This is a genomic window from Streptomyces cadmiisoli, assembly GCF_003261055.1.
In the GTDB taxonomy this organism is placed as follows: Bacteria; Actinomycetota; Actinomycetes; order Streptomycetales; family Streptomycetaceae; genus Streptomyces; species Streptomyces cadmiisoli.
Window position 1 is genome coordinate 7,447,066 of record NZ_CP030073.1, and the last position, 229,210, is coordinate 7,676,275.

The 229,210-nt window shown below is 72.4% G+C and carries 200 protein-coding genes and 4 pseudogenes (2 of these 204 running past the window's edge); 94 read left to right on the forward strand and 110 right to left on the reverse strand.

Translation table 11 applies throughout. The features are described from left to right. From DN051_RS32840 to DN051_RS32860, 5 genes are all read left to right on the forward strand, one after another. Positions 1-1,470 carry the 3' portion of an urease subunit alpha gene (locus tag DN051_RS32840; RefSeq protein ID WP_053757690.1) on the forward strand. The gene continues 252 nt to the left of window position 1, outside the view, so the window shows 1,470 of its 1,722 coding nt (coding positions 253-1,722); its start codon lies beyond the left edge, outside the window; it ends in the stop codon at positions 1,468-1,470. Further along, a complete protein-coding gene (locus DN051_RS32845) occupies positions 1,470-2,144 on the forward strand; it encodes an urease accessory protein UreF (RefSeq protein WP_053757637.1) in 675 nt (224 codons plus the stop codon). Before DN051_RS32840 ends, DN051_RS32845 begins: the two co-directional genes overlap by 1 nt. Before the next feature lie 159 nt (positions 2,145-2,303). Beyond that, a complete protein-coding gene (gene ureG / locus DN051_RS32850; protein WP_112440305.1) occupies positions 2,304-2,981 on the forward strand; it encodes an urease accessory protein UreG in 678 nt (225 codons plus the stop codon). After that, on the forward strand, positions 2,978-3,739 hold the full coding sequence (locus DN051_RS32855) for an urease accessory protein UreD (RefSeq protein WP_112442564.1): 762 nt from the start codon (positions 2,978-2,980) through the stop codon (positions 3,737-3,739). The genes ureG and DN051_RS32855 overlap by 4 nt, the downstream gene beginning before the upstream one ends. A 129-nt stretch (positions 3,740-3,868) precedes the next feature. Then, positions 3,869-5,470, forward strand: a complete 1,602-nt coding sequence (locus tag DN051_RS32860) for an alpha/beta hydrolase (RefSeq protein ID WP_112440307.1) — start codon at positions 3,869-3,871, stop codon at positions 5,468-5,470. A 58-nt stretch (positions 5,471-5,528) separates the two neighbouring features. Here DN051_RS32860 and DN051_RS32865 read toward each other — a convergent pair whose 3' ends face one another. The 4 genes from DN051_RS32865 to DN051_RS32880 all read right to left on the reverse strand — a co-directional run bounded on the left by DN051_RS32865 (position 5,529) and on the right by DN051_RS32880 (position 8,636). Beyond that, positions 5,529-6,557, reverse strand: coding sequence for an NAD-dependent epimerase/dehydratase family protein (locus tag DN051_RS32865; protein ID WP_112440309.1), 1,029 nt, complete (start codon positions 6,555-6,557; stop codon positions 5,529-5,531). Between the two features lie 58 nt (positions 6,558-6,615). Then, positions 6,616-7,341 (reverse strand): lysophospholipid acyltransferase family protein, encoded by a 726-nt coding sequence (locus tag DN051_RS32870; protein WP_053757632.1) that lies wholly within the window; start codon positions 7,339-7,341, stop codon positions 6,616-6,618. A 130-nt stretch (positions 7,342-7,471) separates the two neighbouring features. Then, positions 7,472-7,918: a hypothetical protein gene (locus DN051_RS32875; RefSeq protein ID WP_053757631.1), complete on the reverse strand. Its 447-nt coding sequence runs from the start codon at positions 7,916-7,918 to the stop codon at positions 7,472-7,474. Then, positions 7,896-8,636: an ATP-binding protein gene (locus DN051_RS32880; RefSeq protein ID WP_112440311.1), complete on the reverse strand. Its 741-nt coding sequence runs from the start codon at positions 8,634-8,636 to the stop codon at positions 7,896-7,898. Before DN051_RS32880 ends, DN051_RS32875 begins: the two co-directional genes overlap by 23 nt. A 326-nt stretch (positions 8,637-8,962) precedes the next feature. Here DN051_RS32880 and DN051_RS32885 point away from each other — a divergent pair, with 326 nt between their 5' ends. From DN051_RS32885 to DN051_RS32895, 3 genes are all read left to right on the forward strand, one after another. Further along, complete coding sequence (locus DN051_RS32885) at positions 8,963-9,838, forward strand: helix-turn-helix domain-containing protein (RefSeq protein ID WP_053757629.1); 876 nt, start codon at positions 8,963-8,965, stop codon at positions 9,836-9,838. Between the two features lie 26 nt (positions 9,839-9,864). Continuing rightward, positions 9,865-10,077, forward strand: a complete 213-nt coding sequence (locus tag DN051_RS32890) for a DUF397 domain-containing protein (protein WP_053757689.1) — start codon at positions 9,865-9,867, stop codon at positions 10,075-10,077. 64 nt (positions 10,078-10,141) lie between these two features. Next, positions 10,142-10,957 carry an SAM-dependent methyltransferase gene (locus DN051_RS32895; RefSeq protein WP_053757688.1) on the forward strand — a complete coding sequence of 272 codons (816 nt, stop codon included), beginning with the start codon at positions 10,142-10,144 and terminating at the stop codon, positions 10,955-10,957. Between the two features lie 148 nt (positions 10,958-11,105). On the opposite strand, the gene DN051_RS32900 is transcribed toward DN051_RS32895, so the two are convergent. The 6 genes and pseudogenes from DN051_RS32900 to DN051_RS32925 form a co-directional block, all read right to left on the reverse strand. Beyond that, positions 11,106-14,315, reverse strand: a complete 3,210-nt coding sequence (locus tag DN051_RS32900; protein WP_112440313.1) for an NACHT domain-containing protein — start codon at positions 14,313-14,315, stop codon at positions 11,106-11,108. 172 nt (positions 14,316-14,487) lie between these two features. Continuing rightward, positions 14,488-15,716 (reverse strand): annotated as a pseudogene (locus DN051_RS32905) (PP2C family protein-serine/threonine phosphatase). A 64-nt stretch (positions 15,717-15,780) separates the two neighbouring features. Continuing rightward, a complete protein-coding gene (locus DN051_RS32910) occupies positions 15,781-18,321 on the reverse strand; it encodes a SpoIIE family protein phosphatase (RefSeq protein ID WP_112440316.1) in 2,541 nt (846 codons plus the stop codon). Positions 18,322-18,512: 191 nt separating this feature from the next. Then, positions 18,513-19,739, reverse strand: coding sequence for an ornithine--oxo-acid transaminase (rocD, locus tag DN051_RS32915; RefSeq protein ID WP_112440318.1), 1,227 nt, complete (start codon positions 19,737-19,739; stop codon positions 18,513-18,515). Beyond that, the gene (gene ddaH, locus DN051_RS32920; protein WP_112440320.1) at positions 19,736-20,548 is read right to left on the reverse strand and encodes a dimethylargininase; all 813 of its coding nucleotides are present in this window, start codon (positions 20,546-20,548) and stop codon (positions 19,736-19,738) included. The genes rocD and ddaH overlap by 4 nt, the downstream gene beginning before the upstream one ends. A 124-nt stretch (positions 20,549-20,672) precedes the next feature. Next, complete coding sequence (locus DN051_RS32925; RefSeq protein ID WP_053757623.1) at positions 20,673-21,188, reverse strand: Lrp/AsnC family transcriptional regulator; 516 nt, start codon at positions 21,186-21,188, stop codon at positions 20,673-20,675. Between the two features lie 77 nt (positions 21,189-21,265). Here DN051_RS32925 and DN051_RS32930 point away from each other — a divergent pair, with 77 nt between their 5' ends. From DN051_RS32930 to DN051_RS32945, 4 genes are read left to right on the forward strand one after another with little or no spacing between them, the layout of a single operon-like run. Then, positions 21,266-22,021 carry a LytR/AlgR family response regulator transcription factor gene (locus DN051_RS32930; RefSeq protein ID WP_053757622.1) on the forward strand — a complete coding sequence of 252 codons (756 nt, stop codon included), beginning with the start codon at positions 21,266-21,268 and terminating at the stop codon, positions 22,019-22,021. A 12-nt stretch (positions 22,022-22,033) separates the two neighbouring features. Then, the gene (locus DN051_RS32935; protein ID WP_053757621.1) at positions 22,034-22,393 is read left to right on the forward strand and encodes a hypothetical protein; all 360 of its coding nucleotides are present in this window, start codon (positions 22,034-22,036) and stop codon (positions 22,391-22,393) included. Positions 22,394-22,414: 21 nt separating this feature from the next. After that, on the forward strand, positions 22,415-24,127 hold the full coding sequence (locus DN051_RS32940; protein ID WP_112440322.1) for a sodium/solute symporter: 1,713 nt from the start codon (positions 22,415-22,417) through the stop codon (positions 24,125-24,127). Next, positions 24,124-25,329 (forward strand): sensor histidine kinase, encoded by a 1,206-nt coding sequence (locus DN051_RS32945; RefSeq protein WP_053757619.1) that lies wholly within the window; start codon positions 24,124-24,126, stop codon positions 25,327-25,329. Before DN051_RS32940 ends, DN051_RS32945 begins: the two co-directional genes overlap by 4 nt. Before the next feature lie 14 nt (positions 25,330-25,343). On the opposite strand, the gene DN051_RS45945 is transcribed toward DN051_RS32945, so the two are convergent. The 6 genes from DN051_RS45945 to DN051_RS32975 form a co-directional block, all read right to left on the reverse strand. Further along, positions 25,344-25,514 carry a hypothetical protein gene (locus DN051_RS45945; RefSeq protein ID WP_107093849.1) on the reverse strand — a complete coding sequence of 57 codons (171 nt, stop codon included), beginning with the start codon at positions 25,512-25,514 and terminating at the stop codon, positions 25,344-25,346. A 13-nt stretch (positions 25,515-25,527) separates the two neighbouring features. Further along, positions 25,528-27,336: a serine/threonine-protein kinase gene (locus DN051_RS32955; RefSeq protein ID WP_112440324.1), complete on the reverse strand. Its 1,809-nt coding sequence runs from the start codon at positions 27,334-27,336 to the stop codon at positions 25,528-25,530. 583 nt (positions 27,337-27,919) lie between these two features. Continuing rightward, positions 27,920-28,870 carry a cytochrome c oxidase assembly protein gene (locus DN051_RS32960; protein ID WP_053757617.1) on the reverse strand — a complete coding sequence of 317 codons (951 nt, stop codon included), beginning with the start codon at positions 28,868-28,870 and terminating at the stop codon, positions 27,920-27,922. Positions 28,871-29,002: 132 nt separating this feature from the next. Next, a complete protein-coding gene (locus DN051_RS32965) occupies positions 29,003-30,028 on the reverse strand; it encodes a 6-phosphofructokinase (RefSeq protein ID WP_053757616.1) in 1,026 nt (341 codons plus the stop codon). 231 nt (positions 30,029-30,259) lie between these two features. Continuing rightward, complete coding sequence (locus DN051_RS32970; protein ID WP_053757615.1) at positions 30,260-30,988, reverse strand: type 1 glutamine amidotransferase; 729 nt, start codon at positions 30,986-30,988, stop codon at positions 30,260-30,262. Positions 30,989-31,012: 24 nt separating this feature from the next. Beyond that, the gene (locus DN051_RS32975) at positions 31,013-32,251 is read right to left on the reverse strand and encodes a MurT ligase domain-containing protein (protein ID WP_053757614.1); all 1,239 of its coding nucleotides are present in this window, start codon (positions 32,249-32,251) and stop codon (positions 31,013-31,015) included. 156 nt (positions 32,252-32,407) lie between these two features. On the opposite strand from DN051_RS32975, the gene def reads away from it, so the two are divergent. Further along, positions 32,408-32,947, forward strand: a complete 540-nt coding sequence (gene def, locus DN051_RS32980; RefSeq protein ID WP_053757613.1) for a peptide deformylase — start codon at positions 32,408-32,410, stop codon at positions 32,945-32,947. A 109-nt stretch (positions 32,948-33,056) separates the two neighbouring features. Here the strand turns inward: def and DN051_RS32985 are convergent, their stop codons facing one another. After that, on the reverse strand, positions 33,057-33,698 hold the full coding sequence (locus tag DN051_RS32985) for a TetR/AcrR family transcriptional regulator (protein ID WP_053757612.1): 642 nt from the start codon (positions 33,696-33,698) through the stop codon (positions 33,057-33,059). A 170-nt stretch (positions 33,699-33,868) separates the two neighbouring features. On the opposite strand from DN051_RS32985, the gene DN051_RS32990 reads away from it, so the two are divergent. Further along, positions 33,869-35,095 carry an acyl-CoA dehydrogenase family protein gene (locus DN051_RS32990; RefSeq protein ID WP_112440326.1) on the forward strand — a complete coding sequence of 409 codons (1,227 nt, stop codon included), beginning with the start codon at positions 33,869-33,871 and terminating at the stop codon, positions 35,093-35,095. A gap of 143 nt (positions 35,096-35,238) precedes the next feature. Here DN051_RS32990 and DN051_RS32995 read toward each other — a convergent pair whose 3' ends face one another. From DN051_RS32995 to DN051_RS33015, 5 genes are all read right to left on the reverse strand, one after another. Then, positions 35,239-35,475, reverse strand: a complete 237-nt coding sequence (locus DN051_RS32995; RefSeq protein WP_053757610.1) for a DUF6213 family protein — start codon at positions 35,473-35,475, stop codon at positions 35,239-35,241. Between the two features lie 25 nt (positions 35,476-35,500). Continuing rightward, positions 35,501-36,886, reverse strand: coding sequence for an NADP-dependent succinic semialdehyde dehydrogenase (locus DN051_RS33000; protein WP_112440328.1), 1,386 nt, complete (start codon positions 36,884-36,886; stop codon positions 35,501-35,503). A 75-nt stretch (positions 36,887-36,961) separates the two neighbouring features. Next, positions 36,962-37,432 (reverse strand): NUDIX hydrolase, encoded by a 471-nt coding sequence (locus DN051_RS33005; protein ID WP_053757609.1) that lies wholly within the window; start codon positions 37,430-37,432, stop codon positions 36,962-36,964. Beyond that, positions 37,429-38,967 carry an ATP-dependent DNA ligase gene (locus DN051_RS33010; RefSeq protein WP_053757608.1) on the reverse strand — a complete coding sequence of 513 codons (1,539 nt, stop codon included), beginning with the start codon at positions 38,965-38,967 and terminating at the stop codon, positions 37,429-37,431. Before DN051_RS33010 ends, DN051_RS33005 begins: the two co-directional genes overlap by 4 nt. Positions 38,968-38,996: 29 nt before the next feature. Continuing rightward, positions 38,997-39,944, reverse strand: a complete 948-nt coding sequence (locus tag DN051_RS33015) for an NAD(P)/FAD-dependent oxidoreductase (protein WP_112442566.1) — start codon at positions 39,942-39,944, stop codon at positions 38,997-38,999. A gap of 78 nt (positions 39,945-40,022) precedes the next feature. Between DN051_RS33015 and DN051_RS33020 the strand changes: the two genes are divergently transcribed. The 6 genes from DN051_RS33020 to DN051_RS33045 all read left to right on the forward strand — a co-directional run bounded on the left by DN051_RS33020 (position 40,023) and on the right by DN051_RS33045 (position 45,476). Then, a complete protein-coding gene (locus DN051_RS33020) occupies positions 40,023-40,595 on the forward strand; it encodes a helix-turn-helix domain-containing protein (protein WP_053757607.1) in 573 nt (190 codons plus the stop codon). A 228-nt stretch (positions 40,596-40,823) separates the two neighbouring features. Further along, positions 40,824-41,795 carry an NADPH:quinone oxidoreductase family protein gene (locus tag DN051_RS33025; protein WP_112440329.1) on the forward strand — a complete coding sequence of 324 codons (972 nt, stop codon included), beginning with the start codon at positions 40,824-40,826 and terminating at the stop codon, positions 41,793-41,795. After that, a complete protein-coding gene (locus tag DN051_RS33030; protein WP_112440330.1) occupies positions 41,792-43,000 on the forward strand; it encodes an acyl-CoA dehydrogenase family protein in 1,209 nt (402 codons plus the stop codon). The genes DN051_RS33025 and DN051_RS33030 overlap by 4 nt, the downstream gene beginning before the upstream one ends. After that, the gene (locus DN051_RS33035) at positions 42,997-44,079 is read left to right on the forward strand and encodes an acyl-CoA dehydrogenase family protein (RefSeq protein ID WP_112440332.1); all 1,083 of its coding nucleotides are present in this window, start codon (positions 42,997-42,999) and stop codon (positions 44,077-44,079) included. Before DN051_RS33030 ends, DN051_RS33035 begins: the two co-directional genes overlap by 4 nt. A 204-nt stretch (positions 44,080-44,283) precedes the next feature. Continuing rightward, positions 44,284-45,153, forward strand: coding sequence for a phosphatidylinositol-specific phospholipase C/glycerophosphodiester phosphodiesterase family protein (locus tag DN051_RS33040; RefSeq protein WP_112440334.1), 870 nt, complete (start codon positions 44,284-44,286; stop codon positions 45,151-45,153). A 128-nt stretch (positions 45,154-45,281) separates the two neighbouring features. Next, on the forward strand, positions 45,282-45,476 hold the full coding sequence (locus DN051_RS33045; protein ID WP_053757602.1) for a hypothetical protein: 195 nt from the start codon (positions 45,282-45,284) through the stop codon (positions 45,474-45,476). A 21-nt stretch (positions 45,477-45,497) separates the two neighbouring features. Here DN051_RS33045 and DN051_RS33050 read toward each other — a convergent pair whose 3' ends face one another. From DN051_RS33050 to xylB, 5 genes are all read right to left on the reverse strand, one after another. Next, on the reverse strand, positions 45,498-46,688 hold the full coding sequence (locus DN051_RS33050; RefSeq protein WP_234388701.1) for a phosphodiester glycosidase family protein: 1,191 nt from the start codon (positions 46,686-46,688) through the stop codon (positions 45,498-45,500). Positions 46,689-46,883: 195 nt separating this feature from the next. Next, positions 46,884-47,486, reverse strand: coding sequence for an N-acetylmuramoyl-L-alanine amidase (locus DN051_RS33055; RefSeq protein WP_112442568.1), 603 nt, complete (start codon positions 47,484-47,486; stop codon positions 46,884-46,886). Positions 47,487-47,543: 57 nt separating this feature from the next. Continuing rightward, entirely contained in the window at positions 47,544-48,557 is a 1,014-nt protein-coding gene (locus DN051_RS33060; RefSeq protein WP_053757600.1) for an acetamidase/formamidase family protein, read from the reverse strand. Between the two features lie 251 nt (positions 48,558-48,808). Next, a complete protein-coding gene (locus DN051_RS33065; RefSeq protein ID WP_053757599.1) occupies positions 48,809-50,029 on the reverse strand; it encodes an ROK family transcriptional regulator in 1,221 nt (406 codons plus the stop codon). 14 nt (positions 50,030-50,043) lie between these two features. Beyond that, positions 50,044-51,489, reverse strand: coding sequence for a xylulokinase (gene xylB, locus DN051_RS33070; RefSeq protein WP_053757598.1), 1,446 nt, complete (start codon positions 51,487-51,489; stop codon positions 50,044-50,046). A gap of 182 nt (positions 51,490-51,671) precedes the next feature. Between xylB and xylA the strand changes: the two genes are divergently transcribed. Together xylA and DN051_RS33080 are read left to right on the forward strand one after the other, a co-directional pair. After that, entirely contained in the window at positions 51,672-52,838 is a 1,167-nt protein-coding gene (xylA, locus tag DN051_RS33075; protein WP_053757597.1) for a xylose isomerase, read from the forward strand. 122 nt (positions 52,839-52,960) lie between these two features. Further along, positions 52,961-53,365: a hypothetical protein gene (locus DN051_RS33080; protein WP_079000561.1), complete on the forward strand. Its 405-nt coding sequence runs from the start codon at positions 52,961-52,963 to the stop codon at positions 53,363-53,365. A gap of 231 nt (positions 53,366-53,596) precedes the next feature. Here DN051_RS33080 and DN051_RS33085 read toward each other — a convergent pair whose 3' ends face one another. Both DN051_RS33085 and DN051_RS33090 read right to left on the reverse strand, forming a co-directional pair. Next, on the reverse strand, positions 53,597-54,895 hold the full coding sequence (locus tag DN051_RS33085) for an SWF or SNF family helicase (RefSeq protein WP_112440336.1): 1,299 nt from the start codon (positions 54,893-54,895) through the stop codon (positions 53,597-53,599). Then, complete coding sequence (locus DN051_RS33090; RefSeq protein WP_112440337.1) at positions 54,892-57,753, reverse strand: DEAD/DEAH box helicase; 2,862 nt, start codon at positions 57,751-57,753, stop codon at positions 54,892-54,894. Before DN051_RS33090 ends, DN051_RS33085 begins: the two co-directional genes overlap by 4 nt. Positions 57,754-57,986: 233 nt before the next feature. Here DN051_RS33090 and DN051_RS33095 point away from each other — a divergent pair, with 233 nt between their 5' ends. After that, complete coding sequence (locus tag DN051_RS33095; RefSeq protein ID WP_053757594.1) at positions 57,987-58,169, forward strand: hypothetical protein; 183 nt, start codon at positions 57,987-57,989, stop codon at positions 58,167-58,169. 4 nt (positions 58,170-58,173) lie between these two features. On the opposite strand, the gene DN051_RS33100 is transcribed toward DN051_RS33095, so the two are convergent. From DN051_RS33100 to DN051_RS33115, 4 genes are all read right to left on the reverse strand, one after another. Beyond that, positions 58,174-59,565, reverse strand: a complete 1,392-nt coding sequence (locus tag DN051_RS33100) for a tannase/feruloyl esterase family alpha/beta hydrolase (RefSeq protein WP_112442570.1) — start codon at positions 59,563-59,565, stop codon at positions 58,174-58,176. A gap of 485 nt (positions 59,566-60,050) precedes the next feature. Then, positions 60,051-60,884 (reverse strand): hypothetical protein, encoded by an 834-nt coding sequence (locus DN051_RS33105; protein WP_053757593.1) that lies wholly within the window; start codon positions 60,882-60,884, stop codon positions 60,051-60,053. Between the two features lie 136 nt (positions 60,885-61,020). Continuing rightward, a complete protein-coding gene (locus DN051_RS33110) occupies positions 61,021-61,317 on the reverse strand; it encodes a hypothetical protein (RefSeq protein ID WP_053757592.1) in 297 nt (98 codons plus the stop codon). 136 nt (positions 61,318-61,453) lie between these two features. Then, positions 61,454-62,053 carry a class I SAM-dependent methyltransferase gene (locus DN051_RS33115; RefSeq protein ID WP_112442572.1) on the reverse strand — a complete coding sequence of 200 codons (600 nt, stop codon included), beginning with the start codon at positions 62,051-62,053 and terminating at the stop codon, positions 61,454-61,456. Positions 62,054-62,205: 152 nt separating this feature from the next. Here DN051_RS33115 and DN051_RS33120 point away from each other — a divergent pair, with 152 nt between their 5' ends. The 5 genes from DN051_RS33120 (at position 62,206) to DN051_RS33140 (ending at position 67,259) form a co-directional block, all read left to right on the forward strand. Further along, positions 62,206-62,979, forward strand: coding sequence for an MHYT domain-containing protein (locus DN051_RS33120; protein WP_053757591.1), 774 nt, complete (start codon positions 62,206-62,208; stop codon positions 62,977-62,979). 50 nt (positions 62,980-63,029) lie between these two features. Further along, a complete protein-coding gene (locus DN051_RS33125; RefSeq protein ID WP_053757590.1) occupies positions 63,030-65,540 on the forward strand; it encodes a sensor histidine kinase in 2,511 nt (836 codons plus the stop codon). After that, on the forward strand, positions 65,537-65,974 hold the full coding sequence (locus DN051_RS33130; protein ID WP_053757589.1) for a roadblock/LC7 domain-containing protein: 438 nt from the start codon (positions 65,537-65,539) through the stop codon (positions 65,972-65,974). Before DN051_RS33125 ends, DN051_RS33130 begins: the two co-directional genes overlap by 4 nt. Before the next feature lie 22 nt (positions 65,975-65,996). Beyond that, on the forward strand, positions 65,997-66,410 hold the full coding sequence (locus DN051_RS33135) for a DUF742 domain-containing protein (protein ID WP_053757588.1): 414 nt from the start codon (positions 65,997-65,999) through the stop codon (positions 66,408-66,410). A gap of 243 nt (positions 66,411-66,653) precedes the next feature. Then, positions 66,654-67,259 (forward strand): GTP-binding protein, encoded by a 606-nt coding sequence (locus tag DN051_RS33140; RefSeq protein ID WP_053757587.1) that lies wholly within the window; start codon positions 66,654-66,656, stop codon positions 67,257-67,259. A gap of 21 nt (positions 67,260-67,280) precedes the next feature. Here the strand turns inward: DN051_RS33140 and DN051_RS33145 are convergent, their stop codons facing one another. Next, positions 67,281-67,709, reverse strand: coding sequence for a PPOX class F420-dependent oxidoreductase (locus tag DN051_RS33145; protein WP_053757586.1), 429 nt, complete (start codon positions 67,707-67,709; stop codon positions 67,281-67,283). A 94-nt stretch (positions 67,710-67,803) separates the two neighbouring features. On the opposite strand from DN051_RS33145, the gene DN051_RS33150 reads away from it, so the two are divergent. Continuing rightward, positions 67,804-68,217 carry a roadblock/LC7 domain-containing protein gene (locus DN051_RS33150; protein WP_053757585.1) on the forward strand — a complete coding sequence of 138 codons (414 nt, stop codon included), beginning with the start codon at positions 67,804-67,806 and terminating at the stop codon, positions 68,215-68,217. 161 nt (positions 68,218-68,378) lie between these two features. Next, positions 68,379-69,338 carry a DUF6397 family protein gene (locus tag DN051_RS33155; RefSeq protein WP_162625016.1) on the forward strand — a complete coding sequence of 320 codons (960 nt, stop codon included), beginning with the start codon at positions 68,379-68,381 and terminating at the stop codon, positions 69,336-69,338. 1 nt (position 69,339) lies between these two features. Here the strand turns inward: DN051_RS33155 and DN051_RS33160 are convergent, their stop codons facing one another. Both DN051_RS33160 and DN051_RS33165 read right to left on the reverse strand, forming a co-directional pair. Then, positions 69,340-70,206: an acyl-CoA thioesterase gene (locus DN051_RS33160; protein ID WP_053757583.1), complete on the reverse strand. Its 867-nt coding sequence runs from the start codon at positions 70,204-70,206 to the stop codon at positions 69,340-69,342. A 19-nt stretch (positions 70,207-70,225) separates the two neighbouring features. Next, positions 70,226-72,739, reverse strand: a complete 2,514-nt coding sequence (locus DN051_RS33165) for a DEAD/DEAH box helicase (RefSeq protein ID WP_112440339.1) — start codon at positions 72,737-72,739, stop codon at positions 70,226-70,228. 145 nt (positions 72,740-72,884) lie between these two features. Here DN051_RS33165 and DN051_RS33170 point away from each other — a divergent pair, with 145 nt between their 5' ends. Further along, positions 72,885-73,679, forward strand: a complete 795-nt coding sequence (locus DN051_RS33170) for a metal-dependent hydrolase (RefSeq protein ID WP_053757581.1) — start codon at positions 72,885-72,887, stop codon at positions 73,677-73,679. 356 nt (positions 73,680-74,035) lie between these two features. Here DN051_RS33170 and DN051_RS33175 read toward each other — a convergent pair whose 3' ends face one another. From DN051_RS33175 to DN051_RS33195, 5 genes are all read right to left on the reverse strand, one after another. After that, the gene (locus tag DN051_RS33175; RefSeq protein ID WP_053757580.1) at positions 74,036-74,299 is read right to left on the reverse strand and encodes a type B 50S ribosomal protein L31; all 264 of its coding nucleotides are present in this window, start codon (positions 74,297-74,299) and stop codon (positions 74,036-74,038) included. A gap of 51 nt (positions 74,300-74,350) precedes the next feature. After that, positions 74,351-74,821 (reverse strand): DUF5709 domain-containing protein, encoded by a 471-nt coding sequence (locus DN051_RS33180; RefSeq protein WP_053757579.1) that lies wholly within the window; start codon positions 74,819-74,821, stop codon positions 74,351-74,353. 393 nt (positions 74,822-75,214) lie between these two features. Then, the gene (locus DN051_RS33185) at positions 75,215-77,092 is read right to left on the reverse strand and encodes an ABC transporter ATP-binding protein (protein ID WP_112440341.1); all 1,878 of its coding nucleotides are present in this window, start codon (positions 77,090-77,092) and stop codon (positions 75,215-75,217) included. Next, positions 77,089-79,119, reverse strand: coding sequence for an ABC transporter transmembrane domain-containing protein (locus DN051_RS33190; protein WP_112440343.1), 2,031 nt, complete (start codon positions 79,117-79,119; stop codon positions 77,089-77,091). Before DN051_RS33190 ends, DN051_RS33185 begins: the two co-directional genes overlap by 4 nt. Before the next feature lie 403 nt (positions 79,120-79,522). After that, positions 79,523-79,972 (reverse strand): MarR family winged helix-turn-helix transcriptional regulator, encoded by a 450-nt coding sequence (locus tag DN051_RS33195; protein WP_112440345.1) that lies wholly within the window; start codon positions 79,970-79,972, stop codon positions 79,523-79,525. Positions 79,973-80,091: 119 nt separating this feature from the next. Between DN051_RS33195 and DN051_RS33200 the strand changes: the two genes are divergently transcribed. Continuing rightward, positions 80,092-81,894, forward strand: coding sequence for an ABC transporter ATP-binding protein (locus DN051_RS33200; protein ID WP_112440347.1), 1,803 nt, complete (start codon positions 80,092-80,094; stop codon positions 81,892-81,894). A gap of 43 nt (positions 81,895-81,937) precedes the next feature. Continuing rightward, the gene (mltG, locus tag DN051_RS33205; protein WP_112440349.1) at positions 81,938-82,783 is read left to right on the forward strand and encodes an endolytic transglycosylase MltG; all 846 of its coding nucleotides are present in this window, start codon (positions 81,938-81,940) and stop codon (positions 82,781-82,783) included. Positions 82,784-82,831: 48 nt separating this feature from the next. On the opposite strand, the gene DN051_RS33210 is transcribed toward mltG, so the two are convergent. The 6 genes from DN051_RS33210 to DN051_RS47875 form a co-directional block, all read right to left on the reverse strand. Next, the gene (locus DN051_RS33210; RefSeq protein WP_053757572.1) at positions 82,832-83,911 is read right to left on the reverse strand and encodes an NAD(P)-binding domain-containing protein; all 1,080 of its coding nucleotides are present in this window, start codon (positions 83,909-83,911) and stop codon (positions 82,832-82,834) included. A 175-nt stretch (positions 83,912-84,086) separates the two neighbouring features. Next, positions 84,087-85,241: an LLM class flavin-dependent oxidoreductase gene (locus tag DN051_RS33215; protein ID WP_112440351.1), complete on the reverse strand. Its 1,155-nt coding sequence runs from the start codon at positions 85,239-85,241 to the stop codon at positions 84,087-84,089. A gap of 1 nt (position 85,242) precedes the next feature. Beyond that, on the reverse strand, positions 85,243-86,274 hold the full coding sequence (locus DN051_RS33220; RefSeq protein WP_199314734.1) for an ABC transporter substrate-binding protein: 1,032 nt from the start codon (positions 86,272-86,274) through the stop codon (positions 85,243-85,245). A gap of 52 nt (positions 86,275-86,326) precedes the next feature. Next, entirely contained in the window at positions 86,327-87,076 is a 750-nt protein-coding gene (locus DN051_RS33225) for an ABC transporter ATP-binding protein (RefSeq protein ID WP_112440355.1), read from the reverse strand. After that, complete coding sequence (locus DN051_RS33230) at positions 87,049-87,951, reverse strand: ABC transporter permease (protein ID WP_053757568.1); 903 nt, start codon at positions 87,949-87,951, stop codon at positions 87,049-87,051. The genes DN051_RS33225 and DN051_RS33230 overlap by 28 nt, the downstream gene beginning before the upstream one ends. 152 nt (positions 87,952-88,103) lie before the next feature. Further along, positions 88,104-88,187 carry a putative leader peptide gene (locus DN051_RS47875; protein WP_349817350.1) on the reverse strand — a complete coding sequence of 28 codons (84 nt, stop codon included), beginning with the start codon at positions 88,185-88,187 and terminating at the stop codon, positions 88,104-88,106. A 169-nt stretch (positions 88,188-88,356) separates the two neighbouring features. On the opposite strand from DN051_RS47875, the gene DN051_RS33235 reads away from it, so the two are divergent. Next, complete coding sequence (locus tag DN051_RS33235) at positions 88,357-88,785, forward strand: secondary thiamine-phosphate synthase enzyme YjbQ (RefSeq protein ID WP_053757567.1); 429 nt, start codon at positions 88,357-88,359, stop codon at positions 88,783-88,785. A 69-nt stretch (positions 88,786-88,854) separates the two neighbouring features. Here DN051_RS33235 and DN051_RS33240 read toward each other — a convergent pair whose 3' ends face one another. Beyond that, complete coding sequence (locus DN051_RS33240) at positions 88,855-91,590, reverse strand: SpoIIE family protein phosphatase (protein ID WP_079000559.1); 2,736 nt, start codon at positions 91,588-91,590, stop codon at positions 88,855-88,857. A 212-nt stretch (positions 91,591-91,802) separates the two neighbouring features. On the opposite strand from DN051_RS33240, the gene DN051_RS33245 reads away from it, so the two are divergent. Further along, positions 91,803-92,930 (forward strand): PP2C family protein-serine/threonine phosphatase, encoded by a 1,128-nt coding sequence (locus tag DN051_RS33245; RefSeq protein ID WP_246040683.1) that lies wholly within the window; start codon positions 91,803-91,805, stop codon positions 92,928-92,930. 53 nt (positions 92,931-92,983) lie between these two features. On the opposite strand, the gene DN051_RS33250 is transcribed toward DN051_RS33245, so the two are convergent. The 6 genes from DN051_RS33250 to DN051_RS45225 form a co-directional block, all read right to left on the reverse strand. Beyond that, positions 92,984-93,790: an SDR family oxidoreductase gene (locus DN051_RS33250; protein ID WP_199314735.1), complete on the reverse strand. Its 807-nt coding sequence runs from the start codon at positions 93,788-93,790 to the stop codon at positions 92,984-92,986. 171 nt (positions 93,791-93,961) lie between these two features. Further along, positions 93,962-95,152: an MFS transporter gene (locus tag DN051_RS33255; protein WP_112440359.1), complete on the reverse strand. Its 1,191-nt coding sequence runs from the start codon at positions 95,150-95,152 to the stop codon at positions 93,962-93,964. A 102-nt stretch (positions 95,153-95,254) separates the two neighbouring features. Next, positions 95,255-95,776, reverse strand: a complete 522-nt coding sequence (locus tag DN051_RS33260; RefSeq protein WP_112440361.1) for a cupin domain-containing protein — start codon at positions 95,774-95,776, stop codon at positions 95,255-95,257. A gap of 45 nt (positions 95,777-95,821) precedes the next feature. Further along, positions 95,822-97,084 (reverse strand): styrene monooxygenase/indole monooxygenase family protein, encoded by a 1,263-nt coding sequence (locus tag DN051_RS33265; RefSeq protein ID WP_112440363.1) that lies wholly within the window; start codon positions 97,082-97,084, stop codon positions 95,822-95,824. Beyond that, positions 97,081-98,217, reverse strand: coding sequence for an LLM class flavin-dependent oxidoreductase (locus tag DN051_RS33270; protein WP_246041147.1), 1,137 nt, complete (start codon positions 98,215-98,217; stop codon positions 97,081-97,083). The genes DN051_RS33265 and DN051_RS33270 overlap by 4 nt, the downstream gene beginning before the upstream one ends. Positions 98,218-98,219: 2 nt before the next feature. Further along, a complete protein-coding gene (locus DN051_RS45225) occupies positions 98,220-99,458 on the reverse strand; it encodes a styrene monooxygenase/indole monooxygenase family protein (RefSeq protein ID WP_162625018.1) in 1,239 nt (412 codons plus the stop codon). Positions 99,459-99,945: 487 nt separating this feature from the next. On the opposite strand from DN051_RS45225, the gene DN051_RS33275 reads away from it, so the two are divergent. The 7 genes from DN051_RS33275 (at position 99,946) to DN051_RS33305 (ending at position 111,091) form a co-directional block, all read left to right on the forward strand. After that, complete coding sequence (locus DN051_RS33275; RefSeq protein ID WP_112440367.1) at positions 99,946-100,962, forward strand: LysR family transcriptional regulator; 1,017 nt, start codon at positions 99,946-99,948, stop codon at positions 100,960-100,962. Positions 100,963-101,117: 155 nt separating this feature from the next. Further along, positions 101,118-101,804: a hypothetical protein gene (locus DN051_RS33280; RefSeq protein WP_112440369.1), complete on the forward strand. Its 687-nt coding sequence runs from the start codon at positions 101,118-101,120 to the stop codon at positions 101,802-101,804. Positions 101,805-102,272: 468 nt separating this feature from the next. Next, positions 102,273-105,464, forward strand: coding sequence for an AfsR/SARP family transcriptional regulator (locus DN051_RS33285; RefSeq protein ID WP_162625019.1), 3,192 nt, complete (start codon positions 102,273-102,275; stop codon positions 105,462-105,464). 486 nt (positions 105,465-105,950) lie between these two features. Next, entirely contained in the window at positions 105,951-106,925 is a 975-nt protein-coding gene (locus DN051_RS33290) for an L-tyrosine/L-tryptophan isonitrile synthase family protein (protein WP_112440373.1), read from the forward strand. After that, entirely contained in the window at positions 106,925-107,713 is a 789-nt protein-coding gene (locus tag DN051_RS33295) for a TauD/TfdA dioxygenase family protein (protein ID WP_112440375.1), read from the forward strand. Before DN051_RS33290 ends, DN051_RS33295 begins: the two co-directional genes overlap by 1 nt. 56 nt (positions 107,714-107,769) lie before the next feature. Then, positions 107,770-109,590 (forward strand): NAD(P)/FAD-dependent oxidoreductase, encoded by a 1,821-nt coding sequence (locus tag DN051_RS33300; protein WP_112440377.1) that lies wholly within the window; start codon positions 107,770-107,772, stop codon positions 109,588-109,590. Further along, positions 109,577-111,091: a cation:proton antiporter gene (locus tag DN051_RS33305; RefSeq protein ID WP_112440379.1), complete on the forward strand. Its 1,515-nt coding sequence runs from the start codon at positions 109,577-109,579 to the stop codon at positions 111,089-111,091. The genes DN051_RS33300 and DN051_RS33305 overlap by 14 nt, the downstream gene beginning before the upstream one ends. A gap of 47 nt (positions 111,092-111,138) precedes the next feature. Here the strand turns inward: DN051_RS33305 and DN051_RS33310 are convergent, their stop codons facing one another. From DN051_RS33310 to DN051_RS46130, 4 genes and pseudogenes are all read right to left on the reverse strand, one after another. Then, positions 111,139-114,039: an ATP-binding protein gene (locus DN051_RS33310; RefSeq protein WP_112440381.1), complete on the reverse strand. Its 2,901-nt coding sequence runs from the start codon at positions 114,037-114,039 to the stop codon at positions 111,139-111,141. 177 nt (positions 114,040-114,216) lie between these two features. Continuing rightward, entirely contained in the window at positions 114,217-115,224 is a 1,008-nt protein-coding gene (locus tag DN051_RS33315; protein ID WP_112442575.1) for a (-)-alpha-amorphene synthase, read from the reverse strand. A 28-nt stretch (positions 115,225-115,252) separates the two neighbouring features. After that, positions 115,253-116,626 (reverse strand): cytochrome P450, encoded by a 1,374-nt coding sequence (locus DN051_RS33320; protein ID WP_112440383.1) that lies wholly within the window; start codon positions 116,624-116,626, stop codon positions 115,253-115,255. Positions 116,627-116,865: 239 nt separating this feature from the next. Next, positions 116,866-117,137 (reverse strand): annotated as a pseudogene (locus DN051_RS46130) (SbtR family transcriptional regulator); the annotation flags it as partial. Between DN051_RS46130 and DN051_RS33330 the strand changes: the two are divergent. Next, a pseudogene (locus DN051_RS33330) lies at positions 117,132-117,379 on the forward strand (XdhC family protein); the annotation flags it as partial. The pseudogenes DN051_RS46130 and DN051_RS33330 overlap by 6 nt on opposite strands. 71 nt (positions 117,380-117,450) lie before the next feature. On the opposite strand, the gene DN051_RS33335 reads toward DN051_RS33330, so the two are convergent. Next, positions 117,451-118,770: a tetratricopeptide repeat protein gene (locus tag DN051_RS33335; RefSeq protein WP_112440385.1), complete on the reverse strand. Its 1,320-nt coding sequence runs from the start codon at positions 118,768-118,770 to the stop codon at positions 117,451-117,453. Between the two features lie 48 nt (positions 118,771-118,818). After that, entirely contained in the window at positions 118,819-119,217 is a 399-nt protein-coding gene (locus DN051_RS33340) for a DUF5997 family protein (RefSeq protein WP_053757560.1), read from the reverse strand. 58 nt (positions 119,218-119,275) lie between these two features. Here DN051_RS33340 and DN051_RS33345 point away from each other — a divergent pair, with 58 nt between their 5' ends. After that, positions 119,276-120,049, forward strand: a complete 774-nt coding sequence (locus tag DN051_RS33345; protein ID WP_112440387.1) for a LysR family substrate-binding domain-containing protein — start codon at positions 119,276-119,278, stop codon at positions 120,047-120,049. Between the two features lie 170 nt (positions 120,050-120,219). Here the strand turns inward: DN051_RS33345 and DN051_RS33350 are convergent, their stop codons facing one another. Then, a complete protein-coding gene (locus tag DN051_RS33350) occupies positions 120,220-120,915 on the reverse strand; it encodes an HAD family hydrolase (RefSeq protein ID WP_162625020.1) in 696 nt (231 codons plus the stop codon). A gap of 34 nt (positions 120,916-120,949) precedes the next feature. Then, complete coding sequence (locus DN051_RS33355) at positions 120,950-121,426, reverse strand: Lrp/AsnC family transcriptional regulator (RefSeq protein ID WP_053757557.1); 477 nt, start codon at positions 121,424-121,426, stop codon at positions 120,950-120,952. A gap of 262 nt (positions 121,427-121,688) precedes the next feature. Between DN051_RS33355 and DN051_RS33360 the strand changes: the two genes are divergently transcribed. Then, complete coding sequence (locus DN051_RS33360) at positions 121,689-123,188, forward strand: FUSC family protein (RefSeq protein ID WP_112440391.1); 1,500 nt, start codon at positions 121,689-121,691, stop codon at positions 123,186-123,188. 79 nt (positions 123,189-123,267) lie between these two features. Next, on the forward strand, positions 123,268-124,296 hold the full coding sequence (locus tag DN051_RS33365; protein ID WP_053757555.1) for a lactonase family protein: 1,029 nt from the start codon (positions 123,268-123,270) through the stop codon (positions 124,294-124,296). A gap of 70 nt (positions 124,297-124,366) precedes the next feature. Here the strand turns inward: DN051_RS33365 and DN051_RS33370 are convergent, their stop codons facing one another. The 3 genes and pseudogenes from DN051_RS33370 to DN051_RS33380 form a co-directional block, all read right to left on the reverse strand. Beyond that, complete coding sequence (locus DN051_RS33370; RefSeq protein ID WP_107093847.1) at positions 124,367-125,290, reverse strand: sirohydrochlorin chelatase; 924 nt, start codon at positions 125,288-125,290, stop codon at positions 124,367-124,369. 186 nt (positions 125,291-125,476) lie between these two features. Then, the gene (locus tag DN051_RS33375; RefSeq protein WP_246041150.1) at positions 125,477-126,406 is read right to left on the reverse strand and encodes a BadF/BadG/BcrA/BcrD ATPase family protein; all 930 of its coding nucleotides are present in this window, start codon (positions 126,404-126,406) and stop codon (positions 125,477-125,479) included. A gap of 125 nt (positions 126,407-126,531) precedes the next feature. Continuing rightward, positions 126,532-126,777, reverse strand: a pseudogene (locus DN051_RS33380) (uracil-DNA glycosylase); the annotation flags it as partial. A gap of 218 nt (positions 126,778-126,995) precedes the next feature. Between DN051_RS33380 and DN051_RS33385 the strand changes: the two are divergent. The 8 genes from DN051_RS33385 to DN051_RS33420 all read left to right on the forward strand — a co-directional run bounded on the left by DN051_RS33385 (position 126,996) and on the right by DN051_RS33420 (position 137,160). After that, positions 126,996-127,673 carry a uracil-DNA glycosylase gene (locus tag DN051_RS33385; protein ID WP_053757553.1) on the forward strand — a complete coding sequence of 226 codons (678 nt, stop codon included), beginning with the start codon at positions 126,996-126,998 and terminating at the stop codon, positions 127,671-127,673. An 872-nt stretch (positions 127,674-128,545) separates the two neighbouring features. After that, on the forward strand, positions 128,546-128,959 hold the full coding sequence (locus tag DN051_RS33390; protein WP_162625021.1) for a peptidase inhibitor family I36 protein: 414 nt from the start codon (positions 128,546-128,548) through the stop codon (positions 128,957-128,959). A 65-nt stretch (positions 128,960-129,024) separates the two neighbouring features. Beyond that, a complete protein-coding gene (locus DN051_RS33395) occupies positions 129,025-129,978 on the forward strand; it encodes a hypothetical protein (RefSeq protein WP_112440395.1) in 954 nt (317 codons plus the stop codon). 271 nt (positions 129,979-130,249) lie between these two features. Then, positions 130,250-131,671, forward strand: coding sequence for a peptidoglycan-binding domain-containing protein (locus tag DN051_RS33400; protein ID WP_246040685.1), 1,422 nt, complete (start codon positions 130,250-130,252; stop codon positions 131,669-131,671). Further along, positions 131,668-132,369, forward strand: a complete 702-nt coding sequence (locus tag DN051_RS33405; protein ID WP_246040686.1) for an ABC transporter ATP-binding protein — start codon at positions 131,668-131,670, stop codon at positions 132,367-132,369. Before DN051_RS33400 ends, DN051_RS33405 begins: the two co-directional genes overlap by 4 nt. Next, the gene (locus tag DN051_RS33410; protein ID WP_112440397.1) at positions 132,366-133,631 is read left to right on the forward strand and encodes an ABC transporter permease; all 1,266 of its coding nucleotides are present in this window, start codon (positions 132,366-132,368) and stop codon (positions 133,629-133,631) included. The genes DN051_RS33405 and DN051_RS33410 overlap by 4 nt, the downstream gene beginning before the upstream one ends. A 379-nt stretch (positions 133,632-134,010) precedes the next feature. Further along, complete coding sequence (locus tag DN051_RS33415; protein WP_053757548.1) at positions 134,011-136,221, forward strand: glycoside hydrolase domain-containing protein; 2,211 nt, start codon at positions 134,011-134,013, stop codon at positions 136,219-136,221. 189 nt (positions 136,222-136,410) lie between these two features. Continuing rightward, the gene (locus DN051_RS33420; RefSeq protein WP_112440399.1) at positions 136,411-137,160 is read left to right on the forward strand and encodes a hypothetical protein; all 750 of its coding nucleotides are present in this window, start codon (positions 136,411-136,413) and stop codon (positions 137,158-137,160) included. Positions 137,161-137,824: 664 nt separating this feature from the next. Here the strand turns inward: DN051_RS33420 and DN051_RS33425 are convergent. Beyond that, a complete protein-coding gene (locus DN051_RS33425) occupies positions 137,825-138,910 on the reverse strand; it encodes a WD40/YVTN/BNR-like repeat-containing protein (protein ID WP_112442584.1) in 1,086 nt (361 codons plus the stop codon). 279 nt (positions 138,911-139,189) lie between these two features. Here DN051_RS33425 and DN051_RS33430 point away from each other — a divergent pair, with 279 nt between their 5' ends. Then, positions 139,190-139,762: an Rv1733c family protein gene (locus tag DN051_RS33430; RefSeq protein WP_112440401.1), complete on the forward strand. Its 573-nt coding sequence runs from the start codon at positions 139,190-139,192 to the stop codon at positions 139,760-139,762. Positions 139,763-140,169: 407 nt separating this feature from the next. On the opposite strand, the gene DN051_RS33435 is transcribed toward DN051_RS33430, so the two are convergent. Next, complete coding sequence (locus tag DN051_RS33435; RefSeq protein WP_112440402.1) at positions 140,170-141,831, reverse strand: acyl-CoA dehydrogenase family protein; 1,662 nt, start codon at positions 141,829-141,831, stop codon at positions 140,170-140,172. Between the two features lie 76 nt (positions 141,832-141,907). Between DN051_RS33435 and DN051_RS33440 the strand changes: the two genes are divergently transcribed. Beyond that, a complete protein-coding gene (locus tag DN051_RS33440) occupies positions 141,908-142,666 on the forward strand; it encodes a PaaX family transcriptional regulator C-terminal domain-containing protein (RefSeq protein ID WP_112440405.1) in 759 nt (252 codons plus the stop codon). A gap of 63 nt (positions 142,667-142,729) precedes the next feature. Here the strand turns inward: DN051_RS33440 and DN051_RS33445 are convergent, their stop codons facing one another. Then, positions 142,730-144,070 (reverse strand): FAD-dependent oxidoreductase, encoded by a 1,341-nt coding sequence (locus DN051_RS33445; RefSeq protein WP_112440407.1) that lies wholly within the window; start codon positions 144,068-144,070, stop codon positions 142,730-142,732. A gap of 224 nt (positions 144,071-144,294) precedes the next feature. On the opposite strand from DN051_RS33445, the gene DN051_RS33450 reads away from it, so the two are divergent. Continuing rightward, positions 144,295-144,756 carry a DUF6214 family protein gene (locus DN051_RS33450; protein ID WP_053757543.1) on the forward strand — a complete coding sequence of 154 codons (462 nt, stop codon included), beginning with the start codon at positions 144,295-144,297 and terminating at the stop codon, positions 144,754-144,756. Between the two features lie 22 nt (positions 144,757-144,778). On the opposite strand, the gene DN051_RS33455 is transcribed toward DN051_RS33450, so the two are convergent. Continuing rightward, positions 144,779-145,432, reverse strand: a complete 654-nt coding sequence (locus DN051_RS33455; protein ID WP_053757542.1) for a DUF305 domain-containing protein — start codon at positions 145,430-145,432, stop codon at positions 144,779-144,781. A 167-nt stretch (positions 145,433-145,599) separates the two neighbouring features. Here DN051_RS33455 and DN051_RS33460 point away from each other — a divergent pair, with 167 nt between their 5' ends. Further along, on the forward strand, positions 145,600-147,129 hold the full coding sequence (locus DN051_RS33460; protein WP_420709134.1) for an LVIVD repeat-containing protein: 1,530 nt from the start codon (positions 145,600-145,602) through the stop codon (positions 147,127-147,129). On the opposite strand, the gene DN051_RS33465 is transcribed toward DN051_RS33460, so the two are convergent. The 6 genes from DN051_RS33465 to DN051_RS33490 form a co-directional block, all read right to left on the reverse strand. Continuing rightward, positions 147,117-147,806 (reverse strand): TetR/AcrR family transcriptional regulator, encoded by a 690-nt coding sequence (locus DN051_RS33465; RefSeq protein ID WP_053757540.1) that lies wholly within the window; start codon positions 147,804-147,806, stop codon positions 147,117-147,119. The two genes, DN051_RS33460 and DN051_RS33465, sit on opposite strands and share 13 nt — an antisense overlap. 154 nt (positions 147,807-147,960) lie before the next feature. Further along, positions 147,961-148,404, reverse strand: coding sequence for an excalibur calcium-binding domain-containing protein (locus tag DN051_RS33470; RefSeq protein ID WP_112440409.1), 444 nt, complete (start codon positions 148,402-148,404; stop codon positions 147,961-147,963). A 122-nt stretch (positions 148,405-148,526) separates the two neighbouring features. After that, complete coding sequence (locus DN051_RS33475) at positions 148,527-149,216, reverse strand: HAD family hydrolase (protein ID WP_112440410.1); 690 nt, start codon at positions 149,214-149,216, stop codon at positions 148,527-148,529. A gap of 10 nt (positions 149,217-149,226) precedes the next feature. After that, on the reverse strand, positions 149,227-149,946 hold the full coding sequence (locus tag DN051_RS33480) for a phosphatase PAP2 family protein (RefSeq protein ID WP_053757537.1): 720 nt from the start codon (positions 149,944-149,946) through the stop codon (positions 149,227-149,229). A 54-nt stretch (positions 149,947-150,000) separates the two neighbouring features. Next, complete coding sequence (locus DN051_RS33485) at positions 150,001-150,939, reverse strand: M56 family metallopeptidase (protein WP_053757536.1); 939 nt, start codon at positions 150,937-150,939, stop codon at positions 150,001-150,003. A 93-nt stretch (positions 150,940-151,032) separates the two neighbouring features. Beyond that, the gene (locus DN051_RS33490) at positions 151,033-151,581 is read right to left on the reverse strand and encodes a DUF5134 domain-containing protein (RefSeq protein WP_053757535.1); all 549 of its coding nucleotides are present in this window, start codon (positions 151,579-151,581) and stop codon (positions 151,033-151,035) included. A 462-nt stretch (positions 151,582-152,043) separates the two neighbouring features. Here DN051_RS33490 and DN051_RS33495 point away from each other — a divergent pair, with 462 nt between their 5' ends. Continuing rightward, positions 152,044-152,637, forward strand: coding sequence for a MarR family winged helix-turn-helix transcriptional regulator (locus DN051_RS33495; protein ID WP_053757534.1), 594 nt, complete (start codon positions 152,044-152,046; stop codon positions 152,635-152,637). Positions 152,638-152,766: 129 nt separating this feature from the next. On the opposite strand, the gene DN051_RS33500 is transcribed toward DN051_RS33495, so the two are convergent. Then, a complete protein-coding gene (locus DN051_RS33500) occupies positions 152,767-153,531 on the reverse strand; it encodes a VOC family protein (RefSeq protein WP_112440411.1) in 765 nt (254 codons plus the stop codon). A 124-nt stretch (positions 153,532-153,655) separates the two neighbouring features. After that, positions 153,656-154,057 (reverse strand): VOC family protein, encoded by a 402-nt coding sequence (locus tag DN051_RS33505; protein ID WP_053757532.1) that lies wholly within the window; start codon positions 154,055-154,057, stop codon positions 153,656-153,658. A gap of 355 nt (positions 154,058-154,412) precedes the next feature. Here DN051_RS33505 and DN051_RS33510 point away from each other — a divergent pair, with 355 nt between their 5' ends. Continuing rightward, entirely contained in the window at positions 154,413-154,967 is a 555-nt protein-coding gene (locus DN051_RS33510) for a GNAT family N-acetyltransferase (RefSeq protein WP_053757531.1), read from the forward strand. Positions 154,968-154,979: 12 nt separating this feature from the next. On the opposite strand, the gene DN051_RS33515 is transcribed toward DN051_RS33510, so the two are convergent. Further along, positions 154,980-155,663: a glycerophosphodiester phosphodiesterase gene (locus DN051_RS33515; protein ID WP_053757530.1), complete on the reverse strand. Its 684-nt coding sequence runs from the start codon at positions 155,661-155,663 to the stop codon at positions 154,980-154,982. Positions 155,664-155,992: 329 nt separating this feature from the next. Here DN051_RS33515 and DN051_RS33520 point away from each other — a divergent pair, with 329 nt between their 5' ends. From DN051_RS33520 to DN051_RS33540, 5 genes are all read left to right on the forward strand, one after another. Further along, on the forward strand, positions 155,993-157,390 hold the full coding sequence (locus tag DN051_RS33520) for a DUF6421 family protein (RefSeq protein ID WP_112440412.1): 1,398 nt from the start codon (positions 155,993-155,995) through the stop codon (positions 157,388-157,390). A gap of 47 nt (positions 157,391-157,437) precedes the next feature. After that, complete coding sequence (locus tag DN051_RS33525; RefSeq protein WP_112440414.1) at positions 157,438-158,184, forward strand: SDR family NAD(P)-dependent oxidoreductase; 747 nt, start codon at positions 157,438-157,440, stop codon at positions 158,182-158,184. Next, positions 158,181-159,251, forward strand: a complete 1,071-nt coding sequence (locus DN051_RS33530; RefSeq protein ID WP_053757527.1) for a threonine aldolase family protein — start codon at positions 158,181-158,183, stop codon at positions 159,249-159,251. Before DN051_RS33525 ends, DN051_RS33530 begins: the two co-directional genes overlap by 4 nt. 223 nt (positions 159,252-159,474) lie before the next feature. Then, positions 159,475-160,191, forward strand: coding sequence for a B3/B4 domain-containing protein (locus DN051_RS33535; protein ID WP_112440416.1), 717 nt, complete (start codon positions 159,475-159,477; stop codon positions 160,189-160,191). A gap of 27 nt (positions 160,192-160,218) precedes the next feature. After that, a complete protein-coding gene (locus DN051_RS33540) occupies positions 160,219-161,439 on the forward strand; it encodes a hypothetical protein (RefSeq protein ID WP_112440418.1) in 1,221 nt (406 codons plus the stop codon). Positions 161,440-161,449: 10 nt separating this feature from the next. Here DN051_RS33540 and DN051_RS33545 read toward each other — a convergent pair whose 3' ends face one another. The 3 genes from DN051_RS33545 to DN051_RS33555 all read right to left on the reverse strand — a co-directional run bounded on the left by DN051_RS33545 (position 161,450) and on the right by DN051_RS33555 (position 163,929). Then, positions 161,450-162,469 carry a hypothetical protein gene (locus DN051_RS33545; protein WP_112440420.1) on the reverse strand — a complete coding sequence of 340 codons (1,020 nt, stop codon included), beginning with the start codon at positions 162,467-162,469 and terminating at the stop codon, positions 161,450-161,452. A gap of 127 nt (positions 162,470-162,596) precedes the next feature. Beyond that, positions 162,597-163,325 (reverse strand): lysophospholipid acyltransferase family protein, encoded by a 729-nt coding sequence (locus tag DN051_RS33550; protein ID WP_053757523.1) that lies wholly within the window; start codon positions 163,323-163,325, stop codon positions 162,597-162,599. Between the two features lie 187 nt (positions 163,326-163,512). Further along, positions 163,513-163,929 (reverse strand): DUF4395 domain-containing protein, encoded by a 417-nt coding sequence (locus DN051_RS33555; RefSeq protein WP_053757522.1) that lies wholly within the window; start codon positions 163,927-163,929, stop codon positions 163,513-163,515. A gap of 84 nt (positions 163,930-164,013) precedes the next feature. Here DN051_RS33555 and DN051_RS33560 point away from each other — a divergent pair, with 84 nt between their 5' ends. The 4 genes from DN051_RS33560 to DN051_RS33575 all read left to right on the forward strand — a co-directional run bounded on the left by DN051_RS33560 (position 164,014) and on the right by DN051_RS33575 (position 167,191). After that, positions 164,014-164,427: a thioredoxin family protein gene (locus tag DN051_RS33560; RefSeq protein WP_112442586.1), complete on the forward strand. Its 414-nt coding sequence runs from the start codon at positions 164,014-164,016 to the stop codon at positions 164,425-164,427. A gap of 234 nt (positions 164,428-164,661) precedes the next feature. After that, positions 164,662-165,171 (forward strand): flavin reductase family protein, encoded by a 510-nt coding sequence (locus DN051_RS33565; protein WP_053757676.1) that lies wholly within the window; start codon positions 164,662-164,664, stop codon positions 165,169-165,171. A gap of 218 nt (positions 165,172-165,389) precedes the next feature. After that, a complete protein-coding gene (locus DN051_RS33570) occupies positions 165,390-166,175 on the forward strand; it encodes an electron transfer flavoprotein subunit beta/FixA family protein (protein WP_053757520.1) in 786 nt (261 codons plus the stop codon). 53 nt (positions 166,176-166,228) lie between these two features. Continuing rightward, the gene (locus DN051_RS33575; protein ID WP_053757519.1) at positions 166,229-167,191 is read left to right on the forward strand and encodes an electron transfer flavoprotein subunit alpha/FixB family protein; all 963 of its coding nucleotides are present in this window, start codon (positions 166,229-166,231) and stop codon (positions 167,189-167,191) included. A gap of 55 nt (positions 167,192-167,246) precedes the next feature. On the opposite strand, the gene DN051_RS33580 is transcribed toward DN051_RS33575, so the two are convergent. Beyond that, positions 167,247-168,152, reverse strand: a complete 906-nt coding sequence (locus DN051_RS33580; RefSeq protein WP_112440422.1) for an endonuclease/exonuclease/phosphatase family protein — start codon at positions 168,150-168,152, stop codon at positions 167,247-167,249. 193 nt (positions 168,153-168,345) lie between these two features. Between DN051_RS33580 and DN051_RS33585 the strand changes: the two genes are divergently transcribed. Beyond that, a complete protein-coding gene (locus DN051_RS33585) occupies positions 168,346-169,650 on the forward strand; it encodes a DUF6986 family protein (protein WP_112440424.1) in 1,305 nt (434 codons plus the stop codon). 111 nt (positions 169,651-169,761) lie between these two features. On the opposite strand, the gene DN051_RS33590 is transcribed toward DN051_RS33585, so the two are convergent. Then, on the reverse strand, positions 169,762-170,811 hold the full coding sequence (locus tag DN051_RS33590) for a LacI family DNA-binding transcriptional regulator (protein ID WP_079000547.1): 1,050 nt from the start codon (positions 170,809-170,811) through the stop codon (positions 169,762-169,764). 192 nt (positions 170,812-171,003) lie between these two features. Between DN051_RS33590 and DN051_RS33595 the strand changes: the two genes are divergently transcribed. The 3 genes from DN051_RS33595 (at position 171,004) to DN051_RS33605 (ending at position 173,476) form a co-directional block, all read left to right on the forward strand. Next, positions 171,004-171,957 carry an ROK family protein gene (locus tag DN051_RS33595; protein ID WP_112440426.1) on the forward strand — a complete coding sequence of 318 codons (954 nt, stop codon included), beginning with the start codon at positions 171,004-171,006 and terminating at the stop codon, positions 171,955-171,957. 126 nt (positions 171,958-172,083) lie between these two features. Further along, entirely contained in the window at positions 172,084-172,293 is a 210-nt protein-coding gene (locus DN051_RS33600; RefSeq protein WP_053757514.1) for a hypothetical protein, read from the forward strand. Positions 172,294-172,435: 142 nt separating this feature from the next. After that, on the forward strand, positions 172,436-173,476 hold the full coding sequence (locus DN051_RS33605) for an NUDIX hydrolase (protein ID WP_053757513.1): 1,041 nt from the start codon (positions 172,436-172,438) through the stop codon (positions 173,474-173,476). 106 nt (positions 173,477-173,582) lie between these two features. On the opposite strand, the gene DN051_RS33610 is transcribed toward DN051_RS33605, so the two are convergent. Continuing rightward, positions 173,583-174,938 (reverse strand): dipeptidase, encoded by a 1,356-nt coding sequence (locus DN051_RS33610; RefSeq protein ID WP_053757512.1) that lies wholly within the window; start codon positions 174,936-174,938, stop codon positions 173,583-173,585. Between the two features lie 237 nt (positions 174,939-175,175). Here DN051_RS33610 and DN051_RS33615 point away from each other — a divergent pair, with 237 nt between their 5' ends. Further along, a complete protein-coding gene (locus DN051_RS33615) occupies positions 175,176-176,414 on the forward strand; it encodes a geranylgeranyl reductase family protein (RefSeq protein WP_112440428.1) in 1,239 nt (412 codons plus the stop codon). Positions 176,415-176,561: 147 nt separating this feature from the next. Here the strand turns inward: DN051_RS33615 and DN051_RS33620 are convergent, their stop codons facing one another. Then, positions 176,562-177,008 (reverse strand): nitroreductase family deazaflavin-dependent oxidoreductase, encoded by a 447-nt coding sequence (locus tag DN051_RS33620; protein ID WP_112440429.1) that lies wholly within the window; start codon positions 177,006-177,008, stop codon positions 176,562-176,564. Between the two features lie 262 nt (positions 177,009-177,270). On the opposite strand from DN051_RS33620, the gene DN051_RS33625 reads away from it, so the two are divergent. The 3 genes from DN051_RS33625 to DN051_RS33635 all read left to right on the forward strand — a co-directional run bounded on the left by DN051_RS33625 (position 177,271) and on the right by DN051_RS33635 (position 180,133). Continuing rightward, positions 177,271-178,038, forward strand: coding sequence for a TetR/AcrR family transcriptional regulator (locus DN051_RS33625; protein ID WP_112440431.1), 768 nt, complete (start codon positions 177,271-177,273; stop codon positions 178,036-178,038). Between the two features lie 206 nt (positions 178,039-178,244). Next, positions 178,245-179,471, forward strand: a complete 1,227-nt coding sequence (locus DN051_RS33630) for a sensor histidine kinase (protein ID WP_112440433.1) — start codon at positions 178,245-178,247, stop codon at positions 179,469-179,471. Further along, positions 179,468-180,133, forward strand: a complete 666-nt coding sequence (locus tag DN051_RS33635) for a response regulator transcription factor (protein ID WP_053757507.1) — start codon at positions 179,468-179,470, stop codon at positions 180,131-180,133. Before DN051_RS33630 ends, DN051_RS33635 begins: the two co-directional genes overlap by 4 nt. Here the strand turns inward: DN051_RS33635 and DN051_RS33640 are convergent. Further along, the gene (locus tag DN051_RS33640; RefSeq protein WP_053757506.1) at positions 180,094-180,378 is read right to left on the reverse strand and encodes a DUF6332 family protein; all 285 of its coding nucleotides are present in this window, start codon (positions 180,376-180,378) and stop codon (positions 180,094-180,096) included. The two genes, DN051_RS33635 and DN051_RS33640, sit on opposite strands and share 40 nt — an antisense overlap. Before the next feature lie 68 nt (positions 180,379-180,446). After that, on the reverse strand, positions 180,447-181,955 hold the full coding sequence (locus DN051_RS33645) for an MFS transporter (protein ID WP_112442588.1): 1,509 nt from the start codon (positions 181,953-181,955) through the stop codon (positions 180,447-180,449). Between the two features lie 86 nt (positions 181,956-182,041). On the opposite strand from DN051_RS33645, the gene DN051_RS33650 reads away from it, so the two are divergent. Continuing rightward, on the forward strand, positions 182,042-182,443 hold the full coding sequence (locus tag DN051_RS33650; protein ID WP_053757504.1) for a MarR family winged helix-turn-helix transcriptional regulator: 402 nt from the start codon (positions 182,042-182,044) through the stop codon (positions 182,441-182,443). A 127-nt stretch (positions 182,444-182,570) separates the two neighbouring features. Here the strand turns inward: DN051_RS33650 and DN051_RS33655 are convergent, their stop codons facing one another. The 5 genes from DN051_RS33655 to DN051_RS33675 form a co-directional block, all read right to left on the reverse strand. After that, positions 182,571-183,320, reverse strand: coding sequence for a maleylpyruvate isomerase family mycothiol-dependent enzyme (locus DN051_RS33655; RefSeq protein ID WP_112442590.1), 750 nt, complete (start codon positions 183,318-183,320; stop codon positions 182,571-182,573). Positions 183,321-183,385: 65 nt separating this feature from the next. Continuing rightward, positions 183,386-184,585: an MFS transporter gene (locus DN051_RS33660; protein WP_425471687.1), complete on the reverse strand. Its 1,200-nt coding sequence runs from the start codon at positions 184,583-184,585 to the stop codon at positions 183,386-183,388. Positions 184,586-184,682: 97 nt separating this feature from the next. Continuing rightward, positions 184,683-185,876 (reverse strand): phytanoyl-CoA dioxygenase family protein, encoded by a 1,194-nt coding sequence (locus DN051_RS33665; RefSeq protein ID WP_112440437.1) that lies wholly within the window; start codon positions 185,874-185,876, stop codon positions 184,683-184,685. Positions 185,877-186,309: 433 nt separating this feature from the next. Beyond that, on the reverse strand, positions 186,310-186,507 hold the full coding sequence (locus tag DN051_RS33670; RefSeq protein ID WP_112440439.1) for a hypothetical protein: 198 nt from the start codon (positions 186,505-186,507) through the stop codon (positions 186,310-186,312). A gap of 32 nt (positions 186,508-186,539) precedes the next feature. Next, positions 186,540-186,746, reverse strand: a complete 207-nt coding sequence (locus DN051_RS33675; RefSeq protein ID WP_162625022.1) for a hypothetical protein — start codon at positions 186,744-186,746, stop codon at positions 186,540-186,542. A 282-nt stretch (positions 186,747-187,028) separates the two neighbouring features. Here DN051_RS33675 and DN051_RS33680 point away from each other — a divergent pair, with 282 nt between their 5' ends. Then, entirely contained in the window at positions 187,029-190,244 is a 3,216-nt protein-coding gene (locus DN051_RS33680; RefSeq protein ID WP_112440443.1) for an amidohydrolase family protein, read from the forward strand. A gap of 48 nt (positions 190,245-190,292) precedes the next feature. Here the strand turns inward: DN051_RS33680 and DN051_RS33685 are convergent, their stop codons facing one another. Beyond that, positions 190,293-192,134, reverse strand: coding sequence for a glycoside hydrolase family 15 protein (locus DN051_RS33685; RefSeq protein ID WP_053757498.1), 1,842 nt, complete (start codon positions 192,132-192,134; stop codon positions 190,293-190,295). 84 nt (positions 192,135-192,218) lie between these two features. Then, positions 192,219-192,998, reverse strand: a complete 780-nt coding sequence (locus tag DN051_RS33690; RefSeq protein ID WP_053757497.1) for a DeoR/GlpR family DNA-binding transcription regulator — start codon at positions 192,996-192,998, stop codon at positions 192,219-192,221. Between the two features lie 126 nt (positions 192,999-193,124). Between DN051_RS33690 and DN051_RS33695 the strand changes: the two genes are divergently transcribed. After that, positions 193,125-194,000, forward strand: a complete 876-nt coding sequence (locus tag DN051_RS33695) for an SIS domain-containing protein (RefSeq protein WP_112440445.1) — start codon at positions 193,125-193,127, stop codon at positions 193,998-194,000. 88 nt (positions 194,001-194,088) lie between these two features. After that, complete coding sequence (locus DN051_RS33700; RefSeq protein WP_053757495.1) at positions 194,089-194,952, forward strand: class II fructose-bisphosphate aldolase; 864 nt, start codon at positions 194,089-194,091, stop codon at positions 194,950-194,952. Here the strand turns inward: DN051_RS33700 and DN051_RS33705 are convergent. Next, entirely contained in the window at positions 194,942-196,075 is a 1,134-nt protein-coding gene (locus DN051_RS33705; protein ID WP_053757494.1) for a methyltransferase, read from the reverse strand. The genes DN051_RS33700 and DN051_RS33705 overlap by 11 nt on opposite strands. Positions 196,076-196,198: 123 nt before the next feature. Here DN051_RS33705 and DN051_RS33710 point away from each other — a divergent pair, with 123 nt between their 5' ends. From DN051_RS33710 to DN051_RS33720, 3 genes are all read left to right on the forward strand, one after another. After that, complete coding sequence (locus tag DN051_RS33710; RefSeq protein ID WP_112442592.1) at positions 196,199-196,873, forward strand: alpha-ketoglutarate-dependent dioxygenase AlkB family protein; 675 nt, start codon at positions 196,199-196,201, stop codon at positions 196,871-196,873. A 24-nt stretch (positions 196,874-196,897) separates the two neighbouring features. Continuing rightward, positions 196,898-198,142 carry an ROK family protein gene (locus tag DN051_RS33715; RefSeq protein ID WP_112440447.1) on the forward strand — a complete coding sequence of 415 codons (1,245 nt, stop codon included), beginning with the start codon at positions 196,898-196,900 and terminating at the stop codon, positions 198,140-198,142. 454 nt (positions 198,143-198,596) lie between these two features. Further along, a complete protein-coding gene (locus DN051_RS33720; protein WP_053757493.1) occupies positions 198,597-198,887 on the forward strand; it encodes an SHOCT domain-containing protein in 291 nt (96 codons plus the stop codon). A 207-nt stretch (positions 198,888-199,094) separates the two neighbouring features. Here DN051_RS33720 and DN051_RS33725 read toward each other — a convergent pair whose 3' ends face one another. After that, positions 199,095-199,619 (reverse strand): ATP-binding protein, encoded by a 525-nt coding sequence (locus DN051_RS33725; protein ID WP_112442594.1) that lies wholly within the window; start codon positions 199,617-199,619, stop codon positions 199,095-199,097. A 359-nt stretch (positions 199,620-199,978) separates the two neighbouring features. After that, on the reverse strand, positions 199,979-200,302 hold the full coding sequence (locus DN051_RS33730; protein WP_053757491.1) for a hypothetical protein: 324 nt from the start codon (positions 200,300-200,302) through the stop codon (positions 199,979-199,981). 299 nt (positions 200,303-200,601) lie between these two features. Between DN051_RS33730 and cds1 the strand changes: the two genes are divergently transcribed. Beyond that, positions 200,602-201,774 carry an L-cysteine desulfhydrase Cds1 gene (gene cds1, locus DN051_RS33735; RefSeq protein WP_053757490.1) on the forward strand — a complete coding sequence of 391 codons (1,173 nt, stop codon included), beginning with the start codon at positions 200,602-200,604 and terminating at the stop codon, positions 201,772-201,774. Here the strand turns inward: cds1 and DN051_RS33740 are convergent. Together DN051_RS33740 and DN051_RS33745 are read right to left on the reverse strand one after the other, a co-directional pair. Then, a complete protein-coding gene (locus DN051_RS33740; RefSeq protein ID WP_053757489.1) occupies positions 201,731-202,201 on the reverse strand; it encodes an SRPBCC family protein in 471 nt (156 codons plus the stop codon). The genes cds1 and DN051_RS33740 overlap by 44 nt on opposite strands. Positions 202,202-202,283: 82 nt before the next feature. Continuing rightward, positions 202,284-203,114, reverse strand: coding sequence for a DeoR/GlpR family DNA-binding transcription regulator (locus tag DN051_RS33745; protein ID WP_053757488.1), 831 nt, complete (start codon positions 203,112-203,114; stop codon positions 202,284-202,286). Positions 203,115-203,401: 287 nt separating this feature from the next. Between DN051_RS33745 and DN051_RS33750 the strand changes: the two genes are divergently transcribed. After that, entirely contained in the window at positions 203,402-205,768 is a 2,367-nt protein-coding gene (locus tag DN051_RS33750; protein ID WP_112440449.1) for a hypothetical protein, read from the forward strand. Positions 205,769-205,794: 26 nt separating this feature from the next. On the opposite strand, the gene DN051_RS33755 is transcribed toward DN051_RS33750, so the two are convergent. The 4 genes from DN051_RS33755 to DN051_RS33770 form a co-directional block, all read right to left on the reverse strand. Then, a complete protein-coding gene (locus DN051_RS33755; RefSeq protein WP_053757486.1) occupies positions 205,795-208,236 on the reverse strand; it encodes a right-handed parallel beta-helix repeat-containing protein in 2,442 nt (813 codons plus the stop codon). Positions 208,237-208,342: 106 nt separating this feature from the next. Beyond that, positions 208,343-208,945 carry an Rv1733c family protein gene (locus tag DN051_RS33760; RefSeq protein ID WP_053757485.1) on the reverse strand — a complete coding sequence of 201 codons (603 nt, stop codon included), beginning with the start codon at positions 208,943-208,945 and terminating at the stop codon, positions 208,343-208,345. Positions 208,946-209,124: 179 nt separating this feature from the next. After that, a complete protein-coding gene (locus DN051_RS33765) occupies positions 209,125-209,949 on the reverse strand; it encodes an MOSC domain-containing protein (protein ID WP_112440451.1) in 825 nt (274 codons plus the stop codon). 42 nt (positions 209,950-209,991) lie between these two features. Further along, on the reverse strand, positions 209,992-210,459 hold the full coding sequence (locus DN051_RS33770) for a DUF6643 family protein (RefSeq protein WP_053757483.1): 468 nt from the start codon (positions 210,457-210,459) through the stop codon (positions 209,992-209,994). A gap of 299 nt (positions 210,460-210,758) precedes the next feature. On the opposite strand from DN051_RS33770, the gene DN051_RS33775 reads away from it, so the two are divergent. Further along, a complete protein-coding gene (locus DN051_RS33775) occupies positions 210,759-212,048 on the forward strand; it encodes a TerD family protein (protein ID WP_053757482.1) in 1,290 nt (429 codons plus the stop codon). A gap of 19 nt (positions 212,049-212,067) precedes the next feature. Here the strand turns inward: DN051_RS33775 and DN051_RS33780 are convergent, their stop codons facing one another. Further along, positions 212,068-213,261 carry a glycosyltransferase gene (locus DN051_RS33780; protein WP_112440452.1) on the reverse strand — a complete coding sequence of 398 codons (1,194 nt, stop codon included), beginning with the start codon at positions 213,259-213,261 and terminating at the stop codon, positions 212,068-212,070. A gap of 39 nt (positions 213,262-213,300) precedes the next feature. Here DN051_RS33780 and DN051_RS33785 point away from each other — a divergent pair, with 39 nt between their 5' ends. Both DN051_RS33785 and DN051_RS33790 read left to right on the forward strand, forming a co-directional pair. Next, positions 213,301-214,086, forward strand: coding sequence for a glutamate racemase (locus tag DN051_RS33785; protein ID WP_112440454.1), 786 nt, complete (start codon positions 213,301-213,303; stop codon positions 214,084-214,086). A 106-nt stretch (positions 214,087-214,192) separates the two neighbouring features. Beyond that, a complete protein-coding gene (locus DN051_RS33790) occupies positions 214,193-214,738 on the forward strand; it encodes a hypothetical protein (protein WP_053757479.1) in 546 nt (181 codons plus the stop codon). A gap of 30 nt (positions 214,739-214,768) precedes the next feature. Here DN051_RS33790 and DN051_RS33795 read toward each other — a convergent pair whose 3' ends face one another. After that, positions 214,769-215,827: an O-antigen ligase family protein gene (locus DN051_RS33795; RefSeq protein ID WP_246040687.1), complete on the reverse strand. Its 1,059-nt coding sequence runs from the start codon at positions 215,825-215,827 to the stop codon at positions 214,769-214,771. A 230-nt stretch (positions 215,828-216,057) separates the two neighbouring features. On the opposite strand from DN051_RS33795, the gene lnt reads away from it, so the two are divergent. The 4 genes from lnt (at position 216,058) to DN051_RS33815 (ending at position 221,184) form a co-directional block, all read left to right on the forward strand. Beyond that, entirely contained in the window at positions 216,058-217,671 is a 1,614-nt protein-coding gene (gene lnt, locus DN051_RS33800) for an apolipoprotein N-acyltransferase (RefSeq protein ID WP_112440456.1), read from the forward strand. A 67-nt stretch (positions 217,672-217,738) separates the two neighbouring features. Beyond that, the gene (locus tag DN051_RS33805) at positions 217,739-218,218 is read left to right on the forward strand and encodes an NUDIX hydrolase (RefSeq protein ID WP_053757477.1); all 480 of its coding nucleotides are present in this window, start codon (positions 217,739-217,741) and stop codon (positions 218,216-218,218) included. A gap of 54 nt (positions 218,219-218,272) precedes the next feature. Continuing rightward, complete coding sequence (locus tag DN051_RS33810) at positions 218,273-219,073, forward strand: 3-hydroxybutyrate dehydrogenase (RefSeq protein WP_112440458.1); 801 nt, start codon at positions 218,273-218,275, stop codon at positions 219,071-219,073. 164 nt (positions 219,074-219,237) lie between these two features. After that, positions 219,238-221,184, forward strand: coding sequence for a helix-turn-helix domain-containing protein (locus tag DN051_RS33815; protein WP_112440460.1), 1,947 nt, complete (start codon positions 219,238-219,240; stop codon positions 221,182-221,184). A 44-nt stretch (positions 221,185-221,228) separates the two neighbouring features. On the opposite strand, the gene DN051_RS33820 is transcribed toward DN051_RS33815, so the two are convergent. The 4 genes from DN051_RS33820 to DN051_RS33835 all read right to left on the reverse strand — a co-directional run bounded on the left by DN051_RS33820 (position 221,229) and on the right by DN051_RS33835 (position 226,099). After that, positions 221,229-222,614 carry an MFS transporter gene (locus tag DN051_RS33820; protein WP_112440462.1) on the reverse strand — a complete coding sequence of 462 codons (1,386 nt, stop codon included), beginning with the start codon at positions 222,612-222,614 and terminating at the stop codon, positions 221,229-221,231. 351 nt (positions 222,615-222,965) lie between these two features. Further along, positions 222,966-223,649, reverse strand: coding sequence for a GntR family transcriptional regulator (locus DN051_RS33825; RefSeq protein ID WP_246040688.1), 684 nt, complete (start codon positions 223,647-223,649; stop codon positions 222,966-222,968). Positions 223,650-223,845: 196 nt separating this feature from the next. Next, positions 223,846-225,567, reverse strand: a complete 1,722-nt coding sequence (locus tag DN051_RS33830; protein ID WP_053757472.1) for an MFS transporter — start codon at positions 225,565-225,567, stop codon at positions 223,846-223,848. Between the two features lie 67 nt (positions 225,568-225,634). After that, complete coding sequence (locus tag DN051_RS33835; RefSeq protein ID WP_053757471.1) at positions 225,635-226,099, reverse strand: MarR family winged helix-turn-helix transcriptional regulator; 465 nt, start codon at positions 226,097-226,099, stop codon at positions 225,635-225,637. A 98-nt stretch (positions 226,100-226,197) separates the two neighbouring features. Here DN051_RS33835 and DN051_RS33840 point away from each other — a divergent pair, with 98 nt between their 5' ends. Further along, positions 226,198-228,561 (forward strand): SpoIIE family protein phosphatase, encoded by a 2,364-nt coding sequence (locus DN051_RS33840; protein ID WP_246040689.1) that lies wholly within the window; start codon positions 226,198-226,200, stop codon positions 228,559-228,561. Positions 228,562-228,679: 118 nt separating this feature from the next. Here the strand turns inward: DN051_RS33840 and DN051_RS33845 are convergent, their stop codons facing one another. Next, positions 228,680-229,210 carry the 3' end of an acetyl/propionyl/methylcrotonyl-CoA carboxylase subunit alpha gene (locus tag DN051_RS33845; protein WP_112442598.1) on the reverse strand. 1,242 nt of this gene lie beyond the right edge of the window, so only the last 531 of its 1,773 coding nucleotides appear in the window; the start codon falls outside the window, past its right edge; the stop codon is at positions 228,680-228,682.

Consider the following 229,210-nt stretch of genomic DNA (forward strand, 5'->3'; position numbering starts at 1 on the left):
GGGATCGTCAAGGCGGACGTCGGTATCCGCGACGGCCGGATCACCGGCATCGGCAAGGCGGGCAACCCGGACACGATGGACGGGGTGCACCCGGACCTGGTGATCGGACCTGAGACCGAGGTCATCGCCGGCAACGGCCGCATCATGACCGCCGGTGCCGTCGACGCGCACGTCCACTTCATCTGCCCGCAGATCGCCGACGAGGCACTGGCGTCCGGTGTCACCACCCTGGTCGGCGGCGGTACCGGCCCCGCCGAGGGCTCGAAGGCCACCACCGTCACGCCGGGCCCCTGGCATCTGGCCCGGATGCTGGAGGCGATGGAGCAGTACCCGCTGAACATCGGCTTCCTCGGCAAGGGCAACACCGTCTCCCACGAGGCGATGCTGTCGCAGATCCGCGGCGGCGCGCTGGGCCTGAAGCTGCACGAGGACTGGGGCTCCACCCCGGCCGTCATCGACGCCGCGCTCACCGTCGCCGAACGGACCGGTATTCAGGTCGCCATCCACACGGACACCCTCAACGAGGCCGGATTCGTCGGTGACACCCTCGCGGCCGTCGCCGGCCGCGGCATCCACGCGTACCACACCGAGGGCGCCGGCGGCGGCCACGCGCCCGACATCATGACCGTGGTGTCCGAGTCGTACGTGCTGCCCAGCTCCACCAACCCCACCCGCCCGTTCACCGTCAACACCGCCGAGGAACACCTCGACATGCTGATGGTGTGCCATCACCTCAACCCGGCGGTGCCGGAGGACCTCGCCTTCGCCGAGTCCCGTATCCGGCCGTCGACCATCGGCGCCGAGGACGTCCTGCACGACCTCGGGGCCATCTCGATCATCTCCTCCGACGCGCAGGCCATGGGCCGCGTCGGCGAGGTGATCATGCGGACGTGGCAGACGGCCCATGTGATGAAGCGTCGCCGGGGCGCCCTGCCCGGCGACGGACGCGCCGACAACCACCGCGTACGTCGCTATGTCGCCAAGTACACGATCAACCCGGCGCTCGCCCAGGGCCTCGCCCACGAGATCGGCTCCGTGGAGACCGGCAAACTCGCCGACCTGGTGCTGTGGGAACCGGCGTTCTTCGGGGTCAAGCCGTACCTCGTCCTCAAGGGCGGGCAGATCGCGTACGCGCAGATGGGCGACGCCAACGCCTCCATCCCGACGCCGCAGCCGGTGCTGCCGCGGCCGATGTACGGGGCGACCGGGCGGGCACCGGCCTCGAACTCCGTCAACTTCGTGGCGCCGCTCGCCGTCGAGGACGGGCTGCCCGAACGCCTCGGGCTCGGCAAACGGTTCGTGCCCATCGAGTGGACGCGCGGCGTGACCAAGGGCCACATGCGTGAGAACGACGCCCGGCCCGAGGTGCGCGTCGACCCCGACAGTTTCGCCGTGCACATCGACGGCGAGCTCGTCGAGGCGACCCCGGCCGCCGAACTGCCCCTGGCCCAGCGCTACTTCCTCTTCTGATGACCAGGGCAGCGCTTCTCGTCCTGGCCGACGGCCGCTTCCCGGCCGGGGGACACGCGCACTCCGGTGGAGCCGAGGCGGCGGTGAAGGCCGGGCTGGTCACCGGTGCGGCGAGCCTGGAGGACTTCTGCCGCGGGCGGCTGCACACCGCCGGGCTGGTGTCGGCCGGGCTCGCCGCCGCGGCGGCGCTAGGAGTCGATCCGGCCGCGCTGGACGCGGCCGCGGATGCCAGGACCGCCTCCCCGGCGCTTCGGCTGGCGGCGCGCAGGCTCGGGCGGCAGCTCGTGCGGGCCGCCCGAGCCACCTGGCCCTCGGCCGAACTCGACGTCCTGGCCCGGCAGTTCCCGAAGGGCGCCCACCAGCCGGTGGTGCTCGGTCTCACGGCGCGGGCCGCGGGCCTGACGGCCGCCGACGCGGCGCACTGCGCCGTGTACGACAGCGTGAGCGGCCCGGCGAGCGCGACGGTGCGGTTGCTGAGCCTCGACCCCTTCGACGCGACCGGTGTGCTGGCGCGGCTGGCCCCGGAGCTGGACCGTGTCGCGGACCGGGCGGTGGAGGCGGCCCGCGCGGTCGTCGACGAGGGGGTCGACGCGCTGCCGGCGGCCTCCGCGCCGTTGCTGGAGATCCAGGCGGAGGCGCACGCCGCCTGGCCCGTCCGCCTGTTCGCCTCGTAGCGGCGCCCACCTGCCGCACCCGCGTCTTCGACCCCGGCCACCCCCCTCGCCCCGCCGGGGACGCGGCCCGGGTCCTCTACCCCTTCGCGGCCCCGAGCGGCCCGTCCGCATCCGCCGGACGGGCCACGAGCACCGGGTCCGCCCCGAAAGGAGCCGTCCATGCATCTCGACCACGCCCAGCACGACACTCCCGGCGTCAGCGCCGACGCGCACCGCCCCGACGGCCGCCGCCGGGCGCTGCGGATCGGGCTCGGCGGGCCCGTCGGATCCGGCAAGACCGCCACCGTCGCCGCGCTCTGCCGCGCCCTGCGGGACGAACTGTCCCTCGCCGTCGTCACCAACGACATCTACACCCGCGAGGACGCCGACTTCCTGCTGCGGGAGGCCGTCCTGCCCCCGGAGCGGATCACCGCCGTGGAGACCGGGGCCTGCCCGCACACCGCGATCCGGGACGACATCTCCGCCAACCTCGAGGCGGTCGAGGACCTGGAGGACGAGATCGGGCCGCTCGATCTGGTCCTGGTGGAGTCCGGCGGCGACAACCTCACCGCCACCTTCTCCAAAGGGCTCGTCGACGCCCAGATCTTCGTGATCGACGTCGCCGGCGGCGACGACATCCCGCGCAAGGGCGGCCCCGGGGTCACCACGGCCGACCTGCTAGTCGTCAACAAGACCGACCTCGCGCCCTACGTGGGCTCCGACCTCGCCCGGATGGAGGCGGACGCCAAGGCCCAGCGCGCCGAACTGCCCGTCGTCCTCCAGTCGCTCACAAGCGGCACGGGCGTGCGGGACGTCGCCGACTGGGTGCGCGCGCGGCTCGCCGCGTGGGTGGCGTGAACGCGACCACCGGGGTACGCGCCACCGCGCGGATCCTGGCCCGCGGCGACGGACGCGGCGGTACGTCCCTGCCCGTACTGGCGGGCGAGGGGCCTCTGGCGTTGCGGCGCACGCGGGGCGGCGCCGGTGAGGCCCGCGTGATGCTGGTCGGCGCGATGAGCGGACCGCTCGGCGGCGACCACTTCACGGTACGGGCGGAGGTCGCCGACGAAGGGCGGCTGCGGGTCGGTTCGGCCGCCGCCACCATCGCCCTGCCGGGGCAGACGAAGCGCGCCGCGCGCTACGACGTCCGGCTCGACGTGGCGGACGGGGCCGAACTGCACTGGCTGCCCGAGCAGCTCATCTCCGCGCGCGACAGCGACCTGCACGTCCGCACCCGAGCCGACCTCGCCGCGGGCGCGCGGCTGGTGCTGCGAGAGGAACAGGTGCTCGGACGGGCCGGCGAGGAACCCGGGCGGCTCACCAGCCGTCTGACGGTGCGGATCGCCGGACGGGCCGTCCTCGACCAGGAGCTGTCCTGCGGGCCGGGCGCACCGGGCGGCTGGGACGGTCCCGCCGGGCTGGGCGGCCGTCGCGCCGTCGGGCAGATCGTCCTGGTACGGCCGGAGTTCGGCACCCGGCCGGTTGCCGCCCGGGTGCTGGGGGACGGGGCCGTGGTCGTCCCGCTCGCCGGGCCCGCCGCGCTGGTGAGCGCTGTCGCGCCGGACGCGCTGCGACTGCGCCGGGTGCTGGACGAGGCCCTGTCGAGCCTCGATTGACTCTCCGGTGAGCGGGAGCGGCTCTCCGGTTATCGGAATGGCAAAGAACCGCGGCCGGCCCTGTTCCCGGCCGCGGCACAACCGACAGGATCACCCGTATCCATCGAAACGGTGTACGGGAGGCCTCACTTGAGGGACAAGAGACCGAAGAGGCGGACGGCGGCGCTCGGCTCGGCCGGAGCGCTCGTCACGGCGACCCTGATATCCGGTGTCCTCGCCGCTCCGACCGCCAGCGCGAGCGCCGAGTCCCGCCACGGTGAGGGCCGCGAGGCCCGCGGTGTCGCGATCGCGGCCGACCGGGCCGCGCGGACCGGGATCGACTGGCAGGACTGCCCGCCCGACTGGGGCCTGGAGAAGCCCATCCAGTGCGGCTATGTCACGGTGCCGCTCGACTACGCCGAGCCGTACGGCAAACAGATCAGGATCGCCGTCGACCGGATCGGCAACACGGGGACGAAGGAGGAGCGGCAGGGCGCCCTCGTCTACAACCCGGGCGGCCCCGGCGGCTCCGGACTGCGCTTCCCGCGCCGGGTCACCACCGCCAACCCGCTGTGGGCGAAGACGGCCGAGGCCTACGACTTCGTGGGCTTCGACCCGCGCGGCGTCGGCAAGTCGGCGCCCATCTCCTGCGTCGACCCGCAGGAGTTCGTCAAGGCGCCCAAGCCGGACCCGGTGCCCGACTCGGAGGCCGACAAGCGCGCCCAGCGCAAGCTCGCCCGCGAGTACGCCGAGGGCTGCCAGGAGCGCAGCGGCGCCATGCTGCCCCACATGACCACGCCGAACACGGCGCGCGACCTGGACGTCGTCCGGGCCGCCCTCGGCGAGCGGAAGCTGAACTTCCTCGGTGTCTCCTACGGCACCTACCTCGGCGCGGTCTACGGCACGCTCTTCCCGGGCCACGTGCGCCGCATGGTCGTCGACAGCGTCGTCGACCCGTCCCGGGAGAAGATCTGGTACCAGGCCAACCTGGACCAGGACGTCGCCTTCGAGACGCGCTGGCGGCACTGGCAGGACTGGGTGGCGCAGAACGACGCCACCTTCCACCTCGGCGACACCCGCGCCGAGGTCCAGGCGGAGTGGCTGGAGCTGCGCGCCACCGCGAAGAAGGAACCCATCGGCGGGGTCGTGGGCCCGGCCGAGCTGGTCGGCTTCTTCCAGAGCGCCCCGTACTACGACTCCTCCTGGGTCCCGGTCGCCACGGTCTTCAGCGCGTACGTCGCCGGTGACACCCAGGCCCTGGTCGACGCGGCCGCCCCCGATCTGTCGGACACCGCGGGCAACGCGGCCTCGGAGAACGGCAACGCCGTCTACACCGCGGTCGAGTGCGCCGACGCCAAGTGGCCCACGAGCTGGCGGAAGTGGGACCGGGACAACACCCGTCTGCACCGCGACCACCCGTTCCTGACCTGGTCCAACGCGTGGCTGAACCTGCCGTGCGCCACCTGGCCGGCCAAGCAGAACACCCCGCTGGACGTGCGTACCGGCAAGGGCCTGCCGCCGGTGCTGATCGTGCAGTCCGAGCGTGACGCGGCCACCCCGTACGGGGGCGCCGTCGAACTGCACCAGCGCTTCAAGGGCTCGCGTCTGATCACCGAGAAGGGCGCCGGGTCGCACGGCGTCACCGGCCTGGTCAACCCGTGCGTCAACGACCGGGTGGACGCCTACCTGCTCACCGGCAAGGTGGACACGCGGGACGTGACCTGCCGTCCGCACGCCCTGCCGAAGCCGTAGGCGAGCGGAGCACCCGGCGAGGGACGGCCGGCCGGCACACCGGCCGGCCGTCCCTCGCCTATGCGCGGTCGAGCCAGGCGTCCTCGGCCGCGTAGTCGAAGAGATCGCCGTAGGTCTGGAACATCTTCGGGTAGGCCTCCCGCCAGTCCCGCCCGGCCAGCCGGCCTTCGATCCACTCGACCGTCTCCGGAAGCGTCTCGGCGTACCGCACCACCGGGCGGTGGCCCAGCTCCCGTTCCGCCGCCGACATGTCGCACACCACCGGGACCGGAACCGTCCACGGTGTGTCGCCCACGGTCGGAGCCGGCGGGGGACCGTCGACCAGGACCGTCTCGGTCCGCACGCCCATCACTCCGTCGATCGCGGCCGCGATCTCCGCCACCGTCGGCGCCTCGCCGTCGCAGGCGTTGAGGACCCGGGACGCGGGGCGCGCAGCGGCGAGACGGATGAGCTCCGCGAGGGTGTGCACACTCACCGGGTGGAAACGGCTCGCGCCGCCCTGCGCGAGGACCCGGCGCCGGCGGCCGTCCAGGTTGCGCTTGACGAAGTACAGCTCGCGCGGTGTCCGGCAGTGCGGTCCGTGCACCGCTCCCGCGCGCAGCAGCGTAGCGGGCAACCGGTCGCCGACGGTGAGCAGTTCATGCTCCAGGGCCGCCTTGCGGGTGCTGTACGAGGTCTCACCGGGCGGCACCGTGCGCTGGGTCTCCGGAATCGGCACCGGGTACACGGGGAAGCCGCCCGGTTCGGCCTGCGTGTCGAAGCTGCGGCCCCGGTCGTCCTCGTACACCGAGATGCTGGAGACCACCACCGCCGAGCCGACGCGCCCGGCCAGTGAGGTCAACTGGCGTGCGTGTCCGGCCCCGAAGGCGACCATGTCGACCACCAGGTCGCAGTCCTCGCCGATCACCGCGGTCAGCGCCGCGTCGTCCTCCCGGTCCAGCCGCACGGACCGTACGTCGTCGGGCCAGGACGGGTCCCGGTCGCCGCCCCGGGACGCCGCCGTCACCGCCCAGCCGTCCCGCGCCAGCGCCCGTACGGCCGGACGCCCGATCTGTCCCGTCGCTCCGATCACCACAGCACGTTTCATGCGGCGACCCTAGACGGGACGGTCCCGCGGGCCGAGGGAACTTCGCCCACGGCAGAGTTCAGCTGAGCGGCATCCGCGGGAACCTGCGCTCGCGCTCGGCGCGGGCCGCGGCCTCCTCGGCCTTGGCGACCGCCGCGTACTGGTCGACGTACTCCTGCTCGGACAGCGAGAGGATCGCGTACATGATCTCGTCGGTGATGGCGCGCAGGATCGCCTTCTCGTTCTCCATGCCGGCGTAGCGGGAGAAGTCCAGCGGCTCGCCGAAGCGGATCCCCACCGGGTGGACGCGGGGGAGGACCTGGCCCGGCGGCTGTGCCTCGAACGTCCCGATCATCGCGCAGGGGATCACCGGCACCCCGGCCTTGAGGGCCATCACGGCGACCCCGACCTTGCCCTTGTAGAGGCGGCCGTCGTGCGAGCGGGTGCCCTCCGGGTAGATCCCGAGCAGTTCGCCCTTGCCGAGCACGCCGAGCCCCTCACGGATCGCCGCCTGGCCCGCGTCCTTGCCGGAGCGGTCCACGGGGATCTGCCCGGCGCTGCGGAAGAAGGACGCGGTGAGCCTGCCCTTGATGCCGGGCCCCGTGAAGTACTCGGCCTTCGCCAGGAAGGTGATGCGGCGCTTGAGGATCGCCGGCATCAGGAAGTGGTCCGAGAACGACAGATGGTTGCCGGCCACGATCGCCGCGCCCGACGCCGGTACGTGCTCCAGACCCTCGATCCTGGGCCTGAAGACCACTCTGAGCAGCGGTCCGAGGAGCACGTACTTGAGCAGGTAGTAGAACAACGGGTGGCTCCTCGCTCCGTCAGTTCGGCTCACCGTCGCGTTCTCGCAGGTCAACCAGCACGTCGTGAGGCTTCAGTGTAGGCGCGGCAGGGGTCGCGCGGAACCGGTGGGAGCCTTCTCGGACCCGGGTTCACTCCGTGGCGCCCGGCGACCAGCGCGGGATGCTGCCGGTCAGGCGGCAGATGAGGAAGTAGAGCGGTATGGGGGGTGTGTAGGGCGAGCCTTCCGAGGGGGAGTGGATCAGTCGCGGCACGTCCGCGCGCGGCTTGGGCCGGGCGGGCGTCCAGGACGGGTCGGCCATACGGGCGCCGACCGCGTAGGCGGTGGGGGACGGCCAGACGACCCCCTCGTGGGAGCCCGCCGGGACGATCCACCACCAGTGCCGGTCGTCGGCGAAGACGCAGCCGACGCGGGGCAGCCGGTCCATGATGCGTCGGCCGTACTCGCCGGGCGTGCCGACCGCGTCGTGTCCGAGGCTCGTGGACAGTCGCGTGGGGATCAGCAGGCGGGGGGCACGGTCGCACGGGCTCGGCGCGGAGCGCGGCGGGCGGAGGTCAGGGCAGTGCTGTCGGAGCATCGGGTAAGGATCCTTCGGCCGAGTGGGGGACGGGCCGGGCGGCGAACGCCGTCGGTGTGGGGGTGATCGGGGCGGCGTCGGCCGGTTCCGTGCTCAGCTCGGCCCAGACGACGCGCCCCGAGCGCTGCGGGGTCTCCCGTACGCCCCAGTCGCTGCACAGCGCCTCGACCAGCAGCAGCCCGCGACCGCTCTGGTCGTCGGGACCGGCGTGCCGGGGTGCCGGGAGCGAGGCCCCGCGGCTCTGGTCCTCGACCTCGATGCGGAGCCGGTCCGCGGTGCCGTGCAGCCGGCACACGATCCGCTCGCTCGCCGAGTGGGTGACGGCGTTGGTCACCAACTCGGAGAGCACGACCAGGGCGCTGTCGACGACATCGATGTCGATGTGCCACGCGGTGAGCGTCGCGCGCACGCTCGCGCGGGCGGCGGCCACCGACTCCGGCGCGGCCGGGAGGACGAAGGTGTGGGGGCGGCGGAGATCCCCGGAGGCGAGCGGGTCGGGGCCCGAGGGCCCGGGGAGTCGACCGGGACGCTCGCCTCCGGGTGGCTGCGGGGGGTGCGGGACGTGCGGGGTCTGTGCCGTCCGGGGGGCGCGCTCGGCACCGGCCGGACGGCCGAAGGGCTCGGGGGCGGACAGTCGGACGGGCGGCCCCGGCAGCAGGCCGGGCCATTCGTCCTCGGGCAGTCGGTCCAGCGGGTGGGGGAGGGAGGGCGGAGCCATCGCCTTACGCCTTTCATCTGCCTTGCGTCGGGGCCGCACGGGTGCTCCGCCGGCCGGCTCTGCTTGCGGCGCACCAGACGACGTGGGTCTGTCGACGCCGGGTCGCGGCCCGTCTCCCCCAGCTGGACTGGACCGCGGCTTTCCTCGGCGTGCCGGGGAAAGCGGGTCCACTGTGTCACTCGCCAACAACCGCTCGCAAGCCGCAAGTTGAAAATTGCATTTGGCCAAGTGCATGCTGCTCTCAGGCAACAAGTGATCGAATGACCCTGCGAAAGTGAACACATGAGAGCGTGGCTCCGGGGCCGAGGACGTGAGGGGGTTGAGGCGTGACGGCGGAGACCGACTGGGGCGGCGCACCGTCCGTGCTGCGCATGATCCTCGGCAAGCAGTTGGAGGAGTTGCGCACCCGGGCCGGTCTGACCTTCGAGGAGGCGGGCGCCGCGCTGGGGGTGAGCCACTCCACGATCCGCCGGATGGAGGCCGCCAAGGTGGCCCGGCTCCGGCTGGCCGACGCCGAGAAGCTGCTCCAGGTCTACGGCGTGACGGACCAGCAGGAGATCGACACCTTCCTGAAGTCGGTCCGTGAGGCCAACAAACGCGGCTGGTGGCACACCTACCGTGACGTGCTGCCGGACTGGTTCGCCGCGTATCTGAGCCTGGAACAGGCGGCGTTGCAGATCCGCGCCTACGAGAACCAGTTCGTCCACGGTCTGCTCCAGACGGAGCGCTACGCGCGTGCACTGCTCGGGGCCGGCAACCCGCACGCCTCGACCGAGGCGACCGAACGCCGGGTCGCGCTGCGCATGCGGCGCCAGGAACTGCTCACCCGTGAGGCGCCGCCCCGGCTGTGGGTCGTGATGGACGAGACCGTGCTGCGCTGGCCGGTCGGCGGCTCCGACGTGATGCGCGCGCAGGTCGACCATCTGATCGAGGTGAACCGGCTCCCGCACGTGACCCTCCAGATCATGCGGTTCGCGGCCGGGCCCCATCCGGCGATGCGGGCGGGCGCGTACCACCTCTTCCGGTTCCGGGCACGCGAACTGCCCGACATCGTCTACCTCAACGGCCTGGTGGGCGCGGTCTACCTGGACAAGAGCGACGACGTCGTGGTGTACCGCGAGGCCATGGACCGGCTGGGCGCCCAGGCGGCGCCCGCCAGCAGGACCGAGGCCCACCTCGGCGACATTCGCAAGGAGCTGTGAACGTGCACCACCACATACGCAACGGCATGCCGTCCCGGGAACTGGGCGCACGCGGCTGGTCCAAGCCGTGGAGCGACGACGCCGGTGGCGCGTGCCTGGAAGTGATGAAGCTCGCCGACGGGCGGGTCGCGGTGCGTCAGTCGACCGACCCCGACGGCCCGGCGCTGGTCTTCACCCCGGTGGAGATGTCCAGCTTCCTCACCGGAGTGAAGGCGGGTGACGCGGACTTCCTCCTCTGAACTGCTTGCTGTTGCTGAGCATTTCCCCCCGCTGAACCCCCCGACCCGAATGGGAGACACGGCGTTGCCTGACAACGGATGGCCGGCCGACCGCATCGACACCGAGAACGCGCACTCCGCCCGCATCTACGACTACATCCTGGGCGGCAAGGACTACTACCCCGCGGACCAGGAGGCGGGCGACGCCATGTCCCGGGAGTGGCCCGCCCTGCCCGTCCACATGCGTGCCAACCGGGACTGGATGAACCGGGCCGTGCGCTGGCTCGCCGAGGAGGCGGGCATACGGCAGTTCCTGGACGTCGGCACCGGCATCCCCACCTCCCCGAACCTGCATGAGATCGCCCAGGCGGTGGCGCCCGAGTCGCGGGTCGTCTACGCGGACAACGACCCCATCGTCCTCACGCTCTCCCAGGGCCTGCTGGCCAGCACGCCCGAGGGCCGGACCTCGTACATCGAGGCCGACTTCCGCGACCCGGCCAACATCCTGGACGCCCCCGAACTGCGCGAGACCCTCGACCTCACGCAGCCGGTGGCCCTCACGGTGATCGCGATCGTGCACTTCATGCTCGACGAGGACGACGCGGTCGGTATCGTCCGCCGGCTGCTGGAGCCGCTGCCTTCGGGCAGCTATCTGGCCATGTCCATCGGCACCGCCGAGTTCGCGCCCGAGGAGGTGGGCCGGGTCGCGCGCGAGTACGCGGCCCGCAACATGCCGATGCGGCTGCGCACCATCGACGAGGCCCATGAGTTCTTCGACGGCCTGGAACTCGTCGAGCCCGGCATCGTCCAGGTGCACAAGTGGCGTCCGGACGGCACGGGGGAGCAGGGCATCCGCGACGAGGACATCGCGATGTACGGAGCGGTCGCCCGCAAGCCGTGACGCCCCTACGGCCGTGACGCGACGCCGGTCGTGCTGCGGCACGGCCTCGACACGACGGCCGTGACGCGACCTCGGCCGCAGTCCGCGGACGGCCGCGACCCTGATCCGGTATCGGCCGGGACCCTCTCCGGGTCCCGGCCGAGCACGTTCAGGCGGGGCCCTCGCCGCTGGTCGGTTCGGGCTCCGGCTCCGCCTGCGGCTGGACCTGCGGTCGGCCGGTCCGGGCCCGTTCCATGTCCGCCCGGGCGTGGATCAGCAGGGCCACGGCCTTGATGATCGCGGCCGCACTCATGCCGACGGCGGTGCCCAGCGCGCCGACGGCGGTGATCACCTGGGCGGTCTCCGACGGGTCCAACCGATTCTCCGGTGAGCCGTCGAGCAGCGGGCCGCCGGCGAGCCGGGCGACGAGCCAGGCCACGGCCGCGCCGCCGGCCCACAGCGCGACACGCCGGACCTCCGCTCGGCGCCGGGCGGTCACGCCGGACGGCACGTCGCCCCACTCGGGCGATCCGGGGCCGGATGCCCCGGCGTCCTCGGCCAGGCGCTGCTGGAGCCGCAGATGCCGGAACTCGTAGTGGGCGCCCGACTGGCGCAGCACCCCGCGCCGGTGCGCCTCTTCGAGGAACCGCATCAGCCGCCACGGCGCCCGGCCCGTCACCGCGAGCCAGACCCTGGCCACGCCCGTCCGTCCCCACGCGCCGAGCGCGAGCGCCGAGGTGCCGACCGGCACCCACAGCTCGGTGTGCATCGTGCCCAGCGTGCTGCCCCGCCCCAGCGCGGAGATCAGCACCAGACAGACCCCGCCCGCGAGCAGCGCGGCGACGGCACTGCGCGCCAGGGTCGCGGCACGGTCGGTGCGCAGGCTGCTCTGCGGGCCGGCGGCACGGATCGTGTCGGACGGTGTGTTCAGCGCGCGGTACACACCTGAGGCGCAGCCCCCGATGGCGCCGATCAGCAGCCCGAACCAGAGCAGGGGGACGACGGCGTCGCGGACGACCGCCGCGACCGGGCGATGTACCAGCCACACCTTCACGGGCTCGGGCAGGGCGACGACCAGATTGTGCGCGTCGACGAGCCGCCCGGGCCCGCCGGATCTCGCCCTCCAGTCGGTCACCCATCCGCCGTCGCCCGCCCGGATCAGCACCTCTCCCGTGCGGCGGCCGAGTTGCTCGTCGCAGGAGATGCGGGCGCCCCGCATCACGGCGAACGGGCCGCGCAGCGCGGTCCGTTGCACGAGCAGGACTTCGCGCGGGCCCGTCGAACGGACGGCGCGGTCACCGGCGGCCGTCTCCTGGAGCCGCCAGCCCTCGAAGACCTCGCCGGCGCGCAGCGGGTGGGCGGGCGCGTGGATCCGGTACGCGGCGAAGGCGCCGCTCACACATCCGACGACGGCCGAGGCGCTGACGCCGATGAGCGTGCAGGCGACGAAGCCCCGCAGCAGACCTCGCCGGAAGCCGCGCAGGGCGGCGGCCGGACCGGGATGCTGCGCGGCCACCCGTTCCCCGCGCCGCAGCGCGGCCAGGAACAGCAGTGCTCCCGCCCCGCAGCAGGTCGCGGCCGGAACCCGCTGTCCGGCATAGCCGTGGATCGCGAGGCCGGCGAAGACGAGCAGGGCGCCGACCGCGCGTACGGCGACGGGACCGCCGGGACTGCCCGCCCACGGCAGACCCAGCGGGAGGGGACGTCGCGGCAGGCCGGCGACGGCGAACATCATCGCCAGGATCAGCCCGAAGCAGCACCCGTTGAGGAACCACGTGGGCCGCGGTGTGATCACGGCGCCGAGCCGGCCGCCGACCAGGGGAGGAACCAGCAGGCCCAGTCCCAGCGCGACGACCGTGGCCGCCGCGGTGGTCCGCAGCGCCGTGCGGGCCAGCCACCGCGCCCCCTGCGGGGTGCCGGCGGTGGCGGGCGGCAGCAGGGCCAGGCCCACGCCCAGACCGCACCCGATGCCGGCCAGATTGACCACGGCCGACAGCGCGGTGTCCCAGTTGGCGATCACGCCACCGCCGTACACGGCCAGCGGCACCAGCAGGGCCGCCGTGGCGAGGAGCGCCAGAAGCGCCGGCCCCGTCGTGCGCAGGGCCTTCGGCATCGCCGCCGGAAGCTCCCACCAGGCCAGCCGCCAGGTCTGCGCGGGTTCGCCCACCGCGGGCCGGACGTGTCCGACGTCGCGGGCGAGGCGGCCGAGCCAGCGGTGCGCCGCGGCCGGGCGCCAGGGACCCTCCGCGTCGGCGAACGCCGCCGGTACGAACGCGTCCAGCAGATGCACCTCGATGGACTCCGCCGTGGGGAAGCGGCGGGGATCGCCGAGTTCGGCCGGGTCCTTCGCGGTGTCCCCGTACACCGTGCGCGCCAGCGCCACCATCAGCGGTGAGCCCAGTACGTCCGCCAGCGGTGCCGTCGGCGCCTCCAGGACCCGGGTCCAGGCGGTCGAACCGTCGGGACACGAACGTGCCGTGCGCTCCAGGTGCTGCCGGGCGGCGGTGAAATCGAGCGGCCGCAGCCGTACGACCTCGGCGGCGGTCAGCACGTCGCCGTCGCGGACGGCGTCGGCCCACTGTGCGGTGCGGCAGGTCAGCAGGACGGGCAGACGTTCGTCCAGTTCGGCGTTCAGGCGCCGCAGCGCCTCCCCGCGGGCGGCGTCCGGCAGTTCGTCGAGGCCGTCGATCACGGGCAGTACGAGGCCTTCGTCCAGCAGCTCCCGGGCCAGCGTGCGGCCGTCACGGACGGCGGCCAGCGGCCGGTACTCCGCGGCCAGCCGGTCGGCCAGCCACTCGCGCAGCGGGACGGATCGCGGCGCCCAGCCCGCCAGCGGGAGGAGTACCGGCACCGGGTCGCCAGGCTCCCGCACGGCGAGCGATCCCAGGACGAACCGCACGGCGAGGATGGTCTTCCCCGCGCCCGGCTCGCCCAGCACGACCAGCCGGCCCGAAGCGACGGACCGGAACGCCTCGACGATCCGGTCCGGGCGTCCGTCCCCGTCGCGCGGCGCCGGCAACGACGGCCCGCCCTCGATGTTGCGGCGGTGGTCGGCCAGCGGCGGTCCGACACGGGACCAGCCGACGTCCAGCGGTGCCGGGTCCTGCAAGCGGCGCAGCCGCGCTTCTCGGGCCCACTGCGTCCGCACGGCCGCGGCGAGGTCGTCGGCCGCCCGTGCCCGGCGGTCCGGCGCGGCGGCGGCCTCACCGCCCTCCCGCCCGCGTACGAGGTCCACCGAGAGGGCGCACGCCGCCAGGACCGCGGAGATCACCGATACCCACAGCGAGGCGGCGTCCTGGTCGTCACTGTTCTCCACGAGGGCGACCACCAGCGCGACCGACGCGGCGCCCGCCACTCCCCATCCGACACGGTGCAGCACCGGACCACGCTCACACGGCGGATCGCGCCCGCCGCGCAGGACCGACGATCTTCGTCAGTACGGGCGACGGGCGGGACGGGTGTTCGTGGCGGTCACCAGCCGGCGGGCCGGAACGACCCGGTCGCCGTGGCCCCGTTGCCCGGTGCCCCGGCCGGTCACCACCGCACGGCGATCACAGCCGGACGACGATCAGCGCGGTGTCGTCGGTGGCGCCGCCCGGCGGCAGCAGCTCCAGCAGGACGGCGTCCGCGAGGTCCTCGGGAGCCGCGTTCCGGTGCCGGGCGAGCGATTCGGCGAGCCGGTTCAGTCCGGTGTCGATGTCCTCGTGGCGCCGTTCGATCAGACCGTCCGTGTACAGCACGAGGGTGGCGCCCGGCGTGAACGGGCTGCGGGCCTGCGGCCGGCGCTTCGGATCGGGCCGGGCGTCCAGCGGCGGATCGGTCGCCCGGTCCAGGAACTCGACCCGGCCGTCGGCGTCCACCAGCACCGGCGGCGGATGGCCGGCGCTGCTGTACGTGATGACGTGGTGGTCCAGGTCGATGAACGTGGTGACGGCGGTGGCCGACTCGGCCCCGTCGACCACATGGGCGTACCGCCCCAGGACGTCCAGGGCCTCGGCGGGACCCGCGGCCACGCGGGAGGCGGCACTGAGCGCGCTGCGCAACTGGCCCATGACGCCGGCGGCTTTCAGCCCGTGGCCGACCACGTCGCCGACGGATACACCGATACGGCGACCGCCGACCAGGTCCACCATGTCGTACCAGTCGCCGCACACGTTCAGCGCACCGAGCGCGGGCCGGTAGCGCACGGCGACCTGCCGGTGGCCCACCTGCCGGCAGGCGGGCAGCATCGCCTCCTGGAGCGCCAGCGCCACCTCGCGTTCGCGCGCGTGCGCCTGCCGCAACCGGTCGTTGAGTTCCTGGAGTTCCCGGGCACGCGTGTACAGCTCGGCCTCCAGCCTGCGGGCCCGGCCGCCGCTCGGCCCGCCGCGGGCCCGGATCAGCTCGGTGACGTCCCCACCCGGTGCACCAGCAGGACCACTTTCCCGGCCGCGTCGAGCACCGGGGCGTTGACCGGGCTCCAGTACCGCTCCTCCCAGTGCTCGGGCCGTTCCAGGGACTGCACGTCGTAGCGCTGGAGGGCCATCGCGTCGCGCTCGCCGGACGCCAGCACCCGCTGCAGCGAGGCCTCCAGATTGCGCATGCCGGTGGCCGCGGGGTCGTTGGGGTTGTCCGGGAAGACGTCGAACAGATAGCGGCCGACGACCTCCTCCCGACGGCGCCCGGACATCTGCAGGAACTCCTCGTTGACGTCCGCGTACACCAGGTCCGGCGTGAGCAGCGCGACCATTCCGGGCAGTGCCTGGAACACCGCCTCATAGTCGTTCGCCGCATCGCTCATGGCCGCCGCCTCACACCGCCGTCCCACCAGTTTTCCACTTCGCCCGGCAGTCGGCGTGTTCGTGTCACCCGGGCGGATCGGTCAGCGCCTGCTCCGCCCAGATGATCTTTCCCTCGGGTACGAAGCGGGTACCCCACCGCTGGGTCAGCTGCGAGACCAGCAGCAGTCCGCGTCCGCCCTCGTCCGTGGCGCGGGGATGACGCAGATGGGGTGCGGTCGCGCCGCCGTCGAGGACCTCGCAGGCCAGCGCGCGATCCCGGATGAGACGCAGCCGGATGGGGCCGCCCGAGGCGTACCGGATGGCGTTGGTGACCAGTTCGCTGACGACCAGTTCCGTGGTGAACGCCAGTTCCTCCAGCCCCCACTCGGTGAGCTGCCCCATGGCCGCCCTGCGGGCGTTCGCGACCACGGCCGGATCGCACGGCAGCTCCCAGTCGGCGACCTGGTCGGCACCCAGACGGCGGGTACGGGCCATCAGCAGGGCCACGTCGTCGTGCGGCCGGGCGGGCACCAGAGCGTCGACCACCGACCGGCACCGCAGGTCCAGCGAGGCCGCGGGCCGTTCCAGCGCGAGCCGCAGTCGGTCCCGCTCCGCCTCGGCCGCGCTCGTCGGCTGCCCCCCGGCGAGCAGCCCGTCGGTGTGCAGGGTGAGCGTGCTGCCCGGGGCGAGGGTCACCTCGACCGACTCGAAGGGCGGTCCGCCCACGCCGAGCGGCGGCCCCGGGGGAAGGTCCACGAACGTGGCCGTGCCGTCGGGCAGGATCACGGCCGGCGCCGGATGACCGGCCGAGGCCATGGCGCACCGCCCGTCGACGGGGTCGTAGACGACGTACAGGCAGCCGGCTCCGGCCCGGTCCTCCTCCGGCCGGTTCGGCCGTGCGTACACCGTGCCGTCGACGCCGGGCGAGGCGGCGTTCTCGTCGTCGACGGCCGGAAGGCCCGGGTCGGCCTCGTCCGGCTCCGGGGTGATCCCGTCCGTGTGCTCCGAACGCGCCACCAGGTCGTCGAGGTGGCCGAGCACCTCCTCGGGCGGCAGATCGAGTGCGGCGAGCGTCCGTACGGCGGTGCGCAGCCGTCCCATCCCCGCCGCCGCGTCGATGCCGTGGCCGGCCACTTCCCCCACCACGAGGGCGACCCGGGCGCCGGACAGCGGGATGAGGTCGTACCAGTCGCCGCCGAGCCCGGTCAGCTCGTCGGCGGGCTGGTAGTACGCGGTGACCTCCACGGCGTCCTGCTCGGGCAGCCGGTGCGGCAGCAGACTGCGCTGGAGCACCAGGGCGGCGTCCCGCTCGCGGGTGTAGCGCCGGGCGTTGTCCACGCAGACCGCCGCCCGGGACACCAGGTCCTCGGCCAGGGCCAGGTCGTCCGCGTCGAAGGGCTCGTGCCGCCGGCGCCGGAAGAAGGAGGTGACGCCCAGGGTGACGCCGCGCGCCCGGATCGGCACGATCATCGCGCTGTGCAGGCCCAGCTCCAGGAAGATCGACCGGCGTCCCCCGCCCGTGTCCGTCGCCCACTCCTCGGTGAGCGGGTCGAGCCGCTCCTCGCGCCAGGAACTGCCCGTGGTCAGACAGCGCACCGGCGGCGATCCGGGGGGATACGTGGCCACCTCCCCCCGGCCGACCACGGCCTTCGGGACCGCGTCGACCGAGCGGTGACCGGCGCGGCACAGCCGCACGGACTGCGTGGCGGGCGGGATCGGGGGCGGCTCGGCGCCGCCCAGCACGGACTCCTGAAGGTCCACGGTCACCAGGTCGGCGAGTTCCGGCACGGCCACGTCGGCGAGCTCCTGCGCGGTACGCACGATGTCCAGGGTGCGGCCGATGCGCTCACCGGCCCGGTCGAGCAGCGCGAGGCGCTGCCGGGCGCGGTGCCGCTCCGAGATGTCGACGACGGTGTAGTAGACACCGAGCGGGTGGCCGCGGCCGTCGTCGAGCCGGCTGAACGACATCATGTGCGCGGTCTCGCGGAACGGGGCGGACCGTACGCGGCCCACGTGCTCGTAGCCGACCACCGATTCGCCGGTCGCCAGCGCCTGCCGCATCTGGGCCTCGATCGACTCGGTGTCCAGGCCCGGCTGGACGTCCGCCAGCCGCAGTCCCAGCCGGCGCTGCGGCGGGCCGCCGCCGTACTGCGCGAGAGCCGTGTTCGACCACACGTAGCGCAGCTCCGTGTCGACGATCGCCATGCCGACCGGGCAGCGTTCGACGATCTGCTCCAGCATGTCGCGGCTCATGTCCCAGCCGGGTGCGTCGGTCAGTTCCGACAGCAGCGCCAGCCAGTGCGAGGTGCCCTGTGTCCCGGGCAGCGAGGTGATCCGCACGGACACCCGGACCGGCCGGCCGTCCCGCCGCAGGGCCGTCAGCAGGCCGGTCCATCCGCCCTCCGCGCCGCACCGTCCGATCAGGTCGGGCACGCGGCGGGCGTCCTCGGGGGTCAGCAGATCGGCCAGGTTCCGGCCCACCGCCTCGGTGGGCCCGTACGCCAGCATCCGCTGGGCGTCCGGCGTCCAACTCGTGACCACGCCCTGTGCGTCGAGCACCACGGGCGCGGCGTCCGCCACGTCGAACCGCCCTCGGGCGACGTCGCGGTCCTCGAATGTGCCCACTGCCGACCTCTCGCTCGCTGAGAGTGGTCTACCACCTCTCGCCCCCATCTTCACCCCTCCCGCGGTGGCCCTGCCGAGTGGGCGGCGGCCGGGCGTGGTCCGCGGCGTCGGGTGGGCCGGGCGACCGGTGGGGGCGGGGCGGGAGAGGGGCGCCGAGCGCGGGCCGGACGCACTCCGGCCCGCCGCCCGTCTCACGCGCCGTGCGCGAGTACCGCCTCCAGCGTCTTGAGCGCGGAGCGGAGCTCCTGCTCGGTGACGGTCAGCGGGGGCGCGAGGCGGATCGTGGAGCCGTGGGTGTCCTTCACCAGGACGCCCTCCCGCATCAGGCGCTCGCTGATCTCGCGGCCGGTGCCGATGGCCGGGTCGATGTCGACACCCGCCCACAGGCCGCGCGCGCGGAAGCCGACGACGCCCTGACCGACGAGCGAGGCCAGGCCGTCCCGCAGCACCACGCCCAGTTCCTGCGCCCGCCGCTGGAACTCGCCCGTCTCCAGCAGCTCGATCACCGCGGTGCCCACCGCGGCGGCCAGCGGGTTGCCGCCGAACGTGGAACCGTGTTCACCCGGCCGGAGCACGCTCAGCACCTCCCGGTGGGCGACCACCGCCGACACCGGCACGATGCCGCCGCCCAGCGCCTTGCCGAGCAGCACCACATCGGGGACGACGCCCTCGTGCTCGACGGCGAGCGTGCGTCCCGTGCGGCCGAGGCCGGACTGGATCTCGTCGGCGATGAACAGGCAGCCGGTGCGGCGGGTCAGCTCCCGGACGCCCGCCAGGTAGCCGTCGTCGGGCACGACGACGCCCGCCTCGCCCTGGATCGGCTCGATCAGCACCGCCGCGGTCGTCTCGTCGACGGCGGCCTCCAGCGCGGCCAGGTCGTTGTACGGGACGATCCGGAAGCCCGGGGTGAAGGGGCCGAAGCCGCTGCGGGCGGTCTCGTCGGTGGAGAAGCTGACGATTGTCGTCGTACGGCCGTGGAAGTTCTCCGCCGCGACGACGACGGTGGCCCGGTCGGCGGGGACGCCCTTCACGTCGTACGCCCACTTGCGCGCCACCTTGATGGCGCTCTCGACCGCCTCCGCCCCCGTGTTCATGGGCAGCACCATGTCCAGGCCGGTCAGGGCCGCGAGCCGTTCGGCGAACTCGGCGAGCCGGTCGTTGTGGAAGGCGCGGGAGGTCAGGGTCAGACGGTCCAGCTGGCGGTGGGCCGCTTCGATGAGCGCCGGGTGCCGGTGGCCGAAGTTGAGCGCCGAGTAGCCGGCGAGCATGTCCAGGTAGCGGCGGCCCTCGACGTCCTCCACCCAGGCGCCCTCGGCACGGGCGACGACCACGGGCAGGGGGTGGTAGTTGTGCGCGAGGACCGGTTCCTCGGCACGGATCAGCTCGGCGGAGTCGCGGGTACGGGCGGGAGCGGTCATGAACGGATCTCCTGGGTGCAGCACTTGATTCCGCCGCCCGCCTTGTGGAACTCGGACAGATCGACGGGGACGGGGACGTATCCGCGGGCAGCCAGCCGCGAGGCGAGGTCGTCGGCCTGCGGTGCGATGAAGACGTGGCGCCCGTCCGAGACGGAGTTCAGCCCCCAGGCCGCCGCGTCCTCACGGGTGGCGAGCACCGCGTCCGGGTACAGCCGCGCCAGCACCTCCTGGCTGCCCGGGGAGAAGGCCTCCGGGTAATAGACGACGTTGTCGTCGTCGAGCACGAACAGCGCCGTGTCCAGGTGGTAGAAATACGGGTCCACCAGCGTCAGGGCGATCAGCGGGACGCCGAAGAACTCCTGCACCTCCGCGTGGGCCTCGCGGGTGGTGCGGAAACCGGTGCCGGCCAGCAGGTAGCGGCCCGTGAAGACCAGGTCGCCCTCGCCCTCGCAGACCGACTCGGGGCGGTAGACGTCGAAGCCCGCCGACTTGAACCAGGTCTCGTAGTGCTCGGACTCGGGACGGCGCTCGGGTGCGTGGAACAGCGAGCCGAAGACGCGGCCGCCGACGACGACCGCCGAGTTCGCGGCGAAGACCATGTCCGGCAGGCCCGCCACCGGCGGGACGGTGTCGACGACGTGGTCGTGGGCGCGGTAGGCGCGGATCAGCGCCCGCCACTGCTCCTGCGCCAGATCGACGTCGACCCGGACATCGGGATGCATCCAGGGATTGATCGCGTACTGCACGGCGAAGTGTCTGGGTTCGCAGACGAGGAAGCGCCGTCGGCGCGGCACACGGCTTTGGAGCACAGAGGGGTACCTCCGCTTCCTGCGGTGTCGACTGAGGGGTGACACCAAGGTAGGAAGCGACCCAGACGCTCGACAAGCAACAAGAGCTGCGTGTCGGCGCAGGAATGCTGCGTTCTGAACGATCTCAGCGCACGTCTGGTGCGGCAACCGGGCCGGCGTCGGGGGCTGGGTGGCTGGCACCCGCCTCGGGACTCTCCGGGATCAGATGGGACAGCACCATTACACTGATCGTCTTCCGGATGAACGGCTCGGTACGGATCCGCTCCAGCACCTCCTCGAAGTGCTCGACGTCCCTCGCCCGCACGTGCAGCAGGGCGTCCGCGCCGCCGGTCACCGTCATCGCCGCCGTGATCTCGGGATGGTTGCGCACCACCTCCGCCAGCCGCCGCGGCGGCGCGGCGCCCTCGCAGTACACCTCGACGTACGCCTCCGTGCGCCAGCCCAGCGCCGACGGCCGCACCGTCGCCGTGAACCCGGTGATCACGCCCGTTTCACGCAGCCGGTCGACCCGGCGCTTGACGGCCGTCGCCGACAGCCCGATCACCGCGCCGATCTCGGCGAAACTGGTCCGGGCGTTCGCCATCAGCGCGGTGACGATCTTCCGGTCGAGCTCGTCGAAGGAGGCCGGCCTGCTGTTCATGGGGGCACTGTATCCAGCGAGAACGTCCGCGTCCGGCCCGTGGGCAGGCGTAGGAATCGCCCCTAGACTCCACGTCCATGCTGCGCGCCCTGGCTGTCGACGACGAACGCCCCTCCCTGGAAGAACTCGTGTACCTGCTGAACGCGGACCCGCGGATCGGCAGCGCCGAGGGGGCCGGCGACGCGACCGAGGCGCTGCGCCGGATCAACCGGGCCCTGGAGTCGGGGCCCGCCGGACCGGAGGCCATAGACGTCGTCTTCCTCGACATCAACATGCCCGGCCTCGACGGACTCGACCTGGCCCGGCTGCTGACCGGGTTCGCACAGCCGCCGCTGGTCGTCTTCGTCACCGCGCACGAGGACTTCGCCGTGCAGGCCTTCGACCTCAAGGCGGTCGACTACGTGCTCAAACCGGTGCGCAAGGAACGGCTCGCCGAAGCCGTGCGCAGAGCCGCGGAACTGCGCGGCACCACCGCGCGCATACCCGTGCACGAGCCCGACCCCGACCACATCCCGGTCGAGCTCGGCGGTGTGACCCGCTTCGTCGCCGTCGACGACATCACCCATGTCGAGGCACAGGGCGACTACGCCCGGCTGCACACCGGCAGAGGCAGCCACCTGGTGCGCATCCCGCTGTCCACCCTGGAGGACCGCTGGCGCTCACGCGGCTTCGTCCGCATCCACCGGCGCCACCTGGTCGCCCTGCGCCACATCGGTGAACTCCGCCTGGACGCGGGCACGGTCAGCGTCCTGGTCGGCTCCGAGGAACTCCAGGTCAGCCGACGCCACGCCCGTGAGCTGAGGGACCTGCTGATGCGACGAACCGCGAGCTAGGGAGGGGCCCGCATGCCCCAGGAACAGACCGAACGCCGTGTCGTGGTCACCGGGCCGGCCCGCCGCACCCGGCGGGCCTCCGGCTACTACCGACCGCGCACCGAGATCGACGAGCAGACCACCCTCGGCCACACCTACGTCCGCTCGCTGATGCGCATCCAGCTGCGCGCCGCCCTGACCGTGTCCGCCGTCCTCGTGCTGCTCGTCGGTCCGCTGCCCCTGGTCTTCGCGACGATGCCGGACGGCCGCCGCCTGGAGTGGCTGGTGCTGGGCTTCTGCCTGTACGCCCCGCTGGTGCTGCTCGCCCGCTGGTACGTACGGCGCGCCGAGCGCAACGAACGGGACTTCGTCCGCCTGGTCGAGGACCGCTGAGACCGCCGAGGCCGCCCGCCCGTGTACTCCGGATACGCCGTTCCCGCCGTCGCCCTGGTCGTCGTCGCCACCGTCCTCGTCGGCGCCTTCGGCCTGCGCATATCCCGGACGACCTCCGACTTCTACGTCGCCTCCCGCACTGTCGGCCCGCGGCTGAACGCCGCCGCCATAAGCGGCGAGTACCTGTCCGCCGCGTCCTTCCTCGGCATCGCCGGACTGGTCCTGGTCCAGGGCCCCGACATGCTCTGGTACCCGGTCGGCTACACGGCCGGATACCTCGTGCTGCTGGTCTTCGTCGCGGCCCCGCTGCGCCGCTCCGGCGCCTACACGCTGCCCGACTTCGCCGAGGCCCGGCTCGCCTCGCAGACCGTGCGGCGACTCGCCGGCGCCTTCGTCGTCGGCGTCGGATGGCTGTACCTGCTGCCCCAGCTCCAGGGCGCCGGTCTGACCCTGACCGTGCTCACGGGGGCGCCCGACGAACTCGGCGGCTTCATCGTCGCCGTCGTCGTCACCGCGACCGTCGCCGCGGGCGGGATGCGCAGCATCACCTTCGTCCAGGCCTTCCAGTACTGGCTCAAACTCACCGCACTCCTGGTCCCGGCGCTGTTCCTGGTCCTCGCCTGGCAGGGCGACGGCGCACCCCGCCACGCGTTCGACGAACCCGCCGCCTTCCGGGAGCAGCGCGTCGTACGCGTCGACGACACCCTCGACCTGACGCTCGACCGCCCGCTGACGGTGACCGTGACCGGCACCGTCGACGGCCGCACCCACGAGGACCGCAGGGTCCGGCTGGACACCGGCACGCACCGCATCGAGCGGAGCACCCGACTGACGTTCGCCCGGGGCACCCCCGTCCCGCGGGCCGAGTCCGCGGGCGGCGGCGGACTGGCGCCCTCCCGGGCCGAGAACCGGGAGGAACGCCCGCTGTACGCGACGTACGGGCTGATCCTCGCCACCTTCCTCGGCACCATGGGTCTGCCGCACGTCGTCGTGCGCTTCTACACCAGCCCGCACGGCGTGGCCGCCCGCCGCACCACGGTCGCCGTGCTGGCCCTGGTGGGCGGCTTCTACCTGCTGCCACCGGTGTACGGCGCCCTCGGCAGGATCTACGCCCCCGAACTCACCCTCACCGGCGACGCGGACGCCGCCGTCCTGCTGCTGCCGGAACGCATGATCGGCGGCGTCGGCGGCGACCTGCTCGGGGCGCTGGTGGCGGGCGGCGCCTTCGCCGCGTTCCTGTCCACCGCCTCGGGACTGACCATGGCGGTCGCCGGGGTGCTCACCCAGGACGTCCTGCCGACCCGCGGGGTACGCCACTTCCGGCTCGGCACCGCGCTCGCCATGGCCGCGCCGCTCGCGGCGAGCGCGCTGGTCGGCGGGCTGCCGGTGGCCGACGCGGTCGGGCTGGCGTTCGCCGTGTCCGCCTCGTCGTTCTGCCCGCTGCTCGTGCTCGGCATCTGGTGGCGGCGGCTGACCCCGCCGGGCGCCGCCGCCGGGATGCTGGTGGGCGGCGGCTCGGCGTTCCTGGCGGTCGGCGCGACCATGGCGGGCCTGCCCGGTACCGGCCCCCTGCACGCCCTGCTCGCCTGGCCGGCGCTCTGGTCGGTGCCGCTGGGCTTCCTGACGATGGTGCTGGTGTCACTGGCCACCCCGGGCCGGGTCCCCGCCGGGACGGCGGCGATCCTGGCGCGGTTCCACCTGCCGGAGGAAGTGCGCGCGGAGGTGAAGGGATGAGCGGTTTCCTGGCCGGTCTGTGCGTCGCGGTGCTGCCGCTGCTGGCCGCGGGCTTCTGGCTGGGCCGGCGCACGGCCCGCCCGGAGAGCCTCGGCGGCCTGGGCAGCCCCGTCGAGCACGCCACCTTCCAGACGCTGCACACCGCGTCCCTGGCCGCACCCCCGCTGCGGGCCGGCCTCACCGAGGAGACCGCCCGCAAGTCCGCCCGCCGACTGCGCACCCTGCTCGGCACGGACGCGCTGTGCCTCACCGACGACACCCATGTCCTCGTCTGGGACGGAGTGGGCGGGCACCACCGGGCCGAGATCATGGAACGGCTCTCCGGCCCGCTGGAGACCGGCCGCGGCGAGGCCTTCCGGCTCACCTGCGACGCGCCCGACTGCCCGCTGCGCTGGGCCGTCGTCGCCCCGCTGACCGTCGACGACCGCGTGCACGGCGCGCTCGTCGCGTGCGCGCCCCGTGAGTCGGCCGTCCTCGTCCGGGCCGCCGGCGAGGTCGCCCGCTGGGTCTCCGTCCAACTGGAACTGGCCGATCTGGACCAGTCCCGCACCCGGCTGATCGAGGCCGAGATCAAGGCCCTGCGCGCCCAGATATCGCCCCACTTCATCTTCAACTCACTCGCGGTGATCGCCTCGTTCGTCCGCACCGACCCCGAACGGGCCCGCGAACTGCTCCTGGAGTTCGCCGACTTCACCCGCTACTCGTTCCGCCGGCACGGCGACTTCACCACCCTCGCCGACGAACTCCACGCCATCGACCACTATCTGGCGCTCGTACGGGCACGCTTCGGCGACCGCCTCTCCGTCACCCTGCAGATCGCCCCCGAGGTGCTGCCGGTGGCGCTGCCCTTCCTGTGCCTCCAGCCGCTGGTGGAGAACGCGGTCAAACACGGCCTCGAGGGCAGGACCGACCGGTGCCGTATCAGCATCACCGCCCAGGACGCCGGCGCCGAGGCCCATGTGGTCATCGAGGACGACGGCACCGGAATGGACCCCGACCTGCTGCGCCGCATCCTCGCCGGGGAGGTCAGCCCGTCGGGCGGCATCGGGCTGTCCAACGTCGACGACCGGCTCCGCCAGGTCTACGGGGACGACTACGGCCTGGTCATCGAGACGGCCGTCGGCGCTGGAATGAAGGTCACCGCCCGGCTGCCGAAGTACCAGCCGGGCGTGCATTCGGCGCGGCGGGTCACCCGTGAGTGAGCCCGCCCGGGAACTCAGGTGCTGCGCGTGGCGACCATACCGAGCGTGATCAGTCCCAGCACCACCCAGCCGAACCACAGCCAGCCGTTGCTGCCGAGTGCCACCGTGTAGGCCGTCACCACGACGAGCCCCCCAACGGTCAGCACACCCATCGTCTTCGTAGAACCGTCCGTGGAACCGGGCATCGCAACACCCTCCTCATGGTTCGTCCCCCTCCATGGTGCCCCCGTTCTGCTTCCGCACGGTGCAGACGACCAAATGTGTGGCCGATTTCCAGGCGCCCTCGCCGGTCCAGGAATCGGCCTCGTAGACGGAAGGGTCGAATCCGTAGTCGGCGGGCGGCACCTCGCGCGCGCACGCGGTGTCCGACCGGGTCCGCGCCTGCGCGAGGGTCAGCCCCGCGGCCAAACGGGTGAATCCGAGCACCTGCTCGTCGTGGCGGCTCGCGCACGAGGCCAGACGGACGTCCCGGTCGGAGCGGACGTCGAGGCAGTCGCGCTTCTGCATGGTCGCCGTGTCCGTGAACGCCGCACCCGGCCTGCGGTGGCCGGCGAGCGGCCCGTACACCGGCCCGTGCGCGCCCAGCACCAGACAGGCGGCGCGTCCCTCGGCCGGGACGAAGCCCGCCGAGGTCGGTACGACCGCGTAGCTGCGCACGTCGGCCAGCCGGGCGCGTGTCTCCCGGGTGAGTTCCTCGCAACGGGCCGGCCCCGTCGCGCGCGCCTCGTTCGCGGACGCGGCCTCGGCGAACGCCATCACCTGTCCGTCCGGTGCCCCGTCCCGGCAGGTCGGGTCCAGTGACAGGCGCGGGGTGCCGGAGAACCGGGCGGCGCCGGGCCAGTCGGCGACGACGCAGTCGCCCGTCCTCAACGGTGCGGCGAGTCCCACGGCCCGGCCGTACGGCGCGGCCTCGGCGTCGGCCGTCCGCTCGGCGAGCGCGTACCAGACCGCGCCGAGCGCGAGCAGCAGCCCGAGGCCCGTCGAAGCGGCTGCCCGCAGGGCGTGGGAGAGGGGTCGGCCGGGTACGGGCGGGGGAGCCGGGGCGGCGGAGGAGGCCGTCGCGACGGGCGGCAGGGCCGACGCCTCGGTCCAGCGGGGCCGCGGGCCGAGCTCGTTCCGGGTGGGCGGACGGCCGCCTGCCTGGGGTGTCACGATCCGCGCCAGCGCGGCCCCGGCCGCCGTCGCCGTCATCCGGCGGGTGGGGTCCTTCGCGAGCAGGGCCCGCAGCACCGGCTCCAGCGCGCCCGCACGCACCGCGGGGCGCGGCTCTTCCGCGACCACGGCGGTGATCTGCGCCAGGGGCGACTCCCGGTCGAAGGGGCCGTGCCCCTCGACCCCGTGGTAGAGCGTGCAGCCGAGCGAGAACAGGTCGGCGGCCGGGCCGGGCGGTCCGCCGATGATGCGCTCCGGAGCGGCACAGCCCGCGGTTCCCGTCGGTGCCGACGTGGTGTGCCGGGCCTCCCCGGTGTCCGGCTGCACGGAGATCCCGTGGCCGGTGAGCAGGATCCGTCCGTAGGGCGCGCCGGTGCGGTCCGGGGCCAGCAGGACGTTCGCCGGGTTCACGTCCCGGTGCGTGATGCCCCGCTCGTGTCCGGCGGTGAGCGCGTCGAGCACGGCCAGACCGACGCGGGCGCACTCCGCGGGGGCGAGCGGCCCTCGCCGGGCGACCAGATCGCGCAGGTCCACGGCGCCCGCCACGTACTCCATGACGATCCACGGCAGCCCGTCGTGCTCCAGCACGTCGTGCACCGTCACCACATGCGGATGACCGCGCAGCCCCGCCGCGTGCCGGGCCCGCGCGCGGGCCCGGGAGACCCGCGCCGCACGCTCCTGGGCGGTCTCGCCCGAGTCGCGGAGGACGATCTCCTTGAGCGCGACCTCGCACGCCAGTCTCTGGTCGTGGGCGAGCCACACATGGCTCATGCCGCCGACACCGAGGCGGTGCAGCAGCAGGTAGCGGCCGGCGATGACCCGGCCCACTCCCGACGTCGGTGATCCTGAAGTCATGGTGACTCCTCGGGGTGCTGCGTGGGGTGCTGCGTCGTGGTGCCCGCCCGCGGGCCCCCGGCCCGGGACGCGCCGGTGACCGGCACGCTGCCGGGAGGCTGCCGGGAGGCCTACCGGTGACCGGCGCACCACCCGTGCCCGTGCCGCTCCCGTCCGGTGGCGGGGCGGTCCTGGGCGGGGGTACGGCGATTCCGGGCGGGCGCGCGGCGTCGGGCGGGGATGAGCCGACGGCCGGCGGGCCCGGCGAGGGAGGCGCACCGTCTCGCCGGCGCGGTTCTGCACGGGCGTGCCGGCGCGGAAGAGAACCTGGGTGAACCGGTCGCGAGGGGCCGGATGCCGGCCGTCGTGCCGTTCAGCGCCGCGGCCCGGGTTCGTTCCTCGGGGCCATTTCCGGGATCGGTGAGGAATTCCTTCGCACGCGCGACATCACAGATGCGCCGGTGCCCGGTTCCGCCGCCGGCGATCGTGCGGAACACCGATTTCCCCACCCTGCGCAGGAAAACGCAAATAGCCATCACCGCTCCCCCCGGCGGTTCCCCCGACGCTTTTCATGCTACTGAAAGGAGACGCCCGGAAAGGGAGGTCAGCGGCTGCGTGCGTTCAGTGAGGCCAAATAGGCGTTGTATGCCTCGAGTTCCTTGTCGCCGTCCCGGTCGGCGGCCCGGTCCAGGCGCTTTGCCTGGCGCTGATCGGAGCTGTACCACTGGAACATCAGGGCGATCAGCACCAGCACGGACGGGATCTCGCTGAACGCCCAGGCGATGCCGCCGGCGGCGTTCTGGTCGGCGAGGGCGTCGATGCCGAGGGAGGCGGGGGGATCGCTGTAGGTGCCGATCATCGGGCCGGACGCCATCATCAGGGCGATGCCGAAGAAAGCGTGGAACGGCATGCCCGCGAACAGCTCCAGCATCCGCATCAGATATCCCGGCCGGTGCGGTCCCGGGTCCACACCCATGATCGGCCAGAAGAACACCAGGCCGACGGCGAGGAAGTGCACCATCATCGAGGTGTGCCCGACCTTGGACTCCATCAGGAAGTCGAACAGCGGGGTGAAGTACAGCCCGTAGAGGCTGGCGATGAACAGCGGGATCGTGAACACCGGGTGGGTGACGATCCGCATGTACCGGCTGTGCAGCACGGCCAGCAGCAGCTCGCGCGGCCCCTTGCGACCGCGGCCGGCCGGCGGCAGCGCGCGCAGCGCGAGCGTGATCGGGGCGCCCAGCAGGATCATGATCGGGGACAGCATGCTGATCACCATGTGCTGGACCATGTGCACGCTGAACATGACCATCCCGTAGTCGTTCAGCCTGGTGCACATCATCAGCCCGATGCTCAGCACGCCGGCGGCGAAGGAGACCGTGCGGCCCACCGGCCACTTGTCGCCGCGCCGCACCAGCCGGACCACGCCCCACCCGTACAGCGCGAGCGCCAGCAGACAGGCGATGAGGAAGAACGGGTCCGCCGACCACTGAAGACCTCGTCCCAGCGTGAACGGCGGCAGATCCATCGTCATGCCGTGCCCGCTGTGATCCATCCGCCGGCTCCTGATTCGTGGGGGTTGCGCACTGTCCGACCACAGCTGTCTGCCGACAGCTGTTTGTCCGCACCAGAGTAGAACCGCCCCCGGCCGCTGCTGCGACCGGGGGCGGTGGAGGAGCCTGTACCGCTACACCACGCACTCCGCCTCGGCGTAGCGGTCCCCGGGAACGGTCTTCAGCGTCTCCACGGCCTCGGCCAGCGACACCATCACGATGTCCGTGCCGCGCAGCGCGGTCATCTTGCCGAACTCGCCCCGGTGGGCGGCCTCGACGGCGTGCCAGCCGAAACGGGTCGCCAGCACACGGTCGTACGCGGTCGGCGTCCCCCCGCGCTGCACATGCCCGAGGATGACCGGCCGGGCCTCCTTGCCGAGCCGCTGCTCCAGCTCGACGGACAGCTGCCGGGCGACGCCGGCGAACCGCTCGTGCCCGTAGACGTCCTTGCCGCCCTCGTCGAAGGCCATGGTGCCGGGCTTCGGCTTGGCGCCCTCGGCGGCGACGACGATGGCGAACCGCTTCCCGGCCGCGAACCGCTCGCCGACCCGGGCGGTCAGCTCCTCGATGTCGAAGGGCCGTTCGGGGACGACCACGGCGTGGGCGCCGGCGGCCATGCCGGAGTGCAGCGCGATCCAGCCGGTGTGCCGCCCCATGACCTCCACGATCAGCACCCGCTGGTGCGACTCGGCCGTGGTCTTGAGACGGTCCAGCGCCTCCGTCGCGACGGTGACGGCGGTGTCGAAGCCGAACGTCACGTCCGTGACGGCGATGTCGTTGTCGATGGTCTTGGGCACGCCGACGATGGGCAGACCGCCGTCCGACAGCAGCCGGGCCGCCTTGAGCGTGCCCTCACCGCCGATCGGGATGATCGCGTCGAGGCCGAGCTCGGCGACATGGCCCTTCGCCCGCTCCACACCGTCCCGCAGATGCTCGGGGCGCACCCGTGAGGAGCCGAGGATGGTGCCGCCGCGGGCCAGGATGCCGCCCACCGCGTCGAGGTCGAGCTTGAGGTAGTCGCACTCCAGGAGACCCTTCCAGCCGTCCCGGAAGCCGATGACCTCGTCGCCGTGGTCGACCACGGCGCGGTGCACGACGGACCGGATGACGGCGTTCAGGCCGGGGCAGTCGCCACCGGACGTGAGGACACCAATGCGCATAGCCCGAATACCTTCTCAACGTGGGCCGGGGACCGGACCACGCTGTCCGGCTCGATCCCCGCCACCCTAGCGTCCACGGGGGGCGGGGCCGCACTGTACGTCCGCCAGCTGGACGTGCCCGCTCACCTGTGCGGATGGTGTGTCAGACGGGCTGTTTCCGGCCCGCCCGGCCGCGGGCCGCGGCGCGGCTCGTACGGCGCGGCCCGCCGCGCGGCCGCCGCGCCGCTCGAGCTACGCGGGCGCCTGCGCGGCCGCGATGCGCTCGTTGCGCAGCGCCTCGTACCAGTGGTCGTCGGTCGGCGGCAGCGCGTTGACGTCCAGCGCCAGCTTGAGCAGCAGGTCCGCGATCTGCGGGTTGCGGGCCAGCACGGGACCGTGCATGTACGTGCCGAAGACGGTGTCGTTGTACGCGCCCTCCGTGCCGTCGCCGGTGCCGTTGCCGTTGCCGAGGCGGACCTTGGCCAGGGGGCGGGCGGTGGGGCCCAGGTGGGTGACGCCCTGGTGGTTCTCGAAGCCGGTCAGCGGGGGCAGGCCGAGGCGCTGGTCGATGTCCGCGAGGACGTCGCCGACGCACCGCTCGCCCTCGCCGCGCACCGAGACCACGTCGAGCAGACCCAGACCGGCCTCGCGCTGTCCGAGGTCGTTGATGAACTCGTGGCCGAGGATCTGGTACCCGGCGCAGACGGAGAAGACGATCGCGCCGTTGCCCACCGCCCGGTGCAGACCCCCGTCGCGGCGCAGCCGCTCGGCGGCGAGCCGCTGCGGCCGGTCCTCGCCGCCGCCGATCAGGTAGATGTCGCCGGAGGTCGGGATCGGCTGGTCGCTTCGGACGTCGAGCCGGGCCACGTCCAGGCCGCGCTGCCGGGCGCGGCGCTCCACGACGAGCACGTTGCCCTGGTCGCCGTAGGTGCTGAGCAGGTCGGGATAGATCCAGACGACCCGCAGCTGGTTGTCGCTCATGAAGTCACTGTCCTTACGAGTACGTCAGTTGCCGACGCGGCGGCGCAGGTCCTGGAAGGCGGTGTAGTTGGCGATGACCTCGATGCGGCCCGGCGGAGCGGCCTGCACGGCTTCGTCGAGGTTCTCGCAGACCTGGAACTGCTGGTTCGCCACCTCCAGCCGCACCGCGAGGTCCAGCCGGCGGTCGCCGAGGACGAAGATCGGGTGACCGGTCAGGCGCGTGTAGTCGACGTCCCACAGCCAGGACGTGTCGGTGCCGTCGGCGCCGCGCGCGTTCACGGACAGGATCACCGGGGTCGGCGGCGGGTCGATGAGCGAGAACGTCTCCAGCCAGCCGGCCGGGTTCTTGGCGAGCAGCAGCCGCAGATCGCGCTGCATGAACTGCACGACGTCGTAGCGGCCGGCCACCGCCTGGACGTGGTACATGCGCTCCAGGGCGACCTGCGGCGGCACGCCGAACACGGCGGCGACGGCGGCGGAGGAGGCGGCGTTGGCCTTGTTCGCGCGGCCCGGCAGCTGGAGGTGGATGGGCCACGCGGAGCCGTGCGGGTCGAGGACGTGGTCGCCGGACAGGGCCCAGCTCGGGGTGGGCCGGCGGAATCCGCACTCGCCGCAGAACCAGTCGTCCCCGGGGCGCTGCATCACACCGCCGCAGGACGGGCAGGACCAGGCGTCGTCCTTCCACATCTGGCCGGCTGCGACCCAGATCACATTGGGGGAGGAGGACGCGGCCCACACCACCAGCGGGTCGTCGGCGTTGGCGACGATGACGGCCTTGGAGCCGGACAGGCCCTCCCGCCAGTTCTCGGCGAGCATCCGGGTCTCGGCGGCGCGGTCGAGCTGGTCGCGGGAGAGGTTGAGCAGGGCGATGCACTTCGGGTCGGTGTCCCGGGCGACCCCGGCGAGGTACTTCTCGTCGACCTCGATGACGCCGTAGCGCGCCTCCGAGCTGCCCGCGAGCGCCGAGGTGATGCCGGCCGGCATGTTGGCGCCGAGGGCGTTGGACACGACCGGGCCGGCGGCGCGCAGGGCCTCGGCGATCAGTCGGGTCGTGGTGGTCTTGCCGTTGGTCGCCGAGACCAGGACGACGTCCAGGTTCTGGGCGAGCCGGGCGAGGAGGTCGGGATCGAGTTTGAGGGCCACCCGGCCACCGATCACCGAACCGCTGCCGCGTCCCGCGGCGCGCGATGCCGCTGCGACTGCCTTGCCCGCGGTCACGGCCAGCTTGGCCCGCGGCGTGAGCGGGTCCGAGTTGCCTGCCATCAGATCTCGATCCTCCTTGCGTACGCGCCGCGCCGTAGCATCCGGCAACGTGGTGAGGCCTCAGCCTATCGAGATCCACTCACGTGCCCGAATCGCGGCACGGTCACGATCCCCGGGGGCGCGGATCGCCCCGGCGAGGACCGTACCCTTGCCGCCATGCGACACGGCTCCATCCCGGGCGCCCGCGGGCGTGTCCGGCCCCTCACGCTGCTCGGCGACCCCGTCCTTCACACACCCTGCACGGATGTCACCGATTTCGGCCCCGAACTCTCCCGCCTTGTGGAGGACTTGTTCGCGACGATGTACGCCGCGCAGGGCGTCGGCCTGGCCGCGAACCAGGTGGGCGAGCCGCTCCGGGTGTTCGTCTACGACTGCCCGGACGACGATGATGTTCGTCACCTCGGCCATGTGGTGAATCCCCGGCTGGTCGAGACGGACGGGGTGGTGCTCCGCGGTCCGGAGGGCTGTCTGTCCCTCCCGGGTCTGGAGGCGGGCACCGAACGTCACGACCATGCGGTCGTCGAGGGGTTCACGGTGACGGGTGAGCCCGTCACGGTCCACGGCACGGGCTTCTTCGCCAGGTGCCTCCAGCACGAGTGCGACCACCTGGACGGAACGGTGTACGCGGACCGTGTGACGGGCCGGCGGCACCGGCGGCTGATGCGCCAGGTGCGCCGGGCGTCCTGGCACAAGTGAGGCGAACCCGCCCACGCGGACGCCGTGACCCGGAGCCGGGAGCCGGGAGCCGGGAGCCGTCCGCCGCGCGGGCCCGACCGCCGTCCGCCGCGCGAACGGCGGAGGGTCGTCAGAAGCCCGGTCCGCCGATCCGGTCGCCGGCCGCGGCCAGCCGCCCCCACAGCAGATCGGCCAGGCTCCGCACCAACTCGGCGCGGGTGCAGGGGCGTTCCCCCAGCCACCAGTCGCCTGCGGCGTGCATCATGCCGACGATCCCGTGGCCCCACACGCGGGCGAGCTGCTGACTGCCCGGCCCGAGGTCCAGCCGTTCCTCGATGACCTGGGCCAGCTCCTCTCCCATGCGCCGCAGCAGCGGCGCCGAGTGCTTGCCGACGTCGAACTCCTGCTCGCTCTGCGACCCCTCCGCGGGATGCATCAGGAACCGGTAGACCTGCGGACGCGCCTCGATCGCCGCGAGGTAGGTGTCCAGCGTGGCCTCGACCCGCTCCCGCCGGTCGGCCGGCGCGTCCAGCGCCGCCCGCAGGGAGTCCAGCAGCGCGTCGGTGTGCCGCATGGCCAGCGCCGCGTACAAGCCGCCCTTGTCGCCGAAGTGGCGATAGAGGATCGGCTTGGTGATGCCCGCCTCCGCCGCGATGGCGTTCATCGAGGCCTTCGGACCGTCGCGCAGCACCACTCGGTCGGCGGCCTCCAGCAGCTCGCGCCGTCGGCGGTCGGCGGACCGCTGCTGCTCGGTCCGCTGCGTGGTGTCCATGAGCTCTCCCCACCCGTGCTGAATCGGTGACGCCTGCGCAAACTAACACTCAACTCACCCTGCATCTCGAACGGGCTGCCGGGGGATCCTTGTGAGTTGACTTTTCCTACCCAGCGGTAACAGACTTCGGTTACCGCTAGTAACATGCTTGTGCGCCACCTGGAGGGGACATGGCCGAGTTCACCATGGAGCTCAACGACGAACAGAAGGAGGTGCGGGACTGGCTGCACGGCTTCGCCGCCGATGTCATCCGTCCCGCCGCCGCCGAATGGGACGAGCGTGAGGAGACTCCCTGGCCGGTCATCCAGGAGGCCGCGAAGGTCGGCATCTACTCCCTCGACTTCTACGCCCAGCAGTACTTCGACGCCACGGGTCTCGGTATCCCGATGGCGATGGAGGAGCTGTTCTGGGGCGACGCCGGCATCGCGCTGTCGATCGTCGGTACCGGCCTCGCCGCGGTGGGCGTGCTCGCCAACGGCACCGAGGAGCAGATCGGCACCTGGATCCCCCAGATGTACGGCGATGCCAACGATGTCAAGCTGGCCGCCTTCTGCTCCTCCGAGCCCGACGCCGGTTCCGACGTGGCATCCATGCGCACGCGTGCCGTGTACGACGAGGCCAAGGACGAGTGGGTGCTCGACGGCACCAAGACCTGGGCGACCAACGGCGGCATCGCCAATGTCCATGTCGTCGTCGCGGTGGTCGACCCCGAGCTGGGCTCCAAGGGCCACGCCTCCTTCATCGTGCCGCCGAACACCCCCGGACTGTCCCAGGGCCAGAAGTTCAAGAAGCACGGCATCCGCGCCTCGCACACCGCCGAGGTCGTCCTCGACGGCGTGCGCGTGCCCGGCTCCTGCCTGCTCGGTGGCAAGGCCAAGCTCGACGAGCGCCTGGCCCGCGCCCGTGAGACCGCCCGGAAGGGCGGCGAGCGGGTGAAGAACGCCGCGATGGCCACCTTCGAGGCGAGCCGCCCGGCGGTCGGCGCGATGGCGGTGGGCACGGCGAGGGCGGCGTTCGAGGTGGCGCTGGACTACGCGACGACCCGCGAGCAGTTCGGCCGTCCGATCATCGACAACCAGGGTGTGGCCTTCCAGCTCGCCGACATGCGCACCGCCATCGACGCGGCCCGTCTGCTGGTCTGGCGGGCCTCCTGGATGGCCGTCGACGGCAAGCCGTTCACGGCGGCCGAGGGCTCCATGTCCAAGCTCTTCGCCAGTGAGACGGCCAAGAAGGTCACCGCGCAGGCCGTCCAGATCCTCGGCGGCAACGGGTACACGCGGGAGTACCCGGTGGAGCGCATGCACAGGGACGCCGCGATCTACACGATCTTCGAGGGCACCAGTGAGATCCAGCGGCTGGTGATCGCGCGGACGCTGTCGGGGATGCCGATCCGCTGAGCGCGGGCGTTCGGCGCGCGGTTCCCCTCCGAACCGGTCACCGCTTCGCGGCCGGGGGCGCGGAACCGCGCGAACCGCCACGACCGTCCCGCACGCACCACGCACCACGCACCACGCGACCCCGGTGCCGGGCGCGAGCGGGCCTAGGAACCGGCCCCGCTGCTGTGCGCGATGCAGGCCACGTCGATCCGGTCGGCCAGCTTCGCCAGCTCGATGGTCAGCGCGGCGACCGTGTCCTCGTCGAGCCCTTCCTGCCCGGCCTCCACCAGATGCAGCCAGCGTCCGCCCACCGTGCGCAGCAGCTTGCTCACGTCGGACGCGGCCACCTGCAAGGTACCGCGGTCGTCGACGATCAGAGGCAGAGTCACTTCGCGGTTCACAAAGGGGATCGTAACCGCGGAAGGCTCACGCTCCGTGCCATACGGTCGTGATGTTGCAGAACTCGCGGATTCCGTGCCCGGACAGCTCACGCCCGTAGCCGGACCGCTTGACGCCGCCGAACGGGAACGCCGGATGGGAGGCCGTCATCCCGTTGAAGAACACGCTGCCGGCCTCCAGATCCCGTACGAAGCGGTCCGTCTCGGCCTCGTCGCGCGTCCAGACGTTGGAACTCAGCCCGAACGGGGAGTCGTTGGCGATCAGCACCGCCTCGTCCAGATCGCCCGCCCGGTACAGCGTGGCGACCGGTCCGAACGCCTCCTCGCGGTGGATGCGCATCTCGCGGGTGATGCCGGCGAGCACGGTGGGCGGGTAGTACCAGCCGTCGCCCGCGGGCCGCTCGCCGCCGCACAGCACCGCGGCTCCGGAGCGCTTCGCGTCGTCCACCAGCTCTTCCAGATCGGCCCGGCCCTGCTCGGTGGAGAGCGGTCCGACGTCCGTCTCCTCCTCCATGGGGTCGCCGACCCGCAGCGCCCTCATGCCCTCGGTGAAGCGCTCGGCGAAGGCGTCGTAGACGTCGGTGTGCACGATGAACCGCTTGGCGGCGATGCACGACTGCCCGTTGTTCTGCACCCGCGCCGTGACGGCGACCCGGGCCGCCCGGTCGATGTCCGCCGACGGCATGACGACGAACGGGTCGCTGCCGCCCAGCTCCAGCACCGTCTTCTTGATCATCTCCCCGGAGGTGGCGGCGACCGCGCGCCCGGCCGGCTCGCTGCCGGTGAGGGTGGCCGCCCTGACACGTTCGTCGCGCAGGATCTCGTCGACCGCCGAGGAGCCGATGAGCAGGGTCTGGAAACAGCCCTCGGTGTAACCCGCCCGGTGGAAGAGGTCCTCCAGGTAGAGGGCCGTCTGCGGGACGTTGGAGGAGTGCTTGAGCAGGCCCACGTTGCCCGCCATCAGCGCGGGGGCGGCGAAGCGCATCACCTGCCACAGCGGGAAGTTCCACGGCATCACCGCGAGCACCGGGCCGAGCGGGCGGTAGCGCACCCGGACCCGGGAGGCGCCCGAGTCCTTCACGTCCGCCGCGGCCGGCTCCTCGTCGGCGAGCAGTTCCTCGGCGTGCTCGGCGTACCAGCGCATGGCCTTGGCGCACTTGGCGGCCTCCGCGCGCGCCTGCTTGATCGGCTTGCCCATCTCGGTGGTCATCACGCGGGCGATGTCCTGCTGGTCCTCGTCCAGGAGGTTCGCGGCCTGGAGCAGCAGCCGCGCCCGGTCGACGAAGCCGCTCAGCCGGTACGTGCGGAAGGTGGCCTCGGCGAGCTGGATCCGGCGCTCGATCTCCTCGGCGCCCATGGCCTCGTACGTCTTGAGCGTCTCGCCGTTCGCCGGATTCACCGTTGCGATGGGCATGACCGACCTCCTGGGGAGCGACTGTGCTTCGACCTTCCCGCGCGCCGGACGGGAGCGCAACGTATGCACCTCCCTTCAGGCCGAGTGCTCCGCCAGGCGGTCGAGAAACGCGGACTGGGCCTTGACGATCACCTCGCGGGCCGCGTCCAGACCGAACCACTCCACCCGGTCCAGCTCGGGGAACTCCTGTGTACGTCCCGACTTCGGCGGCCACTGCATCGTGAAGGTGCCGGGGACGACTTCGGCCGGGTCGAGGTCGGCCTCCACCGCCCAGACCGTGACGATCTTGCCGCCGCTCTGCCGGACCTCCCCGAGGGGGACCGCCTCGCCGTCCGGCGGCGCCAGTCCGAGCTCCTCCCGGAACTCCCGGCGGGCCGCCTCCCAGGCGGGCTCGTCCTCCTCGTACTCACCCTTGGGCACGGTCCACGCGCCGGCGTCGCGGCGGGCGAAGAAGGGGCCGCCCATGTGCCCGAGCAGCACCTCCAGCCCCGGTTCGGTACGCCGGAACAGCAGCAGGCCGGCGCTCCGCTTCGGCCGGGAGGTCACGGTGCCACCTCCGGGTGCGCGGCCAGCAGCGTCTCCACGGTGTCCGCGTCCTCGGGGCGCTTGTCCTCGCGGTAGCGGACCACACGGGCGAAGCGCAGGGTGACGCCCGCCGGGTATCGGGTGGATCTCTGGAGCCCGTCGTAGGCGATCTCGACGACGAGTTCGGGGCGGACGGTCACGACATGGCCGGAATCCTCCACGGCCAGTTCCTTCAGCCGTTCGGTCTGCCAGGTCAGCATCGCGTCGGTCATCCCCTTGAAGGTCTTGCCGAGCATCGCGAAGCCGCCGTCCGCGGTGCGGGCGCCCAGATGCAGATTGGACAGCCTGCCCGTCCGCCGGCCGTGGCCCCACTCGGCGGCCAGCACCACCAGGTCGAGGGTGTGGACCGGCTTCACCTTCAGCCAGGACGCACCGCGCCGGCCCGCGCTGTAGGGCGCGTCGAGCGCCTTGACCACCACGCCCTCATGGCCCCGGCGGAGCGTTTCGGCGAGGAATTCCTCCGCGCGGGGCATGTCGTCGGGGCCGGACGCCAGGACGCGCCGGACCCGCATCGGCTCGGGGACCAGGCGGGCCAGCTCCGCGTGCCGGTCGGTGAACGGCAGGTCGAGCAGGTCGCGGCCGTCGACGGACAGCGCGTCGAAGAACACGGGGGCGACGGGCACCGCCTCGGCGGCCGTGGCGACGTCGACCCGGGACCCGACCCGGCTCGCCGTCTCCTGGAAGGAGCGCGGCCGTCCGGCCGCGTCGAAGGCGATCACCTCCCCGTCCAGGACGAACCGTTCGCCGCGCAGCTCCCGCGCGGCGGCGGTCAGCTCGGGCAGCCGGTCGGTGATCTCGTCGAGCGTACGGGTGTACAGGCGCACGTCGCCGCCGTCGCGGTGGACCTGGACGCGGATACCGTCCAGCTTCTCCTCCACCGCGCAGGACCCCAGTCTGCCGACCGCGTCGGCGACGGAGGACGCGGTGTGCGCCAGCATCGGCAGGATCGGCCGTCCGACGGTGAGCCGGAACCGCTCCAGCGCGCCGGGACCCTCCGCGAGCAGCGCCTGCGCCACCGCCTGCAACGACCCGGCCAGCATCACCGCGCGCCGGACGTCCGCGGGCGGCGCCCCGGTCGCCCCGGCCAGCCCTTCCACCGCGATGGCGTCCAGGGCCCCCTGCCGGACCTCACCGGTGATCAGCCCGAACAGGAACCGCTGCTCCTCCTCGGTCGCCGCGCCCATCAACTCGGCGACCAGACGGGCCCGTTCCGCCTGCGAGCCGGTGCCGGCGACCTTGCCGATCCCGGTGAGCCGGGCGTCCACCTCCCGCACGGTCAGCGAGGGCCGCGCGGCCGGCGGGACCCGGCTGCTCAGCACCTTCCACCCGATGCCGAGCCGTCCCTGCGGCAGTCTGCCGGCGAGATAGGGGATGACGATCGGCACGTCGTCCGCCTCCGCGTCCCGGAACAGCCCGGCGAGCAGGGCGATCTTGCGGGACCGCGCCGAGGTGGCGGCCACGTCCCGGGACACGTCGGCGAGCCGGGTCAGCAACATGCAGCCATGGTGCATCGCGGCGGGCGCGGCTACACCCGTACCGCCGCGTCGAGGTCCGTCATCACCAGCTCACCGTTGATCGCGGCGGCGGCGCGGTGCCCACCGCCGGCCGCGTTCACGACCTGCTCGGCGAAGCCCATCGCGTTGCCCGCGGCCCATACGCCCGCCACGGTGGTGCGGCCGGTCGCGTCGACCACGGGATAGGCGCCGAAGGGCGTCTCGTGCAGCTCGGCGCCCAGCCGCTTCAGCAGCCCGGTCCGCGGCACGGCGCGGGGTGCGACGAACAGCACCGAGCGGTCGTGCGTCCGGCCGTCGGCCAGCCGGACACCGGTGAGGCGGTCGTCCTGCACCACCAGTCCGGCCACCTCGCCGGGCACCACGTCGACCCCGGCCGCGGCCAGTCGGCGCAGGTCCTCGTCGGTCAGTTCGGATGCGGCGACCTCGTGCAGGAAGAAGGTCACGTCCTTGGACCACTGGGTGACGAGCAGTGCCTGGTGCACACCGAGGGCGCTGGTCGCGAGCACGCCGAACGGCTGGTCGCGGACCTCCCAGCCGTGGCAGTACGGACAGTGCAGCACGTCCCGCCCGAACCGCTCGGCGACTCCGGGAACCGCCGGCAGTTCGTCCGCGAGTCCGGTGGCGACGACGAGCCGCCGGGCCCGGACGCTCCGCCCGCTCGCCAGCTCGACGGTGAAGTCCTGCCGCCCGGTGACGTTCTCGCCCCCGGTGATGTCGACGGCACGGTCCCGGACGAGCTCCACCCCGTACCGCGCGATCTCCTCCCGGCCGACGGCCAGGAACTCGGCGGGCGACATGCCGTCCCGTGACAGATAGCCCTGCATGTGGGCCGCGGGTGCGTTGCGCGGCTCCCCGGCGTCGACGACCAGGGTGCGGCGCCTGGCCCGGCCCAGCACCAGCGCGGCGGACAGGCCCGCCGTGCCGCCGCCGACGACGACCACTTCGTATGTCTCGGTCATGGTGACCACCTCCACGGAAGACGGTCGCGCCACCGCTGCCGGATTGACAAATGCCTTTGCCGAAACTGCAATGGCAGCATGAGTACCGACGAGGTTCTGGCGGGTGTGGGTCCGAGGTTGCGGCAGATGCGCAAGGAGCGGGAGGTGACGCTCTCCGGCCTGTCCGAGGCCACCGGCATCTCGGTGAGCACGCTCTCCCGGCTGGAGTCCGGCCTGCGCAAGCCCAGCCTGGAGCTGCTGCTGCCGATCGCGCAGGCCCACCAGGTGCCGCTGGACGAGCTGGTCGGCGCGCCGCCGGTCGGCGACCCCCGGGTGCGGGCCAAGCCGATCGAGATGAACGGCCGCACCCACTGGCCGCTCACCCGTCAGCCCGGCGGGCTCCAGGCCTTCAAGGTCCTCGAACCGCAGCGCAGGCTCGAACCCGAGCCGCGCACCCACGAGGGGTACGAGTGGCTGTACGTGCTCTCCGGGCGGCTGCGCCTCGTGCTGGGCGAGCACGACGTGGTGCTCACGGCGGGCGAGGCGGCCGAGTTCGACACGCGCGTGCCGCACTGGTTCGGATCGACGGGGGAGGGGCCGGTGGAGTTCCTGAGCCTGTTCGGACCACAGGGCGAGCGCATGCATGTACGGGCTCGGCCCAAGCGGCCGTGAGGTGTGCGGGGCTGAGGTGCCGGACGCGTGGGGTGAGCGGCGGTGAGGCGGCCGGGGCCGACGCGGTCGGCCGGTGACGCCGGGATGCGCGGCGCGGTTCCGGCGGGCGGTGCGCGGGAGCCGCCGCGCTCCCGTGCCGTGCCGCGCGAGACTGTTCCCTGAACAGCAAGCGACCGCTTAGTATGCGGTGGACCCCGGTCAGACGACGCAGTCCCGTGGAGGCCCCGCATGCAGGCATGGCAGGTGCACGAGAACGGCGAGCCGAGTGAGGTGATGCGCCTCGCGGACGTGGCGCCGCCCACGCCCGGCGACGGCCAGGTCCTGCTGAAGGTGCGGGCCGCCAACATCAACTTTCCCGACGCCCTGATGTGCCGGGGCCAGTACCAGGTCCGGCCCCCGCTGCCGTTCACACCCGGCGTGGAGGTGTGCGGCGAGACCGAGGACGGACGCCGCGTCATCGCCAACCCGGCGCTGCCCCACGGCGGTTTCGCCGAGTACGCCGTCGCGGACGCCGCCGCGCTGCTGCCCGCGCCCGAGGCGCTGGACGACGCCGAGGCCGCGGCCCTGCACATCGGTTACCAGACGGGCTGGTTCGGCCTGCACCGGCGGGCCCGGCTGGAGGCGGGCGAGACCCTGCTCGTCCACGCCGCCGCGGGAGGGGTCGGCAGCGCGGCCGTACAGCTCGGCAAAGCGGCCGGCGCGACCGTCATCGGCGTCGTGGGCGGCGCCGAGAAGGCCGCCGTCGCCCGGGAACTCGGCTGCGACACCGTGATCGACCGGCACGAGGCCGACGTCGTCGCCGCCGTGAAGGAGGCCACCGGTGGCCGGGGCGCCGACGTGATCTACGACCCCGTAGGCGGCGCGGCCCACACCCAGTCCGCCAAGGCGGTCGCCTTCGAGGGCCGGATCGTGGTGGTCGGTTTCGCCAGCGGGTCCATTCCCAGCCCGGCGCTGAACCACGCCCTGGTGAAGAACTACTCGATCCTGGGCCTGCACTGGGGCCTGTACAACACCAAGAACCCCAAGCTCGTCCTGCACTGCCACGAGCAGCTCACCGAACTGGCCGCCCGGGGCGCCGTCAAGCCACTGGTCAGCGAGCGTGTTCCGCTCGCCGGGGCCGCCGACGCCGTGCAGCGCGTGGCGGACGGGGTCACCACCGGCCGGATCGCCGTGCTGCCCCGGAACGGAGCCGCCGCATGACCGACGCAGCCGAACTGCGCCGCCTCACCCGGGAGTTGCTGGCGGCGCACCCGCCCGCCACGACCGGCCGGCCGGACTTCCTCAAGGCCCGCTTCGACGCCGGCCTCGCCTGGGTGCACTACCCCGAAGGGCTCGGCGGCCTCGGCGCCCCGCGCTCCCTCCAGGCCGTGGTGGACGCCGAGCTGGAGGCCGCGGGCGCACCCGACAACGACCCGCGGCGGATCGGCATCGGCCTCGGCATGGCCGCGCCGACGATCCTGCGCTACGGCACCGAGGAGCAGAAGCAGCGGTTCCTGCGCCCGCTGTGGGTGGGCGAGGAGGTCTGGTGCCAGCTGTTCAGCGAGCCGGGCGCCGGCTCCGACCTGGCCGCGCTCGGCACCCGGGCCGTCCGTGACGGCGGGGACGCCTCCGGCCCGAACGGGGACGGTGCCTGGGTGGTGAACGGGCAGAAGGTGTGGACCTCCAGCGCCCACGTCGCCCGCTGGGCCATCCTCATCGCCCGCACCGATCCGGACGTGCCCAAGCACCAGGGCATCACGTACTTCGTCTGCGACATGACCGACCCCGGCGTCGAGGTGCGGCCACTGCGCCAGATCACCGGCGAGGCCGAGTTCAACGAGGTCTTCCTCACCGACGTCCGCATCCCCGACACACGACGCCTCGGCGAGGTCGGCGACGGCTGGCGGGTCGCGCGGACGACCCTGATGAACGAGCGGGTCTCCATCGGCGGCATGCGGCTGCCCCGCGAGGGCGGCATGATCGGACCGGTCGCCAGGACCTGGCGCGAGCGCCCCGAACTGCGCACCCACGACCTCCACCAGCGGCTGCTGAAGCTGTGGGTCGAGGCCGAGGTCGCCCGACTCACCGGTGAACGGCTGCGCCAGCAGCTCGTCGCGGGCCAGCCCGGCCCCGAGGGGTCCGGCATGAAGCTCTCCTTCGCCCGCCTCAACCAGGAGATCAGCGGCCTGGAGGTCGAACTCCGCGGCGCGGAAGGGCTGTTGTACGACGACTGGACGATGCGCCGGCCCGAACTGGTGGACTTCACCGGCCGGGACGCCGGCTACCGCTACCTCCGCTCCAAGGGCAACAGCATCGAGGGCGGGACCAGCGAGGTCCTCCTCAACATCGTCGCCGAACGCGTCCTGGGCCTGCCCCCCGAGCCGCGCACCGACAAGGACGTCGCCTGGAAGGACCTGGCCCGATGACCGACCTGCTGTACTCGGAGGAGGAACAGGCGCTGCGCGCGGCCGTCCGGGACCTGCTCACCGACCACTGCGACGTCTCCGCGGTGATCGCCCGCGGTGAGTCGGACACCCCGCACGACCTGGCACTGTGGAAGTCGCTCGCGGACGGCATGGGGCTCGCCGGCCTCCTGGTCCCCGAGGAGCGGGGCGGGCAGGGCGCCACGCACCGCGAAGCCGCCGTCGTGCTGGAGGAACTGGGCCGCGCCGTCGCCCCGGTGCCGTATCTGACCAGTGCCGTGGTCGCCACCGAGGCACTGCTGGCCTGTGACGGCGAGGAGTCCGCCGACCTGCTCGTCCGGCTGGCCTCCGCCCGTGCGATCGGCGTCCTCGCCGTCGCGCTGCATCTCGCTCCGGGTGCCGCCTTCACCGCCGTACGGCACGAGGACGGCCGGCTGTACGGAGAGCTGACCGGTGTCGCCGACGCCGCGGCGGCCGACGTCCTGCTGGTGCCGTCGGACGACGGCGGACTCTTCGCCGTGGACCCGGACGCGGTCACCGTCGTGCCGCAGGTGTCGCTGGACCTGACCCGCCCCGTGGCACGGGTGGTCCTCGACGGCGCGCCGGGCCGCCGGCTGGGCGACGCGGACCCGGCCGTACGGCGGGCGCTGCGTGCCGCCGCCGGACTGCTCGCCTCCGAGCAACTGGGTATCGCCGAGTGGTCGTTGACCGAGACCGTCCGCCATCTCAAGGAGCGCAAGCAGTTCAACCGCCCCGTCGGCGGCTTCCAGGCGCTCAAGCACCGGCTCGCCCAGCTGTGGCTGGAGGTCGTCAACCTGCGGGCCGCGGCGCGCGGCGCGGCGGACGCGCTGGCGACCGGTGAGGACGTCGACGTGGCGGTCGCGGTCGCCCAGGCCTACGCCGCCTCCGTGGCGGTCCGCGCGGCGGAGGAGGCGGTGCAACTGCACGGCGGTATCGGGATGACCTGGGAACACCCGGCTCATCTCTATCTCAAGCGGGCCAAGGCGGACTCCATCGCGTACGGCACCGCGGGCGCGCACCGTGGCGCGCTGGCCGAACTGGTGGACCTTCAAGCCCCCTGACGTACACCTGGAGAAGCGGGGCCGGCACCCGCGGGAACCCCGGGGAAAGCCCGTCCCACCTGGGGCGGGCTTTCCGGTGCGCGCGGGCGCGCGGAAGTGAACGGATGGCGGCCGTCCGGCCAACTCCGCGACCGCACCTGCCGGTTGGGCGGACCGGGACCGCATACTCGCTGAGGTTCCCTCACGCCCCTCAGGAGACAGCGCATGGCCCTCACGACACGTCGCAGAGCCCTCACCACCCTCGGCGCCGCCCTCGCGGGCGCGGTCGCCCTGCCCGGCGCGAGCGCGCTGGCCGCCGAACGCGGCCGCGGCTCCCGCCCCCGTCCGCTGTGGCGCGCGCACGCGCACAACGACTACGAACACCCCCGCCCGCTGCTCGACGCCCTCGACCACCGCTTCGGCAGCGTCGAAGCCGACATCTTCCTCGTCGGGGACCAGCTCCTCGTCGCCCACGACGCGGCGGACCTCGACCCCGCCCGCACCCTCGAGTCGCTCTACCTCGCCCCCCTCGCCGCCCGGGTCAGGGCCAACCGGGGCTCGGTGTACCGCGGTCAGCGCGGCTCCCTCCAACTGCTCATCGACATCAAGACCGAGGGCTCCTCGACGTACCTCGAACTCGACCGCCACCTGCGCCGCTACAAGCACCTGTTCACGACCTGGTCGCACGGCCGGGTCCACCCCGGACCGGTCACCGCTGTCATCTCCGGCGACCGTGCGGCCCGCGTCCCCATGGAGGCGCAGAAGGTGCGCCGCGCCTTCTACGACGGCCGGCTCGCCGACCTCGGCAGCTCCGCTCCCGCCTCGTTCATCCCGCTCATCAGCGACAACTGGACGCTGAACTTCACCTGGCGGGGAGAGGGCGCCTTCCCCGACGCCGAGCGGCAGAAGCTGCACACCATCATGCGGTCGGCGCACTCGCGCGGGCAGAAGGTGCGGTTCTGGGCCACTCCTGACCTCGCGGGCCCCGCCCGGGACGCCCTGTGGACCGAGCTGCTCGCCGCCGACGTCGACTTCGTCAACACCGACGACCTGCCGGGCCTGCAGGCCTTCCTGGACTCCCACCGCCGGGCCTAGCGCCTGTGTCTGTGAGACGACTCTGACACCACTCGTTCGGGGGACAGGTCAGCCGCCCGGACGAACCCTCCGCTACGTCACACTTGCGCCCGAACGCCGCGCAGTGGACGTGGCGGAGGAGGTTGACGATGGCCGTTTCCATCTCTGTGGTGCTGCTGCTTCTGATCCTGGCGGTGATCTTCCTGCGCAACGGCGGGCTGAAGCCCACCCACGCGGTGGTCTGCCTGCTGCTCGGCTTCTACCTGGCGAGTTCGAGCATCGCCCCCACCATCCACAGCGGCCTCACGGCGACGGCCGACATCGTCAGCAGCCTGAGACCGTGAGGCCGCCGGGCGGTGCGGGGATCAGGGCCCGACGAAAACGCCGATGCCGTTCGGAACGGGCCGCTCCACCCCCTCGGCGGGGTGGTTCCGTACGGAGATCCCGCTCTCGCCCGGCAGCCGGGCCACCAGCGTGGACGAACCGCCGCCGTCCAGGCTGAAGGCGTCGGCCGACCCCAGCTCCCGAAGGGTCTCGGCCACTTCGGCGACGGTCAGACCGGTGCGGTACTCCGGTGCGCCGTCCACCGCGAGCAGCAGCACACGGCGTCCGCCGTCCGCGATGCCCACGGCCGTGCGCACGGCGGAGGTCCGGTCGTCCAGGCCCGGCAACGGCTGCCCGTCCCGCAGAACCGGATACCCACCGAGGGCGAAGCGGTAGGGAACCCCGGACACCGCCGCCTCCAGGCGGTGCCGCACTGTCACGGACCGGCCCGGTGAGAGCTTCCGCAGCTGCCGCGCGCCCGTCTCGCGGCCGACGAGCACCGTGGTCCCCTCGGCGATCGGGCCGCTTCCGGGAGTGTCCGCCACCGACACCACCCGGCCGCCCCGGACCGTCACCTCGTAGGTGTGCGTGCTGCACGGCGCCGCCCGGTCGGTGTCCGTGCCGCAGGTGGCCCGGACCCGGGACGCACTGCCCCAGGCCGAGGTGAACGCGCCGACCGAGCCGACCGGCAGCGCGTACTGGTCGAGCCCGCCGAGCGGCAGCCACTCGTCCGGAGTGGTGACCGAGCCCTCCAGCGTCAGACCGTCCAGCCGCGCCCTCCGGTCGACGCCGACGCCCACGACATCCCTTGTGCTTGTGCCCGGCGGCAGCGCCGGACCGAAGCGCTGGCCGTCCGGCACCGCCGCTTTCACCGCCCGCCCCTGCGCGATCGCCGGTCCGACGCTCGCACCGGTCGCCCGGACGCCCGGGTGCTGGACCTCGGAGATGTTGAAGAAGTCGCCGTTCACAGCCGCGACGGCCCCCCGGGCCTCGGCCAGCCGTGACACGGGTGCCCGCGCGGCCACCGCTCCCGGGTGCAGCAGGTCGAGGCGCACCCGCGGGTCGCGCAGGTCGACGGTCAGCACATGGGCGTGTGTGGGCCCCCCGGCCGCCCGGACGTCGAATTCCGTGTAGCGGACCCCCGGGGCGATCCGGGTGCCGTTCCCCGCCGCACCGGCGGGTGCCGCCCCCACCAGGGACGCACCGGCCAGCGCTCCGAGCGCCGTGAGCACGGCCAGTAGGGTTCTGCCCGCTCCGCACCGCTTCTGACGAGACGTCACAGCTCTCCCTGAGGTGGGTCTCGTCAACTTTCTCAGGGCGCGGGAGAGGCGCACCAGACGGCAGTGTCCGATGGGGTGACGGTCAGTCAGCAACCGGTCGGAGTCGGAACGGAGCCGGAGCCGGATTCGCCGGGGCCGCCCCGCCGGTCAGGCAGAGTTGACGAGTCTCAGGTAGCGCGGCCAGTCCCAGTGCGGTCCCGGGTCGGTGTGGTCGGTGCCCGGTACCTCGTGGTGGCCGATGATGTGCGCACCGTCCTTGGGGATGCCGTGTCTGTCGCAGATCGCGGCGGTGAGCCGGGCCGAGTGCTCGTACAGGGCGTTCGTGAAGTACGCCGGCCGGTCCACCCAGCCCTCGTGCTCGATGCCGATGCTGCGGGTGTTGTAGTCCCAGTTCCCCGCGTGCCAGGCGATGTCGGACTCGCGGACGCACTGCGCCACGTGCCCGTCACGGGAGCGGACGACGTAGTGGGCGGAGACCTGCCGCCGGCGGTTCTGGAACACGGCCAGGGTGTTGGAGTAGTCCGTCTGTGTGACGTGGATGACCACGAGGTCGACGCGACGCGGGGGCTGCCGCCGCCGGCGCGTGTAGTTGGCGGACGTGGCCGGCTGCCAGACGGCCGACGGATGGTCGGGCGCCGGTGTCCGGGCACCTGCGCTCGGTTCGGGCAACAGCGCGTAGGGGACGACGGCGAGTGCCGCTCCCTTGAGGACGCGACGCCGGGTGGGGATCGGTGGTCGTGCCGGGTCCATGGACGGTTTCGCCTTTTCGTCGGGGAAGGAGGAGGAACGCTCCGTGCCGCGGCGCACTCAGCGCCGCAGTGCCGCCGCCGTCTCGCGCAGCCGCGCGTGCAGTCCGCGGTGCGTCTCGCGGGCGGGGAGCCATTCCTTGCGGAGCTTGGCCACACACGTGTAGTTGGTGTCGCAGACATTGGCCAGCGGTGACTCCACGGCCTGGGTCGCGAACTGGTAGGCGTCCGACTCGCTGAAGCCGTAGTCGCGGACCAGCCAGCGCACCAGGTCGAGCTGGGATATCCGGAACGCGTCCTCCAGCGGACGGGCCGAGCCCGTCGAGATGATGTGCGTGTCCGACTCGATGCGCGGCCAGGGCGTGGCGACGTCCTTCAGCAGTTCGACGATGACCATGGTGTGCATCGCGCACTCGACGGCCACGCCACAGGTTTCGCCCTCGCCCTGCCGGGCGTGCCCGTCGCCGAGGCTGAGCAGCGCCCCGTCGACGTTCACCCCGAGGTAGCAGGTGACTCCGGTCCGCATCTCCGGTGTGTCCATGTTGCCGCCGTGCGCGTCGGGCACCAGGGCCGAACGCACCTCCAGATTCGCCGGGGCCACGCCCACGGTGCCGTGCATCGGGTCCAGGGGCAGCTCGATCTCGATGTCGCTGTCGTGGGCCCGGAACAGTGCCGTGCGCCGGTCCCGGTCCAACTGCCAGATCCAGACCTTCTCCGGCAGCGGCGGCTGCAGGGTGGCCGTGGTGGTCGTGGAGGTGAGCGCGCCGAACAGCGGCACGGTCGTCGACGCCGCCCAGTCCCGGGCCGGTTCGATCGACACGAAGTGCACGGCCACCGTGTCACCGGGCTCGGCGCCCTCCACGTGGAACGGACCCGTCTGCGGGTTGAGGAACGGGAACTCGCACACCTGGGACACCAGGTCCTTCTCGGACCTGACCCGTCCGGCGAAGCAGTCCTCCGTGTACAGGTCGAGCACGGTGCCCGGCGCGATGCGCGCCACCGGTGGCGCCCCGCCGAACGTCCAGGCGTACTCGTCCGGCGCGGGCCGGACGGTCAGGATGCGGGGGTCGCTCATGACCGCTCCCCCCGGATCCGCACGACGCGACCGGCAGCGCGCCGGCCTCCCTCGGCCGTCTCCACCGACACCATGTCTCCCCCTCGCCGACCCGGCCCCGCACGCCCGCCGTCGTGTTCGCACGACGGTTGTGCCTCACACGCATCAAGGTACGGGTCCCGCCGGTCCGTGGGCAGGGCCCGCGCGCTTCGGTGGACGGCCGCGCCCTTGTGGAAAAGTCGCCCACCCGAACGAGTGGCGGTGCCGCTTCCTCAGCCCGGGTCGCGTTCCGCCACGGCCGCGGGATCGTCGAGCACGGCGCGCACCACCGAGTGCGCGGCACCGAGCAACGGCCCCTCGGACCCGAGGCGGGACACCGACACCGGGCAGGCCGGTCCCGCCGTGCGCCGGGCCAGTTCGGACCGCAGTGAGGGCAGCAGCCACGGCGCCAGTCCGGCCAGCGCCCCGCCCAGCACGACACTTTCGGGGTCGAGCAGGTTCACGGCCCCCGTCAGAGCGACTCCGAGCGCCTCGCCCGCATCGCTCAGCGCCCGGCGTACGTTCTCGTCACCGTCGGTGGCACGCGCGGCGAGCAGTCCGACCCGGTCCCCGTCCGGTTCCAGACCCGCGGCGCGCAGCACCGCCTCCTCGCCCGCGTACTGCTCCAGACAGCCGCGTCCGCCGCACGCGCACCGCGGCCCGTCCGGCCGGACCGGCACATGGCCCAACTCGCCCGCGAACCCGCGTGTTCCGCGCAGCAGGCGCCCGTCGACGACCACACCGGCACCGATGCCGATCTCGGCGGACACGTGCAGGAAGTCCCGCGGGGTTCCCTCGCCCAGCCAGAGTTCGGCCAGGGCACCGAAGTTGGCCTCGTTGTCCACGGTGGGCGGCAGCTCCGCGGGGAGCAGCGCGCCGAGGTCGATGTCCTCCCAGTCGAGGTTCGGGGCCCGTACGACGGTCCGCGCGTCGCCCGCCACCAGGCCGGGTACGGCCACGGCGAGCCCGGCCGGCCACAGCCCTTCCTCGTCCGCCTCGGCGACCACGCGGCGTACCAGCCGGGTCAGTTCCTCGATCACCGGTGCGGGGGAGCGGCCGCGATTGGAGCCGTGCCGGACGGCCCTCGCGCGCAGCCGGCCGCGCAGGTCGACCGCGCAGACCGCGAGGTGGTCGACGCCGATCTCGGCGCCGAGGCCGGCCGGCCCGCGCTCGCTCACGGCGAGCGCGGAGCCGGGCCGGCCCCGGCCGACCCGGACGGGCCGTTCGGGACCCAGCTCCTCCAGGAGACCGGTACGGATCAACTCGTCGACGAGGGTCGACACCGCCGCACGGGTCAGACCGATGCGCGAGGCGACGGCGGCCCTGGAGAGCGGACCCTCGGCGCTGACCGTGTGCATCACACGGGCCAGATTGCGGCGCCGCATGCCCTGCTGGGTGTCGGGCAGCGCGCGCCCGGGACCGGAGGGGTGGGTTTCGTGCAGAGGTGCGGTCATGCCTGCGTCCGTCCTCAGGCGGTCCTGGGGGCCCGCTCCAGCAGCGGGGCCGCGTCGGAGAGTACCCCGGAGATCCTGGCCAGCGTCTCGTCGTCCCGCTCGACCGCTTCGAGCACCGGGCCGCTGGTGGTGTTCCAGCGCCGGGCGACCGCGGCCGGGTCCTCGCCGGTGAGCAGGCCCGCCGCCTGCGCCGCGGCGCCGAGCGCCACCAGCTCCTTGGCGTCGGGGACCTGGACCGGCCGCCCGGACAGCCGGCGCACGGTCTCCTGCCACGCCCTGCCCCGGGCGCCGCCGCCGATCAGCAGCAGTGGCTCCGAGCGGTCCGCGTCCTCGTCGAGGACCAGGTCCAGCGCGCCCAGCAAGGAGTGCACGGCCCCGTCGTACGCGGCCTGGAGGAGCTGGCCCCCGGTCGTGTCGTGGCGCAGGCCGTGCAGCAGCCCCGAGGCGTTCGGCAGGTCGGGGGTGCGCTCGCCGTCCAGGAAGGGGAGCAGGGTGGCGGTCGTGCCCGGCTCCACGGCCTCGCGGTCCAGGCCGAGCAGCGCCGCCACCCGGTCGACGGCCAGGGTGCAGTTCAGGGTGCAGGCCAGCGGCAGCCAGTCGCCGCGCGCGTCGGCGAAGCCGGCCACCGTGCCGGACGGGTCGCTGGGGCGGTGCCGCGAGACCGCGTAGACGACGCCCGAGGTGCCGAGGCTGAGCACCGGCATGCCGGGGCGCAGCCCGAGGCCGAGGGCCGCGGCCGCGTTGTCACCGGTGCCGGCGGCGACCAGGGTGCCTTTGGAGAACGGCAGGTCGTGGCTGTCGCGCACGGTGCCCGCGATCTCGCCGGGCCGGACCACACGCGGCAGCAGCGCCGGGTCGAGGCCCACGCGCGCGAGGATCTCCTCGTCGTACGCCTCGCTGCCGGCCGCCCACCAGCCCGTCCCGGAGGCGTCACCGCGGTCGGTGGTGCCCTGTCCGGTCAGGTGCCCGGTGAGGTAGTCGTGGGGGAGCCGCACGGCCTTCGTCGCGCGGATCGCGTCCGGCTCGTGCTCGGCGAGCCAGGCCCACTTCGTCACGGTGAAGGACGCGGTGGGCACGCTGCCGGTGCGGTCCGCCCAGAACTTCGCGCCACCCAGTTCCTCGGTCAGCCGGCGGGCCTGCGGAGCCGACCGCACGTCGTTCCACAGCAGGGCGGGCCGTACCGGCTCGCCCGCGGCGTCCAGCGTCACCAGGCCGTGCTGCTGCCCGCCGATCGACACCGCGGCGGCCTCGTGGGCGGCCTCGCCGCACTGGCGCAGCGCCTCGCACAGGGCGTCCCACCACTGCCGCGGATCGCTCTCGCGGCCCGCCCCGGACGACACGGTGTGCGGTGCCTGGCCGGCGGCCACCACCCGGCCGGTGGCCACGTCGACGACCAGTGCCTTCGTGGACTGGGTGGACGTGTCCACGCCGACGACGAGCGGACCCTCGGCTGCTGACATCGGGCTCTCCCTTTTTCTGCGGCTCTGCGGTCCCGTGGCCGTGGTGGGACGGGTTCCTGTGAGTCCCGTCCCGGCCCGGGACATCTTTTCTCTTCCCAGCGGTGTGACTGCATACTAATTTGTAAAGCGCCATGACGAAATGGTCGTGCGCAACACTCGCAAGCGAGCAAGGGAGCCGCGGCATGAACTACCAGCCCACCCCCGACGACAGGTTCACCTTCGGCCTGTGGACCGTCGGCTGGCAGGGAAGGGACCCGTTCGGCGACGCCACGCGGAGCGCCCTCGACCCCGTCGAGACGGTGCAGCGCCTGGCCGAGCTCGGTGCCCACGGAGTCACCTTCCACGACGACGACCTGATCCCGTTCGGGTCCTCCGACACCGAGCGCGAGTCGCACATCAAGCGATTCCGGCAGGCCCTGGACGCCACCGGCATGAAGGTGCCGATGGCCACCACCAACCTGTTCACGCACCCCGTGTTCAAGGACGGCGCGTTCACCGCCAACGACCGTGACGTACGCCGCTACGCGCTGCGCAAGACGATCCGCAACATCGACCTCGCCGCCGAACTGGGCGCCGAGGTGTACGTCGCCTGGGGTGGCCGCGAGGGCGCGGAGTCCGGTGCCGCCAAGGACGTGCGGGACGCGCTGGACCGCATGAAGGAGGCGTTCGACCTCCTCGGCGAGTACGTGACCTCCCAGGGCTACGACCTGCGCTTCGCGATCGAGCCCAAGCCGAACGAGCCGCGCGGCGACATCCTGCTGCCGACCGTCGGCCACGCCCTGGCGTTCATCGAGCGCCTGGAGCGCCCGGAGCTTTACGGCGTCAACCCCGAGGTCGGGCACGAGCAGATGGCCGGCCTGAACTTCCCGCACGGCATCGCGCAGGCCCTGTGGGCGGGCAAGCTGTTCCACATCGACCTCAACGGCCAGTCCGGCATCAAGTACGACCAGGACCTGCGTTTCGGCGCCGGCGACCTGCGCTCCGCCTTCTGGCTGGTCGACCTCCTGGAGAGCTCCGGCTACGCGGGCCCCCGCCACTTCGACTTCAAGCCGCCGAGGACCGAGGACCTGGACGGCGTGTGGGCGTCGGCCGCGGGCTGCATGCGCAACTACCTCATCCTCAAGGAGCGCTCGGCCGCGTTCCGGGCCGACCCGGAGGTCCAGCAGGCCCTGCGCGCCGCGCGCCTCGACGAGCTGGCCCAGCCCACCGCGGCGGACGGCCTGGCGGCGCTGCTCGCCGACCGCGCTGCCTTCGAGGAGTTCGACGTGGACGCGGCCGCCGCGCGCGGCATGGCCTTCGAGCAGCTCGACCAGCTGGCCATGGACCACCTGCTGGGGGCGCGCGGCTGACGTGCCGCTCGCGGCGTCCGCCATGCGGAATGCCGCGGAATCGTGCGATCCACGACATGAGTACGTGTCGATCTCCGGATCGGGGTCGCGGACCGGCCGTCCGTGCCGCGACCCTGGACGGCATGGCCCTGCCGCCCGTACCGCCCCGCCCGCCGGATGACACGCCGCCTCCCGGCGGCGGTTTCGGACCGACGTCGTACCGCCCGGAGCCGCCGCGAAGGCGGCGCGGCTCCGTGCTCCTGGCGGTGGCGGGGCTGGTGGCCGCGGCAGTGATCGTCGCCGTCGTCCTGCTGATGTCGTCGGGGAGCGACGACTCACCCGGCCGGCAGCCCGGCGCCGGGACCAGCACGAGCCCGTCGACGGCGCCGTCGTTCGGCATCCCCACGGAACTGCCCACGGAACTGCCGACCGAACTGCCGAGTGGGCTGCCGTCCCTGCCGTCGCAGTTCCCCACAGAGCTGCCCTCCGAGCTGCCGAGCGGTCTGGAGTCGCTGATTCCGTCGCTGCCGCTCGATTCGCTGCCCTAGCGCCGGTCCGGCGGAACGACGGACCGGGCCCTGGTTCCGTGCGGGGACCGGACCGGGACCCCTCGTCCGTCATGGCGTACGCGCGTGCGGCACTACGGACGGAGCGTGTGCATCAGGTTCGGGTTCCGCGCGCCAGCCGGGCGCCGACCCCGATGCGATCACCCCGATGAGATGTTCCGTCCGCCGACCGGTCCCGGCGTATCGGCCGCCGCGGGGCCGGCCCGTCGGTGCTCAGGCCTCCTCGGCGGCCCCTCGGTCCGCCGTGGCCAGCGCGGTGGCCGGGTCCTGGACCCCGCCGCCCGCCGGAACCCATCGGCCGCGCTCCTTGCGGAACGGCCACCACCGGCCGTCACGGCCCAACCGCAGCTGGCCGTGCCCGCCGACGACCGTCCACCGGTTGGCGCGGGCGCGCAGCGTCGGCCGTTCGCCGTCGTCCCAGGCCTCTTCCAGGGCCGTACGCGCGCGTGCGAGGGCCTCGTCCCGTACCGTCCACTCCTCCTCCAGCACCGACAGCCCGGCCACCCCGCCGTGCCGCCATGCCAGTACGGCCAGAGCCAGTTCGTCCCGGCCGCGTCCGGAGCCCTCGGCGAGCCGTCGCACCGTCGTCCGGTCGGCGGACCCCGCGGCGAGCCGCACGGCGTCCTGGGCGACCGTCAGGTCCGGGGCTCGGACGGACCTCGGTTCGGTGGCGGGGCCGACGGCGGTGCGCAGTGCCTCGGCCAGCATCAGATGCGCCGTCCCGGCGGTGCGGGCCGCGAGGTACTCCAGGGCGGACGGGTCGGTTCCGGCCGGGGGCGGTACCTCGGTGTCCAGCGGGGGAGGGGTGCCGGGCTCCGCCGGAAGTCCGGGCAGTCCGGGCAGCGCCGGCAGGAGGTCCGCCGCCGCCCACACTTCCGCGGCGTCCACCGCGGCCGGGTCCGGCTCGGCCGGTCGTTCGGCGGGCCTGACGGAGCGCTCCTGGAGGTCGTCCAGCAGGGCGCGTTCACCACGTCCGCGCAGCAGGAGCAGGACGAACGGGTCCTCGTCGAGCAGTCGCGCCGTCCGGTAGCACAGCGCCGCCGTGTGCCCGCACTGGTCCCAGGCGCCGCAGTCGCACTCGGGCTCCAGATCGCCCATGCCCGGGAGGAGTTCGATGCCGGCCGCCGCCGCGTCCTCCACCAGGTCCGGCGGCATCTCCCGGTCGAGCAGCGCGGCGACATGGCCGGCCCGCTCCACCGCCATCTCCAGGAAGCGGTCCCACTGCTCGGCGCTCAGCTGCTCCAGCAGCACATCGGCCCGGTGCCCCGTGCCGTCGCGGTCCTGGACGACCGCGGTGATGCGGCCCGGCCGCACCGACACCGCGCCCACGGCGCCGGCCCGGGCGAGCCGGCGGCCCGTCTTCACCTGGGCCGGGTCCAGCGCCGCGTCCTCCAGGGCCCCGAGCCAGGCCCGGCCCCACCAGGTCACCGCGAAGCCCCTCCCGTGCGCGGGCGGCAGCGCGGCGAACGTGCGCTCCGGCGAATGGGTCTGCTCGTCGTCGTGGTCGCTCATCGCACGGTCCCTCGCAGCTCCACCAGTCCGGCCAGTTCCGCGTCCGTCAGTTCCGTCAGCGCGGCCTCGCCGGAGCCGAGCACCGCGTCGGCCAGCGCCCGCTTGCGGGTGAGCATGTCTGCGATCCGGTCCTCGATCGTTCCCTCCGCGATCAGCCGGTGCACCTGGACCGGCCGGTCCTGGCCGATGCGGTACGCCCGGTCGGTGGCCTGTGCCTCGACGGCGGGGTTCCACCAGCGGTCGTAGTGCACGACGTGCTCGGCCCTGGTGAGGTTCAGGCCCGTGCCCGCGGCCTTCAGCGACAGCAGGAAGACCGGGACCTCACCGTCCTGGAATCGGCTCACCATGGCCTCGCGCTCCGGTACGGGCGTGCCGCCGTGCAGGAACTGGCAGGGGACACCCCGGTCGGCGAGGTGCCGTTCGACGATGCGGGCCATCCCCACGTACTGCGTGAAGACGAGCACGCTCGCCCCCTCGGCGAGGATCGTGTCGAGCAGCTCGTCCAGCAGGTCCAGCTTCCCGGAGCGGCCGGCGATTCTCGGCCGCTCCTCCTTCAGGTACTGCGCGGGATGGTTGCAGATCTGCTTCAGAGCGGTCAGCAGCTTCACGATCAGTCCGCGCCGCGCCATGCTGTCGGCGTCGGAGATCTCGGCGAGCGTCTCCCGCACGACCGCCTCGTACAGGCCCGCCTGCTCCGCGGTGAGCGACACGGCGCGGTCGGTCTCCGTCTTCGGGGGCAGCTCGGGGGCGATACCCGGATCCGACTTCCGACGGCGCAGCAGGAAGGGACGGACCAGCCGGGTGAGGCGCTCCGCGGCCGCCGGGTCGCGACCGCTCTCCACGGCCTGCGCGTAGCGCGTGTGGAAGGCGCCGAGCCGGCCCAGCAGCCCCGGGGTCGTCCAGTCGAGGACGGCCCACAGTTCGGACAGGTTGTTCTCCACCGGCGTTCCGGTGAGCGCCACACGCGCGCGTGCGCCGATGGAACGCAGCCGGCGCGCGGTCTCCGAGTACGGGTTCTTCACGTGCTGGGCCTCGTCCGCAACCACCAGGCCCCACGGCACCTCGGCCAGTCGGCCCGAGTCGAGGCGCATCGTGCCGTACGTGGTGAGGACGAACTCACCGTCGGCCAGGTCGTCCAGGGCACGCCGCGACCCGTGGAAACGACGCACGGGCGTGCCGGGCGCGAACCTCTCGATCTCGCGCTGCCAGTTGCCCATCAGGGACGTCGGGCAGACCACGAGCGTCGGTCCGGCGGCCGACGGGTCGGACTGCCGGTGCAGATGCAGGGCGATCAGTGTGATCGTCTTGCCGAGTCCCATGTCGTCGGCGAGACAGCAGCCCAGTCCGAGGGACGTCATCCCGGCGAGCCAGCTCAGACCCCGCCGCTGGTAGTCGCGCAGTTCCGCGGCGAGCGCGGCGGGCTGTGCGACAGGTTCTTGAGCCTCCGGATCCGCGAGCCGCTCGCGCAACGCGGCCAGCCACCCGGTCGGCTGCACCTCGACCCGGCGGCCGTCCACCTCGGTCGAGCCCGTCAGGGCGGCACCGAGCGCGTCGATGGGCGTGACCTTCCGATCCCGCTGGGCGCGGGCGCGGCGCACCTCCTGAGGGTCGATCAGCACCCACTGGTCGCGCAGCCGCACCACGGGCCGGTTCGCCTCGGCGAGGCGGTCCAGTTCCGCGCGCGTGAGCCGCTGCTCGCCCAGGGCGAACCACCAGTCGAAGGCGAGCAGCGCGTCGGCGGACAGGAACGACGGCGTGTCCGCGGCGAGCCGGCGCGCGGCCGTCCCGTCGTCCGCGGGACCCACGACGGCACGGGCGGTCAGCTCGCGGGTCAGTTCCCTGGGCCAGTGGACGTCCACGCCGCTGCCGGCGAGGGCCGCCGCGCCCTCGCCTACAAGCTCCGTGACCTCCTCGTCGGCGAGTTCGACGGCATCCGGCACCGGGGCGGACAGCAGGGGCGTCAGCGCGGGCCAGGCGCGGGCCGCCCGGCGCAGCGAGAGGAGGACGTCCATCCGCGCGCGCGGACCGAAGGCGCCCTGCGTCACATCGTTGTGGGCCCAGACCTCCGCGGCGTCCGCGACCAGGGCGGGATCGCTCGCACTGTGCACCTGGAGCACGGCTCGGAAGGTCGGCTCCGGTTCGTCCGGCGCGCCTGCCGTCAGATTCCGTACCTCGATCCGCAGGGAGATCCGGACGCCCGCGTCGTTGCCCGCCGCGACATCGGCGGCCCATGCCCGGTGGCCGGGGAGGTGCTGCGGCTCGTTCGCGGCGTAGGCCGGTCCGCCCGTCACGAGCTGTGCGGCCGGGGAACGGGGCAGTACGTCGGCTGTCGCGTCGAGGAAGGCCCGCAGCAGGTGTTCGGGGGCGGGCAGGCGCAGCGGCGCGCCAGGGGCGAGCGGTACGGCGTGCGCCTCGGGCGGCATCGCGGCGGCGAGCCGGCGGACGCTGTCGACGTCCTCCGGGCGCAGGGGCCCCATCCGCCAGGCGTCGTGATCGCCGGACGACAGGCCGGGCAGCAGCAGTCCGCGCGCGGCGAACTGAAGGGCCAGCAGCGAGGCCGCGCCCCAGAACACGGCCGACCGGTGTCCCTCCGCCGTCACACGCGCACGCGTGAGCACGGGCAGCGCGGCGCGCACCGGGAGTACGAGAGCGGATACGCGTACCAGTTCCACGCCTGTCCCGCGGGGCGCGACCACGTCCAGGTCGGCGACGGTGCCGCCCTCGACGACCGGCGGTGTGCCGCCGTCCCGCCAGAAGGCCACACGGCCCGTGCGGGCGGGATCGCCGGGCAGGAACACCGCACAGCAGCGGGCCGGTTCGAAGAGGTCGGAGGGGGATGCCGCAGGGGTCCTCTGCACAGCGATGTCCGCATTCCTCAAATTTGACTACCTGGGTTCGGAATCGCCGAGGATACGACACATCGCGGACCGACCCCGCACGAAACGGCTATGACCCGGATCACTTGCCGGATGTCAGGGATGGGTAAGGGTCGGGCGTCGGGGATGTCTCAGGGTCGCGATCCGGAACCGCCGACGGCACGGGCCCGTTTTCAGAGCAGAGAGCGGCAGTGGCCGCGAAGGAGGCGACGCACATGTCGAAGAAGACGAAGATCGCCGCAGGTGGTGTGGCGGCCGGGCTCATCCTGCTGATCTGGCTGCCCTGGTGGGCCGCGCTGCTGATCATCCTGGGTGTCCCGGCCGCCGCCTACCTCGCGCTCGACCCCGCGCAGCGGCGCAGGCTGCGCCGCGTGGGGCGAAAGGAGCTCGGCCGCTGACGTCCTACCGCCGGGCAGCGGTCCCGCCGTCCAGCGCGCACGAGTCGACCACATCACCGCCCGTGGGCCGTTCGACGACCCGGTCCGCGGGCGGACGGGTGCCGCGCTCCACCCAGGCGACCAGCGTGTCGAACGCCGACCGGTAGCAGGGCAGGATCGGCCGCAGCCGGTCCGGGTGGGTGTCGTACAGCCCGTCGACGTGGGTACCGCCCTGGATCGTGTAGTACCGGTGCAGCGAACCACGCCCACGGGTGTCGATCATCCGTGCGTAGACGTCGGAGTCGGCGGCTTTCGGCAGCAGCGTGTCCAGGTCGCCGTGCAGGGTGATGAGCGGCCGCTGGATCCGCCCGGTCAGCGCCACCCGGGCCACGGCGCGCCGCACGGACGCGGGACGCGAGGCGTAGTCGTACGTCGCGTCGGACGCGCACGGCGCCAGGATCTCCTCGAGCGTCGTATCGGCGGACGGGCCGGGGCAGCGGGGATCATAGGCCGGATCGAACTCCGCCCGGTAGGTCTTCTGCGTGACGCCCCAGTAGGCCCGCTGGTGGTACGGCCACAGGAACTCCGAGCCCGGCGCGAAGCCGGCGGCGTACAGGTCCTCGTCGGACGCCGAGCCGAGCGACCAGGCCACCGCCTGCGGCAGGGAGGTGAGCAGGTTGGGTCCGTCCGCCGTCCACAGCGCCCCCTCCCAGTCCACGCCGCCGTCGTACAGCTCGGGGTGGTTCTCCAACTGCCAGCGGGTGAGGTAACCGCCGTTGGAGATGCCGGTCATGTAGGTGCGGCGCGGGGCGTGTCCGTAGCGCTGCGCCACCGCTTTCCGGGCCGCGCGGGTCAGCTGCGTCGTGCGTGCGTTCCACTCCGCGACCGCGTCCCCGGGACGGGTGCCGTCGAGGTAGAAGTCGGTGCCGTTGTTGCCCTTGTCGGTCGCGGCGTACGCGAATCCCCGGGCCAGCACCTGGTCGGAGATCGCCTTGTCGGTCGCGTACTGCCTGCGGGTGCCCGGCGCCCCGGTGACGACGAGGCCGCCGTTCCAGCGGTCCGGCAGCCGGATCACGAACTGCGCGTCGTGCTGCCAGCCGTGCGTGGCGTTGAAGCGCGAGGAGTCAGGGAAGTAGCCGTCGACCTGGACGCCGGGCACCCCGGACGGTGTGCGGGTGGCGCCGGCGGTCAGTCCCGCCTGGTCGGCCATGTCCGTGTAGGGGGTTCCGGCCAGCCCCGTGGTGGTCAGATCGGCGAGACAGGCGCTGCGCTGGAGCTCCGCACCCGGCACACGCACCCGTTCCTGGCGGGCGCAGTGGCCGGCGCCGCCCTCCGTGCCCAGAGCGGGCGTCGGCGCGGCGAGGACTGCCGCCACGAGAGCGGCGGAGAGTGCGGGAACTCCGAGGGACGGGCGCATCAGGGCCTCCAGGGCGTACCGGGTGAGGGAAGTGAGCGGAGCCGAGGGCTGCCCCATGGTGCGGCCGGCCGCGCCCGCCAGCCATAGATCCGAACCACATACGGAGTGGTCCGCGTATGGGATCCGGCAACAGGCCGCGTGGCCTGAAAAGCGGTGCGCCGCACGGCAGTCGGGTCGCGCCGAAGAGATGCCTTCGAGCCGGACCCGACCGGACGTCACGATGATCCGTATGACATCTGAAAAGGAGGCCCAGCGGCTTCAGGGCGAGCATTGACGGCCGACTCCGAGGCGTCCCGGACGCCTTCCCGACAGACCCAGACCCAGCCCCTGCCGGCGCAGCTGACGCCCGCCTGGCCGAGGGCCCAATTCGCACCCCTGCCACACCCGGCACGCATGAGTGCCCTGGCACGCGACGATCCCCTGCTGGGCCGGCGTGCGCGTTCGCCCGTCGGCCGGGCCCGTCGCGGGCCGTGCCCGCCGCCGTCTCAGATCGGCCGTACGGCCATCCTGTCGAGCGCCTCCAGCAGGCCCGGAAGTTCCGGGCCCCGGCCCACCGGCAGGACCTCGCCGGGCGCGTCGTCCAGCAGCACGAACGCGATGTCGTCGGTCCTGGCCACCAGGGACCAGCCCGGACCGTCGGCGCGCAGCGTCCGCGCCTCTCCCGTGGCGAACGACGAGCGGACACGTCCGAGGGGCGGCGGGGTGTCCACGTACGCGCGTGCCTCGGCGAGGACCCGCCGGATGCCGCCGCGTCCCGGGCTCGTCTCCTCGCCCCGCTCGCCCTCGGCGTCCCCGGCGGAACCGTCGGGCGTCACGAACTCCGCGTCGTCGATCTGCTCCCGCCACACCGCCCACTGGAGCGCGATCTCGTCGGCGCCGAGCCGCCGCTGGGCCGGCCCCCAGTTGCTGGTGTCGGGCGGACACAGCGGGGGACCGTCCGCCGGGTCGGGATCCGGATCGTGCGGGGCGGGCACGCCGGGCGCGGCCACGGCGACCGCCAGGGGCCAACCCGGCAGCGCGGCGACGACGGACCGCTCGTCGGGCGACAGGTCGTACTCCATCCCGCAGTCCCAGGAGGCGATGGCGACGGCGACCAGCGACACGTCGTCGGTGGCGACGGTCCACCGGGCGCCGGCGCCGTCCTGGCCGAGCACCAGGCCGTACCCGTCGGCGAGCGGTGCGAGACCGAGCGCCGAGCAGGCCTCCGGATAGTCGTCGCCCAGCACACTCGGGAACTGCGCGGGCGTCAGCAGCACCGCCGTGAGGACGTAGAGCGCATCGTCCGCGGCGGCGACAGCGGTCTCGTCCGTCCCGGCCATCCCAGCCTCCCCAGGTGTTCGTCCAACGGCGCGCACCCTAGTGCGACGGGGAGGGCCTTGTCACGACTCCCCGGACCAGCCGGAACTGCGGCGATCCGGCTGGACGGGGCGAATTCGACCGCCCTGTACGGGTACGTCAGGCCATCGGCAGTCCCAGGAGCGTACGGGCGACGGTCCGCGGCGACTCGTCGCGCTCGCGGGCCAACGCGATCACCGCCCGGCAGGCGAGCTCGTTCACCCCGAAGGACAGCGCCTCCGGCGACACCCAGCCCGCCGCCTCGTCGATCCGCTCCTGGTCGTCCTCCGCGCACGCCGACACGTAGGCGGCGGCCGCCTCGAACAGGTTGTGCGTGCGTTTGGTCTTGCCGGTGCTCTGCTCCGTGCGTGCGGCCGTCCGGAACCCGGCCCAGGACTTGCGGACTTTGTCGAACACTGTGACCACCTTCCCCCTGCGTGGTGTCTTTCCTCGCCGATCGTTCATCCGCTGCTACTCAACGTAGAGTTGGAGCTTCGACGGCAGAAGAGGCGGGGCGGGGCGAAGGCCGGACCGTTGCCGCGGGGTCCGGCGGTCAGCTCTCCCGCACGGCCAGGGCGAGGAACCGGGAGTCCTCGTCGACGTACGACGTCGTACGCCATCCCGAACCGTGCAGAAGCGGACGAAGACGGGGCTCCGCGCGCAGATCGTCGGGGGTGATCCGCCTCCCCTGCCGGGCGGCGAGCGCCGCCCGGCCGATCGGGTGGAACAAGGCCAGCCTCCCGCCCGGGCGCACCACCCGCGCCAATTCCCGCAGACCGCGGCCCGGTTCGGGCAGGTGGGCGATCAGGCCCGCCGCGAAGACGGCGTCCAGGGACTCCGAGCGCACCGGCAGCGCGGCCACGTCGGTGAGCAGCAGTCGCGCGTCACGGTCCCGCCCCGCCCGTACGGCCGCCGCGAGCATGGCCGGGGTCAGGTCCGCCCCGAGGACGACTCCGGACGGCCCCACGGCGGCGCGCAGCGGCGCCAGGGCGCGTCCGGTGCCGCAGCCGGCGTCGAGGACGCGATCGCCTTCGCGCAGACCGAGTTCGGCCACCGCGGCCGTGTAGGCGGGACCGTCGTCGGGGAACCGGCTGTCCCAGGCGGCGGCGCGGGCGGCGAAGAATTCCTGGACGTGTGTGCGGTCGTCGCTCATGTTCCGCATGATCCCTCACCGCTGCGGAGGACGCGTCGGCGCGCATGTTCGAACGTGACGCGATCGTTCAGGAACATATCTGTGTCATATTCCAGCACCTTTCGAAACGCGCCCCCTTTGTGTGCCCCTGCCCCGACTAGCGTCCCGGGGCCATGGGACACCTGGACCACGCCGCCTTCGGCTGGCTGACCCCCGTGCTGTCGTACGTGATGGCCTGCATAGGCGCCGCCCTCGGGCTCCGCTGCACCGTCCGTGCGCTCGGCGCCACGGGGCGCTCACGCCGCAACTGGCTCGTCACGGCCGCCTCGGCCATCGGTACGGGCATCTGGACCATGCACTTCGTGGCCATGCTCGGCTTCAGCGTCAGCGGCACCGAGATCCGTTACGACGTACCGCTGACCGTCCTCAGCCTGCTGGTCGCGATGGTCGTGGTGAGCGCCGGCGTCTTCGCCGTCGGCTACGGCCGCGACCGGGTCCGCGCCCTCCTGCTCGGCGGGCTCACCACCGGGCTCGGGGTCGCGAGCATGCACTACCTCGGAATGGCCGCCGTGCGGTTGCACGGTGACGTGACGTACGACCCGGCGCGTGTCGCCCTCTCCGTCGTGATCGCCGTGGTCGCGGCGACCGCGGCCCTGTGGGCGGCGCTCAACATCAAGTCGCCCGTGGCGGTCACCGTCGCCTCCCTCGTCATGGGCGCGGCGGTGAGCAGCATGCACTACACCGGGATGTTCGCGGTGCGCGTGCAGGTCACCCCGTCCGGCGAAGTCCTGCCCGGGGCCACGGCGATGCAGTTCGTCTTCCCCCTCGCCGTCGGCCTCGGGTCCTATCTCTTCCTCACCTCGGCCTTCGTGGCGCTGTCGCCGACGGCGGGGGAGCGCGAGGCGTCCGCCTCGGCGCAGCGGCCCGTGGAGAGCGTCGCCCGCTGACGGCGCCCGCGCACCGGCAGCCCCCGAGAACCCTTCCGATCGAGGAGGCCATGCGTACACCCCGTAGGACCCCGACGTCAGGCGCCGAGTCGCCTCCTTCACCTCCCGTACGCGGCCGGCGCGCGCACGCCGGGCCACCGGCGGACGAGGGCCCGCACGAGGCCGGAGGCAGGGCCTCGGAGGGCGTGCGGCCCCGTGCCGACGGCTGGCGCATCCGACCGCGCACGGTGCGCGCCAAGATCGTCTGTCTGCTGATGGTGCCGGTCGTGTCCCTGCTCGCGCTGTGGGCCTTCGCCACGGTCAGCACCGTGCAGGACGTCTCCCGGCTGCGGCAGCTGCAACGCGTCGACTCCGAGGTGCGGACCCCCGTCGCGGAAGCGGTCTCCGCACTCCAGTCGGAGCGCGCCGCCGCCGTACAGCACGCGACCGACCCGTCCGCCGGGCACGCGGGTGCCCTGGAGGACCGTGCGCAACGCACGGACCGGGCGCTGGCCCGGCTGCGGCTCGGCGACAGCAACACCGTCGCCGACGGGCAGGACCTTCCCCGAGGGGTGCCCCAGAGGCTCGACGCCTTCGTCACGGGCGCCGAGCGACTGCGCCCGCTGCGGACCGCCGTGCTCGACCGCCGCGCCGAGTGGGACGAGACGTACGACCGCTACACGGAGACGATCTCCAAGGCGTTCGGCGTGGGCGGCGCCCTCAGCGGCATCCAGGACGCCGAACTCGGCTCCGACGCGCGCGTCCTGCTGGAGTTCTCCCGTGCCGGCGAGGCCCTGGCCCAGGAGGAGGTCCTGCTGGCCAGCGCCCGCCTGGCGGGCGGCCTGGACGGCGAGCGGCTGCGGCTGTTCACCGGCGCCGTAGACACCCGTCGTACCCTTACCGATTCTGCCGTCGCGGACCTGCGCGGCGACGAACGCGCGGCCTGGCGGACCCTCGCCGAGGGCGGTGACTACGCCGCACTGGGCACCCTCGAGGACGAGATCCTGACGAGCGGCACGGGCTTGCGGGCCCTGGCCGCCGCCCCCTCGGCCGACTGGGACAGGGCGCACACGCGCGTACGGGACGGCATGCGCACCGTCGAGCAGGACGCCGCACGCGGTGTCGCGGACCGGGCCGACCCGTTCACCCGCGGACTGCTGACTCCCGCGGGCGCCGCCGTTGTCTTCGGCCTCGCCGCCGTCGCCGCGTCCCTGGTCATCTCCGTCCGCATCGGACGCGGCCTCGTCGTCGAGCTGGTGAGCCTGCGCAACGGCGCCCTGGAGATCGCCCGCCGCAAACTCCCCGAAGCCATGCGGAAGCTGCGCGCGGGCGAGGAGATCGACGTCCGCGCCGAGGCGCCGGCCGGGCCGCCCGCGGAGGACGAGACCGGCCAGGTCGCCGAGGCGCTCGGCAGCGTGCACCGCGCCGCCCTGCGCGCCGCGGTCGAGCGCGCCGAACTCGCCAGCGGAATCTCGGGCGTCTTCGTCAACCTCGCCCGCCGCAGCCAGGTCCTCGTCCACCGCCAACTGAGCCTGCTCGACAGCATGGAACGCCGCTCCGAGGACCCCAATGAACTGAGTGACCTGTTCCGCCTCGATCACCTCACCACCCGTATGCGGCGGCACGCGGAGAGCCTGATCATCCTCTCCGGAGCGGCCCCCGGTCGGGCCTGGCGCATGCCGGTCCCGCTGACCAACGTGGTCCGCGCGGCCGTCTCCGAGGTCGAGGACTACGCGCGCGTGGAGGTACGGCAGCTGCCCGCGGCCATGGTCGTCGGCGCGGCCGTCGCCGACCTCACACACCTCCTCGCCGAGATCGTGGAGAACGCCGCACAGTTCTCGCCCCCGCACACGCGTGTGCGCATCACCGGAGAACCCGTCGGCAACGGCTATGCGATTGAGGTCGAGGACCGCGGCCTGGGCATGGGCAAGGACACGCTCACCGAGGCGAACCGCCGCATCGAGCAGTCCGAGGCCCTCGACCTGTTCGACAGCGACCGCCTCGGCCTGTTCGTGGTCAGCCGGCTCGCGGCACGGCACGACATCAAGGTGCACCTGCGCACCTCGCCGTACGGGGGCACCACGGCGGTGGTGCTGCTGCCCACCCCGCTGCTGCACTCCGGCGCGCCGGAACGTTCCGCCGACAAGACGCCGGAGCCGGAACGCGAGTACACACGCGTACCCGACGCCCCCCGGCTGCAAGAGGCCGTCCCACCCACCGGAGACCGTCCCGCTCTGGTGGCTCCGGTACCGACCGCGGCGCAGAACGGCTCCGAAACCCCGCCCCCCGGAGTGGCCACCTTGCGCCTGCACCGTCCCCAGGACGACCCCGAAGCCTCGGAAGACCTCCCGCGCCGGGTGCGGCAGGCCAATCTCGCGCCCCAACTGCGCGAACGACGCACCGAGGACACGGACCGGACGCCCGGCGTGGGCGACGACGACCGGCGCACCCCCGAACTTGTACGCGACCGCATGGCGGCCTACCGCGACGGATGGGTACGCGGCAGCGGCCGGCCACCCGGTCGCGGTGCCGCGCCGGAACCGGCCGGTGGCGGCGACAGCAGCGAAGGAGACCCCGCATGATCCAGGACCCGAGCATGAGAGCCGGCCAGCGTTCCGGCGAACTCGACTGGCTGCTGGACGACCTGGTACTGCGCGTGCACGAAGTACGGCACGCCGTGGTGCTCTCCAACGACGGCCTCGCGGTGGGTGCCTCGACCGACCTCGGCCGTGAGGACGCCGAGCACCTCGCCGCCGTGGCGTCCGGCTTCCACAGCCTGGCCAAGGGGGCCGGACGGCACTTCGGCACCGGCGGGGTGCGCCAGACCATGGTGGAGATGGACGAGGGCTTCCTGTTCGTGGCCGCGGCCGGCGACGGCTCCTGCCTCGCCGTCCTCACCGCGGTGACCGCCGACATCGGCCTGGTGGCGTACGAGATGGCACGTCTGGTCAAACGCGTCGGCGAGCACCTCCAGACGGCACCGAGGATCGGCGTGCGGCCACCCGCCGCGGGCTGAGGCGAGAAGGCGACCCAGACAGATGACCGAGGACAGCCAGGACGCCCCGCAGGACCAGGGCAGCCAGTGGTACGACAGCGAGGCGGGTCCGCTCGTCCGCCCGTACGCCATGACCGGCGGTCGCACCAAGCCCGGTCCGACGGGCGTGCGCTTCGACCTCATCGCCCTGGTCACTCTCGACCCGGGCGCTCCGGACGTCGACGACGACATCGCCCTCGGACCGGAGCACCGGACCCTGATCGAGCTGTGCCGCACGGAGACGCAGTCGGTCGCCGAACTGTCCGCGGACGCCGACCTCCCCGTCGGTGTCGTCCGGGTGCTCCTCGGCGACCTCCTGGAACTGGGCTGCGTCACCATCAGCCGCCCGGTGCCGCCGGCCCAGCTCCCCGACGAACGGATCCTGCGCGAGGTCATCGCGGGACTGCGGGCGCTGTAGATGAACAGACATCCCGTACCCAACGGTGTCGCACTGCGACGATCGGCGTCTCTTTCCGTGCACCGATGGGCCTGTTTCGGTCGCGTCGGGCAAAGAGCGGTCCGATCGCCCGGGAAAGACATCGCCGTTGTCATGATGCTGACTTCGCACGGACGCACCGAAGCCGTGCGCGGACGTCGTGCCGGACCGCGGCACGCGCGTACCGACGCCTACCCTTGCCGGCACTCCCGAGAGAAGTGATCGATGGTCACCGAGGCCCCCGACGTCACGGGTGACGAGACGGCCGCCCTGGCGCTGAAGATACTCGTCGCCGGCGGATTCGGCGTGGGCAAGACCACCCTGGTGGGAGCGGTCAGTGAGATCAGGCCGCTGCGCACCGAGGAACTGCTGAGCGAGGCCGGCCAGTTGGTGGACGACACCGACGGCGTGGACCAGAAGGTCACGACGACCGTCGCGATGGACTTCGGCCGGATCACGATCCGCTCCGGACTGTCCCTCTACCTGTTCGGCACCCCCGGCCAGGACCGCTTCTGGTTCCTGTGGGACGAACTGTCCCAGGGAGCGCTGGGAGCGGTCGTGCTGGCCGACACCCGACGCCTGGAGGACTGCTTCCCCGCGGTGGACTACTTCGAGCACCGGCACATCCCGTTCGTGGTGGCCGTCAACTGCTTCGCGGGGGCCCGGGCCTACGGCGCCCAGGACGTCTCCCGCGCCCTCGACCTCGACCAGGGCACGCCCGTCGTGCTCTGCGACGCCCGCGACCGCGACTCGGGAAAGGAGGTACTGATCCGCCTCGTCGAGTACGCCGGGCGGATGCATACCGCCCGGCTGCTCGACTCCGTGGGCTGAACCGCCCGGTTCGGGGAGACGTCAGTCGGCCACGGCCTTCAGTGCCATGACCTTGTCGATCGCGACACGAACGAGGAGTTCGCCCGGCACGCCGTTGCGCGCACCGAACTCCTCGGCACGCTCCTCACCCATGTAGCGGGCGCCGATGCGCCCGGCCCACAGCCGGAGTTCGTCGAGGTTTTCGGAGAGGCGGGCCCGCCCCTCCAGCACCACGAAGTCGAACGGCGGCCGGTCGTCGTCCACGCAGATCGCGACCCGGCCGTCACGCGCCAGATTGCGTCCTTTCACACTCTCCTTCGCGGTGTTGAACACCACCTCGCGTCCGTCGAGCAGGAACCAGATCGGTGTGACGTGCGGGCTGCCGTCGGCCCTGACCGTCGACAGCTTGCCGGTGCGGGTGCCCTGCGAGACGAAGTCCCGCCATTCCGTGTCGGTCATCTTCTGTGCCATGCCCCCATGCTCCTTGCCCGTGCGCCGGTCGTGGGGAAGGCTGGCCAAGAGATCCTCCTGCCGGGGGGACTGGTCACACGGGGAGACCGAATACATGGGGAACAACCAGGGACTTGGCTGGCTACTGGACGATCTGACCGGGCGTGTCGAGGACGTACGGCACGCCCTGGTCCTGTCCAACGACGGTCTGGTGACCGGAGCGAGCACGGGGCTGCGGCGCGAGGACGCGGAGCATCTCGCCGCCGTCGCGTCCGGGCTGCACAGCCTCGCCAAGGGGTCGGGACGCCACTTCGGCGCGGGACAGGTGCGGCAGACCATGGTCGAGTTCGATGACGCGGTGCTCTTCGTCACCGCGGCCGGCAGTGGCAGCTGTCTGTGCGTGCTCAGCGGGGCGGAAGCCGACATCGGTCAGATCGGGTACGAGATGACTCTGCTCGTCAACCGGGTCGGCGAGCACCTCGGCGTGGACGCCCGGCAGCCCGAACGGACACCGCTCGTAGACCCCTGACCTGCGGATTCTTCGCCCCCGCGAGTTATCCACAGGCCCGCCACGAGGTCCGTGCGACCGGCTACGGTTCTGTCATCGCAAGCGCACACAGCGTGAGCGGACGACCATGCACCGTCGGCCGGACCAGTTGCCGACCGACGACTCGACGGGGGAGACGAACCATGCCGGGCATCACCATCGCGCCATCGGACCACCGCACGTACCCGCCGAGCCGCGCGGCTCGAGAACTGGGTCTCAAGCGGCGGGATTTCGAGCTGGGCGTGCACTTGGGGCGCATCCGCACCGTGCCGGACGAAGGCGGCGGAGGGCGACGCGTGACGCAGGGCGAGATCGACCGGCTGCGCGCGGAGGAGGGCTTTCCGGCATCGCTGCACGAGAGCGTGCGCGTCGTGGGCACGCGGGAGGCCGCGGCCCTCATGGAGGTGTCCACGGAGAGGTTCACCCGCCTGGCCCGCCTCGGGCTGCTGGCTCCCGTCCGTTTTCATCTGAACCGCTATCGAGCGCTCGTCTGGCTCTATCTCGCCCATGACATCCAGCAGTTCGCGGCCGACGAGAAGCACGTCCGGCTGCTCACCGGCCGCATGCCGGAGGGGCTGCGGGACCAGTTGCGGACGGGCCTCGACCTCCGCCCCCGGAACTGGCGGGGCCGGCACCTGGGATTCCTGCTGCGTCATGCCGAGGACCCGTGGGAGCGCGCCGGGGCGGTCGCCGCCCTGCTCGACCCGGTCCACATCGCTGCCTGCGTCACGGATCCCTACGAGCGCGCCCATCTTGCCCGGTTCAGGCCGGGACCACCCGTGCACACCGCTTCCGGTTCACCGGCCGCGCGGCTCGCCGAGGAGATCATGACGGCGGACCACCCGGATGAGATCCGCTGGCTGCGGGCGGATCTCGCCCAGGCCCTGGACGAGGCACGCGAGCGCCGGCCGGCGCCCCGCCCCGGACCCCGGCGAGCAGCACCGGAACCACCGGGAGACGCTCACCAGCCGGAGCCGGAGCCGGAGCCGGAGCCGGAGCCGGAGCCGGAGCCGGAGCCGGAGCCGAGGCGCGAGCCGGAGGACGAGCCGGGGCGGGTGCGGGGTCTGCTGGGTCGGCTCGGCCGGCGCCGCCGCGGGGCGTGACCTACAGGGCCCGGAACAGTCCTTCCTGGACGACGGACACCAGCAGGCGTCCCTGGAGGTCGTAGATGCGTCCGCGGGCGAGACCTCGCCCGCCCGTCGCGATCGGCGACTCCTGGTCGTAGAGGAACCACTCGTCCGCACGGAACGGCCGGTGGAACCACATCGCGTGGTCGAGCGACGCCATGTCGAAGCCACGCGGTCCCCACAGCGGTTCGACCGGGATGCGCACCGCGTCCAGCAGGGTCATGTCGCTGGCGTACGTCAACGCGCAGGTGTGCACCAGCGGATCGTCCCCGAGCGGCCCGACCGCGCGCATCCAGACGGCGCTGCGCGGCTCGGCGCCCTTGACCTCCCCGGGCGTCCAGCGCAGCCGGTCCACATAACGGATGTCGAACGGCTGGCGGCGCGCCATCCGCTCCAACTGCTCGGGCAGCGCCCCCAGATGCTCCCGGATCTCCTCGGCGACCGTCGGCAGGGTCTCCGGGTCCGGCACCTCACGGGCCGGCGGCAACTGGTGCTCGAAGCTCCCTTCCTCAGGCTTGTGAAAGGAGGCGGTGAGATTGAAGATCGTGCGGCCCTGCTGCACCGCAGTGACCCGGCGGGTCGTGAACGACCGCCCGTCCCTGACCCGTTCGACCTGGTACACGATCGGCACGCCCGGCCTTCCCGGGCGCAGGAAGTACGCGTGCAGCGAGTGCACGGGCCGGTCGCCCTCCGTGGTGCGCCCGGCCGCGACCAGCGCCTGCCCGGCCACCTGGCCGCCGAAGACGCGCTGCAGGGACTCCTGCGGGCTGCGGCCACGGAAGATGTTGACCTCGATCTGCTCCAGGTCGAGCAGGTCGACGAGCTTCTCGGCCGGATTCGTCATGGGTGTCCTTCTCCTGTGCTCACAGCTGCCCGACGTCGGTGACGCGGACCACGGCACGGCCCTCGGCGTCCGAGGCCGTGAGATCGATCTCGGCGCTGATGCCCCAGTCGTGGTCGTCGTCCGGGTCGTCGAAGATCTGCCGGACGCGCCACAGGCCGTTCTCCGGCTCCTCCTCGATCAGCAGCAGCTTGGGACCGCGGGCGTCGGGGCCGGTGCCCAGGTCCTCGTACTCGTCCCAGTACTTGTCCATCGCCTCGCCCCAGGCGTCTGCGTCCCACCCGGACTCGGCGTCCATCTCGCCCAGTTCGTCGACCTGGTCGAGGGCGGCGAGTTCCACCCGGCGGAACATGGCGTTGCGGACGAGGACGCGGAAGGCGCGCGCGTTGGACGTGACCGGCTTGACCTGGTCGGCCCGCTCCTGAGCCTCCTCGGCGGTCATCTCCTCCGGATTGGCCAGCTGCTCCCATTCGTCCAGGAGGCTGGAGTCGACCTGGCGCACCATTTCGCCGAGCCACTCGATGAGGTCCTGGAGGTCCTCGGACTTGAGGTCGTCGGGGATGTTGTGTTCCAGGGTCTTGTAGGCACTGGCCAGGTAGCGCAGCACGATGCCCTCGGTGCGGGCCAGTTCGTAGTAGGAGACCAGCTCCGTGAAGGACATGGCCCGCTCGTACATGTCCCGGATGACGGACTTGGGGGAGAGCGGATGGTCCCCGACCCACGGGTGGCTCTTTCGGTACGTGTTGTACGCGTGGAAGAGGAGCTCCTCCAGCGGCTTGGGGTGGGTGACGTCCTGGAGGCGCTCCATGCGCTCCTCGTACTCGACGCCGTCCGCCTTCATCGCGGCCACGGCCTCACCGCGCGCCTTGTTCTGCTGGGCGACGAGGATCTGCCGAGGGTCGTCGAGCGTGGACTCCACGACGGACACCATGTCCAGGGCGTAGGAGGGCGATTCGGGGTCGAGCAGCTCGAAGGCGGCCAGGGCGAAGGTCGACAGCGGCTGGTTGAGCGCGAAGTCCTGCTGCAGGTCCACGGTGAGGCGGACGATGCGGCCCTCGGCGTCCGGCTGCTCCAGCTTCTCGACGATGCCGCCGTCCAGCAGGGAGCGGTAGATGGCGATCGCACGCCGGATGTGGCGCAGCTGCTGCTTGCGCGGCTCGTGGTTGTCCTCCAGCAGATGGCGCATGGCCTCGAAGGCGTTGCCCGGCCGGGCGATCACCGACAGCAGCATCGTGTGCGTCACCCTGAAGCGGGACGTCAGCGGCTCCGGCTCGGAGGTGATGAGCTTGTCGAAGGTGTCCTCGCTCCAGGCGACGAAGCCCTCGGGTGCCTTCTTGCGGACGACCTTCCGGCGCTTCTTCGGGTCGTCGCCCGCCTTCGCGAGCGCCTTGTCGTTCTCGATGACGTGCTCAGGTGCCTGAGCGACGACAAAACCGGCCGTGTCGAAGCCGGCGCGTCCGGCGCGGCCGGCGATCTGGTGGAACTCACGCGCGCGCAGCGTGCGCACCCGGCTGCCGTCGTACTTCGTCAAGGCCGTGAACAGCACGGTGCGGATGGGCACGTTGACGCCGACGCCGAGCGTGTCGGTCCCGCAGATGACCTTCAGCAGACCGGCCTGCGCGAGCTTCTCCACCAGGCGGCGGTACTTCGGCAGCATGCCGGCGTGGTGCACCCCGATGCCGTGCCGGACGTAGCGGGAGAGGTTGCGGCCGAACTTGGTGGTGAAGCGGAAATTACCGATCAGCTCGGCGATCTGCTCCTTCTCCTCACGCGAGCACATGTTGATGCTCATCAATGCCTGCGCCCGTTCCACGGCCTGCGCCTGCGTGAAGTGCACGATGTACACGGGTGCCTGCTTCGTCTCCAGCAGCTCGGTCAGCGTTTCCGTGAGCGGGCTGCGCCGGTAGGCGTAGGAGAGCGGCACCGGGCGGGTCGCCGAGCGGACCACCGAGGTCGGGCGGCCCGTGCGGCGGGTGAGGTCCTTCTCGAACATCGAGACGTCGCCGAGGGTGGCCGACATCAGGACGAACTGCGCCTGGGGCAGTTCCAGCAGCGGGATCTGCCAGGCCCAGCCGCGGTCCGGCTCCGCGTAGAAGTGGAACTCGTCCATGACGACCTGGCCGATGTCCGCGTGCTTGCCGTCGCGCAGCGCGATCGACGCGAGCACCTCGGCGGTGCAGCAGATGACCGGGGCGTCCGCGTTGACCGACGCGTCACCGGTCAGCATGCCGACGTTCTCGGTGCCGAACAGCTTGCACAGCTCGAAGAACTTCTCCGAGACGAGCGCCTTGATCGGGGCCGTATAGAAAGTGACCTCGTCCCGGGCGAGCGCGGCGAAGTGCGCACCCGCGGCGATCATGCTCTTGCCGGAGCCGGTGGGCGTCGAAACGATCACGTTCGCCCCGGAGACCACCTCGATCAGTGCCTCCTCCTGGTGCGGATAGAGCGTGAGACCGCGTTCCTGGGCCCACGACTCGAAGGCTTCGTAGAGGGCGTCGGGGTCGGCGGACTGCGGCAGCTGATCGATGAGGGTCACGCCCCCATCTTGCCTGGCCTCTCACCCGATAAGGGAATCGGATACTCGCACGAAGATCGCGAACGCTACGCTGAGGCGCCGACACGACGTCAGCGCAAAAGGTCAACTGGACAGCGAAGCACGAGGAACGGGGCGGGCTACGGCGATGATGGGACCAGCACACTCTCTGTCGGGAGCCGCGGCCTGGCTCGGCGTCGGAGCGGCCGCCGCCGCGGCCGGCCACACGATGCCCTGGCCGGTGCTCCTGTGCGGCGCGCTGATCTGCGCCGGAGCGGCACTCGCCCCGGACCTCGACCACAAGGCCGCCACCATCTCGCGCTCCTTCGGCCCGATCTCACGCCGGCTGTGCGAGATCGTCGACAAGCTCTCCTACGCCGTCTACAAGGCCACCAGGAAGCCGGGCGACCCGCGCCGCTCCGGCGGCCACCGCACGCTCACCCACACCTGGCTGTGGGCGGTCCTGATCGGTGCGGGCAGCTCCGTCCTGGCGATCACGGGCGGGCGCTGGGCGGTGCTCGCGATCCTCTTCGTGCACATGGTGCTGGCCATCGAGGGTCTGCTGTGGCGGGCGGCGCGCGGCTCCAGCAGCGACGTCCTGGTGTGGCTGCTGGCCGCGACGAGTTCGTGGATCCTCGCCGGCGTGCTGGACAAGCCCGGCAATGGCGCGGACTGGCTGTTCACGGCGCCGGGCCAGGAGTACCTGTGGCTGGGCCTGCCGATCGTGCTCGGCGCCCTGGTGCACGACATCGGGGACGCGCTGACCGTCTCCGGCTGCCCGATACTCTGGCCGATTCCGGTGGGCCGCAGGCGCTGGTACCCGCTGGGCCCGCCCAAGAGCCTGCGGTTCCGGGCGGGCAGCTGGGTCGAGCTCAAGGTGCTCATGCCGGTGTTCATGCTGCTCGGGGGAGTGGGCGGCGCGGCCGCGCTCAATGTGATCTGAGGTGCGGTGGGGGTTCTGACAGTTCTGACGGGTGGGGCCTGAGCCGATCGGTCCCGCCCTTCCGCCCCTGTGGGCCGGTCCGTGACCGCTGGCGTCCTCATGGACCGGGCCGTGGACCGGCCCGCTGCCGCCCGGCTGCCCGTGAACCGGTCTGGTCTCATCGGGACCCGGTCCGCTCGGTCGCCCACCGTCGGGGCACGGTGCACCTGTCTCCTGCCCGTGGACCGGTCTCTTTCGGACCGGTCTCCTGGCGGTCGCTCTCCTGCCGAGGCGTCTTCGGCCGGTCGCTCTACGGCCTTCAGCTCTCCTGTCGGCAGGGCGGCTGCCTGCAGCTCTCCTGTCAGCAGGTCTCGGGGTCAGTCGGAAGTCTGGCGTTGCCCCTCGCCGTATTTCCGCTCGAAGCGGGCGATGCGGCCTTCCGTGTCCACCGTGCGGGCCTTGCCCGTGTAGAACGGGTGGCTCTCGGCGGAGATCTCCACGTCCACCACGGGGTAGGTCTCGCCGTCGTCCCATTCGACCGTCTGCTCGCTGGTGGCGGTGGAACGCGTCAGGAACGCGTAGCCGGCGGCGCGGTCGCGGAAGACGACGGGGTGGTAGTCGGGGTGCTTGTCCTGCTGCATGGCTGCTCCTGGTGCGGCGAAGGTCGGTGCGGAGGAGATGTTCAGCGTGGGCTAGCCCGAGAGGGAGTCCTCGTCGACGATGTGCACCGCGGCTTCCTCCGCGGAGGCGGCCGCGCCGTCGATGCCGACGTCCGTGGCGATGAGCGCGCTCTCCTCGTCCTCGTGCGCTCCCTCGTCGGGGGCCACGAGCCGGCCGGAGCGGAAGGCGCCCACCTCGTTGTCCAGGAGTTCCCCGTCGGTGCCGTAGCAGTCGCCGATGCCGTCGCCGTCGGGTACGGAGGCGTCGGGTACCTCCTCGTCGAGCCGCTGCTCCAGGGACTCGCCGCGTCGGCGTTCGGCGGCCGTCACATCGGCGCGCTCCACCGCCCACGGCCTCTCGGGAGGGGACCAGCCCCGGTCGAGGGGATCGCCGACTCCGTCGCTCTCCAGCGTGTCCTCCACGTCCAGCAGCCCGGAGTCCTCCTGGATCTCGGATCCGTCGGGCTGGTAGACGTCGTCTCCCCATCCGTCGCCGCTGTTCACGGGTACCTCCAGGTGGTGAAGACGGGGCAGTTCCCACCACGGCCGGCTCCGTGCCGCCCGTACCGGGGCCACGGACTGCGCCCGGCGACACCCCGCGGGGGTCGCGGACGTTCCCCGAGCCCGCGCCGCTATCCAGCCTTCCACCCCTCTTCGCCACCGCGCAACGGCACGGACGACCGCCGGCCGCGGACCGGCGCGGACACGGGGTGTGACCTGCGGCGGCTCCCGTCGCCGGGAGGCGGGACCGGCCCGTCGCCCGGCGCGGCCGGCACCGTGGGTGACGCGGTGCCGCCCGGGACCGTGGTGAACGCGGTGCCGGGCGGGACCGTGGTCACGCGGGGTTGGGCAGGACGTCCGTCGGCCACGCCGGGCCGTGGCCGCGCTGCGGGACTGTCAGCCGTGCCAGGACCGCCACAGGGCCGCGTACGCGCCGTCCGCGGCGACGAGCTCGGCGTGGCTGCCCAGCTCGCTGATCCGGCCGTCCTCGACGACGGCGATGACGTCCGCGTCGTGCGCGGTGTGCAGCCGGTGGGCGATCGCCACGACCGTGCGCCCGTCGAGGACGCGGGCGAGGGACCGTTCCAGATGACGTGCCGCTCTCGGGTCGAGGAGGGAGGTCGCCTCGTCCAGGACCAGCGTGTGCGGGTCAGCCAGTACCAGCCGGGCCAGCGCGATCTGCTGGGCCTGGGCAGGAGTGAGCGCCAGGCCGCCGGAGCCGACCTCGGTGTCCAGGCCGTCGTCGAGCGCACGAGCCCAGCCGTCCGCGTCCACAGCCCGGAGTGCCGCCCACAGCTCCGTGTCGATGGCCTCGGGGGACTGCTCACCGATTCCGTCGGCCTTCCGCTCCCCGGCGTTCGCCCCGCCCCCGTGCCCGGCGCTCTCCACATCGGAGCGCGACCCGGACCGGGGGAGGGCGAGCAGCAGGTTGTCGCGCAAGGAGCCCACGAAGACATGGTGCTCCTGGTTGACGAGAGCGACGTGGGAGCGGACGTGCTCCGCGGTCATACGGGACAGTTCCGCACCGCCGAGGGTGATCCGCCCGTCCCGCGGGGTGTAGATCCCGGCGAGCAGCCGACCCAGTGTGGACTTGCCGGCGCCCGAAGGTCCCACCAGTGCGAGCCGTGTCCCGGGAGGCACCTCCAGGGACACCTTGCGCAGTACGTCCACTCCGTCGACGTAGCCGAAGTGCACGCGGTCGGCGTGCACGTCGCGCCCCTCGGGAGCGAGCGTGTCGTCACCGGTGTCGGGTTCGACGTCCCGGACGCCGACCAGCCGGGCCAGCGACACCTGGGCGACCTGGAGCTCGTCGTACCAGCGCAGGATCAGTCCCACCGGGTCGACGAGCATCTGGGCGATCAACGCCCCCGTGGTCAGCTGTCCCACGGTGAGCCATCCCTGGAGCACCAACACGCCGCCCGCCATCAGGACGGAGCCGAGCACGGTCACGTGGGTGACGTTGATGACCGGGAAGAGCACCGAACGCAGCCAGAGTGTGTAGCGTTCCCACGCCGTCCACTCCCTGACCCGCTGGTCGGAGAGCCGGACCCGGTCCGTGCCGAGGCGGTGTGCCTCGACGGTGCGCCCGGCGTCCACGGTCTCCGCGAGCGCGGCGGCGACGGCGGCGTATCCGGCGGCCTCCGAGCGGTAGGCGGAGGGCGCCCGCCGGAAGTACCAGCGGCAGCCGATCACCAGGATCGGCAGGGCGAGCAGCACGGCGGCCGCCAGCGGCGGCGCGGTGACCACAAGTCCGCCCAGCAGCAGGCCCACCCACACCACGCCGATCGCCAGCTGGGGCACCGCTTCGCGCATGGCGTTGGCGAGCCGGTCGACGTCGGTCGTGATCCGGGACAGGAGGTCGCCCGTGCCGGCCCGTTCCAGGACACCCGGGGGCAGTCCGACCGACCGTACGAGGAAGTCCTCGCGCAGGTCGGCCAGCATCCGCTCGCCGAGCATCGCGCCCCGCAGCCGCACCTCGCGGACGAAGACGGCCTGGACGACCAGCGCGAGGAGGAACAGCGTCACGGTGAGGCCGAGGTGCAGCTCGGGTGCCCGGTCGGACACCCGCTCGACGAGCCCGCCCAGCAGGTAGGGGCCGATCATCGAGGCGACCACGGAGACCGTGTTGACGGTGATCAGGAGCAGGAACGCACGGCGGTGCCTGCGGAACAGCTCGGTCACGTAGGCGCGGACGGTCGCGGGGGCGCCGACGGGCAGGGTGTTCGCCGTGGTCGGGGCCGCCGGGTCGTAGGCCGGTGGCGCCACGCCGATCATGCGGTCTCCTCGATCTCGTCCAGTTCGTCCAGTTCATCCAGCTTGTTCAGCTCATTCAGTTCGTCGAGCTTGTTCAGCTTGTGCAGTGCGTCGCTCAGGGCGGCCTCGTCCTCGGTCTCGCGGGTCACCACGGCCCGGTACCTGGGTTCCTTGCGGACCAGTTCCCGGTGCACGCCGACGGCCGCCACCTCGCCCTCGTGCACGAGGACGACCCGGTCCGCGCGGTCCAGCAGCAGGGGCGAGGACGTGAGGACGACGGTGGTCCGGCCCGCCCGCAGATCGCGCACGCCCTGTGCGATCCGGGCCTCGGTGTGCGAGTCGACGGCCGAGGTCGGTTCGTCCAGGACGAGCACCTCCGGGTCCGTGATCAGCGACCTCGCCAGGGCGAGCCGCTGGCGCTGGCCCCCGGAGAGGGACCGTCCGCGTTCGGTGACACGGGCGTCCATCGGGTCTTCGGCGTCGACCGAGCCCTGTACGAGAGCATCGAGGACGTCACCGCACTGGGCGGCCGCCAGCGCCTCCTCGGCGCCGACGTCTCCCGAGGCGGGTACGTCGAGCAGTTCGCGAAGCGAGCCCGACAGCAGCACCGGGTCCTTGTCCTGGACCAGGACGGCCGCGCGCGCACTGTCGAGCGGCAGCCCGTCCAGCGGGACGCCGCCGAGCAGCACCGAGGTACCCGGCTCCGAGGGGTGCCCGCCGAGACGTTCCGCCAGCCGGCCCGCCGCGTCCGGGTCGCCGCACACCACGGCGGTGAGGCGGCCGGCCGGGGCGAGCAGGCCGGTGGCGGGGTCGTACAGGTCGCCCGAGGGCAGCCCGGCCCCACGCGCGTCCCCGGCGGCGATGACGTCGGGCGCGGCCGGAGCGGTTGTGCCCGGGCGCCCGCTCTCGCCGGTGGTGACCGCACGCGCCGCCGCGGCGGACCCGCCCTCGCGCGCGTTCGGGACAGCCTGGTCGCTCGACTCGCCCTCGGCCGGGGTGTCGCCGGGCTCGCCCTCGGTGGCGGTGTCGCCCGGCTCGCCCTCCGTGGGGGTGGCACGTTGGAGCGAGAGCACGCGTGCCGCCCGTTTGGCCGAGGGGCGGGAGAAGGAGTAGGCCATCGCGATCTCTTCGAAGTGCCGCAGAGGGTAGGTGAGGATCATGACCGAGCTGTAGACGGTGACGAGCTCACCCACGGTGATCCGTCCCTGGCGGGCCAGGTGCACGCCGTACCAGACGACCGCGATCAGCAGCAGACCCGGAAGCAGGACCTGGATCGACGCGATCAGCGACCACATACGGGCGCTGCGGACGGCGGCGTGGCGGACTTCCTGGGAGGCGCGCCGGTAGCGGTCGAGGAAGAGTTCCTCGCCGCCGATGCCGCGCAGCACCCGCAGTCCGGCGACGGTGTCGGAGGCCAGTTCGGTGGCGTGGCCCGCCTTCTCGCGCTGGATGTCCGCCCTGTGGGTCGCGCGCGGCAGCAGCGGCAGCACCGCCAGCGCGAGCACGGGCAGGCCCACCGCGACGACCACACCGAGGGCGGGCTGGTAGACGACCAGGCCGACGCAGACCAGCACGATCGTGACGGCGGCCGCGGTGAAGCGCGACACGGCCTCCACGAACCAGCCGATCTTCTCGACGTCGCCCGTGGACACGGCGACCACCTCGCCCGCCGCGACGCGCCGGGTCAGTACCGAACCCAGCTGCGCGGCCTTGCGGGCCAGCAACTGCTGGACGCGGGCGGCGGCCGTGATCCAGTTGGTGACGGCCGTGCGGTGCAGGAACGTGTCGCCGAGTGCGTTGGCGGCGCACGCAAGCGCCATCAGGCCGCCCGCTACGGCGAGTCGTCCACCGGAGCGGTCGACCACGGCCTGAACGGCGAAGCCCACACAGAACGGGAGCGAGGAGACGGCCATGAAGTGAAGCAGTCCCCAGGCCAGTGCCTTGAGCTGGCCGCGCAGCTGATTGCGGCCGAGCCACCACAGGAACCGCGGCCCCGAGCGCACATCCGGTACACCAGGGTCGGGATACGGAAGGTCTTGGATCTGCATGACGTCCCAGTGGCTCGTATCAGGAGTGGAAGGGGTGGCTGGTGGTGAGGGAGCGCTGGTGCGGGAGGCGGAGCGCCGCGTACGGCGTGAAGAAGCACAAGCCGTGAAAGGTTCGCGTCAGGGCACCGTCGGAGGCAAGCGGTTTTCCGCAGCACCGCACAGAACCGGCTACCGGCGGATTCACCCAGGCCACCCCCGCCGCCGACGCCTCGACCGCCACGCCGCGCATCCCCCGGACCTCGGCCCAGCCCGCTGACTGCTCAGCCCAGTCCCCCGACCTCGACCCAGTCCCCTGACCTCAACCCAGCCCCCCGCCCTCAACCCAGTCCCCGGCCGTCGGTCCAGCCCTCCGCACAGCCCCTCGACTGAGCCCTTCGGCCCCCCTCAACCCCGTCGCCGGGCGTCAGCACGCCCGATCGGGCGCGCCGTCGACCAGGGTGTCGAGCAGTCCGCCGAGCGCTTCCCGCTGCTGGTCCGTCAGGGGGCCGAGGATCTCCTCCGCCGCCGACCGGCGTGCTCCGTGGACCTCGCGCAGTGCCTCGCGCCCGTCGGCCGTGAGCTCGATGCGGATCACCCGGCGGTTGCTCGGGTCGGGAACCCTGCGCACCCTGCCGCTCGCCTCCAGCCCGTCGACCAGGGTCGTGACGGCCCTGGGCACGACCTCCAGCCGTTCGGCGAGGTCGGCCATGCGGGGCGGTGACTCGTAGTGCGCGAGGGTGCGCAGCAGCCGGGACTGCGCCGGCGTGATGCCGAGGGCAAGCTGCTGAAGATGGCGTTTCTGGATCCGGTGCACCCGGCGGGTGAGCCGCAGCAACTGCTCGGCGAGCGGTTCGTCGGGGTCGGGCGTGGTCATGCGGGAACAATATCAGGACCACGTTCATTGTGAGCGTAGGTAACAATGATCTAAGCTCAGTAAGCCGAGGGTGCCCCGCATCGTCGGCCTCTGTCTGCCGAGCCACTCCGCAGGAGCCCATGAAACCCGATCACGAAGCCGCCTGGATCCCGCCCGCCGACGCCGGGGAACAGCCGAGGCAGGTGCGCCGCATCCTGAAACTCTTCCGCCCCTACCGGGGGCGGCTCGCCGTTGTCGGGCTGCTCGTCGGCGCCTCGTCGCTCGTGTCGGTCGCCACGCCGTTCCTGCTGAAGGCGATCCTCGACGTCGCGATCCCCCAGGGGCGCACCGGCCTGCTCACCCTGCTGGCCCTGGGCATGATCCTCAGTGCCGTGCTGAGCAGCGTCTTCGGGGTCCTGCAGACCCTGATCTCGACGACGGTCGGCCAGCGTGTGATGCACGATCTGCGCACCGCCGTCTACGGCCGTCTCCAGCGCATGTCGCTGGCCTTCTTCACCCGCACCCGCACGGGCGAGGTCCAGTCCCGGATCGCCAACGACATCGGCGGTATGCAGGCCACCGTGACCTCCACGGCCACCTCTCTGGTCTCCAACTTCACCAGCGTCGTCGCGACGATCGTCGCGATGCTGGCCCTGGACTGGCGCCTGACCGTCGTCTCGCTGCTCCTGCTGCCGGCCTTCGTGTGGATCAGCCGCCGGGTCGGCGACGAACGCAGGAAGATCACCACCCAGCGCCAGAAGCAGATGGCGGCCATGGCGGCGACCGTCACCGAGTCGCTGTCGGTCAGCGGCATCCTGCTCGGCCGGACCATGGGCCGAGCCGATTCGCTGACGCGGTCCTTCGCCGGGGAATCGGAGCGGCTGGTGGACCTGGAGGTGCGGTCCAACATGGCCGGCCGCTGGCGGATGGCGGTCATCACCATCGTCATGGCGGCCATGCCCGCCGTCATCTACTGGACGGCCGGTCTCACCCTGCACGTGGGTGGCCCCGGTGTCTCCATCGGCACGATCGTTGCGTTCGTCTCGCTCCAGCAGGGCCTGTTCCGCCCGGCGGTCAGCCTGCTCGGCACCGGCGTCCAGATCCAGACCTCGCTGGCCCTGTTCCAGCGCATCTTCGAGTACCTCGACCTGCCCGTCGACATCACCGAACGCGAGCGGCCCGTGCACCTCGACCGGGTCAAGGGCGAGGTCCGTCTCGACGGCGTCGCCTTCCACTACGACACCGAGAGCGGTCCCGTCCTCGACGGCATCGACGTCACCGTCCCGGCCGGCGGCAGCCTCGCGATCGTCGGGTCGACCGGCTCGGGCAAGTCCACGCTGGGCTACCTGGTCCCGCGGCTGTACGACGTGACGGACGGCCGGGTCACCCTCGACGGATTCGACGTGCGCGACCTGGACTTCGACACCCTCGCACGGGCGGTGGGCGTCGTCTCCCAGGAGACGTACCTCTTCCACGCCTCGGTCGCCGACAACCTCCGGTTCGCCAAGCCCGACGCGACCGACGAGGAACTGCACGCGGCGGCCCGCGCGGCGCAGATCCACGACCACATCGCCGCCCTTCCCGACGGCTACGACACGGTCGTCGGCGAGCGCGGCCACCGCTTCTCGGGCGGGGAGAAGCAGCGCCTGGCCATCGCCCGCACGATCCTGCGCGATCCGCCGGTGCTCATCCTCGACGAGGCGACCAGCGCCCTGGACAACCGCACCGAACGCGCCGTCCAGGAAGCCATCGACGCGCTGTCCGCCGACCGGACCACGCTCACCATCGCCCACCGCCTGTCCACCATTCGGGGTGCGGACCAGATCGTGGTCCTGGACGCCGGCCGGGTCGTCGAACGGGGCACGCACGAGGAGCTGTTGGAACTCGACGGCCGGTATGCGGCACTGGTCCGCAGGGACGCCCGACTGGAGCCGACAAGATGAAGATATGCGGGGTTTGTCATGATATGCGGGTTACCGTGCCCGCATGCAGATGAACATTCCGCCGCGGAGCAGGATTCGACTGACACGCAAGGGCCGTGCGGCCCTCATCGGGCTGGGAGCCGTTGTCGCCGGTACCGCGGTGGCCGTGCCGCTGCTGACCGTCGGCCGTGAGAAGGAGGCCAGGCCCACCTCGCTGGTGATCCCCGAGGGCTGGCGTGCCTCGCAGGTCTTCGCCGCCGTCGACAGGGCCCTGGAACTGACCCCGGGAACCGCCAAGAGAGCCGTCCCCAACGCCCACCTGAAACTGCCGGGCGACGCCGAGGGAAACCCGGAGGGCTACCTCTATCCGGCGACCTATCCGCTGACGGAGAAGTCCCGCCCGGAGCAGTTGCTGAAGTCGATGGTCGACACCGCCAACCGGAAGTTCAACGGGGCGCCGATCGCCGCGGGCGCTCAGCGCAACGCGATGAACCTCTACCAGGCGATCACCATCGCCAGCATCGTCCAGGCCGAGGCCTCGACGAAGGCGGACATGGGGATGGTCGCGCGGGTGGTCTTCAACCGGCTGGAACGCGGCATGCCGCTCCAGATGGACTCCACCATCAACTACGCCCTGGGCCGCACCACGCTGAAGACGACGCTGAGCGACACCCGCATCGAGAGCCCCTACAACTCGTACCAGCGCATGGGTCTGCCACCGACGCCCATCGACAACCCGGGCGAGGCCGCGATGCGCGCCGCGATCAATCCCGTCCCGGGCAACTGGCTGTACTTCGTCACGGTCAAGCCGGGCGACACCCGCTTCTCGGCGGACTATGCCGAGCACCAGCGCAACGTCGCCGAGTTCAACGCGAACCAGCGGACGGCCGTCCCGTCGCCCACGCGGTGACCCGACGGTGCACCCCCGGGCGGAGGGACGCGGTGACCCGACGGGTCGTCAGGCGGCGACCGGGTCCTGCTCGGCCAGCAGGCGCTTGATGTCCCGTACGGCCGCCCCGCCGGCCCGGTTCGCGCCGATGGTGCTGGCCGAGGGGCCGTAGCCGACGAGGTGGATCCGCGGGTCGGCGACCGCGCGCGTGCCCTCCACCCGGATCCCGCCGCCCGGCTCGCGCAGCCGCAGTGGCGCCAGATGGTCGACGGCGGCCCGGAATCCGGTCGCCCAGAGGATGACGTCCGCGGGTACATGGCGGCCGTCGCTCCACTCCACCCCGTCCGGGACGATCCGGTCGAACATCGGGTGCCGGTCGAGCGTCCCGTCCGCCAGCCCCTGCCGGACCGCGTCGTTGAGCGGCAGCCCTGTGACGGACACCACACTCTTCGGCGGCAGTCCCTGCCGCACCCTCTCCTCCACGAGCGCGACCGCCGCGCGGCCGGCGTTCTCGTCGAACGGCCCCTCGTGGAAGACCGGCGGCCGGCGGGTCACCCAGGTGGTGGCCGCGGCGCGGGGGGCGATCTCCAGCAGATGCTGCGTCCCGGAGGTGCCGCCGCCGACCACGACGACCCGCAGCCCCGCGAACCGTTCCGGCCCTGGGTACTGCGCGGTGTGCAACTGCCACCCGCCGAACGTCTCCTGACCGGGGTAGCGGGGCCAGAACGGCCGGTCCCAGGTGCCGGTCGCGTTGATCAGTGCCCGGGTGGCCCAGTCCCCGTCCGAGGTCTCGACGAGCAGGCGACCGTCCGGGCCGTTCCGCACGGCCCGCACGTCGACCGGGCGGCGCACACGAAGGTCGAAGGTCTCCTCGTACGCGGCGAAGTACTCGGAGATCACCTCCGACGAAGGCCGCGCGGGATCGGCACCGGTCAGTTCCATACCGGGCAGCGCGTGCATCCCGTGGACCTTGCCGTAGGTGAGCGTCGGCCACCGGAACTGCCAGGCGCCGCCCGGACCGGGGGAGTGGTCGAGCACCACGAAGTCGCGGTCCGGCTCGAATCCGGTCCGCCGCAGGTGATAGGCACCGGCCAGTCCGGCCTGACCGGCGCCTATGACGACCACCTCGACCTCGCGCGTGTTGTTCACGTTTTGACCAACAGCGGCGAGGTCGTGGATCTTCCCGAGTGCTCAGCACCGGCACGTGCGCGCAGCGCCCGCCCGCGTCCTCAGCACCGGCACGTGCGCGCAGCGCCCGCCCGCGTCCTCAGCACCGGCACGCGAGCTCAGAACCCCGCCCGCATACTCAGCCCCGCCCGGGTCCTCAGCGCCCGCCCGCGACGAGCAGCGGCGCCCCCGGAGCCTCGGCCGCCCCCTCCAGCAGACCGCGGGCCGCCAGCTCGGGAATCACACCCTCCCCGAACCAGTAGGCCTCCTCCAGATGCGGATAGCCGGACAGCACGAAGTGCTCGACACCCAGCGCGTGGTACTCCGCGATCCGGTCCGCGACCTCGGCGTGACTGCCGACCAGCGCCGTACCGGCGCCACCGCGGACCAGGCCGACGCCTGCCCACAGGTTCGGGTAGATCTCCAGCTGCTCCCGGGAGCCCCCGTGCAGCGCCAGCATCCGCTGCTGCCCCACCGACTCGCTGCGCCCGAGCGCCGCCTGCGCGGCCGCGATCGTGTCGGCGTCCAGATCGTCCAGCAACCGGTGCGCGACCGCCCAGGCTTCGTCCGAGGTGTCGCGCGAGACGGTGTGCACCCGCACGCCGAACCGGACCGTACGGCCCTCCCGTCGGGCCAGCGAGCGGATCCAGCCGATCTTCTCCGCGACCTGCGCGGGCGGTTCGCCCCAGGTCAGATACACGTCGGAGTGCCGCGCAGCGACCGGCCCGGCCGCCGCGGACGACCCGCCGAAGAACAACTGCGGCACCGGGTCCGGCGGCAGCGCGGTGAGCCCGCCCTCGACGTCGTAGTGCTCGCCGCGGAAGTCGTACGGCCGGCCCTGCCACACACCGCGGACGACCGACAGGAACTCGTCGGTACGGGCGTAGCGGCGGTCGTGGTCGAGGTGGTCGCCGAAGCGGCGCTGCTCGGCGGAGTCGCCGCCGGTGACGACGTTCAGCAGCAGCCGGCCGCCGGTCAGCCGCTGGTAGGTCGCCGCCATCTGCGCCGCGAGCGTCGGCGAGATCACCCCGGGGCGGAACGCCACCAGGAACTTCAGCCGCTCGGTGTGCTGGGCCAGGGCCACGGTCGTCAGCCAGGCGTCCTCGCACCAGGTGCCGGTGGGTGTCAGCACCGCCTCGAAGCCCAACTGCTCGGCGGCCTTGGCGATCTGGGTGAGATACCCGAGGTCGGGCGGGCGGACCCCGCCGACCAAGCGGGCCGCGCCGGCGTCGTTGCGGGCGTAGGCGTGCCGGTCGACGAGGGTGCGGCCGTCGCCGCCCGTCGGCAGGAACCAGTGGAGACGAACGGTCATGTCAGGACTCCTTGCGGACGCGGGGCGCGGACGTGGACGGGGGCAGGTCGCTGTTGAAGCGGTCGTCCACGTACCGGGAGAAGTCGACGGTGCGAGGGATCAGCTTCAGCTCGGCGAAGGTGTCCGCGATCTCCTGCTCGGATCGGACGAGCGGCTCGTCCACGGCGACCGCGACGCGGGAGGCGTTGGTGCGCTTCACCGAGGCGAGCGCGACCTCGTAGGGCAGCCCGGTGTCCTCGGCCCACACCTTCGCCCACTCCTCCGGATGCTCGAAGACCCAGTCCTGGGCGCGCCTGAGCCGTTCCAGGTAGTCCTCGACGGCCGCCGCCTTCTTCTCGTCCCGCAGCGCGTCCGGAGCCGCCACCTGGAAGGTGAGACCGTTGGTCACGCCGTCGCCGGTGGTCAGGACCCGGCCCTGGTCGGCGTGGAGAACCTGTGAGGTGTACGGGTCCCAGACCGCCCACGCGTCCACCTTGCCGCTGGTGAACGCGGCCAGCGCGTCGGCGGGCTGGAGGTACTTCGGTTCGATGTCGCCGAGTGCGAGGCCGGCCTTCTTCAGGGAGGCGACCAGTTGGTAGTGCGCGGACGAACCCTGCGCCACGGCCACGGACTTGCCCTTCAGCTGCTCGGGTTTCGTCAGCTTCGAGCCGTTCGGCACGAGGATGGCGTCGCCCTTGGAGGTGCCGTGCCAGGCCGCCACCACGGTGATCCGCGAACCGGCGCCGGCCGCGAACACCGGTGGGGTGTTGCCGACGCCGCCGATGTCGACGGCCTTGGCGTTCACCGCCTCCAGCAGAGGCGGTCCGGAGCTGAAGGTGGACCACTTGATCTTGTAGTCCAGGTCGTCGAGTTCCCCGGCGGCCCGCAGCACGGCTTCGGAACCGCCCTTCTGGTCGCCGACGTCGAGCGTGAGGGAGCCCTTGCCGTCGGTGCCGTCGCCGGTCGACGTCTGCGCCGCCGAGTCACCGCCGCAGGCGGTGGCCAGGAAGGCGAGGGGCAGGAGCAGGGCGGCGGAAATGAGGCGTCGTCGCATGCGTTGTCCGTTCATGTGCGAAAGGGCGAGCTGAGTCGGGGACGAGGGGAAGTCAGGCCTCTTCGGCGGTCGGGTCGACGCCGAGACGTTGCAGCAGTCGGGCACGCAGCCGCGCGAACCGGGGATCGGTCAGGTCGCGCGGACGTTCCAGGTCGACGGGCTGCTCGTGCGCGATCACGCCGTCGTCCATCACGAGGACCCGGTCGGCGAGAAGTACGGCCTCCTCGACGTCGTGCGTGACGAGCAGCACCGCGCAGCCGCGCCGCTGCCACAACTCGCCCACCAGCCGCTGGGCCTTGATGCGGGTGAGCGCGTCGAGCGCGCCGAACGGCTCGTCGAGCAGCAGCAGATCGGGTTCCCGGACCAGGGCGCGGGCCAGCGAGGCGCGCTGGGCCTCGCCGCCGGACAGGGTCCTGGGCCAGGCGGTCGCGCGACCACCCAGACCCACCTCGGCCAACGCCCGTTCCGCGAGGGCCCGTTGGGGCTTTCCGGGCAGCCCGAGCACCACGTTGCGCCACACCTTCTTCCACGGCATCAGACGGGGCGCCTGGAACGCGACGGCCTTGCGGCGCGGAACCAGGACGGTGCCCTCGATGTCGCGGTCGAGGCCCGCGAGGATGCGCAGCAGTGTGGACTTGCCGCAGCCGCTGCGACCGAGCAGGGCGACGAACTCGCCCGGCCGGACGTCGAGTCGGAGGCCGTCGATGACCGCCCGGCCGTCGAACGAGCGGGACAGCCCCTCGACGTGCACGGCCTGCGCCCGGGAGGTGGTGCTCACCGTCCGGTGAACGTCGGTCGCCATTGCAGCAGCAGCCTTTCGAGAGAGCGGACCACGAAGTCGGCGAGCAGGCCGAGGAAGGCGTAGACGATCAGGCAGACCACGATCACGTCGGTGCGCAGGAAGTCGCGTGCCTGGACCATGAGGAAGCCGATGCCGGCGTCCGCGTTGATCTGCTCGGCGAAGACGAGCGCCAGCCAGGCGATGCCGAGCGAGTAGCGCAGCCCGGTCAGCGCTCCGGGCAGCGCGCCCGGCAGGACCACGTGCCGCACGAGCCCCCGGCGGGACAGTCCGAGGGACTCCCCGGCCTCGATGAGCCGGGCGTCCACGCCGCGGATCCCGGCGTACACGTTGAGGTAGAGCGGGAACGTCACGCCGAGTGTGATGACGGCGACCTTGGGGGCCTCGCCGATGCCGAACCAGATGATGAACAAGGGGATGAGGCCGACGAACGGCACGGTCCGCAGCATCTGCACCGAGGCGTCCACCAGGTCCTCGCCGACCCGGAACAGCCCGGAGAGGAGGGCGAGTCCGGTGCCGATGAGGGTGCCGAGGAGCAGCCCCGCGGCGACGCGCTGGAGCGAGGTGCCCATGGCGGCGGGCAGCGAGCCGTCCGCGAACAGATCGCCGGCGACCTCGGCGATCCGGCCGGGCGAGGCGAGCACCTCGGCCGTCAACGCGCCCGTCGAGGAGAGCAGTTGCCACAGGGCGAGCAGCAGGAGCGGGCCGGTGGTGCGGCGCAGCCAGCGGGGGACGCGGGTACGGCGGGCGGAGGCGGGGACGAGGCGTTCGAGGCCGGCGGGGGGCGGGTCGGTGGTGTCGCCCCCCGTGGCCTTGGTCACCGAAATGCCGGATATATCGGGCTTGGGAGAGTCGGGTGGGGCATGACTGATGCTCATGAGTGCTCCACGGTGGAACGAAGGGGAACGCGGGGGACGTCCGGGGCGGAACGCAGAGGTGCGTCGACACCGCCGCCGCCCTGGACGTTCAGGTCATCCCGGACACACGGCGGGCAGGCCGGAGGAAGGCGTCGAAGAGAGGTGAGAAGGCGTCAGCAGCCGCGGCGACACGCGGCGGAGGCCACCCGCAGCAGGTCGATGTGACCGCGCGTGGTGAGCAGGGCTGAACGCAACATGCGGCTGAACGTAGCGAGAGGGTGAGGCCGAGGTCAACGGGCATCTCGCGGAATGGACCCCGGGGCGTGGGGCCGAGCGTGCCCGGTCCGGACCCAAGGGCCGACCGGAGCCCGGCGCCCAGCGCGCCCGGTCCGGCCGCGAGGGCTGCCGATGGGTCAGGATGGGGGCATGTCAGATGCGTTCACCACCCGGGTTCTGCACGTCGCCTCAGGCTCCGCGGAGACGGTCGTCGACCTCACCCGTGACTGCGAGGCCTTCCTGCGGCAGGCCGCCGCAGGCCGCGACGGCCTGCTCAACGTCTTCGTCCCGCACGCCACCGCCGGCATCGCGATCATCGAGACGGGCGCCGGCAGCGACGACGACCTCCTCACCGCCCTGCACACCCTGCTGCCCGCCGACGACCGCTGGCAGCACCGGCACGGCAGTCCGGGCCACGGCCGCGACCACGTCCTGCCCGCGCTCGTACCCCCGCACGCGACCCTGCCCGTGGTCGCCGGACGGCTGGAACTCGGGACGTGGCAGTCGGTGTGCCTGGTGGACACGAACCGGGACAACCCCGATCGGCAGGTGCGGCTGAGCTTCCTCGGGGGTTCGTGACACCGGGGAGCGACGGCGGGGCGGAGGACGCACCCTTCGGGAGACGCTCTTCGCCGGTGTCTGCGGGTGTCAGGTCCCGTTGTCGGGTGCGGCGTCCGGGCCGGCCGGTGGCGGGCCGAGTTCCGGGAGGGTCGCCGGGAGGGCCTGCTCGGCCCAGATCACCTTGCCCTGGGGTGTGTACCGGGTGCCCCAGCGTTCGGCCATCTGCGACACCAGGAACAGACCCCGGCCGCCCTCGTCCATGGTCGCGGCATAGCGAAGATGCGGCGAGGTGCTGCTGCCGTCGGACACCTCGCAGATCAGGGTGCGGTCGCGGATCAGCCGCACATGGATCGGTTCCGAGCCGTGCCGGATCGCGTTGGTGATCAGCTCGCTCAGGACCAGTTCGACGCTGAAGCCGAGCTCGGTCAGGCCCCACTCGTCCAGCTTCTCGGACACGGCGTCGCGCATGCCCGACACGGCGGCGGGCTCGGGCGGGACGTCCCAGTCCACGACCTGGTCCGGCGGCAGCGCCCGGGTGCGCGCTACGAGCAGGGCGACGTCGTCCCCCGGCCGCCCGGACAGCAGCGCGTCCAGCGCGGCCTGGCAGCTCTCGTCGGGCGGTCGGTCGGGAGCGCCCGCCAGAGCCTCGCGCAGCATCTCCATCCCCACGTCCAGATCGCGGGAGCGGTCCTCGATGAGACCGTCCGTGTACAGGACGATCTGGGTGCCGTCGGTGAGTTCCAGCTCGGTGGTCTGGAACGGGGTGCCGCCGAGGCCGAGCGGCGGTCCGGCCGGCAGGTCGGCGAAGGTGACGCTCCCGTCGGGGTGGACCAGCGCGGGTGCCGGGTGGCCCGCGCGTGCCATGGCGCAGCTGCGGGTCACCGGGTCGTAGATCGCGTACAGGCAGGTGGCCCCCAGGATTCCCGCGGCGCTCTCCGTGTCGGTCTCCTCCTGGTCGATACGGCCGACCAGGTCGTCCAGATGGCCGAGCAGCTCGTCGGGCGGGAGGTCGAGCGTGGAGAAGTTGTGCACCGCGGTCCGCAGGCGGCCCATCGTGGCGGCGGCGTGCAGACCGTGGCCGACCACATCGCCGACGACCAGCGCGACGCGGCCGCCCGGCAGCGGGATCACGTCGAACCAGTCGCCACTGACCCCCGACTGGGCGGGGAGGTAGCGGTAGCCGACCTCCAGGGCGCTCTGCTCGGGCAGGGCCCGCGGCAGCAGGCTGCGCTGGAGGGTGACCGCCAGGGCGTGCTCGCGGGTGTACCGGCGGGCGTTGTCGATGCTGATCGCGGCGCGCGCCACCAGCTCCTCGGCCAGCGCCAGGTCCTCGTCGTCGAAGGGGGCGCGGTTCTCGGCCCGCCAGAAGTTGGCCATGCCGAGCACGGCACCCCGGGCCCGGATCGGCGCGGCGACCAGGGAATGGATGCCGTAGTCCATGATCTCTCTGGTGCGGACCGGGTCCTGCGCGTGCCAGCCCGCGGCGGTCGACAGGTCGGCCACCAGTTCGGGGCGGCCGGTGCCGTAGCCGTGCGCCTGGGGGGTGGAGGGCAGAAAGTCGATCAGCCGGTCCTTCTCGTAGAGCGGGTGATCGTCGCGGACGCCGCAGACGGCGGTGCGCCGTATGCCCGTCGCCGTGGGGGCGGGCTCGTCGCCGTGCAGCACGGCGTCGGCCAGGTCCACGGTGGCGAAGTCGGCGAACCGGGGTACGGCGACGTGGGCGAGTTCGTCGGCCGTGCGGGCCACGTCGAGGGTGGTGCCGATGCACAGTCCGGCGTCGTACAGCAGGTTGAGGCGCTCCCGCGCGACCTCCGCCCGGCCGGTCACCGCCTGGAGCTCGGTGGAGTCGCGCAGCGTGACCACCGTTCCCCCGGGGCCCGCGGCGTGGTCCGTGGGCCGCTGGTTGACGGCGAGCAGCCGTTCTCCTGCGGCGTGCACCTCGTCGGTGGCCTCGCGCCCCGAGACCAGCAGCGCCACCGTCTCGGGCTCCAGCGACGGCAGCTGCGTCACATGCCTTCCCTCGGCGTCGGGAGGCAGGTCCAGCAGCCGTCGCGCCTCGTCGTTGGCCAGCAGCAGCCGCCCGTCGGCACCGATGATGAGGACCCCTTCACGCACGGAGTGCAACACCGTGTCGTGGTGTTCGTACATACGGGTCATCTCTTCGGGCGCCAGGCTGTGGGTCTGCCGTTGCAGCCGTCTGCCGACCAGGGCCATACCGCCGGTGGCCAGCAGCAGGGCGCCCGCGCCCGCGCCGAGGATGATCGGCAGCTGGCGTTCCACCTGACTGGCCACGTTGCGGACCTTCAGGCCCGCCGAGACGAGGCCCACCACCTTCCCGTCGGCGTCCTTGACGGGGACCGTGGTCTGCACCTCCCGGCCGAGCGGGCCCACGACGCTCTCCGTGTAGACCTGCCCGCGCAGCGACGGCCCGATCCGCCCGACGAACCGTTTGCCGATCTGGTTCGGCAGGGGGTGGGTGTACCGGATGCCGTTGGTGTCCATGACCACGATGAAGTCGACCCCGGCGGCCTTGCGCCCGGCCTCGGTGAGCGGCTGGAGGATCTTGGTCGGGTCGGGACTCTGGAGCGCGGCCAGGACACCGGGTGAGTGTGCGAAGGTCTCCGCCACGGCCAGGGAGCGGCGCTCGGCCTCGGCGGTGGTGTCCCGTTTCGACTGCACGACCAGAGCGAGGACGCCGCAGGCCACGAGCAGGACCACCACGACCACCTGGAGGAGGAAAACCTGGCCCGCAACGCTTCGCGGGCTCCTGCCCACCAGTGACCTCAGCGATATGTTCTGAAAACCGGCGAAACGACTCGCCATAAGACCTTTCTAGCACTGGTGATCCCGGGCGGCCACGGAGCATGCGCCGTGTGGTGCCCCGGCTCCGCCTCCGGCGACCGCCCGGCCCGCGACGCCCGCCGCGTCCTTGCGGGGGGCGGGACCGGCGGCCCCGGTTCGGGAGGCCGGCCCCCGGTGCGGGGTGCATGCTCCCTCGGTGATAGTTCCTCGTTTTGGTCGATATGATGCATTTTGTGATCATGTCCGGGTGGCTGCGGCCCCGCCGTTCCCCCTACGGCGGTCGGTGGGCATTTGCCCGGCTGTCACCGGTGATCATCACCGTCCTCATCACCGGTCTGGCCTTCTCCACGCCGAGGGAGATCGCCATCAGCCGTCTGCTGCCCGCCGCTCCCGCCCTGGCCGCCGCGATGTGGCCCGTGCTGCCGACGGTCCTGCTGGGGATGTTCTGCCTGGTGGTCATGATCGGCCTCGGTTTCGTCTACCCCGACCTGGGGACGCAGTACACCGCCGCCGCGATCGTCGCCGTCACCCTGGCGGCGGCCTACGCGAGCCACGTACGACTCCAGCGCGAGGAGATCCTCCTCCAGGTCCGGCTGGTCGCCGACGCGGCCCAACGGGTCCTGCTGCGTCCCCTGCCGCGCCGCATCGAGAGCGTCGAGATCGAATCGCTGTACGTGGCCGCCCAGGAGCAGGCCCGGATCGGCGGCGACTTCTACGAGGCGGTCGGCACACCGTACGGGGTACGGCTGCTCATCGGCGACGTGCGGGGCAAGGGCCTGTCCGCGGTGGGCGCGGCCTCCGCGGTGATCAGCTGTTTCCGGGAGGCCGCGTACGACGAGCCCGACCTCCGGAGCATCATCGATCGGCTCGAGACCAGCATCGCGCGCCACAGTGCCGCGTTCCCCGGGCAGGACCTCCCGGAGCGCTTCGCCACCGCCCTCATCGCCGAGATCCCGCACGGCGGCGGCCAGGTACGGCTCCTCAACTGCGGGCACCCCCCACCGCTGCTGGTGCACCGCGGGAAGCTCCGTGTCCTGGAGCCCACGGTGCCCTCGCCGCCCCTCAACCTCGCCGCGCTCGTCGGCGACCGCTACTGCGTCGACACCATCATGTTCGCTCCGGGCGACCAACTGCTGCTCTACACGGACGGCGTAACGGAGACCCGGGACCGCGCCGGCGAGTTCTTCCCGCTGCCCGACTGGATGCGGCGGCAGAGCCCGCAACCCCCCGGCGCGTTGCTCGACCGGCTGCACCATGACCTGCTCCAGCACAGCGGCGGAAGACTCGACGACGACATCGCGGCGCTCGCCGTACGGTTCCCGAACGCCCTGGGCCGGGGAGGCCGGCCGATCGACGAGTGACCGAGGCGCAGCGGCAGCGAACCCGGCGGGGTCGCCGGGCAGGCCCGCTCTCGTCACTGGGCGGTCCATCCGCCGTCCATCACCAGCACCGAGCCGGTGAAGAAGCCCGCCTCGTCCCCGGCGAGGTAGACCACCGCCGAGGCGGCCTCCTCGGCGGTGGCGATACGGCCGAGGGGATGCAGGCCGTTGAACCGGTGCGCCGTTCCGGGGCTGTCCGCGACGGTGGCGCGGTACATCGGTGTGTCCACCGACGCAAGCGCCAGGGCGTTGACCCGGATGTTCTGCCGGGCGTACTCCAGCGCCGCCGCCTTCGTCAGGCCGACCACCCCGTGCTTGCCGGCCACATAGGAACTGATCCCGGCACCGAACCCGACGACGCCGAGCTGTGAGGCGTTGTTCACGATCACCCCGCCGCCTCTGCGCTGCAGGGCGGGGATCTCGTGCCGCATGGACAGGAACACACTGGTGAGCACCCTGCCGAGGTCCTCGGCCCAGGCCTCGGGCTTCTGCTCGGCGAGCAGTCCCGGGGTGCCGAGCGATCCGGCGTTGTTGAAGGCGATGTCGAGGCCGCCGAAGTGTTCCTCGCCGGCCCTGACCGCGGCGGCCATGTCCTCGTCGACGGTGACATCGGCGCGTACGCACAGCGCCGTGCCCCCGGCGTCGGTGATCTGCCCGGCGACCCGCTCAAGGTCCGCGGGCCTGCGCGCGGCCAGCACCACGGCCGCGCCCTGGGCGGCCAGTGCCTTGGCGCTGGCCTCGCCGATGCCGGAACTGGCACCCGTCACCAGGGCGACCTTGCCGTGCAGCCGGTGCCGGGGGCGGATGTCGTCGGGGAAGTGGTGTGTGCACTGTTCGTTCAATGGTGGACGGTGCCGCCCGATCGGGTCGGACCTGCTCCCTTCGGTGTGGGGGGATCGCTCCGAAGGCGCCCGCCCCGGTCACCCGGGTCCGGGGCGGGCCGGCTCGTGGATCATCGCGGTGTTCGGTCGGTGTCGTCGGGTGCGGCTGAGGGTGAGGGAGGGGGTCCGGTGTCAGGCCGGTGAGGTCTCCTCGGTCTTGTGCCGGGAAGCGGCGGCGACCGAGATCCGGTCCCGGTGCCAGGCGTAGCAGCTCACGAGAATCCCGCAGACGGTGACGGCCGCGGCGGCGAGATAGACCGGACGCAGGCCCGGACCGTCGATGACCAGGCCGCCCAGCCAGCCGGCCAGCGCGGCGGCCACCTGGTACGCGGAGGCGTTCACCGCGATGGCCAACGTGGGCGCGGAACTCGCGGTGTTCAGGACCCGCGTCTGCATGCCCGGGATCACCGAGAAGCCGAGCGCGCCGATGAGGAACACCATCACGGCCGCAGCGGCGGTGCTGTCGCTGACCGCCCAGGCCGCCAGCAGTGCCGCGGTGAGCAGCCCCAGCAGGCCGACCTGGGACGGCATCAGGGCCCGGTCGGACAGCCAGCCGCCGACGAAGTTCCCGACCGCCGCGCCGACGCCGTACACCACCAGCAGTACCGCCACCGCGCCGTCGGCGAACCCGGAGACGTCGGTGAGCAGCGGCGCGAAATAGGTGAACACCATCAGCAGGCCCATGTTGGCGACGCCGGTGATGACGATCGCCAGCCGGACCTCCCGGCTGCGGAAGACCCGCAGTTCGGTCACGGCCGAGGTCCCGGGGGTCGTGCTCGCCACGTCCGGCACGAACGGCAGCACCATCAGCAGGCCGGCCAGACAGACGGCGGCGATGACGCCGAAGGTGGCCCGCCAGCCGAAGTTGTTGCCGATGAAGGTGCCGAGCGGTGCACCGAGCATCATCGACAGGTTCATCCCGAAGGCCAGCTTGGACACCGTGGAGGCCTGTCTGCCCTCCGGTGCCGTGGACACGGCGATGACGACCGCGTTGGCGAAGAACGTGGCGGTGATCAGCGCGGTCACGACCCGCGCCAGGAACAGCACCCAGTACACCGGGGCCAGCGCGGAGGCGAGGTTGCCCACCACCACGATCACCATCAGGGCCACCAGCAGCGGCTTGCGCGGGTAGCGGGCGGTGAGCGCGGTCAGCACCGGACCGCCGACGATCATGCCGATGGCGTAAGCGGTGACCAGGAGCCCGGCGCTGGGGATCGATACGTCGAGGTCGTCGGCGACGTCCGGGAGGATGCCGGCGATGACGAACTCGCCGGAGGTGATGCCGAACACGCACAGCATCAGGGACACGAGCTTCAACGACATGCTGTCTCTTCTGGTTCGGGGCGGATGTTCGGTCGGCCGCGGGGGAGGGCCCGACGCGCGGTCGTGGAGGACCGGCCGGACCGCGGGGGCCGGGGCGGGTCCCTACGGGGTGGGCGCGGGGCCCGCGTAGCGGAACGCGTAGGACGAACCCAGCGCGACGAGGTGGTCCAGGTCGGGACCGGGGAGGTCCTCGGTCGGCAGGGTGAGCGCCTTGGCGTGCGGCAGCTCCGCCGCCAGGAACCGGTCGAACTGCGGCCGGCGGTCCGGCTGCGGTGTCGAGTGGATGGTCAGGAAGCGGGCCCGCTCGGAGGTGGTCACGAAGCCGTGCGGCAGGGTCCGGGGCACGATCATGGTGCTGCCGGCCTCCGCGATCTGCTCCTCGCCGTCGCAGACCATGCGCAGGGTGCCGTCCAGGACGATGAACACCTCGTCCTCGTAGTGGTGGACGTGCAGCGGGGTGTTGTAGCCGCGGTCGCCGGTGTGCTGGACGACGGTGAAGCTGTCCCTGGTGGCGGAGCCGGGCACCCGTATCTGCGCCAGGCCGCCGAGCAGCCACACCGCGGTCTGCTCGGACTCCGGGATCAGCCGGCCCTTCTCGTCGTGGGCCATGTCCGGGAAGGTCATCGTGCTCCTTTGCGTCGGGGGCGAAGGCGTCCGGCCCGGGAGCGTTCAGCCGTGCGGTGCCGTAGCGGGATCCGCCGGCGGGACGGGCTGCTGCTCGCAGCGGGCCAGGAATGCGGCGGCGCCGTCGGGGGTCGACAGGGTCCGCCACATCGAGACGGGGTCGCCGAAGCCGCTGACGAACGCGTCGGCGACCCGCCGGTCCGCGGCGGCCCGCGCGAACAACCCGCGCACATGCGGGGGTGGTTCACCCAGGAAGGCGTTGCTCCACTCCACGACGTGGCGCGCGTGCTCCCACAGCCGGGCCGAGGCCCCGCGGCAGAACTCCTCGTCGAACGGCCCGTCGTGGGCGGCGACGAGGTCGGCCAGCGCGAACGCCGTGTGCGAACCGAGGTTGGCGCCCTGCGCGGTGAGCGGATCGTTGGTGATCCAGGCGTCCCCGACGGCCAGTGCGCAGGTGCCGTCGTCCAGCCGGGCCCAGCCTCGTCGGACGACCGGCGTGAGGGCGCCCTGGGCCAGTTCGCCGGGCGCCGTCAGCGAGAACTCGCCGGTGTCGATGCGCTCGCGCAGCCGGGGCGTGTGGGTGGCGACCAGCTCGAGCAGAGCGCGGTGGAAGGCGGCCGGATCGGCCCGGGCGTCGAGGTGGCAGACGGGCTCCAGCGGGCCGCCGGGTATCGCCTCGACGGCGAGGACGTCGACCCGTCCCGCCGGGGACACGAACGGCAGCTTCAGGATCTCGCCCGCACCGGGCAGGAAGTGGATGTCGACGGAGTGCGGCACGTCCTCGGCGATGCCGAAGTAGTAGCCGGCACACAGGACGCGCTGAGGGGCCGAGTACGGCGAGCGCTCGGGATCGGCCGGGAACAGCCGGCGGACCATCCGGTTGCCGTTGGCGACGACCAGCAGGTCGTGCCGGGGAGCCAGGTCCTCCACCGCGTGGTCACCGATCATTAGTTCCCCGCCGCGATCGACGAAGGCGGACAGCAGGTGCGGCAGGTAGATACGGAAGTCCACCACGCTGGACGGGGGCCGCAGCGCGGCGAGGAATTCCAGCGGCCGTGGACCGCCGGCGTGCATGCTGACCTCCCAGTGGTGCACCTGCGCGTCCGGGAAGTCCCAGTCGAAGACGCCGAGTTCACGTTCCCGCTGCTGGGTGGGGCCGAACCGGGCGGGGAAGTTGCGGGGCCGCCCGTCCTTGAGCCCGTCGAGGCCGACGTCGGAGTACACCGTCGCCTCGACCCCCAGCTGTTGCAGACGCAGCGCCAGTTGCAGTCCGGAGATCCCGGACCCGACGACACCCACGCGGCTCATGCCGCCACCTCCTCGACGTCGGAGCCCGAACGCAGCCGGGCGGAGAGCCAGCCCACGGACTCCACCGTGAACCGGGCGGCCTGCGGTGAGGCCAGGGCGGAGGCGGGAATCAGCACGGGGTGCCGAAGACCCGCGTCGATCAGTTCACCGATCCTCTTCAGCACGGTCTCCCGGCTGCCGGCCAGGACCTGGGCGGCGATCACCTCGTCGGGCACCGCCGCCAGGGCCCGTGCCACCTCCGCTCGGGTCAGCAGGTGCGGCAGCAGCTCCGTCAGGCCCTTGTAGTCCTCGCCGAACGGATGCTGCGCGCCGTGCCGGCGCCAGGCCCGGGCACCCGCGTGCAGCGCCAGGAACCGGATCGGGGCGGCCCGCAGCAGGTCCCGGGCGGCGTCGTCGGTCTCCGCCACCACGACCGGCAGACCGGCTGCCGGAAGCACGGCGCCGGGGTCCCGGCCCGCCTGTTCGGCGGCCGTGCGCACCACGGCCAGTCGCCGGGCGTACTCGTCCGGGGTCATCAGGTCGGAGGGGAGCCATCCGTCCGCGTGGCGGCCGGCCAGCGTCAGCATGCGCTCCTGGTTGGCGCCCAGCCAGATCAGCGGCGTCCGCCCCTCGGGCGCGGGCAGGCCCATGACGGCGCGGTCCAGGGTGAAGTGGCGCCCCCGGAAGTCGTGCGGGCCCTCACCCGAGAAGAACGTCCGCAGCACCCGGAGCGCTTCCTCCACCCGGCCCACCCGGTCGTCGTGCGGCACGCCGTAGGGCACCAGGTTCTCCAGTGCTCCCGCGCCGAGGCCGAGCACCGGCGCGCGCTCGGTGAGCTGGGCGAGGGTCAGCGCGGTCTGCGCCAGTACCGCGGGGTGCCGGCGGTGGGGGTCGGTGACCCCGACGGCGAGGCGTACCGGGCCGGCCAGCGGGGCGAGGTTGCCGAGCACGGTCGCGAAGTCGAGGCAGCGGTCGGGCGTGGGCATGTCCGCGGCCAGGTGACTGAAGTCGGTGTCCCAGGCCTGCCGGGGAAAGACATCGATCAGGTGGTCGGTGACCAGGAAGGTGTCCAGGCCGGCCCCGCGCGCGGCCTCCAGCAGTCCGCGCCCGGCCGCCACACTGCCGACCGCGTCCCAGATGAGGCCGACCTGCACAGTCAAGGGGTGCTCCTCACCGCACGTGCCTCCTCGATGAACTCGGCGGTGCCGTCGGGACCGCGCACGCACCGCCACATGGCGTGCGGTCGGTCGAGCCGGGCGACGAAGGCGTCCGCCACCCGCTGGTCGTCCGCGGCGGCGGCGAGCAGCGTGCCCAGCTGGGGCGCGGGAGGGCCGAGGAACAGGTTCGTCCAGTCGACGACGGGCTGGGCGGTCGCCCACATCCGCTCCGAGACGGTGCGGCAGAACGTCTCGTCGTAAGGCCCCGGGGTGCCGCGGAGTTCGTCGGCCAGCTGGAAGGCCAGCGCGGAGCCCAGGTTGGCGCCCTGGGCGGTGATCGGGTCGTTGGTGATCCAGGCGTCGCCCACGGCCAGCGCGAACCGGTCGTCCGTCAGCCGTGCCCAGCCCCGGCGGACCACCGGCACCACCGAGCCGCGCAGCAGGTCCACGGGCCGGGTCAGGGCGAACGCCCGCTCGTCGATCCGGGCGCGCAGCGTGGGCGCGTACGCGGTGATCAGACCGAGCAGTTCCTTGGCGAACCGGTCGGGATCCTCCCGCTGGTCGCGGTCGGTGAGTTCGGCGAACGGACCGCCCGGCACCGCCTCGACGAGCACCACGGTCACCCGGCCGTCCATGGAGTGGTACGTCGGGGCGTGGATCTCACCGGCGCCCGGCACCATGTGCATGGTCATCCCGGGCGGGTCCGGCGGCCGGACACCGTGGAACAGGCCACCCACCAGGTGCCGGGGCGCCCGGTCGTGGGGCGAGCGGGCCGGGTCGCGCGGGAACGTGTCCGTGAGGGCTCCCCGCCCGGCCGCCACGACGACCAGTTCGTGCCGCTCGGCCAGCCGCAGCAGATCGCCTCGGCCGGCCACCTGCCGGCGGATCCAGTTCCCGCCGCGCCGCAGGTATTCCTCCAGCAGCGCGGCGAGATAGATCCGGAAGTCGACGGAACTGGCCGGCTCCGGCAGCCGCGCACGGAACGACGGACCGCCCGGTGCCTCCACGGTCACATGCATCCAGGGGTTGTCGAACTCGCTCGACTCCCACGCGGACAGCCCGAGTTCCCTCTCCCTCGCCCGGGTGGAGGCGAATCTGGTGACGAAGTTCAGCGGTGGACCGCCGCGGAGGTCGTCCGGGCCCTGCGCCGAGTACAGGGTGGCGTCCAGGCCCGACTGCCGGAGCCCGAGCGCCAGGTGCAGGCCGGAGATCCCGGTGCCCACGATGCCGATACTCATGCTGTAGCTCCACCTGTGCCGGGAATGGGTGTCGTCCGGCGCGTTGCCGGGGAGTGCGTCGCACGGAACATGCCGTTTCGGAACCTGTCGGCACGGCGGTATTGCCGCCGCGGTCCGGCGGGAATTCGCCGACCGGTCTCTCGGTGTCGGAATTCCGATGCCGCTCTCGGTGGATATACCTCCCCACCTGGCATTCGCCGTCGCAGCTTTCCTTTCCATGACCGCCCGTCATGCCGCGCCCGGACCACCGCTTCCGCGCAACTGGGCGGATCTGGTGACCGACTGCTCGGTAAGTGCGAGTGATTCAGGACAGGGTGAAGAAGTGTCGGATCGGTTTTCGGCCAATGTCGCGACCCCGTGCCGGAATCCCCCGCGAGTGGGCCTGAGTGGCGCAAGCTTCTCCCGTAGCGAAGGGTTTGCGCAATCGCCCATCGATTAGGATCCTTGATGGATCGGGTCGGCACGGTATCGACGGGAGGCACGGGGGATGGTCGGCGCGGAAGATCCAGCCGTTCATCAACTGCGATCACTGCTGGCGCTGGCCGAGGAACTGCATTTCGGCCGTGCCGCCACACGGCTGTACCTCACTCAGTCCGCCCTCAGCCAGCAGATCGGCACACTGGAGCGGCGGCTGGGGGTCCAGTTGTTCACCCGCACCAGCCGCAAGGTGCAACTGACCCCGCTGGGCCGGGCTCTCCTGCCGCTGGTACGGAACGTGGTGGGAGCCGCGGACGAACTGCGGGACGCCGCACGGCACTCCTCGGCCGGCGACGACGGGCTGGTGCTGCGCATCGGGCTCACCGACTGCGCCGCCACCCTCACCGCCACCCGCCGGGTGATCGCCACCCTCACCACCCTGCACCGCGGTCTGGAGGTCGACCTCGAGGTGCTCGATCTGGTCGAGCAGGCGACGGCCCTGGCGGTGGGGCGGATCGACGCGGCGTTCGTCTACGGACCGGTGCCCGCAGGCTTTCACGCCGAGCCGCTGACCACCGAGCCGCGCGTGGTGTGCCTCGCCGCCTCCGACCCGCTCGCGCGGCGGCCGGCCCTGCGCCTCGCGGATCTCGCCGACCGCCCCATGGTGGGACTGGCGCCGGAGATCTCCGCCGTCGAACGACGGTTCTGGGCCATGGATCCCCGCCCCGACGGCACCCGCGTGCGCTACACCGGCCACCACGTCACGCGGGTCGAGTCCCTGCTGTCCGCCGCCTCCTTCGACGGGGCCATCGCCTTCCTGCCCGCCGTGGCCGCCGAGTTGTTCCCCCGCCCCGACATCCGCTACCGCCCCGTCGCCGACCTGGCACCGTGCACCTTCGGCCTGGTCTGGCCCGAGCCGGCGCGGGAGAACCCCAACATCACCGCCCTGGCGGACCTCTGCCGCCGCCTGCGCGACCAGGGCCGGCTGCCGGCGGGAACCATCCAGGGGCCCGACGAGCCGACGGTGCCGTCCGGGGCGGGACGGAAGCCGAGCGCACCGGACGCGGTCCCGCTGCCGACGCGCTGAGCGGCGCGGTGCCGCCCGGCCGGACGGAACGGGAAGCGGTGTTCCGTGGGCCCGCGCGCCCTCGTTCGCAGGGCGCGTTCCGGCCGAAGGACACCCCCACAATGGTTGAAAACCGATGGTAACCACTCGAACAGGCATGCCAGGATGAGTTCACCATGACTGCTGGACGGGGCTTTCGCGTGCTGCGCGCCGTGGTCTTCGCGGCCGTGTGCGTGATCTCCGCGGCACTGGGCCACGTCCTGATGTCGGGCCACGGACCGTCCTGGTGGCTGCTGCTCGGCGCGGGCACCGCGGTGGCGGGGACGACCTGGTCCCTGGCCGGTCGGGAGTGCCGACGCGTGGTGGTGGCCGTGTTCGCCGTGGCGACCCAGGCCGGGCTGCACGGACTGTTCATGCTGACGCACGCGGCGACGATGCCCGGACCGGAGCCCGGCACCGCGGGCCGAGCGGCATCGATGTCCCACAGCGGGGCCGGTCACACCGCACGAGGGCTGGAGCCGTCGGGCCACGGACTGCACACCGCGCCCGGCTCCCCGGCTCATGGCATCGACGCCTCCTTCCTCCCGGGCACGCTCGGCATGCTCGCGGTCCATCTGCTGGCCGCTCTGCTGTGCGGTCTGTGGCTCGCGCTGGGGGAGGGGGCCGCATTCCGCGTCCTGCGGGCCCTCGCCGCGCGGCTCGCGGCGCCCCTGCGGCTGCTCCGACGGCCGCCCGTGCCGAAGTCCCGGCCCCGTCCGCCCGCCCCAGGGGCACGCTCGGAGCGTGTGCCGTGGCGGCTGGCGGTGCCCCGCGCCCTGACCACTCGGGGGCCGCCGGCGCCCGCCGCCGCCGTGCTCCGGTAACACCACTGCCCGAGGCCGTCGGCGTGGTCCGCACGGGCGGACCGAAGGCGCCGCGGAGCGGCCGGAGGTCCGAGCCGCGCGGCCCGTCGCCCATGGTCCGCGGTGCCGGACCGAGGACCGGCATCACGCGTGCGGGGCGAATTGCTGAAATCGCGCTCCCTGTACCGGACTTCCCGCGAGTCGCTGATCCACAGCGGTCGGCCGTGGCGGAACTCGGGATCAATGAAATGCACGCCGGAGCGTCCCGGCCTGCCCGGAAATTCGAGAATTCCGCGAACTTCCGGCGCCGGGCACGCCCCGGCCGTGGCCGTAGCGACGTGAAGGAGCCGCCGAAAGTGTCCTGGCCGGCGCTTTGACCGAAGCGTCGAAAGGAAATCATCGCGGTGCCCGCCGCATCGTGGCAACGCGACGTGTGCGGCCGCCCGTCGGGGGACGGGCGGACACACCGACAAGGGGGAAATGATGTCAATGCGCGAGCCGCTCCAGTTCCGTTTACTGGGACCGCTGGAGATATGGATGGGCGGTCGGCGGGTGCAACTGACCGCGCCGCGGCTGCAAAGCACGCTGGGCATGCTGCTGGTGCGGGCGAACCGAGTGGTCTCCGTGGAGCATCTGGCGCAGTGCGTCTGGGAGGAACGGCAGCCCGCCGATCCGGCCAATCAGATCGCCGTGTGCATCTCGAAACTGCGCGGACGCTTCTCCCGACTCGGCCTGAGCCATGAACTGATCACCACCGAGCCGCCCGGCTACCTCCTCACCACCCGGGGCGTCGAACTGGACACCCACCTGGTCCACACTCTGCGTGCCGAGGCGGAGCGGTGCGTGGCGGCGGGGGATCGCGGCCGGGCAGTCGCCCTCCTCGAGGAGGCGCTGTCCCAGTGGCGCGGACCACTGCTGGCGGGGCTGACCCGGCAGGCCTGGCAGGCGGAGGTGAGCGCCTGGGAGGAGGAGCGGGTCACGTTGCGCGTCAAGTGGGCCGAACTGCAACTGGAACTCGGCCGATACGAACCGCTCATCGGCGAACTCACCGCTTTCGTGCAGCAGAACCCCTTCTTCGAACGTCCCAGGGCCCAGCTGATGACCGCGTTGTACCTGTCCGGCCGGCAGGCCGACGCGCTGCGCCTGTTCCGGGAGACCTCCCGGATGCTCGACCGGGAACTCGCCGTGACACCGGGACCCGAACTGCAACGACTGCACCAGGAGATTCTGCGCGGGGCTGTCCCGGCGGAGCCTTCGGCGACCGAGCTCCGGCTGCCCGCCGGACCGCCCCCGGCACCCGTCGGCGGCCCCGCCGCCCCGCACGCCGAGGCCGTCGTACCCCGCGAGGCCCTCGGGGTCGACCGGCCGGCCACCGACCGGCCGACCCCGGGCCGGCCGGGCCCCGCCCTGTCGGCCGGCCCCTGTCTCCTCCCCAGCGACATCGACGACTTCGTCGGCCGCGAACGCGAGATCGCCACCCTGGTGGAGAGGCTCGCGCCCTCCCGCGGGCAGGTCCCGCTCGTGGAGGTGGTGGGCGCCGGCGGAACCGGGAAGACCGCCCTCGCCGTACATGTCGCGCACGCCCTGCGACCGCAGTTCCCCGACGGGCAGCTGTACATCAACCTGCGCGGAATGGACGACGACCCGGTCGCGCCCGAGGAGGCGCTGGCGCGGCTGCTGGCCGAGCTGAGCACCGCGGGGTCGGTCCTGCCCGAGGGGCTGGACCAGCGGTCGGAGAAGTACCGGGCGCTGCTCGCGGACCAACGGATCCTGGTCGTCCTCGACAACGCCGCCGACGCCGCCCAGATCCGGCCGCTGCTGCCCGGCACGGGAAGCTGCGCGGTGATCGTGACCGGCCGTTCCCGGGTCGCCTCGTCCTTCGCCACCCACGTGGTGGAGCTGGGCATCCTCTCCCGCGAGCACGCGCTGGAACTGCTGCGCCGGGTCGCCGGGCCGGAACGGCCCACCGCGGAACCGGAAGCGGCCCGGCGACTCGTGGACTACTGCGGTTGGCTGCCGCTCGCGGTGAGCATCGTGGCGGCGAAGCTGGCGGCCAAACCCCACTGGACCCTGGAGCGGGTCGCCGCGCGCCTGGCCGACGAGCAGCGCAGGCTGGACGAGCTGGAGCACGACAGCCTGGCCGTACGCACCACGTTCGCGCTGTCCTACCAGGGCATCAGCGCCGACGCCCGCACGCTGCTGCGAAGGCTCGCCCTGCTGCCCGTACCCGACTTCTCCGACTGGCCGGCCTCGCCGCTGGTTGGTCTGGACGCGCACGAGACGGAGAAGCTGATCGAGGAACTGGTCGACGCGCGTCTGGTCGAGGTCGTGGGCACGGACCGGGCGGGCCAGCTGCGCTACCGGATCCACGACCTGCTGCGGCTGTTCGGACTGGAGCGGGCCGCCGGGACCGACGCGCACCCCGAACTCCGGGAGGCGGTCTCCCGTACGGCTCGCGCCGCGCTGGCCCGCGCGGACCTGGCGCATCGCACGGTCTGCGGCGGCGACTACACCGTCGTGCGCAGCACCGTGCCGCGCCCCGACACGGCACGCAGGGCCCGTGAGCTCACGCGGGACGAGCGGGCGGCTTCGCTGGACTGGTACGAGTCGGAGCGGCTCACCATCACCGCGCTGGTCAAACGGGCCGCGGAGTACGGACTCGACGGACTCGCCTGGGACCTGGCCGCGGTGTGCCGCTGTCTGTTCAGCACGCGCGGGCACCACGACGAATGGCTGACGACCCACCGGTGGGCGCTGCGGGCCGTGCGGGAGAGCGGCAGCGGCCGGGGCCGGGCGGCCCTGCTGCTGGGGCTGGGCGATCTGCACCTCACCAAGCGGCACCACGCCGAGGCCCGCGCCTGCCTGGAGGAGGCCCACCGGACGTTCCTCGACGTCGGCGACGAGTACGGTGCGGCACTCGCGCTGCGTCGCTCGGGATACGTGGACCGGCTGCTCGGCCGCTACGAACAGGCGCTGGAGCGCTGGCGGGGCTGCCTGCCCGCCCTGCGGGCCGCCGGTGACCTCCAGGCCCAGGTGCAGGTGCAGCGCCAACTGGGCCTGACCCTCCTCGAACTGCACGACCTGGACGGCGCCGAGCCCCATCTGAAGGAGGCCGAGGACCTCACGTGCCGCTTCCACGGGCGTGGCGCCGGACAGGTGAGGCTGGCCCTCGCCGATCTCCTCCGGGCCCGGCGCCGGCTGGACGAGGCGGAGACGGAGTACCTGACGGCGCGGGAGCTGACGGACGCCATCGGCGATGTCGTCGGCAGCGGCTACGCGCACTTCGGGCTGGGGATCGTCGCCCTCGAACGAGGGGAGCCCACGGCGGCCGAGCGACTGCTCGACGTCTGCGTGGAGTCGGCGCGCGAGGTGGGCGATCCGCTGCTCGAAGCGCTCGGCCTGTTCGGTCTGTCGGCCGCCCACGGGCACAGTGCGAGGCCGCGGGAGGCCGAGGTGCTGCTGGACCGGTCGGCCCGCCTGTACCGGGACCTCGGAACACCGGTGCGCTACGCGCGTTGTCTGTACGCCCAGGCCGGGGTGATCGCGCAGCGGGACGGTGATCCCGTCGTCGTGTCCGCCCTGCGCGCGCGGGCGGCGGCCGCGGTGGCGAGCACGGGTTCGCCGCTCGCGGCCCGCGCGTTCGCGGAGAACACCCGACCCCATTACCCCTTTGTCCTGTGAGCGTCCGGCGTGAATTCAGCCGACTTCGGCGATGAAATTCCGACGGCCCGGAGAAATGCTACGAGCGGACGCTGTCGTTTCGGTGTCCGTACGATGTGTTCGATGTTTTCGCAGGTCAGAGCGTGATCTGCAGGGATTGTGACAGGCTTCTGGAAGAGTCTTGCCCTGAACTCGGGCCGTCCCGAATCATTTCTAGCCGTCAGGAACTTTCAGCGACACGCAGCCGACGTGGGAATCCGCGGCCCATGGAGCCGACGCACCAGCTGATGAGCCGTCAAGTCCCGGCGGGCGTAGCCCTCACCGTCCTTCACCGGGCCCGCCCGCCGCCGACGGCGGTCGGCCGGACACGGCGTGCTCCACGTGGCGACCGTCGCCCGACACACGCCGACGTCATTCCCCGAGCGCAGGCGCCGCCACCCCTCGGCCTCCGCTCCGTGCGAGCCGCACGAAAGGCCGGGCACTCACCGAGAGAAACAGAGGAGAACGATGTCCGACTCGCCGGCGGACCAGATACTCCGCCTGCTCTTCGCCTCCCGACGTACCTCGGGCGGCCCCGCCGACCTGTGCAACGGCAAGCCGTGCGAGCGGTGCTTCGCACAGCATCGGCCGAAGGTCGAGCACTTCATGGCGCGGGGCGTGCCACTGCACTTCGTGCTGCCGGCCTTCCCGGCCAAGTCCGCCAACCGGAACAAGGTGCTCGGGCCACTGCCCGACCTGGCCGAGCGGCTGTCGCTGGAGTTTCTCCAGTCGTTCTGCGACTACGTCCGCCACTACTACGAGCCGGGAGCGCGCATCACGGTCTGCTCCGACGGACACGTCTTCGCCGACCTCGTGGGCGTGGCCGACCAGGACGTGACGGACTACCGCACCGAACTGGAGCTGCTGCTCCGGGCGATCGGCGCGGACGCCATCAACACCTACGGACTCGGCGACGCCTTCCACAGCGGCGGCCACGACGAGCAGCGGGCCCGGCTGACCGGGCGCTACGCCCAGCCCGTGGCGGACATCCGGGCCCGGGTCGTGGAGGACGCCGCCGCCCGGTCCCTGTTCTCCGGCATCCACCGCTTCCTCTTCGAGGACCAGCTGGTCCGCAGCGAGGGCCGCAGCCGCAACAGCGTCCGCGAAAAGACCAAGTCCCGGGCCTACCAGGTGATCCAGCGCAGCGACGCCTGGAGCAGCCTGGTCGAGGAGTACTTCCCGGAGGCGCTGCGCCTGTCGATCCATCCGCAGGACAGCCACTCCCACAAGATCGGCATCCACATGATGCGCACCCGGGACAACTGGCTCACCCCCTGGCACGGCGTCGCCCTCGACGACGGTGAGGGGATCCGCCTGGTCAAGCGGCACGAAGCCGAGCAACTCGGCGCGACCCTCGTCCGGCGCCGGAACCGACCCAGTCACTTCATCGCTCCGCACGTCATGACCTCGCGGAGCCCGCTGCTCGTCGAGGAGGCCGTGTGATGCCCTCGTACTCCGTCACCCCGCTCAAGCCCTTCGGCGCGCTCGTCGAGCCCGGGGAACCGGGCGCCGCGCTGGATTCGGTGCCGGTCGAGGAGGCCCGGTCGCTCGTGCGGGCGCACCGCGTCGTGGTGCTGCGCGGCTTCCGCCCCGTCGAACGGGACGGGCTGACCGCCTACGCACGCGGCTGGGGCTCGCTGCTGAGCTGGAACTTCGGCGAGATCCTCGATCTGGAGGTGCACGACGACCCCAAGGACTACGTGTTCACCCAGGGACATGTGCCCTACCACTGGGACGGCGCCTTCGCCGAACAGGTGCCCTCGCACCAGATCTTCCAGTGCGTACGGGCACCGTCGGCCGGCGGCCGCACCTTCTTCTGCGACACCGAACGCGTCCTGACCGCGCTGCCGGAAGCCACCCGGCGCGTCTGGGAGCGGGTGCGCGTCACCTACCGCAAGGAGAAGACCGCGCACTACGGCGGTCACATCACCGCCCCGCTGGTCCAGGAGCACCCGCACACCGGAGCCCCGGTCGTCCGCTACGCCGAACCGCTCGATCCGGAACGGTTCGTCAGCCCGCTCTTCCTGGACGTCGACGGACTGCCCGCCGAACTGGGGCAGGACGAGTTCGTCCAGGACATCGAGGAGCGGCTGTACGCGCCGGACGCGATGTACCGGCACGAGTGGCACGACGGTGACTACGCCTTCACCGACAACCACGCCCTGCTGCACGGCCGCACCGCCTTCACGGGCAGCGCCGCCCGGCATCTGCGGCGCGTGCACGTGCTGTGACGACCCGGCCGGAGACGACCTCCTCGCGCGGACGGCGCGGGGACCGAGGAGGACAGATGCGACCGTACTACGACGTGGTGATCATGGGCGGCGGGCCGGGCGGCTCCACCCTCGCGGCGCTGCTCGCCCGACGCGGCGGCCTGAGCGTGGCCGTACTGGAGAAGGAGGAGTTCCCGCGCGAGCACATCGGCGAGTCGATGGCGCACCCGCTCATCCCGGTACTGGAGGAGAGCGGCGCGCTGGAGAAGGTGCTGGCCGGCAAGTGCTGGGTGAAGAAGTTCGGCGGGATCTTCCAGTGGAGCGACACGGGCCCGCACGTCGCCTACTTCGACCACGACAACACCGTTCGGGACGGCGTGCACCGCTGGGCGATGCACGTCGACCGCGCCGAGTTCGACAAGGTCCTGCTCGACCACGCGGCCGACGTCGGCGCCGACGTGTTCGAGGGGGTGGCGGTGGCCGGCTGCGCCCTCACCGAGGACGGCCGGGGGCGGGAAGTCGTCCTGAAGGACGGCCGGACCGTGCGCGCACGCTGGTTCGTCGACGCTTCCGGGCGGCGCAACAGCATCGTGACGGGCAAGAAGCGGGAGTGGCTGTCGGGCTACCGCAACATCGCGATCTGGCAGCACTACCTGGGCGGTCGCCTGGCGCAGACACTCGACGGCGACTGGAACATCTTCCGCGAGCGGAACATGTCGCCGATCGGGTGCTTCGCCTTCCGGGACGGCTGGTGCTGGTACATCCCCGTACCGAAGATCATCGACGGTGAGCGCAAGCTGACGCACTCGATCGGCATCGTCACCGATCCGTCCGTCCTGAAACGGCCGGGCACCGACTTCACCGACCCCGAGGTGTTCCTGCGCACGGTCCAGCGGGTGCCGAGGCTGCGGGACCTCATAGAAGACGTGCGGCCGGTCGGCGACAAGATGCTGACGGCCACCAACTACTCGATGATCAACGACCGGTTCTGCGACTACGACGGACGGTGGCTGCTGCTCGGCGACGCCTCCTACTTCGTGGACCCGCTGTTCTCCTCCGGTGTCGCCTTCGCCACCAACCAGGCGGTCGCCGTCGCCACCGTGCTCGTCCGCACGGCCTCGGGAGAGCTGAGCGAGCCGGAGCAGCGAGAGCTGTGGCGGGACTACGACACCGAGTGGCACGGCATGGCGTCGACCTTCGCGCTCTCCATCGACCAGTGGTACCACGCCATCGGCAGCGACAACCCCGACAGCGTGTACTGGAACACCAGGGGCCGCAGGGAGGGCGTCGAACTCGACCACGAGCGGACGTTCCACGCCTTGCTCAACACGGCCTTCACCCCCGACCTACTGCAACTCATGACGGACGGTGAGGGAATGACCGGCCTGGACCCGGCCGGCCCCTACATGGCGGCCTACGCCCGCGCGAACCGGCTGGTCCTCACCGCCGACACCAAGGTCTCACCGGCCCCGGGCGTGACCGTCACCGAGGGCCCCGGACTGGACATCCCCGGCTTCAAGGCCGCGATTCCGCCCGACCCGTCACTGATGCCGGTGGAGGCCCGGCGGGCCGCGGCGACGTACTGGACCGACCCGACGCGCCACGCGGACCTCGTCCCGCCGTCGATGGGCGCCACCGTGCCGGTCCAGCGCTTCCACTTCCGGGACGACCCCGACGGGGTGGCCGTGCGCGCCGTGGCCGACCGGGACGGCGGGGCGGAACTGTGGGAGTCGCTGAAGGACGGCCCCGTGCTCTGGAGCGACCTCGTGCGCTGTCTGCACCCGGGTCAGCAAAGGCTCGTCCAGCGTCTGCTCCAGGCCGGGATGCTGGAGCTCAGCGGTACGGCAGCCACCCCGGACACGCCCGCCGGGAGCGGGGACGGGCATGCCACTGGCTGACGGGCCGGGCGCCGCGGACGCCCTCCACCCGGCGGGCACGGCGGGCGCGGCGGGTACGGATGCCGCGGCCGGGCCGGCCGACGGCAGCGGCCCCGGCGACCGCGGCCCGGAACACGGAGCCGCGGTCGGGTCCGGTCCCGCCGGCCCTCGCGGCACGGCGCGGATCCCCGGGCGCCGGCAGCTCCTCGGATACGGGGTGCTCGCCGTCCTGCCCGCCGCGGTCGCGGCGGCGCTGCTGATCCTGGCGCCGTCGGGCCGGGGCGGCGCGGGACGGGCCGAGGAGGGACACACCACCGCCGTCCTCCTGCTCGCCTGCGCCGCCGTGCTGGTGGTGGCACGCGGCGCGGGCCTGCTCGCGGTCCGGCTCGGACAGCCCCGTGTCATGGGTGAGATCTGCGCGGGACTGGCGCTCGGACCCTCGCTCCTCGGGCGGCTGGCCCCGGACGTCTCCGCGTGGATCTTCCCGCCCAGGGTGGTCACCGGACTCGACGCACTCGCCCAACTCGGCCTGGTCCTGTTCATGTTCGGAGTCGGGCAGGAACTGGGCGGCGCCCGCCGCGCCCGTGATCTGCACGGTTCGACGCTGGTCACCCTGGCCTCGCTGCTGGTGCCGTTCGCCGCCGGAACCGGGCTCGGCCTGTGGCTCCACCAGGGGCACGCGGGCGACGCGGCCGACCCGGTCGCCTTCGGCCTGTTCCTCGGCTGCGCGCTCAGCGTGACGGCGTTCCCCGTGCTGGCCCGCATCCTCTCCGACGTCGGCATGCTGGGCAGCCGCACCGGACGGCTCAGCCTCTGCGCGGCGGCCGTGGGCGACGGGGCCTGCTGGGTCGTCCTGACCGCCGCGCTCGCCCTGGCCGAGGGCCGTGGGCCCGGAGCGCAGTGGCGGACGCTGCTGCTCGCCGTGCTCACGGCCGTGGTCCTGCTGGGCCCGGTGCGGGTGGTGCTCGCCAAGGTGCTGGACGGACCGGCGGGCCGGTCCCGGGCCGCGGTGCTGACCCTGTGCGTGGCCGGGACCGCGGCCTCGGCCGGACTGACCGCACTGCTGGGTGTGCACCAGCTGATCGGCGCGTTCCTCTTCGGGCTCGCCTGGCCGCGCTCGCGCCGCCCCGGCGGTGAGCCGGACTCGGCCGTGGCCACGCTCGCGCATCTGCTGCTGCCGTTCTTCTTCCTGGGCTTCGGGCTCTCCCTCGACCTGTCCCGGCTCCCCTTCGACGCCTCCAGCGCGACCCTGTTCGGGGCGGTGCTGGCCGCGGCCACCCTCTCCAAGGTCGTCGGCGCGGGCCTGGCCGGCCTGACCTCCGGTCTGGAGCGCACCGACGCGCTGGTGCTGGGCGTGCTGATGAACACCCGGGGCCTGACGGAACTGGTCGTCCTCGGCATCGGCCACGAGGCGGGGCTGCTCGACACCCACCTGTTCGCCGTACTGGTCCTGGTCACCCTCGTCACCACCGCGATGACCGGCCCCGGACTGTGGCTCATCCGGCGCCGGAGACCGGGCTGAACGGGTCGGTGGTCCGGCCCGCCCGGGCACCGGCCCCGCCGCTCCGGTCATTCGCCGGGGCGGGAGACGTCCTCCAGCGCGCGGGCCAGACCGGCGGCGTCGGTACCGACCTTGCGGTAGACGGAGGAGAGCAGCTGCGTCACCCCGTGCTCGGTGAGGTGCAGTTCCTTCGCCACCACGGTCACCGGGTGCCCCACAGCCGTCAACTCGGCCGCCCTGTGCTCGGGCACGGTGAGCGCGTCCGTCTGGCCGTAGCGCAGGGGCAGCGGGCGCAGTCCGGCCGCGGACAGCTCCCCCCGGGCCTGCCCGGCGAGGGCCTCGGCACCGCAGTGCACGGCCCCCTCCAGACCCTGGTACAACCGGTTGGCGGCTTCCTGGAGCCGGCCGCCGCGGGCCAGCGCGGCCCCGTGGGCGACCTGGGCGCGGGCCAGTTCGTAGGCGGCCGGTGACCGTTGCAGATGCTCGACGGCCTCCGCGTACAGATCCAGGGCCGCGGGGCCGCCGGTCACGTCCGCCTCGGTGTGCAGCGCCTGGCCGATGACGGAGGCCGCACCGAAGTCCCGGGCCCGCTCGACCGCCTCCCGGGCGAGCCCGGCCGCACGGTGCGGCGCCCGCCGGGCGAGCGCCGACGACAGATTCAACTGCCACGGGCACCAGGCGGGATTGCGCCAGCCCCGCGCCTCCAGCCGGTCCCCGACGGCGGACAGCAGCCGCTCCGCCTCGGCCCGCCGTCCCTCGGCCAGCAGCAGTTCGGCGTACACCGTGCGCGGATCGGGGTAGATGACGGCGTTCGGGACGACCTCGCCGTAGCGGTACGAGTCCGCGAGCCGACGCGCGTCGCCGGACCGGCCGCGGGCGAGCAGGGTCTGGATGAGGATGCCGACGGCGAACCACTGGGCGGGAACCGCGCCCTCCACCCGCTCCGCGGTGCGCAGCCCTTCGCGCACCCAGTTCTCGGCGTCGGCCAGACTGCCCCGGCGGTAGCGGATGTAGCCGAACAGGGTCTGGCCGACCGCCAGATGGGAGCCGCGCCAGCCCTTGCCCTCGCACTCGGCCATGCCCCTGGTGAACAGCTCCTCCGCCCGTCGCGGCTGATCGCAGTACATGAAGGCCAGGGCGACGGAGACGGGCACCTCGAAGCCGCGGTTCTCCTCGGTCCAGCTCATCCCGCCGTCGAGGGCGTCCTCGGCGTACGCCAGGACGGTCTGCCGCGGTTCGCCGCGCACCAGGGCGTCCCAGGCCCGCAGTCCCAGGATGTAGCGCTCCTCCAGGCCGCGGCCGGGCAGCCGCTCCGCGAGCCGCGCCAGCCGCCGCGAGCGGGCGGGCGAGTCGGGCTCGTCGGCGCGGAACATGCTCCACACGAAGTGATCGGCCTGCATCCGCAGCCGGACGCGCGGCCCGGCGGCCCGGCGGGCCTCGTCGGAGGCCACGGTCGCCGCCTCGGCCATCCGGTCCGTGTGGGCCAGCGCCTGGGTCAGGCGGTAGACGATGGACGCGCGCAGGTCCGGGTCGACGTCGGGCTCCGCCAGCGCCTCCCGGAGATGGCTGACCGTGGCCGTCGGCTCGATCAGGAAGGTGGAGCCGGCGAGTTCGTGCAGGAGGGCGGCGCGCTCCTCCCGGTCCGGCGGTTCCTGCAACGCGCGGGCCAGCAGGCGCCGTGCCGCCTCCGGGGCGCCGGCGCGCAGATACTCGCGGGCCGCTTCCCGCAGACAGGCGACCGCTTCCCGGTTGGCCTCGCAGGGAACCTCCAGCAGGTGCCGGGCGGCGGCAGCGGGTCCGAATCCGGCCGCCCGTACCGCCTCCGCGGCGGCGTTGTGCAGACCGACCCGCAGCGGCGGCCGGATCGACCGGTAGATCGTCGTGGCGATCAGCGGATGGACGAACTCGAGGCCGCCTCCGGGCCCGCGTCCGTCGGCCAGGATACGGGCGGCGCGCAGCCGCTCGGTCGCCTCGGCGGCCTCCTTGTCGCCGACCACCGCGATGGCTGCGGCGAGCTCCGGCGCGAACGGCGCACCCAGGACGGACGCGGCGTGCGCGAAGCGCACGGTGCTGGTGCCCAGCCGTTCGAGCCGCTCGATGATCCCGGGGCCCTTGACGGCCGTGGCGAGGTCCCGCATCGCGGGCAGTTCGTCCGGTACACCCGTCAGATTGCGCTCGCCGAGCCTGATGGCCAGTTCCACCGCCTCGAACGGACTGCCGCCGGTGACCGACCAGCACTCGTCGCAGAACTCGTCCCGGGCTTCGGCCCCCACCTCCTGCCGTACGATTCGCGCCACCCCGGCGGCGGTGAGCGGTGCGAGCGAGTAGGGCCGGTTGCCGTCGCGCGTGACGAGGGCGCGCAACGGCGCTGCGTCGGGCGGCAGTTCGTCCGGCCGGTAGGCGGCGACGATCAGCAGCGGCAGGACCTCGACCCGCGGCGCGAAGGCGGTCAGCCAGCCGAGCGACTCGGCGTCGGCCCAGTGCAGGTCGTCCAGGAGCAGCACGACCGGTGCCTTCCGCACCGTCAGGCGGGTCATCACCCAGTCCAGGCCGTCCCGCACCCCGGTCGGGTCCGGTACGTGGCCGGTGTCCTTCGCCTCCAGGCCGAGCGCCCCCGCGACGATGTCGTACCAACTGCCCAGGAACTCACGGCAGTCCATCGTCGCCAGGGCGGGCTGGACGAGTTGCCGCACCAGGTGGAAGGCGAGTTCCTGCTCCTTCTCGCCGCCTCTGCCCGAGAGCACGGTGAAACCCTGCGCCGCGGCTCGCTCCCGGGCCTCGGCCATGAGCCGTGTCTTGCCCAGTCCCGGCGGGCCGGTGAAGGCCAGCAGTCCGTCCTGGCGCACCCGCGCCACACCGTGGGTGGACCCCCGCAGCGCGTCCAACGCGGTGTCCAGGGCCTGGAGTTCCCGGTCGCGTTCCAGCAACGACCGGGACGCGATGATAGGTTGCCGCGCCCCATGCGCCATGTGCGCTACCGCTTCCTGTCATTGATTCTCGCAGGACAGCGCCGAGGCTACGCGGCGCGGGGCGGCCTGTGGCCGAAATGCGGACAGGGGACGACAGGTAGGGTGAATCAACCCGCCGAGTCGTTTGACCATCCGCCCTTCGGGTAATCTGACCGGTTGGCTCTCGGTGGCGGATTCTCACGCCGGAGCGGGTACCGTCCTCGCGTCCGCATAGCGCGGCACGGTGCGCGACCAGTGGTAACACCCGCGAATCCAGCCGACCATGCCGTCCACGTGTCCGATGCCCGCCGGGGTGAGCTCCGGCCGGATCTCCGCGTAGAGCTGTTCGAACTCCCGGATCGCGCCGTTGATCTGCCGGATCGCGAGCCCCACTGCCGCGGGCAGGGAGCAGTGGTGGGCGCGCTGGTGCGCCAGGGCCAGGTTGATGATGCCGCCCGCCCGCTGTTCCTTCACCGCGGAGAAGAGGTCGGCGGTCCATACCGCCGCGTCGACGGACAGTCGGCGCAACCGGGGCATGGCCGGGTGGTACAGGTCGCTGTCGGCCAGTTCGTGGGACTGCGCGGCCTCGTAGAGCGGGTAGAAGGGGTCGACGCCCGCGGTGAGCGAACGGATCGAGGTGCACAGCCCGATCGGTACGGACGCGGGGTGGGCCTGTGCCACCGCTTCGTAGAGCAGCCCGTGGGCGTACTCGCAGCTCCGCCAGACCCACCGCGCGGTCTGTGCCGGTGTGCACCGGGTCCGGACCTGGCGGTGCAGGTCGGCGAGGGCCGCGCCGAGCGGGGTCGTGGGCCTGCGGCCGTCCCGCAGGATGTCCACGCTCTCGCACAGCATGGGCAGCAGCCGGTCCGGCCACCGCCGGCCCACCTCCTCCGCCTTGTCGTCGAAGACGAACTGATAGGCGATCTGATTGGCCACGATCTGGAGGATGCCGGAGTCGACCGCGGGGCTGTTGTAGGAGGCGAGTTCGGCCGGCCGGGTGCGGATGATCATGTCCGCCACGGCGGGATCGTCGGTCAGCCCCCAGGTGCGCAACCAGGTGTCGACCCCGGCGGCGGCCTCGGCTTCATGCGGATTGCTCAGGAACGGGAAGGGCATGTAGAGGGACGACTCGATGAGTTCCTTGAGACTGCCTGCCGGTATCGCGCCGGGAGATGCGGCCGGAATTCCCTGGTGGACCGTGGACATGTCCGTCACCTGCCGTTCGGGAGTCCTGTCATGTGCGCTGACGCCGTTCGCAGATCATCACCAGCGACCTCGGTCCCAATGTCACCGCTGGACGCGGCTCTCGGACCCGGGCCGACAGCGGTCGCAATCGCCATCGACGGGCGATCGTCGCGAGAGCTGTCGTGGCCTCCGCCATGGCGAAGGAGTCGCCGATGCATTTGCGGTTCCCCGCCGAGAAGGGCAGCATCGCGCCTTTCGGCACGGACGCGGCCCGCTCGGGGAACCAACGTTCAGGAACGAATGACTCCGGATCGGGAAAGGACTCCGGATCGTGGTGCAGGAGGTAAGGGCTGTAGAGGACGGTCGCGCCCCGCGGCAGCCGGCGGCCGGCGAGCTCTGTCTCCTCGGTGGTGACCCGGGTGAACAGCCAGCCGGGGGGCCGCAGGCGCAGCGTCTCGGTGACGACACAGCGGGTGTAGACGAGACCCGCCGGCGCGTCCGGGCCCGGCGCGGGCCGGCCGTCCGGCCCCGGCGCGAGCGCGTCGAGTTCGCGGTGCAGCGCGTGCTCCGCCTCCGGGTTCGACGCGAGGAGGCCGAACGCGGAGGCCAGACACATCGCGGTGGTCTCGACCCCGGTGAGCAGCAGCGTGATGAGCTGGTCGTGGACGGCCCGCTCGGAGATCCCGTCCGGTTCGTCGCTCACGGCGGCCAGCAGGGTTCCCAGCAGGTCGTCGCGGGCAGCGCCCCGGTGGCGCTCGGCGATGATCGAGTCGATCAGTGTGTGCAGACGGGCCAGCGCGTCACGGTAGCGGCGGTTGGCGGGCGTGGGGATGCGGAACGGGGCGTCCACCGGGACCACCGTGCGCACGAACAGCCCGCGCACGACGGCGGCGAGACTCTCCCGCACGGCGGCCGCCCGCCGCGCGTCCAGTGAGTCGGAGAACAGCACCCGACTCGTCACCCGGGTGGTGAGCGCCATCATCGCCGCCGTGACGTCCACCTTCCGGCCCGGCCGCCACTCGTCGCACAGTGAGAGCGTCTCTTCGGCCATCAGCTCCGTGTACGCGGCGATCCGCGACGCGTGGAAGCCGGGCTGGAGGAGCTGACGCTGCCGGCGGTGCTCGGACTGGCGGCAGGTGACGATGCCGTCGCCCATCAGCGCGCCGAGCCGGTCGTACAGCGGGCCGCCCTTGTCGAAGGTGTGCGGGTCGGTCAGCATCCGGTGGACCAGCCGAGGTTCGCAGACCACCCAGGCGCGCATGGGACCGAGCCGTATTTCGACCAGATCCCCCTGCTGTGGAAGGGAATTCAGAAATTCCAACGGCCTTCGGAACAAGGCGATAGCATGACTGACGAATGGGAATATGCCTGGCGCAGTACCCACGGTCCAGGTCCGCTCCGGTCCGGTCACGGCACCACTCATCGAAAACCCCCAGCCTCAGCCGCCACGCGCGCCATCGGTGCCCCCCACCGATCCGGCTCTCGAGTCAATGTTCTGCCCAGTCCAACCCGTGGTCGGCTCCTCGAATCCTCCAAGGACGGGGGCGCACGGAAGCGCGAAGAGGCATGCGTGACCGGCGGTTCATATCGGCCGTACCGATGGACTATTGACTTCTCCGGAAAATGCGCGGCGCCGCTTCCCCTGTCAGCTTCCCGGCCGGATCACCGACCGGGCGCGCCCGCGCGCAGCCCGTCCATGACGAGGTCCAGGAGCCGGGTGGCACGAGGGCGCCAGTCGCTGCGGGGGTCGATCTGCCAGAGACCGGAGATGGCGAGGACGAACTCGTACCGGTGACTCCCGGCCGGATGGTGCCGGCCTCCTCGTTCGCCCGGACCAGCATTTCGGCCGCGTCGACCACCGGCGTGGGTCCGGGCTTCTCCGGCGCTCCGGGCGCGCTCGTGGCCGGGCGGATCGCGCCCGCCGGGCCGGCTCGCGCCGCACCCATGCCGACCGCAGCCGCCGGCTGTGGGAAGCCGGCCTCGACGAACGGGAGCCGACGAGGCTGAGGTCGCCGCTCGGCCTCGACCTCGGCGCCCGCACCCCGAGGAGACGGCGCTGTCGATCGCCGCGGAGATCGTCGCGGCCCGGCGGGGCGGCACCGGCGTCCCGCTGACCGGATCGGGCGCGCCCGTTCACCGCAACGGACCGGACCGCGGCGCCGAGGCGGCCGCCTGAGCCCCGCGCGCGGGAGCCGTTCCTCGGCAGGGACCGGGCCGCGCATGCCCGGGCGGCACCGGCGGGGCGGGTCAGACGAACCGGGAGCTCGGCACCGGCCCGGTCGAGTTCAGCCGCGCACGCTCGCCCCGCAGCCAGGTAGGGCGCACCGCGGCGACGAACGCGGCGAAGGCCTCGTCCGGGTCGTCCGGGGTCTCACCGTCGCCGCCGTCCGGCGAGGGATCGGCCCCTACGATCTCCGTGGCGATCTCCGCTTCGGGACGGTCGTCGGCCGGTCCGCGCTCCACATCGCCGTCGGCGTTCACCCGCAGCTGCGAATCCCAGGGCGCCGCCACCGTCTGGTACAGCAGGGCGACGCTGTCGGCGGTGACGGCCGGGGCGTCGGTCCAGCAGCTGGCGTGCTCGTGCAGCACCTGCCCGGGCACGCGCTCGTGGAGCTGCCCGAGGATCCGGCGGCTGTCCGGTGCGTCGGCCATCTCGTTGAGGTCGTAGGCGACGACGACGGTGTCCTCGCGGTCGGCCGCGAAGGGCTCGGCGGGAAGCCCGAGCACCTCGGCGGCGGCCAGCCCGAGGATCCGGCTGCTCCGGTCCGGCAGCAGCGACACGGACCGCGGGCGCGGTTCGGCGGCGTCCAGCAGCGCCTTCAGCCGGACCAGGCCGCGCAGGCACTGGTCGGCTGAGTCCTGGAACCATGCGAAGCGGCCCGTCATGCCGATGTCGTATCCGTGCGGGGAGATCACGCCGAGCACGGTGCCACCGAGCACGTACTGCCAGCCACGCAGGTCGGTGAGGTCCAGGCCGGTCGCCGCGGCAGCGGCGGCGGCGCGCTCCAGCATCCGGTTCTGCCGTTCCCGGGCGGGCAGCCACTGCGGGTCGGTGGGATCGGGCAGCACCGCGTGCCGTTCCCGGGCGAGCGGGAGGTCGCCCGACATCAGGGCGTTGTGGACCAGCAGATAACGATCCGGCCAGTCGGCGAGTGCGCTCTCGTGCCGGGTGAGGACGTTCACCGCCGCGTCGTGCCGCCCCTCCCGCTCGTAGGCCGACACCAGTTCACGGACGACCGGCAGGGCGCCGGGGTTCAGGCGCAGTACCTCGGCCAGAGCCGGGACGGCCAGGTAGGACAGGCCGTGTTCCACGCAGGCGTAACCGAAGCCGTACAGTGCCTCGGCGTGCCGTGGACGGGCCGCCAGCGCCTCCGCGGCCTGCCGCAGGTCGTCGATGCCCGTCTCCCGCGCCGCCCGGCCGACCACCAGTGCCACGTCGTCCAGGGGCAGTTGTTCCGCTCCGGACCGCAGCATTCGCAGGGCACCGGGTATGTCCCCGGTCTCCAGGGTCTCCCAGGCTTCGAGGACGTCGGGCGACTTCGGACGGCGATTCTTCCGCGAGAACATGCGGAGATCCTCACCGAACGGAGGGCGCCCCCTCAACGCATTTCCGCGTCAGCTCCCGTCGTGCTCCGAGTCCCGCTCGGCGTCGCGCTTCTTGAGACGCGCGGCCTCCTTGCGCACCTCGGCCTGGGTGGCGCGCTCCTTCTCCAGCCACTGCGGCTGCTCCGCCTTCAGAGCGTCGATCTGCTCGGTGGTGAGCGGCTCGGTGACCCCGCCGCGCGCGAGTCCCGCGATGGAGACGCCCAGCTTCGCCGCGACCACCGGCCGGGGGTGCGGGCCGTTGCGCCGCAGCTCGCTCAGCCACTCCGGCGGATCGGCCAGGAGCGCGGTCAGCTCGGTGCGCGAGACGACTCCCTGCTGGAACTCGGCGGGGGTGGCGGGGAGGTACACGCCCAGCTTCTTCGCCGCGGTCGCGGGCTTCATCGTCTGGACGGTCTGGTGCGACTTCATGTCCTCCAGACTATCCGCCGGATACGAGAGGCCTGACCACGGCGGGTAACCTGGCGGCGTGACAGGCTCGGCAGCACCTTCCTCGTTCCGGCTCGCCTACGTCCCGGGGGCGACCCCCGGCAAGTGGGTGAGGATCTGGCACGAGCGCCTGCCCGATGTGTCCCTGGACCTGCTCCCGGTGACCGCCGCCGAGGCGTCCGACGTGCTGCGCGACGGCCGGGCGGACGCGGGGATCGTGCGGCTGCCGGTGGACCGGACGGTCTTCAGCGCGATCCCTCTCTACACCGAGATGACAGTGGTCGTCGTCCCCAAGGACCACCTGCTGACCGCGGCCGACGAGGTGACGGTCGAGGACCTCGCCGAAGAGGTCGTCCTGCACCCCCTCGACGACGTCGTCGGCTGGGAGCGGCCGCCGGGGGAGACGGCCTTCGAACGCCCCGCCACCACGGCCGACGCGATCGAACTCGTCGCCGCGGGCATCGGCGTCCTCGTCGTCCCGCAGTCCCTGGCCCGGCTGCACCACCGCCGGGACCTGACCTACCGGCCGGTCGCGGACGCCCCGCAGTCCGCCGTCGCGCTGTCCTGGCCGGAGGACGCGCACACGGACCTGGTCGAGCAGTTCATCGGCATCGTCCGCGGCCGCACGGTCAACAGCACCCGCGGCCGCACCCAGGCCGGGGACCAGCCGAAGGACCAGCAGAAGCAGAAGCGCCGGGAGGACTCCCCGGCGCGGCGCAAGCCCGCCGCGGGCAAGGCCACGGGCCGCAATCCGCGCGGGCGGTCGGGCGGCACCGGGAAGTCCACCGGACGCGGCGGCCGCCGCCGGTCGTAGCGCGCCGACCCGACCGCGGAGCATCGCGGCCCACCTGGGCGGCGCGCAGGCGACGGGCGCGGGCCGGCCCGGCTTCGGCGGTCGGTCGGGGCACTGCGATCCGGACCACGCCGTCCGCCGCCGGGCGAGCCCGCCCTTGCCGGTCGCCGTGCGCCCGGCAGGACGCTCCCTCAAGCGGCCCGAGCAGTCCGCACGAGCCAGTCGTACGCCGCCCGCGCCCTGAACTCCGACTGGCCGCCCCGCACGAGGAGGCCGGCGGTCGAGAATTCCGGCGCGTCGGCCTGGGCCGCGACATAGGGCACTGCGATGCAGCGCATGCCCGCCGCGTGAGCGGCGACCGCGCCGGGTGCCGCGTCCTCGACGACCACGCAGTCCGCCGGTCGTGCGCCGAGTCGGCGGGCGGCTTCCAGGAACACGTCGGGGGCGGGCTTGCCGTGCGCCACCTCGTCGGCCGAGACGACCGTGGGCAGGTGAGCGGCGAGCCCCGTACCGGTCAGGATCGCCGCGATCGCCTCCCGGGACGAACCCGACGCCACGGCCATCGGCACGCCCTCCGCCGCCAGCAGCTCGACGAACCTGCGCATCTCGGGGTACGCGCGCGTGGAGCGGCCGGCGAGTCGTAGGTAGCGGCGGTTCTTGGCGGTGAGCAGTTCGTCGACGGACGCGCTCAGGCCGTAGCGCCGCTTCCAGTGCTCGACCGTCTCCTGGGTGCTGATCCCGACGTACTGCTCGTGATCGGCCCAGGTGAAGTCCGGCACGCCGTGTTCGGCGAGCAGCCCCCGGCCCGCTTCGTAGTAGTTCGGCTCACTGTCCACGAGAGTTCCGTCGAGATCGAAGACGACCGCGATACCGCCGAGCTTGCCCATGGGCTCCATGATGCCCGGGCCGTCCGTGACGTGATCACGGGGTGGCGGCCCGGCCGATCGACTCGACCAGCGGCAGCAGACGGTGCGGCACACGTTCGCGCAGCGCCACCTCGGTCCGGGTGCGGACCACCCCCGGCAGGCTGATGAGCTTCTGGATCACGTCCTCCAGATGCGCGTTGTCACGTGCCACGACCCGGGTGAGGAGATCACCGCCGCCCGTGATCGAGAACGCCTCGACGATCTCCGGTACGGCGGCCAGCGCGTCGCCCACGTCGTCGAGGTGGCCCTGGGTGACCTCGATGTGCACGAACGCGAGCACGGGGTGGCCGAGCGCCGCGGGAGAGAGGGCGGGGCCGGAGCCGGTGATGACGCCGTCCCGTTCCAGGCGGTCCAGCCGGGCCTGGAGCGTGCCGCGGGCCACCCCGAGGAGGCGTGCGTACTCGCGAGCGCTGGTCCGCGGCCGCTCCAGCAGCAGCCGCAGGATGCGGGTGTCGAGTTCGTCGACGGCCACGGCGTTCCGCCTCCCTCCGTACTCACGAAGATCGTCACCGACTGTATCAACGGCGCGCCGCGACGGGATCGCGCCGGACCGCCCCGCCGTGGTCCGTTGGCCCGGCGACGGCCCGGCGCGGCCTGGCATCACTGGGCCATTGGCTCAGTGGATCCGAGGCGACTTGAGCCAGTGGCGGACATGATGCTGTCATGGTGGTGTCGATGGCGCTGCGGATCCCGCGGCGCCTTTTCCATGCCGGTCGTCGTCGAGGGGGCGCGAAGTGCTGAAGAGGATGTTCGCGGCCCCGGATCCGGGGCGGACGCGGCTGCGTTTCGCGGCGCGCGCCGTCCTCGGCATCGGTCTCGCGGTCGTCGTCTGCGGCCTCGCCGGGCACTCCCTGGTGGGCGCCGTCACGGGCGGCCTCGCCGCGCTGCTCGCCCTCTTCACCGTCACCGACACCACCGTGCGCGGCCAGGCCCTCACCACCGCGCTGCTGCCGGCCGTCGGCCTTCCGGTGCTGGCCGCAGCCGCCCAGCTGCACGACCACCCCGTGGCCCGCGGCCTCACCTTCCTGGCGGTGGTCGGCGCGGGTGTCTACGCCCGCCGCTGGGGCCCGCGCGGACACAGCCTCGGGGTGTTCGCGTTCATGACCTTCTTCGTCGCGCAGTTCCTGCACGCCACCCCCGGGCAACTGCCCGAGCTGTACGCCGCCGTCCTGCTGTCCGTGCTCTGCGCGGCCGCGGTGCGCTTCGGACTGTGGTGCTACGAGCGCCGGCTGCCCCCGGCACCCGTGGTCGCCCCGCCGGACGGTGCCGGCCTCGCCCGTGTCACCACGCGCCAGGCGATCCAGGCGACCGCCGGAGCGGCCTTCGCGCTCGTCGTGGGGCAGCTCGTGTCCGAGGAGCGCTGGTACTGGGCGGTCGGCGCCACCTGGTGGATCTTCGTGAACACCACGTCGCGGGGCGAGACCCTGGTCCGCGGTTTCCGCCGGCTGCTGGGCACGGTGATCGGTATCGGCCTCGGTCTGCTCGTCGCCGTGCCGCTCCAGGGGGCCGCCGTGCCGTCGGTGGTGCTCGCCGCCGTGTGCGTGTTCGGCATCTTCTACACGGCCGCCGTGTCCTACACCTGGATGATGCTCTGCGTGACCCTGCTGGCCGAGCTGCTCTACGGCCTGCTGGGCGTGCTCGAACCCGCGCTGCTCGCGCTGCGCCTCGCCGAGACCGGCGTCGGCGCGCTGGGTGCCCTCCTGGCCGTTCTGTTCGTTCTGCCCGTCACCACCCACACGATCACCGACGCCTGGATCCGACGCGCCCTGCGCAGCGTCCACGCCTGCACCGCCGAGGCGGCGGCCCGGCTGGCCGGCGACCCGGCGGCCGACCCGGCCCGGCGGGTGGCGGAACTCGAACAGCTCCTCGGCCGGGTACGCCTGTCCGTCGCCCCGCTGGTGCACCCGCTGAACCCCCTCCTGAGCCGCAAGAGCCGCGCCCGCCGCGTGTCGGCCCTGCTCGACGAGTGCGCCCGTGAGATCCGTGGCCTGGTCGCGGTGGCCGCCGACCCGGAGGCCTCCCACGACGCCCGTCTGGCCGCCGCCTGCTGGCGCGTCCAGGCCGCGGTGGAGGCGCTCACCGGCGACGGCGCGGACCGGACGCCCGAGCCCGCGCCGTCGCAGGCCGCGGCCGAGCCCGCCGCCCTCGCCCACCTGCACGGACTGGAACGGGCGCTGGCCGAGCTGGCCGCACCGCTGCGCACCCCGGCCGGATCGTCCCTCGTCAACACCTGAATGCCCCTGTTCTGGTCTAGACCTCCCGTGATCGACTGCTACGGTCACGGAGGACTACCAGGATCGAGAGGACACAGCGGTGGCGGACGGCGGGCGGCGCAGGGCATACATCGGTTCGTTCACGGCCGCCGGCGGCCCCGGGCTGGTGACGGCGGCGGTGGACCCGGCGAGCGGGGCACTGACGGTCCTGAGCAGCGCGGCCGGCCTGCCGGACCCCTCCTATCTGGCCGTCGCGCCCGACGGCGACATGCTCTACGCGGTCAGCGAGACGGCGGACGGCGCGGTCGCCGCCTACCACCTGAAGGGCGACGCCCCCGAACCCGCCGGACCGCCGGTCCGCGTCCGGGGCGACGGGCCGACCCACCTCAGCGTGTTCGCCGGGCACGTGCTGACCGCCAACTACGGCTCCGGCAGTGTCACCGCCGTGCCGCTCCGTCCGGACGGCACCCTCTCGGACGCCACGCCCGCGGTGCACCGGCACACGGGCGCCGGACCGCACACCCCACGCCAGCGAGGGCCGCACGCCCATCAGGTGCAGCCCGACCCCAGCGGACGGTGGGCCGTCAGCGTCGACCTCGGCACGGACTCCGTGCGGGTGTGCGCCCTGAGGGGCGGCGCCCTCGTACCGCACCGGGAGACGGCCCTGCGACCCGGGTCCGGTCCGCGGCACCTCGCCTTCCACCCGGGCGGGCGCCACGCGTACGTGGTCAACGAACTCACGCCGAGCGTCACCGTCTGCCGGTGGGACGCCGCCGAGGGCGTCCTGCGGCCGCTCACCGAGACCCCCGTCCTGCCCGGTGCCGCGGCCGGCGAGGCCTACCCGTCCGGCATCGTCGCGTCCGCCGACGGCCGGTTCGTGTGGACCGCGACGCGCGGCGAGGACGTGCTGTCCGTGTTCGCCGTGGACGGCGACTCGCTGACCCCGGCCGGCACGGTGCCCTGCGGGGGCCACTGGCCCCGCGCGATCGCCGAGTCGGGAGGCTTCCTGTACGTCGCCAACGAGCGTTCCGGGGACGTGACCTGGTTCTCCGTACACCAGGACACCGGCCTGCCGCGGCGCGCCGGGTCGGTCCCGGTGACGGCAGCGTCCTGCGTGGTGTTCGGCTGACCCCCGGCGTGCGAAGGGCCCGCTCCGGCGTACGGAGCGGGCCCTTGTCGTACGACCGGACGCGGGTGGTTCAGCGGGTCGGAGCGCCCTGCGGCTGCGGCGGCGCGATACCCAGCGCCGTCGTGTACTTGGCCAGCGCGAGCTTGCCGATCGCCGGGTAGGCGCCGAGCGGCTCGGCGGCGGCGCAGCCCGCCTCCTTCGTGGCCTCCTCGACCAGGCCCGGGTCGATCTCGGGACCGATCAGGTACGGCGCGAGCGCCAGCTGCTGCGAACCCGAGGCGCGCAGCTGCTCCGCGACGGAGGCGATCGAACCCTCCTGGTCCAGGGCCGCCGCCATCACCGGCACGGCGAGCCGCGCGGCGAGCAGCATGCCGGTGATCCCGGCCGTCTGCACGGCCTCCTCGCCGCCCACGGAGGCCAGGATGATGCCGTCCGCGGCGGTCGCCACGGTGAACAGCCGGGCACGGTCGGCGCGGGCCAGACCGGCCTCGGACAGACGCACGTGCAGGCCCTCGGCGAGCAGCGGGTGCGGTCCGAGCACATCGGTCAGTTCGGCCGCGACGCGGCTGTCCATGACCGCCTGGCGGAACCGGCGCAGCAGTGCGCTGTCGGGTCCCGCGAGCAGCGGCACGACGACGGCGACGGGGCCCTCCGGCTCCCTGACCTCCATACCCGCGGCGAGCGCCTGCTCGTACCGGGCGGTGCGCTCGTCCGCGGCGTGCGCCAGTACGGCCTGGAGCGCGGGGAACTCCTCGTCGTCACCGTCGAGGTACCCGATCCGGGCGTCGAGGCCGGGCAGCTCGGAGCGCGCGATGCTCACGACCTCCTCGGCGATACTGCGCGTGGCCGTGCCGGGCGTGCCCGGCACCGCGAGGACGAGCGCGGGCGCGCCCTCGGGAGCCGCCAGGGGCTCGGGTCGGCGGTGCCGCCCGGGCTGGCGGGGTCGCGGCATTCGTACTGGTAGGCCGGACGCGGGCCCAGTGGGGGAGCTCATGGCGCCGCATGTTACTGGCTTCGTGGGCTCCCCTGTTCGGGGAGGGTGCAGGTGAGCGGTATCCGTCCGGTTTTGTCTGATGATTTACGCACGGATCGGAAGTGATCGGTCGGATTCTGTGCGGTGGATGATGAAATACGGCGCATCAAGTGCCACATGTCCGACATGCGATGCGCGGTGATCCCGTCACCCCGCAACCGTCGTCACGCGCAGCAGCCGCTCGTCCGTCGGCAGGGCGAGTGCTCCGATCGTCAGATCGGTCGCGATACGCACCGAACCGTGCAGGGGATCGCCCTCGGCCATCACCCGGTGAGCGTGCGGCAGTCGTTTCGTCAGTTCCTCCTCCAAGGGCAGGAGCAGCGGGGCGCCCGTCTTCAGCAGGCCGCCGGTGAGGGCGACGCGGGGCTCGCCCGAGGTCGGGCACACGGCGGCCGCGGAGTCCGCGATGTGCCGCGCCGCCGCGCGCAGTACGCCCACGGCGACCGGGTCGCCCTCAGCGGCGCAGGCCGCCACGTCGGGGGCGAACGAGGCGAGGACGGCGGGACGGTCGGGGCGTGGGTAGAGCTGTCCCGGCAGTCCCGGCATCGGGCCGAACACGGCCTCGGCGCGGGCCAGCAGCGCGGCGGAACCGCCCTCCCTGCCGTCATGAGCGCGCAGTGCCGCCTCCAGGCCGGCCCGGCCGATCCAGGCCCCGCCGCCGCAGTCGCCCAGCAGATGGCCCCAGCCGTCCGCGCGACGCCAGCGCGTCAGGTCGGTGCCCATCGCGATGAGTCCGGTACCGGCGGCGACCACGGCACCGGGCGCGGCTCCCAGGGCGCCCGCGTACGCGGTGACGGCGTCGGCGGCCAGCGCGATCCTGCGGATCCCCCACTCCCGGTGCACGGATCCCGGCAGTTCGGCGCGCAGGTCGTCGCCCAGCGTCGCGAAACCCGCCGCGCCGAGTGCGAGGGTGTGCAGGTCGGCGGTGCCGGTCTCGGCCGTCAACGCCCGCACCATGGGGGCGAGTTGCCGCATCAGGTCCGCGGCGTCGATGCCCCGCGCTCCGGTGCTCACCGGCCGCCCCGACTCGCGTGTGGCGACCGCTCCCCGCGCGACGGTCCCCACGACCGCCCGCAGACCGGAACCGCCCGAGTCGACGGCGAGGAACGCGGCATCACCCGCCTCCCCGCCGGTGGGACGTAAGGCGGAGGCCGCGGCCGGCGGAGAGGACGGCGGCGATTCGTCCGGCACCGCTCCGGTGGTCACGGCAGGCGCCGGTCCACCGGCTGACCGCCCTGCCGCACCCGCAGGTCGTCGGCCCGGTTGAACGGGCGGGAGCCGAAGAAGCCGCGGTCCGCGGACATGAGTGAGGGGTGGGCCGACTCCACCGAGGGCGGATCGCCCAGCAGCGGACGCAGATTGCGGGCGTCACGGCCCCGGAGGATCGACACCAGCGGCGTGCCGCGTCCGGCCGGTGCCCGGACGGCATGTGCGGTGACCTCCGGGTACCGGCGACGGGAGACCGGCAAGGGGTGATGACCGTGGCGGAGCGGCTTGAACACTGGATGCAACAGGCTTCCCTCGTTCCCGGATACCGACTGTGCGAGCTGCTGAACCGGCTCGATCACCTCGATCAGGAGGAAGAGTAGCGCCGGTGCGGCGTCGGTGTGCGGGGGCCTGAGCATCGGTGCGGAACTCTGTTGTGTGCCTAGTAGGGTGACGCGTTGTGGCACCACGACCCTTGCATGAACTTGTTGAAGCCGGCTGGGCGAAGGCACTTGAACCCGCGGCCGGACGTATCGCTGCGATGGGGGACTTCCTCCGGGCCGAGATAGCGGCCGGCCGGACCTATCTTCCGGCAGGTGCGAATGTCCTGCGCGCCTTCCAGCAGCCCTTCGACGACGTACGCGTCCTGATCGTCGGCCAGGACCCCTACCCCACGCCGGGTATGGCGATCGGGTTGAGCTTCGCGGTCTCGCCCGAGGTGCGTTCGTTGCCGGGAAGCCTGGAGAACATCTTCCGGGAGATGCACACCGATCTGGCGCTGCCCAGGCCGTCCAACGGCGATCTGACGCCGTGGACGCAGCAGGGCGTGCTGTTGCTCAACAGGGCGCTCACCACGGCCCCGCGCAAGCCCGCGGCGCACCGGGGCAAGGGGTGGGAGGAAGTCACCGAGCAGGCCATCCGGGCGCTGGCGGCGCGGGGCAAGCCGCTGGTGTCGATTCTGTGGGGGCGTGACGCGCGCAATCTGCGTCCGCTGCTCGGGGATCTTCCGGCGATCGAGTCGGCCCATCCCTCGCCGATGTCGGCGGACCGCGGCTTCTTCGGCTCGCGGCCGTTCAGCCGGGCCAACGACCTGCTGGTGCGCCAGGGCGGTCAGCCGGTGGACTGGCGCCTGCCGTAAGGCGTGGCGCGTGGGACGCGCCTCGGAGGACGGCGGCGCTCCGCCGGAGGAACAGGGCGCTGTCCGGGCGTGGGGCAGGACGCCGGTCGAGCTGGAGCAGCTTTCCTCGTGCAGGGGTGACCCGGATGCCGCTCACCGGATCCGGCAAGCTCAGGGCCGCACACCGCGGCCTCCCCGCGGAGTTCACCGTCCTGCCTCCAGAGGTGGCCCGACTCGGTTCCCGCATCGAGGGCTTCACCCGGTCCTGGTACCCCACTTGGGCACTGCCGAGGCTCTCGTGCACCGGACCGCCCAGGTCCGTGCAGCCGACTGCCCCACTCGCACACACCAGGACCGAGCCGATCGCGATCGTGCGGCGGATGTGCGGGTGGTCAGGCTCTTCTCTCCTCCGCCACCGCACCCTCCTCGAGTGGTTTCGCCCTCCCTTACCACCGAATATGAGACAGCGCCATTTAATTAAACACTCCCATTCCTCTAAGGACCTCTACGATTAGGGATCATATGGGATGAACCAGATCGAGCAATTCGCTGCAAACGCGGAATGCGAATGGTGGCGAATTCTTAATCTGTTCGTTGTTCTATGGTCATCTTTGGGCGTCTCGTACCTTTTATTGATCTTGATTTGACGAGGGCTCTGCGTAGAGTGATTCCCACGGATGCCGGTCGGCCCGGGGGGCGTTGAGCGGCGGTGCGCCCATGAGAATTTGGGCAGACCGCAACAACGGTAGTGCTTTCACGCATCCCCTCGGGTTCAGCGACTGGAAGAAGACTCCGGAGCAGGTGCGGAGCTTGGATCAGCATGGACCGAAGGGATCGAAATAATGCGCATGAGATCAGTCGGTGTAGTCCTCGTCAGCGTCATTGGGGCTCTCATGATGAGTATCTCCCCCAGTGCCGCCCACTCCTCCGACGGAACGGTCTACAAGTGCGGCCGAAACGGGAACTTCCCGCTCTGCCTGTACTACAACTCGAACCTCAAGGGTGCCAAGGTCGGTATTTTCGGGAAGGTCCACAACTACGACTTCTCGCCGCAGTGCTCGTCCCAGGGCTGTCTGCCGTTCACCTTCTCTGAAGGCTCGGGTCTGGCCGGCTACGGCCAGAAGGTGAAGAACAACGCCGCCTCGGCCTACAACTACAACGACACGTCCACCCGTGTCTACTACAACAGCGGCTGGACGGGCCCGGCGGACGAGTGGGACCCGTACGGCTGGGGTGTCTACTTCGGCAACCTCAGCGCCACCTACAACGAGAATGCATCGCAGGCTCGCATGTGTGGCGAGTGCTAGAAATCTAAGCTCCGGGCCGGTCTCCCTGGGCGGCCGGCCCGGCAAGTAATGATTGGACCGCAGTCGTGCAAAAGTACAGGTTCCCCGTACTCGCAATCTCGGGGTCACTGATTGCCGCCGTCCTTGTGGCCGGATGCTCAGGTGCGGGGTCGGAGGGTGACAAGGCGCAGGGCGGCGGCGACGGGCTGCAGGTCCAGTACGCGACTCCCTCCCGTGTCCCGGAGATCAAGTCTGCGGAGATCCCGGCGCTTCCGATCGAAGGTTATCTGGTTTCGCAGAAGGAGAAGGACCAGATACTCAGGGCTTCTCGGACCCTGGCCAAGGGCTGTATGGCGCGGTATGGATTCGACTTTTCATGGAACGCTGCGTCCGGTCGGAAGTCCGAGCCCGACGACAATGCGGCGAACCGATCCCGGCGATACGGGATCGTTGATCACGCGATGGCTTCGGAACTCGGGTACGGAAATGCCGCAGTGGAAGTCGAGGATACCTCAGGTGATTCCTCCAGCGCCCAGATGAGTGAGGCTGCCTCCCGGGTCTTCCTCGGCAATTCCGATCCTCTCTTGAAGGTGGCGAAGGATGCCGAGGTCAATGGCATCAAGATACCCGAGGGCGGCTGCTCCGGTGAGGCCAAACGGAAGGTCGGGAATGGCCTTTCGAATCGCACGGCCAACGACATCAACCTGGCCAGCTTCCAGGTGTCCCTGAACGACGGGCAAGTCAAAACCGCCATGAAGGAATGGTCGGATTGCATGAAGCGATCCGGGTACGATTACGCATCCCCTCTCGATCCGCTCAAGACCATGGGCATGAGGGCTCCGACGCCCGAAGAGAAGGCCACTGCCGCAGCCGACGTCCAGTGCAAATACGAGACAAACCTGATCGGGATCTGGAACGCCGTCGAAACGGAGATCCAGAAGGCCATGATCGGGAACAAGGAAGAGATCCTCGAGGACGGACGGCGTGAGACGGACCGGTCCCTGAGGAACGCGGCAGACGTCTTGTCCGGGAAGAGCTGATGAGGCGTGCAAGCTCACCTGACGTGACGCGCATTGCTGCGATCAGCGGCGGCGAAGGCGCTCGAAGCCGGGCATGCCTGTGCCGACGTCGGCACCTGTGCCGGACCCTCCCGGCACGCAAGGTTTCCCGACCGCAGCGCCGGCATCGCCCGGGAGCCCGTTGATCTGTGCCAGGACGGCGTCCCTGGTCTCGCGGGCAACGGAAGACGCACTGAGAACGTATGAACACTGGCCGTGCTTCGGTACGCAGTGGCAGGGGAGGGAAGACCACGTGCCCGAGAACGAACAGCAGGTGCCGGCCGTCGGGCTGGTGCACAAACGCCGGTGGATCGTCGGTGTTGCTGCTGGAGCGGTGCTTGTTTCCAGCGCGGGCTTGGCGGCCGCCCAGATCGTCAAGTCGCCGGCACAGGCCGCGGTCGACTCGGCGGCGCCGCCGGCCAGTGTGATCACAGCCGCCGTGGAGTACCGGGTGCTCGCCGATTCGGTGATTCTCCGGGGTGCCGTGACGGCCGAGCAGACCGTGGACGTGTCCATCTCAGGAGCACCCGCGGAGGCGTCGGCGGCTGTTGTCACCAAGCTCCGTGTCAGGGCCGGTGAGCAGTTCAAGGCAGGTCAGGTCCTGTTGGAGGTCTCGGGGCGACCGGTCTTCGTCCTGCCCGGTGAGGTTCCGGTGTACCGGGACCTCAAACCCGGCATGGACGGTGACGACGTCACACAGTTGCAGACCGCACTCCGGGACATCGGGCACGGCACCGGAACGGACCGTGAGGGGTACTTCGGCGCCGGTACCAAGGCAGCCCTGCACGCCTTCTACACGAGCGTCGGCTACGACCCTCTGCCCGCGACAACCGACGGTGACGCGGAAGTCGAAGCGGCGCGCGACGGAGTGACTGAGGCGGAGCGGGCCCTGGAAGACGCCCTTGCTCCTGACGGCGAAGCCGGCGAAGACGTCGGCGCAACGGACCCGGCCGAAAAACAGTCGCCCGCGCCCTCCCGGGAAGCAGAGCGTGCCCGCGAGGACCTGCGCAAGGCACGCGAGACGCTCGCCGACGCACTGGCCGCGAGCGGTCCGATGCTTCCTGCCTCCGAAGCCGTATTTCTCTCCAGCTTTCCGGCCCGGGTCGACAGCATCAACACCAAGGTGGGCAGCGTCGTCGCCGACAAGCTCCTGACGGTGTCCGCCGGGGCGCTGGTGGTGAACGGCTACCTGCAACAGCATCAGAAGGGCCTGGTCCGCCCTGGTCAGAAGGTGCAGATTCTCTCAGAGGTCACAGGCGTCTCCGCCGCCGCCACCGTGGCGTCGGTCTCGGACACGCTTCAGCAGGAGCGGTCCGACACCACCGACGGCAATCCGGGCATGGCGACGCCGAGCGGATATCTCATGGTGGTCGAACCCACGAAGGAACTCCCCTCGGAGCTGGCCGGCCAAGACGTACGTCTGACGGTCCAGGCAGCCTCCACCAAGGGCAAGGCCCTGGTGGTACCCGTGTCCGCCATCACGGCGGGCGCCGACGGCCGGACATCGGTGACCGTGCTCACCTCGGCCGATACCAAGCGGAAGGTCACGGTCACCACCGGCACCACCGGGGACGGCTATGTCGAGGTCCGCCTCGGGGCGGGCGCCCGGCTGGCCGAAGGCGAGCGAGTCATCATCGGAACGCGCAACCACCTGTCCGGGGAGCAGTCGCGGTGACGGAAGCAACCGTGACCGAAACGCCGGTGATCCACCTCGACGGGGCAGGTCTCACCTACGCCGGTCCACCACCCGTGACGGCACTGCAACCGTGCGATCTCATCGTGCGCCGCGGCGAGTTCGTGACGGTGGTGGGCCCTTCCGGGGCGGGGAAGTCCACGCTCTTGAACATCATCGGACTGCTGGACACCCCCACGCAGGGGATCTTCCGGCTGGACGGACTCGACACGGGAGCGCTGGAGGACGGCGAACGCACCGCTCTGCGGGGCCATCGCATCGGTTTCGTCTTCCAGTCGTTCCATCTCCTGCCGCACCGCACTGCCTGGGAGAACGTGGCGCTGGCCCTCATCTATCGCAGCACAAGCCGCAAGGAGCGCATCACGAGGGCCAAGGAAGCACTCGCGCAAGTCGGCCTGGAGCACAGGAGCGACGCCCTGCCGTCGACACTGTCCGGTGGCGAACGTCAGCGAGTGGCCATCGCCAGGGCCCTGGTCGGCCGGCCGTCCCTGCTTCTGTGCGATGAGCCGACCGGCAATCTCGACTCCGCCACCGCCCGGTCCATCCTCGAGCTGCTGGACGAACTGCACGCGGGCGGCATGACCCTGATGGTCATCACACACGATCCGTCCGTAGCCGAACGAGGTGAACGCACGATCACCATCTGCGACGGCAAACTGACGGAAGGGACAGCCGAATGAGGCGCCGCCCGGTGCCGCGGTTCCGGCCACGCCGACTTCGCAGAAAGCGGCCCGTTCTCATCACCCGGCTGTCCGCCCAGGACCTCTTCTCGGAGTCCGTGGCCGGAATCCTGCAGCGGCCCGTGCGTTCCGTGCTGACGTCTGTGGGCACAGTCCTCGGCGTCGGCACATTCGTGGCCGTGCTCGGCCTGACCGCGACCGCCTCCTCCCAGATCGACGAGCGATTCAACGCTCTCAGCGCGACGGAAGTGACCGTCGACGACGTCGCTCACGACCAGAACCCGTTCGTCGAACTGGCCTTTCCCGAAGACGCCGACCAGCGGGTCGAACGGCTCAACGGAGTGGAACACGCCGGCGTGTACTGGCCGGTGCAGACGAACCGTGCGGGCAGTGTCCGCTCGGCACCCATCGGCGCCTCCGCGACGGGAAACGACATCCAGGTCGTGGCAGCCTCCTCGGGAGTCCTCGACGCTGCCGGGCCGTCGTTGAGCCAAGGCCGAACGTTCGAACGATGGCACGACAAGACGTCCCAGCGTGTGGCAGTCATCGGTTCCGGAGTCGCCGCCCAACTCGGCATCTCCACCGTGGAGACACAGCCCGCGGTGTTCATCGGCAACGAAGCCTTCACCGTGATCGGGATCATCGACGACGTCGAACGCAAGGCGGACCTTCTTCTGTCCGTCGTGGTCCCGCGTACCACCGCTCAGTGGCTCTGGGGCGCCCCCAAGGAAGGCGCCAAAATGCTGATATCCACCCGGCTCGGCGCAGCAGCGCAGGTCGCCGCGGAATCCGCCACCGCCCTCGACCCCGCGCACCCGCACTACTTCAAGGCCGTTCCGCCGCCCGACCCTCAATCGCTGCGCACCAAGGTCACAAGCGATCTCGACCAACTCTTTCTCCTGCTCGCAGCCATTTGCCTGTTCATCGGAGCGGTAGGAATCGCGAACACCACACTCGTGGCCGTGCTGGAACGCACGGGCGAAATCGGATTGCGCCGGGCACTCGGAGCACGCGGCAGGCACATCACCTTCCAGTTCCTGACCGAGTCGGCGGCCCTGGGCACCCTGGGGGGAATGGTCGGTACCTCTCTCGGAACCGTCACGGTGGTCGGCGTCGCTGCCGCCCGGGACTGGACGCCCGTGATCCACTCCACCACGGTGACCACGGCCCCGGTCATCGGACTCGTCACCGGTCTGGTGGCAGGCCTTTACCCCGCGTGGCGAGCAAGCCGAATTCAGCCCGTGGAAGCTCTGCGCCGCTGAATCAGCTGGCTTACTTCCAGCAACTCGCCACCTGTATCCATCCCATGGATTCCAAGCGCACCACAAGGCTTGGGTGTTCGAACAACGTCACACACCATCAGAGGGCGAGAAAAACGCATGGTCAAGATTGTGTTGCCGACTTGCCGAGATCGTCGCCGGTGTGACACTCACCGCGCACCTGCGCGTGCCGGACGGAGTTCCGAGAGAGCGAACACGCTCTGCATTCCGGTCAGAACCGCGATGTAATGACCCGCTTGCCCGCCATGCGGGCCCAGATCCCCATCCACAGCATTCCGCCGGACTCGCTGCCGTGCCAACGGACGACTTATGGCGGTTGCTTTGCCCTGTCCTCGACACCTGATCGCGAGAGGGAAGACACATGGCTGACGAAATGGTGCGCCAAGCCCAGGTATTTGTTAATCAGACCTACGGCAACATCATCGGGATGACTGTCACGGAGAACGGTCAGACCGGCTGGAACACCATGTATGCCCTGACTCGGGCGCTCCAGTACGAGTTGGGCATCACGAGCCTGTCCAACAACTTCGGGCCGGGCACCCTGGCGGCTCTCCAGTCGCAGTACGGCAAGCTGGACGAGACGAACATTCCCAACCCGAACTTCTGCAAGATCATTCAGTCTGCCCTCTACTGCAAGGGATACGACGGCGGCAGCCTCGACGGCACGTACAGCTCCCGTGTCAAGGACGCAGTCGCGAAGCTGAACCAGGACATGGGGCTGAGCACTGTGTACCCGGGCAGCTCTCTTTGGCCGAAGGCCATCAAGGGGCTGTTCAACATGGACGCCTATGTCACCGTCAACAACGGCTCGAGCGCCATCCGGTCGGTCCAGCAGTGGCTGAACGGCCGGTACATCCTCCGCAGCGACTTCTACGTCATACCCTGCGACGGCCACCACTCCCGTGACGTGGCCAAGTCCATGCTGTACGCGGTCCAGTACGAGCTGGGCATGGCCGACGGTGTGGCCAACGGCGTGTTCGGGCCCGGCACGCAGTCCGGCTTGAGGTCGCACACGGTGTCGGTCGGCAGTACCGGCGCTTGGGCGCGCCTGTTCACCGCGGCGATGGTCCTCAACAAGCGGGATGTGTCCTTCGGGGATTTCACCGCAGCCGTCAAGGCTGGCGTGGAGAGCTTCCAGTCGTTCGTCAAGCTTCCCGTCACCGGGCAGGGAGACTTCTCCACCTGGGCCTCCCTCCTTGTCTCCTATGGGGACCAGAGCCGTCAGGGAGAGGCCTGCGACGGCGTCACGAAGATCACGTCTGCCCGGGCCCAGACACTCAAGGCAGCCGGTGTCAGGTACATCGGCCGCTACCTCACCAACCCCAGCAGCACCTCGCTGCCCGAGAAGGCGATCCAGCCCGGCGAACTCCAGACCATCGCGGACAACGGACTGCGCTGTTTTCCGATCTACCAGACCTTCGGGCGTGACGCCTCCGACTTCAGCTATCCCCAGGGACGGTGGGCCGGCCAGGCCGCGGTCAACGCGGCGCTCGACCACGGTTTCAAGGCGGGAACACGGATCTTCTTCGCCGTGGACTTCGACGCTCTCGACGCCGACGTCACCAACAGCGTCCTGCCGCACTTCAAGGGCATCCAGGACGCAATCATCGATGACGGCAACCGGTTCGAGATCGGCGTCTACGGGCCGCGTAACGTGTGCACCCGTGTCTCGGAGGCCGGTCATGCCACCGCGTCCTTCGTCTCCGACATGTCCTCGGGCTTCTCAGGAAACTTCGGCTATCCACTGCCCGCGAACTGGGCCTACGACCAGATCGTCACCCGCACCCTCGGCTCCGGCTCCGGCGCCATAGAGATCGACGTCAACATCGCCTCAGGACGCGACACCGGACAGGCGTCGTTCAACGCACCTCGCACCCCTGTCCCGGACACCGGCCTCAGTCCGTCCGTCCTCACGGCCATGCGGACGGACGTCGGCAAGTACATGGAGTCGATCGGCTTCCCCAACGACGGTGGCCTCAGGTCACATACGCATGAGGCCTGCTTCCAGTGGACCGTGCTCGAGTACGACGCGGTCATCACCCTGCTCGCCTACCGCTACAACATGCGAAAGGCACTCATCCAGACGTCCGCGTACTGGGAGATGCGGCACATCGACGCGGTCGACGTGGCCAAGGACCTGGAAGTGATGGCGGAGTTCCAAGCAACCGGGTCCTTCCGGGACAGTTCCACGGGTATCTGCCAGATCTTCGGCAGGACTGCCACTCTGGCGTGGAACCACGCCGTCCAGAGGGGTTACACAGAGGGACCCGTCCGCGACATCAACAGCGATCAGGACAAGTACAACATCTGGCGCGATTGCATGGAGGACAATCAGTTCGCCCTGTCCACGGTCCCTCTCGTCCACCTGTGGAACGCCGACGGCGCCCCGGGTAACACCCCCGAAGAGACTCCTCTTCGCTCCATGCGCCTGGACTACACGGAGAACGAGACCTTCGAGATTCTGCGCAGGTACCAAGGGCCGGCCGGATCAGAGGCGACCCCGCACGCCAAGCAGCGGATGGCGCTCTACCAGATCATGGAGAAGTACAACGCCATTTCCCGGAACGTATGACAAGCCGCCGCGCGTGATCAGAGCCTCCGACGACATCTACGTCGTACCAGGTGATCAAGGGCGCGGCAACCCTGCTACGGGCGTGCTCTGTCGGCAATACGTGAATCCGGCGACAGGCGTTCTCGGGCCGGCTGCTGCTGCCCTGACCGTCGCGGCACGTTCACACAACAAGAACGAGGAGACGAAGAAGTGACAGTGAACATTTCTCGCCGGGCCGCGCTGCGTCGCGTCGCGTTTGTCGCGGCCGGCGTTGCCCTCGGATCACAGGCACTTTCCGTTCCCGCCCGCGCGGCGGGGAATGCCCCCGACCCGGACAAGCTCCGCAAGGAGATCCGGAGGGTTCAGGAACGCAACAAGCGTGCCCTGACCGGTGTTGTGTCGAAGAACGGCTGGGAGGTGGAGAAGATTGCGGACGACCACGGCAGTATCTACACCAGACCTGTTCCCGGCACACCGCTCGACGGCGTTCAGATGCGCATGGCGGACGTCGAGACGGTCCTCGTGCATGTGATCAGCCGCTTCCATTACGAGATCGACACCCTCCGCAAGGGCGACGTCGTCGGCTGGCGCAAGCCGGACGCCGTCCGGAGGGGAAGAGCGGAGTCCAATCTGGCGTCCGGTACGGCGGTGCAGATCCGGCCGGGTTCCTACCCTGCCGGGGCACGCGGGGGCTTCTATCCCATGGAGGAGCTCGTGGTCCGGGACATCCTCGCCGAATGCGAGGGTGTTGTGCGCTGGGGAGGTGACGACAGCCGGCCGGACGAGTCGCTGTTCTACATCGACGTGCCACCGGGCGAGGAACGTCTCGCCAAGGTCGCGGCGAAGATCCGTGACTGGAACTACACGCCTGGCCGGGGCGCCGGCGTTCTTGTGGACCATCTCCAGCCTCGACGGCGTGCGGATGCCGAGCGCCTCGCTGCCCGGCAGTCCTGGGCCTGATCACTGACCGCGCTGTTTCGCCCGGGTGCGTCTGCCTGGGCGGAACCGCGTAAGTGCCCTCCTGACCTGGGACGACGAGCCTTGCAGCAGGGTTCCGTCGGCCCGGGTCGGGAGGCGCTTTCCACGTGCGGGACGACGCCGTAGGTGCCCGGCTCGCCCGGTACGCAGCCGTCCGCGTCGAGCTACTGCCCGCACACGGCCGTCACCTTTCGCCCGCTGATCCTTCCGCGGAACCGACACCAGCGGATCAGCCACGAAGGGCGCCAACCACGCCCGAGAACCGTCTGCTTCATGTACGTCCTTCCAGTGCCGCGGCAGGCAACGTTCGCCCCGTCGCGACGCCCGGCACGCTCCCCCACTGCCTGAAGGCGTGGGAGGTGCCCCCACTCGCCGCACCGGCCGAAAGCCCGAGTACGTCCAGTACGAGGACTTCCGGCCGGCACACCGAGAGCACGCACCGAACACCGCTCCTTGACAGGCAAACGTTGCCTGCCGCGGCACTAAGGGCTGTCCCGTAATCCCCGGCGGGCGCACGACGACAGCTACGGCACCTCGCCGCGTTGTCGGATCGCCCGAATACGCCCGGTATGAGGACGACCCTCCGCCTTGCGATGCACCGCATCTGACGCCGCGCGCTGATCCACCGGGGATTACGGGACAGCCCTTAGGCGATGACCGCGGCCCGCACGCACAGCACGTCGGGCAGGTGCGACGCCAACTGCCGCCAGCTGTCGCCGTCGTCGGCGGAGGCGTACACCTCGCCGTTCCGGTTGCCGAAGTACACACCCGCCGGGTCCGCGTCGTCGGTGCACAGCGCGTCGCGCAGCACCGTGCCGTAGTGCTGCTCCTGGGGCAGGCCCGCGCTGAGCGGCTCCCATGAGCGGCCGGCGTCCGCCGTGCGGAACACCCGGCAGCGGCGATCGGCGGGCACCCGGTCCGCGTCCGCGTTGATCGGGAACACATACGCGGTGTCGCCGCGGTGCGGGTGCGCGGCGGCGGCGAAACCGAACGTGGACGGCAGGCCCTCGCCGATGTCGGTCCAGTGCGCGCCCGCGTCGTCGCTGCGGTACACACCCCAGTGGTTCTGGAGGTACAGCCGGTCCGGGGTCGACGCATCCTGCGCGATCTTGTGCACGCACTGGCCGAACTCCGGGGCGGGATTCGGCAGGAACACCGCGGAGACCCCGGAGTTGGACGGCTCCCAGCTGACCCCGCCGTCCGTCGTGCGGAACACCCCGGCCGCCGACACGGCGACCGTCACCGCTCTCGGATCGCGTCGGTCGGTGACGACGGTGTGCAGGCCCTCTCCGCCGCCGCCGGGCACCCACTCCGAGCGTGTGGGGTGCTCCCACAGCGGGCGGACCAGGTCGAAGTGCTCCCCGCGGTCCTCGGAGCGGTACAGCGCGGCCGGCTCCGTGCCCGCGTAGACCACGTCCGGCTCGGCGGCGGCCGGGTGCAGCTGCCACACCCGCTCCAGCGAAGCCCCCGTGTCCTTGGGGAACTTGACGGCGGGCCGAGCGGGCTCGGTCCAGGTCCGGCCCAGGTCGTCGGAGTGGAACACCGACGGACCCCAGTGCGCGCTGTCGCCGCCGGCCAGCACCCGCGGGGTGGCGCCGCGCGTGTCGATCGCGACCGAGTACACGGCCTGGGCGTTGAAGTGGGGGCTCTCGTCGAACTCCCAGGTGCCACCGCGCCGGCGCCCGATGAACAGACCCTTGCGTGTGCCCACGGCGAGCAGTACCCCGGCCATGCCGATCACCTCCGCGACGTCCTCGTCTCAGATATCGGCCAGTCTGCACCCCACCACTGACAATCACTCCCGTCATCGCTCCGCCGCAGGTCAGCCGGGTGTCGTCGATCACCGCGCCGGCGTGCCCGGCGCGGCTCGACCCGCTGCGGTGCGCGCCTCCCGCGGCCGTCGCCGCCCCCGGGACCGACCGCCGGGGCACGTGCCCTGAGCAACGAAGCGCGGCGCGCCGTATGGGAGGGCGGTCGGGGGAGGTCCGTGCGCACGAGGAGGAAGCCTTCGATGGCGTTCCGTTGTCCGAGGGGATGGCTGTGGCGCTGGCGGCGCAACCCGCTCAAGCGCCGCGCCGACGTGGTGGAGGCGTGGGTCCTGCTCGGCACCGGAACGCTCACCGTGGTCGTGGGGGTGCTCGCCGGTCTGACGGTGACCCGGTCCGTGGAACGGGAGATGGCCAGGGAGCGTGCCGAGTGGCGTCCCGTGGCCGCGAGTCTGACGGAGGACACCCCGGGGCCGCCTCCCGCGTCGAGCGTCGAGCAGGTGTGGGCCGAGGTGCGCTGGGTCGCGCCGGACGGCTCGACGCGCACGGGGCAGGCCCGGGTCCGTCCCGGCAGCCCCGAGGGGAGCCCGGTCACCGTGTGGACGGACGGCGAGGGCGGCCTGGTGGCCGAGCCCGCCTCCGAGGAGCAGGCCCGGCTGCGGTCCTCGCTGGTCGGCGGCTTCGTGGGAGGGGGTGCCGCGGCCGTTCCGCTGGTCGGCGGACGTCTCCTGCTCGGCCGGCTGGAGTGCCGGCGCCTGGACCAGTGGGACGTGGACTGGGCGCGCTTCGACCCGCTGTGGGGGCCGAGGGCGGGCTGACCGCCACCGGCGGCACCGACGCTCCGCCCGCGCACGGCACCCGCGTGCCGGGTCGGATCCGTACGGCAGGGCGCGGCTGAGCCGGGCGCGTCCGAGTCGCGCGCGTGTGTGCGGCGCGTACGACGCCAGTGCCGGGCCCGTGCCGCACAGTCCCGGGTCGTGCTGTGCGGCGTCCGTGGGCCCCGGCACGCGCGTGTGTGCAGCGCGTACGTACGGCAGCCGCGTCCGGCCGGTGCCGTAAAGCACCCTGGCCGGCGCTGTACGGCCTCCTGTGAGCCGAGCCGGCGCCCTGCTGCCTCCGTGCGCCAGCCCCGGTACGTCGGTGCGTCAGCCCCGCGCCGTACCGTCGCACGTCGCGATCTGTCCGATCGTGACGAGTTCGTGGCCCCGGGGCGGCCACGGTCCGTTCACTTCCCGCCCGGCAGCGCCCTGTCGAGGATCGTGTCGAGGTCGGCCGCGTCGGGGAGCGTGCCGAACGAGTGCCCCCAGTCGCCGCCGAGGCGGGTGGCGCAGAACGCGTCGGCGACCGCCGGCGGAGCGTGCCTGACCAGCAACGAGGCCTGAAGGGTCAGCGCCATCAGCTCCACCAGCCGCCGCGCACTCGACGCGGTGGCCGTGGGCAGCGTCTGCTCCAGCCGGGCCACGGCGGTGTCCAGCCGCGCGTCCGCCCCGCGGGCCAGGGCGAGTTCGTCGAACAGCGCCTGGGCCGCACCGGCCTCGCGGCTCAACGCACGCAGCACGTCCAGGGCGTTGACGTTCCCCGAGCCCTCCCAGATCGACAGGAGCGGCGCCTCACGGTAGTGGCGGGGCATGCCCGAGTCCTCCACGTAACCGTTGCCGCCCAGGCATTCCAGGGCCTCGGCGGTGAAGGCCGGGCCCCGCTTGGTGACCCAGTACTTGCCGACGGCCGTGGCGATCCGCCGGAACGCCGTCTCGCCCGCGTCCCCGCGCACCGCGCGGTCGGCCGCACCGGCCAGCCGCAGCGTGAGGGTGGTGGCGGCCTCCGACTCCAGCGCCAGATCGGCGAGTACGTTGCGCATCAGCGGCTGGTCCACCAGCCGGGCTCCGAACGCGCTGCGGTGGCGCACATGGTGCCCGGCCTCGACGAGCGTCTTGCGCATCAGCGTCGCCGACGCCATCACGCAGTCGAGCCGGGTGCAGTTGACCATCTCGATGATCGTCTTGACGCCCTGTCCCTCGGCGCCGACCAGCCAGGCCACGGTCCCGTCGAACTCCGGCTCGGAGGAGGCGTTGGAGCGGTTGCCCAGCTTGTCCTTCAGACGCTGGATGCGGAACGTGTTGCGGCTGCCGTCCGGCAGCACCCTGGGCACCAGGAAGCAGGACAGGCCGTCCGGAGCCTGCGCCAGTACCAGGAACACGTCGCACATCGGCGCCGACGTGAACCACTTGTGCCCGCGCAGGGTGTACACGCCGGGCTCGGCCGTCGCGGTGGCCACCGTGGTGTTCGTCCGGACGTCGGAGCCGCCCTGCTTCTCCGTCATCCCCATGCCGGCGAGCAGTCCGCGCTTGCGGGTCGGCACGTCCAGCGCCGGGTCGTACTCGCGGCTGGTCAGCAGCGGTTCGTAGACGGCGGCCAGCTCCGGTTGGCGGCGGAGCGCCGGAACCGCCGCGTACGTCATCGACGTCGGGCACCCGTGCCCGGCCTCGGTGTGTCCCCACACCAATCCGCCCGCCGTACGGGCGACATGGGCGCCGAGCCGGTCGTCCGCCCAGGCGGAACCGGCCAGCCCTTCGTTCACCGCGACGCGCATCAGATGGTGCCAGCTCGGGTGGAACTCCACCTCGTCGATCCGGTTGCCGTAACGGTCGTGGGTGCGCAGCTCCGGCTCGTGCCGGTTGGCCTGCTCGCCCCACTCCTGCGCCTGCGCGCTGCCCGCCCGCACACCGAGCCGCCGCAGGCCGTCCTCGGCCCACCCGGCACCCTCACGGCGCAGCCCTTCCAGAAGGGCGGGGTCGTCGGACGCGTCGTACGGGGCCAGGGGCGGGGCCTGGTTGGTGACGTCGTGGGTGGCGGACCGCTGCTGCTCTTGGACGAGTGTCGGGACCATGCCGCAAGTGTTGCACTCTGTCTACGGTCGCAGCAATAGTGCAACATCGGAAATCGGACACGTACAGTACGTGCTCATGCGCGTAGACGAGTTCCCGCGGCCCGGCGAGGTCGACCTGCGCCCGTTGTCGGCCCGGTCCGTCGTGCTGAGCCTGCTGCTGGGCACTCACCCGCCCGAGCTGCCGGTGCGGGACCTCGTGCGCGCCGTGGAGCGCTTCGGTGTCGGCGGCTCCACACTGCGGGCCGCGCTCAGCCGGATGACGGCCGCCGGTGATCTGCTGCGCACGGACGCCGGCTACCGGCTGAGCGAGCGCCTGCTGGAGCGCCAGCGTCGGCAGGACGAGTCCGTGCGCCCGCACACGCGCGCGTGGGACGGCGACTGGGAGATGGTCGTGATCACCGCCACGGGCCGCGAAGCCGCCGAGCGCGCCGGACTGCGCACCAGGCTCACCGCCCTGCGGCTCGCCGAACTGCGTGAGGGCGTGTGGCTGCGTCCCGCCAACCTGGTCAGGCCCCTGCCCGCGGACCTGGCCCGGGTGGCCCAGCACTACACGGCGCGGCCCGAGCGGCCGGCGAGTGAGCTGGCGGCGGCCCTGTGGCCGCTCGGCGCCTGGTCGGTAACCGCCCGGCGGCTGCTCGACCGGGTCTCCGGCGACCGAGGTCCCGCGCTCCGGCTCACCGCCTTCGCGGCCGTCGTACGCCATCTGCTCGCCGATCCCGTCCTGCCCCCCGAGCTCCTGCCCGCCGACTGGCCGGGCCCTGCCCTGCGCGCGGCGTACACCGCCTATCAGGAGGAACTGGCGAAGGAGGTGCGGGCGCGGGGGAGCGAAGCGTGACAGGACGACCGCACGCACGCCGAGCCCGCGCCCTACTTCGGGGCCGGAGGCCACCCGGCCGCGCTACGTCTCCGCCGTCCGTGCCGCGCTCAGCAGCGACTCCCAGTCAGGCAGTTTCACCACGCTCCGCCCGAGCGAGGACCCCAGCTCGGCCTCGGCCCGTTCGATGGCCTGCCATCCCGCCCAGTCGACCGGCTTGATCCCTTCGGTCCGCAGCGCCGTGAGGGCGTCGTCCGGCACCACCTTGCGTTCCAGGACCGGCGCGTCCTCCAGCAGGGACAGCACCGTCTCCTTGGCGCACGGCCGGTTGCTGCCGATGACGCCCGTGGGGCCCCGCTTGATCCAGCCGGCCACGTACTCGCCGGGCGCGACGACCCCCTCGCGCAGCACCCGGCCGGCCAGCTGGGGCACGGTGCCGGTGGCCGGGTCGAACGGCAGCCCCTCCAGCGGCACTCCGTGATAGCCCACCGACCGCAGTACCAACTGCGCCTCGATCTCCTCGTACCGGCCCGTCCCGGTGACACCACCCTGTCCGTCCGGCTGCGTCCGCTCGAACCTGACCGCGCCCACGCGGCCGTTCTCGGCGAGGATCTCCACCGGGCGCTGGAAGAAGCGCAGCCGGATCCGGCGCGGGAGGTCACCGGGCGGCCGGGCGGCCCAGCCGCGGAGCACCTCCACGTTCCGGCGCTGCGCGGCCGGCAGCGACGACGGGTCCACGTATCCGGGATCCGGCGCCAACTCGTCGGCGTCCACGAGGACTTCCGCATCCGGCAGGGACCCCAGCTCGCGCAGTTCCTTGGTGGTGAAGCGGGCCTGTGAGGGACCGCGCCGCCCCACCATGTGGATGTCGGTGACCCGGCTCGCCTCCAGCGTGGTGAGCGCCGCCTGCGGCATGTCGGTGGGCCTCAGCTCGGCCGCGCCGCGCGCCAGGATCCGGGTGACGTCCACGGCGACGTTGCCCACGCCGATGACCACGGCCGACCGGGCGCCCAGCACGAACCCGTCCTCGACGGTGTCGGGATGCGCGCTGTACCAGGACACGAACTCCGTGGCCGAGAAGCTGCCCGGCAGATCCTCGCCGGGGATCCCGAGGCGGCGGTCGGTGGCGGCACCGACGCAGTACACGACCGCGTGGTAGAGCTCCCGCAGCCGGGCGGCCGGCACTCCGCCCTCGCCGACCTGGACTCCGCCGAGGAACCGCACCCGTTCGTGCTCCAGCACGGTGCGTAGGTTGTTCTGGAGCGACTTGATCTTCTCGTGGTCGGGGGCCACACCGTAACGGACCAGGCCGTACGGGCTCGGCAGCCGGTCCAGGACGTCGACGAGCACGGTGGGGTCCAGCTGGACGAGGCTCTGGGCGGAGTAGACCCCGCTCGGTCCGGAGCCGACGACGGCGACACGCACGGCGGAACTCCTTCGTCCGGTGGATCTACCGGGGGATCGTCCGGTGCATCACGGGAGATCGCTGTTGGCTCCAGCATTGCACCGCGGCGGCTCCGCTGACAGGGTGCCGCGCCAACTACGGGGTGCGTGTCCGCCCGGATGGAGGGTGATGGCGCAGTTACGTTGCGTGTGTGCTAGGAGCATCCCTTCTTAGTCTTTCCGATCGCCGTCCCGAGGACGGCGCGGTGTCCGTGTGGCCCGCTTGGGAAGTGCGGGAGGAGGGCGGTGCGACGGTCTGGTTCCACGTGCGGCTCGGCTTCTCCGACGGCGCCCGGGTCGACGCGCTGGCCGTTCTGTCCGGCGGCTGCGTCACCCTGGAGGAGGTCCGGGCGCGGCCCTCGCTGTCCGTGGACGACCTCGCGGTGCTCGCCGACTGGATCGAGGGTCCGCTGGGCTCGGCGTGCGGGGCGGACGCCGGGCCGTCGTGGGAGGGGGCGGGGCGAGGCCGGCGTGCCCGTCCGGCCTGGCCGCGCGGTGTGGAGGGAAGCCGGAGGGTGGCGCAGGAGTACCGCACCGCGCAGAGCGAGGGCCTGGACCCGGTGCTCGCGGTGATGGGCGCGACCGGGCACAGCCGTCGCCGATCGCTCCGTCTGATCGCGCAGGCGCGTGACGCGGGTTTTCTGACCTCGCGTCACGCGCGGCGCTGAGCCGGCCCGGTGGCGCCGGGCGTCACGCCATCCTGTGCATCCGCGTGATCTCGCTCGTCTGCTGGGCGATCACGTCGTCGGCCATCTCCTCGATCCGCACGTTGTTGCCCTGTGATTTCACGTCCGTCGCCATCGTGATCGCCCCCTCGTGGTGAGTGATCATGAGGGTGACGAACAGCTGGTCGAACGCCTTGCCCTCGGCCGCGCGCAGATTCTTCAACTGCCCCTCGGTGGCCATGCCGGGCATCGGGCCGTGGTGGTGGCCCTCGCCCTTCTCGCCCTCGCCGTGCGACTCCAGCCAGCTCTTCATCACGGCGATCTCCGGCCCCTGCGACGCCTCGATGCGCTCGGCCAGCTTCTTCACCTGGGACGACTCGGCCCGGTCCGGGGCGAGTTCGGTCATCTCCAGGGCCTGTGAGTGGTGCTGGATCATCATCCGGGCGTAGTCGATGTCCGCCGAGTTGGGCGAGTCGTCGTCGGCGCGCTGCTGCGCGGCGTCCTCGGCGGACATCGTGCGGTTGTCCTCACCGGGTTTGCCGGGAACCAGCACCGAGGGGCCGCCGGCCCGGTCCGGCTCGGCGTCCGACCCGGAGTCGCAGCCCCCGAGCGTGAGGACGGCGAGCGCGGCCAGGGACACCGCGGCGAGGGGCGCGAGCGAGGCTCGGCGGATGGGCACAACGACCTCCTGTTGCGGGCGGGATGAGGGGTACGCCTCGTGCTTGATGTTGACCGTCCTAACACGCTTCCGAGCAGGAACGAGCGAAAACCTTCATTACATGTTCGTTGCCCCCTGTTGATCTGTGCATGCTGACGACGATACTTCGGAGGTCCGTGAACCGTTCCATGGCGAACGGAACAAGGGAGGAAGCAGTGACCCTGTCGAACAAACCCCGAACGCGGCGCAGACGCTTGGGGATCGCCGCAGCCGCGGCCGGTCTCCTGGCCGCGTTGCTGACGGCCCATCCGGCGACGGCCACCCCCGACCCCGGGGACGCCCCGGCGGCCGACAAGGAGGTGTCCCGCAGCGCTCAGGCCGAGGTGCGCGAGGCCCTCGAGAACGGGGAGATACCCGGCCAGGACGAGATCGTCCACTCGGCCAACATCGAGCACCTCACGAACATCCCGAAGGACGTGCTCCCGGGCACCAACTCGGATCTCGCTTTCCAGGGCCGTTACGCCTACGCAGGCAACTACGACGGATTCCGGATCTTCGACATCAGCAACCCGAGGGCCCCGAAGACGGTCGCCCAGGTGCTGTGTCCCGGCTCGCAGAACGACATCTCCGTCTCCGGTGACCTGCTGTTCCTGTCGACCGACTCCTCGCGCAGCGACAGCAGTTGCAACAGCACCACGCAGCCGGTGACCGAGAAGTCCTCCTGGGAGGGCATGAAGGTCTTCGACATCAGCGACAAGCGCAACCCGAAGTACGTCGCCGCCGTCGAGACCGCGTGTGGTTCGCACACCCACACGCTGCTGCCGGAGCGCAAGAACATCTACGTGTACGTCTCCTCGTACTCGCCGAACGCCGCTTACCCCGACTGCCAGCCGCCGCACGACGGCATCTCGGTGATCAAGGTTCCGCGGTACGCCCCGGAGAAGGCCGCGGTCGTGGGCTTCCCGGTGCTGTTCCCGGGTGAGGGCGCGGACGGCGGCGGCAACCCCGGCGCGCCGACCAACCCCGGTGTCTCCAAGACGACCGGTTGCCACGACATCACCGTGCTGCCCTCCAAGGACCTCGCGGCGGGCGCATGCATGGGTGACGGCATCCTGTTCTCCATCAAGGACCCGGAACGCCCGAAGGTCATCGACCGGGTGCAGGACAACGTGAACTTCGCGTTCTGGCACTCGGCGACCTTCAACCAGGACGCCGACAAGGTCGTGTTCACCGACGAGCTCGGCGGCGGCGGCGCGGCTACCTGCAACGCGACGGTGGGACCGGACCGCGGTGCCGACGGCATCTACGACATCGTCGGCAAGGGCGACAAGCGCAAGCTGGTCTTCCGCAGCTACTACAAGATCCCCCGCCACCAGGCGGACACGGAGAACTGTGTCGCGCACAACGGCTCGCTGATCCCGGTCAAGGGCAAGGACATCATGGTCCAGGCCTGGTACCAGGGCGGCGTCTCGGTCTGGGAGTTCACCGACTCCAAGCGTCCGAGGGAGATCGCCTACTTCGAGCGCGGTCCGATCAGCACCGAACAGCTCGTGGGCGGCGGCTCCTGGTCGGCGTACTACTACAACGGTTACATCTACTCGAACGACCTGGTGAAGGGCTTCGACGTACTGAAGCTCAGCGACCGGCGCACTGACCCGGCCAAGCGGGTCCGCCTGGACGAGCTCAACGTCCAGACGCAGCCGGACTACTTCGACTGATCAGGGGCGGGCCGGCCGACGGCCGGTGTCTCTGTCGCGAAGAACCGTGACAGGTCTTCATCGCGTGTCCCGCCGGGCGCTTCGGCGTCCGGCGGGCACCCGAGCTCCCAGTCGAGGCGGTAGCGCCGGAACAGCTCGGCGCGCAGGGGAGCGGCCGGCATCCCCACGTTCGGCAGCACCATCGCGTACACGGCGCCCATCAGCAGGGCGCGCAGCATCGGATAGTCCGTCTCCACGTCCGACGAGCCGCGCCGGGCGACGGTGTCCCGCAGCAGTTCCGCGAGCCGCTTCTGCTCCGGGCACTGCACGAAGCCCTCGGTGTCCAGCAGCCCGGCCATGTGCTGGCGCATCAGCACGGTCCGGTCCCGGCCCAGGCCCAGGATCGCGTCGATGGCGCGCGCCATCCGCTCGCGGCCGTCGTCGGTGTGCGGCTCGCGCTCCAGGGCCTCCTCCAGCGTGCGGTGCATGAGCCGGTGCACGGCGGACTGCACCAACTGACGCTTGCCGGGGAAGTAGTACGACACCAGTCCACGCGCCGAGCCGGCCCGGTCCGCGATGTCGGCGAGCGTCGTCGCGTCGTAACCCCGCTCACCGACCAGCTCGACCGCCGCCTGAAGCAGCTTTTCCCGGGAACGCCGTCGCATCTCTTCATTGACCGAGGCGCTACGGGGGGTCATGCTGTAACTCCTGCGTTGACTGGTTGCCAGCCAACTATACTCAGTGCGTCCGGACCGGCCCCTGCGCGGCCGGAGCCGGCGGTGCCGTCTGTCTCGGGCGACACGGGGGATCGTCCGAGACAGACGGCGAATCCAGGACGGTGCGGGACAGCATCTATTCGCAACCGGTGCCGTCGCCGTCGCGGTCCAGATGGCGGCCGTATCCGGGGTCGCCCGCACGCACGGGTGCCGCGCCGGCCGCTCGGGCGGCGTCGCAGTTGGCGTAGTAGGCGCTGCCTCCACCCCCGCCTCCGTCGCCGTCGCTCGCTCCTAGTCCCGTGTCGGCCTCTGCCTCGGCGGTGACGGTCTCCGTCTCGGTGACCTCCACCTCCACGGTCTCCGTCACGGTGGGCGCGGGCTCCGGTTCCGCGGTCGTCGTCGCGGTGACGGTCGCGGTGGGCCGCGCTTCGGCCGAGGCCGGTTTCGCGTCGTCCTCGGGCTGTGAGCCGCTCGCGCCGATTCCGATCCCGATGAAGAAGGCCACGGCGATCGCGGGCAGCACATAGCGCTTCCGGGACCACTTGGGCATGGTCTGCGGCGCCGTGTACGGATGGGTCATCTCGCCCCCCCCTTGCTGATGCGGGAGGGCTGAGAGTAGTGCTCCGGTGGAGCACGTGTGAGGGAAACGTGAACGGGTCACCCGTTCGTGACCCGGCGGTGCGCCGTGGGCGGAGCGGGGTGTCAGCCCGCGAGGTCCAGGACCGGCCGCAGACCGTCGGGCCGCTCCGCGGCCGGCAGGTGGTGGACGAAGTGGACCGCACAGCCCAGCGCCGCGGCGCCACCGTCCGCCCGGCGGTCGTCGCCCACCATCAGCACCTCGGCCGGATCGGCGTTCAGCTCCGCGCAGGCCAGCGCGAACAGCCGCGGATCCGGCTTGCGGATCCGGTGCTCGTACGACAGGACGTACGCGCGCACGTACCGGTCGAGGCCGTGCGCGCGGAACACCGGGCGGAGGTCCCAGCCGATGTTGCTGACGATCCCGACGGCCACGCCCCGCTCGTGCAGCGTCCGGAGCACCTCGGCGGCGTCCGGGTAGGGAGTCCAGGCGGCCGGTGCCATATGGCGTTCGTAGAGCGCGTCGTGCAACGCCGGATCGGGCAGCGGCACCTGCCGTGACAGCCCGGTGAAAGCGGCCCGGTGCTGCGCGGAACTCTGGTCCCGCAGCTCCCACACCTCGGCCAGTTCGGCGGGTACGGCTTCCGGCGGCGCCCCGCCGGGCAGCGCCCCGGCGCGCTCCAGTGCCCGTGCGGTCTCGTCGAACTCCGACTCGGGCAGGGTGACCCCGGCCTCGCCCAGCACGGTGCGCAGCCAGGTACGGGCGGACTCGACGCGGAAGAGGGTGCCTGAGAAGTCGAACAGGACAGCGGTCATGTCCGCGATCTTAGGGAACGCGCTCCACGCCGCCGGAACCCGCTCCAGGTGGCGGCCCGGGTGCCCAGCGCCGGTGGGCCAGCACCGCGAGCGCCACGACGGTCGCGCCCAGCAGCCAGCCGCCGATGACGTCCGTGGGCCAGTGCACACCGAGCCACACCCGGGTCAGTCCCACGCCCGCCACGGACACCACGACCACGGTGACCGCCGTACGCCACAGCGTGCGGCCGGGGCCGTAGCCGTGCAGGAGCCAGAGGAGCAGGCCCAGCACGACCGTGGCGCTCATGGCGTGCCCGGAGGGGAAGGCGGCGTAGTGGGCGGAGTCGACCGGGTCGGGCCAGACGGGACGCGCGCGGTCCACCGCCGCCTTGAGCGACTGCTGCACCGCGGTGCTCAGCGCGACCGTGACCACCAGCCATGCCGCGGTCCACCACGCCGACTGCCGCCACACCAGCCACACCACGACCACCGCGCACAGGATGCGCATCGTCTGCGGGTCCCAGACCCAGTCCGTGAGGATGCGGGACGCGTGGGTGACGCCGGATTCCTCGACCGCCCACCGATGGGTGGCGCGGGAGACGTCGCCGTCCAGGTCGATCAAGGGCGGCCATTCGGCGGCGACCAGGACCAGGAGCAGGAGGGAGCACAGCGCCAGGACGACGAAGGCGCGGCCCACGGTGCGGAGGTCGGCCGGCGGGCGGGGCGGTGACTCGACGGGTGGGATGTGCATGGTGCGATCTTCGCCGACTCGTGGGGCACGAGGCCAACCCTCGGACGGATACTGCTACCCCAGCGCGCGCAATCCCGGCACGAAGGCCACCAGCACGGGCACGACCGGCACCAGCGCGGCCGTCGCCGTCAGGCGCAGCCTCCGGGAGGCCGTGAGCCGGTCCGGCGGAGTGAGCAGTCGGTGCACCCGCTGCGGCACTTGTGCCTGCGGGGCGGGGCGGGGGCCGAACACGCCGCGGTGCTCGTTGAGTTCCACCAGCGCGAGGGCGGTGGTCAGCCGCCCGAAGCGGCGGGAGGCCATGTCGTCGGCGGCCAGTTCGACCAGCCGGTGCATCTCGCCGCGGAACGCCGCGAACACCGGAACCCGGGGGAACCCGTCCGCGAGCGCGGCCGAGCAGTGCAGCAGCCAGTCGTGCCGGGCGCGCGCATGCCCCTGCTCGTGGGCGAGCAGGGCGTCCAGCTGCTGCCCCTTCAACCGGCGCAGGGCGGCGGTGGTGACGATCAGCCGGGGCGTGGTGCCGGGCAGCCACCGGACGTCGGGCCGCTCACCCTCCAGAACGACGAGGCGCTGCTCGCCGCCCGCCTCCTCGCCGGGCAACAGCGGTGCGCGGTCGATGAGTTCGGCACGCCGCCGCCGGTGCCGGGAGCGGGCCCGTGCGACCTCCCGGACCAGCATCGCCGCGGTCCACACCGCGCCGCAGGCGAGCGCCACCGCGGTCGTCGGCGCCCAGGGGCCGGCCGCGCCCAGCGCGTAGGCTTCCACGACCGCGTGCGGCGCCGGCGCGAACACATGGCCGCGCACCGCCTGCCAGGCGGCCGCGGCGCTGAGCGTCATCGACAGTCCGCAGCACAGCAGCACGGCCACCACGACGCACTGCCACACCCACAGGGCGACCACCGGTTCGCGGTCCGTCCAGTCGGAACGGGCGAGGAGCCGGGGGGCCAGGACGGCGGTCAGGGCGCCGAGCAGCAGCAGTGCCGCGGGGACCATCATGGGAGCAACCCTATGAGGGGCGGGCCACCAGGAGGTTCCGCGCGGCGCAAAGTGACGGAGACCACGGTTTCAGGACGCCCCTGGCGGCCGGCCTCACAGGGTGACGAGCATCGCGACCATGGCGATGCCCATGGACAGCCGGCAGGCCCGCGCCAGCTCGGTCCGGTCGGCCCACCCGACGGCGCGGGGCGCGCCCGCCACGGCCGGGGCGGGGAGCAGGTGCGCCCCGCCGTACAGCACATAGCCGGCGAAGTAGAGCAGCAGGGCGCCGGTCAGCAGGGGGAGCCCGGCGCCGCCGTGCCCGTGACCCGAGGCCGCGGAGCCGGCCATCACCACCGCCATGTACACCATGGCCGAGGCGCCCACCACGTGGTGCAGATGACCGAGGTCGCCCCGGGCCGCCCACGCGGAGCGCAGTGCCGCTCCGCCGAACACGGCCGCGAGGACGGGCCAGGTCCACTCAGGTGGCGTGTACACGGCCGCCGGGACGGCCATCCCGGCCATGCCGAAGGCCATCAGCGCCTCGTCCCCCGCCGCGCGGCGCTGTTCCTCGACGGCGCTGCGCAGGCGCAGCAGGCAGTAGGCGCCGGTCGCCGCGCAGAGCGCGACCATCAGCCAGCCGGGCGCAGCCGGTCCGTGCACGCGCGCCTCCCCGATCGACGGGTCCGTCGACAGTGCGTCGACGGTCGGTCCAGGAATGCCCGTTCCGCGCGGCGCGCACGCTGGCGCAAGGGTGTAATCGGGGAGCGTTCGGCGGAGCGCGGCCGGTGGGCCGGACGGTCGTGCCCGGAGCGTGCGGCCGTACGAGTGGCGATGTTCTCCCCGCACAACACGTGCTGATCTGTTCCTCGTGACCGGTGTGACCGGTACGAGCCCCCTCCCTCCGTCGGCGCCCGGAAGCCGCCCGCCGCGGCCTCACCGACGCGTCGGCCGAGCCGCGCGCCACCACCTCCGCCGCGTCGGGCGCGTGGTGGCCGGGTGCGCCGTCGCAGGAGCGGGTCGTCGCCGCTGAGCAGGCAGGACACCGTACGCTCGCGGCGACGGTGCGGCGCCGGGCCTGGTCCTGGACCGCAGAGCGGGCAGGACGACGGAGGGCGCACGGCCATGACGGGGACGAACGGACGGGGGACGGACGGACGGGGGTCGACCGGGGCCGAGGCGGGCGGTGAGGCGGCGCACGTGGCGGGCGGCACGACGGGCGACACCGTCGCCGAGGTCGTCCGGCAGTGGCGGTCCGTCCGCCCCGACCTCGACACCGGCCCCATGGAGATCATCGGCCGGGTCAACCGCTGCTCCGCACTGCTCCAGCAGGCCGAGGACGCCCCACTGCGCCACGCCGGACTCAGCCGTCCCGAGTTCGACCTGCTCGGCGCGCTGCGCCGCACCGGGCAGGAGCTGACCCCCAGCGAACTGGCCCGCGAGACGTTCTCCTCCGGCGCGGCCGTCACCAAGCGCGTCAAGCAGCTCACCGAGCAGGGCCTGGTGGAACGGCGCGGCGACGACCGCGACCGGCGGGTGGCGCATCTGCGCCTCACGGACGCCGGACGCGAACTCGTCGACGCGGTCCTGCCCGAGCAGCTCGCCTACGAGGCCGCGGTCCTGTCCGGGCTCGGCGCACCCGAGCGCGGCGCGCTCGCCGGGCTCCTCGGCGATCTGCTCCACCACCTGGAGGGGCGCCTCGGGGCGCTGCGCGTCTGAACGCCCGCGGTGCGCCCCGGACGCGCCCCCGGAGCCCCAGGACACCACACGGCGCCGCCTGCACGGTAACGGCGCCGCACAGCGCGCCCCGTCGGCGCGTCAGGTCACAGCACGGCACGGAGCCGCGGCTCAGCCCTCGTGGCCGGACCGGTGGACGCCGAGGACCGCGCCCTGCGGATCGCGCAGCACCGCGATCCTGGGGCCGTCCGGCACGGAGGTGGGCGCCATCAGGACCGTGCCGCCCGCCCGAGTCGCCGTCGCGGCGGTGCCGTCGACGTCGGCCACGGCGAAGTACGGCAGCCAGTGCGGCGGCACCTCCGGCGGGAACTTGTCGTCCATCTCCGTCATCCCGCCGAAGTCGGCGCCGGCGATGCCCCACTGCGTGTAGTACGGCGACACGTTCACGGTCCAGCCGAACACGGTCGTGTAGAAGTCCCGAGCCCGCGCGGGTTCCCGGGTCAGCAGCTCCACCCAGCCGAGCGAGCCGGGCGCGTTGAACAGGTCGGCACCTTCGAAGGCTCGCGGCTGCCACAGCGAGAAGGGCGCTCCGGAGGAGTCGGCGGCCACCGCGAACCGGCCCATGTCGAACACGTCCGTCGGACCCAGCAGCACCGTCCCGCCGGCCTTCGTCACCTCCCGGGCGGTCTCGTCCGCGTCCCGCACGCCGAACGAGACGTTCCACGCGACCGCCCCGCCCTCCTGGTACAGCGGCGACAGCGCCGCCACCGCCGCGTCGCCCAGGCGCGCCACGCTGTAGCCCCCGGCCCCTTGACGCGGATCCGTCTCCGAGCGCCAGCCGAACAGCTCGGCGTAGAACCGCTCGGCGGACTCCAGGTCGGTCGTGCTCAACTCGGCCCAGCAGGGTCCGCCGACCACCGGCTTGTTCAGCTGCATCCGACGTTCCCTCCGCCGCGCGACCCCCATCAGCACGCTATCCCCGGCCCCTGAGGGCGGCCATCGGAAACGTCCCGCGGGCGATCGCGCCGGGGCGGACCACGGTCCCCGTCGCGGGCCTCGTTCAGATTCCGGGCCGGTACCTGAGCGGATGGTCCGCGGGCACCTCCACCAGCACGATCGGGGTGCCGTCCGGGTCCGCGATCCACATCTCGATGAGCCCCCACGGCTCGCGCAGCGGCGGTCGCACGATGCCGACGCCCTTGGCGCGCAGCTCGTCGTGGGCCGCCGCCACGTCCTCGACCTGGAGCCAGAGCCGGACGGCCTGGGACGGCGGCTGTCCGACGGGGTCGGACCGGCCCGAGACCTCCAGGAAGCCCCCGCCGAGGAAGTAGACGGTGCCGCGCTCCGGCCCCGTTCCGAACTCGCGGTGGACGGCGAGGCCCAGCTGTTCGCCGTAGAAGGCCCGTGACCGCTCGGGGTCGGCGGGGCGGAGCAGGGTCCGGCTGCTCAGAACATGCACCATGCGTGCGGAGCCTAGTGCCGTGCCGGGCGAACGTTGCCTGCTACGGCACTAGGGCCTGTCGTCGAATTCCCGCCTGTCCCGCGACGCCCGGCGCGCTCCCCCACTGCCTGAAGGGCGTGGGAGGTGCCCCCGCTCGCCGCACCGGGCGAAAGCCCGGGTACGTCCGGTTCGAGGACTTCCGCCCGGCACTCTCCCAGCCTCCGGCCGGGGGACCCCGGAGCACGCACCGGACGCCGCGGGGCCGTCCTTCGGGCAACGACAGCAATGTGACGACAGGCCCCAGCGGCGGCGATATACCCTCGACCCTGCCCGAGCCGCGCCCGGGAACGCGAACGAGAACCGGAGGGACCCTCCCATGGACACCGCCGCCCACGCCGTGACCGGACTGACCTTCCGTGATGCCACGGACAGCGACGTGGAGACACTGGTCGCGCTGATCGAGTCGGCCTACCGGGGCGACTCCAGCCGGGCCGGGTGGACCACCGAGGCCGACATCCTCCAGGGGCAGCGGACCGACCCGGAGGGCGTGCGGGCCGTGATCAAGGCGTCCGACAGCAGACTGCTGACGGTGGAGCGGGACGGCGAGGTCGTCGCCTGCTGCCAGCTGGAGCACCGCGGCGACCACGTCTACTTCGGGATGTTCGCGGTCAGCCCGCTGCTGCAGGGTGCCGGACTCGGCAAGGTGATCATCACCGAGGCGGAGCGGCAGGCCCGGTCGGTCTGGGGCGCGACACAGATGCACATGACCGTGATCTCGGTGCGCGAGGACCTCATCGCCTGGTACGAGCGGCGCGGCTACCGCCGTACGGGACGGATGACGCCGTTCCCGTACGGCGACGAGCGCTTCGGCATCCCGCAGCGCGACGACCTCCAGTTCGAGCTGCTGGTCAAGGAGCTCGACGGGGCGTGACGCGGCCGCCGCTCACGCGGTGAACCGGCCGGTGCGTTTGATCTCGGGGTAGTCGGTCGTCGCGCCGTCCAGTTCCAGGGCGCGGACCAGCCGCAGGTGCTCCTGCGTGTTCACCACCCAGCCGATGATCCGCAGGCCCTCCGCGCGCGCGTGCTCCACGATCTCGAGCGTGAGCCGGCGGATGTTGAGGCAGACGGTCGCCGCCCCGGCCGCGGTGGCGCGTTCCACGATGTCGCTGCCGTACCGGCTGCCGATCAGCGCGGTCCGCACCCCGGGGACCAGCCGGGCGATCTCGGCGACGGCCTCGTCGTGGAACGAGGACACCTCGATCCGTTCGACCAGGTTCCGCTCGTGGACGACCGCCGCCAGCGCCCGCGCGGCGGCCACGTCCTTGATCTCGGTCTGGAGGGGCACCTTGACGGCGTCCAGGACCTCCTCGAACACGGGGATCCGCTCGCCCCTGCCCGCGTCCAGCGCGCGCAGCTCGGCGAGGGTCATCTCGGCGACCGGGCCGGTGCCGTCGGTGGTCCGGTCCACGTCCGTGTCGTGCAGCACGACGAGGGCGCCGTCCTTGCTCAGATGAAGATCGAGTTCGATGACGTCGAGGCCCGCCTGCTGGGCTGCGACGAAGGAACGCAAGGTGTTCTCGGGTTCGACACCCATGACTCCGCGGTGACCGATGGTGAGGAAGTTCAAGGTTCGACTCGCTTCCGTCGACGGCGGCGACACTGGCCGCGCGGAACGGGTCGGCTCTCCGCGCGACAAGGCCGCAGCCTAATGGCCTGTCCCGCCGATGAACCCCCGCCTACACGGCGGGATCGGTACGACGGCGGGACCGGGCCCGCCACCGGCATCGGCGTCCCGAGGGCAGGCGGCACCGGTCCGAGCGCCACTCCGGCGTCCGGCAGGAAAAAGTTCAGTGACCATGGGGGTGCGCAGGATAATTTCCTGGACCTCCTCTTGCTGGAAGAAACCCCGTATGCATACGGTGTCCTGACGCAAGGTTCTGCAGCGAAGGATGTGACATGACGGAAATTCTTGTGCAGGGGCATGTGGGGGAGCGGGTTTCTCCCGATGTCAGGGTGGTCGAGCATCCGTCATGGCTCGTCCTGAAGAACACCGTGGAAGAGATCCGGCCCTGGCAGTCGAAGGACGGATCGATCGACTTCGACGCCGAGGGTGCCCCGGCCGCCGCGGACGCCGAGCGCGCCGTGAGCCGCATCGCGCAGGCCGTGGAGGACCTCTCGCCGCTCGTCGCGCACGACGGCGCCTACCACACGGCCCTGGTCAAGGACCTGCGCCGCTGGGCCGACGAGGGCTTCGGCGTGCCCGACTTCCTCGACTCGCTGCTCGCCTTCCAGCCGGCGGCGGACCGCCGGGACGGCCTCCAGCACCTGGTCGTCTTCCCGATGTACACGCAGAACGGCAACCCGGACCGCAACCTCGAGGCGGTCGTGCTGCGCATGGTCTGGCCCGACTGGCTGGCCGAGCTGGAGCGCACCCGCTACGACAACCCGTTGTTCTGCGGCATCACCTTCGAGGACTTCACGGCCGGCTACGACACGAACTCCGCCGTGCTGTTCCCCGAGACCATCGCCGTGCGCGAGGCACCGGAGCGGTTCAGCTGGGGCGGTATCTTCTGCGACCGCGAGGCCGCCCGCTTCCGCCGGGTCACCGCGTCCGCGGTCGACCTGCTCGGCCTGGAGCTGCCCGAGGACATCGCCGCGATGGTCCACGACCAGAAGCGCAGCGAAGAGGCCTTCGTGCTCTGGGACATGGTCCACGACCGCACCCACAGCCACGGCGACCTGCCCTTCGACCCCTTCATGATCAAGCAGCGCCAGCCGTTCTGGATGTACGGCCTGGAGGAGCTGCGCTGCGACCTCACCGCCTTCAAGGAGGCCGTGAAGCTGGCCGAGGAGGGCGTCCCGCAGGCCCGTGACGTCCAGTACGCGGTGCTGTTCGACCGCATGTTCCGCTTCCCCGTCACCGGAGAGCGGGTGCGCAACTACGACGGCCTCGGCGGTCAGCTGCTGTTCGCCTACCTGCACAAGCACGATGTCGTCCGCTGGACCGACAATCGGCTCAGCATCGACTGGCAGCGCGCCCCGCAGGTGACCAACCAGCTGTGCGCCGAGATCGAGAAGCTGTACCGGGACGGCATCGACCGCCCCAAGCTCGTGCACTGGTTCGCCGGCTACCAGCTGGTCTCCGGCTACCTCGCCCCGCACCCGGGCTCCAAGTGGGCCAAGGGTCCGGAGGCACTGGACCTGACCCTGCCGCCGCGCAAGCTCGTCGATGACGTGCTTCCGGACGAGTTTCCGCTGAGCATGTTCTATGAGGCGCTGTCCAAGAAGCTGAAGAACGTGATTGCCTCGACCAAGGGCATCACGGCGGACACCGCCGAGCGGGTCGCCGCGTGAGCGACGGCACCAGGAACACTGCGAACACTGCTCAGGAGGCGAAGAACATGCGGAACGGTGCTCTCAGTGGTGCGGTGATCGCGGTGGCCGGCGCGGGCGGACCCGCGGGGCGGGCGACGCTGCTGCGGCTGGCCGACGCCGGTGCGATCGTGGTCGCCTCGGACAACGACCCGGAGCGGCTGGCCGAGGCCGTGGACGCGGCGAGCTTCGAGCACGGCGGAGCCACCGTGGTCGGCGACACCGTCGACCTGCTCGACCGGCAGGCGTCCCAGGACTGGGCCAACCGCATCGAGAAGGACTTCGGCCACGTCGACGGCCTGGTCCACCTCGTCGGCGGCTGGCGCGGCAGCGAGACCTTCACGAAGACGAGCCTGGACGACTGGGACTTCCTGGAACTGCTGCTCGTCCGCACCGTGCAGCACACCTCCCTCGCCTTCCACGAGGCGCTGCAGCGCAGCGAGCGCGGCCGCTACGTCCTGATCAGCGCGGCTGGTGCCAGCCGGCCGACCGCGGGCAACGCCGCCTACGCGGCCGCCAAGGCCGCCGCCGAGGCGTGGACACTGGCTCTGGCGGACTACTTCCGCAAGGCCGGGGGCGCGCAGGGTCCGACGTCGGCGGCTGCGATCCTGGTGGTGAAGGCGCTGGTGCACGAGGCGATGCGAGCCGAGCGGCCCAACGCGAAGTTCGCGGGCTTCACCGACGTCGACGATCTGGCCCAGGCCATCGTCGGTATCTGGGACAAGCCCGCCGCCGAACTGAACGGAAACCGTCTGTGGCTGACCGAGAAGCCGTGAACACCCCGAGGACCGACGCGCGTCGCCACCACGACCCGGACGTCCGCGGTTTCGCCAGTGACAACTACGCCGGGGCGCATCCGGAGGTTCTCGCGGCCCTGTCCCTCGCCAACGGCGGTCACCAGGTCGCCTACGGCGAGGACGCGTACACGGACAACCTCCAGCGGATCATCCGCAGCCACTTCGGCGCCACGGCCGAGGCCTTCCCGGTCTTCAACGGCACCGGCGCGAACGTCGTCGCGCTCCAGGCGGTCACGGACCGGTGGGGCGCGGTGATCTGCGCCGAGAGCGCCCACATCAACGTCGACGAGTGCGGGGCGCCGGAGCGGGTCGGCGGACTCAAGCTGCTGACCGTGGCCACCCCGGACGGCAAGCTCACGCCCGAGCTGATCGACCGGCAGGCCTACGGCTGGGACGACGAGCACCGCGCGATGCCGCAGGTCGTCTCGATCACCCAGAGCACCGAGCTCGGCACGCTCTACACGCCCGACGAGATCCGTGCGATCTGCGAGCACGCCCACGCGCGCGGCATGAAGGTCCACCTGGACGGCTCGCGCATAGCCAACGCCGCCGCGTCCCTGAACGTGCCGATGCGCACCTTCACCAACGCCGTCGGTGTCGACATCCTCTCCCTCGGCGGCACCAAGAACGGTGCCCTGTTCGGTGAAGCGGTCGTCGTCATCAACCAGGACGCCGTCCGGCACATGAAGCATCTGCGCAAGCTGTCCATGCAGCTCGCCTCGAAGATGCGCTTCGTGTCGGTGCAGCTGGAGGCGCTGCTCGCCCGCGACCTGTGGCTGCGCAACGCCCGTCACTCCAACGAGATGGCCCAGCGCCTCGCCGAGGGGGTCCGCGCCGTGCACGGCGTCGAGATCCTGCACGAGGTGCAGTCCAACGCCGTCTTCGCCCGCCTGCCGCACGACGTCAGCGAGCGCCTTCAGAAGCGGTTCCGCTTCTACTTCTGGGACGAGGCCGCCGGGGACGTCCGCTGGATGTGCGCCTACGACACGACCGAGGAGGACGTGGACGCGTTCGTGGCCGCGCTCAAGGAGGAGATGGCACGCTAGCGCCCCTTGCACAGCCTGCGATCACCCGGACGTCGACGACGTCCGGGTGATCGCGTTTCCCCGCCCGGCGGGACGTCATCCGCCGATCTCTTAGGTCAATGGGATGGACCGTCCGGTCCTGTATGCTGCACCGCATCCTGGTCGGGGCGGATGTCCCAGGGCCGCCCCCGGCCGGCCCTGCCTGTGGCAGAACCCTCCACCGCACTCCGAGGCAAGGCGGACCATGGCTTTCCCACTCACCGTGTCCGATGAGGTGGCCGCACTCGCGCCGGGCTTCACCCACGTCGCCGTCGAAGCGCACGGACTCGTCAACGGGCCGAGCACCGGGGCGAGCGCGGCACTCCTGGACGACGCGGCCCGCCGGCTCGCCGTTCGTCTCGACGGACGCGCCCCGCACGAGGACCCGCACCTGGCCGCCTGGCGGGAGACCTACACGGCGTTCGGGGCCAAGCCGTCCCGCACCCGCAACTCCGCGGAGGCGCTGGCCAGGAGGGCCCTCACCGGCGCCGGACTGCCCCGGATCAACGTACTCGTGGACCTGTACAACGCCGTCAGCGTCGCCCACCTCGTCCCGGTCGGCGGCGAGGACATCGACCGGATCGCCGGCTCGATGCGCCTGGTGCGGGCCACGGGCGACGAGGACTTCGTCACGGTCGACGGCGGACAGGAGGTCGTCGAGCACCCCGAACCCGGCGAGGTGATCTGGTGCGACGACGCGGGTGTGACGTGCCGCCGCTGGAACTGGCGGCAGGGTCCGCGCACCAGGCTCACCGAGGAGACCGTCTCCGGGATCTTCCTGCTGGAGAGCCTGGCACCGATGCCGGTCGCCGAACTGGTGAGCGCGGCCGGTGAACTCGCCGAGCTGCTGGAGAAGTTCAGCCCCGGCGCCCGTATCGCCGTGCACCCGCCCGCCCCGGCACGGACCCCGCCGCCGCGGTGATCCGCCCGCCTCGCTAGTCTCCCCGCCATGCGAAACGGGGGAACGACGCAGGAGGAAGGTGCCGACGACCGGCCGGGGGCCGAGGGCGGCACGGGCCGGTCGACCGCCGACGGCCCCTCCCGGTCGAGGAGGCGGCGGCTGCTGACCTCGGCGGTGGCGGTGGCGCTGCTGGCCGTGGGCGCGGCGGTGCCGCTGGTCCTCGCGGACTCCGGGGACCGGCCGCCCTGCCGGGAGATCCCCGCCTCGACCCGCGCGCTGGCCGACGACCCGGCTGCCGCCACCCGCGCCCTCGACCCCGGTGACGACATGTCCCGCTACGAGGCCGTGCGCACCCTGCTGCGGCACGAGCACCCGTGCGGCGACGGCGCCGAGGTGCTCGGCCGGGTGGTGGAGGCGGCGACCGTGGCGGCGGCCCCCGGGACCCCGCACCGCACGGCCCAGGCGCGGGGCGCCTTCGCGGTCACCGCCGCCCTCGACGGTGTCGACCTGCCCGACGCGATGGCCCCCTCCGTGGCCCGCATGCTCGCCGACTACGTGGTGGACGAGGCCCGTTACCTGACGTCCGACAGCGACTCCGCGGGCCCGGCGGTCGCCCCCGGCACCATCGAACCCGATCAGCACGGCTGGACCGAGTACGGCCGGTTCCTCGCCCCCGGTGAGGCGCACACGGACTTCCAGTACCGGGACCCCCTCTCCGGAGCCGAGGCCGACCCGGGGGACCTGATCGGTGAACTGGTCAAGAGTCCGGAGGCGTTCGCGATCCTCTACGACGCCGAGCGCGCGTACTTCGCGCACTACCTGGAACGGCTCACCGACGAGGGCGCCGATCCCGACTTCCGCGCCGTCCGACGGGCCGACGACGTGTACACGAGCACCGGGACCACCTGGCCGGACAACGACCTGGAGGACATCGCCGAACGGGTCGGCGCCCTCATGAAGCACCGGGCGCAGCACACCCGGGACGGCGCGATCGCCGACCTCGGCGCCTTCGACACGGCCGTACGCCGCCACACCCGCGGGGCCCATCGCCCCGCCGCCCGCCAGGTGACGACCCGCCCGCCCATGGGCGACATCGCCGAACGGGCGGTTTCCGGGCCCGTCCGCGGGGATCTGACGGACGGACGGCACCAGCTGCTGACCGTGCTGGACGACTGGGCGCAGGCGCGCGGCGTGCCGGAGCGGCGGACGAGCGCCATGCGACAGCTGATCGACGACGCCTACGTCAGGGGACTGTGGATGGTGGTCTGAGCGGGCGTGGTCAGCCTGTCATCCGCAGGTCGGAGCAGTCCCGCCGCCGGACCTGGTCCTCGGCGAACGCCTTCAGCAGCGCCCGCTGCTCCGCCCGCCCCACTCCCGGGATCTCGTCGGCGCCCAGGGCGAAGTTCGCGGCCTCACCGGCACACTTCGCCGTCGCGGTCAGGGAACGCTTTCGCCCGTTGTCGTCGTGGGTGAGGCGGTTGCTCCAGTCGCCGTACCAGGCGGCCAGCGTGACCCGGCCCGCGTCCTCGTCCTCGGCGGAGCCCTGGCTGAACAGCTCACAACGGCCCGTGGGCGCCGCGTCGTTCGTCCCGTCGGCCAGCCGCCACTGCTGAGGACGGGGCAGCCCCGCCCGTGCCGCCCACCCGCAGCCCGTGCCGCCGGCGCCGGTCAGCGGCACCGTCTCGGGGTCGTCCGTGGGGGCCTGGGGCCCGGCGTCGACCTCGGGTGCGGTGAGCTTTTCGGCTCCGCAGCCGAGCCGGTCGGAGGCGCTGTTGACGACCGCCACCGCGGTCTCGTACACCGCCGGGTGCCCCCACAGGGCGTCCCGTCCGAACGAGGTGCGCACCAGCATCCTGCGCGGCCGGCCGTCGTCGTCCTCGCCCAGCTCGGGGCAGGGCACCACGAACTGGAGGGCACCGAAGCCGTCGACGAAACCGGGCAGCCCCTCCGGCAGGGCGGCCTGGGGAGCGAACCCCTCCTCCCGGAAGGTGCTCAGGAACTCCCGGTCCTGCTGGTCCCGCCGCGTGTACGCCTCCGCGCGCAGCAGCATCTCGTGGTCCACGTCGTCACCCTCGAAGGTCACCACGCACCCGTACTCGCCGAGCTTTTCGTGGGTCACCGATTCGGCCTCGGTGAAGTGGGAGCCGTTCCGCGCGAGTTGCCGCACCGCGTCGCCGGGCAGCGCGCCGTCGCAGGCGCCGCGCACCAGGACCCAGTCCCGGACGTACGGCTCGGCGATCCAGCCGGCCACACCCAGCACCAACGCGGCCGTCACCGACCATGTGATCCAGCGCCGCATCGATCCGCCCCCGTAGCGCAGTCAGCAGACAACAGCCGGGCCGGGGACGCGCAGCCGTGCCGGTCCCGGCTCTCCGGTTTCCGCCGGGGACCCTATCGGCCGCGCCGCGCCACGATGCGAGGGGGTGTCACCGCGCTTCGGCCTTGCGCACCTCGTCCGGGGTGGGTGCCGAGCCGCCGAGATGGGCCGGGAGCCACCAGGAGTCCTCCGCACCGCGGGGCCGTCCGGGGTAGGCGCGCTGCGCCGCCTCCAGCAGCTCGTGGACGCGCCCGCGCAGCCGGCGGGTGATGGCACCCGCGTACTGGTCGCCGGGCGCCTCGACCGGCTCGCCGACCCGGATGGTGACCGGCAGGTGGCTGCGGCGGAAGTTGCGCGGGTGCCCCTTGGTCCACAGCCGCTGCGTGCCCCACACGGCCATCGGGATCAGCGGGACGCCCGCCTCCTGAGCCATGCGCGCGGCGCCGGACTTGAAGCTCTTCAGCGTGAACGACTGGGAGATCGTGGCCTCGGGGAAGACTCCGACGATCTCGCCGGAGCGCAGCGAGTCCAGGGCGTGCGCGTAGGCCGTCTCGCCGCGCTTGCGGTCGACCGGGATGTGCTTCATGCCGCGCATCAGCGGACCGGAGACCTTGTGCCGGAAGACGGACTCCTTCGCCATGAAGCGCACCAGGCGCTTCTGCGGGAGAGCCGCCATTCCGTTGAAGATGAAGTCCAGGTAGCTGATGTGATTGCTCACCAGCACGGCGCCGCCCGAGCGCGGGATGTTCTCCGACCCCTTGCAGTCGATCTTGAGGTCCCACGCCTTGAACATGGTGAGTGCGAGTCCGACGACGGGGCGGTAGACGAGTTCTGCCATGGGCGGAGTCTGACCCTTCCTGCTCGGCCTGGGAAGGGACTCCCGGCGGAAAAGCTACGTAGCCGTAGGTTTACGGCATCTCGCAGATCGTGCCCCAAGAACGTGCGAGGAGCCAGCCCCGGTGCCCGCCCGGCGCGAGATCCTCGTCACGTCGGCCCCTGAATCACCTCGTGCTTTTAACAGTTCATTACTTCACGCGTACCACCATTCGCTGGGCGAGCAGGTACATCTCGCAGCCCAGGCAGAACCCGAATGCAGCATTGAGAAACGCGGCACCGAGCGCGAGGCCGGTCGCCGCGAGCCCGAGCCATTCGGGGCCCAGTGTGAACCCGACCAGCCCGACACCCGCGAAGACCAGACCCACCGCCTGCGCGAACCGCGGCGGTTCGGGCGACTCGAACTCCGTCGGCGGCCCGATCCGGGGCCGCACGAACCTGCGGAACACCCAGCCGTACGGCGAACGGCCCACGCCGCCCGCGGTGCCGAGCGCGAATGCGACGGTCTGCCAGGCGAGCAGCCAGGCGCTCCCGGTGGTCAGCGCGACCGCCAGGACGACGGTCGTCACGGCCGCCCCGAAGCGCGGCCCCCTCACATCGATGTCCATGAATCCAGCATTCCGCAGCGGGATCGCCCACGGCAGGCGGGAATCTTTGCGGTCTCGTGAACGCTTCACCCGGCGATGACAGGACTGACGGGACTCGTGGTGTGTCTGGCGGTGCTCGCGGCGACGAGCGTGTTCGGAGGACTGCACCGCCGGCGAAGTGGGAGAGTGCGGGTGCGCGGACGTGACGAGGGGAAGCGGCTCGGCGCGGCCGAGCTGGGCGCGGAACTCGGCGAGCGTGCCACGCTGGTGCAGTTCTCGAGCGCTTTCTGCGCGCCCTGCCGGGCGACCCGGCGGGTCCTCGGCGAGGTGGCCGGCGTGGTCCCCGGGGTCACGCACATCGAGATCGACGCCGAGGCCCATCTGGACCTCGTGCGCGCACTCGACATCCTCAAGACACCGACCGTGCTGGTGCTGGACGCCGACGGCCGGGTCGTGCGACGGGCCGCCGGGCTGCCGCGCAAGGCCGACGTCATCGCCGCCCTGGGGGAGGCGGTCTGAGTGGCGACGCCCGGTCGGCGGGCCTTCGGATCCCGGAACGAACTTGACTGCGCGCAACACCTATCGTCAACCTGACCGTATGCCTTCGGAACTCCTTCTCTTCGGGCGGGCCCATGTCGACCTGGCCCGCACCGCGAGCGCGTGCTGTCCGGGTCGTTGAACAACCCCGGACCTCTCCCCGCGCACGGCTCCGCCGCCGCGGGGGACCGCCCCCTCTCGCAGAAGGCCGACTCCATGACGGCAACGCCCCACCTCGACACCCCGCGCGCCGCCTCCCCCGATCTGCTCCGCGCGGTCTTCCGGCGGCACGCGGCCGGGGTCGTGGTGATCACCGCCCCGGGCGACGCGGGTCCGGTCGGCTTCACCGCCACCTCGCTCACCTCGGTCTCCGCCGAGCCGCCGATGCTGTCCTTCGTGATCGGTACGGGTTCGTCCAGCTGGCCCGCGGTCTCGCGGGCCGGCCACGTCGGGGTGCACATACTCGGTGAACACCAGCAGGAGTTGGCCGCCACCTTCGCGCGCAGCGGCGCCGACCGGTTCGGCGCACCCACGGCCTGGCGCGAGGGCCCGCAGGGCGTCCCCGTGCTCGACGGCGTACTGGCCTGGCTGGTGTGCCGGGTGCACGCGCGGGTGCCGGCGGGCGATCATCACATCGTGGTCGCGGAGATCGCCCTGGGCGCCCCGTCGCGTTCGGGCCGCCCGCTCGTCTACCACCAAGGGCGCTTCACGGCTCTGCGGGATTGAGCACAGGCCCACCGGCCTGCGAAGCCGTCGAGTTCCGGTTACGCTGCGTTGCGAAGGTCACAGTTCAAAGCGCTTGCTTAGCGGGAACGAACTGGGTGTACTGACGAGTAATATTTCGTTCGGAGCGCGGGTCGCCCCGATCGGGACCGGCCGCTTCAGGCGCCTATGCTGCCTGCAAGCAGGCAGCCGAGAAATGACGATGCAGTAGGAGAGCCGGCGTGAGCTTGAGGATCGTTGTCACTGTGAAGTACGTGCCCGACGCCACTGGCGACCGGCACTTCGCCGATGACCTGACCGTCGACCGTGACGACGTCGACGGTCTGCTCTCCGAGCTGGACGAGTACGCGGTCGAGCAGGCGCTGCGGATCGCGGAGGACGCCGACGACGCCGAGGTGACGGTGCTGACGGTGGGTCCGGAGGACGCGAAGGACGCGCTGCGCAAGGCGCTGTCGATGGGCGCGGACAAGGCGGTCCACGTCGAGGACGACGACCTGCACGGCACCGACGCCATCGGCACCTCGCTGGTGCTGGCCAAGGCCATCGAGAAGGCCGGCTACGACCTGGTCATCTCCGGTATGGCCTCCACCGACGGCACCATGGGCGTCGTCCCGGCGCTGGTCGCCGAGCGCCTGGGCGTGCCGCAGGTGACGCTGCTGTCCGAGGTCGCGGTCGACGGCGGCACGGTCAAGGGCCGCCGCGACGGCGACGCCGCCTCCGAGCAGCTCGAGGCGCAGCTCCCGGCCGTCGTCTCCGTCACCGACCAGTCGGGCGAGGCGCGTTACCCGTCCTTCAAGGGCATCATGGCGGCGAAGAAGAAGCCGGTGGAGTCCTGGGACCTGTCGGACCTGGACATCGAGGCCGAGGAGGTCGGTCTCGACGGCGCGTTCACCAAGGTCGAGACCGTCACCGAGCGTCCGGCCCGCACGGCCGGCACCATCGTCAAGGACGAGGGCGAGGGCGGCAAGCAGCTCGCTGAGTTCCTCGCGAGCCAGAAGTTCATCTAAGGGCTCGCCCCCGCTGACCGCCCCTCAACTTCGTTACGCAGGAGAGCATTCCCATGGCTGAAGTCCTCGTCTACGTCGACCACGTGGACGGTGCCGTCCGCAAGCCGACCCTCGAGCTGCTGACCCTGGCCCGCCGCCTCGGCGAGCCGGTCGCCGTCGCCCTCGGCAACGGCGCCGCCGACACCGCCGCCACGCTCGCCGAGCACGGCGCGGTGAAGGTCCTCACCCACGACGCCGCCGAGTACGCCGACTACCTGGTCGTGCCGAAGGTGGACGCGCTGCAGGCCGCCCACGAGGCCGTCTCCCCGGCCGCGGTGCTGGTCCCGTCCTCCACCGAGGGCAAGGAGATCGCCGCCCGCCTGGCGCTGCGCATCGGTTCGGGCATCATCACCGACGCCGTCGACGTGGAGGCCGGTGACGAGGGCCCGGTGGCGACGCAGTCGGTGTTCGCGGCGTCGTTCACCACGAAGTCCCGGGTCCTCAAGGGCACCCCGGTGATCACGGTCAAGCCGAACAGCGCCGCCGTGGAGGCCGCTCCGGCCGCCGGTGCCGTCGAGGCGCTGTCCGTGTCCTTCTCGGAGCAGGCGACCGGCACCAAGGTCACGGGCCGCACGCCGCGTGAGTCGACCGGCCGTCCGGAGCTGACGGAGGCCGCGATCGTGGTCTCCGGCGGCCGTGGTGTGAACGGTGCGGAGAACTTCGGGATCATCGAGGCGCTGGCGGACTCGCTGGGTGCGGCCGTCGGCGCGTCGCGCGCCGCGGTGGACGCCGGCTGGTACCCGCACACGAACCAGGTGGGCCAGACCGGCAAGTCCGTGTCGCCGCAGCTGTACATCGCGTCCGGCATCTCGGGTGCGATCCAGCACCGGGCGGGCATGCAGACGTCGAAGACGATCGTGGCCGTGAACAAGGACCCGGAGGCGCCGATCTTCGAGCTGGTCGACTACGGCGTGGTCGGTGACCTGTTCGACGTGGTCCCGCAGCTCACCGAGGAGATCAAGTCCCGCAAGGGCTGATCGTCCGCGGACCGCACGAGGCCCCCGTGACCGCACCGGTCACGGGGGCCTCGGCTCATCCCAGCGTCAGCGACGCCTGAACCGGCAGATGGTCGCTCGGGAACTGCCCGTCGAGCGAGAACGTGTTGATCTCCGCCCGGTGCACGGTGACACCCGGCGTGGCCAGGATCCAGTCGATGCGGTCACCGTCCGGTGTCAGCGGCCGGTAACCGTGGAAGGTCGCGTACTGCGGGCCGCGTTCGGCCGCGGCGTCCCAGGTGTCGACGAGACCGGCCTCCAGCAGCATGTCGTATACCGGGTTGCCGTGGGCCGCGACGTTGAAATCACCGGTCACCAGCAGTGGCAGCGAGCGATCGAGTCCTGCGATGCGCTGCACCGTCAGGGCGGTGGCACGCTCGCGTGCGTCCTGGCTGCGGTTGTCCAGGTGGGTGTCGAGGACGTAGAACTCCCGGCCGGGGTCGCGCAGGTCGCGGAAGCGGACCCAGGTGACCATGCGGATGGAGCCCCCGCCCCAGGTGTTCGACGCGATCACGTCCGGGGTGTCCGAGAGCCAGAAGTGGTCGTACTCGACCGGCGCGAGACGGCGGGTGTCGTGCAGGATCGCCATGAACTCGTCGCGGCTGCCGCCGGCCCGGCCGGTGCCGATCCAGTCGTAGTGCGGCCCGAGGTCGGACTCGATGTCCCGCAGCTGCTGGTACAGGCCCTCCTGAGTGCCGATGACGTGGGGCCGCTCGCGACGGAGCAGTTCGCGCATCACCGGTCTGCGCACCGCCCAGCTGTTCGGCTCGGTGGCACTCGCGAAACGCAGGTTGAAGGACATGGTCCGCAGACGCAGGTCGGGGGGCTCCTCGGCGGAGGCGGCCGACGGCGACAGTGCTGTACTGGAGAGGGGCAGGGCGACCGCTGCGGCGAACGCGGTCTTCAGGCCCAGACGGCGCGTGACTCGGCTGTGGTTCGGCACAGGGGCTCCTTCTACGGGGGCTGCCGGACGAGTCGTGCATCCGAAGTGTTGTACCGCTTCATGAGATGGGCGTGAACATGCCGAAAGGTCGGGGTGGCCTCGCCGGGACGGGGTGTTGACCATCCGGAAGGTCCACGGATAGCGTCATTCAACAGATTGTTGAATGCTTGAGGCGGAAAACGGGAGGTCCGGGATGGGTCAGGGCCGGCAGGAACAGGTGGCGACGAGCCTCGCGGGCGCGGTCGGCGAGGAGATCGGCGCCTGGCTCGCGCCGGTCGACGCCGAGCTGGCACGCCTCTACCCCGGCGACCCCGGCACCCGGCAGCCCGTCCACACCGTGTACGTCCCCGGTGACGTCTTCGCCGCCGACACCGTCCGCTCCTGGGGCGACCGGGCTCTCGCGGCGCTCGACGAACACGCCCCGGACGCCGCCTCCTTCGCCGCCGTCCTCGGGCTCTCCGACGCACTGGCCGTCCCCGTCCACGACCGGGTCCGCGCAAAACTGGAGCGCGAACCCGTCGAGGACCTGCGCGTCGACTTCGAGGACGGCTACGGCCCCCGTGCCGACGCCGAGGAGGACGAGGCGGCGGCACGTGCGGCCCGGCTGATCGCCGAGGCGTACGCGAACGGCACGGCGGCGCCGTACATGGGCATCCGCATGAAGTGCATGGAGGCCGCCGTCCGGGACCGCGGCATCCGCACCCTCGACATCTTCCTCACCGGCCTGATGCGGGCCGGCGGACTGCCCGACGGACTGGTGCTCACCCTGCCCAAGGTCACCTACCCCGAGCAGGTCACCGCCATGGTGCGGCTGCTTGAGGCCTTCGAGAAGGCGCACGCCCTCGAACCGGGGCGGCTCGGCTTCGAGATCCAGATCGAGACCAGCCAGTCGATCCTCGCCGCCGACGGCACGGCCACCGTCGCCCGCATGATCCAGGCCGCCCGGGGCCGTGCCACCGGACTGCACTACGGCACCTTCGACTACAGCGCCTGCCTCGGTGTCTCCGCCGCCCATCAGGCCGCCGACCACCCGGCCGCCGACCACGCCAAGGCGGTCATGCAGGTCGCCGCCGCGGGCACCGGCGTACGGGTCTCGGACGGTTCCACCAACGTCCTGCCGGTCGGCCCCACCGCGCAGGTGCACGACGCCTGGCGCCTGCACTACGGACTCACCCGGCGCGCCCTGGCCCGTGCCTACTACCAGGGCTGGGACATGCACCCCGGCCACATCCCGACCCGCTACGCGGCCGTCTTCGCCTTCTACCGCGAGGGCTTCGAGCAGGCCGCCGCCCGCCTCGCCCGCTACGCGAGCCGTTCCGGCGGAGACGTCATGGACGAGCCCGCCACCGCCAAGGCCCTCAGCGGCTACCTCCTGCGCGGCCTGGACTGCGGCGCGCTCGACATCGCCGAGGTGGCCCGGCTGAGCGGTCTGACACGGGCCGATCTGGAGGCCTACGCGACACCGAGGCGCGGCGACCTGACGGCCTCCGCCAAGTAGCGGGGCGACCGGGTCCGTTCCCGACGGGCCCGACTGCGCCGGTGCCGCACCGTGCCCCTGCGCACTGCCCGACGTGTCGTGCCGCCGCACGGGACCGGAGCGACAGGCGCTTCAGTCCGCCGGCGGCAGCTCGCCCGAGCCCCGGGTGATCAGCCGCGTGGGCAGTTCGATGCGCTCCGGGAGCACCAGCGAGCCGTCCAGCTGGCGGAACAGCCGCTCCGCGGCGGTACGGCCGAGAGCGGCCGCGTCCTGGGCGACGACGGTGACACCCGGCTGGAGCAGGTCGGCGAGCTCGATGTCGTCGAAACCGACCAGGGCGACCTGCCGGGACTGCTCGGCCAGGACGCGGATCACGGTGACCGTCACACGGTTGTTGCCGGCGAAGACCGCGGTGACCGGGTCCGGGCCGGCCAGCATCTCCTCGGTCGCCCGGCGCACCCGGCCGGGATCGGTGACCCCCAGGGACATCCAGGAGTCCTCGACGGATATCCCGGCGTCCTCCATCGCGGCCCGATAGCCGCGCAGTCGCTCCGCGGCGGTGTGGATGCGGGGCATGTCGCCGATGAAACCGATCCGCCGGTGGCCGTGCGCGATCAGATGCGCGACGCCGTCCCGGGCGCCGCCGTAGCTGTCCGACAGGACGACGTCGGCGTCGATCTTCCCCGCCGGGCGGTCCACGAACACCGTGGCGACACCCGCCTTGAGCTCGGGTTCGAGATACCGGTGGTCGTCGCCGGCCGGGATGACGACCAGCCCGTCCACCCGGCGGGCGCAGAGCGCCAGCACCAGCTCCTGCTCACGATCCGGGTCCTCGGCGCTGGAACCGTTGATCAGCAGGGCCCCGTGGGCGCGGGCCACCTCCTCCACGGCGCGGCTGAGCGGCCCGTAGAACGGGTCGGCCAGGTCCTCCAGGACCAGTCCGATGCTGGCCGTGCGGCCCTTGCGCAGCACGCGTGCGCTGTCGTTGCGCCGGAAGCCGAGCGCGTCGATGGCCTCCTGGACGCGGCGCTCGGTCTCCGGCGTGACCCCCGGTTCGCCGTTGACGACCCGGGAGACCGTCTTCAGGCCGACCCCGGCACGGGCCGCGACGTCCTTCATGGTCGGGCGGTTGCCGTAGCGGCTTCCGGGGAGGCGGTCTGCTCGACGGTGGGTCTCGGGCACGGTGTGGTGTCCTGTCCTGTGGTCCACGGGGATGCGTAGCTCGATGGTTTGTATGAGGATGTGGCGTCGAGCATAGAGCCTGGACAACGTTGTCAGACGCGGGAGAGACTGTCCACCGCAATCTCCGGCCCGCGCCCCACCGCTGGACCGGCCAGCCCTTTTGCCAAGGTTGAACGGGGAGACCTGACACTGATGCACACCGACCTCGTGGCCGCGCTCGACATCGGCGGTACCAAGATCGCAGGCGCGCTGGTGGACGGCGGCGGCCGGATCGTGATGCGCGCCCAGCGCCCGACGCCCGCCCAGCAGGACGGCGACACCGTGATGCGCGCCGTCGAGGAGGTGATGGGCGAGCTGACCGCCACGCCGCTGTGGGGTCGCGCGCACGCCGTCGGCATCGGCAGCGCGGGCCCGGTGGACGCCTCCGCGGGCACGGTCAGTCCGGTGAACGTGCCCGGCTGGCGCGACTACCCGCTGGTGGAGCGGGTCCGGGCGGCGGCCGGCGGACTGCCCGTGGAGCTGATCGGCGACGGAGTGGCGATCACCGCCGCTGAGCATTGGCAGGGCGCGGCACGCGGCCACGACAACGCGCTGTGCATGGTGGTCTCCACCGGCGTCGGCGGCGGTCTGGTCCTGAACGGGCGCCTCCACTCCGGCCCCACCGGCAACGCCGGTCACATCGGCCACATCAGCGTCGATCTCGACGGCGACCTCTGCCCGTGCGGTGCGCGCGGTTGCGTGGAGCGCATCGCCAGCGGTCCCAACATCGCGCGCCGCGCGCTGGACGGCGGCTGGCGTCCCGGTCCCGACGGTGACAGCTCCGCCGCCGCGGTGGCCGCCGCCGCCCGGGCGGGCGACCCGGTCGCCGTGGCCTCCTTCGCACGCGCCGCTCAGGCCCTGGCCGCGGGCATCGCCGCCACCGCGACGCTGGTGGAGATCGACATCGCCGTCATCGGCGGGGGCGTGGGCAAGGCGGGCGACGTCCTGCTGTCCCCGCTGCGCAAGGCCCTCGGCGACTACGCGACGCTGTCCTTCGTCCAGCGCCTGACGGTGGTGCCGGCCCAGATGGGCACCGACGCGGGGCTGGTGGGGGCCGCCGCGGCGGCCCTGGCGAGAACGTCGGACACGACGGCGGCCGGGGTCTGAGAGGCGCTCGGAGCAGGAACGTTCAGGCGTCACCGGGGCGAACACCGGCGCCCCGACCGGCCCGGCGCGGTACTCCGGGCGGCGATCCGCGCGTGACCTCGGCCCGCCGCGACAGTTGAATCGGGTATGAAGAAGCGCAGCATGCTTGCCATCGCCTCCCTCGCCACCGGGTTCGTCGTCGCGGCCGTCACCCCCTCCCACGCGGGGGGCGACATCGGCCTGAGCAACCTCGACCTGGACCCCGTCAGCACCCTCGACGACTCGCTCTCCGGCGCCGGCCAGGCCGGGGCGAAGGACACTCCGCAGGGCAAGAAGGCGCAGGGGCAGAAGAACTGACCGGGCCGACCGCAGCGGCACGAGGCGCCGGCCCCCGGTGAAGGGGGGTCGGCGCTTCCGCTTGTGCACCCTCAACTGGGGCTGGTTTCCGTGGCAGGGTGGAGCGGGCAAGCCACAGGGGGCCAACAGAAGAGGGGGAACCGTGATCGTCTGGATCAACGGTGCGTTCGGTGCGGGGAAGACGACGACCGCACGGGAACTGATCGAACTGATCCCGAACAGCACGCTCTTCGACCCCGAGGTCATCGGCGGCGAGCTGCGCGCCCTGCTGCCGGCCAAGCGCCTCGCCGAGGTCGGCGACTTCCAGGACCTGCCGATCTGGCGCCGCCTCGTCATCGACACGGCCGCCGCGCTGCTCGCCGAACTCGGCGGCACCCTCGTCGTGCCCATGACCCTGCTGCGCCAGGAGTACCGCGACGAGATCTTCGGAGGCCTCGCCGCCCGCCGCATCAGCGTCCGGCATGTGCTTCTGACCCCGGCCGAAACGATACTGCGGGACCGCATCGCGAACCGTGAGATCCCGCCCGACGTCCCCGACGGCGAGATACGCGTGCGGCAGTGGTCGTACGACCACATGGAGCCGTACCGGGCCGCTCTCGCCTCCTGGCTCACCGCGGACGCCCACCCGGTCGACAACGGCGCCCGCACCCCGTACGAGACCGCCGTCCGGATCGCGGAGGCCGTCACCTCCGGGACCGCGTCGGTCTGCGACATCGTGCAGACCCCCGAACCGAGCGCCGAGACACTCGCGGCCGGTGTCCTCCTCTTCGACGAGGAGGACCGTGTGCTGCTCGTCGACCCCACCTACAAGGCCGGCTGGGAGTTCCCCGGCGGCGTCGTAGAGCCCGGCGAGGCACCCGCCCGGGCCGGGATCCGCGAGGTCGCAGAGGAGACCGGGATACGACTCGACGAGATACCCCGCCTGCTGGTCGTCGACTGGGAACCGCCCGCACCTCCCGGTTTCGGCGGGCTGCGCCTGCTGTTCGACGGCGGACGCCTCGGTTCGGCCGAGGCCCGGCAACTGCTGCTGCCCGGACCCGAGCTGCGCGGCTGGCGCTTCGTCACCGAGGAGGAGGCCGCCGGCCTGCTGCCGCCGGTGCGCTACGAGCGACTGCGCTGGGCCCTGCGGGCCCGGGAACGCGGGGCCGCGCTGTATCTGGAGGCCGGCGTGCCCGTCGGGTGACGACGGGCGGGCATCGATCCGTCGCTCTGCCGACCCGCGTACGCGCGCGGCGCAGGCGCCCCGGTCGGTGCCGGGGGCCCGCGCCGCGCGTGGGGTGCTGCGGGGCTCAGCCCGCCGCGTAGTTGCGCAGGAACAGTGCCTCCGCCACGGACAGCCGCTCCAGCTCCTGCGGCGACACGCTCTCGTTGACGGCGTGGATCTGGGCCTCCGGCTCGCTCAGGCCGATGAGCAGGAACTCGGCGTGCGGGTAGAGCGCGGCGAGGGTGTTGCACAGCGGAATGGAGCCGCCCTGACCCGCGTACTGCATCTCCTGACCCGGGTACGCCACCGCCATCGCGTCGGCCATCGCCTGGTACGCCGGGCTCGTCGTGTCGGCGCGGAACGCCTGGCCCTGGCCGATCTGCTCCGTGCTGACCCGCGCACCCCACGGGGTGTGGGCCTCGATGTGCGCCTGGAGCAGTTTCGTCGCCTCCGCCGTGTCCACGCCCGGCGGCACCCGCAGGCCGACCAGCGCCCGCGCACCCGCCTGCACGGACGGGGTGGCGCCGACGACCGGCGGGCAGTCGATGCCGAGCACCGTGACGGCCGGACGCGCCCAGATACGGTCGGCGACCGTGCCGGAGCCGATCAGCTCGACACCGTCGAGGACCTTGGCGTCCTGCCGGAACTGCTCGTCCTCGTACTGAAGGCCCTCCCACCGCGCATCCGACGACAGCCCGTCGACCGTCGTCGAACCGTCCGCCGCGCGCAGCGAGTCCAGCACGCGGATCAGCGCCGCCAGCGCGTCGGGCGCCGCGCCGCCGAACTGGCCCGAGTGCAGATTGCCTTCGAGCGTGTCCACCCGCACCCGCAGGACCGTCGTACCGCGCAGGGTCGAGGTCACCGTCGGCAGGCCGACCCGGAAGTTGCCCGCGTCGCCGATGACGATGGTGTCGGCCTCCAGCAGGTCCGGATGCTCCTCCGCGTACCGCTCCAGACCGCCGGTGCCCATCTCCTCCGAACCCTCGGCGATCACCTTGACATGCACCGGCACGCCGCCGTTCGCCTTCAGCGCGCGCAGCGCCAGCAGGTGCATGATCACGCCGCCCTTGCAGTCGGCGGCACCGCGCCCGTACCAACGGCCGTCGCGCTCGGTCAGTTCGAAGGGCGGGGAGGTCCAGCCGGCCTCGTCCAGCGGGGGCTGCACGTCGTAGTGGGCGTAGAGCAGGACGGTCTTCGCGCCCTCGGGGCCGCGCAGGTGGCCGTACACCGACTGGGTGCCGTCCGGTGTGTCGAGCAGGGCGACGTCCTCGAAGCCCTCGGCGCGCAGCGCGTCCGCCACCCAGCGCGCGGCTCCCTCGCTCTCGCTGCGCGGGAACTGGTCGAAGTCCGCCACCGACTTGAAGGCCACCAGCTCGGTGAGCTCCGCCTTCGCCCTGGGCATCAGCGAAGCGACGGTCTCGGCGACCGGATTCGACGACATGGGCACGCTCCTTGTAGGTGCGACGTTGTAGTTCTCTGTAAGGGCTTGTGCGGTGGGCCCGTGATGCGGTGCACGGACCTCCGCTGCATGCGCGCTCGGGTGACCGCGCGAGTGCAGGCGCGTCCCGGATGCGGGGCGCACACGCAGTCGATCCTCCCACAGCGGCCTGCGGCGATGCCCGCCGTAGGATGCGGGGGACAGATGCGGCAGGCGGCGGATCGGGAGCAGTAGACCATCGTGAGCAGCGAGTACTCTTCGGCGGGCGACGTGCGGCAGGTGTGGGACGTCGTCGTGGTGGGTGCGGGACCCGCAGGGGCTTCGGCGGCCTACGCGGCGGCGGTCGCGGGACGGCGCGTGCTGCTGCTGGAGAAGGCGGAGCTGCCCCGCTACAAGACGTGCGGCGGCGGAATCATCGGGCCCTCCCGCGACGCCCTGCCCCCCGGTTTCGAACTGCCGCTCCAGGACCGGGTGCAAGCGGTGACGTTCTCCAACAACGGACGATTCACCCGTACCCGGCGTTCCAAGCAGATGCTGTTCGGGCTGATCAACCGGCCCGAGTTCGACCACCAGCTCGTCGAGCACGCGCAGAAGGCGGGTGCCGAACTGCGCACCGGCGTGACCGTTTCGCGGGTCGAGCAGCACGGCTCGGCGGTGCCGGACCGGCGGACGGTCGCCGTCGTCCTCCAAGGCGGCGAGACCGTGCTGGCGCGCGCGGTGGTCGGCGCGGACGGCAGCGCCAGCCGGATAGGGGCCCACGTCGGCGTCAAGCTCGACCAGGTGGACCTCGGCCTGGAGCTGGAGATCCCGGTGCCGGAGACGGTCGCGGAGGACTGGCGAGGGCGCGTCCTGATCGACTGGGGTCCGATTCCGGGCAGTTACGGATGGGTCTTCCCCAAGGGCGACACCCTGACGGTCGGAGTGATCTCGGCACGTGGCGAAGGCGCGGCCACCAAGCGCTACTTGGAGGACTTCGTCGGGCGGCTCGGACTCGCCGGGTTCGAACCCGCCGTCTCCTCCGGCCATCTGACCCGCTGCCGGGCCGAGGACTCGCCGCTGTCGCGCGGGCGGGTGCTGGTGTGCGGGGACGCGGCGGGGCTGCTGGAGCCGTGGACGCGCGAGGGCATCTCCTTCGCGCTGCGTTCGGGCCGGCTCGCGGGGGAGTGGGCGGTGCGGATCGCCGAGGCGCACGATGCGGTCGACACCCGTCGGCAGGCCTTGAACTACGCGTTCGCGGTCAAGGCGGGGCTCGGCGTGGAAATGGCGGTCGGCAAGCGGCTGCTGACCGCGTTCGAGCGGCGGCCCGGTCTCTTCCACACGGCCCTGACCGGCTTCCGGCCCGCCTGGAAGGCGTTCGTGGACATCACGCGCGGCTCGACGTCGCTCGGTGAGATCGTCCGCGGCCGTCCCATGGCCCAGCGCGTCCTGACCGCGCTGGACCGCCGGACCGCGCCGGCCGAGGACGAGGCCGGTCCGTGACGCCGGGCGCGTCCGTAGCGGCGGCCGGGGGCGCTGGGCGGGTGTCGGTGTCGGTGGCTGCGGCGTGTGCATCGGTGCGGGTGCGGGTGCGGGTGCCGGTGGCTGTGGGCTCGGGCTTGGGCTCGGGCCGGCGTCACCAGTACGTGATCACGAGTACGTGATCCGGAAGACGGGGTGGTCGGGCGCGACGCGGCGCAGCTCCTCGTCGGAGGAGTCGGGTCCGACGGCGTTGAAGAAGACGCCCACCTCCGCCTTCCAGCGCTTGAGATACGCGCGGAGCAGCGCCGGCTTGTCGTCGTCGGCGATCTCGGTCGCGGCGAACGCGTCCACGTTCTTGCCGAGCCGCAGCTCGCCGCCGCCCGCGGCCCGCATGTTGTGCGTCCACTGGACGTGGCCGCGCGGAGCGACGAGGTAGTGCTGACCGTCCACGGTCAGCAGGTTGACGGGCGTGGTGCGCCACTCGCCGCTCTTTCGGCCGCGGACCGCCAGGACACGGGAGCCCCAGACGCTGAGGCCGCGGCGGGTCATCCAGGCCACGGCCCGGTTGAGGACGTTGACGGTGAACCAGCCGGGCTTCTGGACGTGGGTGGACATGGGTGGGCTGCCTCCTGGACGCGGAAAGTGTGAGCGGTGCTCTCGCTTGCGAGCAGTCTGACCGGAATGACGCTTCGAAGCAAGAGCGCTGCTCTCGTTTTGGAGCGCTATTCCGCCCGGAGTCCGCCACGGAGCCGCGCCTGCCGCGGTGCACCGCACCCGAAACATGCCCGCCCATCGCTCTCGTAGTGGAGCGCCCGTCACGCTTCAGTGCACCGCTCTGGATCTGGAGCGCTGCTCCAAAACATGGAAGACTTTTCCCATGCCCAACACCCCCACACCGGGCGCCCGCGCCCGAGCCAGGATCGAAGTCACCGCGGCGATCAAGGACGAGGCGCGCAGGCAGCTCGCCGCCGAAGGCGCCCCCAAGCTCTCGCTGCGCGCGGTCGCCCGCGAGCTGGGCATGGTCTCCTCAGCGGTCTACCGCTACTTCCCCAGTCGTGACGACCTGCTGACCGCCCTCATCATCGACGCGTACAACTCCCTCGGTGAGGCAGCCGAGGCGGCGCACGGGTCGGTGGCCGACTCCGGCCCGTTGCGGCGGTGGACCGCCACCTGCGAGGCCGTGCGCGCCTGGGGCCTCGCCCATCCGCACGAGTACGCGCTGATCTACGGCTCCCCCGTGCCCGGCTACACCGCGCCGCAGACCACGATCCCGGCCGCGGGCCGGGTCGGTCTGCTGCTCATCGCCATCGTGCGGGACGCGCACCAGGGACTCGGGGTGGCCAAGCCCCGGCTCGCCGCCGAACTGCGGCCCGAGGCCGTGCGGATGGCCGCCGACCTGGCGCCGGACCTCCCGCCGGAGGTGGTGGCGACCCTCGTGGCGGCCTGGGCGCAGTTGTTCGGGCTCGTGGGGTTCGAGGTGTTCGGGCAGTTCCACCGGATCGTCGAGGACCGCGAGCCCTTCTTCCGGCAGGCGGTGACCGAACTCGCCCACACTGTCGGTCTCGTCTACCCGCAGAAGGGGCGCGCCACGACGCCCCGTCCGGGCAGCGCGACGGCCGGCGAGGGCGGCGAGCCGGGGTCGTGACACGGACCGCGCGCGTACCGCGATCGGCGTTCGGGCGCCCGCACTCGTCCCAGGCTCGGCCGGCACCTCGGTGACCCGCTCTCGCACGCCCCCGGAGCGTGGATCACTGACGCAGGTGACGCGCGGCGAGTACTTCGCCGGGAGTACGTGTGATCACCTCGCCGGGCCGACGCCGCGCGCAGCGGGTCCGGTCTAGCGTGGCGGACATGGAGGAGCAGCGCGTACGTCGGGGCGGACCGCCCCTGTGGTGGCGTCACGGACCGCCGTGGCCAGGTCGCCGGGACGAGGAGCGGCCGGTTCGGTGGCCGTGGCGCTCCACCGTCCTGCTCACCGCCTTCGTACTCGTCGGATCCGACTTCGCGGCGCACGGACAGCAGGGCGAGCGTGCGCTCCTGGACCCCTTCGCCCGGGTGCTGCTGTTGGTCGCCGCGGGGCAGCAGCTGTGGCGGCTGCGCCATCCGGTGCCGGTCGTGTTCGGCACCGCGGCCACCGTCGCCGTCTACCTCGGCGCCGGCTACCCCTACGGCCCGGTGCTGCTGACCGTCGCCGTCGCCTGTTTCAGCGCGATCGTCGCGGGCCGCCGGAAGGCGGCGTGGGCGGCGCTGGGACTGCTGTGGGCGGCACATGTGCTGGTCGCCCACTGGCTCTACCGGTGGCTGCCGCCGTCCGGCGACGAGCCCGCCTCCTGGGGGCAGGAGATCGTGATCGCGACCTGGATCGTGGCGATCGTCGCGCTGTCGGAGCTGGCCAGGACGCGCCGGGAGCAGTGGGCGCGGGAGCGGGCGGAGCGCGCCCGGGCGGCGCGCCGGCGTGCGGACGAGGAACGGCTGCGGATCGCGCGCGAACTGCACGACGTCCTCGCGCACAGCATCTCCGTCATCAACGTGCAGGCCGGCGTCGGCCTCGCCCTGCTGGACACCGACCCGGAGCAGGCACGCACCGCGCTCACCACGATCAAGTCCGCCAGCAAGGAGGCGCTCGGCGAGGTGCGCCAGGTCCTCGACACCCTGCGCACGCCCGGCGAGGCGCCGCGCGCACCGGCGCCAGGCCTGGACCGGTTGCCCGAACTGGTGGAGCAGGCGGCGAGCGCGGGACTCACCGTGGCCGTCGAAGGGACGCCGCCGCGCCTTTCGCCGGGCACGGACCTCGCCGCGTTCCGCATCGTTCAGGAGGCTCTCACCAATGTCGTCCGGCACTCCGGTTCCCGGCACGCGCGCGTGCGCCTGGAGCACGACGCCGGTGCGCTGCGGCTGCGTGTCGACGACGACGGCCCGGCCGGCGGCGCCCACGCGGGCGGGAGCGGAAACGGGCTGGCCGGAATGCGGGAGCGGGCCGCCGCGCTCGGTGGCACGATCGAGGCGGGCCCCCGCCCCGACGGCGGCTTCCGGGTGCTCGCCGTGCTGCCGCTCACCGTGCGGGAGGAGAACCGGTGATCCGCGTACTGCTCGCCGACGACCAGTCGCTGGTCCGCGCCGGCTTCCGGGCGCTGCTCGACGCCCAGCCGGACATCGAGGTGGCCGGGGAGGCCTCCGACGGCGAAGAGGCAGTGCGTGAAGTGCGCGAACTGCGGCCCGACGTGGTGCTGATGGACATCCGGATGCCCGTGCTGGACGGTCTCGCCGCCACACGTCGCATCACCGAGGACGCGAACCTCGCGGAGGTCCGGGTGGTCATGCTGACCACGTTCGAGCTGGACGAGTACGTCTTCGAGGCGATCCGCTCCGGCGCCTCCGGCTTCCTCGTGAAGCACACCGAACCCGACGAACTGCTGCGCGCGGTGCGTGCGGTGGTCGCGGGTGACGCACTGCTGTCACCGGGCGTCACACGCCGGCTGATCGCCGAGTTCGCGGCGCGCTCCAAGGAGCCCGCGCCGGTGGACACCCTGGGTGAACTCACCGACCGGGAACGGGAGGTGATGGCCCTGGTCGGCATCGGCCTGTCCAACGAGGAGATCGCCCGCCGCCTGGTGGTCAGCCCGCTCACCGCGAAGACCCATGTGAGCCGCACGATGGTGAAGCTGGGCGCCCGTGACCGGGCGCAACTGGTCGTCCTGGCCTACGAGTCGGGCCTGGTGCGGCCGGGCTGGCTCGGCTGATCCGAACGCTGGAAGCGGACGAGCACGGCGACCACCCTGGCCAGGAACAGGACCGGCACGAGGACGAGACCGGTGCGGACCAGCACCGTCTCCAGCCCGCGGGGAAGGTCGAAGAGGAGCGCCGGACCGGCCACGGCTCCGAAGACCACCGCCGCCGCGAACGCCGCGCTGCACAGCGCGTACCCGATCTCCACGGTGATCGCGTCCCGATCGGCCTGCGTGCGCCGTCCCCCGTTACCGGTCATCCCGCAAGTGAAACAGGCCGGTGCCCGGCGGAGCAATGGTCCCGCCGGGCACCCACCGGAATCAGGCCCTAGTCGCGGACCGGCACACGTGCGGCATCCGGATCCGCCGTCGCTTCCGCGTCCGTCTCCTTCGCCAGGGACCGCGCGACCACGACCGAGCGTCCCGCGGCAGGGGTGCGCCGCAGGCCCGACAGGGCGATCAGCAGGCCCACGACGGCGATGCCGGTCACCACGATCAGGCCGGGCCGGTAGCTGTCGAGGACGGCCTGCGGTGAGGCGTCGTCGGAGGCGCCCGCGGTCACCACCGCGGTGACCACCGCGAGGAAGATCGCACCGCCGACCTGCACGGACGTGTTGAGCAGTCCGGAGACCATGCCCTGTTCGTGGTCGTCGACGCCGTTGGTGGCCTGGATGTTGAGCGAGGGGAAGACCAGCGCGCAGGCCGCGCCGATCAGCAGCATGCTGGGCAGAACGGCGACGGCGTACACGGGGTCGAGGTCGACGCCGAGGAACAGCGCGTACCCGGCGACCATCAGCGTGAAGCCCACCGCGAGCAGCCGCTGGGTGCCGAACCGGTCGACGATGTCGCCGACCTTCGTCGAGGACACCGCCACCAGCGCGCCCGCGGGCAGGAAGGCGAGCGCGGTGTGCAGCGCGGACCAGCCGAGCAGTGACTGCATGTACAGCGTGACGATGAACTGGAAGCTGACGTAGGACCCGAAGAAGGTCATGGCGCCGAGCTGGGCGCGGATCTGGTTGCCGGAGCGCAGTACGCCGAGCCTGACCAGCGGTCCGGGCGAGCGCCGCTCCACCGCCACGAAGGTGGTCAGGAGCACGGCGACGGCGGCGAAGGACAGCAGGGTGCGGGCGGAGGTCCAGCCGGCCTCGGGGGCCTGGACGACGGTGAAGACCAGCAGCAGCATCGAGGCGGTACCGAGGACGGCGCCGGGGACGTCGTAGCCGTCGTGGTCGCGCTCGCGCGTGCTGCGGGGCAGCAGTTTCAGGCCCGCCACGAGGGCGATCAGGGCGATGGGCGCGGGCAGCAGCATGGTCAGCCGCCAACTCGCCTCGGTGAGCAGGCCGGACAGCACCAGGCCCATCGAGAAGCCGGTGGCCGCGCAGGTCGTGTAGATGGACAGGGCCCGGTTGCGCATGGGGCCCTCGGGAAACGTCGTGGTGATGATCGACAGGCCGGCGGGTGCCGTGAAGGCGGCGCTGAGGCCCTTGATGAAGCGGCTGGCGATGAGCAGCGGGCCGGAGTCGACGAGTCCGCCGAGCAGCGAGGCGAGGGCGAAGACACCGAGGGCCATCAGGAACACCCGGCGCCGGCCCAGCAGGTCGGCGGTGCGGCCGCCGAGCAGGAGCAGACCGCCGTAGCCCAGGATGTAGCCGCTGACGACCCATTGCAGGGACGAAGTGGAAAGGCCGAGGTCGGAGGCGATGGACGGCAGGGCGACGCCGACCATCGACACGTCCAGCGCGTCGAGGAACATCGCGGCGCAGGGCACCAGCAGGGTGCCCCACAACCGAGGGGTCCAGCGTCCCTCGGTCACGGAGGGGGTGAGCGGTGAGGTCATGCCGACCGACGCTGCATGCACATGCATTGAATGCAAGAACATTTAATTCTGACGCAACAATTCTGTTTCTCTGCTACGGTGCGCCCATGGCGGCGAAGAAGGCCGAACAGGCCCTCGTTGAGCAGTGGCGCGGCATCCTGGCGCTGCATGCGCGCACGCAGTGCGAAATCGACCGTGAACTCCACCGACACGGGCTGTGCGCCAGCGACTTCGAGGTCCTGGACGTTCTCGCCGGCGGTGCTTCGGGGGGTCGTGCCTGCGCCTACCGCGTCACGGAGATCTCCGAGCGCGTCCACCTCAGCCAGAGCGCCCTGTCCCGGCTGATCGCACGGCTGGAGAAGGACGGGCTCGTCGAACGCGCGATGTGCGCGGAGGACCGGCGCGGCGTGCGAGTGGCACTCACCGGCAAGGGGCGCGACGTGCATCGCGCGGTGCTGCCGGCGCAGCGGGCGGTACTGACGCGGATGCTGTCCGGCTCGGCCGACTGACGCGTCCGTGGCGGCAGTTCCGGACGGCGACGGAGTGACCGGCACGGTCGGTCGGCTCCGGGCCGACACGGACCGACCCGTTCGTCCGGTCGGCTCCGGGCGAGGGCAGACCGACCGGCCAGTGGGGTCAGCTCCAGACGACGGCCGACTTCTCCCGCCACAAGTCGGCCAGTGAGGTGTCGCCGGTGACCTCGGGGAACGGCCGGCGGTTCCACAGCGAGAGGTAGAGCGCGGCGGCGGGTCCGGTCAGTTCGCAGTCGGCGGCACCCGTGCCGTCGCGCTCCGTGGCCGGTGCTTCGTGGGACAGCCGTACGGTCCACACCGCGGTGTCCGCGTCGTCGGTGTCCGTGGCCCGCACCCGCAGCACGCGGGGTGTCTCGGTGCGCAGCCGGCTCTGGCGGCGGGCGTGGAAGCCCCGCAGCAGTTCGTCGATGCCGTCCACGGCGAAGTCGACGGCGATGTCCTCGCCCGTGCCGCCGAGGGCCGCCTCGGCGTCGAACCGGTGCACGGTCGTCTCGTGCGCCTGCCGCCGGGCCCAGAAGGCGAGCGGTGACGGCGCGGGCAGGAAGTGCCAGCACGGGACGTCGGGTGGCGCGGCGGCGAGGGTGTCGACGAGGCGCCGGTGCCCGTCGCTGAACCAGTTCACGAGGTCGTCGCCGTCGAGGTCGGGACGCTCCTCGCCGGGCCGGTACGACGCGTGGGCCTCGGCGACGAACGCCGTCGCCCAGCGGTGCACCATGCCCGTGTGCCGCAGCAGGTCCCTGACCTGCCAGTCGGGACAGGTCGGCACCTCGGCCCCGGTACCGGCCTCTTCGGCGGCCCGGGCCAGGGCCCGGCCCTCCCGTTCGATGACCCGGACGAAGTCGGCGGTCTGCATGCCGTGAGTGTGCCGCACGGAGCGCGGTCCGGGGGAGGGTGCGTGAGCGTTCCGCCGGAGGCGGGTCAGCGCGACTCCGCCCGCCGGGTGGCGAATCCGACCACCGCCGCGACCGCCGCCAGGACCGCGACACTGGTCAGCGCCACGGGCAGGGAGATCCAGTCGGCCATGAAGCCGATGGCGGGCGGTCCGAGGAGCATCCCCCCGTACCCGAGCGTCGAGGCGACGGCGACGCCGCTCGGACCCGCCAGCGCGCCCGCCCGTTCGATGGCCACGGGGAAGAGGTTGGCGAGGCCGAGGCCCGCGACCCCGAACCCGAGCAACGCGGCCCACAGGGAGTTCGCCAGCGCGCCGAGCAGCATGCCGGCCGCCGCGATCGAGCCGCCCATGACCACCGTGCGCGTGCGGCCGAGGCGTTCGAGGAGCGACGTGCCGGTCAGCCGGCCCACCGTCATGGCCAGGGCGAAGCAGGAGTAGCCCACTGCGGCGGCGCCGGGCGAGGCATCCAGGTCCTGCTCCAGGTGCAGGGCGCCCCAGTCGGCGAGCGCGCCCTCGCCGTAGGCCGTGCACAGGGCGATCAGGCCGAAGACGATCACAAGGCGCCGGGTACGGCCGTCGAGGCGTCGCGGGGCGTGCCGGTCGTAGCGCACCTGTTCCTGCGGCGCAGGCGGGGACCCGCGCAGCAGTGTCGGTCCGGCGAGGGCGGTCACGAGCAGGCCGACGAGGGCCAGCCCGAGCAGATGGCGGGTGGGGGACAGGGACCCCGCGACCAGCGCGCCGAGGCCTGCGCCGACCATGCCGCCCAGGCTGTAGGCGGCGTGGAAGCTGGGCATCACCGGTCGGCGCAGCGCGGTGATCAGGTCGACCGCGGCGCTGTTGAAGGCCACGTTGATGCCGCCGTAGGCCGCGCCGAAGAACAGGAGTACGGCGCCGAGGGCCGCTGCCGAGTGGGTCAGCGGGGGCAGGGCGACGCTCAGGGAGAGCAGGACGGCGCAGACCACGGTCACCGGATGGCTGCCGAAGCGGCGGCAGAGGCGACCGGTGAGCGTCATGGTGACCACCGCGCCGGCCGAGACACCCAGCAGCGCGAGTCCGAGGGTGCTCGCGGAGCTGCCGGTCTGTTCCTTGATGGCGGGGATGCGGACGACCCAGCCCGCGAAGACGAAGCCGTCCAGCGCGAAGAAGGTGGTGAGGGCGATGCGGAGACGGGTGAGGTCGCGGCCCGGCACGGCGCTGTGGATCCGGGATTTGTTTATTAGCGGCACAAAGTCAGGCTAGGTGGGTGACCGGAAGCGGGCAAGGGGTCCGGATTCGCCCGCCCGAGGCAGGGGGAGGGGGACGGGGGTGGCCCCTGGGCTCCCGTCACTCCGCGGCGGTCGGTCGGGGAGAGGTCGCCGCGCGCCGGGCCGACAGCCGCTCACGCAGTCGCTCCGGCGTCCAGTCCTCCGCCACGGCCTGCCACAGCACGTACGCCTGCGAAGCCGGGGCGAGGCCGTCGACCGGCGGGTCCAGGTCGAGGTCGGTCGGAAAGGGGTAGCCCTCCGCGGTGGCGGCGACCACGCGGCGCAGCCAGTCCTCGGAGGCGCCTTCGGCCTTGCGCCGCAGCAGCACCGGGAACAGGGCGTTCGCCATCGCCGCGCGGTCCACCGTCTCCATGGCGCGGCCGAAGGCGGAGGAGATCTGGAGCAGATTGGCCATGCGCCGGACACCGGTCGAGCGGTTGTGCCCGGCGGCGTGGAACAGCGCGGGGTTGAAGAAGGCGGCGTCACCCTTGTCCAGCGGGAGCTGGACGTGGTGGGCGTCGAAGTACTCGACGAATTCCGGGAGCCGCCACGCCAGATAGCCGGGCTCGTACTTCTGCGAGTGCGGCAGGTACAGGGTCGGGCCCGACTCGACGGGCATGTCGCAGTGCGCCACCGCGCCCTGCAGCGTCAGGGCGGGGGACAGCCGGTGCACATGCGCGGGGTAGGCGGCGGCCCGCTCCCGGCTCAGGAAGCCGAGGTGGTAGTCGCGGTGCGCGTTCTGCGCGGTGCCGCCCGGGTTGACCACGTTGACCTGGGAGGTCACCTGGTACGCCGGGCCGAGCCAGGCCTCGGCGACCAGCGCCGCCATGTCGTTCGCGTAGTAGTCCGCGAAGTCCTCCGGTGCCCGCAGAGCCATCTTGTCCAGGGCGCTCCAGACGCGGTCGTTCGCGCCGGGCGGTGCGAAGTGGTCGCCGCGCGCCGTGCCCATGGCGCGCTCCTCGTCGATCAGCGTCCGGAAGGCCGCGGACGCCCGGTCCACGGTCTCGGGCTGGAACGCGCCCTTGAACACGACGATGCCGGGGCCGTCCCACAGGGCCCGGATCAGTTCGCTCTGCACGTTTCGGCGCCCCTGCACAGTCGCCGTCAGGGCGCGGAGCCGGTCGCTGTCGTAGAGCGGAACGTTCTGCTCCACGCGCTCCGCCGAGGGGTGCTCGACGGGGTCGGTGCGCTGTTCGACCAGTGCCCGGAACGCCGTGAGGTCGCAGTCGTCCTCGGTCAGCCAGGTTCGTGATCGCGCGGCAGTGGGAATCATCGCGGCTCCTTCGCAGCCCTCGCCCTGCTGCCAGTCTTCGGAGGCCGAACCCGTCGTTCAAGCCTCGGAAATACATCAAAAAGCCGTCATCGAGACCGGGAACCAGACCGGGAACCAGGTCGGCGGCACCCCTGTCCGACCAGCGGCGCGGTCGCCCGTCAGGCCCGCGTCGCCGGCGGGAACGGCGCGGGTCCGTGGTCACGGTGACCACGGCCCCGCACTCCGTCCTTCCGCCACGACCGGCCCGGACGGCGCGGAAGCCGACCGGCCAGGACCGGCCAGGACCGGCCAGGACCGGCCAGGACCGGCCAGGACCGGCCAGGACCGGCCAGGACCGGCCAGGACCGGCCAGGACCGGTCGCGACCCGCCGGGACCAGCTGGGACCGGCCGGGAGGTCGCCCTGCCGCGACCGGTCCCGACCGGCCGCCGACCTCAGGGGGCGCCCGTCACCCTCCCGGTGAACTCCGGGCCGTCCTGCGGACCTTCCGGGTTGTCGAAGTCGGTCTGCTGGATCCGCGTCGACTCCTCCGGCTCGGTCACCGTGTCCTCGACGGTGGGGACGGAGACCTCCGCGCTCGGCTCGCCCGGTTGGACGTCCGCCCAGAGGTACAGCCATTCGACCTCGGACAACGGCCGCTCCGGCAGCGGAGACCCACCACTGGTCAGGTCCGACAGCCACTGCGGGTCGACGTCCGTGGTGGACAGTTCGGCGCCCCGGCGACCGGCAGGAACGCGAAACCGGCGCTGACGGGCACGTCGGCCACCGCGGACAGCGAGAGGCGCCAGGTCAGCGCCCCTCCCTCGGTGACCCGGTCCGCGACGGGCGTCACGGTGACCGTCGGCTCCGGGTCGTCGTTCCGCACCGTCACACCGCCGCTGTGGGCGCCGACCACGGCGCCCCGCAGCCAGCGGTATTGCGCCGACCCTGCCTTGACGGCGTGTCAGGTGACGCGTACTCGGGCGTCACACCCGGCGCGGGCCACGGAGCGGGGCGCGGTCTTTCCCCGGCCCGTGACCCGCACGGCAGCGGCGAGCCGGTGAAGATCGGCCGAGAAACGACGCGGCGGAGTCCTTGAGCGGGCTCCGCCCCGTACGTTGCGACCAGTGGTCTCTCCTGTCCGGCCCGTCACCCCCGTGCACTGAGAGGTTCCGTGGACATCGACGACACCTCAGGCCCCTCGGGCGCCGCTCCTTGTGGCCCGCTCTCCCGCCGCAGATTCCTCCAGGCCTCGGCCACGGCCACCGCGGTCGCCACCACCGGCGCGGTCGTCGACGCGCCGGCCGCCGTCGCCGCGTCCCGCACGGCCGTCCTCTCCCTCACCGCGGCCACCTGCGGCTCCGCGACCCTCGCGCCCTCCGGCGACCGGCTGGTCGCCGAGGTCCAGAACGTCCTCTGGTCCGTTCCGCGGGCCGGCGGCCCCGCCGTCGCGCTCACCGCGCCCGGCCTCGAACCCACGCGCCCGCAGTTCTCGCCCGACGGCGGCCGCCTCGTCGTGTGCGCCTACCGGGGCGGCGGCTTCCACCTGTGGACCCTGCGGCCGGACGGCACCGGGGTCCGCCGGCTCACGGACGGGCCGTGGGACGACCGGGGCCCCGCCTGGTCGCCGGACGGCACCCGGATCGCGTTCTCGTCCGAGCGCGGCGGTGACACCGTGACCGGCGCCCCGTACCGCATCTGGGTCCTGGACGTGCGCGGCGGAACGCTGACCCGGCTCACCGGGCGCCCCGGCCAGCGGGGACCCGGGCAGGGCGCCGCCTGGGAGGACTTCGACCCGGCCTGGTCGCCGGACGGCGAACGGGTGCTGTTCGTGCGCGCGTCCGCCACCGCGACGGGCGCGCTGCGCGCGACCACCGTCGCGTCCGTCGCCGCCGACGGCTCGGGCCCGGTCGTCACGGAGCACACCGACGACTCCGGCGCCCAGATCATGGCCCCCGCACGCTCGCCGTCCGGCCGCCTCGTCCATCTGCGCACCACCGCCCGGCCCGCCGCGTCCAGCACGCTCGTGGTGGACGGCGAGCCGGTAGCGCTGCGGGGCGACATCCACCCGGTGCCGCCGCGCTGGGCGGACGGCGAGCGGCTGCTGCTCACCGTCGACGGTCGCTTCCGCCTGGTCGACCCGGACGCGCCGGGCACCGGCGAGGACATCCCGTTCACGGCGACGCTGCCCGTGACCCGGCCGCGCTACCGCGGCAAGAGGCACGACTTCGCCGGCACCGGCTCCCGCCCCGTCCGAGCCCTGCACCTGCCGGCCCTGTCGCCGGACGGCCGGAGCGTCGCCTTCGCCGCGCTCAACGCGCTGTGGACCGCGGGCACCTCGGGCGGCCGCCCGCCCCGCAGGGTCGTCCAGGTCCCGCCCACCCGCTACCTGCTGGCGCCGACATGGACGCCGGACGGCAAGGCGCTGGTCTACGCCGACGACCGCGACGGGCTGTTCGCGGTACGCCGCCGTGACCTCGCCTCCGGAGCGGAGACAGTGCTGGCCGAGGGCGGCCGTGTCCTGCCCGCCCTCTCACCCGACGGGGCGCGGCTGGCCTGCCTGGACATGTCCGGCAATCTCGTCGTGCGGGACCTGGCGGACGGCCGGGAACGGATCCTCGCGGCGCCGCTCGGCGCGGGCGGACTGCCCGGCCGGCCCAGCTGGTCGCCCGACGGCCGCCGTCTGGCCCTGTGCGACCGCAACCGCCTCAACGAGCGCTTCCGCGAGGGCTACAACCTCATCCGGGTCGTCGACACGGAGACCACCGCCTCGGCCCTGCACGCCCTCGCGCCGCACACCTCGCTCTCCGACCGCTACGACTCGGGCCCGGCGTGGTCCCCCGACGGCCGGTGGATGGCCGTCGTCGCCGAGTCGGCGCTGTGGCTGCTGCCGGTCCGCCCCGACGGCACCCCCGACGGCGAGCCGCGCAGACTCACCGCCGAACCCGCCGACCACCCGTCCTGGTCCGCCGACTCCCGCACGCTGCTGTACCTGTCCGCGGGCACCCTGCGCCTGATCGACACCGGCAGCGGCAGGACCCGCACCGTCCGTGTCCCGCTGGACTACCGTCGCCCGCGTCCGGCCGACACGGTGGTGCGCGCCGGCCGGTTCTGGGACGGCACAGGCCGGGACGTGCGCGAGGACGTCGACGTCGTCATCCGCGGCGGCCGGATCGCGGAGGTGTCCCGGCACCGGGCCGGCCGCTCGGCCGCACACCGTGTCGACGCCTCCGAGCGCACGGTGATCCCGGGCCTGTGGGACGCCCACACCCACCCCTGGCAGACGCTGTACGGAGGCCGCCAGACCGCGCTCCAGCTCGCCTACGGCATCACGACGGCCGTCTCACTGGGCGGGTTCGCCTACGAGCAGGCACGGGTCCGGGAGGCCGTCGCCGCCGGAGTCCTGACCGGACCCCGGCTGCTGACCACCGGCGAACTGCTCGACGGGGCCCGTGTGGCCTACAGCATGGGCCGCGCCCACCGCACCCCGGAGGGGCTGCGCCGCACCCTGGCGCGCGGGGCCGCCCTGGACTGGGACTTCGTGAAGACGTACGTCCGGGCCCCGGGCTGGGTGATGAAGGAGGCCGCCGACTTCGCCCACGACCGGCTCGGCGTGCCCAGCGGCAGCCATCTGTGCACCCCCGGCGTGCAACTGGGCCAGGACCTGACGACCCATCTGCAGGCCACCCAGCGTCTGGAGGCCGGACGAGCGACCTCCGCCACCGGACGTGCCTGCCAGGACGTGGAGGAGATCTACACGCGCGGCGGCTTCCACCTCGTCGCCACTCCGTTCACCGCCCAGCCCCTGCTCGGCGCCGACCCCGCGCTGGCGGACGACCCGCGCGTCACCACGCTCATGCCACCGTGGGACCGCGAGTTCGTGCGCGAGCAGGCAGGCCGGCCGCCCACCGAGGCCGAACTGGTGACGCTGGACCGGGAGATGAACGTCTACCGGAGGATCCTCGCGGGCGGCGGGCTGGTCGCGCTCGGCACGGACCAGCCGCTCGTCCCGGTCGGGCTGCACCTGCATCTGGCCCTGCGCGCGCTGCACCGGGCCGGACTGTCACCGGCCGAGGCGCTGCGCACGGCCACCGTGCTGCCCGCGCGGGTCTTCGGTGCCGACCGGGATCTCGGCACGGCGGAGGTGGGCAGGCTCGCCGACCTCACGGTGGTGGACGGGGACCCGTTCACCGACTTCGACGACCTGATCCGCACGGCGGCGGTACTCCGCGGCGGCGTCCTGTTCGCACAGGGCGACCTCGTCGACGCCTTCGCGGCCGACGCCCCCCGCGGTGACGCGTCGGGCCGCGCGGTGTCGGCCGAGGACTGGCTCGACGTCGGCCGCCGGCTGCGCCGCGAGGGGTGCTGCGATCCGGAGAGCGGGCACTGAGCCCGCGGCACCGGCCCGCGGACCGGTGGGGCGACGCCGCCCGACCGGTCAGCCGAGAGCCTTGTCCAGGTTGAACGCGGCGCTGATGAGGGCGAGATGGGTGAAGGCCTGCGGGAAGTTGCCCTGCTGCTCGCCCGTGTGACCGATCTCCTCGGCGTACAGGCCCAGATGGTTGGCGTAGGTGAGCATCTTCTCGAAGGCCAGCCGCGCCTCGTCCACCCGGCCCGCGCGGACCATCGCCTCCACGTACCAGAACGAGCAGATCGAGAACGTCCCCTCGTCGCCGTGCAGTCCGTCCGGTGCGGCCAGCGGGTCGTAGCGGTACACCAGGGAGTCGGACACCAGCTCGTGGGTGAGGGCGTCCAGGGTGGACAGCCACTTGGGATCCGTGGGCGCGATGAACCTCGTCAACGGCATCATCAGCAGGGCCGCGTCGAGCACGTCGCCGCCCTCGTACTGGACGAACGCCCTGCGCTCCTCTGACCAGCCGCGCTGCATGATCCGGCGGTAGATCTTGTCGCGGGCCTCCTGCCAGCGGGCCAGGTCGGCGGGCAGTCCGCGCCGGTTGGCCATCCTGATGGCCCGTTCGATCGCCACCCAGCACATCAGCCGCGAGTACAGGAAGTTCTTGCGTCCGCCGCGGGTCTCCCAGATCCCCTCGTCCGGCTGGTCCCAGTGCTCGCAGACCCAGTGGACGAGCCCGCAGACGTCGTCCCACTGAGCGCTGGAGATCGGCTGGGCCCACTTGTCGTACAGGTAGATCGAATCGATGAGCGCGCCGTAGATGTCGAGCTGGAGCTGCTCGGCGGCGCCGTTGCCGACCCGTACCGGTGCGGAGCCCTCGTAGCCCTCCAGATGGCGCAGCTCGCACTCGGGCAGGTCGGTGCGGCCGTCGATGCCGTACATGATCTGCAGCGGACCGGAGCGACAGCCGTCACCCGGCGTGATGTGCCGGGAGACGAACTGCATGAACGCCTCGGCCTCGCTGGTGAAACCGAGCCGCAGCAGCGCGTACACGCAGAACGCCGCGTCGCGCACCCACACGTACCGGTAGTCCCAGTTGCGTTCCCCGCCGAGCTGCTCGGGCAGGCTCGTCGTCGGGGCCGCCACGATGGCGCCGGTCGGCGCGTAGGTGAGCAGCTTCAGGGTGAGCGCGGAGCGGTGCACCATCTCGCGCCAGCGGCCCCGGTACTTCGACGCGGACAGCCACCGCCGCCAGTAGGCGACCGTCTTGCCGAACTGCTCCTCCGCCTCCAGTCCCGGACACCGGCGCGGTACCACGTCACCTCCGACCTGGTCCATGGCGAACACGGCCGACTCGCCCTCGGCGAGCTTGAAGTCCGCTCGCACGTCGGCCCCGTCCGCCTCCATCGTCACCGTGGAGGTCAGCGCCAGCTTCGAGGTGGCGCAGTCGAAGATCGCCACGTCGCCGAGCAGGCGCAGGGTGTGCTGCTGGGTGCCGTAGTCGAACCTCGGTGCCACCCGTGCGCGGAAGGGGAGGGAACCGCGCACGCACAGCACACGCCGGATCAGCCGGTGCCGCTGTACCTCGGCGGACTCGCCGCTGATCGGCATGAAGTCCTGCACCTCGCCCACACCCTCGTCGGTGAAGAACCGGGTGATCAGGACGTTGGTGTCGGGGAAGTAGAACTGTTTGGTCCGCCCGGGCAGGGTCGCGGCCAGTTCGAAGCAGCCGCCCCGCTCCGCGTCCAGGATCGAGGCGAACACACTCGGCGCGTCGAAGGACGGACAGCAGTACCAGTCGATCGTGCCGTCGGTGGCCACCAGAGCCACGCTCTGGAGATCGCCGATCAGTCCGTGCTCCGCGATCGGGATGTACCGGTTGCGCCCGGGGCCCTCGCTCGTCGATGTATGCGACGTATCGGCCATCGCAGCCTCCCTCGCCGGTCAGCAAGCGCCCTTCCAGCTTAGGCGCGATCGCGCAGGTGGGCGCCGGGAAGCCGGGCCGGGTGATCAGACGGCCATGACGCGGACGCCCGCATCCTCGAACCGGCGCACCGTGTCCTCGTCCACGGCGGTGTCGGTGACCAGCGTGTGCAGCGTGCCGGTGTCGCAGATCCGGGCGAACGCCCTGCGGCCCAGCTTGCTGGAGTCCGCGGCGACGATCACGCGTGCGGCGCGCTCGCACAGCCGCCGGTTGATCGCCGCCTCCGCCTCGTCGTGCGCCGCCGCGCCGTGCACGACGTCCAGGGCGACGACACCCAGCACCGCCACGTCCAGGGCGATCCGGTCGAGCACGCCCTCGGCCAGCGGACCGACCAGCTCGTAGGACTGGGCCCGGGCCACCCCGCCCGTGACCACGATCTTGAACTGGGGCCGTACGGCCAGTTCGTTGGCGATGTTGAGCGCGTTGGTGACGACGGTGAGCGGGGGCGGTCCGGCGGCGAGGTCGCCCCGCACCGCCAGGGCCCGGGCCACCTCCGTGGTGGTCGTGCCGCCGGTCAGGCCGACCGCCTCGCCGGGCGCGACGAGACCGGCCACCGCCGCCGCGATGCGCAGCTTCTCGGAGGCCTGGCGGGCCGTCTTGTAGCGCAGCGGCAGTTCGTACGACACGCCGTGTGCCACCGCGCCGCCCCGGGTGCGGACGAGCATCTGCTGCTCGGCGAGCGCGTCGAAGTCCCGGCGGATCGTCGCGGCGGAGACACCCAGCTCGCCGGCCGCCTGCTCGACGTCCAGCCGGCCGCGTTCGACGAGCAGTTCCAGCAGCGCCTTCCAGCGGGCGTCGCGCGACATCCGCACCCTTTCCGTCCGTTCCTGGCCCTGCCGCGACCCTAGCGCATCCGATTCCGAGCAGGATGCTTGATGCTGCTCGAAAGGACGCGCTATCTTGCAACAGTAAGCATGAGTGGGGAGGCCCGCATGACTGATGCCGAGGACGAGCTGCACAGCCAGCCGGAGTGCTGGACCCGCGCCGCGGCGCAGGCCGCGCGGCACCGGGGAGTGCTGCCGGCACCGGGGGAGCGCGTCGCCGTCGTCGGCTGCGGCACCTCGTACTTCATGGCGCAGGCCGCGGCGGCGCTGCGCGAGGACGCGAAGCAGGGCGAGACGGACGCCTTCGCCGCCTCGGAGTTCCCCGCCGGCCGCCGCTACGACCGGGTCGTCGCGCTGACCCGCTCCGGCACCACCACCGAGGTGCTCGACCTGCTCGGGAAGCTGCGCGGTGCCACCCGGACCACCGCGATCACCGCCGACCCGAGCACCCCCGTGGCCGACGCCGCCCAGGACGTCGTCGTGCTCGACTTCGCGGACGAACGCTCGGTCGTGCAGACGCGGTTCGCGACCACCGCGCTCACCCTGCTCCGGGCCCATCTCGGCCTGCACTCCGACACCGTCGTGACGGACGGCCGCGCCGCGCTCGCCGCCGACCTGCCCGAAGACCTCGTCGACCGCGGCCAGTTCACCTTCCTGGGCCGCGGCTGGACCGTCGGCCTGGCCCACGAAGCCGCTCTGAAGATGCGCGAGGCGGCCCAGGCCTGGACCGAGTCCTACCCGGCCATGGAGTACCGGCACGGCCCCATCAGCATCGCCGACGGATCCACCGCGACCTGGATGCTCGGCGCGGCACCGCAGGGGCTGGCCGAACAGGTGCGGGCCACCGGCGCCCGATGGGTGGCGGGCGGTCTCGACCCCCTCGCCGAACTGGTCCGGGTGCAGCGGCTCGCGGTCGCCGTCGCCGCGGCCCGCGGACTGGACGCCGACCGGCCGCGCCACCTCACGCGCTCGGTGATCCTCTGACGCCGCGGGCCGGTCCGGCACCGCCCCGGCGCCCGTCACTCGGCCCCGGCCGATCCACCGGACCGGCCCCAGCCCGCAAGGAGCAGCCGTGCCCCTCGTGACCACCGGCGAACTCGTCCGCCGCGCCGCCGCCGCGCACGGCGCCGTGGCCGCCTTCAACATCATCACCCTGGAGCACGTCGAGGCCGTCGTCGCGGGCGCCGAGTCCGTCGGCTGCCCCGTCGTCCTCCAGGTCAGCGAGAACGCCGTCCGGTTCCGCCACGGACGGCTCCTTCCGCTGGCCCGCGCGGCCGCCGCCGCGGCGGAACGGGCCGCCGTACCGGTCGCGTTGCACCTCGATCACGTGCAGAGCGACCAGCTTCTGCGGCAGGCCGGGTCCGCCGGGTTCAGCTCCGTGATGTACGACGCGTCCCGGCTGCCGTACCAGGAGAACCTCGCGGCGACCGGGGCCGCCGCCGACTGGGCGCACTCCCAGGGGCTGTGGATCGAGGCCGAGCTGGGCGAGGTCGGCGGCAAGGACGGACGGCCGCCACTGGACGCCCACGCGCCCGGCGCGCGTACGGACCCCGCCCGGGCGCGCGCCTTCGTCGCCGACTCGGGGGTCGACGCCCTGGCCGTGGCCATCGGCAGCTCGCACGCCATGACCACCCGCACCGCCGCCCTCGACCACGACCTCCTCAAGCGCCTGTCCGCCGGCCTGGACGTCCCCCTGGTCCTGCACGGCTCGTCCGGCGTTCCGGACGACGAACTGACGGCGGCGGTCGCGGGCGGCATCACCAAGGTCAACGTCGGTACCGCCCTCAACGTCGCCATGACCGGCGCGATCCGGGAGTTCCTCACCGCCCACCCCGAGGCGGTCGACCCCCGCACCTACCTCGGCGTCGGCCGGGAGGAGATGGCCCGGGCCGTCGCGCGGACCATCCGCACGCTGCTCCGGCCGGCTAGCGCTTGACCGCCTTCAGGACCACGAACTTCGGATCACTGGCGACCAGCCTGCTGTTGCCGAACAGCCGCCGCAGCTTCACGTGGTACCCGAGGTGGCGGTTGCCGATCACCCAGAGCTCGCCGCCCGGACGCAGCGTCCGGCGCGCACCGGTGAACATCCGCCACGCCGTGGCGTCGGTGGTCGCCTGGTGCGCATGGAACGGCGGATTGTTCAGGACCAGGTCGACACTGCCGGACGGCACCCCGGCCAGCCCGTCGCCGACCCGGAACTCGGCGTGCCCGGGCACGCCGTTCGCCCGGTACGTCGCCTCCGCCGACGCCGCGGCCTGGAACGACTCGTCGACGAACAGCACCTCGGCGTCGGGGTTGGCGAGCGCCACCGCCGTACCGACGACACCGTTTCCGCAGCCCAGGTCCACCACCCGGCGTGAGCCGCGGGTGTCCGGCAGATGCTTCAGCAGGAAACGGGTCCCGATGTCCAGCCGGTCGGCGCAGAAGACGCCCGCGTGGTTGACGACCGTGTGCCCCGACACCGGACCGATGTCGCCGGGCAGCGCGTAGCTGTACGGCCACGGGTTGGCCGACCGGGCCAGCGACGGGTCCGGCGTGCAGTGGATCAGCCGGGCCTTCCGCTCGGCGAGCGAGGTGCGGGTCGGCCCGAGGATCCGCTCGAACAGGTTCAGCGTCGAGGTGTGGATCTCCTTCACCATGCCGGTGCCGACGACGACCGTGCCCTCGTGCACCGCGGGCGCCAGCCGCATCAGCTGGTCCTCCAGCAGGGCGAGGCTCTTGGGCACCCGCACCAGCAGCACGTCCACCCGGTCGGGCGGCGGATCCTGGGTGGTGAGCAGGCGCACCGTGCCCGGTCCGACGCCGTTGCGGGCGAGATTCGCGTGGGTCGCCTCCTGCGTCAGGTACGAGTCCGTGATCTGCACCGGACCGTGCGTGGCCAGCGCGGTCGCCAGCGCGCCCCAGCGGTCGCCGAGCACGACGACCGTCCCGGTCAACGGCACCCCCTCGTCGGCGAGGTGCCGCAGCAGGTAGTCGTCGGAGGCGTCCCAGGCACGCAGGCGGTCACGGGGGTCCTCGGGAAAGCGAGCCAGCGCGAGCTCGCCCCACGGCGTCGTCATACGGTCGTTCATCGTGCCGCCAAGGCTAGCCGAGCCGCAGTTCAGGGCGGGTGCGGGAGGATGGACGGCATGGGCGGTACGAACGGCGCGACGGGCAAGAGCGGCGAGAACGGCTTGAACGGCATGAACGCCGAGCTGTTCCCCCGGGAGCGTGCGCGGATCGCGCCGGGCGCGGTGCACCTGCCGGACTGGCTCGACGCGCACGGCCAGCGCGAGCTGCTGAACGCGTGCCGCGACTGGGCCCGGCCACCCGCCGGACTGCGGACGGTCCGCACACCCGGCGGCGGCACGATGACCGCCCGCCAGGTCTGCCTCGGCCGGCACTGGTACCCGTACGCCTACGCCGGTACGGCCGTGGACGGCGACGGCGCCCCCGTGAAGCCGTTCCCCGCCTGGCTGGGCGAGCTGGGCCGGCGCGCGGTGACCGACGCCCTGGGCGCGCCGGCCGCCGAGGACGCCGGGTACGACATCGCGCTGATCAACTTCTACGACGGCGACGCCCACATGGGCATGCACCGCGACAGCGACGAGAGGTCACCCGCTCCCGTCGTCTCGCTGAGCCTGGGCGACACATGTGTCTTCCGGTTCGGCAACACCGAGACCCGCGCCCGGCCCTACACGGACGTCGAACTGCGCAGCGGCGACCTGTTCGTGTTCGGCGGCCCGTCGCGGTCGGCCTATCACGGGGTGCCGCGGGTGCATCCGGGCACCGCGCCGTCCTGGCTCGGCCTGACCGGGCGGCTGAACGTCACGTTGCGGGTGGGCGGCTTCGACGACCCGGGTGCGACGAGCGGTTGAGCGGATCATGGGAGACTCGCCCTCATGAGCGGCAAGGCGGACCCCCGGACGGCGGGGGATGGGACCACCTCCAGGACGCGGCTTGACCGGGGGCGCGGCGCGCTCGGACCCGCGTTGGAGCTCGTGCACACCGGGCGTGCCCCGACCCGTGCCGTGCTCACCGCCGAACTCGGCGTCACCCGGGCCACGGCCGGCGCGGTGGCCGCGGAGCTGGAGGCGCTGGGCCTGATCCGGGTCGACGCCAGGCCCGGCGCCGCCGCAGGATCCCAGGGCCGCCCCTCGCACCGGCTCGAACTCGCCGAGGAAGGGCCGGTGGCGCTCGCCGCCCAGGTGCACGCCGACGGGTTCCGGGCGGCCCTGGTCGGCCTCGGCGGCCGGATCGTGGCGACCGCGCCCGGCTGCGAGGCCGTCGACGCCGACCCGGCGAAGGTGCTCGGCTCCGTCGTGGAGGCCGGCGCCGAACTGCTGCGCGAGACCGGGCGCCGGTGCGTGGGCGCCGGGCTCGCCGTGCCGTCGGCGGTCGCCGAGCCGGAGGGCCTGGCGCTGAATCCGCTGCACCTGGCGTGGCCGCCGGGCGCGCCCGTACGGGAGATCTTCGCGGAGTGCGTGCGTACCGCCGGCATCACGGGGCCCGCGTTCGCGGCCAACGATGTCAACCTGGCCGCGCTCGCCGAGCACCGGCACGGCGCCGGGCGCGGCGCCCGCGACCTGCTGTGCGTGGCCACCGGGCACCGGGGGGTCGGCGGCGCGCTGGTGCTCGACGGACGGCTGCACACGGGCAGTTCGGGCCTGGCGCTCGAAGTCGGCCACCTCACCGTCAACCCCGAGGGCCGTCCCTGCCACTGCGGCAGCCGCGGCTGCCTCGACGTCGAGGCCGACCCGCTGGCCTTCCTCACGACGGCGGACCGCGTGCCGGGCCCCGAGGTCTCGTTGCTCCAGCAGGCCAACGACCTGATCCGGCACGAGTACGCCGACCCGGCCGTACGCACCGCCGTCGAGGCCCTCATCGATCGCCTGGGCCTGGGGCTGGCCGGTCTGGTCAACATCCTCAACCCCGACCGGATCATCCTCGGCGGCCTGCACCGCACCCTGCTGGACGCGAACCCCGACCGGCTGCGCGCGGTCGTCGCCGACCGCAGCCTGTGGGGCCGCAGCGGCGGAGTCCCCATCCTGGCCTGCTCCCTGGACCACAACAGCCTGGTCGGCGCGGCGGAGTTGGCGTGGCAGCCGGTGCTGGACGATCCGCTGGCAGCACTGACCCCACGCTGAGGATCACGGCTCCCAGGGCCGCGCCCTCGCCGGGCACGGGGCCGGTGCGCGCGAGCGACGCGTCGGCGACCGACGGCTGATCCGACAGCACGGCCCGCGCGCCGTCGTCGGCCGGAGAGCCGGCGACTCGCGCTTCCCGCGCGGGGCGGGGCCCGGTCTCCCCGTCGCCTGGCCGCCGCCTGCATCGTCCGGCCCGACCGTCGTGGCCGGTCGCCCCGCCGCGCGCAGCGCCCTGCTCGCCGTGACCGATCGCCCCGCACGATCACCGCGCTGGTTCCCGTGCCGTCCGCGAGGGCGCCGCCTCGCGGACCCGAGGAAGCAACCGCGGCACGCGCGCGTACTCCCCGAGAGGTACCCGCACTGCCGCTGGCCGTACGACGACCCGGACCCCGGTGCCGGGCGAGGCTCAGGACATCGACGAAAGCCCCGTGGACACGACCGGAGATGACTCAAGATGCAGACCCTCGCACACTGGGACGGCGGCCCCGGGCCGTGGATCCTGCTTTTCCCGCTGATCTGGGCGGCCGTGACCGTGGGCGCCGTCACCGTTCTGCGCCGCACCGTCCGGAGCGGCCGCGGCGCGCCGTGGCACGCCGCACGGAGCACGCGGCCGGCCGGCGACTCGCCCGTCGCCGTGCTCGGCCGCCGCTTCGCCTCCGGCGAGATCGACGAGGACGAGTACTGGCGCCGGCTGTCGGTGCTGGAGGAGCAGTTCGGCCGTACGGGCAGGAGCGATGCCGTCTGACCGGTACGCCGGCGTCCGTCACCGGGACGGCCCGGGTCGCCGACGCCGTCGAGGGCCACGGCACCGGCCGCACCGAGCCGCGACGCGGCAGGGACGGGACCCGGCTCGCGGACGACACCGGGTCCCGGCCACCACGCGGTCGGCCTCACCGCCGGGTCCCGGTCACCGCCCGGACGGGCCCGTCACCCGGTCCGGCTCACCGCCCGGTCAGCCGACAACGGCCGACCGGGCGGGAGCATGTTCGGGCGTACGGCCGACGGGTTCGACCTCGGCGAACCTGTGCACGGGCTCCGCGGCCTTGCGGCGCGCCGGGCGGAGCGGTGCCATCGCCGCGGGCGGGGCCGTCGGCAGCGTGAACCAGACGACCTTGCCCTTGTCACCGTCCGGCCGCACACCCCAGCTCTCGCTGAGCGCGGCCACCATCGCGAGCCCGCGCCCGCAGGTGGCCAGCGGATCCGCGTCCCCGACCACCGGGAGGCGGGGATCGCCGTCGCGCACCGACACCGTGAGCCGGCCGAGCAGCAGCTCGATCTCCACGGTGCAGGTCTTGTCCGGTTGGGCGTGCCGGTGGACGTTCGACAGCAGCTCCGTCACACCGAGCGCCGCTCGGTCTATGAGGGGATCCAGATGCCAGTAGCGCAACTGCGCAGATACGATTCTGCGGACCTGGCCGATCCGCGACGGCAGGGCTTGGAGCTCCACCGTGCAGTGCCTGCTTGGGTGACTGATCACGGCTGCGACTCCCCGACGTGAGGTCCGGAAGAACACGAAGTTCGGATCCAGCAGCGCGCCAGTGGGAACGGGCCGCATGCTGTCATGACCGGCGGCTGGTTCGCAGCGTTATCGCCGGTAAACCCAGAGTGACGTGAGACCAGAGTGACGCAAGGGGTCCCGCGCCGCAACTCGCGGACACCGGACGACCCATGGCCAGCGCAGCGGCGGCCCGCTCGGCTCGCGGTCGCTCGGCTGCCGTCGCTCATGACGGCGCTGTGGCCACGACCCGCCGCCACCGCACCGGCGCGGGCGCCGTGCGTGCGGGCGGCCCGGTCGCCCGGCGCCGCCGGTCCCCGGCCGCGCCGCCCCGGCGCCGCTCAGCCGCCATGGTGAGCGGCCCTGCGCACGGCTTCGATGAAGCGGCGCGCCGCGGGTGGCCCCGGCTCTCCCGGCGCGGGGTCGCGCTCGCCCAGGGTGAGCGAGTAGCGCTTGCCGTTGAGGTCGGCGAGCGCGCGGTCCTCGGAGGCGAACCACGGCCTCGACGCCCGCACCGCCTGCACCGGTGCGCTGTCGATCTCGCTGCCGTAGCTGGTCAGCAACTCCAGCCTGCCGTCGTTGATCCGGACCTGCCCGGCCCGGGTGAGCGAGCGCAGGCCCTTCCCGATCCGCACGCCCATGGCCGTGAACTCCGGCTCCGCCATGCGTTCCTGCCCCCTCGTCGCACGTGGCTTCCTGTCCGGCCGCGGTTTTCGTCCCGCGCCGTGCAGTCTGCCCGTCGGTGAAGTCGCGCACCAGTACGCGCGCCCCCGCCACCCGGAGCACTCGTCTGAATGCGCCCCCGTCGGCGCGCCGGGGGCGCGCGCCGGACGACGCCCGCCCCAGCGCCGTCTTTGAGCCGCTCAAAGATGCGTTTATGCAGGTGAGAAGCGTGCACAAGCTGTTTATGATCGGAGTGTCGGCCGCGCCTCACGCCGTCTCCGCGAGCCAAAGGAGCCCCGTCGTGACCACCCCGCAGCAGATCCGGACCGGCGCCACCCTCGACATCGACCACAGCGACGTCGACTACCGTGACTGGCTGAAAGAGGCCGTCCGCAAGGTGCAGGCCGACGCCAACCGCTCGGCCGACACCCATCTGCTCCGCTTCCCGCTGCCGGACCGCTGGGGCATCGACCTGTACCTCAAGGACGAGTCCACCCATCCGACCGGCAGCCTCAAGCACCGGCTCGCCCGCTCACTCTTCCTGTACGGCCTGTGCAACGGCTGGATCCGGCCGGATCGCCCGGTGATCGAGGCCTCCAGCGGCTCCACGGCGGTCTCCGAGGCGTATTTCGCGAAGCTGGTCGGCGTGCCCTTCATCGCCGTCATGCCGCGGACCACGAGTGCCGAGAAGTGCCGCCTGATCGAGTTCCACGGCGGGCGGTGCCACTTCGTGAACGACCCGCGCACGATGTACGAGGAGGCCGCACGCCTCGCGGCCGACTCCGGCGGCCACTACATGGACCAGTTCACCTACGCCGAGCGGGCCACGGACTGGCGCGGCAACAACAACATCGCCGAATCCATCTTCCGTCAGCTGAAGTTGGAGCGGTTCCCGGAGCCCGCGTGGATCGTCGCCACGGCCGGCACCGGCGGCACCTCGGCGACCATCGCGCGCTACGTCCACTACATGCAGTACGACACGCGTGTGTGCGTGGCCGACCCGGAGAACTCGTGCTTCTTCGAGGGCTGGACCACCGGCGATCCGGACGTCACCTGCGACTGCGGTTCCCGTATCGAGGGCATCGGCAGGCCCCGGATGGAACCCAGCTTCGTACCCGGCGCCGTCGACCGGATGATGAAGGTGCCCGACGCGGCGACCGTCGCCGCCGTCCGCGCGCTGGAGCGGGCCATCGGCCGCAAGGCGGGCGGCTCGACCGGAACCGGCCTGTGGAGCGCCCTGAAGATCGTCGCCGAGATGGTCGACGCGGGTCGGACCGGCAGCGTGGTCACGCTCCTGTGCGACCCGGGGGACCGTTACCTCGACAAGTACTACTCGGACACCTGGCTCGACGAACAGGGCCTGGACATCACTCCGTACGCGGCGGCGATCGAGACCCTGCTGGACACGGGCGCCTGGCCGGACTGGGCGTTCACCGGGCGAGCCGCAGGTCCAGCGCCGTCACGGCGCCCCTGAACGCCCGGCCGAGACCCGGCCCCGCCAGCCTGAGGGCCAGCCGGAACGCCGGTGTCCCGTCGGTGGCGAACGTCCACTGCACGCGCGTGCCGGTACCGGCGGGCGCGAGCCGCCACTCCTCGGCCAGCGCGCGGGCGCCCGGCGCGTTGGTCTCGTCGACGCGGTAGGCGTACACCTCGGGCTCCTTCGCCACGAGTATCGTCTCCGCGAACCGGGTGCCGCCCCTCAGCCGGATCTCCCGTCCGGCCCCGTCATCGGTGGGCCGGGCCCGCGTCACCGCCGAGAACCACTCCGTCCAGCCGGGCACGTCATCGGCGAGAGCCCGGTAGACCGCCTGCGGGGGAGCGGCGACCTCCCGGGCGAAGACCAGCCGCACGGGTGCGGTCCGGACGAAGTCGATCTCCACCGGACGCAGACGGCGAGCCATGCGGAACCCCCTGTACGGCGGGCGGGAACAGGGCAGCCCACCCTAGCTGGCTGCCCGTCAGGTGTCTGCGCCGCGGACGCCCCTAGAGGTCGTCCGCGTCCTCCTCCTCGCCCGCGACCACCAGGTGCCGCAGGTGCTCCGAGACCTCCGCGCGGGCCTCGGCGGGCAGTCCCGCGTCGGTGACCAGCGTGTCCACCTGGTCCAGCGCGGCGAACGAACTCAGGCCCACCGTGCCCCACTTGGTGTGGTCGGCGACCACCACGACCCGCCGCGCCGACTGCACCAGACGCCGGTTGGTCTCCGCCTCGGCGAGGTTCGGCGTCGACAGCCCGGCCTCCGTCGATATGCCGTGCACGCCGAGGAACAGCACATCGAAGTGGAGCGCCGCGATCGCCTGGTCGGCCACCGGGCCCACCAGCGAGTCGGACGGCGTGCGCACCCCGCCCGTCAGCACCACCGTGGCCGAGCCCTGGCGCTGTCCGGAGGAACGCTGCGCGGCGTGGAACACGTCCGCCACCCGCACCGAGTTGGTGACCACCGTCAGGTCGGGCACCTCGACCAGATGCTGCGCCAGCGCGTACGTGGTCGTGCCGCCCGACAGGGCGATCGCGGAGCCGGGCGCGACCAACTGCGCCGCGGCCCTGGCGATGTCCTCCTTGGCGCTGAGCTCCAGACCCGACTTGGCCTCGAAGCCCGGCTCGTGCGTGCTCGCCTCCACCACCGGGACGGCACCGCCGTGAACCTTCTCCAGAACACCCTGGCGGGCCAGCGCGTCGAGATCGCGGCGGACCGTCATGTCCGACACGCCGAGCTTGCGGGTCAGCTCGTTGACACGGACACCACCGCGACGCCGCACCTCTTCCAGGATCAAGGCGCGGCGCTGCTCCGCGAGGAGGTTCTGATTCTCACTCACGTACGCTCCGGTCCTTTCCTCAAGCCCGTCGACATGCTCTCGCACCCGCTCCGACAAGGACGTTCCCGCGGCCCCGGTGCGTCGGCGTCCCATATTCGCACGGGTCGCCCCGCGTCGCGCCACCGGTTGCCCGACGCGAACATGTCACTTGCGTCTCATCCTTTGTCTCGACTGTCACACAGATCGGGGAGATTCGGTGACGAAGGGTGTGCGACCCGGCGTCCGGCCGAGATCCTGGAGTCCGCACCGACAGACACCGTCGGCAGGTCACGGGGGAAGTGCAACAAGTGCAACGAGCGGAACGCGCGCAGGGACGTCCGGGGAGCGAGGGGGCCGACGGTCCCGCCGAGCGGTCCGGGGACACCGGGTCGGCCCTGGAACTGCTGGTGCACGGGGTGGGTGGCGCCACGCCCGAGCGCATGCTGGACGACCCGCACACCGTGCGGGTCTCCGGCGACGACACTGCCGCCGTCTTCCGGCGCGCGGTCGACGCCGAGGCGGACTCCGGCAGCGGCTTTGCCGCGCCGGCCGGACGGGACGGCGTCCGCGACGGGCGGCCGGTGCCCGAGGCGTACGTCTGGTGCAACCTCACCTCCGGCAACGGCGCCCGGGCCCTGTGGCTGCTCCTCCTGCCGTTCATGGTGGTCAACCTCGCCCACTGGATGCGCCCGACCGCGCGGGGCCGGGCCCGGACCGTGCGGCTGTACGGACTGCTGGTCCGCCTTCTCGGACTGACGCTCACGGTGCTCCTCGTCGCGGCCGCCTGCGAGGTCGCGCTCGATCTGACGGCCTGGCAGTGCGCGGGCACCCGCGCGTGCGCCGAACGGCACACCTGGCTGGGCTTCCTGTCACCCGCGCAGTCCGACGCCGGCTGGTGGAGCGCGCCGGGCCGCAGGCTCGCCCTGGCGTCCCTGCCGCCCGCCGCCCTGGTCGGCCTGCTGTGGTACCTGTCCCGCCGGACCTGGGCCGCGTACGAGTCGGAGCAGCCGCTGTCCCGCGCGTCCGACGCCGACGAGGACACCGACCAGGGCTCACTGGGCCGCCCCGGCTTCTGGTACGGGCGGCGTCTGGTCGCCCGGCTGCGGGGGGCGCACACCGCGGCCGGTCTGCTCACGGTGGCCGCCGCGGTGGCCGGCGCCGCCGCCCGCCACGACCGGGAGCCGGGCGGGCCGGCCGTCCTGGAGACGCTGGGCGTGCTGCTCCAGGCGGCCCTCGTGCTCTGCGCGGCGGTCGTGGTGTGGGCGGTGTGCCGGCGGGGCCGCAGCGAGCAGCACCTGGACCGGGGACTCGACGCGCATCTCGTACGGCACCTTCCGCTCGCCGCCCTCGGCCTGTTCGTCCTCACCCTGGTGCACGCCGGCTGGGCACGCACGGGGTGGGAGTCGGGCGGCCGGCTGCCGGGCGACGCGGCCTTCAGCGGCGTCGCGCTCGTCCAGGGCCTGCTGGTGATCGTCCTCGGTGTGGTCGCCCACCTGCTGCACCGCACCGACCCCGACCCGCGGGCCGCGATGCGCGGCCTGGCCGGGCCCGCCGTCGCGATGCTGGCCTGTGCCCTCGGCGCCGTCATGTCGGGCGGCGTCTCCCAACGGGTCGCCGACTGGCTGGACGGCACCCGGGCGTCCATCCCGGGCGCTCCGGTCCTGCTGACCTGGCAGGCCTCCGTGATTCCCCCGTTGCTGCTCGTCCTGCTCGCGCTGTGCGGCTGGCACGCGTGGCGCACGCTGGTGCTGGCCCGCGCCGAGCGCACCGTCGTGGAGGACGCCTACCCGGACGAGCGCCGCGACCCCGAACGCACCCGCCGGATCGCCCGTACCCGTGCCATGGCCACCCTGACCGACCGCGCACCCCTCTTCGTGGCGGTCGTCTCCGCCGTCAGTCTTCTGCTGGGCACCGCGGCGCTGGTCGGGGCCCTCCGCACGGGGCAGACCCCGAGCGGGGCCGCCGAGAGCACGCACCCCTTCCTGCACGGCGCCGCGCAGACCGCCCAGGCCCTCGGCTCCTGGCTGATCGGACTCGGCTTCATACTGTTCGTCACCTCGGGCCGGCGGGCCTACAAGAACGCCTCCGCACGGCGCACCATCGGCATCCTCTGGGACGTCGGCACCTTCTGGCCGCGCGCCGCGCATCCCTTCGCCCCGCCCTGCTACGCGGAGCGCGCGGTGCCCGACCTGACGTGGCGGATCACCTCCTGGACACGCACCACCGGCGGACGCCTGGTGATCTCCGGCCACTCCCAGGGCAGCGTCCTGGCGGCCGCGGCTGCCTGGCAGCTGACCCCGGCCGTCCGCAAACGGGTCGCCCTGCTGACGTACGGCTCACCGCTGGAGCGGCTGTACGGCCGCTGGTTCCCCGCACACTTCGGCCCGGCCGCGCTCGCCGCGCTGCACCGCGAGGTGGTCTGCTGGACCAACCTGTACCGGCTCACCGACCCCATCGGCGGCCCCGTACGGCTGACCGGCGGCCCCGAACCGGCCGTAGACCGCGAGGAGTTGCGGGACCCGCCGGCCCACGGCCGCACCGACCGCCACCCGCTGCCCGCACCCGTCCTCGGCCACTCCGACTACCAGGCCGACCCGGCGTTCGCCGAGGAACGCGCCCGACTGCTGGCCCGGCTGCGCCCCGACGTGCCGGCCCAGCGCCCGGACACGGCCTAGCAGCGGGCGCCGCCCGCGGTGGTCGGTCACAGGAGTTCGGGCAGGTCCTGCGCGTACAGCAGGGTCAGGTCGTCCGTGCTCGGCTCGTCGAGCTGGGCGACCCGGCTCGCGTGGGCCTCCACCATCGCCTCGAAGGTCTGCCGCGCGGTGCGGCCGTTGCCGAAGGCGGGGCCCTTCGGGAGGGTCGTGAAGTACTCCAGCAGGGCCTCGGCGGTACCCGGCGCGAGGCGGTACTCGTGCTCCTCCGCCTGCTGCTCCACGATGCGCAGCAGTTCCTCCGGGCCGTAGTCGCTGAAGGTGATGGTGCGCGAGAAACGGGACGCCACACCGGGGTTGACCGACAGGAACCGTTCCATCTCGGCGGTGTAGCCCGCGACGATGACCACCACCGCGTCCCGCTGGTCCTCCATCAGCTTGACGAGCGTGTCGATGGCCTCCTTGCCGAAGTCACGCCCCGCGTCCTCGGGGGACAGGGCGTACGCCTCGTCGATGAACAGCACACCGCCACGGGCCCGTTCGAACGCCTCCTGGGTGCGGATGGCGGTGGAGCCGATGTGCTCGCCCACCAGGTCGACGCGGGACACCTCCACCAGATGGCCCTGGTCCAGCACCCCGAGCGAGGCGAGGATCTCGCCGTACAGCCGGGCGACCGTGGTCTTGCCCGTGCCGGGGGAGCCCGTGAACACCAGGTGGCGTTTGACCGACGCCGCCTTCAGACCCGCCTGCTGCCGGCGCCGGCCGACCTCGATCATGTCGGTGAGGGCCCGCACCTCCCGCTTGACGCTCTCCAGGCCCACCAGCGCGTCCAGTTCACCGAGCACGGCCTTCGAGGTCCGGGACGCCGGCGGTGCCGGCTGCGTCGCGGCCACGAAGGGTTCCTGCTCGGTGGTGCGCTGTCCCGGGATGGCACCGAGCAGCCCGGAGGGCTGACCGGCAGTCTGGACGGCCGGCTCCGGTGCCGCGGGCGCCCGCACACCGGCGCTCTCGTCGCTGGTGCAGTCCTCCACGACCGGACCCGTGCCGGAGTCGGCGCCGGATCCCGCGTCGGCGAACTCGAATCCGCCGCGCGCGCACCGCTCCGTGCGGCACTTGCGCAGCGTCGTACGACAGCCGTCTATCACATGGAAGCCGTAGCCGCCGCTGCCCCGCACCCGGCAGTTCAGGAAGGTGCCGCGACCGCCCGCCGACACGTAGAAGCCGGCCTCGCCGGGGGACTCGACCGTGCACCGCTCGATCGTCGGGTCGGCGCCCTTGGTGACGATGACTCCGGTCTGGGTGCCGTCCACCGTGCAGTTGTTGAGGGTGCCGCCGCTGCCGTGGTCGCGGAACCAGGCACCGGTCGCCGCGTCCCGGATGCGGCAGTCGTCGAGCTGCGCCGTCGCGCCGTCGCTGACCGACACCGCGGTGTTGCGCACCTGGGACAGGTCGCTGTCGACGACGTCCGCGCGCGAGCCGCGGTCGAGCACGAACAACGCGTCGGGTACGTCGTGCACCCGGCAGGAGTCGAGCACCGCGGTGGCGCCGTCGCTCACCCACACGGCCGGGTAGTCGCCGGTGCTGTCGAAGATCTCGCACTGGTTGGCGTCCACGCGCGTGCCGGGGTCCCACACCGACAGGCCGTTGCGGCCGAACTGCCGCACGGTGGTGCGGGTCAGCGTCAGGACGGAGCGGGAGCGCAGGTCGACCGCGTTCTCGGGGATGTCGTGGATGGAGCAGTCGGCGAGGGTCAGCACGGCGTCGGTGTCGAGGGTGACGCCGTCCCCGGTCGTACGGTGCACGTCGCAGTTCGTGAGGTGGGCGGTGGCCCGGCCGGTGATCTGCACACCGCTGCCGCGGACCTCGTACACCTCGCAACCCACGGCCTCCAGTGCGGAGTTCTCACCGGTCGCGGTCAGTCCGGAACCCGACGCGTGGTGCACCCGGCAGCGCTCCAGGCGCGGGTGGGCGCCGCCCCGCACCGCGACGCCGGCCTGTCCGGCCGCGACGACCTCGCAGTCCTCGAACACTCCGCCCCCGCCGTCGACGACGGCGATGCCGATGCCGGCCGGGTTGTCCACGGTGCACCGGCGCACGGTCGGCCGCGCGCCGCCGCGCACCTCTATCCCGGCCGCGGACCGCGTGACGACGCGCACGTCGGTCAGCTCGGGCGTGCCCTCCTCGACGAGCAGTGCGGGCGCCGCCGTGTCCTGCCCCTCCACGTGCAGGTCCTGCACCACCGCGGAGGCGCGCACGGTCAGCGGCACCCCGTCGACGGGCGCGATGCGCACGGAGCCGGGCGAGCCCTCGGGGCCGCGCAGGGTCACCGCCCGGTGGACGACGAGGTTCTCCCGGTAGGTTCCGGGGGCGATGGTGAGTACGTCACCGTCGGCCGCGGCCTCCAGAGCGGCGGCCAGAGATGCGTACTCACCCGTGCGGCGCCGCCACCGCGATGTACCGGTGTGCGTCACCTGGACCGTGCCCTGTGCCATGGCGTTGCTGTGCCCCCACCTCGTGGTACGCGGGTTGATGCCGATGCTTCGGCCGGTCCACCGTAGCGTGCGCGCGGACCCTGGGTTGACCGGAGCGGGAAGGCCGTCAACTGCCGGTGCCGGTCCTGCCCCAGTCCGGGCCCGCCCGGTCCCATGCCTGGTCCCAACGGGCGTACCGGCGAAGGACCATGCGCCGCACGACGAGCCGTCTCGCTCCCTCCACGACGCACGCGGCGAGCACGGTGGCACCGAACCCGGCGAGGACGGCGTGCGTCGTCGCCGTGGCGGGGTCCAGCGGGCGGGTCACCGGGCGGCCGTGGTCGTCGGTCCACATGGTGAAGCGGTCGCGGGGACCGGCGGTGTCGAGGTGAGCCAGGAGCCGGGCGCGGTGGTCGGTGCCGTCCGGCGCGGTCCAGTGGGCGAGCACACGGGTGCGGGTCTCCCGAGAGGTCGTCTCGGGGTCGATGTCCTGCGGTTCGGGATCCAGTTCCCGGATCACGGTGGCGGTCACCGGATGCCGGGACTCGCGCTGCTCCCGGACGGATCGCTGGAGAGCCTCCTGCGCGGAAAGACCGGCGAGGGTGCCGATCACCGGTGCGACGAGGAGGATCGCGAGCAGAGCGCCCAGGGCCAGCCAGGCCTCCACCAGGTCGGTCGTGCGGCGCAGCGGATTGTGCCGCCAGCGCCAGAGTCCGCGGATGGCTCGCACGTCCCCACCCCCCTTCCCGCTCCGTCATAACCCCCCGACGGAGCCGTCCACCTGGAAGCCGGTCGAAGAGAGAGCGAAATCACCTGTGCCCGGGGCCTCTCATGAACGGCTCACGCAGGGCTCAACGCGCGGGGCCGCGCCGGGGGTTCCCGTACGCGGCCGGACCGGGGCGGAACCGCTCATTCGAGGATCCGGACCGGGTCACCGACCCGGATCGTGCCGGTGGACCGGGGCACGAGGTTCTGTCCGAAGACCAGCTTGCCGCCGATGCGGCGGTGCCGTGCGAGGGTGTGCAGCGGCTCGCGGCCGCGCTCGGCGGTGGACTGGTCGGTGGTGGTGACGACGCACCGCCCGGACATCTTGGCGACCCGGAAGGTCACCTCGCCGATCGCGATGAGGCGCCAGTCGTCCTCGGCCCACGGCGGCGTCCCCGCGACGACCACGTTGGGCCGGAACCGGTTCATCGGCAGCGGGCCCTCCTGCGCGACGCGGTCCCGTGCGATCAGCGAGTTGAGGGCGTCGAGGGAGGCGGCCGAGGCGAGCAGCAGCGGATAGCCGTCGGCGAACGTGACCGTCTCGCCGGGCAGCGCGTACTCCGGGTCGACGGGCCGGCGGCGAGCGGGGTCGTCCATGTGGACCAGGCGGACGTCGGCGCCCAGGAACTCACTGCACCAGGCGTGCGCCGCGGCGTCGGCGAGGACCCCCTCCACCTTGTCGCGGAAGATCTCCAGCGTGAGCGTCTCGACCGGCTCGGGAACGGCCACGGCCAGCGGATCGCGGCCGGGTGCGGACAGCAGCACGCCGCCGCCGGGCAGCAGCTCGGCGGCGGCGAGGGCCAGGCGGGGCCGCTGGCGCTGGGTGACGACCTTCCCCCCCGGGTCGATCAGCACCCAGCGTCTGTCTCCGGCCAGCCCCCAGGGCTCCACGTCGGCCTGCCGGGGTGCCTGACCCCGGAACGCCTTGACCGGATGGACGTGAATCGACCGCAGCTCCGCATTCCCCATGAGGCCATCGTGCCAGGTGGCGCCGACAGCCCGGGGCGTTGCTCAGTACCCGCGGTACTGCTGGTTGTTGTACGGGTCCTGGTACGGCGCCGGTGCGGGCCGGGGGGCCGCGGGACGCATCGCCTCGTACCCCGTGCCGCCGGGCGCCGCGGGGCGCGGCTGCTGGGGCTGCTGGCCCGGGTATCCGCGCGGTGCCGCCTGCTGCGGGATGTACGCCGTGGGCGCCTGCTGCAGCGGCGTGGGCTGCGGCGCCTGCGGGTAGCCATAGGCGGGCTGGGACGGAGCCGCCGGGAGGGCCGGCAGCGCCGAGGGGAGCGCGGGCAGGTGGCTGCCGGGCGACAGGTGGCTGCCGGGCGAAAGGTGGCTGCCGGGCGTGTCGTACGCGGCGGGGACCCGGATCGGGGCGATCTGCGGGGTGCCCCGCTCGGCCACGAGCGAGTCGTAGATCGGAGTGTCCGGGAAGGAGGCGGAGTAGTAGCCGCCGCCATACGTGGAGCGGGGGGAGGTCATGGCACATAAGTTAAGCCCACGATGTGCTGGTTGGGGAGACCGATAAGAGGGTTGTTTTCCGTGTCGGCGGTGACGTGGGATCCCCAATCCGAATGAACTTGGGAAAAAGGGACGCCGAGCAGCGTTCGGATCGTGTAAAGGCTCAGTTCCTGGCGGGTTACCGGCGGTTGACCATGGGTGTTTCTGCACGCGCCATGGGACTTCGTCGCCGTCGGCAATAAGTTGGGGCGCAAACGGAACTGGACGGGCTGCCGGGGCGCGACCTGGCGCGGTGACACGTGATGGGGGCGGGCATGTCAATGCCGAAGGGATCGAATGTTCCGGTGCCGACGACGGCACTGCGGGTGGAGATCGGATGGCGTTCCGGACCGGGTGTGCCCGACACCGACGCCTCGGCGCTGCTGCTGGCGGGCGGCAAGGTCCGCTCCGACGCGGACTTCGTCTTCTACAACCAGCCGCAGCACGCCTCCGGGGCGCTGCGGTACGAGGGCAAGCAGAACTCAGGCGCGGCGGTCACCGACACCCTGGCCGTGGACCTCGCGCGCGTGGAGCCCGCGATCGAGACCGTGGTGCTCGCCGCCTCGGCCGACGGCGGCGCGTTCGGGCAGGTGCCGGGTCTGTACGTCGAGGTCAAGGACGCCGCCCGCGGGACGGTCGTGGCACGGTTCGACAGCGAGGGGGCGACGGTCGAAACGGCCTTCGTGCTCGGCGAGTTCTACCGTCGCCAGGGTGCCTGGAAGTTCCGCGCCGTCGGCCAGGGCTACAGCAGCGGCCTGGAGGGCCTCGCCACCGACTTCGGGATCGCGGTGGACGAACCGCAGCACACCGCGCCTGCGGCGCCACGGGCCGCCGCACCCCCGCCGCCCGCCGCGCCGCCGTTCACGCCCGCTCCGGTCGCGCCGCCCGCCACCGTGCCGGCACCCCCGCCGCCGGCACCGCCCGCGGCGCCGGTACGGCTCACCAAGGTCACGCTCACCAAGAACGCCCCGTCCGTGTCGCTCACCAAGCAGGGCGGAACATCCGGTGCCCTGCGCGTGAACCTCAACTGGCAGGTGCGCAAACAGTTCTCGGGATGGGGCAGCAAGCGCGGCCGGGCCGTCGCCATGCACTCGGACCTCGACCTCGACCTGTGCGCCCTGTACGAACTCGCCGACGGCAGCAAGGGCGTCGTGCAGGCTCTCGGCAACGCCTTCGGCGCGCTGCACCAGCCGCCCTTCATCCACCTCGACGGCGACGACCGCACCGGAGCCGTGGCGAGCGGCGAGAACCTCACCGTGAACCTCGACCACAAGAACGCGTTCCGGCGCATCCTCGTCTTCGTCACCATCTACGAGGGCGCTCGCTCCTTCGCCGATCTGCACGCCACGGTCACGCTGCAACCGCAGTACGGCGCCGCGATCGACTTCTCCCTCGACGAGTGCACGGTGCCCTCGCCGGTGTGCGCCCTCGCCCTGATCACGAACACCGGCGGCGACCTGGTCGTGCAGCGCGAGGCCCGCTACCTCGTGCCGGAACGCGGCGTCAGCCCGCAGCGGACCGTCGACTACGCGTACGGGTGGGGCATGAACTGGACGCCCGGCCGCAAGTGAGCCGCCGGCGCCCCGACGCTCACCCCTCGTCGGGGACGGCGTCGGGGCGCGCGTAGGTGCGGCCCTTCCAGGCCGCACCGCGCCCCCGGTAGTGCTGCACCGCGGAGTCCACCGTCATGAGCAGGTACAGGAACGCGGTGAACGGCAGCAGGACGGCGAACCACGCGGCCACGCCGTAATAGCGGAGCATCGGGAGATAGGTGCCCGCCATCACCAGCCACGCCGAGAGCCCGAGGACCGCGGCGGCCGTGTCTCCCGCGGCCGCCCCGGCGACGAACGCCACGGGCGGCACCAGGTACACCAGCGCGAGTCCCGCCACGGTCCCGGCCAGCAGCAGCGGGCTGTGCCGCAGCTGGGCGTAGGCGCTGCGCGCGACCATGCGCCACAGGTCGTGCAGGCGCGGATACGGCCGCACGCTGTCCACCCGGTCGGCGAGCCCCAGCCAGAGGCGGCCACCGGCCTCGCGGACCGCCCGCGCGAGCGCCACGTCGTCGATGACGGCGTGCCGGACGGCCTCCGGGATGCGGGCGCGCTCGGCGGCGTCGGCGCGCAGCAGCACGCACCCGCCGGCCGCGGCGGCGGTCCGGGCACCCCTTCTGCCGATCCGGCGGAAGGGATACAGCTGGGCGAAGAAGTAGACGAAGGCCGGCACGACCAGCCGCTCCCAGCGGCTCTGCACGCGCAGCCGGGCCATCTGCGAGACGACGTCGAAGCCACCGGTGCGGGCGGCGGCCACCAGCGCGCGCAGACTGTCCGGCGCGTGCGCGATGTCGGCGTCCGTCAGCAGGAGGTACTCGGGCTCACGCGCGCGTGCCAGGCCGATGCCGTGCCGTACCGCCCACAGCTTGCCGGTCCAGCCGGGCGGCGGTTCGCCCGGCGAGTCCACGGTGAGCGGCAGGCCGCCGTGCCGGCGGGCGAGTTCGCGGGCCAGCGCACCGGTGCCGTCCGTGCTGCCGTCGTCCACCAGGAAGACCTCCGCCCGCCCCGGATAGTCCTGGGCCAGCAGCGACGGCAGACTCGCGGGCAGGACCGTCGCCTCGTCGCGGGCCGGCACGACCACGCAGACGGACGGCCAAGTGTCGGGTTCGGTACGCGGCGGCAGCCGGACGTCCGTCCGCCAGAAGAACCCCTGGCACAGCAGCAGCCACAGCCAGGCGACGAGTGAACCCGCGGCGGTCCATGCGATGGCGCTCACCCGCGCAGTCTGCCCCACCGGACCGGCCGGTAGGGGCCCATCGTCTATCGTGACCGGGTGAAGATCGCGCTCATGGACTCCGGAATCGGCCTGCTGGCGGCCACCGCCGCGGTACGGCGCCTTCGCCCCGACGCCGATCTCGTGCTCTCCCTGGACCCCGACGGCATGCCCTGGGGACCGCGCACCCCGGAGGATCTCACCGGGCGGGCCCTGGCCGTGGCGGAAGCGGCCGCCGCGCACCGTCCCGACGCCCTCATCGTCGGCTGCAACACCGCCACCGTGCACGCCCTGACCGCGCTGCGCTCCCGCCTCGAACCGGCGGTGCCGGTCATCGGCACCGTCCCGGCGATCAAGCCGGCCGCGGCCGGCGGCGGCCCGGTCGCGATCTGGGCCACGCCCGCCACCACCGGCAGCGTGTACCAGCGTGGACTCATCGAGGACTTCGCGGGCGGGGTGCGGGTCACCGAGGTGCCGTGCCCGGGACTGGCGGAAGCGGTCGAGCACGCCGACGAGGCCGCCGTCGCCGCGGCCGTCGCCGCCGCCGCCGAGCTGACCCCGGACGACGTCACGACGGTCGTCCTCGGCTGCACCCACTACGAGCTGGTCGCCGAGCGCATCCGGGCCGCGCTGCAGCGCCCCGGAGCACCGGCGCTCGTGCTGCACGGCTCGGCGGGTGCCGTCGCCGCCCAGGCACTGCGCCGGATCGGCTCGCGTCCCGATCCCGCGGCGGAGGCCGGCGGCAGCCTGACCGTGCTGCTGAGCGGCCGCGAGGGCGCCCTGCCTGCCCCGGCCCTGACGTACGCCGAAGGGCGGCTGCTGTCGGCGGTCAGCCCCGTCCGGTGACCGACGGCAACTGAGCGGAATTTCTCGGTCCGGCGGGTGCCCGCCCGGACCGGTCACTCAGCGCAACGCCCTACCGGCGCAGCGAAACCTGAGTAGTCTCGAAGTCATGAGGGACCTTCCCCACGGCGAGCACGGCTCGCACCCCGACGTGTGGACCGGTCGGGCCACCAACCGGGCCCAGTGGCTGCTGGCGCTCGTGGGCGCCGCCTGCCTGGCGCTCGGTATCGAGCTGGCCGTCGACTCCGCGTGGTCGAACGGCATAGCCCCGCTCGTGATGTCCGTCGTGGGGTGCATCGCGGCCGGGCTGCTGGTGCTGTTCGGCACCCTCGCCTTCGTGCACGTCGCGCTGAAGGTCGACGAGGACTCCCTGGAAGTACGGTGCGGCCACATCGGTGTGCCGCGCCGCCGCATCCCGCTGTCGCAGGTGGTCGGCGCCGAGTTCGTCGCGCACGTCACCCCGCGCCAATGGGGCGGCTGGGGCTACCGCTGGCGTCCCGAGAAGGGCACCGCGGTGGTCGTACGGCGCGGTGAGGGCCTGGTCCTGCGGCTGTGGGACGGGCACACGTTCACGATCACCGTGGACAACGCGGAGAGCGCCGTACGGGTCATCGAGTCCCGCCTCGGCACGGGCGCGCCGAACACGGCCCACTGAGGTCACCGCGCGGAACACGGCCCACTGAGGTCACCGCGCCGGACGGTCACCGGGGGCGACCTTCTCCCGCCCGGGTGACTCCTCGGTCAGCGGACGGGCCGTCGCCAGACCCGCGAGCAGACCCGCCCCGACCGACACGGCGGTGAAGCTCAGGGCGTTGCCGACCGCGGCGACGGCGGCGAGGGCCGTGAGCGCCGCCCCCGCGGTGAGTGCCACCGGGGTGGGCCGCCCGGTGCGCCACAGCGTGTAGAGCACCCAGCAGAAGGCCGCCGCCAGCAGCGCCACGCCGACGACTCCCTGCTCGGCGGCCTGCTGCAGGAAGGCCGAGTGGGGTTTGCCGTCCGACAGCGGCGACGCCGTCGCGGTGGGGCTCAGCTCTCCGAAGCGCCCGGGTCCCACCCCCAGGAACTCCGTACGGGCCATGCCCAGCGCGTCCTGCCACAGCGCCACCCGGTGCCGGGTCAGCGGACCCTCCAGCGCCGTGGCGAGCCCTTCGGGCAGCACACTCCCGGCGACCGCCCAGCTCCCGGTGGTCACCAGGGCCGCCGCCAGGGCGAGCCCGGCGATGCCGAGGCCGCGGTGGTTCATCCGACCGGCGGCAAGGGAGCAGAGCAGAACCGCGGAGCAGGCCAGCGCCCCGGCGACCGAGCCGAGCGCCGCCGCGGTGAGCGCGATCCCCGCGGCCAGCAGCCGCAGCGCCAGGCGCAGTGCGGGAAGAGAAGTCGACCAGGCGGCGCAGCAGGCGGCACCGGCCGACAGGGCCAGCAGCGCGGCGGTGGCTCCCACGTGGCCCAGCGGCATGCCGGGCTGCGGTCCCGGGGCCAGATGCGGAACGGTGACCGTCAGTGTGAGCCCGGCGAGCGCTCCGGCTGCGGGCGCCACGACCGGGGCGAGCGCCCCGCAGATCCGCCCCGCGGCGTAACCGGCGGCGACCGCCAGTACCGCGAGCAGCACACCCTCCGGGCGCCCGCCGTGCACCGTCGCCGTGATCAGCGCCCAGACGGCGCAGGCCCCGAGGACCACCACACCCATGGCGTCGGAAACGTTGCGTCTGTCGCCGTCCGCGTCCGCACCGGCCACGGACTCCATCCCTGTGGAACCCACCCGTCCCCCCGAAACCCGGCCGCCCCCGACCCGTGACGGGCCCGGCCGTCCCGTCCTGCGAGCTGGGCCCCGGCACACGTTAACGGCTGATGGGCGGTTTGTGGATGACTGGCACCGAGTTGTGCAGGAACGTTGCGGCAACGACCGGGTGGAGCACGCCCGACGCCCCGCCACCGCGTTGCCGCACGTGAAGCCGACCGCCGTACACTCCCGGGGTGACCGTCACCGCAACCTCCGTGGACGAATCGGGCGCCGTACCCGCCCGGACCGAGCCCCAGCCGCGCGTCGCACGGCTGCTGCACGGCCTCGTCCCGGCCGCCGCAGCGGCACTCTCCGGAGTGCTGCTCTACGTCAGCTTCCCGCCGCGCACCCTGTGGTGGCTCGCCCTGCCTGCCTTCGGCGTCTTCGGCTGGGTGCTGCGCGGGCGCGGCTGGAAGGCGGCACTCGGCCTCGGCTACCTCTTCGGCCTCGGCTTCCTGCTGCCGCTGCTGGTGTGGACCGGGGTGGAGGTCGGCCCGGGGCCCTGGCTCGCCCTGGTGGTGATCGAGGCGGTCTTCGTCGCCCTGGTGGGCGTGGGCGTCGCCGCGGTGTCCCGGCTGCCGGGCTGGCCGGTGTGGGCGGCCGCGGTCTGGGTCGCCGGTGAGGCGGCACGCGCGCGCGTGCCGTTCAACGGCTTCCCCTGGGGCAAGATCGCCTTCGGCCAGGCGGACGGGGTGTTCCTCCCGCTCGCCGCGGTCGGCGGCACACCGGTTCTCGGCTTCGCGGTCGTCCTGTGCGGCTTCGGCCTGTACGACATCGTCCGTCTGGTGGCGGAGGGATGCCGCACGCACGTGGTACGGCGGGGGGCCGCTGCGGTCGCGCTGCTCAGTGCGGCCGTACCGCTGCTGGGGGCGTTCGCCGCCCGCGCTTTGGTGAGCGACCGCGCCGAGGACGGCACCGCGACCGTCGCGGTGATCCAGGGCAACGTGCCCCGCGCGGGCCTCGACTTCAACGCCCAGCGGCGTGCCGTGCTCGACCACCACGTCCGCGAGACCGAACGGCTGGCCGCCGAGGTCGCGGCGGGCCGGGCCCCCGAGCCCGACTTCGTGCTCTGGCCGGAGAACTCCTCCGACATCGACCCCTTCGCCAACCCCGACGCCTACGGCGTCATCGAGACCGCGGTCAAGGCGATCGGCGCGCCCGTCTCCGTCGGCGGAGTCGTCGAGCGCGACGGCCGGCTCCTCAACGAGCAGATCCTCTGGGACCCCGAGAAGGGTCCGATCGACACCTACGACAAACGGCAGATCCAGCCGTTCGGCGAGTACCTCCCGCTGCGCTCCCTGCTGGACGCGATCAACAAGGACTGGACCGGCATGGTCCGCCAGGACTTCAGCCGGGGCGCCGAGCCGGGCGTCTTCACCATGGACGGCGCCGAAGTCGGCCTCGCCACCTGCTACGAGGCGGCGTTCGACTGGGCCGTGCGCGACACCGTCACCGGCGGCGCCCAGATCATCTCCGTGCCGAGCAACAACGCCACCTTCGACCGCAGCGAGATGACCTACCAGCAGCTCGCGATGTCCCGCATCCGGGCCGTCGAGCACAGCCGCACCGTCACGGTGCCGGTGACCAGCGGCGTCAGCGCGATCATCATGCCCGACGGCGAGATCACCCGGCGGACGGGGATGTTCGTCGCCGACTCGCTCGTGCAGGAGGTGCCGCTGCGCTCCTCCCGGACACCCGCCACACAGCTCGGCATCGTGCCGGAGCTCGCCCTGGTGCTCGTCGCGGCCGGCGGTCTGGGCTGGGCGGTCGCCGCGGGTGTGCGCGGACGGCGCGCGGGTGGCGTGTAGCGGTACGCCCGCCGTACGCCCCGCGAACCGACAGGAGGCCCGGTGCGCAGCCCGTTAGGGTCGCTCCATGGCTACTCCTGACTTCATCCGCGGCCTGCGGGTCTCCGCCGGGCATCAGCTGCTGTGGCTTCCCGGGGTCACCGCCGTCGTCTTCGACGAGGACGGCAGAGTGCTGCTGGGCCGCCGGGCGGACACCGGCAGATGGTCGCTGATCGGCGGGATCCCCGACCCGGGGGAGCAGCCCGCGGCCTGCGCCGTGCGGGAGGTCCACGAGGAGACGGCGGTGCACTGCGTGCCCGAGCGCGTCGTACTGGTCCAGGCGCTGAAGCCGGTCACCTACGACAACGGCGACATGTGCCAGTACATGGACATCACGTTCCGCTGCCGGGCCGTCGGCGGTGAGGCACGTGTCAACGACGACGAGTCGCTGGACGTCGGCTGGTTCGACATCGATGCCCTGCCCGAGCTCCACGAGTTCGGGCTGCTGCGGATCAAGCAGTCCCTGTCCGATGCCCCCACATGGTTCGACACTACGAGTTTCGAATGAAGTATGGGTTCTGAGCACATGGGGCGGGGTGCGCGGGCTGCCTAGGGTCGAGCCATGACCCCGACCCCCACTCCTGCGGGCGCCCTCGCCCCCTCGCTCGACCTCGGCGGCCGCACGGCCCTGGTCACCGGTGCCGCCGGCGGCATCGGCCGCGCCTGTGTGCTGCGGCTGGCCGTCGCCGGGGCGAAGGTCAGAGCCGTGGACCGGGACGCCGCGGGACTGGAGTCACTCGCCGAGCGGGCGGCGGGACTGCCGGGCACCGTGGAACCCCGTGTCCTGGATCTGACCGATCTCGACGCCGCCGAGCAGGCCGCCGCCGGCACCGACGTCCTCGTCAACAACGCGGGGCTGCAACTGGTCCGGCCGATCGAGGATTTCCCGCCGGACGTCTTCCACACGGTGCTCACCGTGATGCTGGAGGCGCCGTTCCGGCTGATCCGCGGCGCGCTGCCCCACATGTACGGGCAGGGCTGGGGACGCATCGTGAACATCTCCTCGGTGCACGGCCTGCGCGCCTCCCCCTTCAAGGCGGCGTACGTGGCCGCCAAGCACGGTCTGGAAGGGCTGTCCAAGACCGCCGCGCTGGAGGGCGCGCCGCACGGGGTCACGTCCAACTGTGTGAACCCCGCCTATGTGCGCACGCCCCTGGTCGAGAAGCAGCTCGCCGACCAGGCCCACGCCCACGGCGTCCCGGCCGAACGCGTCCTGTCCGAGGTCCTGCTCCAGGACAGCGCCGTCAAACGGCTCATCGAACCCGAGGAGGTCGCCGAGGCGGTCGGCTATCTGTGCGGCCCGCAGGCGTCCTTCGTCACGGGCACGTCGCTGGTCCTCGACGGCGGCTGGACAGCGCACTAGTGCCGCGGCACCGGAGCGCCCTCCGACGGACCCCGTCCACGTCCGGACGCCGGGCGCACACGCTCGCGGCGCCGGGCCCGGACCCCGGCACGGACGAGGCCCCGGGCGCCCCGAGTTCTCCACAGGGCTGACGGGGCGCGCGGGCGATGGTGAATCCTGTGAGCATGTCCCGCGATCACGCGCAGTCCGCCGAGCGCCCCGCACCCGACGCCGGGCCGGCTCCCGGCGGCACCGAGGCGCCGTTCCTGGAGCTGCTGGCCTGCGGCGCGTCGGCCGACGCCTTCGAGGAGCCGCTGCTGCGCGCCCGCGCCGAGGGCCGGTCCGCCGAGCGGATCACCGCGCTCGAACACGCCAAGCTGCTCGCCCTGCGCGTCCGGTCGGAGCTGGAGGGCCGCCGCCGCCGCGAAGCCGAACTGTCGGCGCTGTTCGAGACCGCCCACGACCTGGCCGGACTGCGTGACCTGGACGCCGTGCTCCAGGCGATCGTGCAGCGCGCCCGGTCCCTGCTCGGCACCGACGTCGCCTACCTCAGCCTCAACGACCCCGCGCGCGGCGACACCTACATGCGCGTGACCGAGGGCTCGGTCGCGGCCCGCTTCCAGCAGCTGCGGCTCGGGATGGGGGAGGGGCTCGGCGGCCTCGTCGCCCAGACCGCCCGCCCGTACGTCACCGACGACTACTTCAAGGACGAGCGCTTCCAGCACACCGTCACCATCGACACCGGTGTGCGGGACGAAGGCCTGGTCGCCATCCTCGGGGTCCCCCTCATGCTCGGCCACCATGTGATCGGCGTCCTCTTCGCCGCCGACCGGCGCGCCCGGGTCTTCGAGCGGGCGCAGATCGCCCTGCTCGGCTCCTTCGCCGCGCTCGCCGCGGCGGCCATCGACACGGCCAATCTGCTCACCGAGACCCGCTCCGCCCTTGCCGACCTGGAGCGCGCCAACGAGATCATCCAGGACCGCAGCGGTGTCATCGAACGTGCCTCCGAGGTGCACGACCGGCTCGCCGAACTGGTGCTGCGCGGCGGCGGGGTGCACGACGTGGCCGCCGCCGTCTCCGAGGTGCTCGGCGGCACCGTCGCGTTCAGCGACGCCGACGCGGCACCGGCGCGTGCCGTGGAGGCGTCCCGCACGGAGGGCCGCGCGGTGCGGCACGAGGACGACTGGATCGCGGCCGTCGCCGCGGGCGGCGAACTGTTCGGTGCCCTCGTGCTGCGCGGTCACCCCCGTCTCGACCCGGTCGACCAGCGCACCCTGGAACGGGCCGCGATGGTCACCTCCCTGCTGCTGCTCGCCCGCCGGTCCGCCGCCGAGGCCGAACAGCGCGTCCGCGGCGAGCTGCTCGACGATCTGCTCGACGCCCGCGACCGCGACCCGCGCCTGCTGCGCGAACGGGCCTCCCGGCTGCACGCCGACCTGGCGGCCACCCACGTCGTGCTGGCGGCCCGCCTGGACGGCGCGACGGCCGACGCCGACCACGAGGCCGACGCCCGGCGACGTCTGTGGTCCGCCGCGTCCCACCTCGCCGCCACCCGGCACGGACTGGCCGCCGCCCGCGACGGCGGCACCGTCCTGCTGCTGCCCCTGGAACCCGGCGACACGGCCACCGGCCTGGCCCGCCGTACCGCCCGGCAGCTGGGCACCGCCGTCCACGAGACGGTCACGGTGGGCGCGTCCGCGCCGGTCGAGGACCTCAGCGCCCGCCCCGACCGCGTCGCCGCCGCCTACCAGGAGGGCCGCCGCTGCCTGGACGCCCTCCGCCTCCTCGGCCGCACCGGGGACGGCGCCGCCGCGGAGGACTTCGGCTTCCTCGGGCTGCTCCTGGCCGGCGACCGGGACATCGCGGGTTTCGTCGACCGCACCATCGGTCAGGTCGTCGCCTACGACGAGCGGCGCGGCACCGATCTGGTCCGCACCCTCGAGGCGTACTTCGCCTGCGGCATGAGCCCCGCCCGTACGAAGGACGCACTGCACGTCCACGTCAACACCGTCGCCCAGCGGCTGGAGCGCGTCGGCCGGCTGCTCGGCGACGACTGGCAGAGCCCCGCCCGCGCGCTGGAGATCCAGCTCGCCCTGCGCCTGCACTGTCTGGCCGCCACCGCACAGCACTGACCCCCGCACGCGCAGTGCGTACGGGGGCCGTCGGCCTCGCCGGGTCAGACGCGGTGCGCGTCGCGCGTCCGGGAGGTGGGGGTGGCCGCCGCGTCGGAGGGTCCGATGTCGGCGAGGTCCCGGTTGCGGGTCTCCTTGGCGAGCGCCACGGCGACGATCGTCAGGAGCGCGGCGGCGATCACGTACAGGGCGATCGGCGTCGAGCTGTCGTACTCGGACAGCAGCGCGGTGGCGATCAGCGGCGCGGGCGCGCCGGCCGCGACCGAGGCGAACTGGGCGCCGATGGAGGCACCGGAGTAGCGCATCCGGGTCGCGAACATCTCGGAGAAGAAGGCGGCCTGCGGCGCGTACATCGCGCCGTGCATCACCAGGCCCACCGTGACGGCGAGGATCAGGTTGGCGTAGCCGCCGGAGTCGATGAGGGAGAAGAAGGGGAACATCCACAGGCCGACGCCGACCGCGCCGATCAGATACACCGGACGGCGGCCGATGCGGTCCGACAGGGCGCCCCACAGCGGAATCACCGCGAAGTGCACGGCCGACGCGATGAGCACCGAATTGAGCGCGGTCTGCTTGGAGACCCCGGCGGAGGTGGTGGCGTAGACGAGGATGAACGCGGTGATCACGTAGTAGCTGATGTTCTCGGCCATACGGGCGCCCATCGCCACCAGCACGTCACGCCAGTGGTGGCGCAGCACCGCGACCAGCGGGGTCTTCTCGGCGGCCTGGGTGCCGTCCGTCCTGCGTGCCTCGGCCTGTGCCAGCGCCTGCCGGAACACGGGCGACTCGTCCACGGACAGCCGGATCCACAGTCCGACGATCACCAGGACGCCGGAGAGCAGGAACGGTATCCGCCAGCCCCAGTCGAGGAAGGCGGACTCGGACAGCAGGGCGGTCAGCAGGGACAGCACACCGGTCGCGAGAAGCTGCCCCGCGGGTGCGCCGGTCTGCGGCCATGAGGCCCAGAAGCCGCGTCGGCGCGCGTCCCCGTGCTCCGACACCAGCAGGACGGCACCGCCCCATTCGCCGCCCAGCGCGAATCCCTGCACGAGGCGCAGCACGGTGAGCAGCACCGGCGCGGCCGTGCCGATCGTGGCGTGGGTCGGCAGCAGTCCGATCGCGAAGGTCGCCCCGCCCATCAGCAACAGGCTCAGCACCAGCAGCTTCTTGCGCCCGAGCCGGTCGCCGTAGTGCCCGAAGACCAGGGCGCCGAGCGGCCTGGCGGCGAAGCCCACCGCGTACGTCAGGAAGGACAGGAGGGTGCCGACGAGCGGGTCGCTGTTCGGGAAGAACAACTCGTTGAAGACGAGGGCGGCGGCGGAACCGTAGAGGAAGAAGTCGTACCACTCGATCGTGGTCCCGACGAGGCTGGCGCCGACGATGCGCTTGAGATTGGCGGGTGTCGGTGGAGCGGATGCTGCGGAGGCCATGGGCGCCACTTCCTCGTGTGCGGTGGGGACGGGTTGGGTGCTGGGACACCGTAGGGAAGGCGCAGGTGGAGCGGACATGTGGTGGGACTACATACTTCGGGGAGTCCATGTGCGTGGCGGCGCCATGTCTACGCCGCGCGATCCGCTGTGGCGTGATCCTTTCGGCGGCGCGAGCGGCCGGTCCGACGCGACCAGGTGCGCTGGCCTGAATCCAACATCATATATTGTGCATGATCTGGCTCGATGTGATGCGGCGGCAGCCCGTCACGAATTCACGCCCTGCTCATGACGTGGCGTCGGTGAAGGCCCCCCCGGGCCGACCGGGGTGACCCTGCGGGCCGCGCAGCCCTCTCAGGAGGTTTCTGCGTCCTGCCACATGCCGCGCTCCCGGAGGGTCGCGACGAGGTGGTCGGCGCTGTCGAGGATGTGCTGCTCCATGAGGGAGCGGGCCAGACGGGAGCTGCGTCGGCGGAGGGCTTCGAGGATGAGGGGGTGCTCCTCGCGGGCGGCGGTGGCCCGGCCCTCGATGCTGAGGTAGAAGCGGTCGGGCAGGTGTTTGACGACGGAGCGCAGCAGCAGGGCGAGACGCTGGGAGCCGGCGGCGAGGTTGATCTGGCGGTGGAACGCGTGGCCGTACTCGACCATGCCCTCCCGGTCACCGGACTCGACGGCCTCGTCGTGCTGCTTGACGATCGTCTCAAGCGCGTCGAGCTGTCCCTGGGTGATGTTCTCGGCCGCGCGGGCGGCGAGTTCGCCGCCGAGTTGGGCCTGGACCCAGAACAGGTCGCGGAGGTCCTGCTCGGTGAAGGGCGTGACCACGAAGCCGCGGCGGGGGACGAGTTCGACGAAGCCCTCGCCGCTGAGGGCGAGAAGCCCTTCGCGCACGGGTGTGTTGCTGACCCCCACGGCCTCGGCGATGGGCTCCATGCGCAGGAACTCGCCGGGCGCGACCTTGCCGGAGATGATCAACTCGCGGACGTGGTCGGCCACTTCTTCGGAGAGTTGCTGCCGCTTCGAGTCGCGGTCACGAGCCATGGACAACCTCGCCGCCATCACGCATCGGGCCCGCCAGAGACCCGAACATCATATAGCGGCGGGGGGGAATGGGTCCTGGAGTGCTCAGAGAGCGGGCATATCGCGCATCATGTTCTCCGTTGTCGGGTGGGAGATGCCGGCCGCGGCACAAGGCGTGCGAAACACGGCCCGCGGACGCGCGCACCGCTCGAGGCGATCAGGCGGCGCTGTCGCGCAGTTCCGCCAGGGACGCCGTGGTCAGACGCCTCGGGGTGCTGTCGGGGGCCACGAGGACCACGGTGCACTCGGCCGCGTGCGTGAGCGCGGTGGTCAGGCTGCCGTCGGCGAACTGGACGACGGCGCCGCGCGGTGAACGCCCGATGGCGACGGTGCGGGCGCGGACGTCCGCGGCGTGCCGGGCCAGGACCCGGCCGGCCGCCGCGTGGTCCCCGACGCTGGTGAGGATCTGGCCGGTGGCCGCGATCCCGTGCGCGGCGAGCCGGTCGAGGTGGGCGGTGACCGCGGCGCGCGCCCGCTCCTCCGTCTCGGTGTCCACGGCCTGCTCCTCGACCACCGCGGTCCGCCGGACGTGGACGACTTCCAGCGGGCTGTCGCTGTCCTCGGCCAGGAGCGCCGCGGCGTCGACGATGGCCGCGGCCCCTTCGTGGGCGCCCACGGCGACGATGACGGGAGGCGGGCCGGCGACGGCCCGGACGCCGACGGGCGTCAGCGACGGCGCCACCGGCTCGCTGTCACCGATGCGTTGTTCGGCCCGGCGGAGCAGACGGTGGCCGCGGGCCAGGACCGGGACGGCGAGGAGGAAGGTGCCGGCGCCGAGGTAGAAGGGGACGCTCAGTCCGGCGGCGTCGGCGAGCTTGCCGGCCACGTAGGGGGCGAGGCCGCCGCCGATGAAGCGCAGGAAGCCGTAGGCGGAGGAGGCCACCGGGCGCTCGACGGGCGAGACGAGCATGACGGCCTGGGTGGTGAGGGTGTTGTTGACGCCGATGAAGGCGCCGCTGACGATCACGGCCACGATCACCACGGCCGGGGTGTCCACACCCGCCGCGATGACGGCCATGACGGCACCGAGGCCGATCAGGTTGGCGTACAGAACGGGGGCGGTGCCGAAACGGGCTTGCAGGCGCGGGGCGAAGAAGACGCTGAAGGCGGCCACGAGCAGGCCCCAGCCGGTGAAGACCAGACCGAGCCGATGGGCGTCCAGCTCCATGGGGTACGGCGCGTAGCCGAGCATCGTGAAGAAGCCCCAGTTGTACAGCAGGGCCATGATGCCCATGGTCAGCAGGCCGCGGTGGCGCAGCGCCCGGAGCGGGGCGATCGGCGAGCTGCGCCGCGTCGGCCGGGGCAGCGAGGGCACCAGGAAGAGGGTCGCGAGCAGGGCGACGGCCATGAGGACGGAGACGCCGAAGAAGGGCCCGCGCCAGCTGATGGCGCCCAACTCGCCGCCGAGCAGGGGGCCCACGGCTATGCCGAGCCCGAGCGCGGTCTCGTAGAGGATGATCGCGCCGCCGAAACCGCCGCTGGCGGACCCGACGATGACGGCCAGCGAGGTGGCGATGAACAGGGCGTTGCCCAGGCCCCATCCGGCGCGGAAGCCGACGATGCCGTCGACGGAGCCGGCCGAGCCGGCCAGGGCCGCGAAGACGACGATGATCGTGAGGCCAAGGACCAGCGTGCGCTTGGCCCCGATACGGCTGGAGACCCAGCCGGCGAACAGCATGGCGACCGCGGTGACGATCAGATAGCTGCTGAACAGCAGGGACACCTGGCTCGGTGACGCGTGCAGGCTCTGGGCCAGCGCGGGCAGGATCGGGTCGACCAGTCCGATGCCCATGAACGAGATCACACAGGCGAACGCCACGGCCCATACGGCCTTGGGTTGCCGGAACGGGCCGGCGGCCTTTCCTTGCGCTGCGCTCATGTGCGTTTCTCTTCTCTCCGTCGTCCGTCGTCCGTCGGCGGTTGACGGGGGAGGGGGCTGAGGGCGGTCAGGAGCGGGTCCGGCGGTCCTGGATGGCGCGGGCCAGTGCGGGCAGCGCCGTCCGCACCGCCTGCTGCTCCGGCTCGGTCAGCTCGGCGACCAGCAGCTGGAGGGCATCGGCGCGCTCGGCGCGACGCCGGTGGAAGACGTCCAGGCCCGTTTCGGTGGCCTCCACGAGCACGCTCCGGCCGTCCGTGGCGTCGGCGACGCGGCGCACCAGGTCCGCGCGCTCCATCCGGGTGACGAGCTGGGTCATGTTCGGCTGGGAGACACCCTCGGCGCGGGCCAGATCCGTCAGCCGCTGCGGGCCCTCACGGCTGAGGCGGCCCAGGGCCGAGGAGGCCGCCGTGCTCAGCTCTCCCGCCCGGGAGTTCTGGCGCACGTAGCGGACGATGTGCTCCACCGCGATGATCAGGTCCTCCGCCGACCCCGCCGTGTTCTCGGCGTCCATTTGCATAACCCCATTATGCATGTACGTGTATCATGAATCAATTCGGCGGTCGCGGCCGGACGGGCCGGGCGGCAGCCGGGAGAAGGCAGGGGGACTGTCGCCGACGTACTGTGAAAAATGTGTTCTCATTCGCCGGCATCGCGACGGCCGTGATCGACGAGCACGGGGACGTGCTGCGCTGGTCGCAGGAGGCCTGCGACCTGCTGGGGCTGTCCGCGAAAGAGGTCTGCGGGCGCCCCTTCCTGGACCTGTTCGCCGAGCGGCGCCTCGGTGCGGACGGTGACGGCAGCCTTCCGGCTCACGGCCGGGCGCGGCTGCGCCACGACTCCGGAGAACCGGTCGACGTCGCCTTCCGGGTGGTGGATCTGCAACCGTCCGGCCAGTCCCTCGTGCTGGTCGCGGCGGCCCGGCCCGCCGACGACTGGGAGCACGGCGCCAACGCCCTGCGCGCCCTGCTCGCCCAGGACCACATCGGGATCAGTGTCCACGACCAGGAACTGACGGTCGTACGCAGCAACCTCACGCCCGACGGACCCGGCGCCTGTGCCGCGTCCCCGGGAAGCAGGCTCACCGACCTGCTCTCGCTGCAGGACGCGGAAGCCGACGAGGCCGCGCTGCGCCACGTGCTGGACACCGGAGTACCGCTCGTCGGCAGGGACCTGCGCGTGCGGTTGCCGGACGGTCCCGAACACCGGCCGGTGTCGCTGACGGCCTTCCGGATGGAGAGCACCGACGGAGTACCCGAGGGTGTCGTCGCGCTGTTCAACGACGCCCTCGCGCAGCAGCGGGCCCGGTTCGAGCTGGACCTGCTGCGCCAGGCGGCCATCAGGATCGGCGGCTCCCTCGACCCCAGGCGTGCCGCCCAGGACCTGGCGGACGTCCTCGTCCCCGCCTTCGCGGACCTCGCCTGCGTCGAACTCGCCGATGCCGTGCTGGAGGGGGACGAGCCCACGCGCATCACGGGCGGCGGGGACCTCCACCTGTGCCGGGCCGCCGTCGCCGCGGCGGACGGCCACTGGCCGGCCGACCTGCTGCAACCCGGAGAACCGATCCCCCCGGTGGTGGCCACCGCTGAACTGCTCGACCTCCAGCACGGGCGGGCCCTCGTCCTCGACCCGGCCAAGGTGGCCACCTTCTTCGACGACCCGGAGGAGTTCCGGCGCGTCGTTCCCGAGAACGGATGGTGCGGCATGTGGGCGCCGCTGTTCGCACGCGGACTGGTCCTCGGCACCATCGGGGTCTGGCGCACCGACCAGACCGACCCGTTCGACCAGGAGGACGCCGACCTGCTCACGGAGATCGCCTCCCGGGCCGCGCTCAGCGTGGACAACGTCCGCCGCTACACCCGCGAGCACCGCTCGGTCCTGGCGCTGCAGCAGCGTCTGCTCCCCCCGCCCACCTCGGACACCCTGGCCGCGGAGACGGCGGGCCTGTACCTGCCGGCCGGCGGCGGAGCCGACATCAGCGGCGACTGGTACGACGTGATCCCGCTGTCGTCGTTCCGGGTCGCGCTGGTCGTCGGCGAGGTGGCCGGGCACGGTCTGTACGCCACCGCCACGATGGGGCGTCTGCGCACCGCCGTCCGTACACTCGCCGACCTGGAGCTCGACCCCACCGAACTCCTCACCCACCTCGACGACCTCGTACGGCAGCTCACCGGGGAGAGCCCGGACAGTCCGGCCGGGGCCACCTGTCTGTACGCCGTCTACAACCCCGTCCGGCGGTGCTGCGCCCTCGCCAGCGCCGGACACACCTCGCCCGTGGTCATCGGCCCCGACGGCACCAGCAAGGTCATCGACATCTCCCCGGGACCTCCTCTGGGAATGGGCGGAATGCCGTTCGAGAGCGTGATCATCGACCTGGAGCCGGGCAGCGTCCTCGCCCTCTACACCGACGGCCTGGTCGAGCGCGGGGACGGTGACGCCGCCGCCGGGCTGCGGTGGCTGACGGAGAGCCTCGTGGCCTCGTGCGGCGCCGGCCGGCCGCTGAGCGAGGCCGGCCGCGCGGTGCTGGCCGACCTCGGTGACGCGCCGCCCCGCGACGACATCGCCCTGCTCCTGGCCCGCACGCGCGGCGTCCCGGAGGAGTCCACCGCCGGCTGGGAGTTCGAAGCGGACCCGGCCGTGGTGGCGACCGCCCGGCAGGCCGCCGCCCGGCAGCTCGCCGAATGGGGGCTGGAGGAGGCCGCCTTCACCACCGAGTTGATCGTCAGCGAACTGGTGACCAACGCGGTCCGGTACGGGGGCGGACCGGTCGGCCTGCGGCTGATCCGCGGCGACGTGCTGGTGTGCGAGGTCAGTGATCCGAGCAGCACCCAGCCCCGGCTGCGTCGGGCCCGCTGGACGGACGAGGGCGGACGCGGGCTGTTCCTGGTGGCCCAGCTCGCGACGCGCTGGGGCAGCCGTTACCGCCGAGGGGGCAAGACCATCTGGGCCGAGCAGCCGCTCGTCCCCACGGCGGTCGACTTCTCCGAGTTCCTGTGAACCCCGGGACCCGGGACCCGGGACCCGGGAGCCGGGCCCGCGGGCCCGGCGCGGTAGTGCCGCCGGGCGCCACGGGCCGCCCTCGCCCTCGGTCGTTGTCCGAGGTGTGTGGAGTGGGTCAGTCCTTGATCTCGCAGATGAGGGCGCCGGAGGTGATGGAGGCGCCGACGTCGGCGGTGAGGCCCTTGATGGTGCCGGACCTGTGGGCGTTGAGGGGCTGTTCCATCTTCATGGCTTCCAGGACGACGACGAGGTCGCCTTCCTGGACCTGCTGGCCTTCTTCGACGGCGACCTTGACGATGGTGCCCTGCATGGGTGAGGCGAGGGTGTCGCCGGAGGCCGCGGGGCCGGACTTCTTCGCGGCGCGTCGTTTGGGTTTGGCGCCGGCGGCCAGGCCGGTCCGGGCCAGGGACATGCCCAGCGAGACGGGCAGGGAGACTTCCAGGCGCTTGCCGCCGACCTCGACGACGACGGTCTCACGGCCGGCTTCCTCGTCGGTGTCGGTGTCGGCCGGCGACGCGAAGGGCTTGATGTCGTTGACGAACTCGGTCTCGATCCAGCGGGTGTGGACCGTGAAGGGATCGTCCGATCCGGACAGCTCGGGAGCGAAGGCGGGATCGGTGACCACGGCGCGGTGGAAGGGGATCGC

What these genes read in the sequence shown, in the direction of transcription:
- DN051_RS33315 (WP_112442575.1), bottom strand. Translation starts at nt 115,224, where the DNA reads ATGTCCACGGTCCACCAGGGAATTCCGGCCGCATCTCCCGGCGCGATA.
- rocD (WP_112440318.1), bottom strand. Translation starts at nt 19,739, where the DNA reads ATGACCGCTCCCGCCCGTACCCGCGACTCCGCCGAGCTGATCCGTGCC.
- DN051_RS33440 (WP_112440405.1), top strand. Translation starts at nt 141,908, where the DNA reads ATGCGCGTAGACGAGTTCCCGCGGCCCGGCGAGGTCGACCTGCGCCCG.
- DN051_RS33200 (WP_112440347.1), top strand. Translation starts at nt 80,092, where the DNA reads ATGAAACCCGATCACGAAGCCGCCTGGATCCCGCCCGCCGACGCCGGG.
- DN051_RS33135 (WP_053757588.1), top strand. Translation starts at nt 65,997, where the DNA reads ATGACCGAGGACAGCCAGGACGCCCCGCAGGACCAGGGCAGCCAGTGG.
- DN051_RS33035 (WP_112440332.1), top strand. Translation starts at nt 42,997, where the DNA reads ATGACCGACCTGCTGTACTCGGAGGAGGAACAGGCGCTGCGCGCGGCC.
- DN051_RS32945 (WP_053757619.1), top strand. Translation starts at nt 24,124, where the DNA reads ATGAGCGGTTTCCTGGCCGGTCTGTGCGTCGCGGTGCTGCCGCTGCTG.
- DN051_RS33280 (WP_112440369.1), top strand. Translation starts at nt 101,118, where the DNA reads ATGACTGCTGGACGGGGCTTTCGCGTGCTGCGCGCCGTGGTCTTCGCG.
- DN051_RS33540 (WP_112440418.1), top strand. Translation starts at nt 160,219, where the DNA reads ATGCGAAACGGGGGAACGACGCAGGAGGAAGGTGCCGACGACCGGCCG.
- DN051_RS33235 (WP_053757567.1), top strand. Translation starts at nt 88,357, where the DNA reads ATGTCAGATGCGTTCACCACCCGGGTTCTGCACGTCGCCTCAGGCTCC.
- DN051_RS33500 (WP_112440411.1), bottom strand. Translation starts at nt 153,531, where the DNA reads ATGCAGCTGAACAAGCCGGTGGTCGGCGGACCCTGCTGGGCCGAGTTG.
- DN051_RS33170 (WP_053757581.1), top strand. Translation starts at nt 72,885, where the DNA reads ATGATGGGACCAGCACACTCTCTGTCGGGAGCCGCGGCCTGGCTCGGC.
- DN051_RS33285 (WP_162625019.1), top strand. Translation starts at nt 102,273, where the DNA reads ATGCGCGAGCCGCTCCAGTTCCGTTTACTGGGACCGCTGGAGATATGG.
- DN051_RS33425 (WP_112442584.1), bottom strand. Translation starts at nt 138,910, where the DNA reads ATGGCCGGGGTACTGCTCGCCGTGGGCACACGCAAGGGTCTGTTCATC.
- DN051_RS33630 (WP_112440433.1), top strand. Translation starts at nt 178,245, where the DNA reads ATGGAGGAGCAGCGCGTACGTCGGGGCGGACCGCCCCTGTGGTGGCGT.
- DN051_RS33155 (WP_162625016.1), top strand. Translation starts at nt 68,379, where the DNA reads ATGCCGGGCATCACCATCGCGCCATCGGACCACCGCACGTACCCGCCG.
- DN051_RS32985 (WP_053757612.1), bottom strand. Translation starts at nt 33,698, where the DNA reads ATGGACACCACGCAGCGGACCGAGCAGCAGCGGTCCGCCGACCGCCGA.
- DN051_RS45945 (WP_107093849.1), bottom strand. Translation starts at nt 25,514, where the DNA reads ATGCCCGGTTCCACGGACGGTTCTACGAAGACGATGGGTGTGCTGACC.
- DN051_RS33770 (WP_053757483.1), bottom strand. Translation starts at nt 210,459, where the DNA reads ATGACCTCCCCCCGCTCCACGTATGGCGGCGGCTACTACTCCGCCTCC.
- DN051_RS33140 (WP_053757587.1), top strand. Translation starts at nt 66,654, where the DNA reads ATGGTCACCGAGGCCCCCGACGTCACGGGTGACGAGACGGCCGCCCTG.
- DN051_RS32955 (WP_112440324.1), bottom strand. Translation starts at nt 27,336, where the DNA reads ATGACTTCAGGATCACCGACGTCGGGAGTGGGCCGGGTCATCGCCGGC.
- DN051_RS33655 (WP_112442590.1), bottom strand. Translation starts at nt 183,320, where the DNA reads ATGCAGACCGCCGACTTCGTCCGGGTCATCGAACGGGAGGGCCGGGCC.
- DN051_RS33535 (WP_112440416.1), top strand. Translation starts at nt 159,475, where the DNA reads ATGGCTTTCCCACTCACCGTGTCCGATGAGGTGGCCGCACTCGCGCCG.
- DN051_RS33480 (WP_053757537.1), bottom strand. Translation starts at nt 149,946, where the DNA reads ATGCACATCCCACCCGTCGAGTCACCGCCCCGCCCGCCGGCCGACCTC.
- DN051_RS33460 (WP_420709134.1), top strand. Translation starts at nt 145,600, where the DNA reads ATGGCGAACGGAACAAGGGAGGAAGCAGTGACCCTGTCGAACAAACCC.
- DN051_RS33120 (WP_053757591.1), top strand. Translation starts at nt 62,206, where the DNA reads ATGGGACACCTGGACCACGCCGCCTTCGGCTGGCTGACCCCCGTGCTG.
- DN051_RS33740 (WP_053757489.1), bottom strand. Translation starts at nt 202,201, where the DNA reads ATGGCTCGCCGTCTGCGTCCGGTGGAGATCGACTTCGTCCGGACCGCA.
- DN051_RS33160 (WP_053757583.1), bottom strand. Translation starts at nt 70,206, where the DNA reads ATGACGAATCCGGCCGAGAAGCTCGTCGACCTGCTCGACCTGGAGCAG.
- DN051_RS33150 (WP_053757585.1), top strand. Translation starts at nt 67,804, where the DNA reads ATGGGGAACAACCAGGGACTTGGCTGGCTACTGGACGATCTGACCGGG.
- DN051_RS32930 (WP_053757622.1), top strand. Translation starts at nt 21,266, where the DNA reads ATGCTGCGCGCCCTGGCTGTCGACGACGAACGCCCCTCCCTGGAAGAA.
- DN051_RS33815 (WP_112440460.1), top strand. Translation starts at nt 219,238, where the DNA reads ATGTCCCGCGATCACGCGCAGTCCGCCGAGCGCCCCGCACCCGACGCC.
- DN051_RS33185 (WP_112440341.1), bottom strand. Translation starts at nt 77,092, where the DNA reads ATGATCGGCGTGGCGCCACCGGCCTACGACCCGGCGGCCCCGACCACG.
- DN051_RS33055 (WP_112442568.1), bottom strand. Translation starts at nt 47,486, where the DNA reads ATGGACCCGGCACGACCACCGATCCCCACCCGGCGTCGCGTCCTCAAG.
- DN051_RS33305 (WP_112440379.1), top strand. Translation starts at nt 109,577, where the DNA reads ATGCCACTGGCTGACGGGCCGGGCGCCGCGGACGCCCTCCACCCGGCG.
- DN051_RS33690 (WP_053757497.1), bottom strand. Translation starts at nt 192,998, where the DNA reads ATGTCGCGCGACGCCCGCTGGAAGGCGCTGCTGGAACTGCTCGTCGAA.
- DN051_RS33550 (WP_053757523.1), bottom strand. Translation starts at nt 163,325, where the DNA reads ATGGCAGAACTCGTCTACCGCCCCGTCGTCGGACTCGCACTCACCATG.
- DN051_RS33260 (WP_112440361.1), bottom strand. Translation starts at nt 95,776, where the DNA reads ATGACCTTCCCGGACATGGCCCACGACGAGAAGGGCCGGCTGATCCCG.
- DN051_RS33415 (WP_053757548.1), top strand. Translation starts at nt 134,011, where the DNA reads ATGGCTGACGAAATGGTGCGCCAAGCCCAGGTATTTGTTAATCAGACC.
- DN051_RS33695 (WP_112440445.1), top strand. Translation starts at nt 193,125, where the DNA reads ATGACTGATGCCGAGGACGAGCTGCACAGCCAGCCGGAGTGCTGGACC.
- DN051_RS33650 (WP_053757504.1), top strand. Translation starts at nt 182,042, where the DNA reads ATGGCGGCGAAGAAGGCCGAACAGGCCCTCGTTGAGCAGTGGCGCGGC.
- DN051_RS33765 (WP_112440451.1), bottom strand. Translation starts at nt 209,949, where the DNA reads ATGGGGAATGCGGAGCTGCGGTCGATTCACGTCCATCCGGTCAAGGCG.
- DN051_RS33475 (WP_112440410.1), bottom strand. Translation starts at nt 149,216, where the DNA reads ATGACCGCTGTCCTGTTCGACTTCTCAGGCACCCTCTTCCGCGTCGAG.
- DN051_RS33030 (WP_112440330.1), top strand. Translation starts at nt 41,792, where the DNA reads ATGACCGACGCAGCCGAACTGCGCCGCCTCACCCGGGAGTTGCTGGCG.
- DN051_RS33295 (WP_112440375.1), top strand. Translation starts at nt 106,925, where the DNA reads ATGCCCTCGTACTCCGTCACCCCGCTCAAGCCCTTCGGCGCGCTCGTC.
- DN051_RS45225 (WP_162625018.1), bottom strand. Translation starts at nt 99,458, where the DNA reads ATGAGTATCGGCATCGTGGGCACCGGGATCTCCGGCCTGCACCTGGCG.
- DN051_RS33790 (WP_053757479.1), top strand. Translation starts at nt 214,193, where the DNA reads ATGAGGGACCTTCCCCACGGCGAGCACGGCTCGCACCCCGACGTGTGG.
- DN051_RS33255 (WP_112440359.1), bottom strand. Translation starts at nt 95,152, where the DNA reads ATGTCGTTGAAGCTCGTGTCCCTGATGCTGTGCGTGTTCGGCATCACC.
- DN051_RS33025 (WP_112440329.1), top strand. Translation starts at nt 40,824, where the DNA reads ATGCAGGCATGGCAGGTGCACGAGAACGGCGAGCCGAGTGAGGTGATG.
- DN051_RS33430 (WP_112440401.1), top strand. Translation starts at nt 139,190, where the DNA reads ATGGCGTTCCGTTGTCCGAGGGGATGGCTGTGGCGCTGGCGGCGCAAC.
- DN051_RS33835 (WP_053757471.1), bottom strand. Translation starts at nt 226,099, where the DNA reads ATGCATAATGGGGTTATGCAAATGGACGCCGAGAACACGGCGGGGTCG.
- DN051_RS33600 (WP_053757514.1), top strand. Translation starts at nt 172,084, where the DNA reads ATGAAGAAGCGCAGCATGCTTGCCATCGCCTCCCTCGCCACCGGGTTC.
- DN051_RS33045 (WP_053757602.1), top strand. Translation starts at nt 45,282, where the DNA reads ATGGCCGTTTCCATCTCTGTGGTGCTGCTGCTTCTGATCCTGGCGGTG.
- DN051_RS33000 (WP_112440328.1), bottom strand. Translation starts at nt 36,886, where the DNA reads ATGCCCATCGCAACGGTGAATCCGGCGAACGGCGAGACGCTCAAGACG.
- DN051_RS33730 (WP_053757491.1), bottom strand. Translation starts at nt 200,302, where the DNA reads ATGGCGGAGCCGGAGTTCACGGCCATGGGCGTGCGGATCGGGAAGGGC.
- DN051_RS33620 (WP_112440429.1), bottom strand. Translation starts at nt 177,008, where the DNA reads ATGTCCACCCACGTCCAGAAGCCCGGCTGGTTCACCGTCAACGTCCTC.
- DN051_RS33230 (WP_053757568.1), bottom strand. Translation starts at nt 87,951, where the DNA reads ATGAGCATCAGTCATGCCCCACCCGACTCTCCCAAGCCCGATATATCC.
- DN051_RS33775 (WP_053757482.1), top strand. Translation starts at nt 210,759, where the DNA reads ATGCCGAAGGGATCGAATGTTCCGGTGCCGACGACGGCACTGCGGGTG.
- DN051_RS33265 (WP_112440363.1), bottom strand. Translation starts at nt 97,084, where the DNA reads ATGAGCCGCGTGGGTGTCGTCGGGTCCGGGATCTCCGGACTGCAACTG.
- DN051_RS33350 (WP_162625020.1), bottom strand. Translation starts at nt 120,915, where the DNA reads ATGGGCAAGCTCGGCGGTATCGCGGTCGTCTTCGATCTCGACGGAACT.
- DN051_RS33215 (WP_112440351.1), bottom strand. Translation starts at nt 85,241, where the DNA reads ATGACCGTTCGTCTCCACTGGTTCCTGCCGACGGGCGGCGACGGCCGC.
- DN051_RS33195 (WP_112440345.1), bottom strand. Translation starts at nt 79,972, where the DNA reads ATGACCACGCCCGACCCCGACGAACCGCTCGCCGAGCAGTTGCTGCGG.
- DN051_RS33755 (WP_053757486.1), bottom strand. Translation starts at nt 208,236, where the DNA reads ATGGCACAGGGCACGGTCCAGGTGACGCACACCGGTACATCGCGGTGG.
- DN051_RS33685 (WP_053757498.1), bottom strand. Translation starts at nt 192,134, where the DNA reads ATGGCCGATACGTCGCATACATCGACGAGCGAGGGCCCCGGGCGCAAC.
- DN051_RS33795 (WP_246040687.1), bottom strand. Translation starts at nt 215,827, where the DNA reads ATGGAGTCCGTGGCCGGTGCGGACGCGGACGGCGACAGACGCAACGTT.
- DN051_RS33520 (WP_112440412.1), top strand. Translation starts at nt 155,993, where the DNA reads ATGACGGAAATTCTTGTGCAGGGGCATGTGGGGGAGCGGGTTTCTCCC.
- DN051_RS33525 (WP_112440414.1), top strand. Translation starts at nt 157,438, where the DNA reads ATGCGGAACGGTGCTCTCAGTGGTGCGGTGATCGCGGTGGCCGGCGCG.
- DN051_RS33495 (WP_053757534.1), top strand. Translation starts at nt 152,044, where the DNA reads ATGACGGGGACGAACGGACGGGGGACGGACGGACGGGGGTCGACCGGG.
- DN051_RS33145 (WP_053757586.1), bottom strand. Translation starts at nt 67,709, where the DNA reads ATGGCACAGAAGATGACCGACACGGAATGGCGGGACTTCGTCTCGCAG.
- DN051_RS32925 (WP_053757623.1), bottom strand. Translation starts at nt 21,188, where the DNA reads ATGAACAGCAGGCCGGCCTCCTTCGACGAGCTCGACCGGAAGATCGTC.
- DN051_RS33130 (WP_053757589.1), top strand. Translation starts at nt 65,537, where the DNA reads ATGATCCAGGACCCGAGCATGAGAGCCGGCCAGCGTTCCGGCGAACTC.
- DN051_RS33370 (WP_107093847.1), bottom strand. Translation starts at nt 125,290, where the DNA reads ATGAGCTCCCCCACTGGGCCCGCGTCCGGCCTACCAGTACGAATGCCG.
- DN051_RS32975 (WP_053757614.1), bottom strand. Translation starts at nt 32,251, where the DNA reads ATGGCAGGCAACTCGGACCCGCTCACGCCGCGGGCCAAGCTGGCCGTG.
- DN051_RS33190 (WP_112440343.1), bottom strand. Translation starts at nt 79,119, where the DNA reads ATGCAGATCCAAGACCTTCCGTATCCCGACCCTGGTGTACCGGATGTG.
- DN051_RS33040 (WP_112440334.1), top strand. Translation starts at nt 44,284, where the DNA reads ATGGCCCTCACGACACGTCGCAGAGCCCTCACCACCCTCGGCGCCGCC.
- DN051_RS33115 (WP_112442572.1), bottom strand. Translation starts at nt 62,053, where the DNA reads ATGAGCGACGACCGCACACACGTCCAGGAATTCTTCGCCGCCCGCGCC.
- DN051_RS33555 (WP_053757522.1), bottom strand. Translation starts at nt 163,929, where the DNA reads ATGGACATCGATGTGAGGGGGCCGCGCTTCGGGGCGGCCGTGACGACC.
- DN051_RS32960 (WP_053757617.1), bottom strand. Translation starts at nt 28,870, where the DNA reads ATGGATCACAGCGGGCACGGCATGACGATGGATCTGCCGCCGTTCACG.
- DN051_RS33505 (WP_053757532.1), bottom strand. Translation starts at nt 154,057, where the DNA reads ATGGTGCATGTTCTGAGCAGCCGGACCCTGCTCCGCCCCGCCGACCCC.
- DN051_RS32990 (WP_112440326.1), top strand. Translation starts at nt 33,869, where the DNA reads ATGGCCGAGTTCACCATGGAGCTCAACGACGAACAGAAGGAGGTGCGG.
- DN051_RS33100 (WP_112442570.1), bottom strand. Translation starts at nt 59,565, where the DNA reads ATGCGCCCGTCCCTCGGAGTTCCCGCACTCTCCGCCGCTCTCGTGGCG.
- DN051_RS33435 (WP_112440402.1), bottom strand. Translation starts at nt 141,831, where the DNA reads ATGGTCCCGACACTCGTCCAAGAGCAGCAGCGGTCCGCCACCCACGAC.
- DN051_RS33610 (WP_053757512.1), bottom strand. Translation starts at nt 174,938, where the DNA reads ATGTCGTCGAATCCGGTCGCCGAGACCGTCGCTTCGCTGATGCCCAGG.
- DN051_RS32865 (WP_112440309.1), bottom strand. Translation starts at nt 6,557, where the DNA reads ATGAAACGTGCTGTGGTGATCGGAGCGACGGGACAGATCGGGCGTCCG.
- DN051_RS33625 (WP_112440431.1), top strand. Translation starts at nt 177,271, where the DNA reads ATGCCCAACACCCCCACACCGGGCGCCCGCGCCCGAGCCAGGATCGAA.
- DN051_RS33485 (WP_053757536.1), bottom strand. Translation starts at nt 150,939, where the DNA reads ATGATGGTCCCCGCGGCACTGCTGCTGCTCGGCGCCCTGACCGCCGTC.
- DN051_RS33585 (WP_112440424.1), top strand. Translation starts at nt 168,346, where the DNA reads ATGGGTCAGGGCCGGCAGGAACAGGTGGCGACGAGCCTCGCGGGCGCG.
- DN051_RS33290 (WP_112440373.1), top strand. Translation starts at nt 105,951, where the DNA reads ATGTCCGACTCGCCGGCGGACCAGATACTCCGCCTGCTCTTCGCCTCC.
- DN051_RS33820 (WP_112440462.1), bottom strand. Translation starts at nt 222,614, where the DNA reads ATGGCCTCCGCAGCATCCGCTCCACCGACACCCGCCAATCTCAAGCGC.
- DN051_RS33575 (WP_053757519.1), top strand. Translation starts at nt 166,229, where the DNA reads ATGGCTGAAGTCCTCGTCTACGTCGACCACGTGGACGGTGCCGTCCGC.
- DN051_RS32875 (WP_053757631.1), bottom strand. Translation starts at nt 7,918, where the DNA reads ATGCTCCGACAGCACTGCCCTGACCTCCGCCCGCCGCGCTCCGCGCCG.
- DN051_RS33275 (WP_112440367.1), top strand. Translation starts at nt 99,946, where the DNA reads ATGGTCGGCGCGGAAGATCCAGCCGTTCATCAACTGCGATCACTGCTG.
- DN051_RS33390 (WP_162625021.1), top strand. Translation starts at nt 128,546, where the DNA reads ATGATGAGTATCTCCCCCAGTGCCGCCCACTCCTCCGACGGAACGGTC.
- DN051_RS33805 (WP_053757477.1), top strand. Translation starts at nt 217,739, where the DNA reads ATGGCTACTCCTGACTTCATCCGCGGCCTGCGGGTCTCCGCCGGGCAT.
- DN051_RS33335 (WP_112440385.1), bottom strand. Translation starts at nt 118,770, where the DNA reads ATGTTCTCGCGGAAGAATCGCCGTCCGAAGTCGCCCGACGTCCTCGAA.
- DN051_RS33220 (WP_199314734.1), bottom strand. Translation starts at nt 86,274, where the DNA reads ATGCGACGACGCCTCATTTCCGCCGCCCTGCTCCTGCCCCTCGCCTTC.
- DN051_RS33705 (WP_053757494.1), bottom strand. Translation starts at nt 196,075, where the DNA reads ATGACGACGCCGTGGGGCGAGCTCGCGCTGGCTCGCTTTCCCGAGGAC.
- DN051_RS47875 (WP_349817350.1), bottom strand. Translation starts at nt 88,187, where the DNA reads ATGTTGCGTTCAGCCCTGCTCACCACGCGCGGTCACATCGACCTGCTG.
- DN051_RS32880 (WP_112440311.1), bottom strand. Translation starts at nt 8,636, where the DNA reads ATGGCTCCGCCCTCCCTCCCCCACCCGCTGGACCGACTGCCCGAGGAC.
- xylB (WP_053757598.1), bottom strand. Translation starts at nt 51,489, where the DNA reads ATGTCAGCAGCCGAGGGTCCGCTCGTCGTCGGCGTGGACACGTCCACC.
- DN051_RS33310 (WP_112440381.1), bottom strand. Translation starts at nt 114,039, where the DNA reads ATGGCGCATGGGGCGCGGCAACCTATCATCGCGTCCCGGTCGTTGCTG.
- DN051_RS33010 (WP_053757608.1), bottom strand. Translation starts at nt 38,967, where the DNA reads ATGTTGCTGACCCGGCTCGCCGACGTGTCCCGGGACGTGGCCGCCACC.
- DN051_RS33125 (WP_053757590.1), top strand. Translation starts at nt 63,030, where the DNA reads ATGCGTACACCCCGTAGGACCCCGACGTCAGGCGCCGAGTCGCCTCCT.
- DN051_RS33410 (WP_112440397.1), top strand. Translation starts at nt 132,366, where the DNA reads ATGAGGCGCCGCCCGGTGCCGCGGTTCCGGCCACGCCGACTTCGCAGA.
- DN051_RS33830 (WP_053757472.1), bottom strand. Translation starts at nt 225,567, where the DNA reads ATGAGCGCAGCGCAAGGAAAGGCCGCCGGCCCGTTCCGGCAACCCAAG.
- DN051_RS33710 (WP_112442592.1), top strand. Translation starts at nt 196,199, where the DNA reads ATGAACGCCGAGCTGTTCCCCCGGGAGCGTGCGCGGATCGCGCCGGGC.
- DN051_RS32935 (WP_053757621.1), top strand. Translation starts at nt 22,034, where the DNA reads ATGCCCCAGGAACAGACCGAACGCCGTGTCGTGGTCACCGGGCCGGCC.
- DN051_RS33470 (WP_112440409.1), bottom strand. Translation starts at nt 148,404, where the DNA reads ATGACCCATCCGTACACGGCGCCGCAGACCATGCCCAAGTGGTCCCGG.
- DN051_RS32970 (WP_053757615.1), bottom strand. Translation starts at nt 30,988, where the DNA reads ATGAGCGACAACCAGCTGCGGGTCGTCTGGATCTATCCCGACCTGCTC.
- DN051_RS33640 (WP_053757506.1), bottom strand. Translation starts at nt 180,378, where the DNA reads ATGACCGGTAACGGGGGACGGCGCACGCAGGCCGATCGGGACGCGATC.
- DN051_RS33020 (WP_053757607.1), top strand. Translation starts at nt 40,023, where the DNA reads ATGAGTACCGACGAGGTTCTGGCGGGTGTGGGTCCGAGGTTGCGGCAG.
- DN051_RS33715 (WP_112440447.1), top strand. Translation starts at nt 196,898, where the DNA reads ATGAGCGGCAAGGCGGACCCCCGGACGGCGGGGGATGGGACCACCTCC.
- DN051_RS33080 (WP_079000561.1), top strand. Translation starts at nt 52,961, where the DNA reads ATGGCCCTGCCGCCCGTACCGCCCCGCCCGCCGGATGACACGCCGCCT.
- DN051_RS32890 (WP_053757689.1), top strand. Translation starts at nt 9,865, where the DNA reads ATGCCGTCCCGGGAACTGGGCGCACGCGGCTGGTCCAAGCCGTGGAGC.
- DN051_RS33320 (WP_112440383.1), bottom strand. Translation starts at nt 116,626, where the DNA reads ATGAGTGGTGCCGTGACCGGACCGGAGCGGACCTGGACCGTGGGTACT.
- def (WP_053757613.1), top strand. Translation starts at nt 32,408, where the DNA reads ATGCGACACGGCTCCATCCCGGGCGCCCGCGGGCGTGTCCGGCCCCTC.
- DN051_RS33225 (WP_112440355.1), bottom strand. Translation starts at nt 87,076, where the DNA reads ATGGCGACCGACGTTCACCGGACGGTGAGCACCACCTCCCGGGCGCAG.
- DN051_RS33060 (WP_053757600.1), bottom strand. Translation starts at nt 48,557, where the DNA reads ATGAGCGACCCCCGCATCCTGACCGTCCGGCCCGCGCCGGACGAGTAC.
- DN051_RS33095 (WP_053757594.1), top strand. Translation starts at nt 57,987, where the DNA reads ATGTCGAAGAAGACGAAGATCGCCGCAGGTGGTGTGGCGGCCGGGCTC.
- DN051_RS33340 (WP_053757560.1), bottom strand. Translation starts at nt 119,217, where the DNA reads ATGAAGTCGCACCAGACCGTCCAGACGATGAAGCCCGCGACCGCGGCG.
- DN051_RS33720 (WP_053757493.1), top strand. Translation starts at nt 198,597, where the DNA reads ATGCAGACCCTCGCACACTGGGACGGCGGCCCCGGGCCGTGGATCCTG.
- DN051_RS33105 (WP_053757593.1), bottom strand. Translation starts at nt 60,884, where the DNA reads ATGGCCGGGACGGACGAGACCGCTGTCGCCGCCGCGGACGATGCGCTC.
- DN051_RS33595 (WP_112440426.1), top strand. Translation starts at nt 171,004, where the DNA reads ATGCACACCGACCTCGTGGCCGCGCTCGACATCGGCGGTACCAAGATC.
- DN051_RS33810 (WP_112440458.1), top strand. Translation starts at nt 218,273, where the DNA reads ATGACCCCGACCCCCACTCCTGCGGGCGCCCTCGCCCCCTCGCTCGAC.
- DN051_RS33510 (WP_053757531.1), top strand. Translation starts at nt 154,413, where the DNA reads ATGGACACCGCCGCCCACGCCGTGACCGGACTGACCTTCCGTGATGCC.
- DN051_RS33065 (WP_053757599.1), bottom strand. Translation starts at nt 50,029, where the DNA reads ATGACCGCACCTCTGCACGAAACCCACCCCTCCGGTCCCGGGCGCGCG.
- DN051_RS33645 (WP_112442588.1), bottom strand. Translation starts at nt 181,955, where the DNA reads ATGACCTCACCGCTCACCCCCTCCGTGACCGAGGGACGCTGGACCCCT.
- ureG (WP_112440305.1), top strand. Translation starts at nt 2,304, where the DNA reads ATGCATCTCGACCACGCCCAGCACGACACTCCCGGCGTCAGCGCCGAC.
- DN051_RS32845 (WP_053757637.1), top strand. Translation starts at nt 1,470, where the DNA reads ATGACCAGGGCAGCGCTTCTCGTCCTGGCCGACGGCCGCTTCCCGGCC.
- DN051_RS33240 (WP_079000559.1), bottom strand. Translation starts at nt 91,590, where the DNA reads ATGGCGAGTCGTTTCGCCGGTTTTCAGAACATATCGCTGAGGTCACTG.
- DN051_RS33665 (WP_112440437.1), bottom strand. Translation starts at nt 185,876, where the DNA reads ATGATTCCCACTGCCGCGCGATCACGAACCTGGCTGACCGAGGACGAC.
- xylA (WP_053757597.1), top strand. Translation starts at nt 51,672, where the DNA reads ATGAACTACCAGCCCACCCCCGACGACAGGTTCACCTTCGGCCTGTGG.
- DN051_RS33825 (WP_246040688.1), bottom strand. Translation starts at nt 223,649, where the DNA reads ATGGCTCGTGACCGCGACTCGAAGCGGCAGCAACTCTCCGAAGAAGTG.
- DN051_RS33175 (WP_053757580.1), bottom strand. Translation starts at nt 74,299, where the DNA reads ATGCAGCAGGACAAGCACCCCGACTACCACCCCGTCGTCTTCCGCGAC.
- DN051_RS33465 (WP_053757540.1), bottom strand. Translation starts at nt 147,806, where the DNA reads ATGACCCCCCGTAGCGCCTCGGTCAATGAAGAGATGCGACGGCGTTCC.
- mltG (WP_112440349.1), top strand. Translation starts at nt 81,938, where the DNA reads ATGCAGATGAACATTCCGCCGCGGAGCAGGATTCGACTGACACGCAAG.
- DN051_RS33015 (WP_112442566.1), bottom strand. Translation starts at nt 39,944, where the DNA reads ATGACCGAGACATACGAAGTGGTCGTCGTCGGCGGCGGCACGGCGGGC.
- DN051_RS33300 (WP_112440377.1), top strand. Translation starts at nt 107,770, where the DNA reads ATGCGACCGTACTACGACGTGGTGATCATGGGCGGCGGGCCGGGCGGC.
- DN051_RS33565 (WP_053757676.1), top strand. Translation starts at nt 164,662, where the DNA reads ATGACGGCAACGCCCCACCTCGACACCCCGCGCGCCGCCTCCCCCGAT.
- DN051_RS32965 (WP_053757616.1), bottom strand. Translation starts at nt 30,028, where the DNA reads ATGCGCATTGGTGTCCTCACGTCCGGTGGCGACTGCCCCGGCCTGAAC.
- DN051_RS33085 (WP_112440336.1), bottom strand. Translation starts at nt 54,895, where the DNA reads ATGAGCGACCACGACGACGAGCAGACCCATTCGCCGGAGCGCACGTTC.
- DN051_RS33545 (WP_112440420.1), bottom strand. Translation starts at nt 162,469, where the DNA reads ATGCGGCGCTGGATCACATGGTCGGTGACGGCCGCGTTGGTGCTGGGT.